The organism is Isoptericola jiangsuensis, assembly GCF_048320105.1.
GTDB classification, from domain to species: domain Bacteria; phylum Actinomycetota; class Actinomycetes; order Actinomycetales; family Cellulomonadaceae; genus Isoptericola; species Isoptericola jiangsuensis_A.
Genome location: NZ_CP182942.1, coordinates 2,950,157 through 3,180,842, shown reverse-complemented (window position 1 = coordinate 3,180,842; position 230,686 = coordinate 2,950,157). Strand labels below are relative to the sequence as shown.

The window sequence follows — 230,686 nt, the reverse complement described above, 5'->3', positions numbered from 1 at the left end:
CGTTGGAGGTCGCGAAGTAGAGGGTGCCGTCCGCGATGAACATCCCGTAGGTGCCGTTCCAGGAACGGCCACCGTTTGCCGTGAAGGTGTCGGAACCGATGATGCCACTGTCGGTGCTGAACCAGCGCCAGTAGAGGTTGTTGTCGCCAGAACGGGTGTAGTAAAGACGGCCGTCCGCATAGGCCATCCCCGTGACGCTCGACATCTGGCCGTAGATCGCGTTGCGGTTGCCGTCGTATGTTCCGGTCCCGGCACCGGCGCTCACCCCGGCCCACAGCGGGTCGTTGTACGGGTCGATCGCCGTCTCGGCGCCGAGAGCACCCTGGGCGGAGATGGTCCGCGAGTAGAACATCGAGTCGGTCTTGCCGTACCAGAGCTTGCCGCCTGCCACGAAGCTCCCGCGCACGTCGTTCCAGTTGATCCCCTGCGTCGAGACGCTCGCAGGGGTCCCGGCACCGCTCGTCGTGAGAGGTACCGCCGTGAGCGAGTTCGCGCCGGCGCTCGGCGGAGCCATGTCCGTACGAACGATCTCGATGGCGTTGATCAGGGGGTTCTCCACCTCGTGCGAGGTGGAGATGTTCACGGTGCCGTCGCTGGTGACGTCGAACGAACGCATGGTCGCCCGGTTGTTGTTGCCCGTGGCGGCCACGATGTCGAAGTTGTCGAGGACCTTGGATCCCTCGACGCTGACGTCGAAGACGCGCTGGCCGGCGCTCGCCGTGCAGCTGCAACGGTTGGCGAAGTAGATCCGCACCTGCAGCGGCACACCGTTCGGCACCGGGAACGACCAGTTCATCGCAGGGTTGTCGGACGGGGACCACCGCTCGGCGTCGAAGACCGCGTTGGGTGTGCTGGTAGGCACGGTCGAGTCGAAGGTGGCACCAGAGCTGTAGCCTGCGGCGTTGCTCCCGGTGTTGCGGTACGGGCTCGACGACCCGTCGTCCGCCTCCCAGTCCGGTCCCGCGTCGACAGAGCCCACCGTGCCACCACCAGCGTTGACGCGGTAGAGGATGTTGCCGTTGGACGTCGCTGCCGACGCACCCAGGTAGACCGTTCCCGGGAGGACGGGAGTCGCGTCCGAAGCCTTCTGTGCGCCGCTGGCCTCGGGGAAGAACGCCAGCTTCGGCCGGTTGTACCGGTAGCCCGGCCCGACATAGTCGGTGTTGCTGCCCATCCACAGGCCGGCGCTCGTGGCCTCAAGCGTGTAGACCGCGGTTCCGCGCGGGTTACGGCCCGGGTTCCAGGCGAGTGGCATTCCGGTCTCGGTGTCCAGCGCTGCCAGTCCGGGACGAGGCACCGCGCCGGGACCTGCGGTGTCACCGGCGAGGCTGTTGTTCATCCAGCGCTGGTGTCCACCCACGTACACGGCGGTCTCCGTGGCCTCGACCGCCCAGACGGTGTCACCGCCCGAGTAGTCGATCCACGTGGGCTGGATCTCCTCGCCCGTGGCGCCGAGCTCGAAGCGCGCCGCCGTGTCGCACAGGGTGCCGCCGACGTGACCTCCGGTCGACCCGACCACGAAGTAGGTGCCGTCCGGCGAGATGCTCACCGAACGGACGTAGGTGTCGAAGGCGAAGCTGAAGCAGTAGGGCTCGTAGCGCCGGGTACGCCAGTCCCCCGCGACCTGCGCCGTCGTCGACCCGAGGTTCATGACGACGACCTGGTCACGGGCCAGGCCGTCGACCCGCTTGAAGTTGCCGATCGCGACGAGCTTCGAACCGTCCGGCGACACTTCCAGGTCCCGCACGCCCACCGCGCCCTGCGCACCGCTGCCGGAGTCGTTGTGGCGTTCGGTCACGTTGCTCGCCAGGTACGCGTGGTCGACGGCGCCCGTGGTCGCGTTGAGCGCGACCAGACCCCCGTGGGCCTGGTTGCCGGCCGCAGTGAAGTTGCCTCCGAGGAGCAGTCGGCTGCCGGACAGGGCCACGGTGTTGACCGCACCGTTGATGTTCTGCGGGTTGAACGAGGTCACCAGTGACCCGTTCGACACGTTGAGGAGTGCCACCTTGCTCCGGGCGACGCCGTTCACCTGGGAGAACTGACCCACGATGTAGACCGTGCCGGCCGTGGGGCCGGGCAGGACGTCGTTGACAGCGCCGTTGAAGCTCGGGTTGAAGCCACTGACCAACGCACCGTTGGTGGCGCTGAACGCGACGGCGTTGTCGCGCGCGACCGTTCCACCTCCCGACGGGGTGACGCTGGTGAAGTTGCCGACCGCCACCATGGTCGATCCGACCTCGGCGACGCCGACGACGGAGCCGTCGTTGATCGCCGGTGTCCACGCCGGCGGGGCATCGGACACGACGCTGTCGTGCTCGGGGGCAGCGGCAGCAGTGCCGGAAACCATTGGCAACATGGCTGCAGCCAGCACGACGGAGATCGCTGCGGTGAAAACTCGACGTGTGGTCACCCCTGAATTGTGAGCACCCTCGGGGCGAAACTGAACGGGGGCAGCGGGTTAAAATCCGCAGAACCGCCCCTTCGAGAGGGTGAAACTGGCCGCATGGTTGCACCAGGGCGACCAGAGCGTCGTCGGCGCGCACGTGGCCCGGAGGGCACGACGTCCGATCCTGCCCCGGCAGGAGGCGCAGACGACCACCGGCCCGGTCAGCAGGCGATCAATGCGTCAGGCCTGGTCCACGGACGACGTCCGGGCCCCCTCGGGTGCCGCTCGCCGCCACCGCGCACCGAGCACGTACCCGAAGTAGACGTGCACGAGCACCCAGCCCCAGTACGCCTCGGAAGCGCGCTGACCGTAGTCGATCCCGTACCGGAGCCAACCCTGGAGATCCTCGCGCGCCCACGGCGCCAGGAGCATGAACGTCAGACCCACCGCCAGAAGCAGGACGATCCAGAGGACTCGCAGGGAGGGTCGATCGGGCTGCTCCGGTTCCAGGATCGTCCGGTCGAAGACGTCGAACGCGAGCGGCGCGAGCATGAACGGCACAAGACTCTCCGCCTGGTCGAGGACGAGCGCGGTGTCGAAGGCGACCACGACGAACGCGAGCACGACGATCGAAACGACCGGAGCGAGCCGAAACGGTCGCGGAACCATCACGTAGAGCAGCACGAGCGCTGCACCGAAGATCGGCTCGTTCAGAGTGACGAGCGTCGAGGTCCACCCCGAGTGGAGCAGCAGGTACGCCGCCAGGAACATCACGGCAGCCACGAGGACGGTCCAGAACCAGGGCCGAGCCGTCCGACGCGCCCACGGCCTGAAGAACTGGACCTCGGCACACACCAGCAGCGCGAACAGCAACGCCTCCGAGTTGTGTCCGACCTGACTCGCCAGGCCTGCCGGCAGCACGAGCGCATGAGCCTTGGTCACCAGTGCCAGGAGAGCAACGGTGAGGACCCCGTAGAAGATGAGGCTGCGGGCGAACAACGACATGCGGGCTCCTTCGGGCGCGGGGGACGAGCTCAGCGTGGTCGAGTGCCGACGCGACGACGCCTCAGCGACACGACGAGGTCGTCGAGATCCAGCGTCCTGCGCAGCCTCCAGAGCCCGACGACGTAGAGCATCGCTCCGGCGGCGACGAGAACGACGAGCACGATCGTCGAGCCGTCGAAGAACCATCCCAGGGCAGGTATCGCAGCGAAGCAGAGGACCGCGAGCGCGGCGACGAGCACCGACCCCCGACCGAACGGGTCGAGCGCGAGCAGACGCTTCACCTGGACCAGAGGCAGTGCGTTGCTCACGACGATCGCGGCCGCCCAGGCGAAGGCAGCACCCAGGATGCCGATCTGCGGGATGAGCACCAGGTTCAGCGTGACGTTGAGGACCAGAGCGACGCCCACGTTCATGAGGTTCCAGGAGGTCTTTCCCGCCATCACCAGAAGCATCGTGACCATGCCGCAGGACGTCGCGAACAGCATCGCGCCCGCCAGGACGACGACGACGGGCCATGCCCGGCCGTATCCCGGGCCGAAGACCTCCATGACGACTGGCGCCAGAACCGCGACGAGCAGGTGGACCGGCCACGTGACGGCCATCACCCAGGCCGTGGTGGTCCGGTACACCCGGCTGGCGGAGGACCGGTCGTCCTGGGCGAGCAGCTGGGCGAACTTCGGCTGGACCGCGAGCGCAACGGCCTGGCTCCCGAGCTGACCGACGACCACGAACCTGGTCGCAGCCGTGTAGACGGCGGCCTCGCCCGGACCGATGAGGAACGCGACGAGCAGGATGTCCAACCGCTGAAGGCTGAGCTGTGCGGCGCTGGCGATGCCTCGTGGTGCCGTGTACCTCCAGAACTCGCGGCGACCCACGACGGGCGGGTCGTCGGCCGAGGGGGCAGGGTCACGCCGCACGAGGCGTACCAGCCACCACGCCATGATCGCGACCCCCAGCAGGTACGGTCCGCACCAGGCGACCGGCAGGAGCCACGCCAGTCCGAGGGCGCTCGCGAGCGCCAGCCCGCCCAGCTGGAGCACCGGACGCCCCACCTTCTCCAGGACGACCGTCGGCGTCATCGTGTGGAAGCCCTGCGATGCCGCCACGAACAGCTGGAAGAGTGTGGCGAACGGGAGGAAGAGCGCCGCGATCCTGATGAACAGGACCGCCTCGTCGTCGGCGGTGCCGTTCGAGCTCAGGTGACCGGCCACGAGTGGCGCGGAGAGGAACATGGCGACGGCGACGACGACCGACACCACGAAGACGGGTCGTGTGGCCATGAGGATGAGCCTGCGAGTTGCGTGAGCCTTCCCCAGGGACCGCACCCGCGCGATGAAGTACACCATCCCGGTGGCTGTGCCGAGGGCGCACAGGGACTCCGCGATGACGAAGAACGAGGTGGTCGAGAAGAGGTATCCGGCGGTCACCTGGTCGAACCCGCGGGCGACCACGACGATGACGAGAAAGTTCGCGACCGCACTGATCGCGGCACCCCCGAGACTGAGCAGGCCACGGCGGGCCAGACCGGTCATGTCGGCCGACCTCGCGGTCGGTCGAGATGGTCGGACGGACGCTGGTTCCGCGTTCATGCCCGCCAGCTCGGCGTTCGGCCCCACCAGGCGGCCAGCCGCTGGTCGTAGGGCAGGAAGTGCTGCTCGATACGTTCACGTGCAGCACCCTCGAGCGCCCTGCGGGGGCGTGAGTTGCGCTGCTTGAACTCCTCGGGCAGCCACGGACGGACTCCCAGGAAGTCGGTCACCGCACGGAACTGGGGAGCGAAGTCGGCGAAGAGCTCGTCGGAGTCGATCACGAGCATGCGGTCGCGCCCGATCGCCTTCTCGAGACGTTCCAGCTGGTCGACGTACTGGCCGCGGGCGAGATAGGCGTTGTGCTGGTGTGCGAGCGACTGGTGGTGCGGATCTGCGGCGAAGGCATCGGCGGTCCCGGCAAGTCGAGCGGGTTCGAGCTCCAGCGCCCGGTCGAACGACTCGGTCTCGAAACCGCGCGCGCTCTCGTGCGTGTAGGCGGAGTAGGCGCGCTCCACGGGGTCGCGCAGCATGACGATCACCCGGACCTCGGGGAGGGAGGAGGCGATCCTCTCGGCGACGAGCGGGTGGAACATGTAGTACGGGCTGGCTTCTCCCGTGATGGGGCGCTGACCCGTGCGGCGCTCGTGGCGACGGACGGTGGTCCGCAGGGGGAAGTGTCCTCGGTACCAGGCCCACCCACGCCGGTATCCGGTGTCGTAGTAGTGCACTCCCTTGTGCAGGCCCGCGGGCAGGACGTCGGGGTGCTGCACCAAGGACTTGTACAGCGACGTGGTGCCGGCTCGCTGCGCCCCCACGATCAGGAAGTCCGGGGTGACGCGCAGCTCCGAGGTGAGGCGTCCGAAGGTCGACGTCATGGTCCGCGCACGGCCGTGGATCCACTGTGCGAGGGGCCCGCGCTCAGCCATGGTGTGTCCTTTCGTGGGCGAGGTCGTGGATCGTGGGACGCAGCCAGGAGTCGACGTCCCCCAAGGGGTGAGAACCGTCGCGAGGGTAGTCCTGCGCGTATCGTGCGCCGATGCGCAGGAGGTATTCGGCGACGACGCCCGTGGCGTCGGACGCCGGGACCCCCAGCGGCGCGAGCAGCGTCGTCGCGTCACGGACCACCGACCGAGCCCCACGGAGGATCTCGGCGGTCCTGCCTCTCAGTCGCCTCTGGAACTCGGCGTGCACCAGGTCGAGCCCGAGGGGCACTCCGTGCTCGAACCGTTCGAAGTCCCACACCAGGAGACCGCCGGCGGCTGCGTGGGCGATGTTGCCGTCATGGAGGTCGCCGTGCCAGGCGCCGGTGGCAGCGCCGCGGCGCCGCTCGATCGATCGTCCTGCCGCGCCGTCGCCCGGCCACATGGCGTCGGTGAGCTCCGGCAAGGACCTGGCCTGCGGGAGCCCGTCGGCCCGCACCGCGTGCAGCACCCGCATCGCCTCGACGAGGTCGCTCATGGTCACGTCGCGCTGAGACCGCCGAGGCAACGCCTGAAGCACGAGGGACGACGCCCCCGGCCGGTTCTCCGCATCCAGGACCCGCGGAATCGTCAGACCCGGCGTGCGCCCGTCGAGAGCGCGCAGCGTCCGCGCTTCGGACTCGACGAGGGCACGGCTGAGCTCGGTGAGACCGAGCTTGACGTAGGCGACGTCCGAGCCGTGGTCGTCGAGGAGCTGGACCACGGGTTTGCGGTTGGCCCGGGCCGGGCCCAACGACACGATCCCGATGCTCGTCCTGGTACCGAGCAGGCGTCCTGTGGAGGCAGCCAGCCCGTCCGGGCCACCGGCAGGCACGACGACCCGGTCGCCCAGAAGGCGTCCGAGACCGACGGCGATCGTCGTCGACGCGGCAAGGGTGGTCAAGCGACGTGCAGTTCCCCGCGGGGAGCGCCAGTCCCACAGCAGCTTCGCACCGCGTCGAGGTTCGGTCACCTGCACCAGCAGACGTGGTTCCGTCGATGACGGGACGGCGAGGAACGTCTCGGTCGACGTCGATCCCTCGGCCGGGAAGGACGCCTCGACCAGGGCCTCCAGCAACGCGTCCCGGCCCGTCGTCGAACTGCTCATACGCCCCGCCCCACCCGGTTCAGCAGGCCGAGCACGACCTCGCTGGACGCGGGGACGACCGCGACGAGCGCGGCCAGCGGCGCGCGCCACTCGGTGGGCTTGACCCGGGTCGCCTGCCAGGCACGACGCCATGCGGCACGCCGGTGCCCGAGACTCGCCTCGCCGAACGCGAGCTGGCCGAGGACTCTGGCGTAGCCCGTGCGCGATCCTGTGATGTCGGGGTTCCGGTCGAGCATCCAGAGCAGGCTCTCGTTCCGTGACTCCCAACGCCGGGAGTAGAAGGAGGTCCTTCCCCACTGGACGCTCACCGCGGGACGGTCGACGTGCCTGATCGGCCGGATCGCGGAGGCGCGCAGCAGGATGTCCCAGTCCTCGTTCTGGCTTCCTGGCGCGTCCTCGGCGATGAGGCCAAGCTCTCCGAGCAGTGCGGAGCGGCGGAACACGAAGGTCGAGGAGTGCATCATGGACATCCGCGAGCGCAGCAGGTCCGACCGCTCGACGAGCGCCTTGCCGGCCGTGCGCGAGGTACGGGATCCCTCGAAGTCCACCGTGATCGAGCAGGTCGCCATGATGTCGTCGTCCTGCATCGCGTCGACCTGGAGGCGGAGCTTCTCCGGCGCCCACCAGTCGTCGTCGTCGCAGAAGGCCACCAGGTCCGTGGACAGGCTGAGGATGCCCGTGTTGCGCGTCCCCGACAGACCCTGAGCTCGCTGGTTCTGCATGACGCTGACCGGCCGGTGGCCCTCGGCGACGAGCGAGCGGTCCGGCTCGGTGCCGTCGTAGACGACGACCAGCTCGACGACGCCCTCGTAGTCCTGGGCCAGGACGGACCTGATCGTCCGTGCCAGCAGCTCCGGTCGGTCTCTCGTGGGAACCACCACGCCGACGCTGGGCAGTCCCGTGCTCATGCGACTCCTCCGGACATCCTGTAGCCGTACCGGAGCATGAGCGGCCAGGTCAGCAGCGACACCGTCCGACGGGCGCGGACCGACTGGTCCTGGATCCATCTGCGGTCCGGTCGGATCTCGATGACACCCGTGGCGAAGCGCGACGGGTTCCCCGAGCACGAGTGGGAGGGTTCCAGCCGCACCGTGCCGTCGCCGAGGTGGTCAGCGCCGGCATCGTCGTCGAGACCCGCGAACTCCCGGACGGAGAGCACCGTGCTCCGTGGGTCGGTCACCCAGTCCTCGTAGCGCACCCGGACCTTCGGCACGCCGGCGAACGTCCCGAGGCCGTCCATCTCAGCGTTGTGCACCATCCAGTACATGGAGAGTCGGGACGGTCGGTACCTGGTCATCAGCGCGACGTCGGCTGTGCGGGCTTCCGGTCGGACGACCTCCTTGCCCCAGGCGTGCGCCACCGCCCGGGCGTCGCGGACGCAGTGCAGCACGCGCAGATCGAGCTCAGGCCGACCGGCAAGGATGTAGGCGAGCGAGGACTGCTTGGACGAGTCCACGACGACTCGCGCCCCGGTCACGTGCGCGGCGGCCTGATAGATCCGGACGTAGTAGCTCGCGTACTCGGCGACGGCACGTCCCCAGGACGAGTCCGGGCTCGCGAGCAAGACCTTGGGCACCATCACGGCGCGGTCGACCTGCGCCTTGAGCTCGAGCACCCGATCGATGTCGACCTCCGACCAGCCCCCGAATGCTCGTCGACCGACCTCACCCCAGAACTCACACTCGGAGAAGGGCGACCCGCAGCCACAGCTCTCGTCGTACCGGAGGCTCCGCTTCCACAGGTGCATGACCTCACCGAGCTGCACGACCTCGCCGTCCTGGCCGATGCTGCGCTCCAGCAGGGTCGTCCCGCTCCGGCCGATGCCACCGATGTAGAGAACGGTCGTCCGGTCGGCGCGAGAGCCCTCTTGGCCGGACCGCTTCGCGTGCGGTGCTCCTCTCAGTGCCACTGAGCCTCCTCGGACTTTCCTGTGAATCGCCAACGCTAGATTGTCGACCAGGTCGACGGACGCCAACCCGGCGTTGTTCACCCGGGTGAACCACCGGCGGGTCGCGACTGCGATCCGACCAGAGGCGAGACGGTCACGCTCCGGGCTCGGACGCGGATGGCGAGGACGGCCGCCGGCCGAGGGCCAGACGTGCCGAGTCCAGCGAGGCGAGGGTTTCGCCCGCCAGGTCGTCGAGCACACGCATGTCGTCGTCACCCAGGCGCTCCCGCCACGCTCCGGCGACCGCTGCGGGCGATCGGCCGAGCTCGTGCAACGTCTGACCGCGAGAGTCCTCCCCGACCGGACCCTGGTCGCGAGCCATGCGGGTCAGCTCGGCCTCGGCGGCGTCGCACCAGCTCAGGCCCAGTTCCGTGAAGAGCCGTCGCCCACCCTCGGCCCCCGAGGTGGCGAGCTCAGCATGGTCGACCACCTGCGCTCCGGGCACCCGGGACAGGTCGGGCAGCGCCACGCTGTGCAGCATGGTCCAGAACATCGCCATCGCCTCCGCCGGCGAGACCGTCCGTGCGGGGAGCTCCGGCAGCTTCGTGCCGTGCCGCTCGGTGATCGCCCGTCGTACCGCTCCGAGCTCTTCCAGGTCGGGGTTCCACCCCATCCGCTGATAGCTCACCAGCACCGCGCCCGGATGCCGATAGACGAGGACAGGGATCGCTCCCGTGCACTCTGCGACGACCGGGACGGAAAGCATCGCGAACGGGTCCTTCACGATCTTCCTGCTCCAGGGCAGCGGCCCCGCCCATCGGCGGGAACCGTAGCGGCTGTAGACGTACGGGTTGAGCCCTGCGTAGGCACTTCTCAGGGCGCGTCGCTGCTTGCCGGACAGCTCCTCGAGCCTGGCCCAGCCGTCGACCGTGTGCCCCAGCGCGTACTGCCTCCCCCGCGGGTTCATGGGCTCGCGTCCTGGCAGGGAGGTACCCGGCGCGAGGGCGAGGAGCCTCCCGAGCCACGTGGTCCCTGAGCGTGGCACCCCGGTGACGAGGATCGGCGCGTTGCCGGTCGGCGATCCCGTCGTGCGAGGAGCTGACTCTCGATTCAGCATCACGTTCCCTTCGCCGACTCCGTGGTGCGCGTGCGTCCGGACGTGGCGGGAGCGGATCGCCGGCCGGTTCCGGGCCTGCACGCAGGTCAAGCGTAGGGGTGCGCGGTCCCGGGCCGGAGCGACGACGCCCGGTTAACCCGGGTGAATATCTCGCCGTTCGCCAGGGGCGGCAGCGGGATCCGGCGCAGTGCTCGCACGTGCGGTGTCCCTCGAAGCCCGGACACCAACAGCGTCCAGCGCCCGCACGCCGGCTCGCTCGGCCAGCTCGCGCGCGGCGCCACCGACCTGGGCCGTCAGCCGGGTCGTGCGCCGCCCGCATGCTCCACGTCGTCGATCACCTCCGGGTGATCGGAAGCAGCCCAGCACTCCGGGCCCTCGTCGCTCAGGACGAGGAAGCTCTTCATCGGCTCGCTGAAGAGCGACGCCAAGGGATAGAACGTGTTCGTCCACAGCACCGGGACGGGATCGACACTCGTCCCTACGCCTCAGCGGCGGTCGAGCTGCGGTGCGAGGCGGACGAGCGAGCCGAACATCCGGCTCTTCGCCCCGTGGTCGAGCTCCCACGGCCCGTTCGGGCTCACCGTGCTGTCGAAGTAGGTGAAGGCCACACCGCCCCGTGCGACGGTCGCGTCGTGCGCCCGCGTGAGCCATGCGGGGTCCTCGTCCGACGCTTGGTGCGTGTAGCCGAGCTCGGCGAGTCCCCAGGCGACGTCGTGCGCCGTCGCCCACTCGCTGATGGGCTCGAGATAGGCCGTGTCGATGTCGAGCTGACTGGGTGCGACGGTGCCGCCTTCCGCACCGTAGAAGTTGTACAGGTCGTACCCGACGAGATCGACGTAGCCGTCACCGGGCCAGATGTTGTCCATGCTGTACTCCGCAGGACCGAAGAACTGGTTCCAACCGGTCACGACGATCGAGTAGGCGACGTTGTCCGCAGTCTCCCTCACGATCGGGGAGAGCCGACGCTGCATGGCCTTCCACGCCTCGATGTCTCCGTCGTTCTCCGGCTCGTGGTGGATCGCCAGCCAGACCGGACTGTCGATCTCGTCGAGGCGCTCGGCGATGTCACGGGCCCAGGCGTCACCCTTGCCGGCCGCCATCTCCTCCCACGTGTACGGGGCCTTGAAGCTGATCCACGGCACCCGGCCCGCAGTGACGTCCTTGGCGACCTCACTCATGGCGTAGTCCACCTGGTTCGCCTGGTAGAACGTGCGGTGCACGCCCAGGGTCGCGCCGAACAGGGCCTCCTTCTCCGCGGGGTCGTCGTTGCCGCCGATCGAGGCGCCGACCAGGGTCCCCGAGTCGGGGATTCCCCGGTCCGAGACCGTGCTGCCGTCGGTGAGGTGCCACCTGGCCGCCGGCTCCGGAGTCGGCATGGGCGAGGGTGTCGGATCGAGTGTGGGTGTCGGGGAAGGGCTCACCGACGGCGTGGGAGACGGGCTCACCGACGGTGTGGGAGACGGGCTCACCGACGGTGTGGGAGACGGGCTCACCGACGGCGTGGGGGACGGGCTCACCGACGGCGTGGGAGACGGCGTCAAGGACGGGGTCGGCGAGGGTGTGGGCACCGGGTTGGCGGCGGGCGACAGTGAGATGTCGTCGACGAGCAGGCCGAACTGCCCGCCTGCGCCCCAACCGAAGAGGTTGAGGTCGAACTTGGCGGTGGAGGACGTGGTGAACTTCAGGGTGACGTCCTGCCATTCGCCGGGCTCCACCGCGAAGGGCTCGACGTGGGTGACGACGTCGGATCCGGCGACCTCCCGAACCCGCAGCTGGCCGGAGAGCGGGGCGACGTCAGCGCTCACTCGCGCCGTCACGACGTACGAGGTACCCGCAGCGGCGCGTGCGACCGTCGGTCGTGCGTCGTTGAGCACTGCAACCCGTCCTGGATCTGCTGCGATCCGCGCGATCCCACCGGGCTTGATCGAGAGGTCGGTCGCTCCGGTCGTCCGCCATCCGAACGTCCCACGATCGAATCCCCCGTTCACCACGAGGTCCTCGTCACCGCCGTCAGCTCGAGCAGGGCCCGCGATTGCACCCAAGGTGAGCACTGCGGCGACAGCACCGCCGACGAGGGATCGACAGGCCGACCTCGCGGACAGGGTTCGAGATGAGCTGATCATGGATCATTACCACCAGGGTTCGAGATCTCGGACGATCACGGAACTATAACGACATCCACCGGACGTGAGAAGAGTGTCTTGGTGAAACTTCACCGAAGCGCACCCTTTTGCCCGGACATTCCGGAGAATACATCGCTCACGACGCCGTTTCATCACCCCGATTTCGACATTCCAGGCAACTATGTGCCGTCGACGATGGCGCCCTCTCACCTCAGCGTACGGCGTGGAACTTCCCCTGGGCGGCGAGCAGCCCCTCGACGAGCACCATCTCGACGGCGTCGGCGGCGTCGTCCACCAGGATCGGCAGGTCCTTGCGCTCGGTCGCCGAGAAGTCCTTGAGCACGTAGTCGGCGGTGTCCATGCGCCCCGGCGGCCGGCCGACGCCGACGCGGACGCGGGTGTAGTCGCGTGTGCCGAGGGCCTTGGAGATGTCGCGCAGTCCGTTGTGGCCGCCTTCGCCGCCACCGGTCTTCAGCTTGATGGTGTCGAACGGGATGTCGACCTCGTCGTGGACGACGAGCACGTGGTCGGGCTCGATCCCGTAGTACTGCGACAGCGCGGCGACAGGCCCGCCGGAGGTGTTCATGTAGGTCGTCGGCCGTGCCAGGACGACCCGCGGGCCGGGTGCGCCGCCCGGGAGCACACCGAGCCGCGCCTCGGCGACGCCGGCCTGGGCGCGGGCGTGCTTCGTGAACCGGCTGCCGGTGCGTTCGGCGAGGAGGTCGAGCACCATGTGCCCGATGTTGTGCCGGTTGCCGGCGTACTTCGGTCCGGGGTTGCCGAGCCCGACGACGAGCCAGGGGGTGTCGGTCATGTGCTCCATCCTTCCATCGGGGCGCGGCGGTCTCGCACGGGTCCTGGCACGCAGAACGCCCGACGCCGGCCGCGTGGCCGCCGTCGGGCGTTCTGGTGTGGGCTCAGCCCGCGAGCGGGGTCACTCGGCGGAGGACTCGCTCTCGGCAGAGGCCTCGGTCTCCTCGGCCTCGTCGTCGGCGGCCTCGCCGCGCGGCTCGGTGATGAGGACGACGGCGTACTCGGCCTCGGTCAGCAGGGTGACGCCGGCCGGGAGCTCGACGTCGCCGGCCGTGATGGTGTCGCCGGCCTCGCGGCCCTCGATGGAGACCTCGAAGGACTCGGGGATGGAGGTCGCGTCGGCCTCGACGGACAGCGTCTGGGACTCGACCAGGTGGATGGTGCCGGGGGCGGACTCACCGGTGACGTGCACGGAGACGTCGACGGCGATCTTCTCGCCCTTCTTCACGATGAGCAGGTCGATGTGCTCGATGACGTTGCGGACCGGGTCGCGCTGGACGTCCTTGACGACGGCGAGCTCGGAGCCGTTGCCGAACGACAGCTCGATGAGGGCGTTGGTGTGACGCACGGCGAGCATCGTCTCGTGGCCCGGCAGGGTGACGTGCACCGGGTCGGTGCCGTGCCCGTAGAGGACGGCGGGGATGTTGTTCGCGCGGCGGATGCGGCGGGCGGCGCCCTTGCCGAACTCGGTGCGCGTCTCGGCGTTGAGCTTGATCTCGGACACGTGGATCACTCCTGCGGATGGTCGATGTGTGCCGACGACCAGTGGGAGCCGTCGGCTCGTCCGCAGGTTCGAGAGACCGGCGCGGACGGGCGGCTGCGTCGGCGTGGGACACGTGACGGACGCGACCGTGGACGCCGCAGGAGCGAGCGCGAGGCTCGACACCAGCAGCCGCCCAGTCGATCACGGAAATCCGACGGATCCAGCTCTGCGGTGCGCACAGGCCCTGTGGACCGGCGCCCGTCAGACGTCCCTCGCCGAGGCAACCTGGCTACTGTACCCGCCGTGCCGCCCCGGACGAAAGTCCCGGCCGCGCGGTCCCGGTCACACCGGTGGAACGCGAACGGCGGCCGCCCCCCGGAGGGGACGACCGCCGTCGGGCACGTTCGTGCGGGAGGCTCAGCTGTTTCCGTCGAACAGCGACGTCACGGAGCCGTCGTCGAACACCTCGCGGATGGCGCGGGCGATGAGCGGGGCGATGGACAGCACGCTGAGGCCGTCGAACCGCTTCTCGGGCGCGATGGGCAGGGTGTCGGTGATGACGACCTCGCTGGCACCGCACTCGCTGAGCCGCTGGGGGGCCGGGTCGGAGAGCACGCCGTGGGTGGCGGCCACGATGACGGACTTGGCGCCGGCGTCCATGATGACCTTGACGGCCTCGGCGATGGTGCCGCCGGTGTCGATGAGGTCGTCGACGAGCACGCACTCGCGGCCTTCGACGTCACCGACGACGCGGTTGGCGACGGCCTGGTTGGGGCGGGTGACGTCACGCGTCTTGTGCACGAACGCGAGCGGGCAGCCACCGAGCTTCGCGGCCCACTGCTCGGCGACGCGGATGCGTCCGGCGTCGGGCGACACGACGGCCACGTTGGTCAGGTCGACGCGGGAGCGCACGTAGTCGGTGAGCACGGGCATGGCCCACAGGTGGTCGACGGGCCCGTCGAAGAAGCCCTGGATCTGCGCGGTGTGCAGGTCGACGCTCATGATGCGGTCGGCGCCGGCGGTGCGGAGCATGTCGGCGACGAGGCGGGCCGAGATGGGTTCGCGGCCGCGGCTCTTCTTGTCCTGGCGTGCGTAGGCGTAGAAGGGTGCGACGACGGTCACGGACCGCGCGGAGGCGCGCTTGGCGGCGTCGACCATGAGCAGGTGCTCCATGAGCCACTGGTTCACGGGGGCGGTGTGGCTCTGCAGCAGGAAGATGTCGGCGCCGCGGACGGACTCGCCGAAACGCACGTAGGTCTCGCTGTTGGCGAAGTCGTACGCGGCGACCGGCAGCAGTCCGATGCCCAGCTCCTGGGCGACGGACTCGGCGAGCGCGGGGTGGGCGCGTCCCGCCGCGAGGACGAGGGTGCGCTCTCCGGTGCCGGGGATCGAGGTGTTCATCTGTGGGGGTTCCTTCGCTCGGGCGGCTCAGTTGCTGGCGGGCGTCACGCGGACGCGCCGGACTCCGTGGCTCCGGCGTCGTCACCGGTGGGGGCCCCGTCGCCGGTGGCTCCCGTGAGGGCATTGTGCTCGGCGAGCTCGCGCTTCGCCTGCGGGCCGAGGCCCCCGGTCTCGACGTTCGCGCGGGCTCCGGCCGCGGCCTGGGCGGCCGGTGTCCCGGCGCGACGCTTCTCGACCCAGCCGTCGACGTTCTTCTGCTGGGCGCGTCCGACGCCGAGCGCCCCGGCGGGGACGTCGCGCGTGATGATGGACCCGGCCGCGGTGTAGGCACCGTCCCCGACGGTGACGGGCGCGACGAACATGTTGTCGGCGCCGGTGCGGGCGTGCGCGCCGATGACGGTGCGGTGCTTGGCGACGCCGTCGTAGTTGACGGTGACGGAGGCGGCGCCGATGTTGGTGCCCTCGCCGATGGTGGCGTCCCCGACGTAGGACAGGTGCGGCACCTTGGAGCCGGCGCCGATGTCGGCGTTCTTCGTCTCGACGAAGGTGCCGATCTTGCCCCTCTCCCCGAGGACGGTGCCGGGGCGCAGGTAGGCGAAGGGGCCCACGGTGGCGCCCGCGCCGATGACGGCGAGCGTGCCGTGGGTGCGCACAACGGTCGCGCCGGCACCGATCTCGACGTCGCGCAGGGTCGAGTCGGGCCCGACGGTGGCGCCCTCGGCGACGGTGGTGGCGCCCTGCAGCTGGGTGCCGGGCAGCAGGGTGACGTCCCGGGCGAGCTCGACGTCGGCGTCCACCCAGGTGGTGGCGGGGTCGACGACGGTGACGCCGGCGCGCATCCAGGCGTCCAGGGTGCGCCGGTTCAGCTCGGCCCCGAGGGTGGCGAGCGCGACCCGGTCGTTGACGCCCTCGACGAGCATGGGGTCGTCGCTGAGCAGGGCTCGCACGGCTCCGCCCTCGGCCCGCGCGGAGGCGACGACGTCGGTGAGATACACCTCGCCCTGGGCGTTGTCGCTGCCGAGCCCGCCGAGGCCGCGGCGCAGCACGGCCGCGTCGAAGACGTACACGGACGAGTTGATCTCGCGGATGGCGCGCTGGTCGGCGGTGGCGTCGGCGTGCTCGACGATCGCGGTGACGTCGCCGGTGCCCTGCTCGCGCACGATGCGGCCGTAGCCGGTGGCGTCGTCGAGCTCGGTGGTCAGGATGGTGACGGCGTTGCCGTCGGCGTGGTGCGCGGCGAGCAGCTCGGCGAGCGTGGCGCCGTCGAGGAGCGGGATGTCGCCGGCGAGGACGACGACGGCGCCCTCGATGCCGTCCCCGAGCGGGTGCGCCCGGTCGGCCTCGCCATCGCCGTCGTGTGCGTCGTCGTGCGCGTCGTCGTCGTGCGCGTCGCCGTGCAGGTCGTCGGTGTGGGCGAGCTCTGCGGCGCGGGCGGCGTGCACCCGGGTGTCGAGCGCGTCGAGCGCGCACTGCACGGCACGTCCGGTGCCGGGGATTTCGTCCTGGTCGACCACGAGCGCGGACGCGTCGAGGGCGAGCGCGGCGTCGGACACCTGGTCGCGCTCGTGCCGCACGACGACGGCGACGTGCGCGGGCTCGAGCTCGCGCGCGGCGGTCATCGCGTGCCCGAGCATGGTCCGCCCGCCGAGGGCGTGCAGCACCTTGGGGGTCGCGGACCGCATGCGCGTGCCCTGCCCTGCGGCGAGGACGACGACGGCGGTCGGTCGGACCGTCGTCGTCGGCGTGGACTGGTCACCGTTCGGGGCCGTGGGAACCACCGCTGCTCCGTCTCTGTCGGGATCTCGGGCGAGCTCCGCCCCCAGGACTCGAACCTGGACCAAGGGCACCAAAAACCCTTGTGCTGCCGATTACACCAAGGCGGACCGGACGCGGCGCCGGGTCCCGGCACCTGCCGGCGAGCCCGGTTTCCGCGCCCCGCCGTCACACGTCCGTGTCTCAGTCTGCCAGGTCGTCGGGGGTGGGCGGCGCACGGGGCGACCGGAGCCCCGGCCACCAGGCACAATGGGGTGCATGCCTGCCGACGCCCGTGAGACGAAGCGCGCCCCCCGCGCCCGGATGACCGCGAGCCAGCGCCGAGAGCAGCTCGTCACGGTCAGTCGCGGGCTGTTCGCCACGAAGGGGTTCGACGGGACGAGCGTGGAGGAGATCGCCGCGACGGCGGGGGTCTCGAAGCCGGTCGTGTACGAGCACTTCGGCGGCAAGGAGGGCATCTACGCGGTGATCGTGGACCGCGAGGTGCAGGCGCTGACCTCGGCTCTGACGGGGGCGCTGGCCGAGGGCGGGCACCCGAAGGTCATGGTGGAGCGCACCGCGCTGGCGCTGCTGGGCTACATCGAGGCGTCCGAGGACGGCTTCCGGATCCTGGTCCGCGACTCCCCCGTCGCCCAGGCCACGGGCACGTTCTCCTCGCTCATCGGGGACGTCGCCACGCAGGTGGAGCACATCCTCGCCGACCAGTTCAAGGGCAACGGCCTCGACCCGAAGATCGCCCCGCTGTACGCGCAGATGCTCGTGGGCATGGTGGCGCTGACGGGCCAGTACTGGCTCGACGCGCGCCGCCCGAAGAAGGCCGACGTGGCCGCGCACCTGGTGAACCTGGCCTGGAACGGGTTGGCGGGCATGGAGAAGAGACCCGGGCTCATCGGTCGCTGAGCCGTCAAGAGTCTTGACGTCGAGATACCGGCGTTAGGCTGGCCGGATGGAGAGCACCCACACCGGCGACGAGGTCGACCGCATCGTCGCCGCCTGGCAGCGGGAACGACCCGACCTGGACGTCGAGCCCCTGACGGTCTTCTCCCGCGTCAGCCGCCTGGCCCGCCACCTCGACCGCGCCCGCCGCGGCGCGTTCGCCCGTCACGAGCTCGAGACCTGGGAGTTCGACGTCCTGTCGGCGCTGCGCCGATCCGGCGAGCCCTACCGCCTCTCGCCCGGTCGCCTCGTCGCGCAGACCCTCGTCACCTCCGGGACGATGACCAACCGCATCGACCGCCTCGAGCGCCGCGGCCTGGTCGAACGGCACCGCTCCCCCGACGACCGCCGCGGCGTGCTCGTCCAGCTCACCGCCGCGGGACGCAGCCGCGTGGACGCCGCCATGAGCGACCTGCTCGACGTCGAGGCGTCCGTGCTCGACGCCCTGCCCGCCGACGAGCGCCCCGGCCTGGCCGCCCTGCTGCGCACCCTGGGTGCGCAGTTCGATGAGTGACGCCGCCGACGGCGGGTCCCACCGCGGCGCCGGCCGGGCGGCAGGCGCCGCCGCCGGCGGGTTCGCGCTGCTGGCGCTGCTGCTCGCCGCGGTCAACCTGCGCGCACCGATCGTGTCGCTGCCCCCGGTGGTCGACGACGTCGCGGCCTCCCTCGGCCTGACCTCCGCCGGTGCGGGCCTGCTCACCTCGCTGCCCGTCCTCTGCTTCGCGCTCCTGACCCCGGTGGCGTCCGCGCTCACCGCACGGATCGGCCCCGAGAAGGCGATCACCCTCGGCCTCCTCGCCATCCTGGGCGGCACCGTGCTGCGCTCGACGGGCTCGGTCGCCACCGCCATGGTGGGCACCACGGTGCTCGGCATCGGCATCACCGTCGGCAACGTGGCCGTCCCGGTCGTCATCGCCCGCGACTTCCGCGACCGCGCCGCCTCCGTCACCGGCGCCTACGCCGCCACCATGAACGCGGGCTCCGCCGTCACCACCCTGCTCACCGTTCCCCTCGCCGTGGCCTACGGGTGGCAGTGGGCGCTCGCCGGGTGGGGCGTGCTCGCCGTCGTCGCCCTGGCCGCCTGGGTACCCGCCGGGCGTGGGCTCGCCGCGCACCACCGCGCGGCGGACGCTGCCCGGGAGGCGGACGCCGCCCCCGGGCCGTCCGGCACCGACGGGACCGACGGCGGAGCGTCCGTCCGCGCCGCGCAGCGCCGCCTCGTCGTCCTGCTCAGCCTGGCGTTCGGGGGCCAGGCGTGCGGCTACTACGCGATGACGGCGTGGCTGCCGTCGATCCTGGCCGACCGGGTCGGGCTGGGCCCGGCCGCCGCCGGCGGTGGCGCCGCCCCGTTCCAGCTCGCGGCCGTGGCCGGGGCGTTCCTCGTCCCGTTCGCCCTGTCCCGCCGGGTCACGGCCCGCGCCGTCGCGGCGACGCTCTCGGTGATGTGGATCAGCCTGCCGGTGGGGCTCCTGCTCGCGCCCGACCTGTGGTGGCTGTGGGTGTGCCTCGCGGGCGCCGCGCAGGGCGGCAACTTCACCGTGATCCTCACGCTGCTCGCCCAGCGCTCCCCGAGCGTCGCCGCGGCACGCCGGGGCTCCGCCGTCGTCCAGACCGCCGGTTACGCCTGCGCCGCCGCGGCGCCGACCGTGCTGGGTGCGGTCCACGAGGCCACCGGCGGCTGGACCGTCCCGCTGGGCGTCGTCCTCGGCCTGCTGGCGGTCATGGCGGTCGCGCTCTGGATGGCGTCGCGCCCGACGTACCTGGACCGCTGAGGCGTCGCCCCTCACGCGGCGGGCGAGACCTCCAGGTTCGCCTCCACGAGCAGCTCCAGGAACCGCGCCGCCGTCGGCGCCGCGAGCGGTGACGACGCCGCCGAGACCACCCACTGCGGACGGCCCCGGTCCGGCAGCGACGACGCCGTGAGCCCGGCGGCCTGGGGCTTGGTCGCCACGTGCTGGGGCACCACCGCGATGCCCAGGCCACGCTGGACGAAGTCGAGCAGGGTGTGGACGTCGTCGACGCTCATCCGCACGCGGCGCTGCAGGTGCCGGACGGCGAATGCCTCGTCGACGAGCCGCCGGACGCTCCAGGTCTCCCGGAAGTCGACGAAGTCCCGCTCCGCCAGGTCCTCCCAGGTGACCTCCGCGGCCCCCGCGAGGGGGTCGGAGGGGTGCGTGAGCACCACGAGGTCGCGCCGGCCGAGCTCGAGGCGGCCCAGCCCGCCCAGGTGCTCGGTCGCGGCGAGGAACGCGACGTCGAGGTCCCCGGCGCGCAGCTGGGCGGCGAGCTCGTGCGAGCCGGCCTGGACGAACTGGATCTCCACGAGCGGGTAGCGCAGCCGGAACCGTTCGAGCAGCGAGCCGACGTCGACCACGCCGAGGCACTGCTCGGACCCCACCCGCAGGTGTCCGGAGAGCTGCCGGCTGGCCCGGACGACGGCGTCGCGACCGCCGGCGGCCTGGGCGAGCATGCGCCGCGCGAACGGCAGCAGGGCCCGCCCGGCCGCGGTCGTGCTCACCTGCCGCGTGGTGCGCTGGAACAGCGGGGCGCCCAGCTCCTTCTCCAGGGACCGGATCGCCGCCGACAGACCGGACTGGCTGACGCCGCACAGCGCCGCGGCGCGCGTGAAGTGTCCCTCCTCCGCCACGGCGACGACGTACTCCATCTGACGCAGCTCCATCGATCACTCCTGCTTCTCAATGTCATGAGCATCTTCCGTTGGACTTCTCATCCTCCTCCTTCCTATCGTCGAGAGCACACCCGGTCCACCACCCGGCGGGTCCGAGAAGTCACATCGACGAGGAGCACCGTGCAGCAGCGCACCATCGCAGACGCAGCAGTCAGCGCCGTCGGGCTCGGCGGCATGCCGATGTCCATCGAGGGCCGGCCCGACGAGGCCCGGTCGATCGCCACGATCCACGCCGCGCTCGACGCCGGCGTCACCCTGATCGACACCGCCGACGCCTACCACCGCGACGCCGACGAGGTCGGCCACAACGAGGAGCTCATCGCCCGCGCGCTGCGCTCCTGGGGCGGCGACGCCTCGGGCGTCCTCGTCGCCACCAAGGGCGGGCACCTGCGCCCCGGCGACGGGTCGTGGACGAAGGACGGCCGCCCCGAGCACCTCAAGGCCGCCGCGAAGGCGTCGGCCCGCCGGCTCGGCGTCGAGGCGATCGGCCTCTACCAGTTCCACCGTCCCGACCCGGCCGTCCCCTACGCCGACTCGATCGGCGCGCTCGCCGAGCTCCTCGACGAGGGCGTCGTGGCCCGGGCCGGCATCTCCAACGCGTCCGTCGCGCAGATCGACGAGGCGAACGACGTGCTCGACGGACGGCTCGCGTCCGTCCAGAACCAGTTCTCCCCCGCGTTCCGCTCCAGCCTGGGCGAGCTCGAGCACTGCGCCGCGCTCGGCGTCGCGTTCCTGCCCTGGTCACCGCTGGGCGGCATCGCCCGCGCCGGCGACCTCGGGTCGGCGCACGCCGCGTTCGGCCGCGTCGCCGGGCGCCGGGGCGTCAGCCCCCACCAGGTCGCGCTCGCCTGGGAGCTGGCGCTCGCCCCCGTCGTCGTGCCCATCCCCGGGGCCTCCCGCCCCGCCAGCATCACCGACTCGGTCCGCGCGGCCGAGCTCACCCTGACCGCCGACGAGCTCGCCGAGCTCTCGGCCTGACCGAGACAGGAGAAGATCATGAGGACCGTCCCCCTGGGAACCACGGGCCGCGACGTCCCGAACGTCGTGCTCGGGCTCATGCGCATCGCCGACATGGACGACGACGCCGTCCGCGGCCTCGTCCGCACGGCCCGGGACGCCGGCATCGACTTCGTCGACCACGCCGACGTCTACGGCAAGGACCTGCACGGCTGCGAGCGCCGGTTCGCCGAGGCGATGCAGCTCACACCGTCGCAGCGCGCCGAGCTGACGATCCAGTCCAAGGCCGGGATCGTGCCCGAGGGCCCGTACTTCGACTACTCGTACGACCATCTGGTGGCGTCGGTCGAGGGCTCGTTGGAGGCGCTGGGCACCGACTACCTGGACATCCTGCTGCTGCACCGCCCCGACGCCCTCGTGGAGCCGGACGAGGTGGCGCGCGCGTTCGACCACCTGGAGTCGACGGGCAAGGTGCGCTCGTTCGGGGTGTCGAACCACACGCCGCGCCAGATCGACCTGCTGAAGAGGTCGGTGCGCCAGCCGATCGTCGCGAACCAGCTCCAGCTGTCGATCACGCACGCGCCGATCGTGGCGCAGGGCGTGGCCACGAACATGGCGGGCGAGGAGCAGGCGCTCACGCTCGACGGCGGCGGGATCCTCGACTACTGCCGCCTGCACGACATCACGGTGCAGGCGTGGTCGCCGTTCCAGGCAGGGTTCTTCACCGGGGTGTTCCTCGGTTCGCAGGACTACCCGGAGCTCAACGCCGTCATCGACCGACTGGCGGCGCGGTACGACGTGCCGCCGATCGCGATCGCGGTCGCGTGGATCACGCGGCACCCGGCGCAGATGCAGGTGGTGCTGGGCACCACCACGCCGGAGCGGGTCGAGGGCGCCGCGCAGGGCTCGGACGTCCCGCTGACCCGTGCCGAGTGGTACGAGCTGTTCCGCGCGGCGGGCTACCGGGTTCCCTGACCGCCGGGACCTGGCGGCGACCGGTCAGGTCGGGCGCCGTCGGGTCACTCGGCGAGCTCGGCGGCCTCCAGCCACTCCAGCTCGAGCTCGTCCTTCTCGGCGAGGACCTCGCGCAGCCGCGCGTCGAGCTTCGCCGTGGCCTCGAAGTCGGTCGGGTCGGCGGCCATCCGGTCGTGCAGGCGGGCCTCCTCCTGCGCGAGCCGGCCGAGCTGCTTCTCGAGGCGCTGCACCGTCTTGCGGGCGGCGCGCTGCTCCGCCGGCGTCGCCGTCGTCCCTGTGGTCCCGGCCGACCCTGTGGTCCCGGCCGGGCCACCCGCCGGGGCGGCCGGGGCGGGGGTCGAGGAGGCCGCCGACGACCCCCCGGCAGCACGGCGCAGCTCCAGGTACTGCTCCACCCCGCCCGGCAGGTCCCGCAGCGCGCCGTCGCCGAGCAGCGCCCACTGGCGGTCGCACACCCGCTCCAGGAGGTAGCGGTCGTGGGAGACGACGATGAGCGTGCCGGGCCAGCCGTCGAGCAGGTCCTCCACGGCGGCGAGGGTGTCGGTGTCCAGGTCGTTGGTGGGCTCGTCGAGGAGCAGCACGTTGGGCTCGGAGACGAGCAGGCGCAGCAGCTGCAGGCGTCGTCGTTCCCCGCCGGAGAGGCTGCGCACCACGGTGTGGGCGCGTTCGCGCGTGAACCCGAGACGTTCGGTGAGCTGCCCGGCGGTGAGCTCCTTGCCGTCCACGACGACGGTGCGCTTCTCGCGGTCCACGACCTCGACGGCGGTGAGGTGGCCGAGCTCGTCCAGCTCGGTCACCTCCTGGCTGAGCTCGGCCACCTCGACCGTCTTGCCGCGTCGCACGCGGCCGCCGTCCGGCCGGCGTCGTCCCGCCAGCAGCGCCAGCAGCGTCGTCTTGCCGGCACCGTTGACGCCGACGACGCCGTACCGGTCGCCGGGGCCGAGGCGCCAGGTGACGTCGTCGAGCAGGGTGCGCCGGCCGCCGTCGGGCGTCGGCACGGTGACGGTGACGTCCTCGAGGTCGAGGACGTCCTTGCCGAGGCGCTTGGTGGCCATCTGGGTGAGCTCGAGGGTGTCGCGCGGTGCGGGCTCGTCCGCGATGAGCGCGGAGGCGGCGTCGAGCCGGAACTTCGGCTTGGAGGTGCGCGCGGGTGCGCCGCGGCGCAGCCACGCGAGCTCCTTGCGCAGCAGGTTGTTGCGCTTCTCGGCGGCGGTGGCGGCCTGCCGGGTCCGCTCCGCGCGGGCCAGGATGTAGGCCGCGTAGCCGCCCTCGTACCCGTCGACGGCGCCGCTGCCGTCACCGCGCACCTCCCACATGCGGCTGCACACCTCGTCGAGGAACCAGCGGTCGTGGGTGACGACGGCGAGCGCCCCCTGCCCGGGCCGGCCGGACGCCCCGTAGCGGTGGCGCAGGTGCTGGGCGAGCCACGCGACGCCCTCGACGTCGAGGTGGTTGGTGGGCTCGTCGAGCAGCAGCACGTCGGGGTCCTCCACGAGCAGCGCGGCGAGCGCGACCCGACGGCGCTGACCACCGGACAGGGTCGACACGGGCTGGTCGAGGTCGAGGTCGGCGAGCAGCCCGGCGTGCACACCACGGATCCGGGCGTCGGAGGCCCACTCGTGGGTGTCGCCGTCGCCGTGCACCAGGTCCAGGACCGTGGCTCCCGGGGCGGCGTCGTCGCGCTGGTCGAGCATGCCGAGCCGCGAGCCGCCCACCCGGGTGACCCGTCCGGCGTCGGGCGAGGCCGTCCCGGCGAGCAGGCGAAGGAGCGTCGACTTGCCGGCGCCGTTGGGGCCGACGATGCCGACCCGGTCGCCGTCGTCGAGACCGAGGGAGACGTCGTCGAGAAGAGTTCGGGTGCCGATGGTCAGCGCGATGCCGTCCGCGCCGAGGAGATGTGCCACCTCGACAGGGTAGTCGCCCCCGATGCGGGCGCTACCCTCGGAGCGACACCGCCGTCCGTCGTCGCGACACCCGAGGAGCACCCCCCGCATGGCCCAGTTCGACCTTCCCGTGCCCGAGCTCGAACGGTACGCCCCCGAGATCGACGAGCCGGCCGACTTCGACGACTTCTGGGCGGGCACCGTCGCGCAGGCGCGCGGGTGCGGTGGCACTCCCCGGGTGGAGCGGGTGGAGTCCGGACTGACGGAGATCACCGTCGACGACGTCACCTTCCCCGGGTTCGACGGTCACCCCGTGCGCGCCTGGCTGGTGCGGCCCGCGCGCACGGACGGCCCGCTGCCCGCCGTGGTGGAGTTCGTGGGCTACGGCGGCGGACGGGGGCTGGCGCACGAGCACCTCGGTCTGGCGGCGGCCGGGTTCGCCCACCTCGTCATGGACACCCGCGGGCAGGGGTCGGGCTGGGGCTCGGGCGGTCACACGCCCGACCCGGTGGGGCACGCCCCGGCCGCGCCGGGCTTCATGACCCGCGGCGTCCTGGACCCGGCCGACCACTACTACCGGCGCGTCTTCACCGACGGCGTGCGCGCCGTCGACGCGGTCCGTCAGATGGACGGCATCGACCCGGCGCGCGTCGCGGTGACGGGCACGAGCCAGGGCGGCGGCATCGCGATCGCCGTGGCCGGCCTGCTGCCCGACGTCGTCGCCGCGGCACCGAACGTGCCGTTCCTGTGCCACTACCGGCGCGCCGTGCAGATCTCCGACGCGTTCCCCTACGGCGAGATCACCCAGTACCTGTCGGTGCACCGTGAGCACGAGGACGCGGTGTGGCGGACCCTGTCCTACCTGGACGGCGTGTCGTTCGCCCGCCGGGCCCGGGCCGCCGGCCTGTTCTCGACCGCCCTGATGGACGCCGTCTGCCCGCCGTCGACCGTGTACGCGGCGTTCAACGCGTGGGCGAACGAGGACAAGCACATCGACGTCTACCCCTACAACGGCCACGAGGGCGGGCAGCACTACCGCTTCGCACCCACGGTGGAGTTCCTGCGCAAGCACCTCGCCTGAGGCGACCACGGCACGACCCGGCACGACCCGCGACGACCCGCGACGACGCCGCGGAGCCCCGGCTCACAGGACGCGCGCGCCCCCGGCCGGCCCGGTGGTGCACCACACGGAGTCGGCCGCACCCTCGGCCGTCCACGTCGCCGCGATCGCCAGCGCGTGCTGCCGGGACCGGGCGAGCGCCGCGACGGACGGCCCCGACCCCGACACGAGGGTGCCCAGCGCGCCGCCGTTCTGCGCGATCTCGAGGGTGCGCTCCAGCTCGGGGCGCAGGTCGATCGCCGCGTCCTGCAGGTCGTTGTGCAGCGCGAGACCGAGCGCCACCGGGTCGCCCGCGCGCAGCGCGTGCATGAGGTCGGTGTCGTCGGCGGGGTCGACGGCGGGCGCCCGCCCGCCGGTGCGCGCGTCGAACTGCCCGTACACCGCCGGCGTCGACAGTCCCTCGGCCTGGGTGGCGAACGCCCAGTGGAACTCGCCGCGCGTCATCGCGGGGGTCAGCAGGTGGCCGCGCCCGGTGCCGACGGCGGTGTGCCCGACGAGCGCGAACGGCACGTCGGAGCCGAGCCGGGCGGCCAGGCCGACGAGGTCGTCGCGGGACAGCCCCGTCGCCCACAGCGCGTCGCACGCCGCCAGCGTGGCAGCGGCGTCGGCGGACCCGCCCGCCATCCCCCCGGCGACGGGCACGCCCTTGGCGAGGTGCAGCGCGACGTCCGCACCCACCCCGACGTGCTCCGCGAGGAGCTCGGCGGCACGCCACGCCAGGTTCGAGGCGTCGAGCGGCACCTGGTCGGCGTGCGGGCCGTCCACGGTCAGGGCGATGCCGGTGCCCTCGGGCACCTCGGTGGCCGTGACCTCCTCGTACAGCGCGACGGCCTGGAACACGGTCACCAGCGGGTGGTAGCCGTCGTCCTCCACCGGGCCGACACGCAGCGACAGGTTCAGCTTGCCGGGCGCGCGGACGCGCACCGACGGCGACGGGGCGGCGGTGAGTCGGTTCACGCGACCACCGTGCCAGGTACGGCGCCGAGCTGCTCGGCGATCCGCGCGAACTCGTCGATCGTCAGGCGTTCCCCGCGCAGCGTCGGGTCCACGCCCGCGGCGCGCAGGGCCTCCTCCGCGGCGGCTCCGGAGCCGAAGATCCCGGCCAGCGCGGCCCGCAGCGTCTTGCGGCGCTGGGCGAAGGCCGCGTCGACGACGGCGAACACCCGCTCGCGCGGCGCCGTCGTCACCGGCGGCTCACCCCGGTCGACGGCGACGAGCGCGGAGTCGACGTTCGGCTCGGGCCAGAACACGTGCCGCGAGACGTTCAGGGACCGCCGGGCGGTCCCGTACCAGGCGGCCTTGGCCGACGGCACGCCGTACACCTTGGACCCGGGCGGCGCCGCGAGACGGTCCGCGACCTCGGCCTGGACCATGACGAGCACCGACCGCAGGCTCTCGAACCGTTCGAGGAACGTCAGGAGCACCGGCACGGCGACGTTGTAGGGCAGGTTCGCCACGAGGGCCGACGGCGGCTCGCCCGGCAGCGCGGTGACGTCCAGGGCGTTCGCGGTCACCACCTCGAAGTCCGCCCCGGGGGCGTACCGCTCGACGGTGTCGGCGATCTGCCCGGCGAGGACGGGGTCGATCTCGACGGCGACGACGGAGGCACCCGCCTCCAGCAGCCCGAGCGTGAGCGACCCGAGACCGGGGCCGACCTCCACGACGCGGTCGCCGGGCTGCACCCCGGCCGCACGGACGATCTTGCGGACCGTGCCGGCGTCGTGCACGAAGTTCTGCCCGAGCGTCTTGGTGGGCCGGACGCCGAGGCGCCCTGCCAGCTCGCGGATCTCCGCAGGGCCGAGCAGGGCGCCAGGGGTGTTGGTCATGGGTGGCAGTATCGCCCGCCGGGACGGGTCAGTACCAGCCCACCGACTCCGAGTGTCCCCAGGCCGAGCACGGCGTGCCGTACCGGCCGGCGATGTAGTCCAGGCCCCACGTGATCTGCGTGGCGGGGTTGGTCTGCCAGTCGGAGCCGGCCGAGGCCATCTTCGAACCGGGCAGCGACTGCGGGATCCCGTAGGCGCCGGACGAGGGGTTCGCGGCGGTGTGGGACCAGCCCGACTCGCGCGTCCACAACGACTCCAGGCAGGTCCACTGCGAACCCGTCCAGCCGCGCGCGGAAGCCATCTGCCGGCCGATGTCGCGGTTGGACCCGGAGTACGTCTCCCCGGACGAGCCGGAGGAGCCGGACTCCTCGGCGGGCTCGGGCTCGGGGCGCTCCTTGGTGCCCTGCACCAGGACCTCGGTGACGGGCTCGGAGGTGACCTCGGAGGAGATCTTCTTGTTCGAGACCTCCTTGCCGTCGATCGTCGTGACCTCGCGCACCACGGTGCGCTCGCCGTCGGCGCCCTCGGTCCGCACCTTGGGGTCGAGGTCCTCGTAGCGCTCGTCGCTCTTCTTCGTGGTGGTCTCGTGCGCGATCTTCTTGACCTTCTCGACGGTCTCGACCTCGACGCGCTCCACGACCACGGCGACCTGCGGCAGGTCGGCGCCCGCGGGCAGGTCGGCGTCGGCGAGGTCCTCGGCGCTGACGCCGGCGTCGTCCGCGGCGGTGACGGACACGAGGTCGTCGTCGTCGAGAGTGACGTCGACGGTGTCGAGCGCGGCCGCCAGGTCCTCGGGACCGTCGACGACGTCGGTGGCGCCGTCGTGCACGACGGCGACCGGCTGGTCGGACGGCAGATCGACCGGCAGCGCGGCACGCTCGGCGGAGCGCGAGGCGACGAGGTGGACGTCGTCACCGCGCTGGTTGAGCAGGTTGAGGGCTTCGGCGGCGTCCGCGGCGGTCACCCACACGGTGTGCTCCTCGCCGTCGACCTCCACGTCGACCTCGCGCCCGGTGCGCACGACGACGTCGCTGTCGGAGTAGAGCTCGGCGTCGGGGCCGGGCGTCACGGCGTCACGGTCGGTGACGTCCACGCCCTCCTCGGCGAGCAGGCCCGCGACGTCACCGGAGAACGTGGAGACGGTGCGGGACTCGCCGTCGACGTCGAGGGTGACGGTCTTGTGGGCGTTCGAGACGCCGACCGCCGACCCGACGCCCAGGGCGAGGGTTCCGGCGGTGGCGGAGGCGATGATGACGCGGCGGCGTCGGGTGCGGCGGGTCCGGGTGACGGCGCGGGTCTCGGCCGTCGTGGACCCGAAGTTCTCGGGCTCGGGGGTCATGAGGCTCCATCGTGAGTACGTGTCGACCCTGATCGAGGATCGGCGCCATACAACAGGTCGTTCCCGTTGTGCGCGAAAGACACCCGACCGTAACCGCTTCGTGATCCAGCACCGCAAAGTGCGGGTCACCTCTGACCGGCTCGCACGGCACCTTCACAGGGCATGCACAGGCCTGTTCACCGCCCTCCACACGACGACCGCGCGGCCCGCACGGCGGCCGGCCCGGTGCGGACAGCACGAAGGGGCGGCGTCCCCGGTCCGGTCGTCAGACCGGACCGGGGACGCCGCCCCTTCGTGATCGAGGCTCTACAGCAGGCCGAGCTTGGCCGCGCAGGCCGGCCACTGACCCCAGCCCGACTGCGCCTGGAGCTTCTGGGCCCGCATGGTCTGCTCGGAGGCGGAGGCCTCCGAGGGCAGCCCGGACCCGCCCATCGCCTGCCACGTCGGCAGCGAGAACTGGTAGAGGCCGTAGTAGCCGTTGCCGGTGTTGGTCGACGGGTTGCCGCCGGACTCGCACTGGGCGAGCTGGCTCCACACCCCAGAGGGTGCGCTGCCGCCCGACGAGCCGGACGACGAGCTCGACCCGGAGGAGGACGAGGAGCCCGAGGACGAGCTCGAGGAGGAGCTCGAGGAGGTCGCGGGCTCCGGCTCGGGCTCCGGCTCCGGCTCGGGGCGCTCCTTGGTGCCCTCGACGACGACCTTGTCGACCGGCTTGGTCGTGACCTTGCTGGAGATCTTCTCCCGCTCGGTCTCCTCGCCGTCGACGGTGGTGACGCGGTGGACGATCGTCCGCTCGCCCTTCTTGCCCTTGGTCTGGACGTAGGAGCCCTCGTCGACGTACCGGTCGGAGTCCTGCTCCGTGACGGTGTCGAACGCGACCTTCTTGGTGGTGGTGACGTCCTCGACGTCGACGACCTGCACGACGACGCGCACGGTCGGGTCGCCGGGCTCGACGGCCTCGACGCTCTCGACGTGGACGACGTCGTCCTCGTCGATCGTGACGCCCTGGTCGGCGAACAGCTCCTGGAGGGTCTGGGCGCCGTCGTCGACGATCGTCTCCTCGCCGCCGACGACGAGGGCCACGGGCCCGTCGGTGTCGAGGCGGATCGGGAGCGAGGCCCGCTCGGCGGAGCGCGAGGGGAGCAGCTTGGCAGCGTCGTCGCGGGCGCTGAGCTCGTCGAGCACCTCGGAGGCGTCGAGCGCGGCGACCCACACGTCCTGCTCCTCGCCGTCGGTCTCGACGGTGAGCTGGTGGCCGTAGCGGACCTGGACGACGGCACCGTCGCGCAGGTCGGACCCTGCGGCGGGGGTGACCTCGTCCTTGGCGCCGTAGTCGACGCCCTGGTCGTCGAGCACGTCCTGGACGGTCGCGGCGTACGTCGAGACGTTCACGAGGTCGCCGTCGACGTCGATGGTGACGTCCTTGCGGAGCTGTTCGGAGACGGCGGCGGCCACGCCACCGGTGACGCCGAGGCTGAGGACGATGGCGAGGGCGACCAGCGGCCAGCGGCGACGACGACGAGCGGTCTGCTCGGCGTCGGCGGGTGCGGCGGGGTCGAGGTGCGAGTCGTTCACGAGGATCCAGTCGTCGGCAGTTCCGGCTCGACGACGGGGGTCCGACAAGGGGGTCGGGTCCGAGGTCGGTCCGGCGGGCTCCGAAGACCGTAACCTGATCGTGATTGACTTCCAACAGCCTTTACGATAGGTACGTCCGGTTATGCGGGGGTATGGCGCAAAAGTTCTGCCGACGCCCCACGAGGCCCGGCAGCGGGACCTGGGTCAGTACCAACCCACGGACATCGAGTGGCTCCACGCCGAGCACGGCGTGCCGTACCGGCCGTCGATGTAGCCGAGCCCCCACGAGATCTGGGTCGTCGGGTTCGTCCGCCAGTCCGAGCCGGCCGACGCCATCTTCGACCCCGGCAGGGCCTGCGGGATGCCGTACGCGCCGCTCGACGGGTTCTCGGCGTTCCAGCGCCAGTTGGACTCCTTGGTCCAGAGCTTGTCGAGGCACGAGAACTCCCCGTCGCCCCAACCGCGCTCCGCCGCGAGCGACCGTGCGATCGCCTTGGCGGAGCCGGGGTCGACCTGGACGTCGGAGACGTCGAGGGTCCCCACGACCACCACCTCGGTGACCGGCTCGACCGTGACCGACCGGTCGACCAGCTCGCGCTCGTACTCCGCGCCGCCCAGGGTCCGTACCTCGTACGTCGAGACCCGCTCCCCCGGCACGCCGCGGGTCCGCACCGTCTCGTAGCCCACGGGCAGCTCGTCCGACTCGATCTCCTCGGTCTCGAACGGGATCACCTCGGTGATCCGGTCCGACGTCGTCTCGCCCCGACTGACGACGACCACCATCTCGTCCACGGCCGCCGCACCCAACGGCACGGACGTGGCGTCCTCCTCACCGAGGCTGATGCCCGCCTCGGTGAGCACGTCGCGCACCGTCGAGCCGGTGGTGCGCAGCGCCAGCACCGATCCGTCGACGGACACGTGCACCGTCTTCAGCGTCGAGACGCGCACGGCGTCGCGGCCCAGGGCCGAGCTGCGGGAGGCCGACGTGACCGCCCCGGCACCGCGCGGCCCGAGCGCGACGAGCAGCTCCCCCACCGTCAGCGCGGTGGTCGGCACCGTCATCGGCTCGCCGTCGATCTCCAGGGTGACCTCACGGCTCGAACGCACCACGACCTGCCCGTCGCGCGGCGCGGGCGCCGAGGCGGCGGGCTGCACGAGGTCGTCGGGGCCGGGGTGGATGCCGTGGAACGCCAGCACGTCGCCGACGGTCCGGCCGTAGCCGTCCACCGAACGCACCGTGCCGTCGACGTCGATCACGAGGTGCGAATGGGTGTTGACCACGCCGTAGGCCCCGACGGCGACCGCCGCGAGGATCGCCCCGTGCACCAGCGTGCGCATCGCCCGCGGCAGCGGTCCGCGGCGGCCGACGAACGGTTCGGCGGCGCTGCGGCGCGCAGCATCGCGTCGTCGTGCCCCGGAAGTCGTCACGGTCACCAGACCGTAGTCGACTCGTCGCCGAGGGGGAAGACCCGCCGCCCGGTCACCACGGCCCGTAGACCTGCTCGGACGTCGCCGAGACGGCGTCGCACACCTGGACCAGCGGGCGGTCGAGGATCTCGGCCATCGCCCGGACCGTGTGCCCGACGACGTACGGGGCGTTGGGTCGGCCCCGGTAGGGGTGCGGCGGGAGGTAGGGGGCGTCGGTCTCGACGAGGACGAGGTCCAGGGGCACCGCCCGCAGCGCGGCACGCAGGTGCTCGTTGCGCGGATAGGTCACCGGCCCGGCGAACGACAGGTACCAGCCGTGCTCGGCGGCCAGGTGCGCCATCTGCTCGTCCCCGGAGAAGCAGTGGAACACGGTGCGCTCGGGGGCGCCGTCGGCCAGCAGGACGTCGATCACCTGGGCGTGCGCGTCGCGGTCGTGGATCTGGAGCGCGAGCCCGAGCTCCTTGGCGAGCGCCACGTGGGCCCGGAAGGACTCCCGCTGCGCCGCCTCTCCCTGCGGGCCGGTGCGGAACAGGTCCATGCCCGTCTCCCCGACGGCGCGCACGCGCGGGTTGTCGCGGGCGACGGCGGCGACCCGGGCGATCGCGTCGTCGAGGCTCGTGGCGTGGTGCGGCTGCGGGTCCGGTTCGAGGCCGTCGGGGCCGATCTCCCGCACGCCGGCGTGCAGCACCGCCTCGTTGGGGTGGATCGCGACCGCCCCGAGCACCCGCGCCACCTGCCGCCCCCCGCCGACCATGCCCTCGTGGCCCGTCTGCTGACCCGGACGGGCCGCCAGGGCATGCTCGGCCGTCGAGACGGCATGGTCGGCGGCGATCCGCAGGAACACGTCGGTCCACTCGACCGACGGCAGGTCGCCGCCGACCTGCACGAGCCGGTCGACCCCAGCCGCCGCCGCGTGCGCCAGCTGCCCGCCGACCATGTCCTGGCGGCCCGTCACCTCGGCCAGACGGGCGTCCAGGGCATGCTCGGCCGTCAGGACGGCATGGTCGACCTCTGGGCCCAGCACGTCACCGATCGCGTCCAGGTGCGTGTGGTTGTCGACGACGGCGACCGGCAACGGCTCCGGGTCCGGCGGGAACCCGCGCTCACGCTTGCGCGCCATGAGGACTCAGCCCTTCTCGCGCAGCCGCTCCAGCTCCTCCTCGACGATCGAGTCGTCGAGCTTGGTGAAGACCGGCGTCGGCTTGTCGATCGGCGTGCCCGGCACGACCGGCACCGACGCCCACGCCGGGAAGTCGTAGCCCCCGTCGTGGTCGCCCGTGATGACCGGGTACTGCCGCGAGTCGTCGTCGAGGTCGGTGACCTCCTCGATCACCGGCTGCGGCGCGAACTGACCCGACCCGCCGAGCACCTCGTGCACGGACTGCGCCGAGTGCGGCAGGAACGGTGCCAGCAGCGTGTTGCAGTCGCTGACCGCCTGCGTGACGGTGTGCAGCACGGTGGCGAGACGGTCCGGGTCCGACTTCAGCTTCCACGGCTCGGTCTCCGAGATGTACCGGTTGACGTCGCCGACGACGCGCATCGCCTCCGCGACGCCCGCCCGCTGACGGTTCGCCTCGATGAGCGAGCCCACGCCGTCGAACGCGGCCTGCGTCGTGGCGAGCACCGCGCGGTCCACGTCCGTCAGCTCGCCCGGCGTGGGGATCTGCCCGAAGTTCTTGTGCACCATCGACGCGGTGCGGTTGACCAGGTTGCCCCAGCCCGCCACCAGCTCGTCGTTGGTGCGCCGCAGGAAGCTGTCCCACGTGAAGTCGACGTCCTGGCTCTCCGGGCCGGCCGCCGCCACGTAGTAGCGGAACGCGTCCGGCTGGTAGCGCGCCAGCATGTCGCGCACGTAGATGACCACGCCGCGCGAGGAGGAGAACTTCTGCCCCTCGACGTTGAGGAACTCGCTGGAGACGACCTCGGTGGGCAGCTGCAGCGAGCCGTACCGCCCCGGCTGCCCGCCCTTCGTGCCGCCGCCGTCGTACCCCAGCAGCTCGGCAGGCCAGATCTGCGAGTGGAAGGTGATGTTGTCCTTGCCCATGAAGTAGAACGAGCGGGCGTCGGGGTTCGTCCACCACTGACGCCACGCCTCGGGCTCCCCGCGGCGGCGCGACCACTCGATCGAGCTCGACAGGTACCCGATGACGGCGTCGAACCACACGTACAGGCGCTTGCTCGGGTTGGACTCCCAGCCCTCGAGCGGGACGGGGATGCCCCAGTCGATGTCGCGCGTCATCGCGCGCGGGCGGACGTCGTCGAGCAGGTTGCGGCTGAAGTTCAGCACGTTCGGGCGCCAGCCCTTGCGGCCCTCCAGCCACAGCGACAGCGCGTCGACGAACGCCGGCAGGTCCAGGAAGAAGTGGTTCGACTCGACGAACTTCGGCGTCTCGCCGTTGACGCGGCTGCGCGGGTTCTTCAGGTCGATCGGGTCGAGCTGGTTGCCGCAGTTGTCGCACTGGTCGCCGCGAGCGCCGTCGTAGCCGCAGATGGGACAGGTGCCCTCGATGAAGCGGTCCGGCAGCGTGCGCCCCGTCGACGGCGAGATGGCGCCCATCGTCGACTTCTCGACCATGTAGCCGTTGGCGTGCACCGTGCGGAACATCTCCTGCACGACGGCGTAGTGGTTGCGCGTCGTGGTGCGGGTGAACAGGTCGTAGCTCAGCCCGAGGGACGTGAGGTCCTCGACGATGACGCGGTTGTAGCGGTCCGCGAGCTCCTGCGGGGTGACGCCCTCCTGCTCGGCCTGCACGAGGATCGGCGTGCCGTGCTCGTCGGTGCCCGAGATCATCAGCACGTCGTGACCCGCCATCCGCATGTGCCGGCTGAAGACGTCGGAGGGAACGCCGAAGCCGGCGACGTGGCCGATGTGCCGCGGGCCGTTGGCATAGGGCCATGCCACGGCCGAGAGGATGTGGGTCATGGGTCGAATCCTAATGGTCCTGCCGCCGGGGCCACCGCCGGGTCTCACGAGCGCCACGTCCCGCACCGGCGGTCTGGGCCGCGACGGTGCGGAGATGGCAGAGTGAGTCGCATGAGCTCCCGTGCGCTCCTCGTCGTCGACGTCCAACCCACCTTCTGCGAGGGCGGCGAGCTGCCCGTGGAGGGCGGCAACCGGGTCGCGGCGGACGTCGCCGCCCACGTCGCCGCCCACCGTGACCGGTACGACCTGGTCGTCACCACCCAGGACTGGCACATCGATCCCGGCGAGCACTTCAGCGACGCCCCCGACTACGTGAACAGCTGGCCCGTGCACGGGGTGGCGGACTCCCCCACGCGGCGCTGCACCCTGCGCTGGTGGACCTCGCCGCCGACGTCGCCGTCCGCAAGGGCCAGTACGACCACGGCTACTCGGGCTTCGAGGGCACGGACGCCGCCGGGCGCTTGCTGGAGGCGGTGCTGCACGACGCGGGGGTGACGGCCGTGGACGTCGTCGGGCTCGCCGAGTCGCACTGCGTCAAGCACACCGCGCTCGACGCCGTGCGCGCCGGGTTCGCCACCCGGGTGCTCACGGACCTCACCGCGCCGGTCTCGGCGGAGCAGGGCGAGCAGGCCCGCACCGAGCTCGCCGCCGCCGGCGTCGAGCTGCGGCCCCGGTAGCGCGGGTGGCACCCGCACCGCGAGGTGGCACGGAGGGCGAGGTGGCGCGGAAGGCGAGGTGGCGGGCCCGTCCTCGCCGCGCCGACGGCTTCGGTCGGCACTAGCGTGCAGGTGACCACAGGTATCGACGTCGACCGAGGAGCCCCCATGCCGTTGCCCCCTCCCCCTGCGGGCTGGAACCGGTTCGTGATGAAGAGCAGGTTCGGCATGGGTCGGGACTTCGCCGTCCTGGACCCGACGACGGAGGAGCAGCGCTGGTTCGTCGACGGCAAGGTGGGCGTGCGTCCCAAGGCCGACGTGCAGGACGCCGCGGGAACGGTCGTCTACACGGTGCGCGGCAGCATGCTCGGCATCCCCAAGCACATGACGATCTCCGGGGCCGACGGCACCGAGATCGCGTCCCTGCGCGCCAAGATGTTCTCCCCGATCAAGGACCGCATGTCCATGGAGGTCCCCGGCGGCGAGCCGTGGACCATCGAGGGGTCGTTCATCGAGAAGAACTACTCGGTCAGCGCGGGGGACGGCACGTCGTCCAGATCACCCAGAAGTGGGTGACGATCCGCGACGCCTACACCCTCGACGTGGTCGACGGCGTGGACGTCGGCCTGGCCCTGGCGGTCGTGTGGGCGATCGACCGCTGGGTCGAGCGGGACTGACGACGGCGCGCGCTACGCCTGCCGGGCCGCGAGCGCCGCGGCGTACAGGTCGCGCTTGGCGACACCGGCGGTGGTGGCGACGTCGGCCACGACGGTCTTGAGGCGTTCGCCGTCGGCGACGCGGGTCAGCACCTCGCCGACGAGGTCGGCGACGCTGGGTGCCGCTGCGGCGGGCGCCCCGCCGACGACGACGCAGATCTCGCCGCGCAGCGCGTCCCCGGTCGCGCTGCGGTCGGCGACGGTGTCGGCGAGCTCGCCCACCGTGCCGCGCAGCACCTCCTCGTAGACCTTGGTGAGCTCGCGGCAGACGGCGGCGGGCCGGTCGGGTCCGAACGCCTCGGCCATGGCGGCGAGGGTCTCGACGATGCGGTGGGGTGCTTCGAAGAACACCATGGTGCGCGGTTCGGCGGTCAGGGCGCTGAGCCAGCGTGCACGGTCCCCGGCCTTGCGGGGCACGAAGCCGTCGAAGGTGAAGCGGTCGGTCGCGAGCCCGGACAGTGCGAGCGCGGTGAGCACGGCGGACGGCCCGGGGGCGGCGGTGACGGGCAGTCCGCGCTCGACGGCGCGGGCAACCAGTCGGAACCCCGGGTCGGAGACGGCGGGCATGCCCGCGTCGGTGACGACGACGACGGTGCCGCCGTCGGCCACGACGTCGAGCAGGTCGTCGGCCCGGTCGCGCTCGTTGTGCTCGTGGTAGGACACGACGCGCCCGGTGACGGCGACGCCGGCCCGTGCGGCGAGGGCGTGCAGGCGGCGCGTGTCCTCGGCGGCGACGAGGTCCGCGTCGGCGAGGAGGCGCAGCAACCGGGGTGAGGCGTCCTCCACGTTGCCGATGGGGGTGGCGGCCAGCACGACGGACCCGGCCTCGGGGACAGCACTCATGGGCACAACTGTCCCACGGGCGTCGCCGACCCCCTAGAGTGACCGAGGTGAGCGCCCGAGACGTCGACTCCCCCGCACCCGGTGACCAGTCCCCTGCCGACGGCGGGACCACGGCGTCGGACCCCGCCACCGGCCCCGTCCCGGGCTCCGGGACAGGGCGCCGGTACCCGTCTCGACGGGACGTCCACGGGCATCGTCCGGAGACCCGCGGGGTGCCCGTCGTCACCGGCGCCCTGCGCGCGCTGGAACAGCTGACGGTCGGGCGGTCGACGTCGACCCCGACGTCCGGTGGCACGTCGAGCGGCGGGACGTCCCCCGGCGCAGCGGTTGACGGCACCCCGTCGGACGGGACAGTCGTCGCGACCGTCACCGCGCCGTCGACCAGCACGACGAGCACGACCGCCACGACCGCCACGACCGCCACGACGGACGACGACCCCTTCGCGACCCCGGCCTCTCCCGCCGCGTCCCCGGCCTCCCCGGACTCCCCGGCGTCCTCCGCCGCGTCCCCGGCAGCGCCGGGGCAGCCCGCCGTGGACGAGCGCACGCTGCTCGTCCGCCTGCTCGGCGAGCGTCGCCTCGCCCTGGGCGCGACGTGGCAGGCCCGCGCGTACGGCTGGATCGGCGTCGCCCTGATCACGCTGCTCGCGGCGGTGACGCGGCTGTGGAACCTCGGCAAGCCCGGCACGCTGGTGTTCGACGAGACGTACTACGTCAAGGACGCCTTCACCCTCGGCTCCGAGGGCTACGAGCGCAAGTGGCCCGACGACCCGAACCCGGCGTTCGAGGCGGGCGACGTCCACACCTATCTCGACCAGGCCTCTTACGTCGTCCATCCGCCGGTCGGCAAGTGGATGATCTGGCTGGGCATGGAGGCCGGGGGCGGCGCGACGAACCCCTTCGCCTGGCGGCTGGCGAGCGCCGTCGTCGGCATCCTGGCGGTGTTCCTCCTGGCGCGGATCGCGCGGCGGCTGTTCGCCAGCACCACGATGGGGCTCGCCGCCGGGTTCCTGCTCGCGATCGACGGCCAGGCGATCGTGCACTCCCGCACCGCGCTGCTCGACCAGTTCCTCATGTTCTGGGTGCTGGTCGCGTTCGGCTGTCTGCTGCTGGACCGTGAGCAGGCCCGACGTCGGCTCGCGGCCAGGATCGCCGGCGTCCTGGAGGCGGGCGGGAACCTCGCCGCGACGGGACCACGCCTCGGCTTCCGCTGGTGGCGGCTCGCCGCGGGCGTCTCCCTGGGCCTGGCCTGCGGGGTCAAGTGGTCCGGGCTCTACTTCATCGTGGTCTTCGGTCTGCTCACCGTGCTGTGGGACCTGACGGCCCGCCGTCGCGCCGGGGTACGGCGCTGGGTGACCGGCACGCTGCTGCACGACGCCCTGCCGGCGTTCGTGGTGATCGTGCCCGTCGCTGCCCTCACCTACCTGGCGTCGTGGTTCTCGTGGATCGCGAGCAAGGACGGCTACTACCGCACCTGGGCGGCGGACAACCCGGGCGAGGCCGTCGGCTGGATGCCGGACTGGCTGGCCAGCCTGTGGCACTACCACCAGGAGATGTACAAGTTCCACACCGGCCTCAGCTCGGAGCACGCCTACGCCGCGTCCCCGCTGGGCTGGATCGTGCAGTGGCGCCCGACGTCGTTCCACTGGGAGCGCTACGCCGCCGGGGAGGGCACCTGCCCGGCGGACACCACGGGCGGCTGCGCGGTCGCGGTCACCGCGCTCGGCAACCCGCTGCTGTGGTACCTCGCCGCGATCGCCATCGTGGTGACGATCGCGCTCGGCGTCTGGTTGCGGGACTGGCGCGCGCTGGCCGTGCTGTCCGGCACCGTCGCGGGCTGGCTGCCCTGGTTCCAGTACACGGAGCGCACCATCTTCACGTTCTACTCGATCACGTTCACGCCGTGGGTGATCCTCACGCTGCTGTATCCCATGGTGGTGGCGCTCGAACGCACCGGTCGTCGGCGCGGGCGGGCCGGCGTCGTCGCGGTGATCGCCGTGGTGATGCTGGCGATCACCGCCGTGTCCGTCGCGTTCTACCCGTTCTGGTCCGCGATGGAGGTGCCGTACGACTACTGGCGCCAGATCTTCCGCTTCCAGAACTGGATCTGACCCGGCCACCCGCACCGTCCGCGTCGGCCGCCACCCACGCCGTCGGGCGCGGGTGGCGGCCGGACGCTGCTACCAGGCGACCTGCGGGGTCTGGTGGAACGTCCATCCCGCGGCGCGCCAGGCCGGGGCGAGCCCCGCCGTGCGGGCCGCGAAGCCGTCGAAGTCCTTGGCTGCGGCAGCCGTCCAGGCCACCTCGGCCACCGCACCGAGCCGCGGGAGCAGCATCGAGAACAGCTCGTCCCGGGTCGTCAGCGTCTCGGTCCACACCGCTGCCTCGACACCGGCGACGGCGCCGGCGGGCAGCCCGTCGATCACGGCGGTGGGCTCCCAGTCGTAGGAGTCCCGCAGCTCGACGTAGCCGGCCCAGTGCAGGCCGAGGGGGTGCTCGGGGGTGTACTTCATGTCGAGGTAGGCGTGGTTGCCGGGCGACATGATGAACCGTGCTCCGGCGTCGGCGGCCGCCACGAACCGCTCGAACTCCTCACCCTTGGGCTCCCAGTACTGCAGCAGCGTGCCGGGCTCGACGGGGCCGCGCGCACCCTCCTGCCAGAAGATCGGCGTCTTGCCGTGCTCGCGCACGATCCGCGCGGCGAGGTCGACGAACCGCGCGAACTCCTCGTGCTCCATCGTCAGCACCTCGTCGCCGCCGACGTGCACCCACTCACCGCGCGTCATGCGCGCCAGGTCGCCGATGACGTCGCGCAGGAACGGCTCGGTGGCCGGGTTGTCGAACCACAGTCGGGAGAAGCCGACCTCGATGCCGTCGTAGGCGTCGGTGGCCAGGCCGTCAGCGGTGAGCTGGCCGTACACGTGGGTGGCGGCGTTGACGTGCCCCGGCATGTCGAACTCGGGCACGATCGTCACGTAGCGCTCGGCCGCGTAGTCCTGCAGCGCGGTGAAGTCGTCGACGGTGAGGTAGCCGGCGGTGCCGCCGCCGACCTGGTTGTCGGACGCCTTCTCCAGCTCGGGGCGCGACGGGATCTCGATGCGCCAGCCCTGGTCGTCGGTGAGGTGCAGGTGCAGCACGCGCAGCTTGAACGCACCGACGAGGTCGACGACGGCGCGCAGGTCGTCCGGGCCGAACCAGTGCCGCACGACGTCGACGCTGAGGCCGCGCCAGGCGAAGCGCGGGGCGTCGTGCACGACGACGGCGGGCACGGTCGGGATCCCGCCCTCGACGGAGGTCGGGGTGCCCTCGACGGAGGTCGGGGTGCCGTCGGCGGGGCGCACGAGCTGGCGCAGGGTGCGCACGGCGTGCAGGAGGCCGACGGGTTCGGCGGCGGTCGCGACGATCGCGCCGTCGGTGGTGCGCAGGCTGTACCGCTCGGGGCTCGGCTCGTCCGCGCCGGTGCCGGGCGCCGGAGGTCCGGCCGCGTCGTCCAGGCGGAGCGTGAGCCGCACCTCGCCGTCGGACGCCTCACCGGCGGAGAACTGGTGGCCGCGCACGGTCACGCCGGCGGCGTCGAGCTGTTCGGCCACCCGGGCGCCGAACCAGGCGGGCAGACCGTCGGGCAGGTCGACGCGCACGGCGGGCAGGGCGAGCGACGGGCCGGAGGCGGGGGTGACCTCGGTGGGCCAGGGGACGAGGGGCAGCATCGGATCTCCAGGTCAGGACGCGGCGACGAGCAACGGCGCCGGGTCCGTGGGGACGAGGTCGGGGCGCTGGTAACCGTCCAGGGTCGGTCCGGACCATCCGAGGTGGACGCCGGCGGGCACGTCGCCGGCGATGCGGTCCCAGACCCACGGGGTGGTCGAGGACGCCCCGGTACGGTCCGCGAGCAGCACGACCTCGACGGCGTCGGTGCCGGCGACCGCGTCGGCGAGTTCGGGCCGGTCGGCGACCGACTCCGGCCTGGTCTGGTGGACGACCACCAGCGCCGGCGGCAGACCTTGATTAGTTACCACTCCTTCAATATAGGCCAGGAGGTCCCGCACCTCTGCCATCGACACCTCCTGCGCCGGCACCGAGCCGTCCGACCGACGCGCCTCCGGGTGCACCGCCACGCCCACACCGCCGAGCGCGATCAGGTCCGCCAGCGGCTCCACCTCCTCGCGCAGCACCGACGAGCCCGCCGCGACGTCGAGCAGCACGTACTGCCCCGCGGCGCGGGCCGCCTCCACCAGCGGCCGCACCTCCTCGAGCGACACCTCCGCCACCCAGTCCCCGTCGTCGCCCGCGTACGCGGCGCGCAGGCTCACCGGCACGACGACGGTCGGCACCACCGGCCCGCCCTCCAGCCCGTCGTACGCGGCAGCAGCGGCGTCGGCCCGCTCGACGACGACGGCGGGCTCCTCGCCGGACCTGCCCGCCGTCGTCACGTACCGCGCCGGCAGGAGCGACTGGTCACCGGTCGGCAGCAACGTGCCGTTCTCGGCCGCGGAGACCCGCCACGCGAACGTCGCCGCGTCGCCGAAGCTGGGACCGACGCCCACCACGGCCAGCGCCTGCGCCCGGTCGATCTCCTCGATCGCGCCCGGCGATCCCGCGATGTCCCCTCCCGGCACCGCCAGGTCGACGGCGCCCCCCGCACGCAGGGTCGCGATCGCGGCCTCCTGGCCCGGCTGCGGGTCGGTGAGGGCCAGCACCTCGCGCAGCCCCGACGCCGACGGAGCCGACGACGGCGCTCCTGCCGGTCTGGCCGCCATCGCCGCGTCCACCTCGTCGGCCAGACGTGCGGCGTCGTCGGCGGGCAGCGCCGCCTCGTCCTCCGCGCTCGAGGACCCGGCGCCCGTCGCGTCCGCCATCGCCTCGCCCCCGAGCTCCTCTGCCGCGTCGAGGCGGACGAGGTCCGCACCCGCCAGGCCGGCCGTCCGCTCCAGGACGTCGACCGCCGCCGACGCGGCCCGGGCGCCTGCCTCGTCGGCCGGTGGCGCCACCGGCTCGACCGCGACGGCGACGACGACCTGCACGCCGAGCCGCTCGAGCTCGGCGGAGACCCCCTCGGCGGACACCGCACCGCCGACGAGGAGCGCCGGGGCGCCCAGCAGGTCCGCCGCGGCCGCCTGCGTGCGCCGGACGGACACGTCGTCGGAAGGTTCGGCGACGACGGCGACCGGCGACGCCTCGAAGACCTGCTGGCTCGCGGTCAGGGCGAGCTCGGACGGGTCGGAGGCGTCGAGGAGCACCGCCTGCGACGCGGGCTGGCGAACCTGCGGGACGACCGCGGAACCGCCGTCCGGCGTGGCCGGGCCTTCGGGGTCGCTGCAGCCCCCGAGGAGGACCGAAAGGCCGACGACGGGCAGGACGAATCGGACGAACCACTCACGCACGACCTCCATCCTTGCGCATCGCGACGCCCAGGTCGATGCCGTGGGCGGCCGTCCGCGCGACTCCCGGCGTGGCGTGGTGGTCCAGCGTGTCGCCCGCACTGCAGGGTCGCGACCAGCGACGACGTCAGATCGCCCGGCGCACGGGCAGGCTCGGAGCCCCGCCGGCGGGCGGCTCGACCCGGACGGAGTCGGAGAACCTCCGCCCCTCGGGCGCCGAGGCGGGCGAGGGCGGCGACGTCGGCGCGACCGGGGAGGCCGGGGACGCCGGGAAGGTCGGCGAGGCGTCGTCGCGCCGGTCCCCCGCGAGCCTCGCCTCGGCCTCGCGCACCAGGTCGTCCGGGACGGCGTCGCCCTGGGCCGACCACACCACCGACGACCGCAGCTGCGGCCACACCAGCGCGTCGATCCCGCCCGACGGTTCCACGAGCCGGGACAGCACGTGCCGCCGGAGCTGGTCCGCCGACGCGGCGGCGTGGACGTCGTCCATCGGCGGCAGGACGGCGAGCACGGCGAACATGTCCCCGTCGACGCGGCCCGCCTCGCACCCTCGGGGCAGGTCGGTCCGCAGACGGGCCGCGACCTCCGCCAGGACGGCGTCCCCCGTCGCGGTGCCGTGGCGGGCGTTGAGGCGGGACATGCCCCGCACATCCAGCAGCACGATCGACACCCGCGCCGCCGACCCGCGCACGTGGTCGCAGCGGCGGGCCAAGGAGTGCCACGTCGCTCCGCGGCCGGGGAGCCGGGTGTGCGGGTCCCGCGTGGACCGTTCGGCCAGCGCTGCCACGAGCGAGCGCATGAGGTCGGCGGTGCTCGCGCTGCCCCAGGTGGACCCTGCCACCAGGACGTCGTCGTAGCGGTGCGCCTCGACCCGCTCCATGGCACGTGTCGCGACGCTCGACACGGCGTCGCCGGGCCGCACGATCATGGGGTCCCAGTCGGTGACGGACGCGACCGGCTTGCGCTCCAGGACGGCCCGCCCGTACCCGAGACGACCCGTGAGCGCCGCCGTCAGCCCTCCGCGCACGATCATGCCGATGCGATCGCTCTCGTCGTCCTGCACGACGACGCAGGTCACCGCGGGGTCGCGGAACATCACCTCGAGCTGGCCCACCGGCATCCAGGAGCCGACGACCGTGCGGGGGCGGGCCAGGTCGGCGACGATCCCGGCGAGGCGCGCGCCACCGCGAAGCTGGCGATGCTGGGCGACCTGCGTGATCTCGTCATGCACGAGCGTCAGTATGTTGCCGGGCGCCACCGGGTTCACGGGCACGAAGGATCTCGCCGTCGACTGTTCGGCCGGAGTTCACCGGTGTTCACCGGCCCGACACCAGCCTGAGCGGTCGCCGCACGCCGCCAGGGAGCGAGACCGGAGCGAGACGCGGAAGGTCGCCCGTGGCGACGAGTTTGCCGTTTCGTCTATCGCGTGACGCAGATCACGTTTAGTGTCGTGTGCGTTCGTCGGCCCGGCGGCCATCCCGGCGGGTCGTTCGTCACACCAGAAGAGGGAAGACGCGTGAGACCACCCAGGAAGACCGCCGGCGCGATCGCCGCGGCGCTCATCGCAGTTCTCGGCATGACCGCCACGAGCGGGACCGCCACCGCAGCACCCCCAGCAGGCGACCCGTCGGCCCCCGCCGGCGCCGCCCCGACCGACTCCCTGCCCAACCCCGTCGCCGACAAGCAGGCCGAGCTGCGCAACGAAGCCGTCGCGCAGGTCCTCCAGGGCGAGGCCGAGCCGGAGACGATCAACGGCAACACCGTCGTCCGGCTCGGGTCCGAGCCCGCCGCCGCCACCGCCGAGCAGAGCCGCTCGCGCCTGGCGCAGGCGAAGAAGAAGCAGCCCCAGTACGTCGAGCTCGACAACGAGCGCACCGACCGCGTGTTCGTCCTGCTCGTCGAGTACGGCGACCAGCGCCACCCGGACTACCCCGACGAGGACAGCGACCCCGACACCCCGGGGCCGGTGCGCTACGACGGGCCCCGGTTCAACGAGATCCCCGAGCCCGAACCCGACGACAACACCACCCAGTGGCGCCCCGAGTACACCCCCGACTACTACGAGGACCTCTACTTCGGCGAGGGCGAGGACGTCGAGTCGCTGAAGACGTACTACGAGAAGCAGTCGTCGGGCCGCTACTCCGTCGACGGGATCGTCACCGACTTCACGCGCGTCAAGTACAACCAGGCGCGCTACGGGCGCGACTACTGCGGCGGCAACGTCTGCAACAACACCTGGGCGCTCGTCGAGGACGGCATGCGCCAGTGGGTCCGCGACCAGCGGGCCGCCGGCATGACGAACCGGGAGATCAAGGCCGAGCTCGCCACGTTCGACATCCGCGACCGCTACGACTTCGACGGCGACGGCAACTTCGACGAGCCGGACGGCTACATCGACCGGTTCCAGATGGTGCACGCCGGCGGCGACCAGGCGGACGGCGACCCGATCTACGGCGAGGACGCGATCTGGAGCCACCGCTGGTACACCAACTTCCAGGACTTCGGCCTGACCGGACCGGCGGACAACCTCGCCGGCGGCACCGAGATCGCCAACACCGGCCTCTGGGTGGGCGACTACACGGTCCAGCCGGAGAACGGCGGACTGTCCGTCGTCGCGCACGAGTACGGCCACGACCTGGGCCTGCCCGACCACTACGACACCGCGGCCAGCGGGGACAACCCGGTCAGCTGGTGGACCCTCATGGCGCAGAGCCGTGTGTCCGCCGAAGGTGACCAGGGCATCGGCACCCGGCCCGCCGACCTCGGCGTCTGGGACAAGCTGCAGCTGGGCTGGCTCGACTACGAGACCGTCGTCGCCGGCCAGAAGCGCACGATCGACCTCGGCCCGCACGAGTACAACTCGAAGAAGGCCCAGGGCGTGGCGGTCGTGCTTCCCGACAAGGAGGTCACCGTCGACCTGCCCACCCCCGCCGAGGGCGAGCAGCAGTGGTCCAGCGGAGCCGGCGACGACTACCGGTCGAGCATGTCGCGCTCCGACATCGCCGTCCCGGACGCCGGGGCCCAGCTGGACCTCCAGGTGAACTACAACATCGAGGAGGACTACGACTACGCCCACCTCGAGGTCGAGGTCCCGGCCGGCAGCGGGAGCTGGACGGCGCTGCCCACCGACCAGATCGACCCCGACGAGGGCACCACGGCCGAGACCGGGCTCGACGGCGTCAGCGACGGCTACGTCGGCCTCAGCTACGACCTGACGCCGTACGCGGGCCAGACGATCGGCTTCCGTGCCCGCTACGTCACCGACGGTGCCGTGCAGGGTCAGGACGCCTCGCTCGGCTGGTCGGGCCTGTTCGTCGACGACATCACCGTGACCTCCGGCGGGGAGACGATCTTCGCCGACGGTGCGGAGAACCCGCCGAACGGCTGGACCCTCGACGGCTTCGCGGCCGTCGGTGCGCAGGACGTGTCGGTCTACGACCAGTTCTACCTGGCCAGCTACCGCTCCTACGTGTCCTACGACCGCTACCTGGAGACGGGACCGTACAACTTCGGGTTCCCCGCCCAGCCCGACCGGGCGGAGCACTTCCCCTACCAGGACGGTCTGCTCGTCAACTACTGGGACACCTCGTTCACGGACAACAACACCAGCCAGCACCCGGGCCAGGGCCTGGTGCTGCCGGTCGACGCGAACCCCGAGGTGAGCTACAACCTGGAGGGCCAGCCGTGGCGGGGTCGCATCCAGACCTACGACGCCACGTTCAGCACCGACCGCGTGGACTCGTTCACGCTGCACGTCAACGGCAAGCCGAGCTACGTGCGCGGCGGCAAGGGCAACGCGGTCTTCGACGACTCCGACCCGAACCGCTACTTCACGCCGTACGCCGAGGCCGGCCTGCAGCGTGTGGGTGTCAAGGTGGCGGGCGCCGGGGTGAAGATCAAGGTGCTCGACCAGAAGGACGCCACGATGAAGATCCGCGTGTCCTGATCCTGGGCGCACGCTGACGAAGGGGGCGGGAACCTCGCGGTTCCCGCCCCCTTCGTCGTGCCCGGGTGCTCCGGGATGCTCCGGGTGGGGCTATCTGTCGTCCACCCGGTCGACCACCACCACCGGGTAGCCGTCCAGGTCCGCGCTCGGCCGGGACGTGCCCGTGACCTGCACCTCCTGGCCCTGGCGCAGGGCCGCGACCGCCTCCCCGGTCAGGGCCCACTCGACGCCCCCGTCGTCCCGCAGCAGGACGTGGTCGTCGGTGACGGCCACCACCACGCCGATCACGCGCAGCCTGGTACCGGCGTCGCTGGGCGTGGTCGGCAGGGCGCCGGGCGGCACCGTGCCGGACGACGACGTCGCCGACGCAGTGGGGGACGCAGAGGGAGACGGTGTACCGGGGCCGGCGGTGGCACCGGGACTCGCGGTGGCACCGGGACTCGCGGTGGCACCGGGTGTCGCGTCGGCGTCGTCGCTCGGCGAGGTGCACGCGGTGAGCAGCAGCGCGGTGACGACGAGCGCACCCATCGCAGGCAGTCGTCGACCTCGCGTGGTCCCCATACCTGAAGGACGAACGGCGCCGAGGGGACGTTCCATCGCACCCCGGCACGGCGAAGGGCCGGGATCGTGGTGATCCCGGCCCTTCTGTGGTGGAGCTAGGGGGATTCGAACCCCCGACCTTCTCATTGCGAACGAGACGCGCTACCAACTGCGCCATAGCCCCGTGAAGCGTGAGCAACATTAGCACCCCGGGGCGGCGTCCCACCAAACCGGACGCGCCGGAGGGCGTGGCGTGCGTCGCAGGTCAGCCGGCGGCGCGGCGTCGGGCGAGGATCTGCTCCAGCGGCAGGCCGAGCGTCTCGGTCCGCGGGCGCGGCTCGTCAGCCCGCACGGAGTCGTCCGGCGCCGTGTCGCGCTCGGCGGGAGAGCGGGTGGAGGCCGGCTGCTGCTGCACCGGGACGTCCCACACGGGCGGCAGCGCCACCCGCGGTCGGGTGGTCGGCACGGTGGTCGCCTGCTCGCGCCGCGGCGCCTCCGGCTTGGTGACGTAGGTGGGCAGCGGCACGGGCACCGGCTCCCACGGCTCCCCGCCGACGGGGCGGCGGGACTCGGGTGCGGTGACGGTGCCGACGACGACCGCACGTTCGGGCTCGGCCTCCGCCGCGCCGTCGTCGGTCGACGTCCGGGCCTGCGGGGCGGGCTCACGCCCGGCCGCCGGCGCGGCCGTGCCGGCCGGCTGCACCCTCGGGATCATCTGCGTGTGCGTCGACGACGGGTGCACCGCACGTCCGGTGATGCGCGCGCGGTTGCGCGGAGCGTACGGGCCGCCGTGGGCGAGGGTGCGCTCCTGCGTGGCGCGCTGACGCTGCGCCCGGCGCTCGGCCCGCCAGCGGGCGTCGGAGCGGCGCGCCGCCACGACGGCGAGGCGCCCCATGACCAGCACGGCCAGCAGCAGCGCGGAGGGCACGGCCGCGACCGCCCAGTGCACGTACCCGAGCCCCACCACGGTCCACGCGCCCGCGGTCAGCAGCACGAGCAGCACCGTGAGCGTGAGACGCCGTCGAGCGCGCGCGGCGCGCCGCTCCAGCACCTCCAGACGTGCCGTGCGCTCCCGTCCGGTGTCCGACGTCGGCACCCCGGTGGAGCCTGCCACGAGCGGCACGCTGCCGGTCGCCGCGCTCGTCGTGCTGGTCGCCCGCATCGCTCGCCCCTTCCCCGCCGTCGTCGAACTCTTGTCGGCCACCGTCAGCACGCGCAGACCCTCGGAGAACCGGTCGTCGAGCCCGGCGTCGGCGAGCACCTGGCGGCGCCGGAGCTGCTGCGGGACCCAGTAGCCCAGCCACAGGACGAGCAGCGCGAGGGCTGCGAGTCCTGCCGGCGAGGTGTCCACACGATGAAAGGTAGGCGAGCGCAAGCACCCGGGCCGGTACCGCGCGGCGGCGTGTCCGCTACCTGGACTCCACCGTCCGTCCGTGACCGGCTCAGTGGTCGTCGCGCGACTGCTGCCAGCGGGCGAGCAGGCCCCCGGGGACGTCGTCGGTGGTGAGCGCGAAGGTGCGGTGGTCGCGCCACTCGCCCTGGATGTGCAGGTACCGCTCGCGCAGCCCTTCGTCGCGGTATCCCAGCTTCTCCACGACGCGCAGGCTCGCGGCGTTCTCCGGGCGGATGTTGATCTCGACGCGGTGCAGCCCGACGATCGCGAAGCAGTAGTCGGTGGCCATCGCGACCGCCGTCGGGATGATGCCGCGCCCGGCGAACTCCTGACCGACCCAGTAGCCGATGCTCCCCGAGCACAGCGACCCCAGCTGGATCGAGGACACGGTGAGCTGACCCACGAGCGCGCCGTCCAGCTCGACGACGAACGGCAGCGCGGTGCCCGCGCGCGCCTGCGCGCTCAGCGCGCGGACGTACTCCGCGAACGACGCCGACGCCCCCCGCTGGTCCGGGGACGTCGCCTCCCAGCGCTCCAGCCAGCTCGCGTTGGCCTGGCGCAACCGCACCCAGGCGGTGGAGTCGCGACGCCGCAACGGGCGCAGCACCACCACGCCGGACGGCGTGTCCTCACGCAGCGTCACCGGCCACGGCCTGGTCACGGCCCACCTCTTCGTCTCGGTCATCCGCTCCCCGTCCGCCCCGACAGCGGGTTCGTGCCAGGACCCTGCCACAATGAGGGCATGCACGGCGACCTGAGGCCTCCCACGTCCCACCAGCTCTACCCGCTCGTCGCCGGGATGGAGACCCAGGACGCCAAGGACGAGCTGCGCCGCGCCATCCGTCACCAGCGCGAGACCAGGTCCCAGCGGCTGCGCGAGCAGGCGGCCGCCGCGTTCGCCGACGTCCTGTCGACGTTCCCCGCGATGCAGGAGGCCCGGACCGTCGCCACGTACGCCTCACGCCCCGCCGAGCCCAGCACGTCGCACCTGCTCGACCAGCTCTCCGACCGGGGCGTGCGCATCCTGCTGCCCGTCCTGGGCGCCGGGCTGGCCCGCGACTGGGCGGAGTACGCCGGCCGCGACGACCTCCTCGAGCGCGCCCCGGGCCGACCGCCCGAGCCCGGCGGCCCCACCCTCGGCACCGCCGCCATCACCGAGGCCGACGTCGTCATCGCGCCGGCCCTCGCCGTCGACACCAGCGGGACCCGCCTGGGCCAGGGCGGCGGCTGGTACGACCGCTCCCTGAAGCAGCTCGCACCGCAGGTCCCGGTGATCGCGATGATCTTCCCCGAGGAGCTCTACGACGCCGACACCCGCCCTCTGCCCGCGCAGAGCCACGACGTGCGGGTGCACGCCGTGGCCACCCCGGACGGGTGGAGCGAGGTCACCGCGCCGTAGCCGGCACTGCGGGGACCGTGACGGCGTGCACCCTCACGCCACAGGAGTCACGGCACGAGGGTCACGGTGTCCTGGCTCGCCTCCTCGACGGCGGCGCGGCTGAACGGCCAGGCGAAGGTCTCCCCCGCCGCCCATGCCCGCAGCTGGTCGTCGTAGTGGCTCGACGCCGGATGCCCGGACACGCCGGTGCTCGCCACCCAGGTGGAGGCGTCGAGGTCCGCCATGTCCACGACCATCCGCATGGACGGCCCGGTGGTCACGCCGAAGCTGGACGACGCGTCCCACGAGGTCGCGTTGACGATCGACGACCCGCCCGGCATGGGGAGCGCGTCGGGGTTGAAGTAGTCGCGCACGAACGCGGGGACGTCGTCGCCGCCGAGGACGGGGTGCTGGAGCGCGAGCTCGTGCAGCGATCCCCAGCTCCAGTCGTCGGGGTCCTTCGACATCTCGACGGTCAGGTCGTGCCGCGCGGACACCAGGGCGCGGGTCAGCACCTCGTCGCGGGTCTCCACGACGTTCAGGGTGGACCGGTCGTCCCAGAACGGGTCCTCGGGGCGTTCGAGCATGTCGCGCACGACGACGAGCCAGCGTGAGCCGCCGGTGGGCAGCGCCTGCGCGGGCAGGTCGTCCCAGAAGGTGGCTTCGAGCAGGTTGCGCCAGACGGCGTTGAAGTACGCCGCGGCCGCCGAGTCGGCGTCCGTGCGGTAGTCCCAGCCGGCGAGGATCTCCTGGCCGGCGGCGTCGTAGGAGTCGTCGATCTCGACGTCGAGGAGCACCGGCACGAGCGAGGCGGCGAACGGTGACCAGTCGTCGGCCTGCACGGCGGCCATGTCGTCGACCGTGAAGGGGCGTCCCGCCGCGATCTGCTCGTCGAGCAGCGTGCGGATCCGCTCCGACCGGAACCCGTAGTCCCAGTCCTCGGTGAGGTACGGGCCGATGTTGCGGGGCAGGACGGCCTGGTTGGCCGCCACGACGTACCCGGCCTCGGGGTCGAGGGCCCGCGGCATGTCCGCCGGGTCCACGTACCCCTGCCAGTCGAAGCGGGCGTCCCAGCCGGGGCGGGGCCAGGTGCCGTCGCTGGGCACGGGGCCCTGCACGTCGTCGCGCACCGGGATCTTGCCGGGCGCCTGGTAGCCGATGTGCCCGTCGGTGGTGGCGAACACGATGTTCATCGACGGGACCTCGAAGAGCGCACCGGCGGCCGCGATGTCGTCGGCGTCCGCGGCGGTCGCCATCGCGAAGACCGCGTCGGCCGTGCGACCCGGCTGCAGCGCCGTCCAGGCGAGGGAGACGGCGTACTCGCCGAACTCCGTGCCGGCCTCGGTCGGGGAGCCGACGACGTCCCCGACGTCGAGCACGGACGACACGATCGGCCCGTGCTCGGTGGCGCGCACCTCCAGGTCGACGGGGTCGGCGCCGTTGACGCGGATCGTCTCGGTCCGCGTCGTCATCGACACCCAGTCCTCGGACTCGGCGTCGCGCAGCCACGTGTCGTCGCGCACCCGCTCCACGAAGAAGTCGGTGACGTCGGCGCCCAGGTTGGTCAGACCCCAGGCCAGGCCGGCGTTGTGCCCGATGATCACCCCGGGGAACCCGGCGAACGAGAACCCGGAGACGTCGAACGGGCAGGACTCCCCCACCTCGGTGCAGTGCAGGCCCACCTGGGTCCACACCCCGGGGGCGCTGAGGCCCATGTGGGGGTCGTTCGCGAGGATCGGCTCGCCCGACGCCGTGTGGTCGCCCGAGACGACCCACGAGTTCGAACCGGCTCCCTCGCCCCGCCCGATCATCACGGGCACCGCGTCCAGGGCGGCGTCCGCGGCCTCGACGGCCGCGTCGAGGCCGTCGGTGCCGACGGGCAGCTCCTGACCGGCCCGGGAGACCTCCTCCGCGGACGCCGGAGGCGTCGTCGTCAGGTCACGCTTGCGCAGGATGGGCTCGTTCTCGGTGGCCGTGTACGCCGGGTACAGCTCGTCGACCAGCTCGACGTCCTCCAGCGTGCTGTACGCGAGCGCCCGGTCGAGCTCGTCGTCGTAGTTGCCGCGCATGTCCCACGCCATCGCCTTGAGCCACGCGAGCGAGTCCACCGGGTCCCACGGCGCCGGGGAGGCGACGTCGACCGTGGCGCCGAGGACCGTGTACTCCAGTCCCAGCTCCTCGGGGGAACGGTCCGCGAGGTAGGCGTTCACGCCCTGGGCGTACGCCTGCAGGTAGGACTGGGTCTCGGGCGAGATCAGGTTCCACTCCTCCTCGGCGACCTGCCGCCACCCCATGGTGCGGATCACGCTGTCCGCCTCGATCGCCGCGGGGACGTCGCCCACGAGCTCGGCGAGGCGCCCGGCGGTCACGTGCCGGCGGTAGTCCATCTCGAAGAACCGGTCCTGGGCGTTCAGGTAGCCCTGCGCGGCGAACAGGTCGGCGGACGACGAGGCGTACACCTGCGGGACGCCCTGGGCGTCGCGGTGGACGGTGACGTCGGCGCCGAGCCCGGGCAGCGTCAGCTCGCCGGACACCTCCGGCAGCGGCTTGCGGACCGTGACGACGGTGAAGGTGACGGCCGCGACGAGGGCGAGCGCGACGACGACGGCGACCCCGACGGCGGTGCGGCGCAGGCGGGACTGCGGAGCCTGCTCGACGTCGTCCTCCTGGATCTCGTCGACCTCGGGGGTCGGGTCCGGTTCGTTCGATGCGGGTGAGGCGCTCGATGACACGCAGGCGAGACTACCGTCCGCGTATGATTGGCACTCGCAACGACTGAGTGCCAGATCCTCGAGGAGATCCCCCCGTGCCCACCTACGCCTACCGGTGCGCCGACTGCGGCCACGCCTTCGACATCCACCAGGCGTTCACCGACGACGCCCTGACCACCTGCCCCGAGTGCGCCGGGCAGCTGCGCAAGCAGTACGGCTCCGTGGGTGTCACGTTCAAGGGTTCGGGCTTCTACCGCAACGACTCGCGCAGCTCCTCCGGCTCGACGTCGGCCTCGAAGTCCTCGGGCTCGTCGGGCTCCGGCTCGACGTCGGGCGGCTCGTCCTCCGGTGGTTCGTCCTCCGGCGGGTCCGCTGGCTCGTCCTCCAGCGGGTCCTCCACGGGCGCGTCGAAGACCGCCTCCGCCTGATCACCGCCCGGCAGGTCGACCACACCTGCCGGCCGTCCACAGGTGGCCGGCACGTCCCGCAGACGGCCGCCCGCCCGCGCCTAGCGTGCCGGGCATGGACACCTCCGCCGGATCCCGGCTCCTGCGGCGTGCACGCCTGGTCGCGTGGCGCGCCCGCTTCGTCGTCGCGGCTCTCTGCTGCGGGCTCGCGGCCACGGCGACGGTCTCCGCCCTGCGCCCGCCACCCCCGCAGACCCGCGACGTCGTCGTCACGGCGCGACCCGTGGAGGCGGGGACGCTGCTGACCGCGGGCGACCTCACCACCGTCGCCGTGGACGCCGACCTCGCACCGACCCTGGTGACCGACCCGGACGACGCGGTCGGCAGGTCACCGGCCGTCCCCTCCCGGCCGGCGCTCCCCTGCACACCGCGCTGGTGACCGGAGGCGGGCTGGCGGCGCAGGCCCCGGCGGGCACCGTCGTCGTCGCGGTGCGACTCGTGGAGGCGACCTGGCTGCGGCCCGGTGACCGCGTCGACCTGGTCGCCACCGACGACGACGGCGACTACCTGGCGCGGCGCGCACTGGTGCTGCCGGGACTCGCCGGAGCCCTCGACGGTGGGGACGACGGCGCCGGGCAGGGTGGCGGCCTGCTGGACGGCGTCGGGACGCGCACGACGGCACAGGAGGTCACGCTGCTGGCCGTGGACCCGGACGAGGCCGCCGCGGTGTCCACGGCCTCGGGCTGGGGTGCCACCGCCGCCGTGCTCGTGCCCTGACCGGGACCTGACTTGCACCATCCCCCGCTCTCGGCGAACCATGGGCCGCACCCACCGTCACCACCAGAGGAGCACCCGGATGCTGTCCGGCTTCAAGACGTTCATCATGCGCGGCAACGTCGTCGACCTCGCCGTCGGCATCGTCATCGGCACGGCGTTCAGCGCCGTCGTCACCGGCCTGCTCGACGGCCTGATCAACCCGTTCATCGCGGCGGTGTTCGGCCAGACCGACATCTCCGAGGTCGGGGAGTTCACGATCAACTCCGCGGAGTTCAGCATCGGGCTGTTCCTCGACCCGCTGCTGAAGTTCCTCATCGTCGCCGCGACGCTCTACCTCGCCGTGGTGCTGCCCATGAACGCCCTCGCCGAGCGCCGGGCACGCGGCAAGGAGCCCGAGCCGGCACCGGTGCCCGAGCCCGACGTCGTCCTGCTCGCCGAGATCCGTGACCTGCTGGCCGCCGACCACGAACGGCGCTGACCCCGACGGTCACCGAGCCTGACGGTCACTGAACCGGAAGACCGCTGAGCCCCACGGCCCAGGTGAACCGGCACGCCCGGTTCACCAGTGCGGGGGACGTCCCGCTGCAGCCGGTCGTCGTTCGACCCGTGGTCGCCCTGGTCGTCGACGGTCGCGCCCCACACCGTCTCCCGCTCGGTGCCGCGGCGGACCGCACGACGCGGACGACGGCGGGGCGGTGTGCCGGCAGGGGTGCCGGGCAGGTCCTCCGGCGTGCCCGCGGGCGTGCCGGAGGAGTCGGTCGAGTTCGGGGCGGAGCCGCTCATGAGCCCCATTGTCCTCCTGCGCCCGCCGTCCTCGGGCCGTCGGCGAGCCGCGCGACGGTCGGCTCAGCGGGGCGAGGCGGCCGCGCCGTCGTCCGCGTCCGGACCGGCGTCCGGACCGGCGTCCGGACCGGCGTCCGGACCGGCGTCCGGATCGACGACGACGGGCTCGGGCGCGTCGCCCTCCGGGTCCGCCTCGTCGGGCAGCACCGGGACGACGACCTCCGGCGGGACGGGCACGCCGCCGGGCGTGCCGACCCGCTCGTCTCGCACCTGCTGCACGAGCCGGCGCACCCGGTCGGCCTCCCCGTCCGGGTCGAGGAACGCCGCGGCCGACCACACCTGCGTGACGGTCCAGCCCAACCGTTCGAGCCGCTGCGCGAGCTGCCGGTCGCGCACCCGCACCGACGGCTCGGCCACGTAGGCGGCGTCGTCCGTCAGCACGGCGACGAGCAGCTCGCCCGGCAGGTCGGGGTGCCCGACGGCCAGGGGGATGCGGTCGCCGTCGCCCGTGCCGTAGTCCGCCTCGACCAGGTAGCCCAGACGCCACAGCCGTTCGCCGAGGTCGGTCACGAGGCGGTCGGACGCCTCCCCCACGTCGACGCCGTTGCCGAGCACGACCTGGTCGGCGACACCGGTGCGCTTCTCGGCGAGCTCCAGCAGCTCGCGCAGCAGGCGCGGGCCCTTGCCGCGCAACCGGTCCGGGTCGAGCGCGTCCGCGGCGAAGCAGGACACCACGTGCAGACGGCGCCGGGTGGCACCCAGCGCGCCGAGGAGCATCGCTCCCCCGCCGTCGGAGCCGAGCACGCCGAAGCGGTGCAGGACCCGACCGTGCGGGGTGCGTCCGAACCCGAGGGACAGCAGGATCGTGTCGCGCTGAAGACCAGCCACGCCGGTGATGTCCGCGACGACCACGGGTTCGGGGCGGCGCCCGGAGAAGAACGGGGCGAGGGCCGGGTTCGAGCGGACCTCCGACAGCAGGGCGTCGCGGATGCGGTCCGCGTGCGCGGCCGTCACGGTGACGATGCCGAGGGTCTCCTCGGGGCGGGTCAGCGCGTGCTCGATGGAGACCTCGATGACCCGCTCCACCTCGGCGCGGGTGCTCTCGACGGCGCCGGAGGTCGGGTCGGGCATGCCGGTGCCGTCGACGACGTCGAGCCGGACCAGGGCGTCCGCGCGGGGCACGGGCGCGGGACGCAGCAGGTCACCGTAGCCGTGCGCGGCCAGGAGCCGGGTCAGCTCGGGGTCGCGCAGGTTCTCGCGCGGCAGCAACGAGACGCCGGGCAGCAGTTCCGCGAGCTCCGCCACGGAGGTCCCGGACGCGGTCCGCGCGTCGCCCACCACGACGACCTGCCGGCCACGGGCGACCGCCGGGAGCACCACCTCGGTGGGCACGTGCTGCACGGCGTCGAGCACGACGAGGTCGACGGTGCGGTGCGCGGGCAGCAGGTGGGGCACCAGGGTCGGCGTCGCGAGCACGACGGGGCGCAGCCGCCGTGCGACGTCGCCGTACCGGTCCACGAGGTCGCGCAGCGACGTCATCCGGCCCTCGATGAGCTCGGCGAACATCGCCTCCGCGCTCTCGCGGTCCTCCCGCATCGCCGCACCGAGGTGGGCGCGCGCCGCGACGCGCACCGGCTGCGACAGCGACGCCAGGTGCCGGACGTCCAGGTCCCGGAACCGGCGGGCCAGCGCGTCCAGCCCGGCGCCGTCCTGCTCGGCCAGCACCGGTTCGGAGGCGAGCATCTGCTCGAACACGCTCGACCACCAGGCCAGGTCCAGCTCGGCCGCGACGAGGGTCGCGTCGACGCGTCGGGTCGTCAGGTCGTCCACGAGCTCACCGACCCCGGCCTCGCGGGCACGCCGCAGCAGGCTCGTGCGCTCCGGCAGCGTCTCCAGGGCCTCCGGGTCGGAGACCAGCTGGTGCAGACGCTCGGAGAGCGCGTCGAGGTCCAGGTCGAGAAGTCGACCGCCGTGCGTCGTCGGGGCCAGCACCGGCTCGAGCTCGGCGAGGTCGATGCGCACCGCCTCGTAGGTGTCCTCGATGGTGGCCAGGCCCTCCGGCAGGGTGGGCCAGCCGCCGCGCGAGGAGTGCTCCGCCCAGAGCTCGCGCTGCGCGGACACCTCGACGAGCGCGGCGTGCAGGTCCGGCACCCGCACGCCCGGACGCACCATGTCCCGCGCCCGCTTGCGCAGCCGACGCCGGGTGAACCAGCCCATCTCGACGCCGTTCTCGGTGCGCCACGCGCGCGAAGCCGTCGCCTGGACCATGTCGGTCGCGGTGCGCTCGAACACCATCGGGTGGAACACGTCGAGCGTGCTGCGCATCCCGGCGAGCATCCCGAGCTGTGCGCCCCACCGCGAGATCGTCGTCGGCGTCTCGAGGCCGGTGACCTCCCCGGTGTAGGCGATCTGCCGGCGCAGCTGCGGCAGCGTCGCCTCCTTGAGGCGGCGCACGCGCGCCAGTGCGTCGCGCGCCTCGTCCATCGTGAGCAGGTGCGCACCGAACCAGGGCGTCGCCGAGGGACGCAGGGTGAACGCCCCGAGCGTGGCGGCCCGCTCCAGGTCGGTCGCGAGCCGGTGGCGACGGTCCCCGTCCAGGGCGAGGGTCGTCTCCGAGGCGAGCCGCACCGTCGTGGACGGCGCCGGGCGCTCGGAGGTGAGCCGTGCGAGCTCCTGCAGCGCGTCGTAGGCGGACACGCCCCACGGCCCGCGCTGCACGTGCAGGGCGTCGATGTAGCCCGTGAGCTGCGCGCGGGCCCCGATGAGGGCGTCGCGGACGGCGGCGGGCCCGGCGGGGTCGACCTGCTCCGGTTCCGTCGCCATCGCTTCCAGCAGCCGCTGGGCCATGTCCTCGCGCCACGTGGGGCGGGGCGTCACGTCCAGGGTGAGCCCTTCGAGCCCGAGCTCCTCGAGCCGCTGGGCCAGACGGTCCGCCGCACGGCGGTGACCCGTCACGTAGAGCACGGAGCGGCCCGCCGCCGCGGCCTCGGCGACGACCGCCGCGACCGTCCCGGCGACGTCGGCACCCACCGGAGCGTCGACGAACACGTGGCTGCCCGTGCCCAGCACGTCCACGACGTGCCGCTGGTAGGGGTCCAGGTCGCCGACGCCGCGCTCGCGCACCGGGTCGGCGTCGCCACGACGCGGTGCGGGCAGCTCGACGTCCGCGACCTTGCGGCGGGCCGGTTCCGCGCCGGCGAGCGCCGCCGCGACCTCGTGCCGCCCGAGGGCGGGGGCGAGCTCGTCCAGGTCGTCCACGAGCGCCTGACCGGGGTGCACGAACGTGCCGACCAGCACCCGCTGCTCGATCTCGAGGTCGTCGAGCTGCTCGGCGGCGACGGCTCCGATGCGGGCGAGCACGTCGTCGGGCACGAACCCGGCGGCGGTGAACGTCGCCTGGGCGAGGCCGGCGGCGTCGAGGCGGGTGCCGCGGGCGCGCAGCGCGCGCACGAGCAGCGGGTTCACCTCGGCGGTCGGTTCGAGCGTGAGCTCGTAGTCGGTCTCGCCGTCGCCGCGAGGGGTCATCGTGACGGGTCGCAGCAGCACGGGCGCGTGGACGGTGCGGGTGCCGACGACGTCGTCGATCGGACCGGGCGTCGTGCGGCGGGCCGGGCCGTCCTGCCGGGCGACGCTGACCACGGGGATGGACGTCGTCAACGGCGGGCCGGAGTCGGCCTCGTCGGCCGAGTCGGTGCCGTCCGCCGTTGCCGGCGGGGTGCTCGGGGAGGTGGCGCTGGCCGCGGTGGCGGAGGACGCGACCTCGGCGAGCGCCGTCAGGTCGCTGCGCCCGTCGCCCGTGGGTTCGCCGGCGGCGTCGACCTGCTCGGTCCAGGTCGCGACGCCGATCGCGAGGTAGGTGGGGGCGAGCCCGTAGCGTGCGGCGTGCTCGGCGGAGCGGACGGCGACGGCGCGGGCCCGACGGCGCGCGGTGGGGAACGTGGCGGGCTCGCGCACGAGGTTGGACAGCCGGGTGGGGCGTCCGGCGAAGAGCTGGGCGACCCCGGAGGGGTGGGCCGCGGACAGGTCGACGACGGCCTCGCCGAGCAGTCCGACGTCGGCCAGGCTCGACCCGCCGACGAGGTCGACGAGCCCGGCACGCCATCGGCGCACGGCGTCGACCATCGGGGTCGTGGTGGTGGGACCGGGGTTCGAGCGGACGGCGTCGGGCCCGGTCGGCACCCCGGTGTCGGGACCGGCGGGTCGCTCGGGCGCGGCGGCGGGATCGGCCGCAGCGGCGGCTCCCGCGGGAGGTTCGACCTCCTGCGGTTCGACGGCGGGCGCGGCGGCGGCCGCGGCGGTGGATCGACGCAGCACTCTCACGTCAGCACGGTAGAACGGCGCTCGGACGTGACCCGCCAGGGCGCGCCGGTGTCGCCGACAATCGCGGGCAGGGTGTCTCCGGAGGGGAGTCAGCGGGGAGAGTGCCGACGGGAGGCTCACCGCGGGCGGGAGGGAACAGGCCCCGTGAAGCCGTGATATCGGGAAGGCAAGCCCCACCAGGACAGTGCGCATGAAGACAGCGCGCACCGCGCAGGGGGCGGGCGGTGCGCGCTGTCACAGGAAGTCTGCACGGGTGACACACGCCACGTCAACACGGCGGGTGAAACTTGTCCCCGGAGATGTTCTCGCAGGTCCCCGCACATATTCGTGCGGGTGGGGGTGCGCGGGCCGCATACTGTCGTCACGTGAGGCACCTCCTCGAAGCCGTCGTCCCCGCCCGGATGGGCGTCCCGTTCCGCTGGATGCTCGCGTCGAGCTGGACGAGCAACATCGGGGACGGGATCGCCCTGGCCGCCGGGCCCCTGCTGGTGGCGTCCCTGACCGACTCCGCGACCCTCGTGGCCCTCGCCGCACTCCTGCAGCGCCTGCCCTGGCTCGTGCTCGGGCTCTGGGCCGGTGCCCTGGCGGACCGCTGGGACCGCCGTCGGATCGTCATCGTCTCCAACCTCCTGCGCGCCGTCGTCATCGCCGTGCTCTGCGCCACGATCGTCACCGGGCAGGTGAGCATCGTCGTCGTGCTCGCGGCCCTGCTGCTCATGGGGACGGCCGAGGTCTTCTCGGACTCCGCCGCCCAGACCCTGCTGCCGATGCTCGTGGACAAGCGGGACCTCGGTACCGGCAACGCCCGGCTGCAGGCAGGGTTCCTCACCGGCAACCAGCTCGCCGGGCCCCCGCTCGGAGCGTTCCTCTTCGCCGTCGGCACGGTGTGGCCGTTCGCCGTGCAGCTCGTGTGCGGCCTGCTCGCCGTGGTCCTCGTCAGCCGGATGACGCTGCCCGCCAGGACGCCCCGCGAGGCCTCCACGCACGTGCGTCGCGACATCGCCGACGGCTTGCGCTGGCTGTGGACCAACCCGCCCGTGCGCACCCTCGCGCTGGTCATCTTCACCTTCAACCTCACGTGGGCGGCGCCCTGGGCCGTGCTCGTCCTGTACTCGACGGAGCACCTGGGCATGGGGCCCGTCGGGTACGGGCTCCTCACCACCGCGACCGGGGTCGGCGGCATCGTCGGCACCCTGGTCTACGGCCGCCTCGAGCGCCGCTTCTCGCTGGCGACCCTCATGAAGGTGTCGCTGTCCCTGGAGGTCGTGTTCCACCTCGCGCTCGCGCTGGCCACCACCGGCTGGGTCGCCATGGTGGTGATGTTCGTGTTCGGCGTGTACGCGTTCGTCTGGGGCACCGTGGCCAACACCGTGCGCCAGCGCGCCGTGCCGACGGCCCTGCAGGGCCGGGTGGGGTCGGTCTACATGGTCGGCCTGTTCGGCGGCATCGTCGTGGGCAACGCCCTCGGTGGCGTCCTCGCGGACCTGTGGGGCATCACGGCGCCGTTCTGGTTCGCGTTCGTCGGCGCCGGGCTCACGCTCGTCCTGGTGTGGCGGCACCTGTCGAACATCGCGCACACCGAGGCCGACTGATCCGGCGCGCTGGTTCGGCCTGCCGGTCCGGCGCGCTGGTTCGGCCTGCTCGAGCGGGCCGCCGGGATGGTGCGCCTGAGAGGATTCGAACCTCCGACCTACCCTTTAGGAGAGGGTTGCTCTATCCACTGAGCTACAGGCGCGTGCGCCCCACAGCCTAGCGTCCGAGCCCGTGCGAGAGGCAATCGCGCGAGGTGACAGCGCATGATGACAGCGCGACGGATCAGGTCCAGGCCGCCGGGTCTGCGACGACCTCGCGCAGCACCTCCCGCGCTCCCCCGGTCAGCGCCGCGTGCTCGCCCGCCGCCGCGGCCCGCACCTCGACCGGCGCGAAGGGCGCGGCCAGCACCCGCTCGCTCAGCCCGGCCTCGACCTGGCCGCGCAGCCAGGGCTCGAGCGCGGCGTACACCCCGCCGAGCACCACGGTGGACACCCCCGTGAGGTTGACGAAGTCCGCGAGCGCCGACCCGAGCGCCTGTCCCGCGCGGGTGACGGCGGCGCGCACCTGCCCTGCCGCAGTCCCGCCGTCCACAGTCCCGCCGTCGGTCCGGAGCAGTGCGATCAGGTCGCCCAGCGGGGCGTCGGCCGGGAGCCCGGCGGCCCGCAGCACCGCCTCCTTGCCGGCGTACTGCTCGAGGCAGCCGTGCGCCCCGCAGGAGCAGCGCGGACCGGCGGGGTCGACGACGACGTGCCCGACCTCGCCGTTCCAGCCGCGCTCGGCGAGGAACAGGGCACGTTCGACGACGATGGCGGCGCCGATGCCGACGTCACCGGAGACGTAGAGGAAGGAGTCGGGGACGTCGGCGTCGGCGAGCTCGGCGAGCGCGGCGAGCTTGGCCTCGTTGGCGACCTGGACGGGCAGGTCGCCGAGGCCGAGGGCCGGCACGGGGTGCAGGGAGGACCAGCCGAGGTTGGGGGCGACCTCGAGCTCGCCGGTGCGGGCGTCGACCAGGCCGGGCAGGGCGAGGCGGGCTGCGGCGACGCGCAGCCCCTCGGCCCGGGCGCGGGTGACGACGGCGGCGGCGAGGTGGCCGAGCCGGCCGAGGACGGCCGCGGGGTCGGAGTCGTGGAACGCGCCGCGCTCCACGACCTCGTCCAGGACGTCGCCGGTGAGGTCGAGGACGCGCACGCCGAGGTAGTCGACGTTGACCTCGAGGCCGAGCCCGACGACGGTCCGGGCGGCGGGGACGAGGGGCACGGCGGGGCGCCCGGCGCGCTGGACGGCGACGGGCGCGAGCTCGGCGACGAGCCGGGCGGCCACGAGCCGGTCGACGAGCGTGGAGACGGTCGCGCGGGTGAGTCCGGTGGCGGCGGCGACGTCGGCGCGGGACGGTGGAACGGCGCCGTCCCGCCCGGCCGGTCCGGCGGCGGCGTCGTAGATGGCCCGCGCGACGAGTCGCAGGTTGCGGATCCGCAGCGTGTGCTGGCGGGACGCGCTGGATCCAGGCTGCGCGGGCGTGCCCGGCGTGTGCTGCGTCGTCGTCGGGTGAGCGCTCACGTCTTGACTCTAGCCCAACGACCGGCAATAGTTCAGTCATACAACAAACGCCGGGGACGCCGGCGTGCGACTCGACGAGGAGAACCCGTGAGCGACATCAAGTACTCGTTCGGCCTGTGGACCATCGGCTGGCCGGCCAACGACCCGTTCGGCTCGGCCACCCGGCCCGAGCTCGACCCCGCCGAGTCGATCCGCAAGCTCGCCGACCTCGGTGCGTGGGGCTTCACCTACCACGACAACGACGTGTTCCCCTTCGGCGCCTCGGAGTCCGAGCGCCAGGCCGGGATCGACGCCGTCAAGAAGGCCTCCCAGGAGTCCGGGCTCGTGTGCGAGATGGTCACCACCAACACGTTCAGCCACCCGATCTTCAAGGACGGTGCGTTCACCTCCAACAACCGCGACGTGCGCCGGTTCGGCCTGAAGAAGGTGCTGCGCAGCGTCGACAACGCCGCCGAGATGGGCGCCTCCACGTTCGTCATGTGGGGCGGGCGCGAGGGCACCGAGTACGACAACTCCAAGGACCTGCACGCCGCCCACGCCCGCTACGCCGAGGGCATCGACACCGTCGCCGCCTACATCAAGGCCAAGGGCTACGACCTGCGCATCGGCCTGGAGCCGAAGCCGAACGAGCCCCGCGGCGACATCTTCCTGCCGACCATCGGCCACGCCATCGCCCTCATCGACACCCTCGACAACGGCGACATCGTGGGCCTCAACCCGGAGACGGGCCACGAGCAGATGGCGGGCCTGAACTACACGCACGGCCTCGCGCTCGCGCTGTACTGCGGCAAGCTGTTCCACATCGACCTCAACGGCCAGCACGGCCCGAAGTACGACCAGGACCTGGTGTTCGGCCACGGGGACCTGCTCAACGCGTTCTTCACCGTCGACCTGCTGGAGAACGGGTTCCCGAACGGAGGGCCGCGCTACGAGGGCCCGCGCCACTTCGACTACAAGCCCTCGCGCACCGAGCACCTCGACGGCGTGTGGGAGTCGGCCAAGGCCAACATGGAGACCTACGACCTCCTGGCCGCCAAGGCCAAGGCCTACCGCGAGGACCCCGAGGTGCAGGCCGCGTTCACCCACGCCGGCATCTTCGAGCTGAACGAGCCGACGCTCGGCGCCGGCGAGACGTTCGACGCCTTCATGGCGGACTCCTCCGTGGAGGGGATCGACGTCGACGCCACCGCCGAGCGCGACTACGGCCTGGTGCGCCTGCACCAGCTCGCCCTGCGTCACCTCATCGGCTGACCACCACCCCCCGCGCCGTCAGGCTCTCGCGCAGGTGCGCCCGCGCGAGAGCCTGACGGCTCTCGAGAACTTCCTGGAGCGAAGATGCCCCTCGTGGCCGGCGTGGACACCTCCACGCAGTCCTGCAAGATCGTCGTCCGCGACGCCGGGACCGGCGCCCTCGTGCGCTCCGGGTCCGCCAAGCACCCCGACGGCACCGAGATCCACCCCGATGCCTGGTGGACGGCGTTCGGCGAGGCGGCCGCCGCCGCGGGCGGGCTGGACGACGTCGCCGCGATCGCCGTCGGCGGCCAGCAGCACGGCCTGGTCGCGCTCGACGCCGACGGCCGCGTGGTCCGCGACGCCCTGCTGTGGAACGACAACCGTTCCGCCGCCGCCGCGCAGGACCTCGTCGCCGAGCTGGGCGACGGCGACCCGCAGGCGGGCGCGCAGGCCTGGGCCGACGCCGTGGGGTCCGTGCTCGTCGCCTCCCTGACCGTCACCAAGCTGCGTTGGCTGCGCGACGCCGAGCCCGACAACGCCGCCCGCGTCGCCGCGGTCGCGCTCCCCCACGACTGGCTGACCTGGCGCATCGCCGGGTACGGGCCCGCCGACGACCCCACCGCTCCCCTGGGCCCGCAGCTGGACCGGCTGACCACGGACCGGTCGGACGCGTCGGGCACCGGCTACTACGACGCGCAGGCCGACGACGGCGCTGGCGCCTACCGCCCTGACCTGCTGCGCCTCGCGCTCGGGCGCGACGACGTCGTGCTGCCGCGCGTGCTCGGCCCCGCGGAGTGCGCGGGCGTCGCCCACCCGTCGGTGGCCGGCCGGGACGCGCACGGCGGCGCGCTGCTCGGCCCGGGCGCCGGGGACAACGCCGGTGCCTCCCTGGGGCTCGGCATGACGCCGGGCGACATCGCGATCTCGATCGGCACCTCCGGCGTCGTCTCCGCGGTGGCGCCCCGCCGCACCGCGGACGGCTCCGGCGCGATCAACGGGTTCGCCGACGCGACCGGCAACGCCCTCATGCTCGCCGTCACCCTCAACGCGGCCCGCGTGCTCGACGCCGCCCGCGCGATCCTCGACGTCGGGTTCGACGCCCTCGCCGACCTCGCCCTGGCAGCCCCGCCCGGCGCCGACGGCCTCGTCCTGGTGCCCTACCTGGAGGGTGAGCGCACCCCCAACCGGCCGGACGCGACCGGCACCCTGCACGGGATCCGCCTCGCCACCAGCACGCGCGAGCACCTCGCCCGCGCCCACGTCGAGGGCATGCTGTGCGGCCTCGCCGACGGGCTGGACGCGCTGCGCGCGCAGGGCGTCCCCGTCGAGCGGGTCATGCTGATCGGCGGTGCCGCCCAGTCCCCCGCCGTCCAGCAGGTCGCCACCCAGGTGTTCGGCCTGCCGATCACGATCCCCGAGCCCGGGGAGTACGTCGCCGACGGCGCGGCTCGCCAGGCGGCGTGGGTGCTGGCGTCGGCGTCCGACCCGCACGCCGACGCCCCCTCCTGGGCCACGAGCGTCGCCACGACGCTGGACGCGGACCCGCGCCCCGTGGTGCGCGAGCAGTACGCGGCGGTGCGCGACCTCGTCTGACCAGCGGCAGGCCCGAGCTCCAGCAGGTCCGAGTTCCGCGACAGGCCTGGTCAGAGCGTGTTCATCACCGCTACGGTCGCTACGGCCCGGCAGCCCCACGGCTGCCGGGCCGTCGTCGCGTCGTCGAGGCCCGCCACGGCACCGGATCCTAAACGTTTAGGCATTTGGGTCGTCCGGGGCGTCCTCGTAGCGTGACGGTCCCCGACACCCACGCCCCACGAACGGAGCCTCGAATGCAGCCGGTACGACGACGAACCCGCTGGACCGCCCTCGCCGCCGCCGCAAGCCTGCTCACCGTCGGCGGAGCCACCGTCGTCGCGTCGAGCGCGGCGGCCGCCGAAGGGTGCAGCGTCGACTACCGCGTGGTCGGTGAGTGGACCGGCGGATTCCAGGGCGAGATCTCGGTCACGAACCTCGGCTCACCGGTGGACCACTGGGAGCTCGGCTGGACGGCGGCGTCGGGCCAGAACATCTCCCAGGCCTGGAACGCGACCGTCGCACAGTCCGGATCGGCGGTCACCGCCAGCGGTGTCGCCTGGAACGCCGGTCTCGCCACCGACGGCACCGCCACGTTCGGCTTCATCGGCTCGTGGAACGGGTCGAACCCGGTGCCCGGCGCCTTCACGCTGAACGGCACCGCCTGCACGGGCGACGTCCCCGACCCGACACCGACGGCCGAGCCGTCGCAGGACCCCACCGACGACCCCAGCGAGGAGCCCTCCCAGGAGCCCACCGAGGAACCCTCGCAGGAACCGAGCGAGGAACCCACCGATGACCCGGCGCCCGCCGGCGACCTCTACGTGGACACCGCCAACCAGTCCTACAGCGCCTGGCAGGCGGCGAGCGGCGCCGACAAGGACCTGCTCGCCAAGATCGCCCTGACCCCGCAGGCCTACTGGGTGGGCAACTGGAACGACGCCGTGACCGAGCGCGAGGCCGTCGCCGACTACACCGGTCGCGCGGCCGCCGACGGCACCACCCCGACCATCGCGGTCTACGCCATCCCGGGCCGCGACTGCGGCAACCACTCCAGCGGTGGTGTCGCCGAGAGCGAGTACGCCGCCTGGATCGACGAGGTCGCCGCCGGCATCCAGGGCGAGCCGAACATCATCCTCGAGCCCGACGCCCTCGCCCAGCTCGGTGCGTGCGACGGCCAGGGGGACCGGGTCGGCTACCTGCAGTACGCGGCCGAGCAGCTCACCGAGGCCGGCGGGCGCGTCTACATCGACGCCGGACACTCGGGATGGCTCAGCCCCACCGAGGTGGCCGGCCGACTGAACCAGATCGGCTTCGACCACGCCGTCGGGTTCGCGCTCAACACGTCGAACTACAACACGACGGCGGCCGAGCGCGCCTACGGCGAGCAGATCTCGGCGCTGACCGGCGGAGCGCGGTTCGTGATCGACACCTCCCGCAACGGCAACGGCTCCAACGGCGAGTGGTGCAACCCGCGCGGTCGCGCGCTGGGCGAGCGCCCCACCGTCGTGAACGAGGCCTCCGGGCTCGACGCCCTGCTGTGGGTCAAGCTGCCCGGCGAGTCGGACGGCAGCTGCAACGGCGGCCCGAGCGCCGGCGCCTGGTGGCAGGAGATGGCCCTGGAGCTGGCACGCAACGCCTCCTGGTGAGGTAGCACCCCACGGGAGGCCCTGGCGGACGATCCGCCAGGGCCTCCCGTGTCTCCGGCCGTCTCCACCAGGGAAAGCGGTTGCTAGCCTGGGGCGGTGCCCCGATCGATCCACGTCGGCGACGACGCCGACCACGCCCCGTCCCTCACCCTGGCGCTCGCCGACCCCGACGTCACCGAGGTGGTCGTCCACCCCGGCGTGCACGTCGAGCAGGTCGTCGTCGCACCCCGGCGCCGGCCCCTGCTGATCCGCTCCGCCAGCGGCGACCCGCGCGACACGATCCTCTCGTTCGACCTGCGCCAGGGGGACCGCGGCGCCGACGGGCTGCACCTCGTCCAGGACTGCGCCACCCTCACCATCGACGCCGACGACGTCACCCTGCGCGACCTCACCGTGCGCAACACCTACGACAAGCGCCTCGGCCAGGACGTCCCCGACTCCCAGGCGCTCGCCCTGCGCACCCACGGCACGCGCCTCACCGTCGAGGGCTGCCACCTCCTCGGCCGCCAGGACACCCTGCTGCTCGACACCCCCTCGTTCGCCGCCGTCAGCCACGTCCACGTGCGCGACTGCCTGATCGTGGGCGACGTCGACTTCGTCTACGGCCGCGCCACCGCGCTCATCGAGGGCGGCGAGATCCGCTCGTGCGGCGCCGGGTACGTCGCCGCGCCGAGCACCGTCGTCGAGAACCCGCGCGGCCTGCTGTTCCACGGCGTCACCCTCACCGCGGACGACGACGTCGCCCCCGGCAGCGTGCACCTGGCCCGCCCCTGGCACCCCGGCGGGCGCCCCGAGGCCGTCGGCCAGGCCCTGTTCGTCGACTGCACCGTCGGACCGCACGTCGCCGCCGACCGCTGGACCGACATGGGCGGCTACTCCTGGCGCGACGGCGCACGCTTCGGCGAGTCCGGCACCCGCCTCGCCGAGGGCGCCGTCGCCACCTCCCCCGAGCACGACCTGCCCGTCAGCGCCGACGTCGCCGACCACCTCACCGGCTGGGACGCCCCGCCCGCACCCACCGGACGCCTGCACGTGCTGTCCGACTCCACCGCCAGCGACTACACCCCCGAGCGCGCGCCGCGCACCGGGTGGGGGCAGGTGCTCGCCGAGACCAGCGGCCGCGACGTCGCCAACCACGCCGTGTCCGGCATGAGCACCACCAGCCTCGTCGCCGGCGGCCACCTCGCCGCCGCGCTGGAGGAGGTCCGCCCCGGCGACGTCGTTCTTGTCGGGTTCGGGCACAACGACGCCAAGGACGACGCACGCCACGCCGACCCGTACCGCGAGTACCCGGCGAACCTGCGTCGCGTGCTCGCCGGCGTCCGTGCCCGCCGTGCGACGCCGGTCCTCGTCACCCCCGTGGAACGACGCCGCTTCGACGGCGAGCGCAGCCGCGGCACCCACGGCCCCTACCCGCAGGTGGTGCGCCACCTCGCCGCCGCCGAGGGCGTCGCCCTGGTGGACCTCACGCGCGCCACCCGCGCGCTCTGGCAGGCCCAGGGCGCCGAGGGAAGCAAGGAGTCGTTCCTCTGGCTGACGCGCGGGCAGTGGCCCGGCTACCCGGACGGCGAGCAGGACGACACGCACCTGTCCGACACCGGGGCACGCGCCGTCGCCGGGATCGTCGTCGCCGCGCTGGGCGACCTGGGCGTGCTCGACCCGACCGGGCGATGATCGCCGACCTGCTCCGGGAACGCACCCGGCCGCTCGACATCGCCCTGCACACCGTCGAGGTGGCGGTGGACGGCGAGGTCGTCGAGAGCGTCGCCTGCTCCCCCTCACCGTCGACACACCCCGCCGCACCTACTCGATCACCAAGACGCTCACGGCGCTCGCCGTGGGGCTGCTGGCCGAGGAGGGCGCGATCGGGCTCGACGACCTCGTCGTGGCACACTTCCCCGAGCAGCACCCCGTGCACCCGTGGCTCGAGCAGACCACGGTGCGCGACCTGCTGGCGATGCGCGGACCGCACCTGTCCACGACGTTCAAGCGCTACGACTGCCCCTGGGTCGAGTCCTGGTTCCGGACCGTGCCGACCCACCGACCCGGCGCCCTGTTCACCTACGACACGAGCGGGTCCTACCTGCTGGCGGCGCTGGTCGAACGGGTCTCGGGACGCCCGCTGGCCGACTACCTGCGCCCGCGCCTGCTCGACCCGGTGGGCGTCGGTGAGCTGCGGTTCCTGCCCGGCGAGGACGGGCACGCCCACGGCGGGTCAGGCCTGGTGTGCAGCGCGCGCGACCTGCGACGACTCGGTCAGATGGTGCTCGACGGCGGCCGGCACGACGGTGCCGCCCTGCTCCCGGGCGACTTCCTGGCCGCGATGACGTCCCCGCAGGCCGACACCTCCCTGCAGACGTGGGGCGCCGAGCTGCGCGGCGGCTACGGCTACCAGACCTGGCTGCCCGCGAGCGGCGGTTGGATGATGTTCGGGATGGGTGGCCAGATCGTCCACGGCGACCCGGCCACGGGAAGGCTCGTCGTCGTCACCGCGGACACCCAGGCCTGCCCGGCCGGGGACCAGCGCCTGGCCGAGATCCTCCTCGGTGAGGCCCTGCCCCTGCTCGGTCCCCCCGCTTCCAGGTCCGGGGGCAGGTCCGGGGGCAGGTCCGGATCGGTCGCGGGCCAGGATGGCGTCACGCTCGACTGGCCCTCCCCGGCCCACCGGCCCGAGTTCGCCGCCCCCGTGCGCGGCCGATGGTTGCTGACGCCCCCGGGCGGCACGCCCGTGACGCTCGACCTCGACCTCGACGACGACGGCGCCGGCAGCGGCGACGGCACCCTGCGCTGGGACGCCGGCACTCCCGTCGAGCTCCGCCTGCGTCCCGGCTCCCCCGTGGTGCAGGACGCCTCGGCTCCCGGCGTCGCCGTGGTGACCAGCGGCTGGTCCGCACCGGGTTCGCTCACGGTGCGCCACGCCGTCGTCGGCGACGAGATCGCGACCGTGCGTCTGCAGGTCGTGGTGCACGACGACGGGGAGGTGACCGTCCGGTCGCAGGGGTTCGGCGAGGCCGTCGACCCGGGCTGGACCTGCACGGCGACAGGGCTGCCCGTCTGAGACGGGCGGCCCTGGTGCAGGGTGGCGGCAGGGGCGGGGATCAGCCCTTGACCGAGCCGATCAGCGCGCCCTTGACGAAGTACCGCTGGATGAACGGGTAGACGATCAGCATCGGCAGCGTCGCCACCACGATCACGGCCATCTTCACCGACTGCGCCGGCGGCACGATGTCGACGCTCGAGGCGTCGGCGTTCATCCCGGAGGCCACGATGACGATCTGACGCAGCAGCACCTGGATGGGCCACTTCGTGGAGTCGTTGATGTACAGGATCGCGTTCTGGTAGGTGTTCCAGTACCCCACCGCGTAGAACAGACCGATCGTCGCGATGGATGCCAGCGACAGCGGCAGCACGATCCGGAAGAACGTCCCCAGGTCCGAGCAGCCGTCGATCCGCGCCGCCTCCTCCAGGGAGTCGGGGATGGCCTGGAAGAAGCTGCGCATGATGACGAAGTTGAACGCGTTGATCGCCACCGGCAGGATCAACGCCCACAACGAGTCGATCAGACCCAGGCTCTGCACCACGATGAACGTCGGGATCATGCCCCCGGAGAACAGCATGGTGAAGACCACCAGGAAGTTGATCACCCGCCGACCCCGCAGATACCGCTTCGACAAGGCGTACGCCATCAACGCGGTCAGCAGCAGACTCACGAACGTCCCCACCACCGTGACGAACACCGAGACCCCCATCGCCCGGAAGATCGTCGACGTCGACAGGATGTACCGGTAGGCGTCCAACGTGATGTCGTACGGGATGAGGATGAACGACCGTGTCGCCAGCTCACCCGAGCTCGCGAACGAGCTGCCCAGCACGTTGAGGAACGGCAGGACGCAGATCAGCGCGAACGCCACGAGCACGAACCCGTTCGCGACGCGGAACACCCGCATGCTCGTGGAGTCTCGGCGGAACCCGTCCTTGCGGGTCCGCCGGGACGTCGTCGGCGCGGCGGTGGACTTGCTCATGGGGTACTCCCGGGGTCTGGCTTGCGCAGGGCGAACAACCCGGCGCTGACGAAGAACAGGAAGGCGACGGGGTAGAGGACGAGCTGGCTGCCCAGCAGGCAGACCAGGCCGGCGGCGAGGAACCACCAGCCGGCACCGCGCCGCCGGGGGCGACGGCGGGCGAGGAAGATGCCGATCGTGCCGATCAGGAGGACGGCGACGACGGTCATGCCGAACCACGCCGCCAGCGTGCGGGCGCCGGTGAGGGCCACCTCCGCGGCGACGCCGTCGGCCACGATGCCGGCACCGCGCATCGCGGGCAGCAGCGACTCGGTGAACGTCGCCTCGTCGGTGCGGTTGACGACCAGGGCGTAGCCGCCGGCCAGCACCGTGGTGAGGATCATGCCCGCCACCGCCACCCACACCTCGACCGTGCGGCGGAACGCCGTCGGCGCGGCATCGGCGTCGACGGGTGCGGCGGGCCCCGGCCTGGCGATGCTCACGAGCCCGCACCCGCGCGTACGCCGACGTCGTCGCAGCCGGTCGACTCGGTGAGGCGCAGCGTGGGGCTGTCCTCCACCTGGAACGCCGCACCCTCGTGCCCCTCGACGCGCACCCGGACCACCGACGAGTCCGTGACGTGCCCGATGCGGAAGCCCTGGCGGGTGACGTCGTCGACCCAGGCCGCCATCGCGGGCTGGCCCGGCACCGGCGTGCGGGCGAACGAGACGGTGACGTCGTCGAGCGTGAGCTCGGACAGCGGCGCCTCGGGCAGGCCGAACAGGTGACCGGCCGACGCGTGCACGTCGCGCGCGGTGATGTGGGCCAGGTGGATGCGCCGGAACACGGGGGTGTCGTCGCCCACGGGGTGGGGGTCGCGGTCGGCGACGCGCGGGAGCTTGCCGTCCGGGCCGCAGAAGTAGAAGGGGTTGACCACGAACGGGCACATCACGCCGCGCATGATCACGTTCGTGACCCGCACGTCCTCGACGACGCCGCCGCGGCCGCGCCGCGCCTTGAACCGGATCCCGCGGTCCGTGCCCTCGAAGACGCAGTTGCTGATGACGACGCCGCGGACGCCGCCGGTCATCTCGCTGCCGATGACGACGCCGCCGTGACCGTGCACCATCGTGCAGTTCGTGATGGTGATGTTCTCGCACGGCACGCGCTGCGGGGAGCGTTCGGTGCCGGCCTTGATCGCGATGCAGTCGTCACCGACGTCGATGTGGCAGTCGCTGATGCGCACGTTGCGGCTCGACTCGGGGTCGATCCCGTCCGTGTTGGGCGAGTCCGCCGGGTTGACGATGACGAGGTTGGTGATGGTCACGCCGTCGCAGAGCAGCGGGTGGACCGTCCAGCTCGGCGAGTTGCGCAGGGTGACGTCGCGGATGGTGACCCGCTCGCACTCGTGCAGGCCGAGCAGGGTGGGCCGCGGGTGCGCGAGCTCGTCGCGACGGTGGCGGAACGTGTCCCACCAGGTGGCGCCCTGGCCGTCGATGGTGCCGAACCCGGTGATCGACACGTTGGTCTCGCCGCGGGCGTACACGCACGGCTGATGGATGGTCTCGGGCGCGCCCTCCCACCGTGCCTCGACCGGCGGGTACAGCGCGGGGTCGGGCACGAACCGGAGCACGGCGCCGGCCTCGAGGTGGAGCTCGACGTTCGAGCGCAGCCGCAGGGACCCGGTGCGGTGGGTGCCGGCCGGGACGACGACCCTGCCGCCGCCCGCCCGGGCGGCCGCGTCGATCTCCGACTGCCACCGGGCGGTCTCGATCTCGGTCTCGCCGTCGGCGACGGTGTTGACGGTCTCGGTCTGCACGGGCTTCTCCAGATCCTGCGGGTCACGGGGGGCGACGGCCTGGGGGCCGCCGGGTGCGGGGGTGCGTCCCGGGCTCGGGACGCACCCCCGGTCGTTCAGCGACGGGTGAGGGTCAGCCGTTCACCTCGGCGTACGCGGCGGAGTACTCGGCGATGATGTCGTCGAGGCCCTGCCCACGGACCTCGTCGATGACGGCGTCGAAGTCCGCCATCTCGATCTGGCCGGTGATGTACTTGTTGTAGGCGTCGTTGACCTTCTGCTCGATGGTCGACCACTGCTGGTCGTAGGACTCGGAGGTCAGGGACTGGGCCGGGTTGATGACGGCGTAGTCCTCGTTCTCCTTCATCTTCTCGTTGCCCTCGTCGACGTACGGCGTCGAGGACTTGTAGGTGATGACCTTCTCCGACGGACGCGAGGACGCGTACGGCTGGACCTCCTGCTCCCAGGCGGTCTGGTCGAGGATGGAGACCACGCCGTCGGCGTCGAGCTCGTAGTGCGTGCCCTCGACGCCGTTGGTCATGAGGGCGAAGGCCTCCTCGTCGATCAGCTTGTCGACGAAGGCGAGCATGCGCTTGAGGTCGGCCTCGTTCTCGACCTCCGACTTCGGGAAGGCGAGCCACCCGCCCATGCCGCCGTTGGTGTCGGTGAGGATGCGGCGCTCGACGTCACCGGCGGTGATGTCGTTGACCAGCGCCCACGCCATCGGCGTCTCGGGGTCGGCGCTCTCGGCGAGGGCCATGTAGTTCTTCGCCTCGAACAGGCCGGTCACCACGATGCCGCCCTTGCCCTGGGCGATGGCGTCCTGCTGGTTCTGCTTCTGGACGGTGACGAACTCCTGGTTCACCGCGCCGGCCTCGTAGACCTCGCGGTACCACTCCATCGCGTCCTTGTACTCGTCGGTGGTGAACGACGGGACGACCTGGCCGTCGTCGGTCACCTGGAAGAGCTGGCCGGCACCGAAGTACCCGGCCAGGGAGCGGAAGCCGACCTTGAAGCTCTCCTCACGGTCGATGAAGCCCGTGGTGTCGTCCTTGCCGTTGCCGTCCGGGTCGTCGGTGGTGAACGCCTTGGCGACCTCGGTGAGCTCCTCGATGGTGTGCGGGGTCTCGAGGCCCAGGTTGTCCAGCCAGTCCTGGCGGATGACGACGCCGTAGCGGGCCAGGACCTTCTGGAACGGCACGCCGTACAGGTGGCCGTCGATGCGCGCGGACTCGAGGGTCTGCGGGTCGATCTGCGACAGGTTCGGGTAGTCGGCGAGGTAGTCCTCGACGTCCCAGAACATGCCCGAGGACATGGCCTGGCGGGTCGTGGAGCTGTCGACCTGGGTGAGCGAGACGATGTCGGCCAGCGACCCGGAGGCGAGCGCGGCGTTGATCTTCTCCTCCTTCGAGGCGTCCGGGACCCACTGGACCTCGAACTGCTCGCCGGTGTGCTCCTCGAGAGCCGACTCGATGACGCCACCCGGCTCGGGGGTGGTCGGCGTGTGCAGCATCGTCATCCAGGTGATGGGATCGGTGGAGGCTTCGCCCTCACCGGTCTCCTCCGCCCCGCTGCTGCAGGCGGTGAGCGCCAGAGCGACGACCGCGGCAGACGCGGCGCCCTTGGCGAAAGTACCTCTCCTCATTGCTCTTGCTCCTTTCATGACACCTGCTCCGTCACAGGTGTGTCGTGGGGGTGGTGCGCGGTGCGTCCCGGAAGCTCCGGGCTCTGCACCAGGGGACGAAAGACGATGCGGGTGATCAGGGCGACGACGAGCGCCGGGACCCCTGCCCCGTACAGCAGGAACAGCGGTGCGGCGAAGTGCCACGTCAGCCAGGCGGCGACCCCGAGAACGGTCGCGCCGAGCACGGTCCAGTGCAGCGAACCGAGCCCGATGAGCAGCGCCGAGCCGAGCTGGCGCCAGATCGAGGTGATGTCGGTCGCGGCCATCACGGGGAACACGTAGGCCGCCACGATCACCAGGGCGACGAGGGCGACGACGTTCAGCGCCCGGACGGTGCCGTTCGGTGCCAGCAGCACGTTGGTGACCACGACGGCCCCGACGCCGAGCAGGATCCAACCGAGCAGGATCGCGTGCCAGGTCTGCTCACGCACCAGCCGCCAGAAGGTCCGCGCCGGCGGCGGCGTCTCGCCGTGGCGCACCCAGCGGTCCAGGTAGGCGGCCAGCGCGTAGGACGCCGGTCCGAAACCGACCACGACCAGGCCGAGGAACGTCGTCGCCACCCACAGGAGGTTGAGGTACGCGAGTCGGAACACGGCCGTGGCAGCCGAGTTGATCCGCACGAATCCTTCGAACGAGAACATGGTGGCACCGTCCAGCTGACGCCCGGGGGCGTCAGTAGACGCCCTCCTCGCCGAAGCGCTTGGCCATCTTGTTGGCCATGATGACCAGCAGGAGCCCGACCAGACCCTTGAAGAGTCCCACCGCCGAGGCGTAGCTCAGCTGACCGTTCTGGATGCCCGCCGTGTACACGTAGGTGTCGAAGATCTCCCCGACCTCCCGGTTCAGGGAGTTCAGCACCAGGTACATGTGCTCGAACCCCAGCTCGAGGAAGTCACCGATCGCCAGGATGAACATCACGATGATCGTGGGACGGATCGCCGGCAGCGTGATGTGCCAGGTCTGACGCAGACGGTTCGCACCGTCCAGCTCCGAAGCCTCGTACAGCTGGGTGTCCACCGCGGTCATCGCCGCGAGATACACGATCGTGCCCCAGCCCGCGCCCTTCCAGATCTCCTGCATGATGTACATCGGCCGCAGCCAGTCCGGATCCGTCAGGAACGGGACCGGCTCACCACCCGCCGCGACGATGAGGTTGTTGATGCTCCCACCGTCGGTGGTGAGCATGACGTAGAAGATCGACACCACGATCACCCACGACAAGAAGTGCGGCAGATAGATCACCGACTGGATCGTGCGCTGAAAGCTGCGCGTACGAACCTCGTTCAGCAGCAGCGCCAGCACGATCGGCACCGGGAACGCGAACACGAGCATCAGCACCGAGATGATGATCGTGTTCCTCAACAACATGAAGAACGTGTCCTCGGTGAAGAACCGCACGAAGTGGTCGAACCCCGCCCACGGGCTACCACCGATACCCAGGAACGGCATGTAGTCCTGGAACGCGATGACCAGACCGCCCATCGGGGCGTACTTGAAGACCAGGAAGTACGCGATACCGGGAACCGCCATCAGGTACAGCGTCCGATGCTTCACCAGCGAAGAACGCCGCTTGCGCGAACCACCAGGAACACCCGCGTGCACCGGGGTACCAGCAGCCGTCGCCGCCACCGCCGTCGAAGCCGTCGCCGCGCTCACCGCACGACTCCCGCGTCCGTCACAACCACCATCGGTGCGCCCTTCCATGCTCGACATCGAGCCGTTGGTCCTACCGGGCCTCAACGCCCGGTAACCGGTTTCAGGAACCGTACATCACCGGTTCTTCCCGAGGCAACCATGGGGAGAAGGCCTGAGATCCGGCTCCGGAAACCGGTTCTTGGGTCCGGGCCGAGCGGCCTGGGAACCGGTTTCTCGGGGAACCTACCTCACGGTAGACGCCGAGGGCAAGCGCTTGCCACAGGTCCTTCCGGATCGAGAGCAGGCTCCGCCGGAGTCAGCGTCGGGCGTACGTGCGGACCCGGAACCGGGCCGTCCCGGACGACGGCAGCCACCCTGCGTCGCCCCCCACCGGCCCCGCGGTCTCGCGCCACTCGGCGGGATCCAGCGCCGGGGCGAACACGTCCCCGTCGACCTCGAGGTCGACCTCGGTGACGACGCACCGGTCCGCCAGCGGCAGCGCCGCACGATAGACCTGACCGCCGCCCATCACCCACACCTCGTCACCGCCCGACGCCGCGGCCGCCGCCCCGAGAGCGGCCGGCACCGACGACGCGACCACCGCGCCGTCGTCGGCCCACGAGGGGTCCCGCGTGACCACCACGTTGGTCCGGCCCGGCAGCGGGCGGAACCGGACGGGCAGCGACGCCCAGGTGAGCCGACCCATGACGACGGGATGCCCCGCCGTCGTCGCCCTGAAGTGCGCGAAGTCCTCGGGAACGTGCCACGGGATCGCCCCGTCGGCACCGATCACGGGACGTCCGGCGGCGTCGCGCGCCTGAGCCCAGATCAGACCGATCATCAGACCGCGATCGGCGCCTTGATCGTCGGGTGGTGCTGGTAGCCCACCATCTCGATGTCCTCGTAGGCGTAGTCGAAGAGCGACTCGCGCGGCGCGAGGCGCAGCGTGGGATAGGGGTACGGGTCACGCCCGAGCTGGGTGCGCGCCTGCTCGACGTGGTTGTCGTAGACGTGCACGTCACCACCCGTCCAGACGAAGTCGCCGACCTCCAGGCCGGTCTGCACGGCGACCATGTGGGTCAGCAGCGCGTAGGAGGCGATGTTGAACGGCACCCCGAGGAACAGGTCCGCCGACCGCTGGTAGAGCTGGCAGCTCAGGCGCCCGTCGGCCACGTAGAACTGGAACAGCGCGTGACAGGGCGGCAACGCCATGTTCTCCACCTCGGCGGGGTTCCACGCGGTGACCAGGTGCCGGCGCGAGTCCGGGTTCGCCCGGATCTGCTCGACCACGCCCGCGAGCTGGTCGATGTGCCGCCCGTCCGGCGTCGGCCACGAGCGCCACTGCACGCCGTAGACGGGACCGAGCTCGCCGTCGGCGTCCGCCCACTCGTCCCAGATGCGCACGCCGCGCTCCTGCAGCCAGCGCACGTTCGAGTCGCCGCGCAGGAACCACAGCAGCTCGTACGCCACCGACTTCAGGTGCACCCGCTTGGTGGTGATCAGCGGGAACCCCTGCGCCAGGTCGTAGCGGATCTGCCGGCCGAACACGCTGCGCGTGCCCGTGCCCGTGCGGTCCCCCTTGGCCGTCCCGTGCTCCAGGACGTCCCGCAGGAGGTCCTCGTAGGGCGTGGGGATCGTCGTCGAGCGCTCGGCCGCGGCAGGGGACGTCATGGCACCCGAGTCTACGAGCCCGCACCCGCAGGGCCACGGCGACACCTCGGATCCCGCCGGCGCGGCCGCTCCCGCTAGCGTGACCGCATGCGCTCCCGCCCCCTGGTGACCACCGGTGCCCTCGCCGCCTGCGTGAGCGTGCTGGTCGTGCTGCTGTACGCGACCCACATCGGCCGGCACCTCGGCGAGCCGGGGGTCCTGCCGCTGCTCGGGGTGCTCCTCGTCGTCGCCGCGCTGGGCGTGGCCGTCTGGTGCGGCGTCGTGGCGGTGCGCGTGCGAGCCCAGGTGGAGAGGGTCGGGCGCCTGCGCCCCGGCGCACCGCTCGTCGTGGGACGCCCGACGGCGGCACTGACGCTCGAGGCGCGGTCGCTGCGGGCCGGGACGCGCGGCCTGCCGCCCGACTCCCCCGACCGCGAGCACGTCGTCTATGCGTTCCCCGGCGACCGCGTCGAGCTGTGGGTGCGCGGCGACGACGCGCCCCGGTGGTGGGTGACGCTGCCCGCGGCCGCCGTCGAGGGCCGCACCCGCCTCGGCGGTCGCGGGCTCACCTCCCTGACGCTGCACGACGCCGCGGCGCAGCTGGAGCTCGTGCCCACGTCGGCCGTGGGCCGCGCCTGGCCGTCTGCCGCCCACCGCGCCGCCGCCGTCGAGCAGGTGCGGGCGCTCGTCGCCCGCTGATCCCCCGGGCGTACCGGGTGCGGGCAACCAGTGGGAGGATCGGAGCATGACCGACCAGACCTCCGAGGACGCCCCCGCCGCCGTGACCCCGACGCCCACTGACCCGCTGTGGGTCGAGCGCACCGGGACCCGCACCTACCGCGGGCACACCGCGCGCGGCGCCAGCGTCGAGATCGGCCCCGCCTCCGAGGGCGCCGTCTTCACCCCGGGCGAGCTGCTGAAGATCGCCCTGGCCGCGTGCGCCGGCATGTCGAGCGACACCAAGTTCTCCCGCGTGCTCGGCGACGACTACGCCGTGACGATCCGCGTCGAGGACCCCAAGGACATGGAGCAGGACCTCTACCCCGTCCTGACGGAGCGGTTCGAGATCGACCTGTCCGGCCTGGACGAGAAGACCCGCGACAAGACGATGCTCCTCGCCCAGCGGTCCATCGACCGGGCCTGCACCGTGGGGCGCACGCTCAAGGCCGGCGCGCTGGTGCCGCCCGTCAGCTACGAGCAGCCGGGCTCCGGCGACACGTCCGACTGATCGCGATGGCCGCCCCGTACCGCGTCGAGGCGTCGCGGATCGTGGACACGGACGCCGCCACGGCGTTCGCGTGGGTCGCCGACGCACGCACCCACCCGCGCTGGATCCCGCTCACGGTGTGCGCCGAGCGGGACCTGGGGACGCCCCACGTGGGGCAGGCGTTCACGATGGTCAGCGGGCCTGCCGTACGGCGCAGCCGGCGCGGGTTCACCGACCGCATGGTCGTGACCGAGCTGGACCCGCCCACGGTGGCCACGGACCCGTCCGGTACGCGCCGGGTGGGTCGCACCCGGGTGCGCAAGCTCGGGCCGGTGCTGCTCGGGGAGTCCGGGTTCGACGTCGTCGCCGTCGACGAGGCGCGCACCCGCCTGGTCTGGTGGGAGGAGGCGTACCTGGCCGGCCCGTGGCCGCGCCGCGCCAACGCGCGCGCCGTCGGACTCGTGCTGCGCGTCATGCTGCACGTGTCCCTGCACCGGCTCGCCCGCGAGCTGCGCAGGTCCGGCGGGTAAGGTCGGCGCCATGAGGTCGCCCCGAGGATCCCGCGGCGTGCCCGACGGCGACGCCGACCAGGTCACGTCGCCCGACGGCTCGCCCGACGTCGCCCCGAGCCGTCAGGACGTCGAGTCCTGGACGAGGTACCGCCCCACTCCCCTGCTCGACGCGCTGCTCGACCGGGCGGTGACCATCCCGTCCGCGGCCATCCACAAGCACGTCGACTCGATCCGGCGGCGCAACCCCGAGGCCGGCCCGGCGCGGATCATCGAGATCCTCGAGAAGGAGTACCTCGCCCTGGTCTCCACGACCGGTGGCGCCGTCGGTGCGGCCGCCGCGGCACCCGCCGTCGGCACCACCGCCGCCGCCGTCCTCACCACGAGCGACATCGCGACGTTCTTCGCGTCCTCGGCGGCCTTCTCCCTGGCCGTCGCCGACGTCCACGGCATCGAGATCGAGGACGTCGCCCGCCGTCGGGCGCTGCTGCTCGCCTCCGTGCTGGGAGACTCGGGCGCACGCGACGTGGAGCGTGCCGCAGCAGGCTCCCAGGTCGCCTGGGGCAAGGTGCTGCTGACGTCCATGCCGCAGCCGGCGATCAAGCGGGTCAACAAGGTCCTCGCCCACCGGTTCCTGCGCCGGTACGCCGCGAAGTACGGCACCCTGGCGCTCGGGCGGATGATCCCGTTCGGTGTCGGCGCGGTCATCGGTTTCGCCGGCGGCCGGTCGCTCGGGCACGGCGTCATCGCGCAGTCCCGCTCGGCGTTCGGGGCCCCGCCGGAACGCTTCCCCGTCGTCATCGAGCACCGTCCCGACGTCATCGGTTCCTGACGCCCCGCGGGGAGATCCTGCACGATTCCGACGACGACGTCGCCCACCCCGGCCGCGTAGTCTCTCCAGGGTGAGCACCTCACCAGCGCCAGCCAACGTCGTCGACCCTGCTCTCGCCGCTCGCCTGCCCGAGCTGCGCGAGCGCTACGCCGCACTGCAGTCCCGAGGGCTGTCGCTCGACCTGACGCGCGGCAAGCCGTCGGCCGAGCAGCTCGACCTGTCGGAACGCCTGCTCTCGCTCCCCGGGGAGGGCAACCATCACGACGCGTCCGGGACGGACGTGCGCAACTACGGGGGCCTGGACGGGCTGCCGGAGCTGCGCGAGATCTTCGCCGAGCTGCTCGGCGTCCCCACGGCACAGCTCCTCGCCCAGGACAACGCCTCGCTGCGACTCATGTGGGACACCATCGTGCAGGCGCTGCTGTTCGGCGTGCCGGGCGGTGACGGCCCCTGGTCCGCCGCCGGGCCCCTCACGTTCGTCTGCCCCGTGCCCGGCTACGACCGGCACTTCGCGATCTGCGAGGAGCTGGGCATCCGGATGGTGACGGTGCCCATGACGCCGGACGGTCCCGACGCCGAGGCCGTCGCCGCGCTCGTCGCCGACGACCCGAGCGTCAAGGGCCTGTGGGTCGTGCCGACGTACGCCAACCCGGACGGGTCGGTGGTCTCCGAGGCCGTGGCGCGACGCCTGGTCTCGATGCCCGCCGCGGCGCCCGACTTCCGGATCTTCTGGGACAACGCCTACGCCGTCCACCACCTCACCGAGCACGAGACGAAGTCGGCGAACGCCATCGACCTCGCCGCCGAGGCCGGCAACCCGGACCGTGTGGTCATGTTCGCCTCGACCTCCAAGGTCACGTTCGCCGGCGCCGGTGTGTCGTTCCTGGCGTCGTCGCCGAGCAACATCGCCTGGTTCAAGCAGCACCTCGCGTTCCGGTCCATCGGGCCCGACAAGGTCAACCAGCTCCGGCACGCCACGTTCTTCGGCGACGCCGCGGGCGTGCGCGCACACATGGCGGAGCACCGGCGGATCCTCGCACCCAAGTTCGCGGCGGTCACGTCGATCCTCACCGACCGGCTCGCCGACGCCTCGGTCGCCACCTGGACCGACCCCGACGGCGGCTACTTCGTGTCGGTGGACGTCGTGCCGGGCACGGCGTCTCGCGTGGTGGAGCTGGCGGGCGAGGCGGGGATCAAGCTGACCCCGGCCGGCGCGACGTTCCCCTACGGCAAGGACCCGGCGGACCGGAACATCCGGCTGGCGCCGTCGATGCCGCCGCTGGACGAGGTCGAGGTCGCCATGGACGGCGTCGCGACGTGCGTCCTGCTCGCCGCCGCCGAGGTCGCGGAGGCCGCGACGACCGCGGACGACTGACCCCGACCGTCCCTCGGCGGGGGCGGGCACGACTCAGGCAGGCCACCGGTGCGGGTGGCCTGCCTGAGTCGTCCTCGCGGCTCTCGTCAGAGCGCCGGGTGGGTGCTCACCCGCCCAGGACGGCCTTGAGGAACGCCTTGGTGCGCTCGTGCTTCGGGTTGGTGAACATCGTCTCGGGGTCGGCCTCCTCGACGATCTGGCCCTGGTCGAACATCAGGACCCGGTCGGACACCTCACGGGCGAACTGCATCTCGTGGGTGACCAGGAGCATCGTGATGTCCGTGGTGTCGGCGATCTCGCGCAGCACGTCGAGGACGTCCGCCACGATCTCCGGGTCGAGGGCCGAGGTGACCTCGTCGAGGAGCAGGATCTCCGGGTCCATCGCCAGGGCGCGGGCGATCGCCACGCGCTGCTGCTGACCGCCGGAGAGCTGGTTCGTCCGGAAGTCGCGCTTCTCGGACATGCCGACCTTCTCGAGCAGCCGTTCGGCGTCGGCGACCGCCTCGTCCTTCGACTTGCGCAGGACGTGGATCGGCGACTCGATGATGTTCTCGAGCACGGTCATGTTGGGGAACAGGTTGAACTGCTGGAACACCATCCCCACCCGGTTGCGCACCACGCGGCGACGCTTCTCGGGGATGGCGGTCCACTTGTCGCCCTTGTACTCGTGCGTGTACGGGTCGCCGTCGATGAGGATGAGGCCGCCGCTGAGCTCCTCGAGCGTCATCAGCAGGCGCAGGATCGTCGTCTTGCCGGAACCCGACGGACCGATCAGGGTGATGCGCTGCCCCTGAGGGACGGAGAAGTTCAGCCCGTCCAGCACGACGTTGTCACCGAAACGCTTGGTGACGTCCTTGAACTCGATGGCGGGTGCGCCGGTCGAGGGTGTGGTCATGGTCTGGCTCCCTGGGGAGATGGTCGGGTCAGGCAAGGCGGATCTCCATCCTGCGCACGAGCAGCGACGTCGGGTAGCTGATCACGAGGAACAGCAGACCGACCATCGTGAGCGGCTCGATGTACGAGAAGGTGTTGGCACCGTAGCTCTGCGCCTCCGTGTACATCTCGACGATGCCGATGGCGAAGAGGAACGGGGTCTCCTTGAACATGGAGATCGCGTAGTTGCCCAGGCCGGGCAGGGTGTTGCGGATGGCCTGCGGCATGATCACCGCGCGCCACGTCCGCGCCCGTGCCATGTTCAGCGCGGTGGCGGCCTCCCACTGCCCGGGCGGTACCGCCTCGATGCCGGCGCGGTAGACCTCGGACATGTACGTCGCGTAGTGGACCCCCAGCACGGCGAACCCGATGGCGAGTGCCGGGACCTCCGGCGGCGACAGGAGGTAGACGAACACCAGCTGGACCAGCAGCGGCGTCATCCGGATGAAGTCGACGACGAACTTGAGCGGCAGCCGCACCCACCGCGACGGAGCCCGCATCGCCAGGGCGATGAAGAGTCCGAGGACGGCGGCGATCACCATGCCGACGACGGTGGCCTCGATCGTCACGACCAGGCCTCGCAGGAGGTCGGGCAGGACGTCCCAGGCTCGTTCCCAGTCCCAGATGCTGTCGTTCATGCTCCGCCACCTCCTCCGACCGGGGGCATCTGTGTGTTCGCGAGCCGCTCGTTCGGGCTCGGCCGGATGCCGAACGTCTCACGCAGGGAGGGTCGGGTGCCCCGACCGAGGCGACGCTTGGCCCGCTCCTCGAGCAGGTTCATCCCCCAGGTCAGCAGGTAGGCGATCACGAAGTAGACGATGAGGCCGGCGCCGTAGCTGAAGAGCGTGTCGCTCGTGGCCTTGCGCAGCTCGACCGTCCAGAAGTTCACGTCGTGCAGGGTGATGTAGTAGGCCAGCGCCGACCCCTTGATGAGCTGGATGAGCAGGTTGGCCAGCATGGGGATCATGAGCGCCCACGCCTGCGGGAAGATGACGCGGCGCACCTTGTGCAACCAGCTCATGTTCAGCGCGGTCGCGGCCTCCCACTGTCCCTGCGGGACGGACGCGATGGATCCTCGCACCACCTCGGAGGCGTACGCACCGTAGTTGAGCCCGAGCGCCACGACGGCGACGGCGAGCGCCTCCATCTTGAACCCGAAGACGGGCAGCACGTAGAAGATCCAGAAGATCTGCACCACGAGCGACGTGCCGCGGAAGAACTCGACGACGATGCGGGACGGCCCGCGCACCCAGAGGGACCGGGTGCGCGAGCCGAATCCGAGGACCACTGCGACGACCATGGCGAGGAGGGCCCCGCCGACGGTCATCTCCAGGGTGACGAGGACACTGCTGCCGAGATCAGGAAGTCTCTCGATCAGTGCCTGGATGTCATCGGACATGTGGTCAGTAGTCCATCCCCAGCTCGTCGGCAAGGTCGGAGAGGTCCTGGTCGGGGTCGCAGAGCGCCTCGGCGGTCAGGCCCTCGGGCGGCATCTCGGTCGCGCTGAAGCCGAACGGCTCCATGATCTCGAGCCAGGCGGACTCGTCGCCGGTGATCGTGGCGAGCTGCTCGTTGTACGCGTCGAGGAGCTCGGTGTCGTCCTGGCGGAAGACCTCCGCGCCGGCACCGATCTGCGGCTCGCCGTTGATCGTGGCGACGAACGCCTCGGTCGCCTCGACGGCCTGGTCGGTCTCCTCGGCGAGCGCGCGCAGCGAGATGCCGGTGAGCGCGTAGGCGTCGGCACGGCCGCTGACGACGGCGTCCAGGCCGGCCTGGCGGTCCGGGACCTCCATGGCCTCGACGTCGGTCTCCTCGGCGTAGCCGGCCTCGATCGCACCCTGGGTGACGGCGACCGTGAGGCCGCTGCCCTCGACCGACTGCCAGTCGGTGAGGCCCTCGGGGTTGCCCTCGGGCACGAGGAACGCCGTGGTGTACATGATCGTGGGCTCGGCGAACGCGGCCTGCTCGCAGCGCTCGGGCAGGATCGACATGCCGGCGCTCACGGCGTCGAACCGGTCGGCCTGCACACCGGGGATGAGCGCGTTCCACTCGACCTGGGTGCCGGAGACGGTGTCGATGCCGAGCTCGCCGTAGATCTGGCGACCGAGCTCGATGGTGGCTCCGGTGAGCTCACCGCCCTCTTCGTAGCTGTAGGGCACCTCGCCGAAGAAGCCGACGTTGATCTCGCCGGCGTCCTGGAGCTCGGCGAGGTGCGAGCCGCCCTCACCGTCGCCGTCGCTCGATCCGCCCTCGTCGACGCTCGAGCAGGCGGCCAGTGCGGTGAGTGCAAGAGCAGATCCGGCCGCGGCGAGGGCGCGGCGGCGGTTCGTGGTCCGTGTGGACTGCACGGGGTCTCCTTCCGTGACCCGCCGGTCGGCCGGCAGGGCTTGGTGTGCGGACGTGGCGATACGCTAGCGCCGATGTGGACGATCCGACAATCCGCACGTTGGCGTGTTTGATTGTCTACAATCCTGGATCAGGCCCTGATCGGGCGGCGCAGCACGAGAGAATTGCAGGTAGGAAGCCCGTCCAACGCTCCGCGGACGTCGCCACCGATCGTTGTGATGTCGTGACCTTGGAAGGAGTCCTATGACCTCGTCGCCCCGGCCGCCCCTCGGTGCAGCACCGACCCTGTCGCCCGTGACGCGACCCTCCACGGTCGACCTCATCACCCGCGAGCTGCGCAACGCGATCTACTCCGGCGCGCTGCGCGTCGGCAGCCCGGTGCGGGAGGTCGAGATGGCGAGCCAGCTCGGCGTCAGCCGCGGACCCTTCCGCGAGGCCGCCCAACGGCTCGTCGCCGAAGGGCTCGTCGTCGCCACCCCGGGTCGCGGGCTGTCTGTCCGCACGATCGGCGCCGAGCGCATCCGCCCCCTGTACGCCGCACGGGCCACGGTGGAGACGACGGCGGGACGCCTCGCCGTCGAGAACGCGACGGACGCCCAGGTCGCGAGCGTCCGCGCGGCCCACGACGCGCTCGTGCGGGCGGACGCCACGCAGGACGCGCTGCGCGTCGGCGACGCCGACCTCAACGTCCACTGGGCGCTCGTCGAGGCGAGCGGCAACCCCTGGCTGCTGCGCTGGATGACCACCCTCATCGTCGAGGTCCGCATCGCCAGCTTCACCGTCAGCCAGGAGTACGCGGTGCGCAAGGACGCGGCGGCGTCGCACGCCGGCATCGTCGAGCGCCTGGAGGCGCGGGACGCCGAAGGCCTGGAACGGGTGATCCGCGAGAACCTGGACGACGCCGTCACCCGCCTGCTCGCGCCCGACGAGGCGCACGTGGAGATCCTGGAGGAGCCGCTGCCCGTCCCCGCGCCGCGGCTCGACCCCCTCGAGCTCTGACCTGCGGCTCGCACCCCGCGTCACCGTTGCCGCGAGGGTCACCCCGATGTCGGTTACCTTTCGTCCTTGCAGCCTTGCTACAGTGTGACAAGGCGACTCGTAACCGGTTTCTCGAACAGTTGCCGGCAGTCCCGACGACGTGACGAGAGGCCCATGACGACGTACTCCAACCCGATCCTCGATGCGGACTGGCCGGACCCGGACACGATCCGCGTGGGCGACGACTACTGGATGATCGCGTCGAGCTTCAACCGGGCGCCCGGGCTGCCCGTGCTGCACTCCCGCGACCTCGTCTCCTGGGAGCACGTCGCCAACGCCCTCCCCCAGGTCCCGCCGGTCGCGCACTACGCGCTCCCGCGCCACGGCTCCGGCGTCTGGGCGCCCAGCCTGCGCCACCACGACGGTCTCTTCTGGATCGTCTACCCCGACCCGGACCACGGCATCTTCGTGCTGACCGCCACCGACCCGCGCGGCCCGTGGACCGAGCCGTGGTGCGTCCTGCCCGGCCGCGGCCTCATCGACCCCTGCCCCCTGTGGGACGACGACGGCCGCACCTACCTCGTGCACGGGTGGGCCCGGAGCCGAGCCGGCATCAAGAACCGCCTCACCGTCGTCGAGGTGGACCCCACGCTGCACCGGGTCGTCGGACCGGCCCGCACCGTCGTCGACGGCGACGCCCTGCCGGGCTTCGGCACCCTGGAAGGCCCCAAGCTGTCCAAGCGCGACGGCTGGTACTGGATCTTCGCACCCGCCGGCGGCGTCTCGACCGGCTGGCAGACGGCGTTCCGGTCCCGCAGCGTCTGGGGTCCGTACGAGCACCGCGTCGTGCTCGAGCAGGGGTCGACCCCGGTCAACGGCCCGCACCAGGGCGCCTGGGTCGACACCCCGGACGGCACCGACTGGTTCCTGCACTTCCAGGACCGCGACCAGTTCGGACGTGTCGTGCACCTGCAGCCGATGCGCTGGGACGACGACGGCTGGCCGCGCATGGGCGACCCGCTCGTCGGCGAGCCGCGCGACACCACCGGCGCCACCCTCGAGGGACGCGGTCAGGCCGTGCTGCACCACCCGACGCCGACCGGCAGCGGCGAACCTGCCGAGCCGGAGCGCTCCGACGACTTCGCCCGGCCGGGCCTGGCCCCGCGCTGGCACTGGCAGGCCAACCCTTCCGCCGACTGGTACGTCGCCCCCGGGGACGGCACCCTGCACCTCGCGGCGCAGGCGTCCCCGCTCGGCAACCTGCGCGACCAGGGCGCGGTGCTGTGCCAGCAGCTCCCCGGACAGCCCAGCACGTGGGAGTCGGTCGTCCGCCTCACCGGTGACGCGCCCGGCACCCGCGCGGGCGTCGTCGTGCTCGGCCGCGAGTACGCGTGGATCGGCCTGGAGCGCACGGCCGGCGGCGTCGACGTGGTGCACCGGCGCTGGACCGCCGAGACCGGAGAGCAGGACGTCGCCCGGGAACCGGCCCCCGGCAGCGCGCTCGTGGTGCGCCTGGAGATCGACGCCGCCGGCGACGTCACGTGGTCCTGGGGGCCGGGTGACGGGCCCGGACGCCCGGAGCTCGCGAGCGTGCCGGGCACGTGGCGGGCCGTCGTCGGACACTGGATCGGGGCCGAGGTCGGCCTGTTCGCGAGCGCCCCCACCGGTGCGCTCCTCGACGCCGCCGACGGCGGCACGTTCGGCCCGGTGCGCGTCACCGTCGCCGGGAAGGACGCCTGATGCCGCGCAGGGCAGGGACCCCGACGATCGACCAGGTCGCCGCCGCCGCCGGGGTGTCCCGGGCCTCGGTGTCCCGGGTGATGAACGGCCACCAGAGCGTGTCCGCGGACGTCGTCCAGCGGGTGCGCCAGGCGGCCGAGGAGCTCGACTACCGCCCCAGCCGCCTGGCCCGGAACCTGTCCCTGGGCCGGACCAACACCGTCGCGCTGGTGGTGCCCGACCTGGGCAACCCGCTGTTCCAGCGGATCCTGCGCGGCGCGATGGCCGCGGCGTCCACGTTCGACTACCGCGTCCTGGTGGCCGAGACCGCGGAGAACGCGGTGGACGAGGCCGTCGTCGCGCTGGAGGCACGGCAGCGCTGCGACGCCCTGATCCTCGCGGCTCCGCGCGAGTCCGAGGCGTCCCTGCGCGAGCTGCTCCCCCAGGTCGAACCCGTCGTCCTGGTCAACCGGCACGTGTCCGGGCTGAGCGTGCCGACCGTCCGGGTGGACTACGCCGACGGGGTGCGCGGCATGATCGACCATCTCGTCGCGTTCGGGCACCGGGACCTCGTCTACGTGGCGGGGCCGCCGTCGAGCGCGTCGGACGCCGAGCGCCGCGCCGCGCTCGCCGCGGCGCGGGAGCGCTTCCCCGGGTTGCGCGTGTCGACGGTGGACTGCGGTTCCACGGTCGACGAGGGCTACCGCTCGGCCGACGCCGTCCTGGCGACCGGCGCCACGGGCGTCGTCGCGTTCAACGACCTCGTGGCCCTCGGGCTGCTGGCCCGGCTCGGCGAGATCGGCGTCGCGGTGCCCGGTGACATCTCGGTCTGCGGCTTCGACGACGTCGAGCTGGCCCGCTACTCCGCACCCCCGCTGACCACTGCGGCAGTGCCCCAGGCGGAGCTCGGACGCCGCGCCTGGCACCTGCTGCACGAACGCATGAGCCGGGAGGCCGCCTCCATGCCCACCCTGGAAGAACCCGACGACGTCGTGACGCCGGCGGTCATCCTGCGCGGGAGCACCGGCCAGGTGCCACCGAGCCGACGGTTGGCCATCACGTCCACCAACCGGGCGGGCCGGTCGATCACGACGCCCGCGTCCGTGCGCCCGCGCTGGGGCACGGCCGAGGACGGCTGGGTCCTCGACTCCGGCGACGGCAGCGTCCTGGCGCGGTACTCCAGCGGCACGTCGATGCCCGGTGTCCACAGCCCGCGTCCGTACCTGCACCCCGTGCACTCGCTGGGCGGTGTGGCGATGACCGCCACGAGCCCGGTGGACCACCGCCACCACTACGGCGTCTCGATGGCCGTCGCGGACGTCGACGGCACGAGCCACTGGGGCGGGCGCACGTTCGTGCGCGAGCAAGGTTCCACGCTCCTGGCCAACCACGGGCGCCAGGAGGTCTCCGACGTCGTGGTGCACGACGACGGCGCCACGCTCCAGCAGGACGTGCGCTGGCTGGACGAGCGGGGCCAGGAGCAGCTGGTGGAACGGCGGCGGCTCACCGCCGCCCTGATCCCGGAGGTGGACGCCTGGGCGCTGCGCTGGCACGGCGCCCTGCGGCCGGAGCACCACGACGTCACGATCGGCAGCCCGGCGACGAACGGCCGCCCGGGCGCCGGGTACGGCGGTCTCTTCTGGCGACTCCCGTCGGCACCCGACACGGACGCCTTCGGTCCCCACGAGCAGGACGAGGACTCGGTGCACGGCTCCACCTCCCCCTGGGTGGCGGTGCGGCGCCGGGCCGACGCGGGCTGGTCGACGCTGCTGCTGGTGCAGACGGGCGAGAAGCCCGACCCGTGGTTCACCCGCGTGGGCGACTACGTCGGCCTGGGCCCGGCGCTGGCCTGGGACTCCGTCCGGCACGTCGCGGCGGGCACGGCGCTGGACGTCGCCGTGGTGGCCGTGGTCGTGGATCGCCGGTTGGAGGTCGCGGACGCGTCGGACATCGCGGAGCTCGCGGTCGCGCGGCTGGACCTGGTCGGCGCGCCACGTCTCTGAGCGGCGGCTCCCGTGGAGCTGAGCTGACACCGGGGTGCCGCATCCGCATCGGGTGCGGCACCAGCCCGACGGGCGCGACCGACGACGTCGGTCGCGCCCGTCGTGGTCTTCCCGGCAGCTCAGCCCGGGAGGTTCGCCCGCCGCTGCCGCTCGAACTCGTCGGCACGCCACGACGTCATCCCGCCCACGACGACGGCGTGGGGCTCGCCCGCGCCGTCCCGCAGCACCTGCACGGGCTCACCGACGGGCCCGAACCCGGCGTGGGCCTCGGGCCGCAGCACGTCTCCGGCGACCTGCAGGCGCTCCGCCCCGTCGAGGGGGTCGCCGCGCAGCGGATCGATCTGCCACAGCCCGGTCCCGAGCCGGACGACGTCGACGCGGCCCCAGAGGTTCGCGAACCGGCCGGTCCACCGGTCGAGCGCGTCGAGCGCGTCGTCGCCGGCCTCGTCGGTTCCCGCACCGGGTGCGGCGACCCCGGACGCACGGGCGCCGCCGTCCGCCAGGGCCGTGGTGACGAGCGCGAACAGCCCGAGCGCGATCGGGTCCGCGGGGCCGTCGATGGCGTTCGTCAGCACCGAGACCGCCACGCGCGCGGACGGGTCGAACCAGGTGCGCGTGATCTGTCCCGGGAACCCGCCGGAGTGCCCGACCAGTCGCCGCCCGTCGACGTCCCGGAGCTCGAAGCCGAGCCCGTAGGCCCGGCGTCCGGCGCGCGGGCGCTCGATCACCGACTCCTCGCGCTGCAGCAGCCGACGCGACTCGGGACGCAGCAGGGTCGACCCCTCGCAGTGCGCCATCGCCCAGCGGACGAGGTCGCGCGCGGTGGAGCAGAACCCGGTGGCGGCGGCGAGGGCGCCCGTGGTGGTCCCCGCGACGGGGAGCCGCCCGTCGGCGAAGACGGCGGGCAGGCCCGGCGTGGCCGGGGCGGGAGCGCTGTGCCCGACGACGGCGCGCCGCGCGATCTCGTCGTCCAGCTCGCCGAACGTGTCGGTCAGGCCGAGCGGCTCGAGGAGCTCGCGACGCACGTGGTCGACATACCGCTCGCCGGTCACGGCCTCGATCACGAGACCGAGCAGCCCGTAGGCGAGGTTCGAGTACTTGAAGGTCTCGCCGCGGCCGAAGACCTCGCCGTCCACCAGGACGGCGTCCAGCAGCGTGGCCCGGTCGGGGAAGGGCAGACCGAGCTGCCAGTGGTCGGCGTCGCGGCCGTCGCGCAGCAGCCCGCCGGTGTGGCCGAGCGCCTCGCGCACGGTGACCTCCCCGACGCTGGTGCGCCCCAGCTCGGGGACGTGGGCGCCGAGCGGGTCGTCCCAGCGCAGCTCGCCCGCGTCGACGAGCCGCGCGACCGCCGTGGCGGTGAAGGTCTTGGAGTGGGAGGCCACGCGGAACAGGTGGTCGGGGCGCAGCGATGTCCCCGAGGTCAGGTCGGTGACGCCCCACGCGCCGTCGAGCACGACCTCGTCGTCGACGGCGACGGCGAACTGCACGCCGGGCACCCGGTGGCGTGCCGCCTGGGTCGCCACCCACTGTCCCAGGTAGGCAACGTTGAGGTGTTCCGACGTCGCGACGGGGGTGCGCTCGGCGGCGCCGGTGGGGGTCATGGCGTCACGATAGCCCGCACCGTTGCGGCGCGCGGGTGGTCACCGCTATGGTTGAATGACGCAATGCATTGACTCAATCATCGGGAGGTGTGATGGCCCTGGTCGCCGTCGTGGTGGCGCTCGGGCTCGTCCTCGTCGTGCCGGCCCTCGTCGCAGGGCTCGTCCTGGCGGCGACGTCACACCGGGACGTGCCCGCGGTCCGGGGCGCCCACCGGCACGACTCGCTCATCACCCTGACGACGGTGCTCGCCGCGCTCGTCACCGCCGTGGGCGTCCTCTCGCTGCCGGTGACCTGGACCGCGGCCTCCCTCCCCGCACCGGCCGCGCCCGGCGTCCTGCTCGCCGCCGGACCGTTCGCCGTCGCCGTGGTCGCCTGCCTCGTCCGCCTCGCCGGAGAGCTCACCTGGCCGCGGCCCACCGGTCAGGTGCGCACCGCACCGCTGCACCGGCGGACGGTCCGCGACCTCGCCGGGTGGCGCCTGACCCTGCTCCTGATCACCGCCCTGGTGCTCGTCGCCGTGCTGGTCGCCACGAGCCTCACCGCCACCGACGGCACCGCCGTCACCGTCCCGGAGCGTCCGGTCCCCGGTGGCGGGACCGTCTCCGGCGGGGCCGGTCCGTACCCCGGCCTGCCGTATGCGCTGCCGATGCTCGTCGGCCTGGTCGCCTCCTTGGTCTGCGCGGCCGCGACGCTGCGCGTCGTCGTACGGCGCGCGCCGCTGGACGGGCTGGGCCACATGGAGGACGACCTCCTGCGGCGCACGTCCGCAGCCCGCCTCCTGGCCGTCCTCCAGGTCTGCGCCGGCGCGGCGACGGCCATCGTCCTGGCGGCGGCCGGGTCCGCCGCACGGCGCGCGGGGACCGCGCACGTCGCCGTCGACGGCCTCTGGCAGGAGCTGCGCGACCCGTTCGCCGTCGGGGTCGGCACCGCCGCCCTCGTGCTGGGCCTCGTCGTCGCCGTCGCCTCCGTCGTCGCCGCCCTGAGCTCCGCCGGCGCGGCACGTCGACGGGACCCGGGCCCGACCCGGCAGGCGGACCCGACCGGACCGGCGCGCGCGCCGGGCGCAGTGGCTCCGTGACCGGGATCCGGGTCGACCTCGGTTCTCCGGTCCCGGTCTACGAGCAGGTCCGCAGCCAGGTGGCCGGGCTCGTCGCGGTCGGCGAGCTCGCCGCCGGCGACCGGCTGCCCGCCTCCCGCAACCTCGCCCACGACCTGGGCATCGCCGTCGGCACCGTGCAGCGCGCCTACCGGGAGCTGGAGCAGGCCGGGCTCGTCGTCTCGCGGCGGCGCACCGGGACCGTCGTCGCCGACGGGACGGCACGCGCGGGAACCCGGAGCACGCACGCCCCGGGCACGGGACCGGCCGGGGACGCAGGACCCGCGGCGAACCCGGCACTGCTGCGCTCGGCCCGGTCGCTCGTCACCCAGGCGCGCGCCGACGGTATGGACGACGACGCCGTCCTCGACCTCGTCCGCGCGATCCTGACCCAGCGATGAATTCCCTGTCGGTGACACGTCCTAGGTTCTAGGTTGGACGTACACACCCGAGGAGACCTCATGAGTGACGCACCCGGCGGGCCGCCGCCCGCGGTCGAGGCCACCGGCCTCGTCAAGCACTTCACCTCCGGCAAGAAGACCACCAAGGCCGTCGACGGCGTCGACCTCTCCATCCCCGCCGGCAGCGTCTACGGCCTCCTCGGGCCCAACGGTGCCGGCAAGACGACGGTCGTGCGGATGCTCGCCACATTGCTGCGGCCGGACGCCGGCACGGCGCGCGTGCTGGGCCACGACGTCGTCGAGGACGCCGACGCCGTGCGCGGAGCCGTCGGCCTCACCGGGCAGTACGCGTCGGTGGACGAGGACCTGACCGGCACGGAGAACCTCCTCATGCTGGCCCGGCTGTACGGGTTCCGGGGCGCTGCCGCCAAGCGACGCACCGCCGACCTGCTGGCGGCGTTCAGCCTCACCGACGCCGGGTCACGCCAGGTCAAGACGTACTCGGGCGGCATGCGGCGACGCATCGACCTGGCCGCGTCCCTCGTGCTGTCCCCCAAGGTGCTGTTCCTCGACGAGCCGACCACCGGCCTGGACCCCCGCTCGCGCAACCAGGTGTGGGACATCGTGCGCGTGCTCGTCGGCGACGGCGCCACCGTGCTGCTCACCACGCAGTACCTGGAGGAGGCCGACCAGCTCGCCGACCGCATCGGCGTCATCGACCACGGCCGACTCATCGCCGAGGGCACCTCCAGCGAGCTCAAGCGCTCCGTCGGGCAGGGCACCGTCGACCTGCGCCTGGCGGACTCGGGCCGACGTGACGAGGCCGCCGCCATCGTGGGGCGCGTGCTGGGCACCGCACCGACGCTGCCCACCGACCCGTACGCGCTCTCCGCGCGGGTGCCCGACGACGGGGCCCACCTCGTCGCCCGCGTCCTGCCCGAGCTCGCGGACGCCGGCATCGGCGTGCCGGAGTTCGCACTCGGCCAGCCCAGCCTCGACGAGGTCTTCCTGACCCTCACCGGCAAGCCGCTCCCCGAGGACGCCGACGCCGACGCGTCCGCCGCCACCCAGGAGGTGTCCCGATGACCACGACCGAGATCTCCACCACGACGCTGCGCGAGGCCGTCGCGCTGGAGGCGCGGCCGACCAGACCGTCCGCCGTCTCCTGCTCGCTGACGTTCGCGTGGCGTGCCCTGCTCAAGATCAAGCACGTGCCCGAACAGCTCTTCGACGTGCTCGTCTCCCCCGTCATCTTCACCCTGATGTTCACGTACCTGTTCGGCGGGGCCCTGGCCGGCTCGACCGACGCGTACATCCAGTTCCTGCTGCCGGGCATCCTGGTGCAGACGATCATCATCGTCACCGTGTACACGGGCTACACCCTCAACACCGACATCTCGAAGGGCGTCTTCGACCGCTTCCGGTCGCTGCCGATCTGGCGCCCCGCCCCGATCGTCGGTGCGCTGCTGGGCGACACCGTGCGGTACACCATCGCGTCCGTCATGTGCATCGGGCTCGGCCTGATCCTCGGGTTCCGGCCCGACGGCGGGTTCGTCGGCGTCGTCGCCGGCGTGGCGCTGCTGCTGGTGTTCGCGTTCGCGCTGAGCTGGATCTTCACCATCCTGGGCCTGCTGCTGCGCACCCCCAACGCCGTCATGGGCGTGTCGATGATGGTGCTGATGCCACTGACGTTCGCCTCCAACATCTTCGTGGACCCGTCCACCATGCCGTCGGGACTGCAGGCGTTCGTCGAGATCAACCCGGTGTCGCACCTGGTGACCGCCGTGCGTGGACTGATGGCCGGCGTCGCCGACACCGGGGACATCGTCACCGTGCTGATCTCCGCCGTCGTGATGACCGCCGTCTTCGCGCCCATCACGATGCACCTCTACCGGACGCGCCACTGACCCGTCGCCCGCTGCCGCAGCCCGCCGCGCCGACCGGGCCGACGGGTTGCGGCAGCGGGCTGCGGAAGGCGCGGGCGGCGCGATCCGGTCAGGCGGCGGACTCGGCCTGGAGCTCCTCGTCGCACTTGCGGGTGACGACCAGCACCGGGCACTTCGAGTGGTGCAGCACCGCCTGGCTGGTCGACCCGAGGAGCAGTCCGCGGAACCCGCCTCGTCCCCGCGAACCCACGACGACCAGGTCGGCCGCCTCGGAGAACTCCGTCAGCAGCTCGGCGCCCGACCCGTCGAGGACGTGCCGCTTGATCGTGAGCTCCGGATGCTCGGCCAGGACGCGGTCGACGATCACGTCGAGCCCCGCCTTGACGTCGTCGAGCACCTGCTCGTGGTCGATCTGGGACGGGAGCCACGCCAGCACCCCGGCGCCGCTGCCCAGCGGCACCCCGGCCACGGCGACCAGCTCGGCGCCCCAGGCCTCCGCCTGCCCGACGGCGTGCCGCAGGGCGACCTCCGCCGTCGGCGAACCGTCCACGCCCACGACGATGCGTCGTACCTCGTGCACGACGTCGCCGTCGTTCCGCGCAGGGTCGATGGTGCTGTCCCGCTCGCCCCGATAGGGCACGACCACCGTCGGGCAGTGCGCGTGCGCCGGCAGCGCCGACGACACCGTGCCGAGAAGTCGTTCCGTGAACCCGCCGCGTCCGCGTGTCCCGACGACGGCCAGGCTGTGCTCGGACGACAGCTCGACCAGCACCCCTGCCGCGTCGCCGGTCGCCACGGTGCCCTGCACCGGCACGGTCAGGTCCGAGAGCCGGGAGCGCGCCTCGTCCAGCACGGCCTTCGCACCTTCGGCGATCGCGGTGTCGTCGAGCGCCGCATAGCCGCCGTCGAGCGACGCCGCGGTGAACGACGGCAGCGAATAGCTGCAGACCACGTGGATCCCCCACCGCACACGTTCCGCATAGGCCGCCGCCCAGTCCAGAGCATGCAGGCTGGCGGCTGAACCGTCCACGCCAACCAGGACAACCTCAGGCCGTGTCATCTTGCGCCTCCCGTCGTGACCGGACCTCGACGTCCGGGGGTCGTTGGTTCAAGAGTAGCGAAAGCAGCCCGAAAGGTGCAGCAAAACGAACGACGCCCCGATGCTCCGGGAGGGAGCATCGGGGCGTCGTGGACGCTGAGGACTGATCAGCCGGTGACGCGCAGGTACGTCGGGCTCGACTGCCAGATGCCGGCCTGGCGCACGGTCCAGCCACCGGGACGGGTCGCCTCGATCTGCTGGCCGTCGCCGATGTAGATGGAGATGTGGCCGGGCGACCAGATGAGGTCACCGGGGCGGGCCTCCGACGCGGAGATGACGGTCGTGTTGGACGCGCTGCGGATCGCGCTGGAGGAGTGCGGCAGCGAGACACCGAGCTGGTTGTACACGTAGGTCACCAGGCCGGAGCAGTCGAAGCCGGAGGGCGACGCCCCGCCGACCACGTACGGCACGCCGATGTAGCGGGCAGCGATCGAGACGGCGCTGGAGCCGCTGGCAGCCTGGCTCGAGGACGCCGTCGTCGACGTCGACTCGGACGACGTCGACTCGGAGGAGGACGACGACGAGGACGACGACGAGACCTCGGTGCGCTCGGCCGAGCGCGACGGGGCGACCGTGCGCTCGACGACGGGCTCGGGCTCCGGGGCGGCCTTGATGGCCGCCTTCTTGACGACCTTGGCGGTGACCTTCTCGACGTCGACCTTGGCCTCGGCGTCGACTGCCACGACGGGCGCGGCCTCCAGGGCCTGACGGGCCTGGTCGGTCAGCGCACCGAGGTCCACGGTGCTGAGCTTCTTGGCGGCGTCGGTGTCGACCGGGGCGGCCTGTGCGGCGCTGGCGCCGGCGATGGTCGAGACGAGCAGTCCGCCGGCGGTGGCCACGACGGCGGCTCGGCGGCCCGCTGCGGCGGTCGGTGCTGCCATCAGCGGACGGCGTGCGGCGCGGTGGCGCCCACGCGTGGTGTTGCGTGCGTTCACGTCTTCCCTCTCCGTTCGCCTACGAGGTGAGCTGTCGGGTTCGGGTGGGAGAAATCACCCGGCCGTCCAGGACTTGCGTCCCGTCCGGCTTCACCCCAAGGACACCGTCTCCGATGCCCGAAAGTGGGTCCCCCGCTCCTGCCAGAAGTCTTGGTACCCCACCGGTGGCAGGACTCGGCGTCCGGCGGGGATCTGGTGGAGTGCTCCACCAGACGGATGAACCGTAGCCGATCCCGGCAGCGATGTCACGTTTCGATCACGAACTTGTTCAGGGCTGGTTCACGACGCTGCTCACGGGCTGTTCAGGGCCCCGTCAGGAGCACGCAAGAGGCCCCGACGCACCGAGGTGCGACGGGGCCTCTCGTCGAGGGAGACGGCGTGTCAGCCGACGCGGATGAACGTCGGGTTGGACTGCCAGATGCTGCGGAACTGGATCGTCTTGCCCGGACGCGGGGCGTCGATCTGCGAGTTCCCGCCGGCGTAGATCGCGATGTGACCCGGCGACCAGATCAGGTCGCCCGCCTTGGCCTCCGAACGGGGGATCACGGTGCCGACCGACCCCTGCGCGGAGGAGGAGCGCGGCAGCGAGATGCCGACCTGGGCGAAGACGTACTGCGTGAAGCCGGAGCAGTCGAAGCCCGACGGCGAGGTGCCACCGGAGACGTACGGGACGCCCACGTAGCGGGACGCCACCGAGATCACGGAGGAGCCGACGGCCGACTCGGGGATCGACGCCGTCGAGGAGGACGACTCCGTCGCGGTCGACTCCGAGGAGACCTCGGTGCGCTCGGCCGAGCGCGACGGGGCGACGGTGCGCTCCACGACGGGCTCCGGCGCGGCCTTGATGTCGGCCTTGGCGACCACCTTGGCGGTGACCTTCTCGACATCGACCTTGGCCTCGGCGTCGACCGCCACGACCGGCGCGGCCTCCAGGGCCTGACGGGCCTGGTCGGTCAGCGCACCGAGGTCCACGGTGCTGAGCTTCTTGGCGGCGTCGGCGTCGACCGGGGCGGCCTGCGCGGCACCGGCGCCGGCGATCGTCGAGACGAGCAGGCCACCTGCCGTGGCGACGACGGCGGCACGACGGCCGGCGGCGGCGGACGGTGCGGCCATCATCGGGCGACGTGCAGCGCGGTGCTTGCCACGCGTGGTGCGAGCAGTCACGTTCAACCTCTCCGTTCGCCTACGAGGTCAGCTGTCGGGTTCGGGTGGGAGAAATCACCCGGCCGTCCAGGACTTGCGTCCGGTCCGGCTTCACCCCGAGGACACCGTCTCCGATGCCCGAATGTGGGTCCCCCGCTCCTGCCGTGCGGTCTTCCGTGGGAACCGGGGCGGCGGCAGGACTCGGCGTCCGACCCGGCACTCGCGCAAGCAGCTTCCGCGAGCGAGACCGACCGTACCCGAACGCGACGCCGATGTCACGCTCCGGTCACGGCATCCTCGGTCCGGTCGCGACCGTCAGCGGACGGCCACGAAGAGGTGCTTGGCCAGCTCCTCGGGCAGCTCGAGCGCCTCGTCGCCGTCCACGGCCTGCACGACGTAGTCGTGGCCGGACCGCTCGGCCTGGATCCGGACGCCCGGCAGCAGGCCCACGGCGGCGAGACGGGCCAGGAAGTCGTCGTCCACCTGGACCGGCTCGGCGATCCGCTGCATCACCAGCCCGGAGGTGTCGGCACCCGTGGCGAGGAACCCCGTCAACGACTGCACGCCCTCGAGGAACGGGACCTCCTCGTACTGCTCGCCGAGCTCGGACAGGCCGGGGATCGGGTTGCCGTACGGGTCGTGGTGAGGGTGGTCGAGGAGCGTGACGAGGCGGCGCTCGACGAGGTCGCTCATCACGTGCTCCCAGCGGCACGCCTCGTTGTGCACGTGCTCCCAGTCGAGCTTGATGACGTCGGTCAGCAGCCGCTCCGCGAGACGGTGCTTGCGCATCACCCGCGTCGCCTTGGCGTGCCCGGCATCGGTGAGCTCGAGGTGACGGTCCCCGGTGACGACGACGAGACCGTCGCGCTCCATGCGGGCGACGGTCTGGGAGACCGTCGGACCCGAGTGCCCGAGACGCTCCGCGATCCGCGCGCGCAGCGGGGGGATTCCTTCCTCCCCGAGCTCGTAGATCGTCTTGAGGTACATCTCCGTGGTGTCGATCAGGTCGGTCACGTCCACTCCCGTCTTGAGGCCCGGGCCTAGTCTATTCGCACCCGCCCTGCTCGCCGTGCCCGGCGACGGGCGGCGTCCTCGCCTCATCGAGCCACGGAGCCGACATGACCCTGCAGATCCCCGCGTCGCTGCTGCCCACCGACGGCCGGTTCGGCTCCGGGCCCTCCAAGGTCCGTCCGTCCCAGGTCGACGCGCTGGTCACGGCCGGTGAGGCGGGACGTCCCGTGCTCGGCACGTCCCACCGCCAGGCGCCGGTCAAGGACGTCGTGCGTCGCGTCCGCGAGGGGCTGGCGTCGCTGTTCGACCTGCCGGACGGCTACGAGGTCGTGCTCGGCAACGGCGGGTCGACGGCGTTCTGGGAGGTGGCGACGGCGTCTCTCGTGCGGGACCGCGCCCAGCACGCCGTCTTCGGTGAGTTCGGCGGCAAGTTCGCCGCGGCGACGGCGCGGGCGCCGTTCCTCACGGACCCCGAGATCGTCGAGGCCCCCGCGGGCGGCGTCGCGTACCTCGCGCCGTCCGACGCCGTCGACGTCTACGCGACCCCGCACAACGAGACCTCGACGGGGGCCATGGCGCCCGTGCGCCGGCCGGCCGGGGACGCCCTGGTGCTCACGGACGCGACGTCGGGCGCCGGAGCCCTGCCCGTCGACCTGCGCGAGACCGACGTCTACTACTTCGGGCCGCAGAAGGTGTTCGGGGCCGACGGCGGCCTGTGGCTGGCGCTGTGCTCCCCGGCGGCGCTGGAGCGCGCCGCCGAGGTCGAGCGCTCCGGCGGGGGCCGCTGGGTGCCGGAGTTCCTGTCGTTGACAACGGCGCTGGAGAACTCGCGCAAGGACCAGACCCTCAACACCCCGGCGGTGGCGACGCTCGTCATGCTCGCCGACCAGGTGGAGTGGATCAACGCCCAGGGCGGCCTCGCCTGGTCCGCGCAGCGGTGCGCCACGTCGGCGCAGGTCCTCTACGGGTGGGCGGAGGCCCGCGAGTGGGCGACCCCGTTCGTCGCCGAGCCGGCCGAGCGCTCGACCGTGGTGGGCACGATCGACCTCGACGCGCGGATCGACGCGAGCGCCGTCGTCGGGCACCTGCGGGCCCACGGGATCGTGGACGTGTTCCCCTACCGCAAGCTGGGACGCAACCAGCTGCGCGTCGGGATGTTCCCGGCGGTCGAGCCGGACGACGTCGCGGCGCTCACGGCGTGCGTCGACCACGTCGTCGAGCAGATCGCCTGAGCCTCAGGCGGCGCGCACGACGTCGGGCACCGGCACCGGCGCGTCCAGGTAGACGACCTCGAGGTGCGGCCTGGACCGCAGCCGGTAGCGCACCTTGAGCCGCCAGCTCCGCACCGCCCAGACGGTGGCGCCGAGCGCGACGGCGAACGTCGCCACCGACCCCACGAGGATCGCCGCACGCGGACCGAACGCCTCCCCGATCCATCCCACGATCGGCGACCCGATCGGCGTCGCGCCGAGGAACACCATCATGTACAGCGCCATCACGCGACCCCGGACCGCGGCGTCCGTCGAGGTCTGGATCGCGGAGTTCGCCGCGGTGATCATCGTCAGCGACGCGAGCCCCACGGGAATCGTGGTCAGGACGTAGGTCGTGTAGGTCGGCATCAGGGCGTTCACGGCCGTCGCGATCGCGAACGCGAACGCCGCACCGATCACCAGGCGCACCCGGGGACGTTCGCGCCGGGCGGCGAGCAGCGCGCCGGCCAGCGACCCGATCGCCAGCACCGACCCGAGGAGCCCGAACTCCCCCGCGCCCCGGTCGAACTCGACCCGCGCCATCATCGCCGACGTCAGCTGGAAGTTGAGCCCGAACGCCGACACCACCGTCATCACGACCATGATCACGACGATGTCGGTGCGCCCGCGCACGTACCGGACGCCCTCACGGATCTGACCCTTGCCGCGCGGGACCCGGTCCCGCGCCCACATGAGCTCAGGCTTCATCGCCGCGACCGCCGCGATCGTCGCCGCGAACGTCGCCCCGTTGATGACGAACACCCAGCCGGAACCGACGGCGGCGATGAGGAGCCCGGCGACCCCCGGGCCCACCAGACGCGCCGCGTTGAACGACGCGCTGTTCAGCCCGACGGCGTTGGCGAGCCGCTCGGGCGGCACGAGGTCGGCCACGAACGTCTGGCGCACCGGGTTGTCGAACGCGGTGACGACCCCGAGCCCGAGCGCGAACGCGTAGACGTGCCACAGCTCGGCCTCGCCGCTGAGCACCAGCGCACCCAGGCCGAGGGCGAGCAGACCCATCGCCCCCTGCGTGCACATCAGCAGGCCACGGCGGGGCAGACGGTCGGCGAGCAGCCCGGCCCACGGGCCGAGCAGGAGGAACGGCAGGAACTGCAGGGCGGTCGTGATGCCGACGGCCATGCCGGAGTCGTCGGTGAGGTCGGTGAGGACCAGCCAGTCCTGGGCGATGCGCTGCATCCAGGTGCCGACGTTGGCGACGAGCGCAGCACCGAACCACAGGCGGTAGTTCGGGTAGCGCAGGGAGGTGAAGGTAGCAGCCATCTGCCCCGGGCAACCGCCGTCCGGTCGAGGTTATTCCCGGTGCCGCGCGACTACTTCACCGTCGCCGGGAGCAGCTCAAGGTCGTCGGCATGCTCGTCGACGTACGCCGCGGCCCGGCCCTCGGCGATCGCCTCCATCAGCGGGTCGAGCGAGTCCTCGTCGAGCACGACGATCGACTGACCGTCGGCGGACCGTCCTGTCCCCTCGTAGGGCGCCGTCATGAACGCCACGTCGTTCGTGGAGACCTCGCGAGCGCTGTCGAAGAGCTCGCGCATCCGTTCGGCGCTCAGCTCGTCGTCGGCCGCCACCGACCTGCTCACGGCGTCGAAGAACTTGGCCATCATCACCACGTCGCGGCGGTTGTTGTTGATCTTGCCGAGGATTGATCGCATCCAGTTCTGCTGCCGCTGCACGCGACCGAAGTCACCGTTCGTCAGCCCGTGGCGCTGCCGCGTGTAGCTGAGGGCTTCCTCGCCGCTCATCTCGTGCACGCCGGCGGCGAAGAAGACCTCGTCACCGTCCCCGATGTCCTCCGGAACCCGGATCCGCACCCCTCCGAGAGCATCGGTCATGCCCGTGAACGACTCGAAGTCCGTCACGGCGAAATGATCGATGTGCACGCCCGTCAGGTCCTCGACCGTCTGGATCATGAGCGACGGGCCCCCGTAGGAGAAAGCGGCGTTGATCTTCGCGTGACCGTGGCCGGGGACCGGCACCCAGGAGTCCCGCGGGATCGACACGACGACGGCGGACTCCCGGTCGGCCGGCAGGTGCACGAGCATGATCGCGTCGGTGCGCTGCGCCCCGGCCTCCCACTGCGACGGGTCGCCCGCGGAGATCCGTGAGTCGGAACCGAGGACGAGGATGTTGACGTCACCGAGCTCCTCGGCCGGGTCGGATGGAGCCGGCTCCGGCCGGTCGCTGACCGCGGCGAACGGGTCACCGAGCTTCTCGACGTTCGCGTCCAGCCTCTGCTGGAACCACCACAGGCCACCGAAGGCGACGCCACCGAGCAGCGCCACCAGGCACACGACGGCGATCAGCGCCTTCGAGGTGGTGCCCATCCTGCGCCGCCGGCCCGCGGGCGGCGGGGGGTCGGCTCCAAAGCCTGGCAGGAGCGGGCCCGACGTATTCGGCGTGGTCACGAAAACAATCTACGGCCTGACCTTGTGCCGAACATTCCGAGAGGAGAAGTCGTCGTGAAATCAAGACCGATCCGCCCTACGATCAATGAGGTGCGGGGGCGACTTCGGGCTTTCCGTGCGTACCGGGCCTATCGATTCGAGAGCGACGGATGCGCAGCACCACACCGCGAGGGAAGCGACACCACCTGCTGCTCGTGACCCACCACTACGCGCCCGAGCACGGAGCACCTCAACGCCGGTGGGACGCGCTGACGCCGCGCCTGCTCGACGCCGGTGTCGAGGTGTCCGTCCTGGCCCCACCCCCGCACTACCCGTCGGGCATGGTCATCGAGGACCTGCCCGAGTACGCTCCCGGCCGCATGTCTTCCGGACGCCACGGCGAACGCATCGTGCGCACCCGGTTCCGCGAGCACTCACCTCGGCTGCTCTCCCGGGCTGCCGATCAGGCCGTTTCGGCGTGGAGCGCGGTGCGGCTGGGAGTACGGATCTTTCGACGCCCGAGCCTGCGGCCCGACGTCGTGGTCGGCACCGTCCCGGGCATCCCGTCGATGTTCGCCGCCTGGGTCCTGGCTCGCGCCCTGGGTGCCCGGTTCGTGGTGGAGATGCGGGATGCCTGGCCGGACCTGATCGAGCCCGCGGGCCTGCTCAAGCCTCGCCGCACGCTCAGGGGGCGCATCGTCGGCACCGTGCGCGCCGTCGTGCACCGGACGGTGAGCCGGCTGCAGGGCCACGCCGATGCCGTCGTGACCACCACGGAGACCTTCGCCCAGGTGCTCCGTGATCGCGGCGTCCGAGGGGTCGCCGTCGTCCGCAACGGGACGTCGTTCGCGCCGCTGGACCCCGCCGCGGAGCGGCCCGACGGCGCCTCGCCGGACCACGACGCCCGACCGCTCGCACACCGGCCGTTGCGCGCCGTCTACGCCGGCACGATCGGGCGGGCCCAGGACCTCGCCACGGTGGTCGAGGCTGCGGCACTGGTGCATGACCGCGCACGCGCCGTCGAGGTACGGATCGTCGGGACGGGCGCCGAGGTCGATGCACTGCAGGCGCTGATCGACGAGCTCGGCGCGCCCGTCACGATCGGCGGCTCGGTCCCCCATGCCGAGGTCCGCGAGCTCTACGAGTGGGCAGACACCGTGGTCGTCTCACTCAAGGGCTGGGTCCCGCTGGAATGGACCATCCCCTCGAAGCTGTACGAGGTCATGGCATCGGGCCGCCCCGCGACAGCCTGTGTGGCCGGTGAGGCAGCTCGCCTGGTCACGGAGACAGATGCCGGGTCCGTGGTGCCGCCCGGTGATCCCGTCGGCCTGGCAGACCTCTGGTGCGGCTGGGTCGACGACGGCCTCGTGCCGGAGGCCTCTCCCGTCGCTGCAGCCTGGGTCGCGGAGCACGCGAACGACGACGTCCTGGGTGCGCGCTACGTCGCGATCATCGACCACCTGGTGCGCGCCGACCGCCATCCAGCGCCGGAGCGGACCGATCGGCATGCGCCGACGGACTGCCCGTCCTGCATCCAGCTCCGCCCCCTCGTCCCTGAGCCCGATGATGTCGCGGCTCCCCTCGACCCCGGCCTGGCGACCGCACGACCAGGGACGGTGCGGTGAGTCGTCCCGGTGAGATCCTCCGCAACCTGCGGTTCACGACGTCGTTCGTCCTCGGCGCCGTCGTCACCGACCCCGTCTGGCTGACGCTGCAGGCGGCCCGACGGCTCCCGGCGCGGGTGAGCGCCGTCGTCGTCCCGCGCGTGGAAAGCGTCCTGGGGGACGGTTCGCGCGGGCGCGCGGGTCGCCTGCGCGCCGCCTGGGCGGCCGGGGACGTCAGCACGATCCGGTCGACGCAGCCCCGCGGCCGCACCGAGCGGGCGGTACGGCGCAGCCTCCTGGCACAGGTCGACTCCCTCGCCCCGGCTGCACCTGCGCGGCAGACCGAGCAGGAGGTCCGGCCCGGGCCACGCGCGCCGCTCGCCGTCCACCACCACCTGACCAATTCGCTGCCGCACACCCAGAGCGGCTACACCCTGCGCACCCACGCGATCCTCGTCGCGCAGCGGGCGGCCGGGCTGCGCGTCTCGGCCACCACCCGGGCCGGCTACCCCCTGACGATCGGTGCGCTCGGTGCCCGCAGCACGGACGTCGTCGACGGCGTGGCCTACGCCCGACTCGTCCCCCGGTCCCTGGCCGCCGCCCCCCGGCACCGCACGGACACGGCCACGTCCCTGCTCGTCGAGGCCGTGCGCCAAGCCCGTCCCGACGTCGTCCACGCCACGACGCCGTGGACCACCGGCCAGGCAGCGCGCGACGCCGCCGGACGGCTCGGGCTCCCCTGGGTCTACGAGGTGCGCGGGCTGCCCGAGGAGACGTGGGCCGCCGCACTGCCGACACCCGAGACGCGCGCCGCGGCCGCCACCTCCGAGCGCTACGCGCTGATCCGGGCCAAGGAGACCGAGCTCGCGCTCGCCGCCGACCACGTCGTGACGCTCAGCGGCACGATGCGTGACGAGCTCGTCGCGCGCGGCGTGCCGGCCGGACGTATCAGCGTCGTGCCGAACGCCGTCGACGCGGCGCTGCTCGACACCGAGGTGCCGACGCCCGCGCAGGCACGCGCAACCCTCGGTCTGCACGGCCCGGCCCGACTCGTCGGCACCGTCAGCTCCGTGGTCGGCTACGAAGGACTCGACGTCGTGCTGGCCACGGTGGCCCGGCTGCGGGCCGACGGCGAGGACGTCGGCGCGCTCGTCGTCGGCGACGGCGTCGCCCGCCCCGAGCTGCTGCGCCTCGCGGCCACGCTCGGCATCGCCGAGCACGTCGTCATGCCCGGCCGGGTGCCCCGCGACCTCGCCCGCACCTACGTCGCGGCGCTCGACGTCGTGCTCGTCCCTCGCCGTGCCGACCGCGTCACCCGGCTCGTCACGCCGCTCAAGCCCGTCGAGGCGATGGCGCTCGGCCGGCCCGTCGTGGCCAGCGACCTGCCCGCACTGCGCGAGGTGTGCTCCCCGCTCGACGGCGGCGACCCGGCCGCGCTGCTCGTGGCACCGGACGACCTCACCGGCTGGGCCGACGCCGTCCGGACGCTCCTGCACGACGACGCCCGCCGGAGCGCCTGCGTCGCCGCGGGGCAGGAAGTCGCAGCCCTGCGGACCTGGGCACGCCTCGTGGCGCGCTACGACCTCGCCTACCGCGCGGCCGTCGGCGCCCGCTCCGCAGGCCCGAGTCAGATCCCGAGACCGACCCCGAAGGGCGCCTGAGCCCGTGACCCATCGCCGCCTGGCACGCACGACCGCCGCCGCCGTCACTGCCTCGCTCGGGCTGGGGCTCGCAGCCTGCTCGCCGTCCGTCTCCAGCCGGGAAGCCGCGCCGACCGCGACCGTCAGCGCGTCGGCATGCAGACGAACTTCAACGGTTTCATCAACCTGACGCGGGCACTGGGCGGCATCGAGGTGGTCAACACGCACCACTCGACGGTCACGGTGCTCTCGACCGGGCGCGTCGTCGACTTCCCCGAGGGCCGCATCGCCCTGAAGAACACGGACGGCCTGATCTACGTGCGCGAGCGCAAACGGCTGCCGCTCGGCGACCTGGACCGCGCCGAACGCCAACGTGCCACGGTGGTCGGGATGCTCGACGGGATCGCCGCACACGTCGACGACCCCGTGTTCCTCGCCGAGCTGATCGCCCTGATGCACGGGAACGTCAAGGTCACGGGCGATCTGGACGTCCGTGACTTCGTCGACCTGGTGCCGATGGCCGCGGAGCTCGACCGCGACGACGTCATCGGCCTCATGGTGCCGATCACCGGGTTCGGGACCGTGGGCGGCGCCTCGGTGAACCTCGTGGACGAGCCGCAGACCGCGGCGCTGGGCGAGGCGATCCGCACCGACACGATGGCCGACTAAGTCATCGAGTACGGCACGGACTACGCGCCCTGATCATCCCGCCCGAACGGCGGTTGCCGACGGACGATCAGGGCGCGGTGCCCCAGGCGACGAGCGCCGGACCGGTCTGCGGGAACACCCGCTGCACCATCCGGAACGGCCACGTCCCCGCCCGCACCGCCACTCCCTGGAGCGCCGACGACGGCTGGAACAGCCGCCCCGAGCGGGCGGTGCGCTCCGCCGTCGTCGTCGTGGCGGCGTCGTCCAGTCGGCGCCCGGCCACCCGGTTGCGCACCGCCTCCAGCACGTAACCGAGCGGCATCCCGTACAGGACCCCGCCGACGTCGGTCAGCCCGGCACCGGTGAGCAGCTCGCGCATGTGCGGCGGGTCGTAGCGGCGTACGTGCCCGACAGCGGTGTCCATCGGCCCGAACCGTGCCTGCCACGCCGGGGTCGAGACGAGCACCAGCCCGCCGGGACGCAGCAGCCGGACCCACTCGGCGAGCGCTCCGGCGTCGTCGTCGAGGTGCTCCAGCACCTCGAACGCGCACACGACGTCGAACCCGCCGTCCAGCCCCGCCGACGCGACCGACCCGTGCACCACGTGCCCGTCGAGCCCGGCGGCGACGAACCGGTCGGCCGCGACCGCGGCGCTGTCGCCGTCGAGCTCCACGCCCGTGTAGTCGTGCCCGGCCGCGGCGAGCCGGACGCCGACGGCACCCTGGCCGCACCCGACCTCCAGCACGCGGGACGCCGGTGGGAATCGGCGGCGGACGACGTCCCAGCGCAGCGTCCCGAACGGGGTCAGTGGCGCAGGTGTGGCGTTCACGTGGTTCCTCCTGGTGGTCGGTGCGGGGGTTCGGGGCGGCGGGCCTGCGCGACGAGACCGGTGCCGTGCCGGGGCAGGGAGCGCTGGATCAGCCGGAACGGCCAGATCGCCACGGTGATGGCCGTGCCCACGAGCACCGACGACGGTTGCAGGGTCCGGCCCGAGTGCGCGGTCTGCGCCTCGGGGGTCGGGGCGCCCGGCAGGGCCCCCGTCGCGCCGGGACGACGGCGGGCCCTGCGGCGGGCGACGGGGTTGCGCACCGCCTCGAGCAGGTACCCCAGCGGGGCGTCGTAGCAGCGCACCCGGACGTCGACGAGGCCCGCACCGACCAGGACCCGGCGCAGGTCGTCGGGGTCGTAGCGGCGGTAGTGCCCGGCGAGGTCGTCCCACGGCCCGAAGCGGTCGCGCCACGCCGGGGTGGACAGCAGCAGCTCGCCGCCCGGGCGCAGGCGCTCGACCCACTGGGCGAGCGCGGCGGCGTCGTCGTCGAGGTGCTCGATCACCTCGAACGCGCACACGACGTCGAACTCCTCGTCGCCCGCGAGCGCCGAGAGGTCGCCGTGCAGGACGCGGGCGTCGGCGTCGACGGCGTGGACGCGGGCCGATGCGACGGCCCAGGAGTCGGCGTCGAGCTCGACGGCGGTGTAGTCGTGCCGCGCGGCGACGCGCATGGCTGCGGCGCCCTGGCCGCAGCCGATCTCCAGGACGCGGGAGCGGCGGGTGGGCAGGGCGCGGCGGACGACGTCCCAGCGCAGCCAGGCGTGGGGGGCGAGCGGCGCGAAGCGGGGGTGGCTGCGCCGGCGGACGGCGGCGCCGACGGCGGCGTAGACCAGGTCGGCGAGGGTCACGAGGACCCGGCTGACCAGGACGACGAGGAGGACGGCGGCCTCCGGCATGGTGCCGGCGAGGACGGTGAGGAGCACCAGCTCGCGCGCTCCGGCGCCGGCGGGGACCACGACGACGAGGAACCCCACGGTCCAGGCGAGCGCGTACCCGCCGACGGCCAGGGCGAGGGTGCGACCGTCGGCCGACATGCCGAGGCCGGTCGCCAGGATCCAGACCTGCACGCCGGCGCAGGCCCATCCGGCGACGGACCACAGGGCCGCGGCGCCGAGGCCGCGCCAGGACAGGGGGCGTTCCAGCGCGGGCCGTCGGGCGAGCCGCAGCGCGGCGGCGACGAGCCGGTTGAGCACGGGTGGCAGCAGCAGCACGGCGAACGCGGGCAGGAACCACAGCACCCACGCCCAGGGGCCGAGGGCGTCGACGGCGAGGAACGGCAGGGCGACGAGCCCGGTGACGGCCCCGGAGACGACGCCGACGCCGGTGGCGACGGCCGTCGCGGTCATGGTGCGGCGGCGGGGCACGCCGTGGTCGGCACCGACCTCCGCGGCGGCCACCACGTTCCACACCCCGCCGGGGACGAACTTGCCGAGCTGGCTGATGCCGAACACGGCTACGGCGGCTCGCAGGTCGAGCCGGGAGCCGAGGTCGGTCAGCACGGAGTGCCAGGCCATCAGGGTTCCGCCGACGAACAGCAGCGACGCGGTCCCGGCGCCGACGAGGCGTGCCGGGGACAGGCTCGTGGCCGCCTCCGCGAGCTCGTCGCGCACCGCCAGCACGGCCCACACGGCGAGGGCGAGGGCGAGCAGGAGGAATCCCCACCGCACCCAGGGTGAGCGCAGCACGGCGACCAGGCGGGCGATCACGGGTGGATCCCGAGGGCGGCGAGGGCGTGGTGCAGCGGTTCGACGACGGCGGCGGGCCGGACGGCGGCGCGTCCGGCCCGGGCCCGGTCCCGCGCGGCGGCCAGGACGCTCGGGTCGGTGAGCGCGAGGAGGCGGTCGGCCAGCGCGGCGGCGTCCCCGGGCGGGACGAGCTCGAGGTGGTCGCCGAGGAGCCGGCGCTGCGGGGCGGTGTCCGAGGTGACGACGACGCAACCGGCGGCCAGGCCCTGGAACACCTTGTTGGGGACGACGCGCAGCGCCTTGGGTCCGGTCCCGAGGATGCCGAGGCACACGTCGTGGTGCGCGACGAGCGCCGGCAGCTCGTCGGGTTCGACCCAGTCGAGCCAGGTCACGCCGTCCGTCGCGCCCAGGGCGTCCCGGGCGGCGGCGTGGTCCTGCCCGGTGCCGATCATGGTGGCCTGGATCGGGCGGCCCGCCGTGACGGCGCGGGGCAAGGCGTCCGCGAGCGCCTCGGCGATCGTGCCGGCGCCCTGCAGCGGCGTGAAGAGGCCGAAGAACACGACGCGCAGCGGGTCCCGGGCTGCCGGGGCTCCGCCGTCGGACCGCCCGACGCGATCCGGGCTACCGCCGTCGGGCCACGGCGCACCATCCGGAGCACCGCCGTCGGGCGCGAACCAGCCGTCCGGCGCGCCCACAGGCACGACGACGCTCCCCCGGCCGCGCGAGCGTCTCTGCGCGTCTCCTTCCGGACGCGCGTCAGTGACGCGCAGAGACGCTCGCCGTCGGGAGGCGGACGACGCGGGCAGCAGCGCGCGGTGCTCGTCGGTGTCGACGACGACGACGTCGGCACAGGCGCACGCGAGCCGGTCCAGGGCGTGCAGGAGCCGGACGCGCAGGCCGCGCGCGCCGCGGTCGACGGCGGTGTCGCCGGCGAAGACGAGGTGGTCGAGCACGACCGTGGTGCGCGGGTGCAGCAGCCGCGCCAGCACGACGTCGAAGTGCCCCAGGTAGCCGACGAGCACCGCGTCCGGGGCGCCGTGGGCACGGCGGTGGGCGACGTCGTCGCGCACCAGTGCCGCCCAGCAGCCGACGAGACGCACCAGCAGCTGCCCGAGCCGCCAGGGCTGGCGGAGCATCCGCACCCGCTCGGCGGTGCTGAACCCCAACGGCCGGTTGAGCTCGACGACCCGGTGTCCACGGGCACGCAGCCCGGAGACCAGGATGCCGACGCGCGGCTGCCGGGCGGCGTCGTACGTGCCGAACGTGAGGATCACGCGTCGCCCGACCCGTACTCGATCCTCTTGAGCCGTTCCAGGGAGTCCTCGATCAGGGTGCGGTTGGTGCGCTGCAGGTCGGCGATGACGAGCAGCGCCAGGCACAGCAGCGCACCGACGAGCATCGCCGCCGCGAACACGAGGGACTGCACGTGGCCCCCGCCCTCGCCCTGCACGAAGTACACCAGGAACCGCACCGCCGGGACCGCCGAGGCCAGGAAGAACACGCCGGCGAGCGACAGGAACACCAGGTGCGGGCGGAACATGATCCACGACCGCACGATCGCCCGGCCGGAGCGTCCCATGTGCTGCCAGATGTTGCGGAACAGCCGCGACTCGCGGGTCTTGGGGTTGGTGACCACGGGCACCGACGCGATCCGCAGGTGCTTGTTGCCCGCCTGGATGATCGTCTCCATCGTGTAGCTGAACTGGGTGACGACGTTGAGGCGCAGCAGCGCGGCACGCGAGTAGGCGCGGAACCCGCTGGCGGCGTCGGGCAGGTCGGCGTGCGCGGCAGCGCTGACCACCCGCGACCCGAACCGCTGCATGCGCTTCTTGAACGGGCTGAAGTGCTCGATGGTGGCGGTCTGGCGGTCCCCGACCACGATGTCGGCCCGGCCTGCCACGATCGGTGCGACCAGGTCGGGGATCATCTCCGACGGGTACTGGTTGTCGCCGTCGGTGTTGACGACGACGTCGGCGCCGTGCGCGAGAGCGTGGTCGACGCCGTCCCGGAACGACCGCGCCAGCCCCATGGTGGCCGTGTGCCGCACCACGTGCTCGACGCCCAGGTTGCGGGCGACCTCCGCGGTGCCGTCGGTGGAGCCGTCGTCGATCACGAGGACCTCGACGACGTCGAAGCCCGGAACCTGACGCGGGATCGTCGCGAGCACGAGCGGGAGGGTCTCGGCCTCGTCGAGGCACGGGATCTGGACGACGAGCTTCATCGGGCCTTCTCTGGGACGACGACGGCGGCCACGCGGCATCGGCGCACGTGGCCGACGCGCGTGAGTCTAGCCAGGCGTGCCGGGTGGGAGCTGGAGCACACGGTCACGGTCCGAGGAGTGCCACCGGGACGACCGCGACGACGTCCTGCCTCGATGGGCGCAGGGGCGGGCGGTCACGACGACCATCTCGACGAGGCCTCCCCCGGCCTCTGCTCGAGCCGCTGCGGGTGCCGACAGCTCGCCCGGACGTCCGCGGCCACCGCAGCGCGGCGACGGCGGCAGCGGCGAGCCCCGCGGCCACCACGGCGAGCACGACCGCGATCACGACGCCGCTCAGCGGGCTCCACGAGGCCCAGCGTTCCCACGCCTCGCCCACGGCCTCCCCCGGGCCGCGGTAGAACACACCGAACCCCCACCAGAGACCGGCGACGCCCGCGGTCACCGCCAGGGCGGTGACGAGGGGCACCGCCCACGCGAGGCGCCGCTCGCTGCGCAGGCAGATCTGCCAGACCGCGATCCCGACGACGGCGGCGAGCGCCGTGAGCCCGCCGAACACGTAGCGCCCCTGCAGTGCGACGAGCACGCCCGTCTCGGACCAGTTGCGCAGCGCGTTGACGATCACGCCGCCGTACAGACCGGCGGGCAGCAGCGCGAGCGCGACGGCGCCACGCCGGGCACCGGGGAGGAGGACGGCGATCAGCCCGGCGATGATCAGCACCACCGAGCCCGCGACCACCCAGTGGCCCGCCAGACGGATCTCCAGCCAGGACAGGTTGCCGAAGAACGCCTGCGCGGTGCGGCCGACGGCCGTCGAGAGTGCCTCGTCGGCGGGGACCGGCGTCATGTGCGCGTAGTCGCGTGGCATGCCGACGGGCTGCACCGCGCCGTCGACGATCCAGTTGCGCGCCCACCACCAGCCCCCGACGACGAAGGCGACCGCGAGCGCGACGAACCCTCGCACGGCCCGGACCCACGCCGTCGGGCCGGCGCGCGGGGAGCTGCGCGGGCCCGGTGCGAGGAGGTAGGCCGCCACGACCGTCGGGATCGCGAACGCGAGCATGACCTTGGTCAGCAGGCCCACGCCGAGCACGAGGCCGAGCACGACGGCGGTGCGCAGGCGCAGGTCGCCGGTGACGACGCGCGCCGCCAGGTAGGTGACGCCCGCACCGGTGAGGACGACGAGCGCGTCGTTGTTCGCCGACCCCATGATGTGGCCCACCTGCGGGACGAGCATCACGAGCGGCGCGGCGACGAGCGCCGCGGAGCGGGAGCCGGTCAGACGGCGCGTGGCCGCGGCGGCCAGCGGAACCGTCGCGGTGAAGAGCAGCACGTCGAGCAGTCGCAGCACGAGCAGCGCCTGGTCCCATCGGGCGTCCGCCGTGCCGGTGGCGTGCAGGACGGCGGCGCCGAGGGCGTAGTAGGCGGGCGGGTGCTGAGTCATCTGGTCGACGGTGGCGCTCGTGCCGGGCGCAGGCAGGGCGTTCTCCGCCGTGATGCGCACGCGCTCGTCCGCGGGGACCGGGGTGAGGTCGACGAACTGCTTGAAGTCGTCCCGGTCGCGGACGCGGCCCGGCAGGTCCGACGGATAGGTGGACTCCGCGACGGCCTGCGTCGTCACCGGGGCGTAGTGCGCCTCGCCCGGCGCCGGCCAGCCGCCCCCGTAGGCGATCCGCACCACCGAGTTGACGTGGTTCTGCTCGTCCGGGGACCGGAAGCCGGGGGTCAGCACGGCCCAGGCCGTGGCCCACAGGGCCACGGCGATCGTGAGCAGGGCGAGGGTGCGGCGATAGGCACGCTCGCACGGCGGCGTGTCACGCGTCACACGGCAAGTGTGACAGGTCGGCCGTGTCCCCGTGCGCCGTGGGATCATGCTCGGCATGCGTGGCATCATCCTGGCCGGCGGTTCCGGCACCCGACTGCACCCGATCACCCTCGGTGTGAGCAAGCAGCTCGTGCCGGTGTACGACAAGCCGATGATCTACTACCCGCTGTCGACGCTGATGCTGGCGGGGATCCGGGACGTGCTGGTCATCACCACCCCGCACGACGCCGAGCAGTTCCGGCGGCTGCTGGGCGACGGCTCCCAGTTCGGCATCTCGATCGAGTACACCGTGCAGGCGGTGCCCAACGGTCTGGCGCAGGCGTTCGTGCTGGGCGAGGAGTTCGTCGGTTCTGACTCCGCGGCCCTGGTGCTCGGTGACAACATCTTCTACGGCCAGGGCCTGGGCGACCAGCTCGGCCGCTTCCGAGACATCGACGGCGGGGCCGTCTTCGCCTACCGGGTGGCCGAGCCGACGGCGTACGGCGTCGTCGAGTTCGACGAGTCGGGCAAGGCGATCTCCCTGGAGGAGAAACCCACCGTGCCGAAGTCGAACTATGCCGTGCCAGGCCTGTACTTCTACGACAACGACGTCGTCGAGATCGCCAAGAACATCCAGCCGTCGGCACGGGGCGAGTACGAGATCACCGACGTCAACGCCGAGTACCTGCGCCAGGGCCGCCTGCAGGTCGAGGTGCTTCCCCGCGGCACGGCCTGGCTCGACACCGGCACGTTCGACTCCCTGCTCGAGGCGAGCCACTTCGTCCGCACCATCGAGAGCCGCCAGGGCCTCAAGGTCGGCGCCCCGGAGGAGGTCGCCTGGCGGCGCGGGTTCCTCTCCGACGACGAGCTGCGCGTCCGTGCCGAGGCCCTCGTCAAGTCCGGCTACGGCCGCTACCTGCTCGGCCTGCTCGACGACTGACGATCGGCCGGAGCCCAGGCCTCAGGCGAGGACCTCGGCCGCGGCCGCGTCCCACCGCTCGGCCCAGTCGCCGATCGGCGCGACGCCCGCGGCGCGCAACGCGTCGTGGCCGAGCACGGAGAAGGCCGGGCGCGGCGCCGGGCGAGGGAACTTGTCGCTCGTGGTCGGTTCGACGACGGCGCTCGCCCCGGTGCCGGCGACGATCCGCCGGGTGAAGCCGAACCAGGACGTCCGGCCCGACGACGTGCCGTGATACGTACCCGCCGGCGCGTCCGCCTCGACGAGCCGCAGGATCAGGTCCGCCAGGTCGCGCGTCCAGGTGGGCTGACCGACCTGGTCGTCGACGACGGCGAGCAGGTCGCGGTCGTCGGCGAGGCGCGCCATCGTCCTCGGGAAGCAGCCGCCGTGCGCGCCGTAGAGCCACGCGGTGCGGACGACCAGGTGATCGGGTGCCTCCGCGCGCACGGCCCACTCCCCTGCCGCCTTCGTGCGCCCGTAGGCGGACCGGGGCGCGACGGCGGCGTCCTCCGCGTACGGCGCGGTGGCGCCGCCGTCGAACACGTAGTCCGTCGAGACGTGGACGAACCGTGCGCCGGCCGCGTGCGCGGCCCGGGCGAGGTTCGCGACGCCGGTCGCGTTGACGGCGAAGGCTTCCGCCTCGTGCGTCTCGGCGTCGTCGACCGCCGTGTAGGCGGTGGCGTTGACGACGACGTCGTAGCCCGCCAGGGCGGTCTGCGCTGCCTCGGCGTCCGTCACGTCGAGGTCCGCGCGCCGCAGGCCGCGGGCGTCGATGCCGGCGGCGGCCAGACGGGCCATCAGGTCCGTACCCAGCATCCCGCCCGCCCCCACGACGAGCCAGCGTCGGTCGGTGTCTCGGGCCGAGGGGTCAGCGGTGGCAGTCACCGTAGGATCCTAGGGCACCACTTTCCGTCATGAAGGAGTCTCCGTGCAGTTCCGCGAGCTGTCCGTGCCCGGCGCGTTCGAGATCACCCCGCAGCAGTTCGGCGACCCGCGCGGCGTGTTCCTCGAATGGTTCAAGGCGGGCCCGTTCGCCGAGGCGGTCGGCCACCCGCTGGACCTGCAGCAGGCCAACTGCTCGGTGTCCGCGGCCGGCGTGCTGCGCGGCATCCACTTCGCCGACGTCCCTCCCGGCCAGGCCAAGTACGCCACCTGCCCGAAGGGTGCCGTGCTCGACGTCGTCGTCGACATCCGCGTCGGTTCCCCGACGTTCGGCCGGTGGGACTCCGTGCTGCTCGACGACGTCGACCGCCGCGCCATCTACCTCGGCGAGGGCCTCGGGCACGCGTTCCTGTCCCTCGAGGACGACTCCACCGTGCTGTACCTGTGCTCCACCGGCTACAACCCCGGCGGCGAGCACGGCATCCACCCGCTGGACCCTGCGATCGGCATCGACTGGCCCACCTCCGGCCGCGACGGCTCGCCCCTCACGCCGCAGCTCTCCGACAAGGACGCCGTGGCCCCCACGCTGGCCGAGGCCGAGCAGCGGGGTCTGCTGCCGACGCTCGACGCCGTCGAGAAGTACGTCGCCTCGCTGCGCGCCTGATCCACGACGCCGAAGGGCCGCTCGTGCCGCTGATCCACGAGCGGCCCTTCTGCTCACTGGCCGGTGGCGGCGTACTTCGCCTCGACGGCGGCCTTGTGCGGCCGCCACCACGCCTCGTTGTCGCGGTACCACTGCACCGTGGCCTCCAGGCCAGCCCGGAAGTCCGTGTACCGCGGGGACCACCCGAGCTCGTCGCGCAGCTTGGTCGCGTCGATGGCGTACCGGAGGTCGTGACCCGGACGGTCGGCGACGTGGTCGAAGTCGTCGGCGTCGCGCTCGAAGATCTCCAGCAGGGTGCGCACGACGTCGAGGTTGTTCGTCTCGCCGTCGGCCCCGATGAGGTACGTCTCCCCCGGGCGGCCCCCGTCGAGGATCGACCAGACCGCCGAGTTGTGGTCCTCCACGTGGATCCAGTCGCGCACGTTCAGCCCGGCACCGTACAGGCGCGGTCGGATGCCGTCGATGAGGTTGGTGATCTGGCGCGGGATGAACTTCTCGATGTGCTGGTACGGGCCGTAGTTGTTCGAGCAGTTCGAGATCGTCGCCTCGACGCCGAACGAGCGCGCCCACGCCCGCACCAGCAGGTCCGAACCCGCCTTGGTCGACGAGTACGGGCTCGACGGGTTGTACGGCGTCTCCGGGGTGAACTTCGCCGGGTCGTCCAGCTCCAGGTCGCCGTAGACCTCGTCCGTGGAGATGTGGTGGAACCGCACCCCGTGCTTGCGCACGGCCTCCAGCAGCGTGAACGTCCCGATCAGGTTGGTCTGCACGAACGGTGACGGGTCATTCAACGAGTTGTCGTTGTGGGACTCCGCCGCGAAGTGCACGACGACGTCGCTGTCGGCCGCGAGGCGGTCCACCAGGGCGGTGTCCGCGATTGAGCCCTCGACGAACCGGATCTCCTCCGAGACACCGGCCAGCGACGTCTCGTCACCGGCGTACGTCAGCGCGTCCAGGACGGTGACCTGCACGTCCGGGCGCTCTCGCACCGTCTGGTGGACGAAGTTGGAACCGATGAAACCGGCGCCGCCGGTGATGAGTACTCGCACTGAAGGATCTCCGCGGGGTGGATGTCGGGCCGTCGGTGAGCCAGGATCCCACACCCGCCAGGCGAACTGCGGGTGACCTTCTTACGATGCACGCAATGAACGTCCCGGATCCCGCGCCCGCCGCCGCGCCCGTCCAACCCCGGACTGACGCGTCCGACCTGTACGCGGAACTGTTCGCTCCGCGCGAGCCGGCGTCGCGAGAGGTGGTGGCGGCAGATCGTCTGATGCTCGTCGGAGCCCGCCCCCCGGTCCGGGACTATCTGGACCAGCTGTGGCGACGGCGCCACTTCCTGTGGGCCGAGGCTCGCGCCAAGGTCACCAGCGGGACGCGCGAGACGATCCTCGGTCAGGTCTGGCTCGTGCTGAACCCGATCCTCAACGGGCTCGCGTACTACCTCATCTTCGGCCTGGTCCTCGACGCCGACCGCGGCATCGACAACTTTCTCGGCTACCTGATCATCGGTGTCTTCCTCTTCCAGTTCACGACGCAGTGCGCCAGGGGCGGCGCCCGGTCCATCCCCGGTGGGCGCAACCTCATCCGTGCCTTCACGTTCCCGCGGGCGTCGCTGCCGATCTCGGTCGTGCTCCGCAGCATCCTCAACCTCGTCCCGGTGCTCGGTGCGATGTTCGTGCTCCTCCTCGCGCTGCCCGAGGACGAGGTCTGGACCGCCGCCGCCCTGCTGTTCCCCGCGGTACTGGCTCTGCAGGTCGTCTTCTGCACCGGGTTGGCCCTGCTGCTCGCCCGGATCGCCGCCGCGATCCCTGACCTCAACCAGGTCATCGGCGTTCTCATGAGGTTCTGGCTCTATTCGTCGGCGGTCTTCTTCTCCATCGATCGGTTCGCCGCATATCCCCGCATCACGGGCATCATGGAGGCGAATCCGATGTTCATGGTGCTCGACGCCGCACGCGACTGTCTCCTGTACGGGCAGGTCCCGGAGGCCTCGACCTGGCTGCGGCTCAGCGCCTGGTCCGTGGGCATGCTGCTGGTCGGGTTCACGGTCTTCTGGCAGGCGGAGAAGTCCTATGGCCGTGCTTGACGTCACCGATCCGTTCGCGCAGGTCACTGTGGCCGTCCAGGACGTCCACGTCCGCTATCGCGTCGCGTCCACGGACGCCACTGAACGCCGTCGACGGCGGCACGCGCTGGGGCGGGTCGCCCGAACCGTCCTGGGCAACGACCCCAAGGTGATCGTCCGAGCCCTGTCGGGCATCTCGTTCGTGGCGCACTCGGGCGAGCAGGTCGGGATCGTCGGGCAGAACGGCTCGGGCAAGAGCACGCTGCTGCGCATCATCGCCGGGCTGGAGACCCCTGCAAGAGGACGCGTGCTGGCGGAGAGCACGCCCGTGCTCATCGGCGTGAACGCCGCCCTCGTGCCCGATCTCTCCGGCGAGGAGAACATCCGCCTCGGCTGCCTGGCGATGGGCCTGACCCCGACACAGGCCGACGCCGCCACTCCCGAGGTGACGGAGCTCGCAGGCCTCGGCAAGGCGATCTACCTGCCGATGAAGACCTACTCGTCCGGGATGGGGGCTCGACTCAGGTTCGCGATCGCTGCGGCGGCCAACCCGCACATCCTGCTCATCGACGAAGCGCTCTCCACCGGGGACGCCGCCTTCAAGGAGCGCAGCGACGCCCGGATGCAGAGCCTGCGGGCCGGCGCCGGAACGGTGTTCCTCGTCAGCCATGCCGCCCAGACCATCGAGGAGAGCTGCACCCGCGCCATCTGGCTCAACTACGGCCGCCTTGTGCTCGACGGCCCGGCCGACGACGTCGCCCTGCGCTATCGCAAGTGGGCGTGGGCGATCGCCAAGGACAAACCGCAGCAGGCGAAGAGGATCATCGAGGACGCCTTCGCCCAGCGCCACCAGACCTCCGTGGAGATCGACCGGCCGCGCCGGCCGCGCAACTACCACCCCCGGCACGCGAGACAGCCCGGAGCCCAGAGCCAGCAGGCAGGGACGCCGTGAGTACGGCCCTGCCGCGGATCATGGCCGTCTACGGGACCCGCCCGGAGGCGGTGAAGCTCGCCGCGGTCGTCAAGGCGCTCGAGGCAAGTCCTGTGCTCGACCCCGTCACCGTGGCCACCGGGCAGCACCGCGAGATGCTCGACCAGGTCAACGCCACCTTCGGGACCACTCCCGACCACGACCTCGACATCTTCCAGCACGGAGCGTCGCTCTCCCGGATCGTCGCACGGGTGCTGGACGGACTCGATCCGCTCCTGGAGCGAGAACGGCCCGCCGCCGTCGTCGTCCAGGGCGACACGTCGACGTCGACCGCCGCGGCGCTGGCCGCCTTCCACCGCGGGATCCCCGTGGTCCACGTCGAGGCGGGCCTGCGGTCGGGCGACATCACCTCGCCCTTCCCCGAGGAGGCGAACCGCAGGATCATCACACGGCTCGCCACACTGCACCTGGCGCCGACCCAGAGGAGCCGGGCCAACCTCCTCGGTGAGGGCGTGCCCGAGGAGGCTGTGGTCGTCACCGGCAACACCGTCATCGACGCACTCCTCATGACCCTGGAGAAGAAGCACCGGTTCAGCGACCCCGCTCTGGAGGACCTTGCCGACTCAGGACGCCGCATCCTGCTCGTGACGGCGCACCGTCGCGAGAGCTGGGGACGTGCGATGGAAGGGGTCGGCCGGGCACTCGCACGCCTTGCCCGGTCGTTCCCCGACGTCCAGGTCGTGCTTCCCGCCCATCGCAACCCCGTGGTCCGCGAAGCGGTGCTGCCGCAGATATGCGGCCTCGACAACGTCACCGTCACCGAGTCGCTGCCCTACGGTCAGTTCACCCGCCTCCTTGCGCTCGCCACCGTCGTGCTCACCGACTCCGGTGGCGTCCAGGAGGAGGCACCCAGCCTGGGCAAGCCCGTGCTCGTCATGCGCGAGAACACCGAGCGGCCCGAGGCGGTGGTCTCCGGGACGGTGCGGCTCGTCGGTACCGACGAGACCCGGATAGTCCGCGAGGTCACCAAGTTGCTGGTCGACCGGTCCGCGTACGAGACCATGGCTCGGGCGACGAACCCCTACGGTGACGGCAAGGCTGCGCAGCGGTCGGTGGCCGCCATCGGGCACCTCCTCGGGTGCACGGCGCGCCCCGAGGCCTGGCAGGCTCAGTAGCCTGATGACCAGACAGCGCGTCTTCATCTACGGGTCCTGCGTCTCGCGCGACACGTTCACGCGTTTCGACCCGCATCTGTTCCGCATGATCGACTACGTGGCGCGGCAGTCCGCATTGAGCGCCGGGACGCCACCCGTCACCGCCGTCGAGCCGCCGGTGATGGACTCGCCGTTCCAACAGCGCATGGTGAGCGGGGACTTCGCCTCCAACCTGCAGCACCGCCTCGCCAAGCAGGCCGACCTGACCGATCTGGTGCTGATCGACCTCACGGACGAGCGGCTTGGCGTTCACTTGCTGCCCGACGGCACGGTCGTCACCCGCTCGCCTGAGCTGATCGCCTCCGGCGCGGAACAAGACCTTCCCGGCGGGACGCGCCACCTGAAGTTCGGCGCCGCCGAGCACCGGGAGCGCTGGGCGGCATGTATCGACGTCGTCGGCGACCTGCTGCGGCACCACCTGCCGGGCGTGCCCGTCGCCCTGCTCGACGTGCCGTGGGCGGCCCGGTCGGAGTCGGGCGCCGCACCGCCCGACAGCTTCGGCATGACGGCCGACCGGGCAAACCCCGTGTTGCGCGACTACGCCGACATGGCTGCTCGGGCCCTCGGCGCTGACCTGATCAGGGTCCGGCCCGACGCCGTGTCGTCCAGCCCGCACCACCGGTGGGGCGACGCTCCTTTTCACTACACGGAGGCCGTCTACCTACGTCTGGTCAGACGGATCTCCGGCACCGCGGGCCGACCCGTGCAGTCCGACGTGCTGCGGTCGGGTACCCGTGCCCGACCGCAACAGGCCGACCCGCGCCCTGCCTCGTAGGCTGTCCGCAGACCTGCTGGCCGACGTGAAGGAGCGCGCCCTTGCAACCGCCATTCTTCGTGATCGGCGCTCCTCGCTCCGGGACGTCGTACCTCGTCCAGGTGCTCGATCGTCACCCCGACGTGCTGTTGACGAACGAGACCCGGGTCATGACCTACCTGCACCGGATCCTGACCCGGCACAGCAAGGACAGGATGGCGTTGATGACGGAGCGCCAACTCTTCCTCAAGACCCTGCGTCGGCACATGCCCGCGATCGTGCGGGACTTCTACCGCCAACTCGGCGCCGACGAGCAGACCCGGTGGGGCGATAAGTTCCCCCACTACGCCGACTCCAAGACGGACCCCGGCCTGCTGGGCTTCATCGCCGAGATATTCCCGCGGTCGCAGTTCGTCCACATCACGCGAGACGGGCGCGACGTCGTCGCCTCGCTGCGCGAGAAGGGCTGGGCGGACCTCGAGGAGGCGTGCGACATCTGGAACCGCCACGTGTCCACGGCTCAGCGGATCGGCAGAAAGGTCGGTCCGCGTCGCTACCACGAGCTCCGCTACTCCGATCTGGTCCACGATGGTGGGGGGACCGTCGCCGACATCCTCGACTTCCTCCGACTCGATCCTGCGGCCGAGATCGACGATTTCCTCGAGGAGCAGCAGGTGACACGGACACCGTTCAGCGGTGCGACCACCCCGCCCGATCTCATCGGCACCTCGAGCTGGGTGGACAGGCTCACCACGGACGAGGCCGGCCTCGTGAGCGACCTGCTCCAGACCGTCCTGGAGGCCACCGGCTACATCGACACGCCACGCTCAGTGCCGTAACAGGCCCGGGAGCGGTCATGGATCAAGGATCGAGTCCACCCGTCACGCGACCACCAGCCCAAGGCTCCAGGCTCTCAAGCACCTGCCGGACCCGCTCCGCGAACTCCAGGTCGAGATCGCGCACCGGGGCACGTGCCGCAACAGCCCCGGACACGAAGCGCTGCAGGATCGGTTCACTGGTGCTGAGGAAGTCGATCTCGCCCACCGTGACTCCGGCCTCGTCCTCGATCCAGACCCGACGTTCCGGAGTGGCGTCATAGCCGGCGCGAAGGGTGCCGAGAGAGGCACGTGGAACAGCCCACTCGCGGATCGCCACCAGGTGGCTGCCCATGTTCCAGTGGCCCGCAATGCCCAGCCTGTCCGAGGAATCGACGGAGAACGTCCCGTGAAAGACGAGCCCGTCGCCTCCGTTCCAGGACTCGCGCCACCGCTGGACGGCCTCCAGCAGCACGTACTCGAAGCACACGACGACACGCGAGGGGCGCTCTGCGGACGCTGGTCCGCTCAGATCGAGCGTGTTCGGGGGTACGGCCAGGGCTTCTCCACGATCACACCGACCCCCTCCCGGCCCAAAGCCCTGACCAGGACGGGCACGTGCACGCCAGGAGGTACGCACAGCCAGACATCGGTACAGCCGCCCTCGCGCACGGCCGTGGCGATCCGCGCCTCGTAGGCTCCGGCGTCCTCCCCAGCCTCTCGGCGTGCCGGTCCGAGCTGCACGACGTCGACGCCGGCCCCGACGAGCATGCCCACCACCTTGGACGCCCACCTGCCGCGACCGAGGATGCCGATCCGGGTGCCGTCAGGTACGTGCATCGACCAGTTCGGCGACGGTCCGCGCCGCAGTCACCGCTGACACCACCTTGCCGGAGAAGATGTGCAGCTCGCCGGGGCCGCCTTCCCGCACATGGAGCACGCGACGATCATCCGCAGGGCTGTCCTCCACCACCCGGACCGCGAACCGGGAACCCACGTAGCCGGCGTTGGCGGACTCCGGTACTGCCAGCGCTGCAGACGCACGCATCTGCGCGAACCGGGTGATCGGCACAGGACTGAAATCCTCGGCTTGGAGCAGCGACCTGAACGCCTCCGGGATCTCTGCCCCGTGCTCGGTGGCAGTCCAGTGGTTCGTGTGCCGTGCTGAACCGAACAGCGACCGCGGGGAGGCCCCGTAAGGATCGAACCCGGTGAACGGACCGTCCGCGACCACCAGTGCGATCCCGCGCAGGTGCGGCGGAAGTTCGATGAGCACCTTCTCGGCCACCTGCACCTTGGCGATCCGAAAGATGTCGCGGCTCGCCCCGAGCCCGTAGGTGGCATGGACGACGACGTCGAAGCGGTCACGCATCCGGGGCTCGTAGCGCTCATGGCGCAGGCGCACGGCGGCACTCGCCAGCCTCTCCTCGACTGTTCGCCGCAGGACGTCCGGATCGTAGACCTCCTCCGCGACCTCGTAGCAGCGGTCGATGTAGTCGAAGTCGATCCACGAGGGCCTGCGCGACATCAGGGGAAGGCCGAACGTGTCCATGGTCCGCTCGAAGTCGTCCGGAGTTGTCTGGGATCCCTCGTGCGGGATCGCGTAGTAGTTCAGAGTCGACCGCACGACCGCCTCGTCGAACGTCTCGGAGAACTCCGCACGCGCCGCGAGGACCTCCTCGATGGTCTCCGGGCTCCGCGGGTAGTGGTACCCCGCGTGCACCCGGTACTGGTTCGTGGCGGACGTCGCCCGCATCACACCGCGTGGATCGAAGAGATCCACATGGTGCCTGCGCTCGGCGAGGTGGAGCGCAGCTGTCGAGCCGTAGATCCCCGCGCCGACGACCGCGACCCGTGATCGGCAGGTCATACGCGTTCGGCCTGGCGGGCGTATTCGTAGGTCAGCAGCGGCGACCATCGCGTCAGCGACTTGTTCGTGACGGCCAGGATGTTCTGCGAGACCTTCTGTCGACGCTTGAAGTGGATCGTGCCGGCCGCCACGCGGTGGACGATCCCGGCCCGGACGGTCTCGATGTTCCAGAACCAGTCGTCGTAGGCGAAACCGCCCGGGATGTCACGTGCGGCCAAGGGGAAGTCGAGCATCACGTGCCGGGGGACCATGCAGAGCGAGTCCCAGTAGTTGCTGAAGCGCAGGAAGGCCGGGTCGAAGGACGGATCGAGCTGATCGGTATGGAAGAACAGATTCGCGCTCTCGCCGAAGAACCAGTCCACCTCCGGGTGCACGATGACGTCGCCTTCGGCCCGGACCATCTCGTAGCCGGCGGAAAGCCAGTTCCGACTCCAGAGATCGTCGGCGTCGAGGTGAGCGATGATGTCACCCGAGACGCGTTCGGCGGCGTAGTTGCGCGCGAGCCCATGATCCTTGACGTCGACCTGGAGCACCGACCACCCCCGCTCGGTAGCGTCCGCAAAGACATCGAGCGTCGCACGGTTGGGGTCGTCGAGGACGACGGTCACGTCCACCGAGATACCGTCGGACTCCGCCTGCTCGACGGCATCCAGTAGGCTCCGCAGAGTCGGTCCTGCGAGCGCACCCTCGTGGTGCGCTGCCAGAATCACCGAAATGTCCGTCATGGCGCGGCCTCCTCCGAGGTGGTCGTCCGCGGATCGTCCAACCCCAGCGCGGTGGCCACCTTGCGTCGGTACGACTCCCGCGAGCAGATCGAACGAACGTCGTCGCGCAGCCGGGCCGCACGGCGACCCACTTCGGTGGGCGATGAGAGCATCTTCTCGATCGTCGAGACGTAGGCGGTCGGATCCAGGGCATCCGCGACCGGGAAGCCCGTCTCCTCTGTGACCAGGTCCACCACCCCACCCACCGCGCTGGCGACCACAGCGACGCCTCGGGCCGCGGCGTCGATGAGGATCGTCGGCACACCGTCCCACTCGGCTGTGTAGAGGAAGAAGTCGCAAGACTCGACCGGCAGGTCGTCAAAATGCCCGTAGGTGCCCTGCAGCCTGATGTTCCTCGGCAGGTGTGCGAAGTCGATGTCGCTGCCTCCCAGGACCGTCTTTCCCCATACCCAGATCTCCAGCTCGGGCAGCATCGTCGCGATGTCCACCACGAGGTCGAACCGCTTCTGCCGGTCGAAGCGACCTGCCCAGAAAGCCCGCAGGACCCTGCCCTGCTCACGGCGGGTGGCGAAGACGTCGGAATGATCGGTGGCCTCGACGTAGTCAGCGGGCGTGTGAACGAGATGGAATGCCTGTCGGAGCACTGACGAATGGCCGTATCGCCAGGTCAGCTCGTCATGCAGCGGCTTGCTGTCGACGAGCACGGCGGTGAGGTTCGACAAGCAGTCCTGCAGGGCTCTGATCGGGTATCCCCCCTTGTTGCCCTGCTTGTCGATCTCCCAGGTGAACAGGTAGGCCGAGAGCTCGGTCATCGTGGAGAGCTGCCGACCGAACAGCGTATACATCGACCAGCAGAGGGCGCTGTTGATGTTGACAACCCTGCGAGGTCGGAGCCCGCGGACGACATCGAGCAGGAGCCGAGCACGGGCCTCGTCGGGGAGCCCACGGCAGTGGGCAGCGACATCGACCAGGATCACGTCCTCGGGAAACCAGTCGGGCCGCTGGAACTCGTCGAGGTCGGTCGTCAGGACGATCGTCGACCCGCTGAGCCCGAGGTCGTGAAGCGCCTGGACGAACTCGCCCGCCACCCTCGCCGAGCCGGCCATTCGCACGTGCGGCAGGACGACGATCTGGTCGATCTGAACCACCGGCATCGAGCGACGGAGTCGTTCTCCACGTTCGAAGAGCTCATGCGCGTGGCTGACCATCGGCGGCAGCGAGACCTTCCGAGCTGTGTAGGGCTTGCGGATCATCGGCTCGATCTCGTAGGCCCTGGCGACCAGCTCGGTCATCTCGGGGGCGTCGAGCCGTGCAAGGAGCCTTCGAGCCATCAGCGCTCGTTCCTCGACGACGGACGTCCCGGATATACCGCTGAGATCTTCGTCGGAAAGGATGATGTCAGCGACGATCGGCACACGGTGCGGTCGAGAGTGCTTTCCCGTTCCCAACCGATGATTGACCATCGGGCTCGGCGCACGGAAGAGCTCATAGCACCCGTTGCTCACGAAGTGCTCGAAGCTCCATGTCGAGAGCCTTGCCATGTCGGCGTGACTGCGTTCGTAGTACTCCTCGTCGAAGAGCGGTGTGGGGGACACGCGCGCAGGAAAGCCCACGGCGAGCCAGTGGAAGAGCAGGTGTCCGTCTGGCAGCCCGCCCAGATCTCCCAGCACCACCGACGTGTACCACTCGGGGTGGAACAGGACCGAATGGCGAAGGCCCCTGTGGATGCCGTCCGAGAGGAAGTCCGTCAGCACCTCGTCGACGGACTCCGTCGGGGCGGAGGAAAGGATGTCTGCGCGCGACCTCTCGATGGCCTGGACAGCGTCCTCACCGCCCCCGGTTGAGGCACCCTTGGCGACGACCTCCTGCATACGGTAGAAGACCGGGTGCGTCATCTCTCGCAACATGCGCCATGCGCGCGGGTCTGCCAGCAACGTCGATCGATGCTCCGGCGGGATGAGCTCCAGCAGGTCGAGGATGGGTCGGCGTTCGTCGCGTGGCACCCGCGCGGCCCACGCCCGGAGCGCCGGCGCCAACGGTTCGGCAGCCTTGGACCAGATCCTTCCCTCCTTGTGGCCCCAACTCATGAAATGAGCCCAGGGATCGACCCCGGCCGCCTTCACATCAGGATAGGTCCTCAGGTAGAAGCCTGCGTCGAAGACCTCTTGAGGAAAGTCGTCCTCGATCGAGGAGGTCCGCCCAGGTGACACCTTCCCCTCCCCGATCGTCATTCCCCGACCACCGCCGCGACGGACGTGGCGCCCGTCCGGTCGACCTCACGCACCAGCATCTCGTCGGCGGATTCCCTCCTCCACATCGACGTCGCGGGGATCTTCGAGCGATCGGCACGGTACGCATATTTCACTGCGATCTCGCGCACCTCGTCCATCAGCCCTTCGCTGAGCGTGATGGGATCGAGCCCCAGGTGGAGGAACCTGTCGTTGGCTACATGCAGGTCGTTCTCCTCGGCCTCGAGACGTGGGTTCGCGACCTTGTCGACGCTGACACCTGTCCGTTCAGCGATCATTCTTGCGAGGTCGCGCACGCGATGGGTCTCGGTCATCTGGTTGAAGATCGCCACCCGATCGCCAGGCCGCGGCGCGTTTTCCAGGGCGAGCTGGATGCACCGCACCGTGTCCTGGATGTGGATGAAGGCCCTGGTCTGGCCGCCGGTCCCGTGGACGGTGAGCGGATGACCGACCGCCGCCTGCATCAGGAACCGGTTCAGCACCGTCCCGTAGTCCCCGTCGTAGTCGAAGCGATTGATCAGGCGTTCATCGAGCTTGGTCTCCGCCGTCTGGGTCCCCCACACGATCCCCTGATGGAGATCGGTCACTCGCACCTTATCGTTCTTATTGTAGAAGTAGAAGAGAAGCTGATCCTGCGTCTTCGTGAGGTGGTAGATACTCCCGGGATGAGCAGGATAGAGGATCTCGTTGTCCACCAGTTCACCGTCACCCACCTCCACCTTCACATGGAGATAGCCCTCGGGGATCTTCATGCCGGCTGTACCGTAACCATACACACCCATTGTCCCGAGGTGTGCGACGTGGATGTCGAGTCCGCTCTCCACCACTGCAGCAAGCAGATTATTGGTGGCGCTGATGTTGTTGGTCACCGTATACCGCTTGTGATAGCTGCTTTTCATGGAGTACGGCGCTGCGCGCTGCTCCGCGAAGTGCACGATCCCATCCGGACGCCAATCCTCAAGCAGTGACAGCAGGCGATGATAGTTCACGGCGACGTCGAAGTTGTGGAAGTCGATCCGCCGTCCAGTGATCTCCGTCCAGGCACGCAGCCGCTCCCCGACCGCTCGAATCGGGGTGAGCGAGTCGACCTCCAACTCGATGTCGATGTTTCGCCTGGACAAGTTGTCCACGATCGCGACCTCGTGACCGATCGCAGAGAGATGGAGCGCCGTGGGCCATCCGCAGAAGCCGTCGCCGCCAAGAATGAGAACTTTCATCGTGTTCCTCTCCCGTTGTCCGTGCCGATGCCCGGAGGTTTGCGGGCCCGCCACGCTCTGCACACGCCCCGCGCCGACTCCGACGGTCTCCGGTCCCGTCCCCTCACGACCTGCGACCGTGAAGACGTCAGCGGTATCCGGAGTCAAGACTCGTTCCAGACGTCCCGTCTCCGGGTTGAGATGAATCCCGCACTCCTTGGCCTCCTCCTGCTCCCACCACCAGCGTCCGGCGCGAGGAGCCTCTCCCTGCGAGACCGCTCTCGTGCACGGTGCGCAGCCAATGCTCGGGTACCCCTGATCATGCAGGGCGTTGTACGGCACCGAATGGCGACGGATGTACGACCAGACCTCTTCGTTAGACCAGTCGACCATCGGGTTGAACTTGACGATCCCGTACCCGGCGTCCCATGACTGGAGGGGAAGCTCGGCACGTTCTGTGGACTGCTCGCGGCGCAGCCCGGTGATCCAGGCGCGCTTACCGATCAGAACCTTTGCCAGCGGTCGCACCTTGCGGATCCCGCAGCACTCCCTACGCAACGCCACGCTGTCGTAGAAGGCGTTGGGGCCGTTGCGGCTGACCCAGTCCTGGACCTCGCTCGCGTCGGGGGAGACCATCGTGACAACAGGGCCGTATCGCGTTCGGACGTTCTGCGCCGTCCGATATGTCTCTTCCGGGAGCCGCCCCGTGTCGAGACTGACCACCTCGATTCCGAGATCGTTCTCGACGATGAGGTCGGTGAGGACCATCGCTTCTGGCCCGAAAGCGTTCGCGAGGACCGCCGGAGAATGGTCCCGTGAGATCTCGTGCAGCCGCGCGATCGTGCGCTGGAGCGCAGTCTCGTACGACATCTCTCCCCCTGGGTGGTGGGTGGTTCGTCACGCCGTCGGCGATTGCCAGGTCTATAGTGATCCACCACACACCCGACCGCACGCCGGGGGCTTCGAGGCACGCTCCTGGCATGCGGGCCAGGTCCGACCAGCGAACGGAAGAATGCGTCCGATGGCGAAGGTCTTTATCCACGTCGGCCCGCACAAGACGGGTTCCACCTACATCCAGAAGCAGTTGCGACAGCACGCCGACGTCCTCTTGGAGCACGGTGTGTCCTACCCGGACCTCGGTTCGCCGGTCTTCGGACACGGGTCGTTGGTCCGGCGACTCAAGGGGTGGAGCACCCCGGTCACCGCGCAAGAGCTCACAGCCCTGGTCGACCGCGACGTTCTGGTCCTGTCCAGCGAGAACTTCGTTCTTCTCTCCACGGAGCAGCTCGCCACGCTGCGCAGCTGCTTCAAGGAGCACGAGATCACGATCGTCTTCGTGCTGCGCTCCCTGACCGAGGTGCTGCCGTCCCACTGGCAGGAGACGATCAAGCACGGGAACACGCAGACGTTCCTGGAGTACATCGCCCGGGTCAACGGGTGGATAGAAGGGAGCTACGATCACGTTGTTCCCGCCCGGCAGCTGGCCAGGCTGGCGGAGGTGTTCGGCGAAGATGCGCTGGCCGTCATCTCCTACGAGAACGCCGGCGACCTCTTCCAGGCCCTGGGCCAGGTCGTGCTGGGAGAACAGTCCCCGGTCTTCGACGGCGACCGATCCCGCGTGAACTCCTCGTTCACTCCCGAGCGTGTCGAGCTGGTGCGTCAGCTCAACGTCCGTTTCCACCGGGAACACGGTAGGACGCCCGGGCAGCACCTCCGGATCTCCTACGTGCGCAGTTCCGGACCGTTCGAACGATCCGCGGAGTTCGAGGCCTTCTCCACCGAGTTCGCCGCGGGAGCGACCTGCGTACGACTGTCGGACGACGACCCCTTCGTCCGTGACGAGATGCGACAGGTCGCCCAGCGATTCGGGCGCCGCATCGTCAATCCCGCCCCGAGGGGCGCGCGGGCGCACGGCAGAGTGACCGAGACCTTGTGCTCGTTGCCGACCGCTGCCGGGTGTGCCGCGGTCTCCAAGAGTCTCGACGAGCTGTACCGCGTTCACGAGCCGTACGCGCTGGAACACCTCGGCCTCACCTGAATGAGCGCTCGTCGGGCCGAACCGTCGAGCACATGTCAGACTCCCTTTCATGGCGGACAACGGAGCAACCGTGGCGCAGCCGATCTGGGAAGACCTCATCTCTCTCAATTCGCGTGGGCTGGCGCAGTTCGAGGTCCTCGGCCCAGCTGCCGAGTACAGAGAAGGCGACACGCACACCGACTGGTCCTCCGAGGGCGACGGGCTTGAAACTGCCCTCCGGCGGGACACCTATCCCTTGCCGCGAACCGAGGATCGCGAGGGGTACTACGGCCAGTCTCACTATTCCTACTGGGCGAGCGGCTACCGGGACTCCAGACTGCTGCGGGAAGCGTGCGATCGACTCGGGGTCGACTTGCGCGGATACCTGGATCTCGGCTGCGCCAGCGGCAGGGTAGTGCGCCACTTCGCCGTCGCCGGTGACGTTCCGGAGGTTTACGGGTGCGATCTGAACCGTCGCCACGTCGACTGGATCAATCGCTTCCTACCGGCCAGCGCCATCGCCTTCCAGAACCACGCGATCCCCACCCTTCCCCTGCCCGACAACAGCATCGACGCTGTCTCGGCGTACTCCGTCTTCACTCACATCGAGGCGTTCGAGACGGCGTGGTTGATGGAGCTGCGCAGAGTGTTGCGTCCAGGCGGGATCGCCTGGATCACGCTGCACACCGAACGCACGTGGGCGACGATGAACGACAACTGGGGCCTCTACAAGCGACTCCGACACCATCCGGATTTCGCTCCCTACGTCGACCACGCCAATCGCGAGGAGCTCCCCGAGGAGCGAATGGTCTTTCGCTGGTACGCCGACCGTTCCTACTCGAGCAAGGTGTTCTACCAACGCGATTACGTCCACAAGATGTGGTCTCGGATCATGGATGTGCGCGAGGACCACCACCGGTTTCCCAGCCGTCAGGACGTCGTCATCCTCCAGAAGGCCTGATTCGAGCAAACCGGTCGCGGTAGCGCGAGACGGAGGACTGATGATCGGCATCTTCGGAGCGAACGGCTTCATCGGCACCCACCTTGTCCGACGCTTCGCCCTGGACCAGCGCGAGATCGTGGCCGTGGCCCGGCGATTCGATCAGGACCTCGACAGGCTCGGAGTCCGGACGATCGCCGGCGACCTGCGCGATCGCTCCGCGATGAGATATGCGCTCTCCGGCGTCGACACGGTGATCCAGCTGATGGGCACCTCAGCTCCCGCGCAAGGCATCGCTCACAGCACCCAGGACATCCAGGACAACGTGATCCCCCACGTGGCGTTCCTGCGTGAGTGCGTCGACGTCGGGGTCCGCCGCTTCATCTTCCTGTCGTCGGGTGGCGCGGTGTACGGGCCTGTGCCCGGGGACCGGTTGATCCACGAGACGCACCCGACGAATCCGATCTCGTCTCACGGTGTGACGAAACTGATGATGGAGCACTTCATCCGCCTCCACTCACACCTCGACGACCTGGAGCACGTGATCCTGCGTGTCGCGAACCCCTACGGCCCGGGGCAGGTGGTCCGAGCGGGACAGGGCCTCATCCCGGCACTCGTCGAGAGACACCGGCAGGGGCTGCCCGTCACCGTCTACGGCGACGGGTCCGCAGCTCGGGACTACGTCTACATCGACGACGTGGTCGACGCCGTCGTCCGGGCGTCCGACATAGCTGACCACCAGGAGCTCACGGTCAACATCGGGTCCGGCGAGCACCGCACGATCCTCGAGGTGATCGCTGGCCTGGAACGCGCTGCGGGCATCAGCCTCACGCTCGACAAGCTGCCCGCCCGCGCGACCGACGTGGACCGCATCGCACTCGACGTCTCCCGGGCCCGGGACACGCTCGGATGGACACCCTCCGTCAAGTTCGACGAAGGGCTGCATCGTACGGTGACGAGCATCGTCGAGTAGTGGGCATTCTGCTGCTAGAGGGGACGGATGGCTCGGGAGCGCAGCTCGTCGTACAGCGCCGCCACCCGTGGAGCGACCCACTCGGGTGCCGGAAGGCTCGACTTGGGGTTGACCGCGAACCGGCCGTCGATCGCAGTCAGGCAGGCCTGGTCGAAGCGAGCGTCTGCGATGGCGAGCAGGTCACGGATGAAACGTTCGGGGTCGGACTGCAACGCCTCGAACTCCAGGACATGTGCGACACGACTACGCGGATGGAGCACGAGCTCGAACGCTCTCTCCATCCTGGCGTAGGTCTCCACGAGAGTTCCGCCCCAGCGGATCATGCTCGACCGGGCGGTCTCGGCCGGATCGCGGACCACGGTGAAGGTCATGCCGTCCGGGAACAGTCTGTCGAACGTCTCCCAGTACCACGTGCAGAACTCTGCGTGCGTGGGGAACTCGTCGCTCAGAGTGACGGTCGGAACCACGATCGGCTTGTGGAACCACCGTGGCATGTTCGCACCGAAGAGCTCGAAGAGCATGGCATGGACGGCATCCCTGCTCGCGTCCTCGACCGGACGGCGGCCCCTGATCGGACCTGTCCAGGGCAAGGACGTCTCCAGGGATCGATAGGTGGCGAACACGGTGTTGGCCGTCTCCCCGATCGCCCGGAAGTCCGGGTGCCGGCGAAAGACGTTGGTGATGAACGTCGTCCCCGACCGGCCATGGGCGACGAGCGAGACCGGTGACGTCACGTTGCGGGGGTTCACCATCGTGGCTCACCTGCCACGACATCGGCGAACCGCCGCCCCACCGCGAGAGGGCTGCGCCGCTCGGCGAACTCACGTGCGGCGGACCGCGCGGGCTCTGATGCGCTGACAGGCGCCCGGCCGAGTGCTGCAGCGAGGCTCGAAGCCGACCCGACCTCGAAGAAGTCCACGAACCCCGCACCCACGAGCTCGCGGAGCTGCCCGAGTCGAGGTGCGATCACCGGAACACCGAAGGTCGCCGCGAGCATGACGGTGCCGGAGTTCAGAATTCTCTCGTACGGCAGCACGACCACATCCGCTGCCCGCAGGTGGACATGGACTTCGGCCGGGTCCACGAACCCCAGATGTGCCCGGACACGCGACATGGACGCCAAGCGGTCGACGATCCCGGGGTCCATGGAGCCGCCGACGCTTCCGACGACCTCCAACCGGAGCCGTGCATCCAGCTTCTCGGCCATCTCGAACGCGTCGAGCAGTAACGGGATCCCCTTGTACGGCCGGATACCACCCATGAACAGCAACGTGACGTCATCGTCGTTGAGCCCGAGTCGCTCCCTGGCTGCCGCCCGGTCGAGCGGGTCCGGGTAGCAACCGTCGAACGACGGATGTTCGATACGCACGACCTTCTCCGGTGGGATGAGGTACAGGTCCGCCGTCTCGGCCAGCGTCGATTCCGCCATCACGTGGACGACGTCAGCCATCTCAGCGACGAACGCACACAGGTCGATCTCCAGGAAGCGATACGTCACCTCGTGCGCGAGCGTGTTGTGCACCGTCCATACGATGCGGACGCCACGCTCGACCAGGTCCGTGAGCACAGCCTTGAACAAGTCGAGCCGGTCGAAGGCATCCAGGATGTCGACCCCGGGTTGGACGATGCCATTCAGCCAGTGCAGGTGGAGCACGTGCCCCGCCAACGACCCCCCGTCGTCACGAGCGACCGGGTTGTCGAAGATGTCGGCCGAGGGACAGGCTGCCGCGCCGACCTCCGGCAGTGCGGAGTAGAGCAACCGTTGGAAGGGGTTGGTCGATGTGTAGTCCGGGAAGTAATTGACGACTCGCCGTGACCTGCGGGCAGCACGAGCACGCAGCGCCCCGCGAGCGAACCGATCGAATTCCTCGGCACGTCGTGCGAAGGAATGACCCGCTCGTACTCGCCGCTGGAGGTCCTTGGCGAGGGTGTCGAGCTCTCCGGCCCTCGCCCGATCGATGATCGCCTCGAGCTCGTCCGCCGACCGGTACACGGGGACGTCCGCCAGACCCGCCTCGGCAAGTCCGAGCCCGGAGTTCGTCACGACGAGGGAACCACATGCCAGCGCCTCGAAGAGACGGCTGTTGATGTTCCCGTACGCCAACGAGCTTTCCTGCAGGTCATCGATGGTGACCCGTGCCGAGCGGTACACATCAGGTACGTCGAAGTACTCGATTGCGCCCTGATGGACCTGTTGCAGCGGCGCGTACCCCGATCGGTCGACCCCGAACCACTCCACCGCTACGCCACGCTCCGCCAGGTGCAGGAGCGCGGTGTGGACGACCCGGTTCCCTCCCCAGTGATTGGCCGTCGACACCGCGGCGACCGACCGCCGCCGACCGTCGTCCGTGAAGAGGTCCTCGTCAAAGCCGATTCGACAGACGCCCGTGGGCCCGTCGTAGACTCTGACGATCTCACGTCGGCTCAGTTCGGACGACGCCAGGACGGTGTCGTACAGCCCGAGCCCTGGGGAAGCCACCCAGTCGTCTGTGCGGTTCCGGACCCACGCGACGACGACCGGTCCGGCGGGGATCCGGCGGACATCGGTGTCGGCCACCATCGCCACGACCACCTCGCTGTCGGATCGCGGCGCGTACCACTGGTCAGGTCCCACGAGGACCGCACCGTGACCGCGCGAGACCAGGGCCCGTGCCATCCCGGCCGCGACGAAGACGTCGCCTCGCCCCTCGGTGAAGTCTGCCGTCGCGACGAGGAACACGAACCGCAGACCGTCGTCGCTTCGAGGCGCGACACCTGAGACGAGCGCGCCGTACTCGGCGATGATCCAGGAGCTCGACTCCGTCGGCATCAGGATCCTCACCCCACCTTCTGGTCGTACCCGCGGATCACCCTGAACCTTCGCCACAGACGGTGGGCCGGTCCGAAAAACGGGGAGCTCTCCAAACGCTCCACCTGACGCCGATAACGTGACAGCTCCGCGATCTCCAGCTGAGCCTTCCTGAGACGGCTGTCGGCGTCGTCGGTCGCGACCTTCGCCCTGAGCCGGCTCATGGCATCGGCGGCGCGTCGCTGCTCCACGAGATACTGCGCCCGCTCCTGTCGGATCAACCGCTCGAGCATGGCGATGCGGTCTCGCGCCTCCGCAAGCTGTGCCGCGGCATCACCGGTGTCGCAGTCACCAGGCCCGACCTCAATGCTCATGTCTCCCACCCCGGGATCCCGTCGACCGCGTGGTCGACGAGTCTTTCGTAGCGTCCAGTCCTGCCTTCTCGACCATGCTCCTTCGCCAACTCCGCGACCACGTCGAACGCCTCCACCAGGGCCGGAACACGCTCGGCGACTCGGCGAGCCCACGGCTCGACGAAGGTTTCGTCCAGGTCCTCGAGGCCACACGCGGCGCTGTTGGCGTCGGGGCCGTGCCGAGCGGCGAACAGGGCGCGATTGCGTGTCATGTAGTACAGGTAGGCGCGCGTGGGGAACGCAGCAGTCGAACGCCGGAAGTGTTTCGCCCGCACGTCACGGTCCACGAGGCTGACCCAGCCGCGGCGAGCAGCGAGCAACGCGTGCTCTGTCTCCTCGTAGTAGAGAAAGTACTCCTCGGGAATGAGGCCGACGTCCTCGAGCATCGAGCGGCGAAGAAGCACGCAGGCCCCCGTCACGAAGTCCACCTCGAAGCGACCGCCCCGCAGCTCTGACAGGCGTGAGTCACCGTTCACATGGGTCGTCGCACCTCCGCGTGACCAGTCCAGCCGCCCGCCATCCGACTGGACGGTCGTCGGGCTCGACCCACCGTGCAACAGGCGCGGTCCGACGAAACCTGCGTCTCGGTGTTTTTCCGCTGCCAGTACGAGCCCGGCGACCGTACAGACTTCGACCCTGGCGTCAGGGTTCACCAGGCAGACGTACTGGACCCCCGCGTCGAGGAGAAACGCGATCCCCCGGTTGTTTCCCCCCGCGTATCCCAGGTTCTCCCCCGTGGGAAGGTACGACACCGTCGACGGCAGCATCCCCAGCAACGCATCCTGAGCCGCCTCGTCGGCAGCGTTGTCCACCACGACCACGTGATGGTCGAGGTGCGAACTGCGCAACAGCGAGCTCACGGCCTCGGCCGTGTCCGTCGGGCGGTCATAGTTGAGGACGACGGTCCCGACGGACGCCGTGGCTCGCCTCAACCGCGTTCCATGCCTCAACAGCTCGGCTCCCCGTCGCCACCGGGAAGTCTCGGGTCCGACCAGAGGATCCCGCACACGTCGACCAGGCCCGACACGTCGACCAGGCCGGACAGCGCGGGCCCGAAGGCTGCGTGGCCGACCAGGACGACCTGGCTGTCGGAAGCGCGCAACGCGGACGCCGTCGAGACGAGACGGACGTTCGGGAGTGCCAGCTCTTCCGGCAGCGAACGGACGAACGGATCGGACACCGCAATCCGGGCGTCGGGGCGCGCCTGCGCGAGGCGCCGCACCACCTCGACGGCCGGCGACCCACGCAGGTCGTCGACGTTCGCCTTGAACGTCAGACCGAGCGCCGCGATCCTCGGCCGTTCGACGTCTTCGACGGCCTTGAGCACCTGCTGCGCGACATGCTCAGGCTTGGCGTCGTTGACCTCGCGCGCCGCCCGGATCAGTGGGGTCTCGTCCGGGGCGGCGTCAACCAAGAACCAGGGGTCGACGGCGATACAGTGGCCCCCGACGCCAGGCCCGGGCCGCAAGATATCGACCCTGGGGTGATGGTTGGCGAGCCGGATCAACTCCCACACGTCGACGCCGATCCGGTCCGCCACGAGGGAGAGCTCGTTGGCGAACGCGATGTTGACGTCGCGGTAGGAGTTCTCGACGAGCTTGGTCAGCTCGGCGGTCCGAGCGTCAGTCAGCAGGATCTCCCCCTGGCAGAAGACCGCGTAGAGCTCCCGGGCCTGCCGGGACGCCTCGGGCGTCAGCCCGCCGACCACCCGGTCGTTGGTCACGAGCTCTATCATCACCCGTCCGGGGAGTACACGTTCCGGGCAGTGGGCCACGTGGACGCGCAGGAGAGGGGCGCCTCCGTGCTCGTCGCGGTGGGGCCCCGCCACAAGGTCGGGCCTTTCCTCGACGATCCAGTCCGCCACGCGCTGCGTGCACCCGGGCGGCGCCGTCGACTCCAGGACGACGAGCTCTCCCCCGCGGAGGACGGGAGCCAGTGCGCGCACCGCCTTCTCGACGGCGGACAGATCGGGCTCGCGGCGGTCGCCCAGCGGTGTCGGGACCGCGACGACATAGGCATCGGCCGGTTCGGGGTACCGCGTCGCGCGCAGCGTCCCGTGCCGCACGGCCCCGGCCACGTACGTGGCGAGGTCTGGTTCGACGAACGGCACCACGCCACAGTTCACGGCATCGACAGTTGCCGGGTCGACATCCACACCGATGACCTTGACGTCCTTGGAGGCCAGCATCGCGGCCGTCGGAAGACCGATGTACCCCAGTCCGACGACGCAGACCGTGTTGATCGCCATTGCTCACCCCCCACGGGTCAGAAGATCACGTGCTGCTCGGCCGGTCCGAAGAAGGCGACCTGGCCGCGGGCCAGGAGTTCGACGTCGGACACGGCCCACGTGTGCTGGTCCCCACCGCTACGCACCTGGACGAAGTTGAAACGGTCCGCGGCATAGGTACGCAGGCCGTGGGCCGCGGCGCGGCGCAGGAACGCGGTGTCTTCCCCCGAGGACGTCTCACCGAACTCGACGTCGGCCGCGATCTCGCGGCGCGTCACGATCGTGGGACCCATGACGAAATCGGTGAACCGGTGCTCCCGGTCGCCGTGGCGCAACAACGTCACGTCATGCGCCTCGAGGTGGAGATAGTGCGCCTGCTTGCCGACGACGTCCGCACCGGAGTATTGCAGGGCGTCGAGCTGATCGGAGAGGTAGTTCGGTCCGTACAGGTCGTCGTCGTCCATCTTGGCGACGACGTCGCCCTCGGCTGCTCTGACGATCCTGTTCAGGCAACGCCCCAGGGGGACGTCGACGTCCGCGGTGAGCAGGACGAGATCCTCGACCCCCGCCCGTTTCGCGCGGAGCCGCAGATCTGTCTCGTCGTCGACGACGAACCCGTGCGTGAGCAGGACGAGCTGGGCCTCGGCACGCCGCTGTGCACCCACGGTGGCAAGGATGTCGGCGATCCGGTGGGGTCGGTTCGTGGAGACGAGTGCACTGACGCTCGGGCGTGCGACGTCGGGCGACCCGGCCAGGCCCACGTCGTGCAGCACCTTCTGGACCCGCGCCGCGTAGGTGTGCTCGCGCCAGATGCGTCGCTGGCCGAGGTGGACCGCATGGTCCCGTAGCTCGGGCGACCGAACGAGCGCACTCACCATGTCTGCGGCCTCGGCGCGGCTGGTGACGGTGAACACCTCGTCCGGAGAGAAGTACGTGGACGTCGCACGACTCGGCGAGGTCACCACGGGAGTTCCGCAGGCCGTGATCTCGACGATGCGTCGCGAGCACATGCTCGAGGAGTCGATGACCGCGTTGACGTTGAGGAAGACTCGATAGTCTCGGTAGGCGGTCAGCATCTGCCGATAGTCCAGCGAGCCGACGACATACTCCGAGTAGGGCTCAGGAAACTCGTACTGGTCACCCTTGCCACTGAACCGCGAGAAGATCTCCAGCCCGTGCGGCATCGTCCGGCAGGCATCGAGCGCGCCACCCAGGACGATGTCGGCGTGCGCCCGCCGCTCCGGGTACTTTCGTGCGAACCAGGTCCCCGCGAAGGCGACGTCCCGACCCGGTCCGCGTCCGTGCAGCCGCACCGGGTTGTGGATCGCGGGTTGCGCCGCGAAGCGAAGGACCCCCACGCGGTCGTGCCCGAGGAACGTTCGGTAGCGGTCGAGACAGTCGGCATCGGTCGTGTACACACGGTCGAACAGTGACGCGGTCTGCCGGAACTCCTCGAGGTGGACCGGGTCCTCCTTGTTCCAGAAGACGCTGGGCACCCCCCGCTCGCGCGCCGCATGGAGCAGGGCCACCAGCTCGTCCGACGGTGAGCTCGGGCCCGTCAGCTGAAACTGCCACGCTCCTCCGTTGCCCTTCCAGGCCGACTCCACGAACACCAGGTCGAGCGTGTCCAGCTGCTCTCGCCACGTCGACGGGCGCAAGATGACCTGCTCCCACTCGTACTCAAGAGCCAACAGGGAGAAGTCGTCGAGGATGACGCCCACACGCAGTGCGCGACGCGGCCCACGTGCCGGATTCGGCCACGGTTCATAGGTGAGGCCTCGCCGGGTACGACGGGCCTGCCCCATGAGCTCACCGACACCGAGCGCCTTGCGTCGACGCATGAACTCGCGCACCTGGGAGGGACCGCCGTGGCGGAGGTGCCACAGCGCCTTCCGGGTCGTCGTAGCCCACGATCGCATACGTCCGCAGCCGTTCGTCGCTGGTCAGGGGTCGGTCGCTCCGTCGTCATGCTATGGAGCACCAGCAGGTTCCGCCTGCGGGAGCACGTCGTTCCTGGGCCCGTGAACGACCGAACCGGCATCATGACGACAAGACGGACAGCCTGGGCAGCAACGACGCCGCTCCCATCCACGCACACCGGCTCCGTCCGTGCGTCGACGACGACACGATCCACCCGCCGCGGCAATCCGACGACAGGAGAAGTTCCCGCCAGAAGAGGGCCCGAGGGGTGCTCCATGCTGCCGGTAGACGAAGCAGCGGACAGGTCAGCCGATCGCGGCCTGGATCGGCTCCAGCAGGAAGTACACGACGAACATCGCCGAGGCGACCCACATGAACGGGTGGATCTGTCGTACCTTGCCGAGCGCGAGCTTGATGACGACGAAGGCGATGAAGCCCGCCCCGATTCCGTCGGCGATCGAGTACGTGAACGGCATGAGGACGATCGTCAGGAATGCCGGGATCGCGATCTCCACGTCGCGCCACGAGATCGACGCGACCTGCACCATCATCAGGTAGCCGACGAACACGAGTGCCGGCGCGGCGGCCTCGTAGGGCACCAGGGCGACCAGCGGAGAGAGGAACGTCGCCAGCAGGAAGGCGGCGCCCGTGGCCACCGAGGCGAGACCTGTGCGAGCGCCGTCCCCGACACCCGACGTCGACTCGACGTACGCGGTGTTCGACGACACCGACCCCATGCCGCCGAACATCGCCGCGAGCGAGTCCACGACCAGGATGGCGCGCGTCTTCGGCGGGTTTCCCTTCTCGTCGAGCAGGTCGGCCTCGGCACCCACTGCGACCATCGTGCCCATCGTGTCGAAGAAGTCGGCGATGAGCAGGGAGACCACCAGCAGCACCACGGTGACCGCGGCGATGTTCTCGAAGGAGCCGAGCAGCGAGAACTGACCGAGCAGGCCGAAGTCGGGGACCGTGGCGACGCCGTCGAACGCCGGGGCGTTCAGGTTGAAGCCGTTCGGGTTGCCTTCGGCCTTGGTGCCGATGTGCAGCGTGTTCTCGAGGACGACGGCGAGGACGGTCGCGGTGAGGATCGCGATGAACATGGCTCCGCGCACCTTGCGCACGAACAGGGCGATCACCAGCAGCAGACCGACGACGAACACCAGGATCGGCCAGGTGCCGAGGTTGCCGAGGGCGAGCGGCGTGCCCGCGCCGGGGACGACGAAGCCCGCGTTGACGAAGCCGATCAGGGCGATGAACAGACCGATGCCGACCGAGATCGCCGTCTTGAGCTCGAACGGGACAGCGTTGAACACGGCCTCCCGGAAGCCGGTCAGCACCAGGAGCAGGATGATCGCTCCCTCGATGACCACCAGACCCATCGCGTCGGCCCACGTCACGTTCGGCAGCCCGGCGATCGAGTAGGCCACGACGGCGTTGAGGCCCAGGCCGGCGGCCAGCGCGATCGGGAAGTTGGCGAAGACTCCCATGAGGATGGTGACCACACCCGCCACCAGGGCGGTCGCCGCGGCCACCATGCCGAGCGACTCCGGTGTGGGCGCCGCACCCCCGCCGAGCACCTGCCCCGTACCGTCCGGCACGGTACCGATGATCAGCGGGTTGAGGACGATGATGTAGCTCATCGCGAAGAACGTGACGAGACCACCGCGGATCTCCCGCCCCACGGTCGAGCCACGTTCGGTGATCTTGAAGTAGCGGTCGAGGCCGCTCTGCCCGGACGCGGGCGCGGTGGTCTGGTTGGCCATGTGGCCAATCGTGCCAGAGGTGTGAAGGTGCTGCGGAGACGACGCGTGCGTCAGTGCAGGTCGGCCGTCGGCGTCGTGGCCGACGTCACGGCACCATGTCAGGCCTTGGCGGCGAGACCCGCCTTGATCTGCGTCGTCGAGATCTCCGGGGTGCGCTCCAGGTACACGACCTCGCAGTGCTCCTTGAGCTCGTCGAACTTGCCCGCCCAGTCGTCACCGATGACGAAGGTGTCGACGTGGTACAGCTGGATGTCCGTCGCCTTCTGCTCCCAGGTGTGCTCCGGGATGACGAGGTCCACGTGACGGATCGCCTCCAGCATGCGGCGGCGCTCCTCGAACGTGAAGTACGACTTCTTGCCCTTGCCCGCGTTGAACTCGTCGGACGACAGCGCCACGATCAGGTAGTCACCCAGCGCCTTGGCGCGCCGCAGGAGCTCGATGTGCCCGTAGTGCAGCAGGTCGTAGGTGCCGTAGGTGATGACTCGCTTCATGCCTCGTCCCTCGTGGTGTCACCGGCGCGACAGGATCCGTTCGCTGGTCGTTCATCCTACGCGCTGGACGTGCCCGACGACGGCCGTCGCACCGGGTTCGTTCGGCACCTTGCGCCGAACGTTTCACGAGATGCCGAACGAGGCCGGGATGTCGGCCCCCGGGGGTCAGCAGGTGGTGTTGCCGTTGAGGTCAGTGCACACCAGGCGCACGCGGGCCTCGGTGACGCGCAGAGGGTCGATGGTGCTGGTGGTGGTGATGGTGCCGTCGATGTCGGTCCAGGTGCTGGTGCCCACGAGCTGGAAGCGGCCCTGCCAGGTCGTGGTCAGGGTGATGGTGACGTCGTCGCGGTACCAGTCGCCCTCGTCGTCGCGCCGGGTTCCCGCATCGGTGTCCGGGTGCCCCAGGTGGGTGTACGTGTGCCCGACCCAGGAATCGTCGGGCTCGTCCTGCCCCTCCTGCCACCATCGCCCCTCGTCCGTGGTGGTCAACGTGCCACCACCCGGGGTGAACGGGTCGTCGAAGTCCCACGTGTACTCGACCGGCTCGGCACGGATCAGCACCGGGACGTCCAGCAGCGTGACCTGTTCCTCCAACGGTTCGGCGTTGGCCTGCACCGGATAGCGCACGTTCACCAGCAACGGCCGCGTCGCCTGGACCGTCGCTCGCGGAGCCGTCACCTGCAGTGCGGCAAAGGCCCTCTCCGCCTCCGCCGCCACATCCCCCGGTGTCACGCAGCCGCCCTCCTGGACCAGCTCTCCGGCCTGGTACTGCCCGTCCTCGCCCAACCGCTCGACCCACAGTGGAGCCAGTTCCACCGCTTCTGGACCGCAGTCGGTCCCGCCGTCAGCGATCGTCACGGCGCCGTCGGGGCAGGTCTCGAGGAATCGGTCGTACTGGGCCAGGTCCAACCCGCGGAAGAGGCTGCATGTGAATCCGTCCGCTCGGATGTACCGGTCCGTCGGTCCCTCCGAGTCGTCGTCGAAAGCCGTCGTCTGATCCTGCCTCACCGCCGTGACTCCCGTGGTGCCCTCTTCGCCCGAGGTGTAGCCCGTGAAGTCTGGCGACGTGGTGTGTGCTTGTGCCGAATCGTGGGAGTGCACCGAGGGTGCCACCGCCGTCGGGGCGACGATTGCGAGTGCGCCGCCCATGACGACCGTCAGCACCGCCCTCATGCGTCGACCTCGTCAAGGTCGACGACAGCGACGATCTTCCATCCCTGACCGCCCATCACGACCTCGAAACGTTGCTGGTCCACGGTCACGTCCTCGCTGAACTGCACCGTTCCCTCCGAGTCCGTGATCGTGACCTCATCGACCGTGACCTCCACGTCGATGGGCCAGATCCGGGTGGACTCGTCCTGCTGGTAGACCTCAAGGATGCGAGTCGTTCCTTCTCCGCCCGTGAACTCGTAGGCACCCTCAGCGATCTCCCGCGCTTGGTCGAGCCGGTTCGCGCAGGTCTCACACAGGGGATGAGACAACTGCTCGTACGCCGCGGTGTCGTTGGTCGCCATGATGTAGCTGTCGAGCGCAACGAAGTACTCGGCAGCGGCCTTGGCGCCCTCGACGCCGTCGTCGTCCAAGGCGACCGGTCGCTCAGGAGGCTCCACGCTCGGCGTCGGTGAGGGCGAGGGAGACGGCGTCTCGGCGGGTGCCGCGCTGGATGCGCTCGGCTCGGCGGCCGGCGTCGGACCAGAAGCAGGCGTGGAACCAGGGCCGGTGCACCCGGCGAGCAACAGGATCAGGGCGGCAGGGGCGGCAGCGGCAGCGGCAGCAGCGGCGGCCAGGGCGTGACGGGCGCGGGTCATCGGGGCTCCTTCACCTGCCGAGCACGCAGATCAGGCTCAGCAGGGAACGGTCGGCAGACGGCGGTCGACGGTGACGAACCCCGACAACCTAGCCAAACCCGGACCCGCCCCGGCACCCCCGGCCCAACCTGTGGACAACCCACCGGCGCCACCCGGCCTCGTTCGGCAGTTCGCGCCTCATTCGGCACCTTGAACTGCCGAACGAAGCGCGAACTGCCGAACGAGCCGGCGCCCAGGCGGCGCGGCAGCACACCGCCGTACGATCGACCCGTGCCCTCCGTCGTCAGCCTGCTGCTCCACCCCGACCGGCGTCGCCCGACGCCGGAGCCTCCACCGAGCAACCTGCGACGCGTCATCTGGTTCGGCATCGCTGCCTGGGCCGTGGCCCTCGTCGCGTCCGTGATCGCCCTGGCCGCGGGCGTCGACGACGCCGGGGAGATCGTCGCGACCTGCGTCGCCGGCCTGATCCTCGGTGGTCTCGGCCTGCTCTGGACGAGCCGCCACCCCGAGTCGAGGTAGAGGAGCTCAGCCCCAGGCGGTCGTCACCCAGAGCGCGACGGCGCGCTCCGGATCGGCGAGCACGGCGGCCACCAGCGCCGTCCGGTCCGGCCGGCCGAGCACGTCCGCCAGTCCGGCGGCGAGGCCAGCGGGAGAGGTCGCGTGCACCCGCCCGGCGGAGTCCACCCACCACGGCACGGGCCGCCCCGCCACGGACAGTCGTTCGTGCGCGAACCACACCGGCGGCAGACGGTGGTCCAGCGCCGCGACCCGTGCGTCGAGCCCGCGCTCGTCGCCGGGCAGGTCCGGTGCGGGCAGCCCGTCCTGACCGGCGAGGGGAAGGTCGAGCAGGTCGGCGAGCGCGTCGGCGTCCGCGGCGGGCGTGGGCAGGACGGCACCGAGCGCCGCCCAGCGTGCCGTCCCGGCCACCTCGACGTCGTCCGCGCGGTGCACGACGACGTCGCTCGCGTCGAGCGCGGGCAGCCGGTCGGGCAGGGGGTCCAGCGCGGACGACCGATCGGCCGGGTCGAGTCGGGTCGCCATGTTCGCGAGTCCGCGCCACACCATGAGGGCGTCGCGCAGCGGGATCGACGAGCCGACGCGTGGCAGGCGTTCCAGCGCGGCGGGCCAGTCCGCGGCGTCGAGGTCGCTCAGCGCGTCGACACCGCCGAGCGCACGCCGCGTGGCGACGTCGAGCCCCGTGGTCTCCGGCGGCGCGGACGGCAGGAGGGGGACGCCGTCGTGCAACGCGAAGGGCGCCCCGAGCCGCTCGCGCAACCACCACGCGGTGTACGACGGCGCGGTACCGCGACCGCGACGCACGGGAGTCAGCAGCGCCCGACGCGTCGCGGGGTCGCCGGCGAGGCGGGCGAGCACGTCGGGCCACGCGTCGTCGGCGACGGCATCGAGGTCCGCGACGGCCTCCAGGTCACCGACGGCGACCCCGACCCCCAGCCGGGACGCGAGCAGGCGCAGGTAGTCCGACCACCCGGCCAGCCAGCCGGCCGGTTCGTCAGGACCGGCCTCGTCGTCGGGGTCGTCCGGGTCGGGCGTGACCACGTCGGCGACGGTGTAGACCTCGGGCTGCGTGCGCGCGCCCGCGGCGGCGAGGACGGGCGCACCGTAGCGGGCCACCTGCTCGACGTCGACGCACGCCAGCCCGTCGAGCACGCCGGCCGCCCACGTCCCCGGCAGGGTCGTCTCCCGCAGCGCGACGAGCTCGCCGTCCGACGTCGGCACGGGCAGCTCACCCGTCCAGAACGGCGCGTCCGCCCCGGCCGTGAGCCGCACGAGGGCGAGCGCCGAGGCCACCATCTCCGTGGCGACGTCGTCGCGGTCGCCGTCGAGCACCCGCTCGGCGGCGTCCAGGGCGGCCCGCCGCACCTCCGGGTCGTGCAGCATGCGGGGGGCGTCCGTGGCGACGGCACCCGCCCGGACCAGCAGCGGGTGCGCGACGTCGGGGTGCACGACCCGCAGGCCCAGCACGCGTGCCGTCGCCGCGAGGGAGGCCTCGTCACCGGGGTCGACGGCGTCCTCCAGCAGCACGATGGAGCCGCGCACCCCGGCCGCCCGGCCGTCCGCGAGGGGGATGCGTGCACCGGCGAGCGCCTCGAGGGCGCCGGGTTCGTGGGCGTGCGGTTCGAGCGCGTCGAGCAGCGCGTGCCACCGCCCCGCCGGCAGCCCCACGGGAAGGTCGTCGACGAGGTCGGCGAGCGGTGCCGTCGTCGCGCCCAGCGTCCGCACGGTCGCCTGACGTTCGGCGGCGACGCGCACCAGGCCGGGGACCACGGGGGCGAGCGCGGCGACCAACCGGGGGTCGTCGCCGGGAGCGCCGGTGATCACCAGGGCGTCCGACGGCGGCACGAGCGCCGGCCGGTCGGGTACGTCCTCGCCGGATCCGCCCGCCGGGTCGCTGGTGCCGATGCCGGCCGGATCGCCGGTGGCGCCGTCGGCCGGATCGCCGTCGAGCCGATCCCCCGCGGGTCGAAGCAGCGGCGTCCCGCGCAGCGCGTCGACGGCGGCGCCCCGGATCGCGGCGTCGAGGTCCGACGCCGGCAGTCCGGTCGGGACGAGCGCGAGCGGGTCGCCACCGTCGGTGGCCACGTCGCCCAGGAGCTCGGCGTAGGCCTCGCCCGCCTGGACGGCGAGCAGCGTGGTGGCCGCGCCGGGCAGCACGTGGCGTCGTCCGGCGTCGACGGGGAACGTGGCCGTCAGGACGGCCGGCAGGTCGATCCCGACGTCGGTCGGTGTCGGGGCGCGCAGCACGCCCCGCCCCGCACCACCGGGCACGATCGCCCAGGTGAGCGACCAGTCGGCGCGCCGGTGCTCGTGGGGCAGTCCGGAGAGCTCCTCGGGCGTGAGACGGCCGGACCGTGAACGGCGCCGGACCGGCACCGGACGCAGTCGGACGGTGTCGCCGTCGCCCGCCACGCTCCGGGTGACCTCGGCGAGGCTCGGGAAGGCGAGCAGGAGCGCGTCGTCGACGTCGGTGAGCTGGGCACGCACGGCGGCCACGGCCTCGTCGTCGCGCAGCACCACCTCGACGACGGTGTCCGCGTCGAGCCCGTCGTCGAGCCCCGCGTCCAGGGCCGGCGCGGCGAACGGCAGGCGCAGCACCGGCAGGTCGTCACCGCGAGCGGCGACGTCGGCGGCGAGCCGCACGGCGTCGTCCGACGGCGCAGCACCGTCCGGCCGGGCCGCCGTGGTGACCTCCGCCAGCGCGGCCCGCGTCCCCTCCAGCGAGAACCGCACGCCGCCCGTGCGCGACCGCACCGTCACGTCGTCGGACACGGCCCGCACCGCGGCGAACCCGACGCCGAACCGGCCTACCGCACCGTGGTGCGACGCCTTGGCCGAGGCGCGCAGGGAGGCCAGGGACGCGACGCCCGTGGCGTCGAGCGGCGCTCCCGTGTTGGCCACCGTGAGCGTGCGGGTGCCACGGTCCAGCGTGAGGCGGACGTGCCCGCCCTCCTGGGCGCGGGACGCGGCGTCGGCCGCGTTCTGCAGGAGCTCGACCACGACACGGTCGCGGTAGTGCCCGCGGGCGTGGTCCTCCTCGGAGTTCGCGTCCTCACGGAAGCGGGTGGCGGATCCGAGCCACGCCTCCGTGACCGTGTGCCTCAGGGAGGCGGTCCCGAAGACGTCGTCGGTCACTGAGCCGGATCACCTGCCGGTTCGTCGGCGGGCGCGTCGGCCTCGCCCTTCGCGGGTGCGCCAGGCTCGTCCGGCGCGGACGCGTCGGCCTCGACGGCCGGCCGCTCCTTCTCGGCGGCAGGCAGCGTGACGGCCTCGACCGTCGACTCGTCGATGAGCGGTGCGCTGTCCGGCCACTCGCTGGGTCGCTGCTCGACGTCGGTCTCGGAGTGCGAGCCGCACCCGTGGTCGAGCGAGACCACCTTGCCGTCGTCGGGCGACCACGCGTTCGCACAGACACCGAACAGCTGGCCGAGGGGGCCCTGCAGCGGGACGACGAACCCGCAGGTCATGCACTCCGAGGCGGAGGCCACCGCGCCGGGAGCCGTCGGCCCGCGGGTGCCGCGGTACCAGCGCTCGGCGGCCTCGTCGCGGCCCTGCGGGGACAGCACGCGCTGCCGGGCGAGGGCCAGCTCGTCGATCGCGACGGCGTCCTGCTCCTCGTCGCCCGACGGCGTCCAGCCGGGCTCGAGGCGCGGGTCGTCCGCGAGGAACGGCAGCGTGTCACCGGGGCGCACGTCGCCGGGGCGCAGCCGCTCCGACCACGGCACCCACGCCGGGGCGAGGATCGCCTCGTCACCGGGGAGCAGCTCGACCTCGCACACGGTGGCGACGCGCCCACGGGGGACCCGCGCCAGCGTGACCGTCCAGTGCCACCCGTGGTAACCCCGCATCGTCGCGGCGAAGTGGTGCGACATGAGGCGGTCGGCCTCGGTGGTGGTGCCCAGGTGCTCGCCGACGTCGTCGGGCGAGGAGGCCACGTCACGCGCGGCGTCGCGTGCCACGTCGACGGCGCCGAGCAGGACGGCGTCGTTGCGGGCGCGCGAGCTCACGCGGCGGGCCTTCGCGGGCGCGTCGGCGGTTGCCATGGGTTCTCTCGCAATCAGGAATCGAGGTTGTCGGCGACGGCACGCAGCATGGTGGCCACCCGCCGGCCGGACTCGGCCTCGGGGTACTTGCCACGCTTGAGCTGGTCGCCCGTACGGTCGAGCACCTTGATGAGGTCCTCGACGATGCCCGCCATCTCCGAGGGGGCCTTGCGCTTGGCCTTGACGACCGACGGGGCGGCGTCGAGCACCTTCACGGCCAGGGCCGAGGGGCCGCGGCGTCCGTCGGCCACGCCGTACTCCACGCGCGCGCCCGGCTTGGGTGCGGGGACGTCCGCGGGCAGCGCGGAGGCGTGCAGGAACACCTCGCCGCCGTCCTGGCTGGCGATGAAACCGAAACCGCGTTCGGCGTCGTACCACTTGACCTTGCCGGTGGGCACCTGAACCTCTTCGTGCTCGTTCGTCCGTCTCGCCGTCGACGGGTGTCGAGGCAGTGTCCCAGAGTACCGGCGCCGAGAGCCTGCCGCCGCATCGCCCCCGCCCTGTCGGGGGTATGAAATCCGCGACGTCGGGCGGTGCGGTGCGGTGCGTCAGACGGGACGGATGCCCGCGTCGGCGCCGAGGCGGGCCGCGACGGCGTCGAACCAGGCCGCGGGATCGGCGACCGCGTTCGTCAGGTGGCCGAAGAGCTCGAAGGAGATCGTGCCGAACACCTCGGCCCAGGCCATGAGCACCCGGGTCACGACCTCCGGTGCGGGCTCGGGCCACCCGCGTCCCACGAAGAACCCGGTCGCCCCGTCCACCAGCGCGCCGACGTCGGACACCGGCGGACCGGTGTCCCCCGCCGCCTCCACCGCGATCACCGCCAGGACGATGACCACCCGCACGGCAGGGCCGACGGTGTCCTGCGGCGCGACGTACCCGGGCACGGGCGTGCCGTAGAGCAGGGCGAACTCGCCGGGGTGCGACACGCACCAGGTCCGCGCGGCCCGGCACGCGGCCAGCCAGCGCCCGGCGTGGTCGGTGCGGTCCACGGAGGCGTCGGCCAGCTCGACGGCGTCGCCCAGCTCGTCGTAGCACTCCACCAGCAGGGCGGTGAGCAGGGCGTCCCGGCTCGGGAAGTAGCGGTAGACCGCCGAGGACACCATGCCGACGTCCCGGGCGACCGCCCGCAGGGACAGCGCGGCGGGCCCGTCGACGGCGAGATGCGCCCGGGCGGCGTCGAGGATCTGCCGGGTGATGGTCGCCCGGGCGAGCTCGCGGGCGGTGCGTGCGCTCATGGCGGTCAGCGTGCCATGCGTGAGCACTGCTCGCGAAGCAGCGCGGCGCTCGCACCGTCGAGCCGGGACCGGACCGGAAGGTCAGTACGCGCCCTGACCGGTCAGCACGACCTTGGCGGTGCGCGCCAGGATGAGCAGGTCGCCGAACGGCGTCCAGTTCTCGGCGTAGAAGACGTCGAGCCGGACCGCTTCCTTCCACGGGAGGTCGGAGCGCCCACCCACCTGCCACAGCCCGGTGATGCCCGGCTTGACCAGGAGGCGACGACGCATGCGCGCCTCGTAGCGGGAGACCTCGTGCGGCAGCGGCGGGCGCGGCCCCACCAGCGACATCTGCCCGCCCAGCACGTTGAAGAGCTGGGGGAGCTCGTCGAGGGAGTACCGGCGCAGGAACTTGCCGACCCGGGTGACGCGGGGGTCGTCACGGTGCTTGAACAACGCTCCGTCGGCGTGGTTCTCCCCTTCGAGCACGAGCTGCTCGGCGTCGGCGCCCACCCGCATCGAACGGAACTTCAGCATGGGGAACGTCGTGCCGTGCCGACCGACGCGGTCCTGTCGGTAGAACACGGGCCCGCGGCTCGTCGTGGCGACGGCGAGCGCCACCACGGCGATGACGGGCAGCACCATCAACGTGACCAGCAGGGCACCGCACCAGTCCATGAGGGTCTTGGCGACGTACTTGGGGCCGGCGAACCGGGGTGCGTCCACGTGCAGCAGGGAGACCGACTGCTCGGGCGTGACGGTGATCCGAGGGCCGGCGACGTCGGCCAGCTCGGCCGTGAGCATCAGGTCCACGCCGATGGGTTCGAGCTCCCACCCCAGCCGGCGCACGACGTCGGCGGTGATGACGTCGGACCCGCTGACGGCGACGCAGTCCGCGCCGGTGTCGGTCGCGACCGCGGCGGCGTTGCGGAGGTCGCCCAGGATCGGCACACCGAGGATGTCCTCCCCCGGCACGATCTCGTCGCCCGCGACGCAGACCCCGACGACGCGGTAGCCGGACCTGCGGGCGTGCAGCTCGGAGATGAGGCGCTCGGCCTGGTCGCGCAGTCCGACGGCGAGCACGGACGTCGTGTACCCGCCGCGGCTCCGCTCCCGGACGAGGACACGACGCCACGCCCAGCGCCCCAGCAGGAGCAGCCCGAGCGCGAGGGGGAACGCGACGAGGAAGAAGGTGCGCAGCCCGGCTCGGTCGATCACCAGCGCGCCCACGGCGAGGACGGCGAAGACCCGCCAGGTCCCGTCGAACACCCGCTGGAACTCCTCGGGGCCGGATCCGAACACCCGCGCGTCGTACCCCTTGGCGAGGGCGACGAACACCGGCAGGGCGGCGGCCACGGCGGTCAGCTTGACGAGCTGGGTCACGGTGAGGCCGCTCGTGCCACCACCGACCCACATCGCCTGCACGGCGACCGTGAGCGCCACGGCGAGGGCCATGAGCACGGCGTCGGTGATCATGAGCCGACGCCGGTACCCGACCTGCCACCGCTGGCGGCGGAAGGTGTCGCGGACCTCGTCGAGCCGCCGTGCGCGCGCACCGAGGAGGGTGCTGCGCGCCTGCTCCCGAACCTCGACGATCGACACGTGGACTCCTTGCTCGTCACCGACTGGACACGATGCTAGGAGCGCCGACCCCCTTCGTAGTGACCTCTACACGTCCTTTCACCCGCCTTTTCACCCACGTCCCCCTGTGGGTACTTTCACCCGCTTTTCACCCGCTGGACGGCGTCATGCGCCCGGGGCCGGCCGGGCGGCGCCTCCACAGATCCGAGAGCACCGCTCTTGCACATCGACCCTCCACCGTGCGAATCTGACGCCGCCCTCGTTGTGAGCAGTGCTCTCGGATTGGAACAACGTTCATGGAACGACACCTCGTCGTCGGCGCCGGCCCGGTGGGGACCGCCGTGGCCCGGCTGCTCGCCCAGGCCGGCCACGACGTCACCGTCGCCACCCGCTCCGGCCGCGACACCGGCCTTCGCGGTGTCCACCACGTCTCCGCCGACGCCTCCGACCCCGACGCCCTGACCGCCGTCGTGCCCGACGCCGACGTCCTCTACAACTGCGCCAACCCGGGCGACTACACCCGGTGGGACGCCGTGTGGCCCCCGCTCGCCGCCGCCCTGCTCACCACCGCCGAGCGGACCGGAGCGGTCTACGCCATCACCGGCAACCTGTACCCCTACGGCCCCGTCGACGGCCCCCTCACCGAGGATCTTCCCGACGCCGCCCGGGACCACAAAGGTCGGTTGCGCGCGCAGATCTGGGCCGAGGCCCTGGCCGCCCACGAGGCCGGGCGCGTCCGCGCCGTCGAGGTGCGAGGATCCGACCACGTGGGACCCGGCGTCGGGCAGAACGGTCACGTGTCACGCGTCGTCCCCGCCGCCCTGCGCGGGAAGCCGGTGACGATGATCGGGCGCACGGACCTGCCGCACACGTTCACCGACGTGCGCGACGTCGCCCGCACGCTCGTCGCCGCGGCGGCCGACCCCGGCGCCCACGGCCGCACCTGGCACGTGCCCTCCCACCCGCCCGTCACCCAGGCCCACGCCCTGCGCGACGTCCTCGCGTCCGTCGGGCGTCCCCCGGTGAAGGTCCGGTCCCTGCGCGGCCCCGTGCTCGCCGCCGTCGCCCTCGTCCAACCGCTGGTGCGCGAGATCCGCGAGCTCGCCTACCAGTGGGAACGCCCCTACGTGCTCGACTCGACCGCGGCGCAGCAGCGGTTCGGCATCGAGCCGACCCCGTGGGGCGAGGTGTGCCGAGCCACCGCAGGCTGACCGTCGCCCCTTGTGCACCCGCGTAGCATCGGTCAGATGGCCGCCACGTTCAGCGAGTGGGTGCGGCGACGCACCGATCCTCAGCTCGTCGCCCTGCTCGCGGCACGCCCCGACCTCGGCACCCCCGCCCCGTCCACGCTGCGCTCCCTGGCCGCTCGCGCCTCCAGCCGCACCAGCACCGAGCGCGCCGTCGCCCACCTCGACGCGGGCACGCTGCAGGTCCTCGAGGCACTCGTCGCGCTGGCCGACGACACCTCGGACGACGCGGCGCCCGACGGCGCAGCACCGGACGCCCCGGCACCGGACGTCACCGCGGCACCGTCCGACACCGCACCACCTGTCACCGCACCACCTGTCACCGCCGTGACGCTCGCGGCCGCCGTCGGCGCCCCCGAGGCGACCGACGTCGTCGAGCAGCTCCTCGACCGTGCGCGCACCGCCGCCCTGGTCTGGGACGACGCCTCGGGCCTGCGCCCCGCCCCCGGTCTCGGCGAGGTCCTCGGGCCGTACCCGGCGGGCCTCGGCCCCGGCGGACCCGCCACCGGCAGCACCCGCAGCACCGGCCTCGGCAGCACGGGCGCCGAGGAGCGGACGCCCGGCGAGCAGCAGGTCCTCGACGCCCTCACGTGGGGTCCGCCCGTCGGCATCGTCCCGCCCGTCGGTTCCCCCGCCCGCAGCGCCGTCGACTCGCTCCTCGCCGACGGGCTCCTGCTGCGCACCGACGCCCGTCACGTCCAGCTGCCCCGCGCCGTCGGTCTGGCGCTGCGCGGCGGACGCACCCACCGTGCGCCGCAGCTCGTCCCTCCCCGCCCGCCCGGCCGGCCCGCCCCGCGGGTCGGCGTCGACGCCGAGGCCGCCACCGCAGGTCTCGCCGTCGTCCGGCACGTCGCCCGGCTCGTCGACGCCTGGGGCGACGACTCCCCGCGCGCCCTGCGCGCCGGCGGGCTGAGCGTGCGCGACCTGCGCCGCACCGCCCAGCTCCTCGACACCGACGAGACCACCACGGCCCTGGTCGTCGAGCTCGCCGCCACGGCGGGCCTGGTCGCCGACGACGGGGAGTCGCCCGCGACGTACGTGCCGACCGTCCGCGCCGACCGCTGGGAGGAGGCCGACGACGCCGGCCGGTGGGCGGCGCTCGTGGTGGCCTGGTCGACGTCGCGCCGCACCCCCTGGCAGATCGGTTCCCGCGACGAGCGGGGGACGGTCCGCGCGCCGCTGTCCGCCGACCTGCACCGCCCGTGGGTGCCCCTGCTGCGGGCCGCCGTGCTGGAGGTGCTGGCCGCCCAGCCGGACGAGAGCCTCGACACCACGGCCGTGGCCGAGGTGCTGCGCTGGCGCTCACCGCGCTCGGTGCCCCCGGACGCGGCCGTCGCCGGTCTGCTCGCCGAGGCCACCCTGCTCGGGGTCACCGGCGCCGGCGCGCTGTCGACGCCGGGCGCAGCGCTCACCGGGTCCCCCGCCGATTCCGACCTGGAGTCCGATCTCGCCGCACGCATGCGCCTCGCCCTGCCCGCCGAGGTCCACGAGATCCTGCTGCAGGGCGACCTCACCGGCATCGTGCCGGGCCGCCCCGCCCCGGACCTCGCCCGCCTGGTCGCGCTGACCGCCGACGTCGAGTCCCGCGGTGCGGCCACCACCGTGCGGTTCACCACGGCGTCGGTGACCCGCGCGCTCGATCACGGGCGGACCGGCGAGGAGGTCCTCGCCGAGCTGGCGCAGCGCTCCCCCGTCCCGGTGCCCCAGCCGTTGGAGTACCTCGTCAAGGACACCGCCCGGCGCCACGACGCGCTGCGGGTGGGTGCGGCCGTGTCGTACGTGCGCTCCGCCGACCCGACCGTGCTCGCCGGCCTCACCGAGGACCCTCGGCTCGCCGCCCTGGGCCTGGTGCGGCTCGCCCCGACGGTCGTGGCCGCCGCCGTCCCGCCCGCCGAGCTGCACGAGGCGCTGCGCGAGCGCGGCCTGCTCTCCGCCCTCGAGGGCCCCGACGGGCGCGCCGTCGGACGTCGCGCCCGGGCACCGCGGCTCGACCGTTCCGGCTGGGTGCGCCGCAGCCCTGCGCCGGTCCGCGGCACCGACGACGCCGCCCGGGCCGGCATCGTGGCGCGGATGCGGGGCACGACGTCGTCCGTGGCGCCGACTGGCCCACGCCCCGGCGAGGACGTGCCCGGTCCTCCCCCCGCCCCCGCACCCCGGGCGCCCGGGGCGGGCGCCGGGGCCCTGCACGACGGCGCCACGGCACCCGGGGCCGGACCGGTGAGCGAGCCCGGCGACGCCCTCGCGCTGCTGCACGAGGCGATCCGTGACGGCCGGCGGGTGTGGATCGAGATGGCGGGCCGCACCGGTGCCATCGAGCGTCGTGAGCTCAAGCCGCTGCGGCTGGACGGCGGGCGCCTGCGCGCGCTCGACACGGAGCGCGAGGCGGAGCTGACCGTCGCCGTGCACCGCATCGCCGCCGTCGAGCCCGCCGGGTGAGCCCACCGCGACGACGGCGCGGGAACAGGACGACCACCGGGCGCGTTGGCAACCTGGTTCCCTGACGCGGAAGGACACCCATGCCAGACGGCCCCCTCATCGTCCAGAGCGACAAGTCGATCCTGCTGGAGGTCGACCACCCCCGGGCCGGTGACGCCCGGCGCGCCATCGCCCCCTTCGCCGAGCTCGAGCGCGCCCCGGAGCACATCCACACCTACCGGCTGACCAACCTCGGCCTGTGGAACGCGCGAGCTGCCGGGCACGACGCCGAGCAGGTGGTGAACACCCTCATCGAGCACTCCCGGTACCCGGTGCCGCACGCGCTGCTGGTCGACGTCGCCGAGACGATGGGCCGTTACGGCCGACTGACGCTGCACTCCCACCCGGTGCACGGGCTCGTGCTCGAGTCCACCGACCGGGCCGTGCTCGCCGAGGTGCTGAAGTCCAAGCGGACCAGCGGCCTGGTGGGCGAACGGGTGGACGAGACCACCGTCGTCGTGCACCCCTCCGAGCGCGGCAACCTCAAGCAGGCGCTGGTCAAGCTGGGCTGGCCCGCCGAGGACCTCGCCGGGTACGTCGACGGCGAGAAGCACCCCATCGCGCTGAGGTCACCGACGCTGCCGGTCACCCCGGGCGAGGAGTCGCACGAGTGGAGCCCGCGGCCGTACCAGCAGCAGGCCGTGGACGGGTTCTTCCACGGCGGGTCGGGCGTCGTGGTGCTGCCCTGCGGGGCGGGCAAGACGATCGTCGGGGCCGGCGCGATGGCCGAGTCGAAGACGACGACGTTGATCCTGGTCACCAACACCGTCAGCGCCCGCCAGTGGCGCGACGAGCTGGTGCGCCGCACGTCCCTGACCGAGGACGAGATCGGAGAGTACTCCGGGTCCCGCAAGGAGATCCGGCCCGTCACCATCGCGACCTACCAGGTGCTCACGACGAAGCGCAAGGGCGTCTACTCGCACCTGGAGCTGCTCGACGCCCGCGACTGGGGCCTCATCGTCTACGACGAGGTGCACCTGCTGCCCGCACCGATCTTCCGCATGACGGCGGACCTGCAGGCGCGCCGTCGGCTCGGTCTGACGGCGACGCTGGTGCGCGAGGACGGCCGGGAGGACGAGGTGTTCTCCCTCATCGGGCCCAAGCGGTACGACGCCCCGTGGAAGGACATCGAGGCGCAGGGGTACATCGCGCCCGCCGACTGCGTCGAGGTGCGGCTCACCCTGCCGGAGCACGAGCGGATGGTGTACGCGACGGCCGAGCCGGAGGACAAGTACCGGCTCGCGGCGTGCGCACCGGGCAAGAACCGTGTGGTGGAGCGGCTGGTGGCGGACCACCCGGACGACCAGGTGCTCGTCATCGGGCAGTACATCGACCAGCTGGAGGACCTGGCGGCGCACCTGGACGCGCCCCTCATCACGGGGGCGACGACGGTCCGCGAGCGCCAGCGCCTGTTCGGCGCGTTCCGGTCGGGGGAGATCTCCCGGCTGGTGGTGTCGAAGGTCGCGAACTTCTCGATCGACCTGCCGGAGGCGTCGGTGGCGATCCAGGTGTCGGGGTCGTTCGGGTCCCGTCAGGAGGAGGCGCAGCGCCTGGGTCGGGTGATGCGTCCGAAGGCGGACGGCCGGACGGCGCACTTCTACGCCGTCGTCGCCCGCGACACGGTGGACCAGGACTTCGCCGCGCACCGCCAGCGGTTCCTCGCGGAGCAGGGGTACGCCTACCGGATCGTGGACGCGGAGGACCTCGACCAGGTCGCCTGACCCCCTTCTCGCCGAGCATGTCCTGGCGGCCCGTCCGCTCGTCCGGACGGGCCGCCAGGGCATGCTCGTCCGTTCAGAGGGCATGTTCGGCACGGTGGCGCGACAACGGGCGACCGGCGCCCTACGGTGCAGACATGGCCGACGACGACGCGTCCGCCCCGGCGCGGGATTCGACCCGCGAGCCCGGGTCGCCCCTCGTCGGGCCGGACCGCCCGCTGCAGCACGACTCGAAGCGCCCGCCGCGGTGGGTTCCGCGGGTGTTCGTCATGGGTGCCGTCGGCGTGTTCGTCGCGATCTGGACGTGGACGGCGCTGGGCGACCTGTCGACCATCTTCGTGTACCTGCTCATCGCTTTCTTCGTCGCGCTGGCGCTGGAGCCGATCGTGGTCTGGCTGGTGCGGCACGGCTGGCGGCGCGGGGTCGCGGCGGGCACGGCGCTGTTCGGGTCGGTGATCGTGGCCGGCGTCGTGCTGGCGATGTTCGGCAACCTGTTCGTCCAGCAGCTCCTGCAGCTCGTGGGTGCCCTGCCGGAGCTGTACGCGGCGGTGCGGCGCGAGCTCCAGGCGAGCCTCGACGTGACGCTGCCGCCGTCGGACGACCTGCTCGAGCAGCTCGTGTCCGAGTACGGCACGGACGTGGCGACGGGCACGCTCGCGGTGGGGGCCACGCTGGTCGGCGTGGTGTTCGGCGCGTTGACGATCGGCCTGGTCACGTACTACCTGATGGCCGCAGGCCCGCAGTTCCGGGTGGCGGTGTGCCGGTGGCTGCGCCCGGACCGCCAGACGGAGGTGCTGCGCCTGTGGGAGATCACGCAGGTGAAGGTCTCGGACTTCATCAGCTCGCGCGTGGTGCTGGCGGCGCTGTCGGCGGCGTTCACGGGGGTGTTCCTGGTCATCCTGGGCACGCCGTACGCGCTGCCCCTCGCGCTGTTCACGGGGGTGGTCTCGCAGTTCGTGCCGACGATCGGCACGTACATCGGCGGCGCGCTGCCCGTGGCGGTGGCGCTCACCTCCCAGGGACTGCCGTACGGCCTGGGCGTGCTCGCCTTCATCATCGGCTACCAGCAGCTCGAGAACCTGTACTTCTCCCCGAAGATCTCGGCGCGTGCCCTGGAGATGAACCCGGCGGTCAGCTTCGTGGCGGTGCTGGCGTTCGGCGCGGTCTTCGGGGCGCTGGGCGCGTTCCTCGCCCTGCCGATCGCGGCGACGATCCAGGCGGTGGGCAACACCTACCTGACCCGCCACGAGCTGGTCGACTCCGACATGCTGCGGGACCCCGAGCCGAGGACGTCGGGCTCGCACGTCGAGGACGAGACCCCCGCACCCGGCGGGGACGACGCAACATGCGGGCGGCCCGGGAGGCGGCACGCACGGTCGACGAACGGCGGGCCGACGGCGTGATGTGACAGGTCTCGTGCTCCGCTCGGCGCCGCGACACGCACGGGCCGACGGCGCGACGTCGGTGAACGTCACCCGGGCCGGGATTGCGTCGTGTCCGACGACGCGCAACGATGCGAGGCGTGCTGCCGTCCCCTGACACCGCTCGACGACGTGCGGCGGCCTCGCCCGTCGGTGCGGCGATCCTCGCGCTCTTCCTCGCCGCCGCCGGCGCCCTGGCCACCGCGACGTCGTCGTGGGCCGAACCGCCGCTGACCGAGCTCGACGGCGAGGTGACCGACCTGGCGGGAGTGCTCGACGACGAAGGCGTCGCCGAGGTCGAGGAGTCGCTGGACGAGCTCGCGGACGCCACCTCGTACCAGCTGTTCGTGGTGTACGTGGAGACGTTCGGCGGCACGGACGGCCGCACCTGGGCGGACACCACGGCGTCGAACGCCCAGCTCGGCACGGACGACCTGCTGCTCGCCGTCGCCACGCAGGACCGCCTCTACGACCTCAGCTGGGACCTGAACGTCGACCTGTCGGACGCGGAGCTCGACGACGTGCGCGACGCCGCGGAGGACGCGCTGCGCGACGACGACTGGGCGGGAGCCACCGTGGCCGCGGTCGACACCCTCGTGGCCCTCGACGGCGGAGCGCACGACGACGAGGCGGACGGCGGCACGTCGCTACCCGGCGGCAGCGCAGCGCTCGCCCTCGGCCTCCTCGCCGTGGCGGGCGTGGCCTTCTGGCTCTGGCGTCGATCCCGCCGCCGCGACCGGGACCTCACGGAACGTGGTGCGGCGGCGGCCGCGGCCCGCACCGGCGCCGGGGGGCCCGACGCCGACCCGCTGGCCAACCTCACGACCGAGCAGCTCGCGACACGCGCCGGACGCGCCCTGGTGGCGGTGGACGACGCCGTCAAGACGTCCGAGCAGGAGCTCGGCTTCGCCCAGGCCGAGTTCGGCCTGGAGGCCACGCGGGAGTTCAGCGCCGCGCTGGAGCAGGCGCGGGCCGACGTCGCCGAGGCGTTCCGCCTCCGGCAGGCCGTCGAGGACGCTCCCCCGGCCGACGGCGGGGCGCACCGCGCGATGCTGGCCGACGTCGTGCGGCGGTGCGAGGCGGCCGACGCGGCCCTCGACGCGCAGGCGGACGCCTTCGACGAGCTGCGCACGCTCCGGTCGCGCGCACCGCAGGTGCTGGACGAGGCGGCGCAGCGCGCCGGGGAGATCGAGGCCATGGTCGAGGTGGCCCGCAGCACCCTGGCCGGTCTCGGCGCGACCTACCCGGCGTCGGCCCTCGCGTCCGTGAGCCGCAACCCCGAGCTCGTGACCGCGCTCGTCGCCGACGCCCGCACCGCCGTCGAGTCGGGTCGCAGCGCGTTGGCCCAGCGCAAGAAGGCCGTCGCCGTCGCGGACGCCCGGGCGGCGCAGAACGCGCTCGGCCAGGCCGCCCACCTCCTGGACGCGGTCGAGTCGGCCGGGGCGGACCTCGCCGCCGCCGGGACCAACCTCGACAGGGCCGTCGCGTCCATCACCCAGGACATGGCCGACGCCGACCGTCTCGCCCCGGGATCACCGGCCCTGGTCGACGTGCTGGTCGAGGCGCGCCAGGCGGCGGCCCGCGGGCGGGAGGCCCGCGAGGGCGGCGACCCGCTGGCCGCGCTGTCGCGGCTCGCCGCCGCCGAGGCGGCGCTGGACGCCGCGCTGTCCAGCTACCGGCAGCAGGCCGAGTCCGACGCCCGCGCGCGGGCGCTGGCCCGTGACGTCGTCGGGCGGGCGGAGTCCCACCTCGGCGCGACGCAGTCGTTCGTCACGACCCGGCGCGGCGCCGTCGGGGCGGACGCACGCACCCGCCTGGCGGAGGCGGGCCGACTCCTCGGCGAGGCGCGGACACTCCTGCCGACCGACCCGCAGCAGGCGCTGGCGACGGCTCAGCAGGCGGAGAAGCTCGCGCAGCAGGCCAGCTCGATGGCCCGCTCCGACACGGCCGCCTGGGACATGCGCCACGGGGGCACGCCCGGCGGGATCTCGGGTGCCGGGCGGCGCTCGCCCGACCTGGGGAGCATGATCCTCGGAGGGATCCTGCTCGACTCCGCGGCGGGCCGCTCCCGGCACGGTTCCTCCCGGCGCGGGGCCTCTCGGCGCGGAGCGCCCCGGGTGGGCGGCTTCGGCGGTGGTTTCGGCGGTGGTCGCGCAGGACGCGGCGGCAGCTTCGGCGGCGGTCGCGGCGGGGGCGGACGCGGAGGCCGTGGCGGACGGTTCTGAGGCACGATTCGTCCCGCTTGTACGTTGCAAGGGCATCTCGACCAGCAGATCAGCACCAGGAAGGTACGTCATGACCCAGAAGCAGAGCATCCTCGGCCGCATGAGCCAGCTCGCCAAGGCCAACATCAACGCGCTGCTGGACCGCGCCGAGGACCCGGGCAAGATGATCGACCAGCTCATCCGCGACTACTCGAACAACATCGCGGAGGCCGAGCAGGCGATCGCCCAGACGATCGGCAACCTGCGCCTCGCCGAGCAGGACTACCACGAGGACGTCCAGTCGGTGCAGGAGTGGGGCGCCAAGGCGCTGGCCGCCTCCCGCAAGGCGGACGAGTACCGCGCCGCGGGCGACCCGGTCAACGCCGACAAGTTCGACCAGCTCACCAAGGTCGCGCTGCGCAAGCAGATGGACGCCGAGGGTGAGGTCAAGGCCTCGCAGCCCATGATCGAGCAGCAGCGCGTCACCGTCGACAAGCTCAAGACCGGTCTGGCCCAGATGAAGGACCGCCTCGTCGAGCTGAAGGGCAAGCGCGACCAGCTCGTCGCCCGCCAGAAGGCCGCCCAGGCGCAGCAGGCGGTGCAGGGTGCCATCGGCTCGATCAACGTGATGGACCCGACCAGCGAGCTGTCCCGCTTCGAGGAGGCCGTGCGGCGCGAGGAGGCCCAGGCGATGGGTCAGGCCGAGATCGCGGCGTCGTCGCTCGAGTCGCAGTTCGCCGAGCTCGAGGGGTCGATGCAGGACGTCGAGCTGGAGGCCCGTCTCGCTGCCCTGAAGTCCGGCTCCACGCCGACGCACCAGATCGAGCAGTAACCCCGACCGCGGGGTAGCACCCGTCCCCCGGGCTACCCCGCGGAACCGGCGCTGCCCCACGGGCCGGGCGCTGCCTCGCGGGTCAGGCAGTACGTCGTGTCAGGCGGCGGTCGCAGCGCCCACGTCGTCCATGTCGCCCCGGACCTCGACCGGGACGACGGCGGCACGCACCTGGTCGAGGAACGCCGCGGCGATCAGCTCGCCGGTCCGGGCCAGCTCGCCGTCGCGCGCGACGACCTGCTCGTGCACGACGGCGGTGTCGACGTCGGTGTGCCCGAGCGCCCAGCGCACCGCGAGCGAGGGGCTCGCCTCGGGGTGGAACTGGACACCCAGCGCCGAGCCCCAGCGGAACGCCTGGTAGGGGTAGGTCTGCGACCAGCCGAGCCACCGGGCCCCGCTCGGCGGCTCGATGACGGCGTCGGCGTGCATGGACACCACCGGTGTGGAGCACCCTGGACCGTCGACGTCGGTGGCGTCGTGCGCACCGGCGGCACGCACCACGGGCCCGAGCACCGGGTCCTGCAGGGCCTCGGCCCGCCAGAACACGTCCACGACACCGGCCTCCCGCCCGGGCGGCGCCGCGATGGCCACGCTCCCACCACCGGCGACGGCCAGCAGCTGGGCGCCGAGGCAGATGCCCAGGGTCGGCAGGCCGGCGGCCACCGCCTCGGCGAGCAGGGCTCGGACGGCGGGCAGCCAGGGCGCGACGTCGTCGGCGTAGGCGTTCATCTGCCCGCCGAGCACCACGAGCCCGTCGCCGCAGTCGGCCAGGGAGGGCACCGGCTCACCGGCGTACAGGTGGACGACGCGGGCGTCGCCGAGCCGGCCCGTGAACCGGTCCGGCGGCACGTCGGAGCTGTGCTGCAGCACCGTGACGCGCGGTGCCGCGAAGGAGGTCTCTGCCACGGCGGCAGACGTTACTCCCGCCGCGGGGACGCCGTCCAGATCCGCCGGGCGCGGGTGCGGTGCGGCGCCCCGTCCCACGAGGCCGCCCCGGCCCCCGGCCGCGTACGCTGAGGCCATGGCCTCCCCCTTCACGGACCCGTCCGCCGCCGCGCCGAGGTCGGCGCGCACCACCTACCTGCTGGTGGACGGCGAGAACATCGACGCCACGCTCGGCATGAACGTGCTGAACCGGCGCCCGAACCCGGAGGAGCGGCCCCGATGGGACCGGATCACCGGGTTCGCGCAGCGCGTGTGGGGCCAGGACGTCGTCCCGCTGTTCTTCCTCAACGCGACCAGCGGCCAGATGCCGATGTCGTTCGTGCAGGCGCTCCTGGCGATGGGCTACCGGCCGATCCCCCTGGCGGCGAGCGGCGACGAGAAGGTCGTCGACGTCGGTATCCAGCGCACGCTGGAAGCCATCCTCGACCGCGACGGCGACGTGCTGCTGGCCAGCCACGACGGCGACTTCCTGCCGCAGGTCGAGCGCCTCGTGGGTCAGGACCGTCGCGTCGGCCTGCTGGCGTTCCGCGAGTTCGTCAACCTCCAGCTCACGGCGCTGGTCGACGAGGGCCTGGAGATCTTCGACCTCGAGGGCGACGTCGACGCGTTCACCAGCCCGCTGCCGCGCGTGCGGATCATTCCGATCGAGGAGTTCGACCCGCTGCGCTATCTGTGACGTCGTCGCCGGGCCCGGTCGCCACCGGCTGGGTGTCCGGGACGGGCCCTGCCGTCTCGGGGTCCACCCGGCGCCGGCCCGGCACGGCGGCCGTGCGCCGCGCGACGGCGATCCCCCACAGCGCCGCGGCTCCGCCGACGACGACCACGAGGATCGCCGCCCAGTGGAAGCCCGCGAGCACGATGACCAGCACGGCGACCACCAGCACGGCGACCCGCAGGGCGTCGGCGTTCGCGCCGACCCACCGAGCGGCGGACCCGTCGGCGTCCGTGACCTGCCGCACCCACGGCCAGCGCCGCCCCGCCTGCTCCGCCCATCGGGGTCCGTGGGCGGACAGCACGGCGAGCACCACGGTGACCGCGGCGACCAGCCCCACCAGCAGGAAGATGACCCGCACCTCGCCGGAGACCGCGTCGAAGAGCGACCCGGCGACGTGCTGGCCGTCCGGGGTCACGGCCACGTCGACGACGAGGTTGCGCAGCTGGCCGATCAGCGCCCAGACGATCACGAGCGCGGCGAGCACGCCGATGCCGAGCTGTGCGGCCGTGCGGCGTCGCTGCGGGGAGACCCAGAGGGTCACGACGATCGCCAGGACGGTGAGGGCCACCAGCAGCCAGACCACGCGGTCCACGGTGGTCACCGTGTCCTGGACGATCTCGAAGGTCTCACGGTCCAGCAGCTCCACCTGCCCGAAGTCCTCGGGGAGCTGGCGCCCCAGCGCGTCACCGAGCTGGGCCCGGGCCTCCGGGGCCTGCTCCGCGACGGCGTCGGGGAGCTCGACGTCCGGCAGGAGGTCACCGAGCCCGGCGAGGGACTCCTGCAGCGCCTCGGAGATCAGCGGGACCGTGTTGAGCACGACGGCGTCGTCGGTCAGGTAGACGTTCGGGTAGTCGTCGCCCTCGGCCCGGGCGAGGCCGATGGCGGCCTCGTGGGCGCGCGCGACGATCTGGGGGACGCGGTCCTGGAACTCCTCGCGGGCGAAGAACCGGTGGATGACCGTGTCGATCCGGTCCTCGACGGGCCCGACGACGGTGGGCGTCAGGGCCGCGAGGGAGGGCCGGTCGATCCGCGTGGTGAGCGCCTCCAGCAGCGGTCCCGGCTCGACGTCGAGGCGTTCGGCGAGCGTGGCGGCGAGCACCCCGTCGAGCTGGGTGAGTCGTTCGGAGACCCGGCTGTCGAGGTCGAGGGCCAGCAGCGCCTGCTCGGAGACGTTGTCCGCGAGCGCCTCGTACAGCGCCGGGTCGTCGAGCGCGGGCTCGACCGTCTGCATGAACTCGTCGGTGTCGAAGACGGTGCGGTGCGCCCAGACGGCCACGCTGGAGCCGATGACCAGCAGGGTGGTGATGACCACCATCGCCCCGGCGATCCAGCGGCGGGCGCCGCCTGGTCGAGCGTCACCGCTGGTCGGCTGCTTGCTCACGGGCACGTCCCCCCTGGTCACGGATGTCGTTCGGAGCGTACCGACGCCCGCGGTTTCTCGCCGGTCGAACGGGTCGACGCTCGACACAGGCGTTCACCGAGGCTGTTCCCAGGCGTCTCCCAGCGAGCAGTCGCACACTGGAGGCATGAGCGAACCCGAGGCCCGACTCGTCGTCGTCGACGACGAACCCAACATCCGCGAGCTGCTGTCCACGTCCCTGCGCTTCGCCGGGTTCGAGGTGCACGCCGCCGGCGACGGCGCGGGCGCGCTCGCCCTGGTCCGTGACACCGAGCCGGACCTCGTGGTGCTCGACGTGATGCTGCCGGACATGGACGGCTTCACCGTCACGCGGCGGATGCGGTCCTCCGGCCGCCACACGCCCGTGCTGTTCCTCACGGCTCGCGACGACACGCAGGACAAGGTGCAGGGGCTGACGGTCGGCGGGGACGACTACGTCACCAAGCCGTTCAGCCTCGAGGAGGTCGTGGCGCGCATCCGTGCGGTGCTGCGCCGTACGGCCGGGACGGAACCGGACGACGGCGCCGTGCTGCGGGTGGGCGACCTGGAGCTGGACGAGGACTCGCACGAGGTCCGGCGCGCCGGTGTCGAGATCGACCTGTCCCCCACCGAGTTCAAGCTGTTGCGCTACCTCATGCTCAACGCGGGCCGCGTGCTGTCGAAGGCGCAGATCCTCGACCACGTGTGGCAGTACGACTGGGGCGGGGACGCGAACATCGTCGAGTCGTACATCTCCTACCTGCGCCGCAAGATCGACCACGTGGTGGTCCCGGGCCCCGGTGGAGAGGTCGAGCTGCCGCCGCTGATCCACACCAAGCGTGGCGTGGGCTACCTCCTGCGGCCCCCGCAGCGATGACGGCCGCGTCCCGGCCCGGCGGGTCCGTCCCGGAGGACGAGCCACGGTTCGTGGCGCCGGACGCCACCTCCGGCTCCCCCGCGGACGGCGGCACCGCGTACGGCACTGCGACGCCGGGCGACGCGGCGCACGGCACGACGACGTCCGGCAGCCCGGCAGCACCGCGGCAGCGCGAGGACGCCCCGAGACGCTGGGGCCTGATCTCCCGGGTGCCGCTGCGCGCCCGCCTCGTGGCCATCATCGTGCTGCTGCTCGGCGCCGGCCTGGTCGCCGCCGGCATCTCGACGCGCACGGTCGTGTCGAACTACCTGGTGAACCAGCTCGACACCCAGCTCACCCAGTCCGCCCGCGGGGTGGAGAGCTTCTTCGAGCCGGACGCGAGCGGGGCGCGCGTCCCCACGGACTACGTCGTGGTGCTGCGCGACGCCGACGGGGACACGTACCCGGCGCGGTCCTGGCCCCAGACGGAGCAGAAGTACGGGAGCCCGCAGATCCCCGACGAGACCACCGAGGAGGCGATCGCGCGGGGGTCGGCGCCGTTCACCACGGACGCGACGGGCGGCGCCACGCCGACCCAGTGGCGCGTGGTGTCGGTGCCGGTCCCGATCAGCACCGCCGACGGCCCCGAGCAGGGCGTCGTCTACGTGGCGCTGCCGCTGGCCGGCGTCCAGGAGACCAGCCAGTACCTCGGCAACGCGCTGCTGTGGATCGGGCTGGTCATCGTGCTGGTGGGGGGTGCGGTGTCGTTCTGGCTGGTGCAGCGCTCGCTGCAGCCCCTGCGCCGGATCGAGGCGACCGCCGCCGCCATCGCGGAGGGCGACCTGTCGCAGCGCGTCCCGGAGCAACCGCCCTCCACGGAGGTGGGGTCGCTGTCGCACTCCCTCAACGCGATGCTGACCCAGATCGAGGCGGCCTTCGCCGCGCAGGAGGCCTCGGAGCAGCGCATGCGACGGTTCGTCTCCGACGCGAGCCACGAGCTGCGCACCCCGCTGGCCACCGTCAAGGGGTACGGCGAGCTGTACCGCATGGGTGCCCTCGACACCGACGACAAGGTCGAGGACACGATGGTCCGCATCGAGGACTCCGCGCGACGCATGGGCACGCTGGTCAACGACCTGCTGGTGCTGGCGCGCCTCGACGAGGGCCGGCCGATGCGCCGCGACCGGGTCGATCTCGTGGCGCTCGCCCGGGACACCGCCCAGGACCTGCACGCGCTCGACCCGACCCGCACCGTGACCGTGCGCGGCCTGCGCGACGTCGCGGCGCCGTCGTCCCTGGTGGTCGTGGGGGACGCGGACCGGCTGCGCCAGGTGCTGACGAACCTGGTCGGCAACGTGGCGCGGCACACGCCCGCCGGGTCCCCGGCGGAGATCGCGCTGGGCACGACGCCGGAGGGCGCCGCGATGGTCGAGGTCCGCGACCACGGGCCGGGTGTGACGGCCGAGCAGCAGGCGAAGATCTTCGAGCGCTTCTACCGTGCCGACTCCTCCCGCAACCGCAGCTCGGGCGGGTCCGGGCTGGGGCTGGCGATCGTGGCGGCGATCCTGGGGTCGCACGGCGGGCGATCCTCGGTGCACGAGACTCCGGGAGGCGGACTCACGGTGCGGGTTCTCCTGCCGCGTGCCGGCGACTACGATGCGTGACGGTCCTCCTCGTGGCGGGCGCCCGTCGAGCGTGGGCGGACGGCCGTAGGCTGGGAGGAGACCGCATCGTCGTTCCTACCGAAGGTCTTGATAGCGATGGGCGTGCTCAGCGCCGACGCACCGCAGTGGCTCCTGGGATCCTTCGTGCGCTCCTGCCGCGGGGCCGGAGCCACGGTGGACGACGACTCCGTCCGCGCGACGGGGTCGGAGCTCATCGAACGCTGGCAGGAGCCGCACCGGCACTTCCACAACCTGCGCCACCTCGCCGCGGTCCTGCACCGCGTGGACGAGCTGGCCCACGAGACCCACGAACCGGAGCTGGTCCGCCTCGCCGCCTGGTACCACGGCGCGGTCTTCGACGCCGACCGCAAGGTGGCGTACGCGACCCGCGGGGGTGAGCAGACGACGCTGAGCGCGGACCTCGCGCGCACGCAGCTCGTCGCCCTGGGCGTCCCGCAGGCGGCGGCCGACCGGGTCGGTGAGCTGGTCGACAACCTCGCCCGCCACAAGCCCCTGCCGAACGACTTCGACTCCGCGGTGCTCAACGACGCCGACCTCGGGATGCTCGCGGCGGAGCCGCAGCGCTACAAGGCCTACGTCGCGGAGGTGCGCGCGGAGTACGCCCACATCCCGCTGCCCGACTACCTCGACGCCCGGATCAAGGTCATCACCAAGCTGCTGGCGCGTCCCCGCCTGTACTCGAGCCCGCTCGGGCACGCCTGGGAGGACTCGGCGCGCCAGAACCTCGACGCCGAGCTCCACCGCCTGGCCAAGGAGCGCCGTCGGCTCGCGGAACAGGTCCCGTCGGGACCTGCCACCCACTGACCTCGCCGCACTGACCTCGCCACGCTGACCTCGCCGAGTCGTCCACAGGCTGTGGACGACGCCGGCGCGCATCCCTCCCCGCGCCCTAACGTCGGCGTCAGCCCGGTTGTCCGGGGACGACGACGAAGGAGACGAACGTGCGGTACGAGGTCGACAGCGAGCGGGTCGCGCAGGCGAGCGCGGCGGTGAACGGTTCGGTCGGGGTCATCCGGACCGAGGTGGGGGCGATGATGCGGCACCTGCAGGATCTGCAGTCGAGCTGGCACGGCAGCGCGGCGACGTCGTTCGCCGGCGTGATGACGCAGTGGCAGTCCGCCCAGACGCAGGTCGAGACGGCCCTGGACTCGGTGACGGCGGCGCTGAAGTCCGCGTCGGCGACCTACGCCGAGGCCGAGTCGCAGGCGGCACGCCTCTTCGCGCCCCGCTGAGGCACGCAGCCCGGGCTGGCGGTCCGGGAGCACCACCCGCGCACGACGACGGCCGGCCACCTCCGCAGAGGTGACCGGCCGTCGTCGTGGACCGGACGGCGCGCCGGGAGCGCGCCGGTCAGGCGTGGGTCAGAAGCCCATGCCGCCCATGTCGCCCATGCCGCCGTCACCGGCCGGAGCCGAGGCCGGCTCGGGCTTGTCGGCGACGACCGCCTCGGTGGTGAGGAACAGCGCGGCGATCGACGCGGCGTTCTGCAGCGCGGAGCGCGTGACCTTGACCGGGTCGTTGACGCCGGCGGCCAGCAGGTCCTCGTACTCGCCGGTCGCGGCGTTGAGGCCGTGACCCGGGGTGAGGTTGCGGACCTTCTCCGCCACGACGCCGCCCTCGAGGCCGGCGTTGATCGCGATCTGCTTCAGCGGGGCCGAGATCGCCGCGTTGACGATCTGCGCACCGGTCGCCTCGTCACCCTCGAGCTCGAGCTTGGCGAACGCTGCGGCACCGGCCTGGATGAGGGCCACGCCACCACCGGCGACGATGCCCTCCTCGACGGCTGCCTTGGCGTTGCGCACGGCGTCCTCGATGCGGTGCTTGCGCTCCTTGAGCTCCACCTCGGTGGCCGCACCCGCCTTGATGACGGCCACGCCGCCGGCGAGCTTGGCGAGGCGCTCCTGCAGCTTCTCGCGGTCGTAGTCCGAGTCCGACTTCTCGATCTCGGAACGGATCTGCTGGACGCGACCCGAGATGAGGTCGGCGTCGCCGGAGCCCTCGACGATCGTGGTCTCGTCCTTGGTGACGACGACCTTGCGCGCCTGGCCGAGCTCCTCGAGCGTGGCGTTCTCGAGCTTGAGACCGACGGTCTCGGTGATGACCTGGCCACCGGTCAGGATCGCGATGTCCTGCAGCATGGCCTTGCGACGGTCGCCGAAGCCCGGGGCCTTGACGGCGACGGACTTGAAGGTGCCGCGGATCTTGTTCAGCACCAGGGTGGCCAGGGCCTCGCCCTCGATGTCCTCGGCGATGATGAGCAGCGAGCGGCCCGACTTCATGACCTGGTCGAGGACCGGGAGCAGGTCCTTGACGTTCGAGATCTTCGACTCGACGATCAGGACGTACGGGTCCTCGAGGACGGCCTCCTGGCGCTCCGGGTCCGTCTCGAAGTAGCGCGCGAGGAAGCCCTTGTCGAAGCGCATGCCCTCGGTGAGCTCGAGCTCCAGGCCGAAGGAGTTGGACTCCTCGACCGTGATGACGCCTTCCTTGCCGACCTTGTCGAGGGCCTCGGCGATGAGCTCGCCGATGGCCGGGTCGCCGGCGGAGATCGCGGCGGTGGCGGCGATCTGCTCCTTGGTCTCGACGTCGACGGCAGCGTTGAGCAGCTGCTCGGTGACGGCCTCGACGGCCTTCTCGATGCCGCGCTTGACGGCGATCGGGTTGGCGCCGGCGGCGACGACGCGCAGGCCCTCGCGCACGAGCGCCTGGGCGAGCACGGTGGCGGTGGTGGTGCCGTCACCCGCGACGTCGTCGGTCTTCTTGGCGACCTCCTTGACGAGCTCCGCACCGATCTTCTCGTACGGGTCCTCGAGCTCGATCTCCTTGGCGATGGAGACACCGTCGTTGGTGATCGTGGGGGCGCCCCACTTCTTGTCGAGGACGACGTTGCGGCCCTTGGGGCCGAGCGTGACCTTGACGGTGTCGGCGAGCTGGTTGAGCCCGCGCTCCATGCTTCGACGAGCGACCTCGTCGAACGCGATGATCTTGGCCATGGGGACTGATCCTCCGCTGTGGCGTGTCGGTGGTCGGCCGGTGCCCGCGACGGACGACCCACCCTCGCGACGTTCACATCACGCGCGCTGACGAGCCTCACCGTACGACCGAGTTTGCTCACTCCGCTGTCACTCGACAGGCGAGAGTGCTAACCCATTATTGGCACTCTCCCCCGAGAGTGCAAGACGTTCGCCGAGGGCGCACGAGCGCCGCCGTGGCCCCCGTGGCGCCCCGTGGCGCCCCACCTGCATGACGAAGGCCGGCACCCGGCGCATCGCTGCGTCATCGGGCACCGGCCTTCGCGGAGACCGCGTCAGCTCACAGGGGGCGGACCTGCTCGGCCTGCGGTCCCTTCTGCCCCTGCCCGACCTCGAACTCCACGCGCTGCCCCTCGTCGAGGGTGCGGTAGCCGTCGGTCTGGATCGAGCTGAAATGCACGAACAGGTCCTGCCCGCCCGTCTCAGGGGTGATGAAGCCGAACCCCTTCTCGGCGTTGAACCACTTCACGGTTCCCTGGGCCATGTCGTTCTCCTCGTCGTCCTGATCCGCCGCGCAGGTGCGCAGCGCCGGTCAGGAGACTAGTGGTGCAGGTCACGCCAGGGAAAGCCCGTTGTCCGGTATGTCCCGATCTGCGTCCGACGAACGCCCCGACGGCCCGTTCGGCGTCAGCCCACGGGCTCCTTGAGGACGACCCAGACCGCGTCGGTGGCGTGGTTGGTCACGTCGTCCGACTCCTGGACGTTCGCGGCGTCGACGCCCAGCGCCTCCGCGACGGCGGTCGCGGTGTCGGCGCGGTCGGCGCCGTAGAGCACGGTGGTGGCGTCGTAGACGCCCGTGAGGCCCTCGCCGGCGTCGTCGGCGCCGACGTCGGTGAACCCGGCCTCGCCGAGCGCCGTCTGGCCCGCCCCGGCCTGACCGGCGGCTCCGTCGCCGTCGATGTCGTTCCAGACGACCACCCGGGCGGCGAGGTTGGCGGCCGAGGCGTCGCCCGGCATCTCCGCGGGCTCCTCGGAGGGCTCCTCCTCCGCGGGGTCGGCCTCGCCCTCGCCGTCACCGGCGTCGGCGGACTCGCCCTCGGCGGGCTCCTCGGCGGTGTCGCCCTCGGCGGTGTCGCCCTCGGCGGAGCCGTCCGTGCCGGCCGACTGCTCGGACGCGACCGGCGGGTTGGTCGTGCCGCTGTCGTCGTTCGACAGGAAGGACACGATGCCCACGGCCAGACCGGCGAACACCACCGCGACCAGCAGGAACGGCCAGACCGAGCTCCAGCCGCTGCGCGGCTCCCGGTGGACACCGACCGGCGCCCCCTCCGGTCCGCGGACGTCGAACTCGTCGGGCGGGTACGGGTACTGGCTCTTGGTCACGCCGGACAGGGTAACGGTTTGCTCCCCGATGGCCTACCACCCAGCGGGGGGAATCGCGTCACGGGCCGGTCAGCCCTGGGTGCCGTCGAGCCGGCGTGCCGTCCGTGCCCGCTGGCGCGTGGCCCGCATGCGGCGCAGCCGCTTGACGAGCATCGGGTCGTGCTCCAGCGCCTCCGGCGTGTCGATGAGGGCGTTGAGCACCTGGTAGTACCGCGTCGCCGACAGGTCGAACAGCTCCCGGACCGCCTGCTCCTTCGAGCCGGCGTACTTCCACCACTGCTTCTCGAAGGCGAGGATCTCGCGGTCGCGGTCGGACAGTGCGGTCTCGGCGTCCGACGACGGTGCGTGCGCCGGGACGTCGACCTCCTGGACCAGCATCTCGCTCATAGCGCCCCAGTATGGGGCACTTGGGACGCAGATCCGGGCACCCTGCACCGCGTTTCGCGTCCGCGGGTGCGCTAGCGTCGACGGCGTGGAGACGACGACGCCGCAGCCCGCCGCCGCACCTGCCCTGACCAAGGTGATGGCGCCCGACTGGGCGGCCGCCCTCGCGCACGTCGAGCCCCAGATCCACGCGATGGGCGACTTCCTGCGCGCCGAGGTCGCCGCGGGACGCACCTACCTGCCGGCCCCGGGCGACGTGTTCGCCGCGTTCCGCCGCCCCATGGCCGACGTCCGCGTCCTCGTCGTCGGCCAGGACCCCTACCCGACCCCCGGGCACCCCATGGGCCTGTCGTTCTCGGTGCAGCCGCACGTGCGCCCGGTCCCGAAGTCGCTGGCGAACATCTACCGAGAGCTCGCGGACGACGTCGGCGCCCCGACGCCGTCGTCGGGCGACCTCAGCCCGTGGGCCGACCAGGGCGTGATGCTGCTCAACCGGGTGCTCACGGTGCGCCCCGGCGAGGCGGCGTCGCACCGGGGCAAGGGCTGGGAGGCGGTCACCGAGGCGGCGATCAAGGCGCTGGTGGACCGCGGCGGCCCGCTGGTCGCGATCCTCTGGGGCAGGGACGCCGCCTCCCTCAAGCCGTGGCTCGGCGCCACGGCGGTGGTCGAGTCGGCGCACCCCAGCCCGCTGGCCGCGTACCGCGGGTTCTTCGGGTCGCGGCCGTTCTCCCGGGTCGACGCGCTCCTGCAGGAGCAGGGCGCCGCGCCCGTGGACTGGCGCCTGCCCTGAGCAACAGGTGCAGAATGACGAGGTGACCGCTCCTCACCCCGCACCCCGCTGGACCCGGTACGTCGCCGTCGGAGACTCGTTCTCCGAGGGCCTGTGGGACCCGTACCCGCACGCCGACGGCTCCCCCGCGCCCGCCGGCACGGCGTCGGACGCCGTGCTGCGCGGCTGGACCGACCGCCTCGCCGACTCCCTGTCCGCGCGGCGGGGCGACGGCGAGCTCGAGTACGCGAACCTCGCGATCCGTGGCAAGAAGCTCGCCCAGATCGTCGACGAGCAGCTGGACGTGGCCCTCGCGATGGAACCGGACCTGGTCTCGCTGATCGGCGGCGGCAACGACATCCTGCGCCCGCAGGCGGACATCCCGGCGATCACGCGACGCCTCGAGGAGGCCGTCATGCGGATCCGCGCCACCGGGGCGGACGTGCTGATGGCCACCGGGTTCCGCACCGCCGGCGCCCTGAGCTTCACCCAGGGGCGCGTGGGCGTGTACAACGCGAACATCTGGACGATCGCCCGCCGCCACGGCGCCCACGTCCTGGATACGTGGGGCCTGCGCTCGCTGTACGACTGGCGGCTGTGGTCGGACGACCGCATCCACCTCACCGACGAGGGCCACCGCCGCATCGCCCAGGCCGCGCTCGTCGGGCTCGGGCTGGAGCCCGACGACCCCGCGTACGACGAGCCGCTCGAGGCCGCCGCGGCGAAACGGCTCGCCCGGCGGACCCGGGACGACGCCCAGTGGGTGCGCGTGCACGTGGTGCCCTGGATGCAGCGCCGGCTGCGCGGGACGTCGAGCGGGGACGGGCGCGCCGCCAAGTGGGCGACCGCGCAGCCCTGGCCGCCCTCGGAGCGCTGACGCCCGCCACGCTGCCACCGGCCCCGGCCCATCTCACGACGGGGCCGGGCGAAACGTCGAGCCGGTAGCCGAACGACATTGAGGTATGTCAATATAGAAGCATGTCGATACAGCGGGTCCAGGATGGCGTCGGCGGCGAGCCGCGCACCGGCGGTACGGCGCCGAAGATCGTCGTGGTCGGATCGGTGGCCGCGGGCACCTCGGCGGCCGCCAAGGCACGCCGCAACACCGAGTCCGCGCAGATCACGGTGTACGAGCGCGACCAGGACATCTCCTACTCCGGCTGCGGCCTGCCGTACTACGTGGGCGGGGAGGTCGAGACCCTCGACGAGCTGACGCCCCGGGACGCCACCTGGTTCGCGAAGCGGTACAACGTGCAGATCCGCACCGGCCGCGAGGTCGTCGACGTCGACCCCGCGGCGCGCACCGTCGACGTCGTCGAGCTCGCCACCGGCGCGAGGTTCACCGACACCTACGACGAGCTGGTGCTCGCCACCGGCGTGTCCCCGGTCGTCCCGCCCGTACCGGGCACCGACCTCGACGGGGTCTTCGTCCTGCGCACGCCGTCCGACGCCCGGGCCGTGCGGGACCGGATCGAGCTCCACGACGTGCGCGACGCCGTGATCGTCGGAGCCGGGTACATCGGGCTGGAGACGGCCGAACAGCTCGTGGGCCGCGGCCTGGGGGTCACGGTCGTCGAGGCGATGAGCCACGCCATGCCGCGCATGGACCCCGACATGTCCGCCCGGGTCGACGCCGAGCTGCGCGCGCACGGCGTGCAGCTGCTCACCGACACCCGGGTCGTCGCCCTCGAGGGCACGGCCGGGGCGGTGACCGGCGTCGTCGTGCAGGACGACACCGGTGGCACGCCGCGCACCGTTCCCGCCTCGCTGGTCCTGGTCGCCGTGGGGGTGCGGCCCAACCTCGACCTGGCCCGTGCCGCCGGTGTCGAGATCGGACCGACGGGCGCGATCGCCGTCGACCGCCGCCAACGCACGAGCGTGCCGCACGTCTGGGCGGTCGGGGACGTCGCGGAGAGCTTCGACCGCGCCACCGGCGAGCCCGCCTGGGTCCCGCTGGGCTCGACCGCCAACAAGACGGGCCGGATCGCCGGGGACGCGATGACGGGTGGTGACCTCGAGCACCGCGGGATCCTGGGCACGTCGATCGTGCGGGTCTTCGACCTCGCGGTCGCTCAGACCGGGCTGACCGAGGCCCGGGCTCGCGCGGCAGGCCGGGACGTCGTCGTCATGCACAACATCAAGCCGGACCGACCCGCCTACCTGGGCGGTCGGGAGATGATCATCAAGGCGATCGCCGACCGGGACACGGGTCTCCTCCTGGGCGCCCAGGCGATCGGGCCGGCCGGCGTGGACAAGCGCATCGACGTGCTCGCGACCGCGATCTCGTTCGGCGCCCACGCCGAGGACCTCTTCCACCTCGACCTGGCCTACGCCCCCACCTACGCCACCACCAAGGACCCGGTGCACTACACCGGCATGGCGCTCGACAACGCGGTGCGCGGCACCGCGCGCCTCATCACCCCGGAGGAGCTGCAGCACCGGCTGTCCACGGGCGAGGCGATCCAGGTCGTGGACGTGCGGTCGGCGAAGGACCGGGCGAAGTCCTGCGTGGACGGGTCGGTGCACATCCCGCTCGCACAGCTGCGCGAGCGGGCGGGCGAGCTGGACCCGGCCGTCCCGACGGTGACCTACTGCAACAAGGGCGTGAGCGGGAACGCGGCACAGAACGTCCTGCAGGGCATCGGCTTCTCCGACGTGCGCAACCTGTCCGGCGGCAACACCAACTATCAGGCGGCGGCCCGGGCACGGACCGATCGCTGAGCACGGCGCGAGCGCGGCGGAACGGCCGCGAGAGCGGGGGACAACGGGGGAACGATCGATGACGACCGATCGGAAGGTAACATCGCGGAGTGCCCGTTCCTCAGCCCGCGCGCTCCGCGCCCTCCGACCCGCCCTCCGCGGCGGGCGTGCGCGAGGTCCTGAGCAGGGAACGGGCGGAGAGCACGGCGGCGGTCCTGCGGGTGGTGTCGGACCCGACCCGGCTGCAGATCCTCTCCCTGGTGCACACCGCCGACGACGGACGGGTCCGCGTCGTGGACCTGACCCGGGCGCTGGGCCTGCGGCAACCGACCGTGTCGCACCACGTCAAGGTGATGACCGAGGCCGGCGTCCTGACGCGCGAGCCCACGGGTCGCGAGGTCTGGTACGGCATCGAGCCCACCCGCCTCTCCGCGATCGCCGACCTGTTGCGCTGAGCCTGCGCGGCCACCGCCCGCTGCATCGGTCCTGCCCGTGAACGACGGTCACCGCGGGCCCCCCGACGTCGGCCCGGACGGTCTGAGGATGCTGCAGATCGCCACCATGGCGGACCCGGACCGCCTGCGCCTGCTGGCGCTGATCATGACGGATCGCAGCGGAGAACCCTCGGCGGCCCACCTCGCCGGGCCCGCAGCGTCCGCCCCCGACCTCGCCGCCGTGCGCGCGCACCTGGGCTCGATGGCGGAGGCGGGTCTGCTCGCAACACTGCCGGCCGCGGACGGCGAGACCCGGTTCCGCCCGACCCCCGACGCCATCGTCCGGTTCGGAGGGGCCGCCCTCGGCTCGCCCGGTCCGGCGCGGCCCGAGCGGGTCGACCCGGGTGACCACGCTCGGCTGCTGACCCGGATCACGCTCGACCTGGCCGCCGACCATGCCCACGTGCTGGCCCCGGAGACGGTGGCGCGCTTCGTCTCGGACAGCTACGAGCTGCTGGCCTCGCGCGCCACGGTGCGGCGGCACCTGCCGGCGCTCACCGCACGGTTCGCCGCCGACCGGCTCGCCGCGCTCGTCACGTCGACCGGCGCGGGGACCTCGGCCCCGGCCCGCGACGTGCTGTTCGTGTGCGTGCGCAACGCGGGCCGGTCGCAGATCGCCGCCGCCGTGCTGCGGTCGGCGGCAGGCAGCCGGGTCCGGGTCCGCACCGCCGGGTCCGCACCGTCCGCACGCCTCGACCCGATCGTCCGGGCCGAGCTGGACCGCCGCGGCCTGACCGGCCTGACCGAGCTGCCCAGGCCGCTGACCGACGAGGTGGTCCGCGCCTCGGGCGTCGTGGTGACCATGGGGTGCGGCGACGCCTGCCCGGTGCTGCCCGGCCGCCGGTACGTCGACTGGGCGGTGCCCGATCCCTCCGGCAGGCCGGCAGGCGAGGTCGCCCGGATCGTCGACGACATCACCTCACGCGTGCACGACCTGCTCCGCGAGCTTCCGTCCGGGGCGGCCTGACGCCAGCACGTGGGAGTCCAGGCGGTAGCCCAGCCCACGGACCGTGTGGATCGCGCCGGAGACCCCGAAGGGCGCGAGCCGTCGGCGCAGGCGGCTGATGATGCCGACGAGCTTCTCCTCCGGGTCCGCCGACTCGGGCCACATCTGCAGCAGCACGACCCTGGCCACGACGTGGTCGTGGTGCACGGCGAGCTCGAGGAGCACCTCGAACTCGAGCACGCTGAGATCGATGCCCCTGCCGTGCAGGTGGGCGTCGTAGCCCGCGGGCACGAGCTCCAGGGGCCCGACGCGCACCTCCTCGGGGCGGCGCCGGGTGACCTGGACCTGGCGCAGCGCGTCGGTGATGCCGACGGGGTCGTAGGGGATGCGCACGAGGGGCCGGGCGCCGACGAGCACGGCCGGACCGATCAGGTCGACGTCGGCGGAGTCGTCGGCGAGCAGGACCGGCAGGCCGAACTCCTCGTGCACGACCTCGGTGAGCTGGGCCGCCAGGGTGGCACCCAGCCGCGCGGCAAGGACGACGACGTCCGGCCGCTGCGACGCGATGTGGGCGAGGGCTCGCAGGGGATCGGTGAAGACCTCGAGCGCCACGCCGTGCTCGCGCAGCCGTGCGGGGAGGGCGTCGCCCGGCTCGAGCTGCGGGTCGACGAGGACGACCAGCGGCACGTTCATCGGGTACGCAGGCGGACGGGGCTGCGCCGTCCCCGGGGGGCGGGTCAGAGCCATGGTCGTGCCGCCCTCACCCGAACCGCCCGCTGATGTACCCCTCGGTGCGGGAGTCGGCGGGCCGCTCGAAGATCGTCGTCGTCTTGTCGTACTCCACGAGCTCACCGTGCCGCTCGCCGGTCGCGGGGTCGATCGCGGCGGTGAAGAAGGCCGTGCGGTCGGCGACCCGGGCCGCCTGCTGCATGTTGTGGGTGACGATGACGATCGTGTACACGTCGCGCAGCTCGGCCATCAGCTCCTCGATCCGCAGCGTGGCGATCGGGTCGAGCGAGGCGCAGGGCTCGTCCATGAGGATGACGTCGGGCTCGACCGCGATGGTGCGCGCGATGCACAGCCGCTGCTGCTGGCCGCCCGACAGACCGTAGGCGGACTGCTTGAGCTTGTCCTTGACCTCGTCCCACAGTGCGGCCCGGGTGAGCGCCTGCTCGACGTGGGCGTCCATGTCGGGGACCTTCATGCCGGTGACCCGGGGACCGTAGGCGATGTTGTCGTAGATCGACTTGGGGAACGGGTTGGGCTTCTGGAAGACCATCCCGACCCGACGGCGCACCTCGATCGGGTCGACACCCGGGGCGTAGATGTCCTGGTCCCAGTACCTGACCACGCCGTCGACACGGGCCCCGCGGATGAGGTCGTTCATCCGGTTCAGGGAGCGCAGGATCGTCGACTTGCCGCAGCCCGACGGACCGATGAGGGCGGTGATCTCGTTGTGCCCGATCGTCATCGAGACGTCACGCACGGCCTGGTAGCCGTCGTAGAAGACGCTGACGCCGTCCACCTGCATGACGGGGTTCGGGGCGTCCGGGATCTCCCGGTAGCGGGCCTGCTGGTGGGCGAGCTCGGCCTCGATGGCGTCCTGGGCGCCCGCTCGAGGGGTGGTCGCGGCGGCCTGGGTCATGGCGGGTGCCTCCGGGTCGTGCGCCGGCGTGCCGGACGCGGTGGGGTCGTCGGGGTACGGGGTGGGGTCGGGCGTCACTGCGGGTCACCATCGCTTCTGGAAGCGGTTGCGGATGTAGATGGCGGCGCCGTTCATGGCCAGCAGGATCACCATGAGCAGGATCGATGCGGCCGCGGCGAGGGTGTGGAACTCGGCCTGCGGCTGGCTGGTCCAGCTGAAGATCTGGATCGGCATCGTCGTGAACTGGCTCAGCAGGCCGTTGGGGTCGAAGGACAGGAAGACCAGCCCGCCCAGGAGCAGCAGCGGGGCCGCCTCTCCCAGGGCTCGGGACAGGGCGAGGATGGTGCCCGTGGCGATTCCCGGCAGCGCCGCGGGCAGGGTGATGCGCCAGGTGGTCTGCAGCTCGGTGGCGCCGACGGCGAGCGAGCCGTCGCGCAGCTCGCGCGGCACGGCGCGCAGGGCCTCGCGCGTCGAGATGATGATGACCGGCAGGATCAGCATGGCCAGCGCGACGGCGCCGCCGATCACGATGTTCTTCTGCTGCACGCCGAGCGCGGCGAGCATGCCCAGGGTGAGCATGCCGTAGATGATCGCCGGGACCGCGGAGAGGTTGGAGATGTTGACCTCGATGAGTCGGTTCCACCACCGGTCTCGGTTGGCGAACTCTTCCAGGTGCACGGCGGCGGCGACCCCGAGCGGGACGGCGAGCACGGCCGTCGTGCCGATCACCCACAGCGAGCCCAGGATCGCGGGACGGGCGCCGGCCTCCTCCGGGCGCGAGGACGGGTACTCGGTGAACAACCGGGAGTCGAGACGGGGCAGACCGTCGACGAACGTGTAGACCAGGAGCGTCACGAGGGTCGCGAAGGCGACGAGCAGGCTGAGCCACAGGAGCGCGACGAAGACGACCGAGCGTGGCGTGCGTTCCCTGGACCGACCGTCCGTCGCGAGGACGGCACGACGGATCTCGGGCGCGGCGGTCGCCGGCGAGTAGAGGGCCATCAGTACTCCTGTCGGAAGCGGCGGACGAGCTGGATGGCGACGAGGTTGACGATCAGCGTCAGGACGAAGAGCAGCAGCCCGACCGCGAAGAGGGTGTCGTACTCCAGGGAGCCCACACGCGAGTCGCCGAGAGCGGCGTTGGCGATGAACGTCGTCATGGTGGCGCCCTGCTGCAGGGGCGAGCTCACCATCTGCACCATCTGGCCGCCGGCGATCGTGACGATCATGGTCTCGCCGATGGCGCGGGAGATCCCCAGCACGATGGCCGCGACGATGCCGGAGAACGCGGCCGGGACCACGACGCGCAGCGAGGTCTGCATCCGGTTGGCCCCGAGGGCCGCCGACCCCTGCCGCAGCGACTGCGGGACGGCTGACATCGCGTCCTCGGACAGCGAGGCGACCGTGGGGATGATCATCACACCCATCACGGCCCCCGCCGAGAGGATCGAGAAGGGCCCCACGTCGAGCTTGAGGAACCCCTGCAGCACGACCGGCGCGAACCAGGTCAGGGCGAAGAAGCCGAACACCACCGTCGGGATCCCGGCGAGGAGCTCCAGGATCGGCTTGAGCGTGCGCCGCACCCGCTCCGGGGCGTACTCGGACAGGTAGATCGCCGCACCGAGGCCGAACGGGACGGCCACGCTGATGGCGATCAGCGTGGTCCACGCGGTGGCGGTCACCAGCGGGAGCACGCCGTAGGAGGCGTCCGCGAACCGCGGCGTCCAGCGCGTGCCGGTGAGGAACTCGCCGAGCGGGACCTGCGCGAAGAACGCCAGCGCCGGCTCCAGGAGCGCGATCACGATCCCGACCGTGATGGCCACGCTCAGGAACGCCGCGGCCCGCAGGACCGCGCGCACCATCGTCTCGCCCCGGCGGGACCCCGAGCGCAGGATCCCCGCCCCGGTGGGCCGGCCGGGCATGGTCGCCCGACCGGCCGTCGTCGAAACCGAGCTCATCGTCAGCCCTTCAGGCTGTCCAGCTCGGCGCGGGCGGTGGCCGCCTGCTCATCGGTCAGCGAGATGAACAGCGCCTCGGCGGCGACGTCCTCCTCGCTCTCCAGGTAGAAGTCGACGAAGCTCTGCAACGCCTCGTTGTCCTGGTACTTGGCGTTGTTGACGTAGATGAACAGCGGTCGTCCCAGGGGGGTGTACGAGCCGTCCTGCACCGACTCCGAGGACGGCGTCACGCAGCCTTCCCCGCCGTCGACGTCCACGAGCTTCACCAGGTCGCTGTTCTCCTCCGCGTACGACAGGCCGAAGTAGCCCAGCGCACCCGAGGAGCCCGAGACACCCTGCACGGTGACGTTGTCGTCCTCGGACGGGGTGTAGTCCGCGCGGGTCGCGCCCTCCTCACCGTTGATCGCGTCGGTGAAGTAGTCGAACGTGCCCGAGTCGGTGCCCGCCCCGTACAGGTCGAGCGGCTCGTCCGGGAACGACGGGTCGACCTGGTTCCAGCTGGTGACCTCGCCCTCGGACTCGGGCGCCCAGATCGTCTTGAGCTGCTCCACGCTGAGGCACTGGGCCCAGTCGTTCTCCGGGTTCACCACCACCGAGAGGCCGTCGTTCGCGATGACGATCTCGGTGTACTCGACGCCGGCCTCCTCGCAGGCCGCGATCTCCTCGTCGTGGATCGGACGCGAGGCGTCGGAGATGTCGGTCTCCCCGGCGCAGAACGACTTGAACCCGCCCCCGGTGCCCGACGTGGCCACGGTGACGTTCACCCCCGGCTCGACGTCCCGGTACAGCGTCGCCGCGGCGGACGTCAGCGGTGCCACCGTGGAGGAACCGTCGACCGCGATCGACCCGCTCAGCCCGTCGCCGGACTCGCCGGCACCGGTCGCGGCCTCTTGACCGCCACCACAGGCGGCCAGGGCTGCCACCACGCCGGCCGTGCCGACCAGAGCCGCGGCCCGGTTGAGGTACTTGTGCACGTGTTTGATCCCGTCTGCTGTGCAGGCGGGACTGTTCCCGCCCGGTTTCCTGTCGGACGAGATACATAGAACGCGGTCTATGAAAACGGGAGATGAACGGTGGCTGACCTCACGGTGGAGAATCGATCACGATCTATGTATCGCACGCGAGCAGCGGTGCGGCGAACGGCCCGCCGATCCACGTCTCCGCAGACCGACGGGCCGTTCGGTGGAGCCGCCTGTCGGGTTCGAACCGACGACCTTCCGTTTACAAGACGGGAGCTCTACCAGCTGAGCTAAGGCGGCGAGGCGGGGACCATCGTACCGAGACGACGGTCCCCGCCGGACGTCACTCGGCCGCAGGCTCCTCGGAGGCCTCGGCCGACGGGTCCTCGGACGGCTCGGCGGCCGCGTCGCCACCCTGCACCGCGGCCAGGAGCGCGCCCGGCTGGTTCCAGCTCTCGAACCGCGTCCCGTCGACCATCACGGTCGGCGTGCCGAAGCCGCCGTTGGCGTTGGCGAGGTCGGGGTTCGCCGACGCGTCCAGGGTCAGGGAGTACGCGTACTGGCCGAACGTGGAGCGAGCGGTGCCGTCGGCGATCCCCGCGGCGACGTCGGCGGGCACGCCCGCACCCTCGGCGACGGCGGCGAGCTCGTCGTCGTCCATGCCCTCGGTGTTCTCGTCGGGCTGGTTCGCGAAGAGCGCGTTGTGGAACGCGAAGAACTGCTCGGGGGCCCGGTCGGCCACCCAGTACGCCGCGGCCGCGGAACGCGTCGAGTACTCCGCACCGTTCGAGGCGCGGTCCAGGATCGACACGGGGTGGAGCACCACGGTGGCCTCACCGCCGCTGGCCATCGCCTCGACGTCGGCCGCGTTGATGTCCTCGAACTGGCCGCACACCGGGCACATGTAGTCGACGTAGATGTCGACCACCGGGGCGCCGTCGTTCTCGCCGCCCGCCACCAGGTCGGAGCCGATCGGGATGCCGCCCGTCTCCAGCGCCGTCGAGGGCACCGTGGCGACCTCGGCGAGCGGGATGTCCTCCACGTTCTTCTTGCCGGCCTCACCGATCAGGATCACCGCGGCGACGGCCACCAGCGCCACGATGGCGGCAGCGAGCGCACCGAAGACGATGAAGCGGCTGCGTCGTTCCTTCTTGGCCTGCTGCTGCTGGAGCGCGAGCGCCTGGGCGCGCGCGGCCTCACGGCGCTCGGTCTTGTTCTGCTGGGACATCTCGGTGGCGGTCCTTCGGGTCGGTGGCACGGTCGGGGAACGTCGGCGTCAGCCTACCGAGCGGGCGCCGACGACGGTGCAGCGGTGCGTGCGCGCACCGTAACGGCACCTCCTGGGAGAACCCTGGGAATCGCGCGAGCGTCCGGTGCTCAGAAGAACGACGGCGGACCGTCCATCGGCCACCACTGCACCTGGTAGGGCTCGGTGACGATCTGGCCGAACAGGATCCACGCGCCGACCAGGCAGACGACGACCACGACCGCGCCACCGACGAGGCCCGGGGCGAGCGTGTCCAGGATGCGTCGCGCGCCCTCGCGCGCCGTCGAGCCGGCCGGCCCGAACCAGGTGGCGAGCACGGCCGCCACCATCGCCCCGGCGAGCACGATCCCGAACAGCGACGGGTCGTTGCGCCCCCCGACCGAGCGGGACTCGATGTCCGTCAGCGGCATGACGATCCAGTTGCCGTCCCCGAACAGCCAGTAGCCGGCCATCATCGCCAGGAGGCCGACGCACCCGCCCACCAGGGCGGCGGGGATGATCCCCAGCGCACCGACGACGGCGTGGTACGGGAGCAGCAGCGTCGCGACCAGCCCGTCCGAGCCGCGCACGCCCTTGTCCTGGCGCCGCTCCTCGAACCGGCGCCCCGCGACCCCGACGATCCGGCAGAGCACCGTGACGCCGCAGAACACCCCGAACGCCACCAGGGGGTACACCGCCGCGAGCACCACGAAGGGCACACCGAGCGCCAGCACCGTGCCCCAGCGACGCCGGTACACGGGAGGCGTGTAGGGCCCGGCTGGCACCGCGGCTTCGGTCTCGCGCAGGTCCGACGACGCCGGTGACGCCTCGGCGATCTCGTCGTACGTCTGGTAGCGCTGGGGCCCGACGGGCACGGACTGCGTCGACCCGTCCTGCGCGAGGGCGCGCTCCCGGTCGACCGCGGTCATCGGCGCCGTGACGTCCGGGGGCGGCGTCGACGGCGGCACCGACGGCGGCACCGAGGGCGGCGCGTCGGCGGAGCCGTCGGCCACGGGCAGGGTCGCGACCACCTGGGTCGCCCCGACCGCCGCGCCGGGCGGGACGTCGTGCTCCCCGTGCTCGCCGGCAGGCGTCGCGTCGCCCGCGCTGAGGTCGTCCGCGGTGCCGTCGGCCGACGACGCGGCGTACCCGGCACCGGCGACCGCCGCGGTGGCCGCCCCGGCGGCCACGACGATCCGCTGCGTGGCGTGCGGGTCGGTGGGCGCCCCGACGACCTCGGTCCCGCCGTCGTCGATGTCCCGCCGGATCGCCCGGACCACCTCGGTGGGACCCCAGCGTCGGGCCGGGTCCGACTGGAGGGCGCCCGCGAGCGCCTGCGCCGTGCGGTGCGGTACGCCGACGAGGTCGGCGCGCCCCTCGCGGGAGCGCCGGAGCACCAGGTCGGTGGGCCGGACGCCGAAGGGCGAGCGTCCGGTGGCCGCGAAGGCGAGCAGGGCCGCCCAGCTCCACCAGTCGGTCTCGGGGACGGGGTCGGCGCCGTCGAGGAGCTCGGGGGCGATGTACCCGGGAGTCCCCATGACGAACCCGCTCATGGTGGCGCGGGCGTCTCCGGGGCTCTGGGCGATGCCGAAGTCGATGAGCGACGGGCCGTCGCCGGTGACCATGACGTTGGAGGGCTTGAGGTCGCGGTGGACGACGCCGGAGGCGTGGACCGACTCGAGCGCGTCGGCGAGCTGGTCGGCCAGCGAGTAGAGGTCGGCGAGGTCCAGCGGTCCGCGGGCGTCGACCTCCTCCTCGAGGGTGAGCCCGTCGACCAGCTCGGTGACGACGAACGCCTGCGCGCCCTCGAACTCCGCGTCCAGGACCTGCGCGACGGCGGGGTGGCGCAGGCGCTGCAGGGCGGCGACCTCGCGGCGCAGGCGCTGCCGGCCGGCGGGGTTGGCGTCGATGTGGGCGTGCAGCACCTTCAGGGCCACGCGTTGCCCGCCGCCGTCGACGGCCTCGTAGACCGCGCCCATCGCGCCGCGGCCGAGCACGGACACCACGGAGTAGCCGCCGACGTCGGTCCCGGGGGCGAGCGCACCGTCGGCGCCCCCGACCCGGACCGTGGAGGTCAGCACCTGTGCGTCGTCCCCCGTACCCATGGCCCACACCGTAGCGCCACGCCCGTCACGGCGCGTCCTGACGCGCCCCTGGGTAAGGTGCGAACCGGGCGTGCTCGAGTCAGGCGGCCGTCGTCCACTATCTGGGGAGTGTGCACCTTTGTCAGGTCAGGATTCGTCCAACGCGGGCTACGACCTCGTCGTCGTCGCCAACCGGCTGCCGGTCGACTTCTCGGTCGGCTCGGACGGCGAGGTGGAATGGCAGCGGTCCCCCGGCGGTCTGGTCAGTGCGCTCGAGCCGGTGATGAAGGAGGCCGACGGCGCCTGGGTGGGCTGGTCGGGCGCTCCTGACCTCGCCCACGAGCCCTTCGAGGCCGACGGCATGCTGCTGGTCCCGGTGACGCTCTCGGCGGGCGAGATCGAGCGGTACTACGAGGGCTTCTCGAACGACACGCTGTGGCCGCTCTACCACGACGTCATCGCCCCGCCCACCTACCACCGGCAGTGGTTCGACTCCTACCGCAAGGTCAACCAGCGGTTCGCCGAGGCGGCGGCGGCGCAGGCGGCGCAGGGCGCCGTGGTGTGGGTGCACGACTACCAGCTCCAGCTCGTGCCGAAGATGCTGCGCGAGCTGCGCCCGGACCTGCGCATCGGCTTCTTCGACCACATCCCCTTCCCGGCGGTCGAGCTCTTCCAGCAGCTCCCCTGGCGTCACAGCATCGTCGAGGGCCTCCTGGGCGCGGACCTGGTCGGGTTCCAGCGCGGCGGGGACGCCTCGAACTTCCTGCGGTCGGTGCGTCGTCTGACGGAGCACACGACGCGCGGCTCGATGGTGACGATCAAGAACGACGACGGCACGCCGGGGCGCAGCGTCCGCGCGGCCGCGTTCCCCATCTCGATCGACACGGCCTTCTTCGACGAGCTGGCGCGCAGCCCCGAGGTGCAGGCCCGCGCCAAGGAGGTCCGCGAGGACCTGGGCGACCCGGAGATCGTCATGCTGGGCGTCGACCGCCTGGACTACACCAAGGGGATCCGCCACCGCATCAAGGCGTACGGCGAGCTCCTGCAGGACGGCCGCATCGACCCCGCCACGGCCACGCTGGTGCAGGTGGCCAGCCCGTCGCGGGAGAACGTCGGCGCCTACCAGGAGCTGCGCGAGCACGTCGAGGTGCTGGTGGGGCGCATCAACGGCGAGTACGGCGAGATCGGCCACTCCGCCATCCACTACCTGCACCACTCCTACCCGCCGGCAGAGATGGCGGCGCTGTACCTGGCGGCCGACGTCATGCTGGTCACGTCGCTGCGCGACGGCATGAACCTGGTGGCCAAGGAGTACATCGCGGCGCGGTCGGACCTGGGGGGCGTGCTGGTGCTCAGCGAGTTCACCGGGGCCGCCGACGAGCTCGCGCCCGGGCCGCTGCTGTGCAACCCGCACGACATCGACGGCATGAAGGACATCATCGCCCGTGCCGCCGAGATGTCGTCGGTGGAGAAGCGGCGGCGCATGCGCAACCTGCGCCGCAAGGTCATGTCCGACGACGTCGCCAAGTGGTCGAAGTCGTTCCTGGGCGTGCTGACCGCGATGCCCGCGCGAGACATCTATGTCTGAGCCCGGCCCCGCTCCCGACGACGCGCTCGACGGCGCTCTCGAGGACGCGCTGTCGGCCTTCTGCGCCGACGACGGCGCCGCCCTGCTCGTCGCGCTCGACTTCGACGGCGTCCTCGCCCCGCTGGTGGACGACCCGACGGCCTCGCGCATGCTGCCCGCCACCCGGCGCGCCGTGGACCGCCTGGGCGCGCTCGCCCACGACGACGGGGCCGCCGCGGGGCGGGCCCGCCTCGCGTTCGTCTCGGGCCGCGACCTCGCCGACCTCGGCGCCCGGGCCGATCCCCCCGTCGGGGCGTACGTGGTGGGCAGCCACGGCGCCGAGACGGGGCACGCCACGGCGGACGGCTGCGACACCGTCCCGCTGGAGCTGACGGCCGAGCAGGGCGCGGCGCTGGCCGGGCTGACCGCGGCGCTGGACGCCGTCGTCGTCGGCCGCGACGGCGCGTGGGTGCAGCGCAAGCCGAGCGCCGCCGTCCTGCACACCCGGCAGGCCGGGCCGGTGGACTCCGCGGCGGCGATCGCCGGGGCCGACGCCGCGGCCGAGCACTACGGTCTGGACGCCCTGCACGGCAAGGACGTGGTGGAGGTCGCCGTGCTGCACACGTCCAAGGGCGAGGCGCTGCGGCGCCTGCGCGACGTCGTCGCCGACGAGCTGGGAGCCACGGCCGTGCGCGTGCTCTACGCCGGCGACGACACCACCGACGAGCGCGCGTTCGCCGTGCTCGGCGAGGGCGACCTGTCGCTCAAGGTGGGCAGCGGCGACACCCTCGCGGGCCACCGCGTGCCCGGCCCGGAGCACGTCGCCCTCGTCGTCGACCGCGTGGCGGACGCCCTGACGCCGACGGCGTGAGACCGCGCCCGGCGGCTGACCTGGGCGATGACGTGATCGACATCACGGCCATGTACTATCGACCAGCGCCGTGCACCGGGACGAACCGGGGCGGGCGCACCCAACAGAACGCGGACAACAGAATGTGTCGCCGCTGACACGCCAGTCGTGAAGCTGCACACCCGACCACAACGGATCGTCCGGCACGTACCTGCCGGTGGAGGGAAACATCATGGCATCGGTTACTTTCGACCACGCGACGCGCGTCTACCCGGGCACGGAGCGCCCGGCCGTGGACCAGCTCAACCTGCAGGTCGAGGACGGCGAGTTCCTCGTCCTCGTCGGCCCCTCGGGCTGCGGCAAGTCCACCTCGCTGCGCATGCTCGCCGGCCTGGAGGACGTCAACGGCGGCAGCATCTACATCGGCGACCGCGACGTCACGGACGTCCAGCCGAAGGACCGCGACATCGCGATGGTCTTCCAGAACTACGCGCTGTACCCGCACATGTCCGTCGCGGACAACATGGGCTTCGCGCTGAAGATCGCCGGCACGCCGAAGGCGGAGATCCGCCAGCGCGTCGAGGAGGCCGCGAAGATCCTCGACCTCACCGCCTACCTCGACCGCAAGCCGAAGGCCCTCTCCGGTGGCCAGCGCCAGCGTGTCGCCATGGGCCGCGCGATCGTGCGCCAGCCGCAGGTGTTCCTCATGGACGAGCCGCTGTCGAACCTCGACGCCAAGCTCCGCGTCCAGACCCGTACGCAGATCGCCTCGCTCCAGCGCCGTCTCGGTGTCACCACCGTGTACGTCACGCACGACCAGACCGAGGCCCTCACCATGGGTGACCGCATCGCGGTCCTCAAGGACGGTCTGCTCCAGCAGGTCGGCACCCCGCGCGAGATGTACGACACCCCGGCGAACACCTTCGTCGCGGGCTTCATCGGCTCCCCGGCCATGAACCTCGGCACGTTCGACGTCCGCGACGGCCGTGCCGTCGTCGGTCACGGCGGCGTCCCGCTCGAGCGCGAGGTCGTCGGCCAGCTCACGGACGCCGACGGCGGTCGCATCACGGTCGGCTTCCGTCCCGAGGCGCTCGACGTCGTCCCCGCCGGCACGGCCGAGGCCCTGCAGGTCGAGGTCAACCTCGTCGAGGAGCTCGGCTCCGACGCGTTCGTCTACGGCTCGCTCAAGACGGACGGCGCCACCGGCGACCTCCACTCGGGCTCGTCCGACCAGGTCATCGTGCGGATCAACCCGCGCGACGTCCCGATGAAGGGTGACACGGTCCACGTCACCATCAAGCCCGGCCAGGCGCACGTCTTCTCGGCCGCCACGGGCAACCGCCTCTGAGCATCACGCCACCGGAACGACGGGGCGGGTCCGGCTTCGGCCGGGCCCGCCCCGTCGGCGTCTAGGCTGGCACCACCCTTTCGTCGTGGGCACAAGACCGGCCCGGCGCCCGTGCGTCGTCGATCCCGTGCCCACAGCACCGACAGCTCAGGAGACGTGCGTGGAGCAGCTGCAGATCACCTCGGCGACGCCGGACTCGGCGCTCCTCGACCTGCCGTGGCGCCAACCGCTCGCCCAGTGGCCGGCCGACGTCCTCGCCGCCCTCCCCCGCGGCATCTCCCGGCACGTCGTGCGCTTCGTCCGCCTCGACGGCCGGGTGCTCGCCATCAAGGAGATCAGCGAGGCGATCGCGTTCCGCGAGTACGCGATGCTGCGCCAGCTCCGCAAGCTGGACATCCCGTCGGTGAAGCCGATCGGTGTCGTCACCGGGCGCCGGGCCGACGACGGCAGGCCGCTGGAGGCGGCGCTCGTCACCGAGCACCTCGCCTTCTCCCTGCCGTACCGCTCGGTCTACAGCCAGTGGCTGCGCGACGAGACCGCCAACCGGCTCATCGACGCCCTGGCCGTGCTGCTCGTGCGCCTCCACCTCGTCGGGTTCTTCTGGGGCGACGTGTCGCTGTCGAACACGCTGTTCCGGCGTGACGCCGAGCAGTTCGCCGCCTACCTCGTCGACGCCGAGACCGGCGCCCTGCACCGCGAGCTCACGCGCGGCCAGCGCGAGTACGACGTCGACCTGGCCCGCACCAACATCATCGGCGAGCTCATGGACCTGGCGGCCGGCGAGCTGCTCGACGCCGAGATCGACGAGATCTCCGTCGGCAACTCCCTCGTGGAGCGGTACGGCGAGCTGTGGGAGGCGCTCACCGGCGTCGAGGCGTTCCACGCCGACGAGCGCTGGCGCGTCGCGGCACGCATCGAGCGGCTCAACGAGCTCGGCTTCGACGTCGGCGAGCTGTCCATCACCACCGACATCGACGGCACCACCGTGCAGATCCAGCCGCAGGTGGTCGACGCCGGGCACCACTCGCGGCGCCTTTCGCGGCTGACGGGCCTCGACGTCCAGGACAACCAGGCCCGCCGCCTGCTCAACGACCTCGACTCGTTCCAGGCCGCCACGGACCGGCAGGAGGACGACGAGCAGATCGTCGCCCAGGACTGGGTGCAGAACGTGTTCCAGCCGACCGTCCGCGCCGTGCCGCGCGAGCTGCGGCGCAAGCTGGAGCCGGCGCAGCTGTACCACGAGATCCTCGACCACCGGTGGTACATCTCCGAGCAGGCCCAGCGGGACGTGCCCCTGCCGGAGACCGTCGCCTCCTACGTCGAGAACGTGCTCCAGCACCGGCCCGACGAGAAGGCGATCCTGGGCCTCGCCCCCGGGGACGAGCCTGCCGAGGGGCCCGAGTCGGACTACTTCCACTACGCGGCGGCCGACCCCGACGACGAGGACGAGGACGACGAGGTGCCCGAGCCCTTCCCCGGCACCGCGCGGTAGCACGCCACCTCGCCGGCTACCGCGGCGGGTGGGTGCTACCTCGCCGGGTGCGTGCTACCTCGGCGTCAGGACTCGGCAGCCGGCGCCGCGGCAGCGCGCGTCTGGGCGATCTCGTAGAGCGTGATCCCCGCGGCGACACCGGCGTTCAGCGACTCGACGTCCGAGGAGATCGGGATGGACGCGACGGCGTCGCACGTCTCGCGCACGAGCCGCGACAGCCCCTTGCCCTCGGAGCCGACGACGATCACCAGCGGGTCGCCCGCGAACGCCAGGTCACGGACCGTCGCGTCCCCGCCCGCGTCGAGACCGACGACGAACACGCCGGACTTCTTCAGCTCGGTCAGGGTGCGGGCCAGGTTCGTCACCTTCGCCACGGGCACGCGGGCGGCCGCACCGGCGGACACCTTCCACGCCGACGCCGTCAACGACGCCGAGCGGCGCGACGGCACGATCACGCCGTGCGCACCGAACGCCCCGGCGGAGCGCAGCACGGCCCCCAGGTTGCGAGGGTCCGTGACGGAGTCGAGCGCCACGACGAGCGGCGGCACGCCAGCGTCGGCCGCGGCGTCGAGGAGGTCGTCCACCTCGGCGTACTCGTACGGCGGCACCTCCATCGCGACGCCCTGGTGCACCGCGCCCTCGGTGAGCTGGTCGAGCGCCCCGCGCGAGGACTCCAGCAGCCGGGCGCCCCGGATCGAGGCGAGCTCGAGGATCTCGCGGGTGCGGTCGTCGTGGTCGATGCGCTCGGCCATGTGCACGGCGGTCACCGGCACCTCGGCACGCAGCGCCTCGACGACGGCGTTTCGTCCCGCCACGACCTCGGCGCCCCCGGTCGCCTTGCGGGTGCCCCGTGCCACGCCCTTGCGGGCGTCGGTCGCGTCGCGGCCCGCCGCACGCTTCTCGGCGGCGACCTTCTTCTTGTACGCCGGGTGGTAGGTGCGGTCCTCGGCCTTCGGCGTCGGGCCCTTGCCCTGCAGCGCCTTGCGGCTGTGCCCGCCCGTGCCGACCTGCGCGCCCTTCTTGCTGCCGGCGGTGCGCTTGGCGCCACGTCGCTGCGAGTTGCCTGCCATGGTCAGTCCCCCTTCGAGTCGGCCAGCGCCCAGCGGGCGCCGTCCGGTGAGTCCTGCACGACGACGCCGGCGGCGGCCAGGCGGTCGCGGATCGCGTCGCTCGCGGCCCAGTCCTTCGCCGCCCGGGCGGCCGCCCGGGCGTCGAGCTCGGCGCGGACGACGGCGTCCAGCGCGTCGGCGACGCGCGTGTCGGTCGTGGTGGTCCAGTGCGGGTCGCCCGGGTCGAGCCCGAGCACGTCGAGCATCCCGCGCAGCACGACGAGCGCGCTGCGCGCCGCCGTGTCGTCGCCGGCCGCGAGGGCGGAGTTCCCGGCGCGCAGCGTCTCGTGCAGGACGGCGAGCGCGGCGGGGACGTTGAGGTCGTCGTCCATCGCCGCGACGAACGCGGCCGGGAGCTCGGCGCCGGCGACCTCGCTGCGGTCGACGACGCCGACCCGCTCGGAGGCCCGGGACACGAACCCGCTCAGCCGGTCCCACGTGGCGCTGGCCTCGGCGAGCGTCTCCGGGCCCCACTCCAGCATGGAGCGGTACTGCACGGCGGCGAGCGCGTAGCGCACCACGACGGCCGGCGTCTGGTCGAGGAGCTCGTCCATGAGCAGCCCGTTGCCGAGCGACTTGCTCATCTTGACGCCCTGCTGCGTCACCCAGGCGGAGTGCATCCACCGGTCGGCGAACCCGTAGCCGGCGGCGCGCGACTGCGCCTGCTCGTTCTCGTGGTGCGGGAAGCGCAGGTCGAGCCCGCCGCCGTGGATGTCGAACGCCTCGCCCAGGTAGCGGTGCGCCATCGCGGAGCACTCCAGGTGCCAGCCCGGCCGGCCGCGGCCGAACGGCGTCTCCCAGGCGGCCGTGGCGGGCTCGCCGGGGCGCGGCGCCTTCCACAGCGCGAAGTCGTGCGGGTCTCGCTTGACCGAACCGGCGCCGTCGTCCCCGGGCTCGGGGTTGAGGTCCTCGAGCCGCTGACGGGTGAGCGCGCCGTACTGCGGCCAGGACCGGACGTCGAACCACACGTTGCCGCCGCCGGTGGAGTAGGCGTGGCCCCGCTCGACGAGGCGCTCCATGAGCTCGATCATCTGCGGCATGTTCTGGGTGGCGCGCGGCTCGTACGTCGCGGGCAGCACCCCGAGCGCGTCGTAGGCGGCGGTGAAGGCCCGCTCGTAGATGGCGGCGTGCGCCCACCAGGGACGACCGGCGTCGGCGGCCTTGGCGAGGATCTTGTCGTCGACGTCGGTGATGTTGCGGATCAGCGTGACGTCGACGCCCTGGCGCGTGAGCCAGCGGCGCAGCACGTCGAACGCGACGGCGGGCCGCAGGTGCCCCACGTGGGGTGCCGACTGGACGGTCGCGCCGCACAGGTAGATGCCGACCTTGCCGGGTTCCCGAGGGACGAGCTCGCGCACGGAGCGCGTGGCGGTGTCGTAGAGATGCAAGGTCACCGGTCAAGGGTACCGGCCGAACGCCCGGCGGAACCCGCCGTGACCGGCGTCTCAGCCGAAGCAGCGCCCCTCGCCGCGGTACGTCGGCACCGTCTCGACGATCTGCTCGCCACGGACCAGGTGGACGACGTCGAACCGTTCCATGAGCTCGCCGGCCTTGGCGTGCCGGAACCACACCCGGTCGCCGATCCGCAGGGGGCGTGCGCGACGGCCCCGGCGCAGCACCGTCTGCACCTCGCCGGCCGCCTCGCGGCGCGTGAGCGACCACCCGGGGGCCACCACCCGGGGCAGCCGCGACGGACCGGCCGGGCCGGAGGCGACGTACCCGCCGCCGAACACCGTCGCCCAGCCCTGCCCGGGCAGCCGCACGACGTCGAGCCCGAAGAACGCCGCCGGGCGGGGCGTGAACGACCGGTAGCGGTCGAAGGTGCCGGGCACGTACAGGCCCGACCCGGCCGTCACCTCGGTGACGTCGGCGCCTGCCGCGGACACCTCGAGCGAGCCCGTGCCCCCGGCGTTGACCAGCTCGAGCGGGCGCCCGACGGCGGTGGTCACCGCCGCGACCACCGCACGGCGTCGCCGTTCGACGTCGGGCACGGACAGCGACTTGACCACCCGGACGGCGGGGGTGTCGGGCAGGCCCGCGATCTGCGCCTCGTAGAACATCAGCCCGCGCACGCGCAGCCCCGGGCTGCGGTCGACGAGCGCGGCGAGGTCGGCGACCTGCGCGGGGGTGCGCAGCGGCGAGCGCCGGGTGCCCAGGTGGGCCGTCAGCGGTCCGACGCCGACGCGCAGGGAGGCGTCCACGTCGAGGCAGACGGCGACGTCGGCGGGCGCGGACGTCGCCTCCGCACCGGCGGCCTGGGTCAGGGCGGCGCGCACCAGCTCGACCTGCGCGAGGTCGTCGACCATGAGCGTGATCTCCCGGCGTGCCGCCGGGTCGGCCGCGAGCCGTGCCAGTGCGGACCGGTCGACGCTCGGGTAGCCGACGAGCACGTCGCGCACGCCCTGCCCGACGAGCCAGAGGGCCTCGACGAGCGAGTAGGCCATCACACCGGCGAACCCGGCGTCGAGCGCCCGCTCGATGAGCGACCGCACCCGCACGGACTTGGCGGCGACCCGTACCGGTCTGCCGGCTGCCCGGCGCAGCAGGTCCGCGGCGTTGGTGTCGAAGGCGTCGAGATCGACGACGGCGACAGGACCCGGCAGCCCGGCCGCCGCCCGGGTGAGCCGGTCCGTGCTCGTCATGTCGGCACGGTACACCGGGTCCGGTCCGTGGCAGAGTGTGCGCTGTGAACTTCACCACCTGGGGCGGGACCCACTCCGCGGCCCCTGCGCGGCGGGCCGAGCCGGCGGACGAGGCCGAGCTCTGCGAGATCGTCGCCCGGGCCGCCGCGGAGGGCCTGCGGGTGCGGGCCGTCGGCGCGGGCCACTCCTTCACCGACGCCGCGGTCACGGACGGCGTGCTGTTGTCGCTGGACCACCTCAGCGGCATCGAGTCGGTGGAGCGGCTCGACGACGGCGGTGCCCTCGTGACCGTCGGCGCGGGCACCCGGCTGCACGACCTGAACCGGCTCCTGGCGATCTGGGGGCTGGCCATGCGCAACCTCGGAGACATCGACCGCCAGTCGGTCGCCGGGGCGATCTCGACCGGCACGCACGGCACCGGCGCGCGGCTCGGCGGCCTGGCCACGCAGGTGCGCGCCCTGCGGGTGGTGCGCGCCGACGGCTCCGTCGTCGCGGTGTCCGGCGCCGAGGCCCCGGGGACGGCCGGACGCGACCTGTTCGAGGTGGCACGGCTCGGTCTGGGCTCGGTGGGGATCCTCTCGGCCGTCACCCTGGAGGTGGTGCCCTCCTACCTGCTGCGGTCGGTGGAGACGGTGCGGCCCTGGGACGAGGTCGTGGACGGCTTCGACGAGCTCTTCGACGCCCACCACCGCACGGACGCCTACTGGTTCCCCGGCACGGACCGGATGCTCACGTGGACGCACGACCTGGTCGACGACGACGCGAGCGCCCGCTACCGGGCCTCGCGGCGGGGCGTGGCCGGCCTGGTCCGGCGTGGCGCCGGCGCCGCCCGGTCGTTCGTCGACGAGGAGGTCCTCGCCAACGGGGCCCTCGGCGCCGTCATGCAGGTGGCGACCCGGGCGCCGCGCGCGGTCCCCCGGCTGAACCGGCTCTGCGCGTCGGTGCTGAGCGACCGCACGCACGTCGCGCCGTCGGACGCCGTGATGGTGACCCGCCGTCGCGTGCGGTTCGTGGAGATGGAGTACGCGCTGCCGCGCGCCGCGCTGCGGGACGTGCTCGGCGAGCTCGCGGCCTGGCTGCGGTCCACCGGGGAGCCGGTGGCGTTCCCCGTGGAGGTGCGCTGCGCGGCGGCCGACGACGTCTGGCTGTCGACCGCTCGCGGTCGGGACAGCGCGTACGTCGCCGTGCACCAGTACCACCGGATGCCGTACCGGGACTACTTCGACGCCGCCGAGCAGATCTTCGTCGCCGCGGGCGGACGACCGCACTGGGGCAAGCTGCACTCCCGCACCGCGGCCGACCTCGCCGAGCACTACCCGCTCCAGGACGTCGCCCGGGTGCGGGCCGCGGCAGACCCGACGGGCGTGTTCACCAACGACTACGTCGACCGCGTTCTCGGTACCCCGCAGGCCTGACCGGTCGCAGCCTCGCGGCGGGTTCGCGCCGGCGGCGCGGCGGACTCAGGCCGGCGGCGGCGCGGGGACGACGAGCGCGGTGGCGATCGCGGCGACACCCTCGCCGCGGCCCGTCAGACCCAGGCCGTCCGACGTCGTCGCACTGAGCGACACGGGCGCTCCGGCGGCCTGCGACAGCACGGCCTCCGCCTCGGCGCGCCGCGGCCCCACCTTGGGCCGGTTCCCCACCACCTGCACCGCGACGTTGCCGATGACAAAGCCTGCCTCGCGCACCCGCCGCGCCGCCTCCGCCAGGAGGGTCGTCCCGGCCGCACCCGCCCACTGCGGCTCGCTCGTGCCGAAGTGGGTGCCGAGGTCGCCGATCCCGGCCGCGGAGAACAGGGCGTCGGCGGCGGCGTGCGCCGCGACGTCGGCGTCGGAGTGGCCAGCCAGCCCGTGCTCCCCCGGCCAGTGCAGGCCACCGAGCCACAGCTCGCGCTCCGAGCCCGCGGGGGCGAAGGCGTGCACGTCGACACCGAGGCCGGTGCGGGGCAGACCCGGCACCGAGGGAACAGGTCCGGTCATCGGGCGCCGCGTCGCACGGACAGGGGGAGCACGACCAGACCGGACGCGCAGAGCAGCGCCCACCACTCCCCCGTGAGCACGCCCACGGCGAGCCCGGAACCGAGGAGGAACGCCGAGAACGACACGGCGATCCAGGTCGTCACGGTGCGTTCCACGGGCTCGGCCTGCATGCCCGTCACGCTAGCAGCCGCCCGGCGTGCTCGCGTCCGCTCACCGGTCCCGCGTGGCCGCGTGCCCGGCCCGCCAGCGGGCGAGGTGCAGGTCCTCGGCGGTGGTGATCTTGGCGGCGCTCACCTCGCCGGGAACCACGTGCACGGGCAGGCCGAGGTCCTCGACCAGGCCTGCGTCGTCGGTCGCCGCGAGGTGCTCGCTGCCGGCGCGGTGCACGGATTCGGCGTGCGCCCGCTGCAGCACCCCGCGGTCGAACGCCTGCGGCGTCTGCACCGCCCGCAGGACGTCACGGTCGACGGTGGCGGTCACCCGTTCCGCACCGACGCCGTCGGCGCCCGGCTCCACGCGCTTGATGGTGTCCACCACGGGCAGTCCCGGCACGACGGCGACGTGCCCGGACCGCACGGCCGCGACGACGCGGCGCACGAGGTCGGGGGACGCGGCGGGGCGGGCGGCGTCGTGCACCACGACCACGTCGACGCCCGCGGCACCGCCGGCACCTGCGTCGGAGTCCGTGCCCGAGTCGGTGCCGGCGGCTCGGCCGAGGCCCGCACGCAGCCCCGCCTCGACGGACTCCTGGCGCGTCCCGCCGCCGACGACGGCACGCACCGGGCGGTCGACACCCGGGTCGTCGCGCAGCAGGAGGTCGACGTGGTCGACGAGGCCGGCGGGGCAGGTCACGACGATCTCGTCGACGACGCCCGACGCGCACAGGTTGCGGGCGGCGTGCACCACCAGGGGAAGCCCGTCGACCTCCACGAGGGCCTTGGGGACGTCGAGCCCGAGGCGTGTCCCGGATCCGGCGGCGGTCAGGACGGCGAGAGTCGGCACGGCGACACCCTAGCCCCGACCCCGGCGGCACGGCTCACGAGGTGCGCCGCCGACGTCCGACCCCCACGTCCGACCCCCACGTCCGACGCTCATGTCCGCCGCTCATGTCCGCCGCCGGCATCTGCCTTCGACACGACGAAGGGTGACCGTCCCTGCGGACGGTCACCCTTCGGAGTCGTGCTGTGGACGGCCGTACGTGGACGACCGTGCCGTCAGGAGGCGAGCACCTCGTCGATGATCGCGCCCGCCCGCTCCTCGTCGACGCCCTCGGCCAGTGCGACCTCGGACTCCAGGATCTGACGAGCCTTGGCGAGCATGCGCTTCTCGCCGGCGCTCAGCCCGCGGTCGGCGTCACGGCGCGACAGGTCGCGCACGACCTCGCCGACCTTGATGACGTCGCCGGACGCGAGCTTCTCCAGGTTGGCCTTGTAGCGACGCGACCAGTTGGTCGGTTCCTCCGTGTACGGGGCACGCAGGACGTCGAAGACCCTGTCGAGGCCTTCCTGGTCGACCACGTCGCGCACTCCGACGAGGTCGACGTTCTCGGCCGGGACCTCGATGGTCAGGTCGCCCTGGGCGACCTTGAGCTTGAGGTACATCTTCTCTTCGCCACGGATCTTGCGCGTCTTGACCTCTTCGATCAGCGCGGCGCCGTGGTGCGGGTAGACAACCGTCTCGCCTACTGTGAACGTCATCTGTAGATGTCCCCTTTCCCAGTGACCGAGTCTAACACGGTAGGCTGCGCCCTCCCTGTGCCCGGACGCCGCGACCGACCGGCCCGCAAGGGCATCCCCCCAGGTCAGAGACTTGCGGAAGGTCGTGTAGGTAACGAACGACAGACCGCACTAGGATGGTCCGGGGCGCTCCTGCGCCTCCAGACAAGTGACACAACTGTGTGCACGGACCTGTGAGCACCGCGCACGGCACCGGCGCACCGCCCCAGCCCAGCGCACAGCTCCAGCCGAAGGAGAGCACGTGGCCCGCTCCGCCCGTCCTGCCCGCCCCCTCGCCGTCGTCGGCGTCGTCGCCGCGAGCGCACTGCTGCTCGGCGCGTGCGCCCCCGTCACGACCGAGCTGGGATACGCGCCGTCGGACGGCACCCGGGTGGACTTCGAGGACTCCAGCTCGCGCGGCCTCAACCTCATGGTCGTCAGCGCCGAGGAGGGCGGCTCCGGCCGCGTCCTGGGCGCCCTGTCGAACGCCTCCGGTGACGACGTCGAGTTCGTCCTCAGCACCGAGGGCGCGGCACCCGTCAGCGTCAGCGTGCCGGCCAACGACACCGTCTACCTCGGCACCGCGGACGGCGAGGAGGTCGTGCTCGACACCGTGGCCACGATCCCGGGCGGCTTCCTCGACGCCACGCTCACCGCCGGGGACCTCAGCTCCGACTTCGCGTTGCCGGTGATGGACGCCGCCAACCCCGAGTACGCGTCCTCCGCCTCCTGACGCGGAGCCAGAGCCTCAGCGAACCACCGGCGGCGTCCAGGACGTCGCACGACGAAGGCTCCTTCCCGCTGGGTCAGCGGGAAGGAGCCTTCGTCGTGCCGGGTGGAGCCGGCTCAGCCGAAGCGACCGGAGACGTAGTCCTCGGTCGACTTCTCGGACGGCGAGGAGAAGATCGTCGCCGTGTCGTCCATCTCGATGAGCTTGCCCGGCTTGCCCGTGCCGGCGATGTTGAAGAACGCCGTCCGGTCGCTGACGCGCGCCGCCTGCTGCATGTTGTGGGTGACGATGACGATCGTGTAGGAGCTCTTCAGCTCCCCGATGAGGTCCTCGATGGCGATCGTCGAGATCGGGTCCAGGGCCGAGCAGGGCTCGTCCATCAGCAGCACCTGGGGCTTGACCGCGATCGCCCGGGCGATGCACAGACGCTGCTGCTGACCGCCGGACAACCCGGAGCCCGGCTTCTCCAGCCGGTCCTTGACCTCGTTCCACAGGTTCGCGCCGCGCAGCGACGACTCGACCAGGTCCTCGGCGTCCGCCTTGGAGATGCGGCGGTTGTTGAGCTTCACGCCGGCCAGCACGTTGTCCTTGATGGACATCGTGGGGAACGGGTTCGGCCGCTGGAAGACCATGCCCACGTTGCGCCGCACGGCCACCGGGTCGACGTCCGAGCCGTACAGGTCGACGCCCTCGAGCTCGACCCTGCCCTCGACGCGGGCGCCGGGGATGACCTCGTGCATTCGGTTCAGGGTGCGCAGGAACGTCGACTTGCCGCAGCCGGACGGGCCGATGAAGGCCGTCACGGACTGGGGCTCGACCGTCATGGTGACGTCCTGCACGGCGAGGAAGTCGCCGTAGTAGATGTTCAGGTCCTTCACGTCGATGCGCTGTGCCATCGTCTGTTCCTTCTTTCGTGCTGCGGGTCGGCGGGCGTGCGCGTCAGCGCAGCTTCGGGGCGAACCAGCGGTTCACCAGACGGCCGACGAGGTTGAGGGCGAGGACGATCACGATGAGCACGAGGGCGGCGGCCCAGGCGTTCTGGATCGCGATGTCCGGCACGCACGTGGCGGACGCACCCGCGGGGCAGGGAGCCTGTCCCTGGCTGTACTGCCGGTAGGCGAACACCGGCAGGGTCATCATGCGACCCTCGAACGGGTTCATGTTGATCGAGTCGGTGACACCCACCGCGACGAGCAGCGGCGCGGTCTCCCCGATGACGCGGGCGACCGCGAGCAGCACGCCCGTGGTCAGGCCGGCCACCGAGGTCCGCAGGACGACCTTGATGACCGTCAGCCACTTCGGGACGCCGAGCGCGTACGCGGCCTCCCGCAGCTCGTTCGGGACGAGCTTGAGCATCTCCTCGCAGGAGCGCACCACCACGGGGATCATCAGCACCGAGAGCGCCACCGCGCCGATGAACCCGAAGCGCGCGCCCGGGCCCACGACGAGGGTGAACAGCGCCACGGCGAACAGACCCGCCACGATCGAGGGGATGCCGGTCATGACGTCGACGAAGAACGTCACGGACCGCGCCAGCCACCCCTTGCCGTACTCGACGAGGTAGATCGCGGTGAGGATGCCGATCGGCACGGAGATCACGGCCGCGAGCCCGGTGATGATCAGGGTGCCCATGATGGCGTGGTAGATGCCGCCGTTCGGGTCGCCGCCGAACACGTTGCGCATCGACAGCGTCAGGAAGTCCATGCTGATGCGGCCGATGCCGTTGGACGTGACGGTCCACAGCAGCGAGACGAGCGGGACCATCGCCAGGGCGAACGCGCCCCAGATCAGGGTCGTCATGGTGACGTCGACACGCTTGCGGCGGGTGTCGACGACGCTCAGCAGCGCGCGCACCCTCTCCGTGCTCTCCGCGGTCGGCGGGTGGGGAGTCGTCGTGGTCATCAGTTGGCCCCCGAGAAGTCCTTGCGGCGCGCCACGATCGCGCGCGCCCCCATGTTGACGGCCAGCGTGATGACGAACAGCACGAGGCCCGTGGCGATCAGCGTGTTCACCGCGAGACCGCTCGCCTCCGGGAAGTCGAGGGCGATGTACGCGGCGATCGTCTGCTGCTGCGCGCTCTCCAGGATGTGGAACGAGTACAGGTAGCCGGGCGACAGGATCATCAGCACCGCCATCGTCTCGCCCAGGGCGCGGCCGAGGCCGAGCATCGCCGCGGAGATCACGCCGGAGCGCCCGAACGGCAGCACCGCGGTCTTGATGAGCTCCCAGCGCGTCGCACCGAGGGCCAGGGCGGCCTCCTCGTGCAGCTTGGGCGTCTGCAGGAAGACCTCGCGGGACACCGCGGTGATGATCGGCAGGATCATCACCGCCAGCACGATCCCCACCGTGGCGAGCACGCGGGCGGTCGGCGAGGGCGTCCCGGCGAACAGGGGGAACCAGCCCAGGTACTCGTTGAGCCAGCCCCAGACCGGGGCGACCAGCGGCGCGAGCACGAAGATCCCCCAGAGCCCGTAGATCACGGACGGCACCGCGGCCAGCAGGTCGACGAGGTAGCCGAGGAACTGCGCGATCCGGCGGGGCGCGTAGTGGGAGATGAACAGCGCCACGCCCATGGCGAGCGGCGTCGCCACCGCGAGCGCCAGGATCGCGGCGAGCAGGGTGCCGAAGACCAGGGGGCCGACGTACGCGACGAGGGAGGTGTCCTCGGGGTAGCGCGGCACCGCGGCGGCGAGCTCGTCGGACCCTGCGGTGATCGCGGGCCACGCCTGCCACAGCAGGAAGAGCGCGACGGCGGCCAGGACACCCAGGATCAGGATGCCCGACCCGACGGCGATCCAGCGGAAGGCGCGGTTGAAGCCTCGGTCGGACGACCGGCGTCGACGGACCGCACGGGAGCCCACCCGGGGTGGACTGTCGGTGATGCTCACTCAAGTACCTCGTTCATGCTCGGGCGTGGCTCGTCCCTGGTGGTGGTCCGACGCCGGTGCGGCGGCCGGGCGGAGACGCTGCGGTGAGCGCCCCGCCCGGCCGTCGCGCCGTCGTCGGGTGCGGGTCGTCAGCCCGCGGCGATCGCGTCGATGCCCGGCTGCACGGCGTCGCGGATCGAGGCGGACAGCGGAGCGGAACCCGCGGCGTCCGCGGCGGCCTGCTGGCCCTCCTCGCTGGCGACGTAGGAGACGAAGCCCTTGACGAGCTCGGCGGTGGCCTCGTCGGCGTAGGTGCCGCAGGCCAGCGTGTAGGAGACGAGGACGACGGGGTAGGTGCCCGGGATGTCGCGCTCGAGCTCGATGGTGTAGACGTACTCGCCGGTGCCCTCGGTGCGCGGCGACTGGGCCACGACCTCGGCGGCGGCCTCGGCGGAGTACGGGACGAACTCGTCACCCACACCGACGGCCACGGTGCCCAGGTCGGCGACCTGCGAGGCGTCCGCGTAGGTGATGGTGCCCTCGCCGGCCTGCGCGGCGCCGACGACGCCGGAGGTGCCCTGCGCGGACTCCTGGCCGTCGACGGGCCAGACGCCCGACGGCTCGGCGGTCCACAGGTCCGGGGCGACCGTGTACAGGTACTCCTCGAAGTTCTCCGTGGTGCCCGACTCGTCCGAGCGGTGCACGACCGTGATCGGGGTGTCCGGGAGCTCGGCGTCGGGGTTGTCCGCCGCGATCGCCTCGTCGTTCCAGGTGCTGATCTCACCGAGGAACACGTTCGCGATCGTCTCGGGGGACATGTTCAGCGTCTCGACGCCCTCGAGGTTGAAGGCGATGGCGACCGGGCTCACGTAGCCGGGGAACTGGATGACGCCACCCTCGCCGCACTGGGCCTCGGCGGCAGCCATCTCCTCCTCGTCGAGCGCGGCGTCCGAGCCGGCGAAGACGAAGGAACCGTCACCGAAGCCGGTACGACCGCCACCGGAACCGACCGGGTCGTAGTTGACGGTGGCGTCGGGGTTCGCCTGCTGGAACCCGGCACGCCAGGCGTTCATCGCGGCCTCCTGCGAGGACGCACCGCCACCGGAGAGCTCGCCGGTCAGGCCGCCCTCCATGGATTCGCCGGAGTCCGTCCCGGCGGTCTCGCCAGCGTCGGCGGGCGCGGGGTCCGAGCCGCACGCTGCGAGGCTGAGGGCCAGCACGCCGACGGCGACGGCGGACCCGGCACGGGTGAATCGGCTGAGGTTCACGAGTCGTTCCATCCTGTTCACGGTGATGCCACCGGCGGTCGCCGGCGCTCGTCGGGAACGCTAAGGACCCCAGGTGGACCGGCGACCAGGAAAAGATGAACGACGCATGAACAGACGTGGGCAGATTGTCGCGACCGTTGCCCGAGGGCAATCAGCCGACGCCGTCGTGGGGCGTCAGGACTCCCCGTCGGCGAACTTGTAGCCCAGCCCGCGGACCGTCAGGAGCAGGGTCGGGGTGCCCGGGTCGGGCTCGATCTTGGAGCGGATGCGCTTGACGTGGACGTCCAGCGTCTTGGTGTCGCCCACGTAGTCCGCGCCCCACACGCGGTCGATGAGCTGGCCGCGGGTGAGGACCCGACCGGCGTTGCGCAGCAGCAGCTCCAGCAGGTCGAACTCCTTGAGCGGGAGCGACACGGCCTCGCCGTTCACGGCGACCGTGTGCCGCTCGACGTCCATCCGCACCACGCCGACCTCCAGCACGGAGTCGCCGTTGTCGTCGGCGGACGCGCCCGGGTGCTCCGCCGCGGCCCCGCGCCGCCGCATCACGGCACGCATGCGGGCGAGCAGCTCGCGGAACGAGTACGGCTTGGTGACGTAGTCGTCGGCGCCCAGCTCCAGGCCCACGACCTTGTCGATCTCCGAGTCCTTGGCGGTGAGCATGATGATCGGCACGTCGCCGCGCTGACGCAGCTCACGGCACACCTCCGTGCCGCTGAGCCCCGGCAGCATCAGGTCGAGCAGGACCAGGTCCGCACCGCCGTCGTCGTACCGGTCGAGCGCGTCGTTGCCGTTCGCCGTGGCGACGACCTCGAAGCCCTCACGGGTGAGCTGGTACGTCAGCGGGTCGCGGTAGGACTCCTCGTCCTCGACCACCAGGATGCGCGTCACGCGCCTACCTCCTTGTCGGACGGCGCACCGACGGCGCCGTGATCTTCGTCCCGCCCGCGTCGCGGTCGCGACATGGACGGGGAGTGCAGGTCGTCCGGCTCCTCGCCCGGTGCGGGCGTGTCCGACGAGTCGATGCCGAGCCCGTCGGCCGGCAGGTCGGCCGCCGGGATGCGCAGGGTGAAGGTCGAGCCCTTGCCGGGCTCGGACCACACCCGCACGTCCCCGCCGTGGTCGGCGGCGACGTGCTTGACGATGCTGAGACCGAGCCCGGTCCCTCCCGTGTCACGGGAGCGCGCCGGGTCGACACGGTAGAAGCGTTCGAAGACGCGGGCCTGCTCCTCCGTGGAGATCCCGATGCCCTGGTCGACGACGTCGATCTCGACGAGCCCGCCGCGCTCGTGCACGCCCACGCCCACGCGCGTGTTCTCCCCCGAGTAGGAGACCGCGTTGTCCAGGAGGTTGCGCACCGCCGTCACCAGGAGGTTGTGGTCCCCGAAGACGACGCTGTCGCGCGAACCACCGACCGTGATCGTGATGTTCTTGCCCTGCGCGGTCGTGCGGGCCCGGTCCACGGCCTCGTCGACGACGTCGCGCACCGGCACCGGGCGGATGGCCTGCAGGGCACCGGCCACCTGCAGGCGGGACAGCTCGATGATCTCCTGCACCAGCGCCGACAGGCGGGTCGCCTCCGCCTGCATGCGTCCGGTGAACCGGCGCACGGCGACCGGGTCGTCCGCCGCGTCCTGCACGGTCTCCGCCAGCAGCGCCAGCGCGCCGACCGGCGTCTTGAGCTCGTGGGAGACGTTGACGACGAAGTCGCGGCGGATCGCCTCGACGCGGCGCGCCTCGGTGCGGTCCTCGGCGAGCACCAGCAGCTTGTCCATGCCCAGGGGGGCGACCCGCACCTGCAGCATCACCGTGCCGGAGCCGATGGGCCCGCGCGGCACCTCGAGCTCCTGCTCGCGGATGACGCCGTCGCGGCGCACCTCGCGCACCAGCTCCTGGATGGGGACGTGCACGAGCGCGTCGTTGCGCACGATGCCGAGCGCGTAGGCCGGCGGGGAGGCACGCACCACCTCGTCGTCGTCGTCGACCACGACGGCGGCCGAGCGCAGCACCGACAGCACGCGCACCAGACCCTCGTCGAGCTCCGCCGCGGGGATGTCGCCGTCCCGCCGCTGCACCCGGTCCGAGAAGCGGAAGGCGAGCGCGGCCACGACGCCGACGACGACGCCGAGCACGCCGGCGACGACGGCGGTCGCACCCTGGATGATTCCCTCCACGGACCTCAGCCTAGGTCGCGCCGAGCACCACGCCGTGCCACTGTGGCAACTGCTCTCTGGCGCGTCGCCCACTGTTCACCTGCGCACCGCCCGGCGTTCACCTCGGTGTCCGGGGCGCCTGCGAGGCTGTCTCGGCCACATATTTCGAGAGGACACCCATGCGAGAGATCTTCGATGCCGAGCTCAAGCAGGTCGGCGACGGCCTGATCGAGATGAGCCGTCTCGTCGAGTCGGCGATCACGCGGGCCGGCGCAGCGCTGCTCGACGGCGAGCACCAGCTCGCCCAGGGCGTCATCGCGTCCGACCACGCCATCGACCGGCTGGAGAACGAGCTGGACGAGCGGTGCGTGCACCTGCTCGCCCAGCAGGCGCCCGTCGCCACCGACCTGCGGGTCATCATCTCGGCCCTGCGCATCAGCGCCACCCTCGAGCGGATGGGCGACCTCGCCCAGCACGTCGCCGAGGTGGCGCGTGGCCGCTACCCCGCGCTCGCGATCCCGGCGTCGGCCCGCCCGACGTTCGTCGCGATGAACGAGGCCGCAGGGCTCGTCGCGCGCCGCACCACCGAGCTGCTCGCCACCCGCGACGTCGCCCTGGCCGAGGAGATCCTGCAGGGGGACGACGCCATCGACCAGCTCCACCAGGACACCTTCGCCGCCACCCTGTCGCCCGACTGGACCGGGACGGCGCAGGAGACCGTCGACGTCACCCTGCTGGGTCGCTACTACGAGAGGTTCGGCGACCACGGCGTGTCCGTGGCACGCCGCATCACGTTCCTCGTCACCGGGGCGTTCGAGGCGGAGACGAGCCCGGCGTCGTCCCCCGCCGAGGTCTGACGCCCCGTCGTCGTCCCGGGACCCTCCATCGGCCCACCGCCCTCGACGACCCGGCCCCGCCGGGACGACGAAGGCGGTGGGCCGAAGGCATTCCGCCCTCGACCCACCGCCTCGGCAGGACCTACTTGCCCTGGTTCGCCACCGCTGCGATCGCTTCCTTCGCAGCCTCCGGGTCCAGGTAGGTGCCGCCCGGGTTGGTCGGCTTCAGGGTGTCCTCGTCCAGCTCGTAGAGCAGCGGGATCCCCGTGGGGATGTTCAGCCCGGCGATGGTCTCGTCGTCGATGTCGTCGAGGTGCTTGACGATCGCGCGCAGCGAGTTGCCGTGGGCGGCGACGAGCACCGTCTTGCCGGCCTGCAGGTCGGGCACGATCTCGGCGTCCCAGTACGGCAGAGCCCGGTCCAGGACCTGCTTGAGGGCCTCGGCGCGCGGGATCGGCTCGCCGGCGTAGCGCGGGTCGGCGTCCTGGGAGAACTCCGAGCCGAGCTCGATGTCCGGCGGCGGCACGTCGTAGGAGCGGCGCCAGAGCATGAACTGCTCCTCGCCGTACTGGTCACGGACCTGCTTCTTGTCCTTGCCCTGGAGGTCACCGTAGTGGCGCTCGTTGAGGCGCCAGGAGCGCTTCACGGGGATCCAGTGGCGGTCGGCGGAGTCGAGCGCGAGGTTCGCGGTCATGATGGCGCGGCGCAGCAGCGAGGTGTGCAGCACGTCGGGGCTGACGCCGGCGTCCTGGAGCAGGACGCCGCCGCGCTTGGCCTCGGCCGTGCCCTTCTCGGACAGCGGCACGTCGACCCAGCCGGTGAAGAGGTTCTTCGCGTTCCACTCGCTCTCGCCGTGGCGGAGCAGCACGAGGGTGTAGGTCATGGCTCCATCCTGCCTTGCCTGCGGCCCGCCGCGCACCCAGGGTCGGATGACGGGACGGCGACGTCCGGACGTCCTCAGGCGCGCTCGAGCACGAAGACCGGGATCTCGCGGTCGGTCTTCTTCTGGTACTCGGCGTAGTCGGGCCAGGCCGCGACGGACCGCTCCCACCACGTGGCCTTCTCCTCGCCGGTGACCTCGCGGGCGACGTAGTCGTGCTTGGCCGGGCCGTCCTGCAGCTCGACCTGCGGGTGCGCGACGAGGTTGTGGTACCAGACGGGGTGCTGCGGTGCGCCGCCCATCGAGGCGACGACGGCGTAGGCGCCGTCGTGCTCCACGCGCATCAGCGGGATCTTGCGCACCTTGCCGCTCCTCGCGCCTACGGTGGTGAGCACGACGACGGGCTTGCCCCGCATCGTGGTGCCACGGGTGCCGCCGGAGGACTCGTACTCCTCGACCTGGTCGGCGGCACGGGCGGACGGGCTGGGGACGTACTCTCCGGTGATCGGCATGCTCAGGGCAACGTCGCCGGCCGACGACGGCATTCCCGACCGTGCCGCCTCCAGGAGCCTCCTGCCTCGCGGCAGCCTGCGGCCTGGGGACGGAGCGGGCTACCTCGCGGTGCGGTGGGTCTTGGCCGCCTGGGCGTAGACGTCGAGCATCGCGGCGGCGGCACGGTCCCAGGAGAAGCGCTCGCCGGCCCGCCGCGCCCCCGCCGCCAGCCGGTCACGACGCCCGGGATCGGCGAGGAGACCACCCAGGACGCGCGCCCACGTCGCGGGCTCGTGATCCATGACGAGCACCCCGGAGACGTCGTCCACCACCACGGTCCGCAGTCCCCCGACCGCCGCGGCCACGACCGGCGTGCCGCACGCCTGCGCCTCGGCGGCCACCAGGCCGAACGACTCGTTGTGGGACGGCACCGCGACCAGGTCGGCGGCGCGGTACCAGTCGGCGAGCTCGGCCCGCGCCACCGGGGGCCGCACCACCAGGTCGTCCGCGACGCCCAGCGTGTGCGCGAGCGCCCGGAGCTCGCGGACCGCCGTCGGACGCCCGCTCGCTCCCCCGAGCACCACCAGCAGCGGGCGCTCGGCGCCGGAGCGCTCCAGCTCGCCGAGCGCACCCACGAGCACGTCGGGGCCCTTGAGGAGCTGGACCCGCCCCGCGAACAGCACGACCGGGCGGTCGGTGGGCAGTCCCAGTCGCTCGCGCAGCGCGGTCCGCGCCGCCGGCCCGGCTCCCCCGTCGGCCGGGGCGGCCGGGGCGAACACGTCCAGGTCGACACCCGGGGCGACGACGTGCACCGCGTCCGGGTCCGCCCCGCAGAACCGCACGAGGTCCTCGGCCTCCTCGCGCGTCGAGGCGACCAGGGCGTCGGACTCGGCGACCACCTGCTCCTCGCCGATGACGCGGCCCTGCGGCTCCGGCACGTCGCCCGGCGCGAGCGCCGCGTTCTTCACGCGCGCCATCGTGTGCATGGTGTGGACGAGGGGGACGTCCCAGCGGTCGGCCGCGAGCCACCCCACCTCGCCGGACAGCCAGTAGTGCGAGTGCACGACGTCGTACCACCCGGCAGGACGGTGGGCCTCGGCGCGCAGCACGCCGGCGGTGAAGGCGCACAGCTGGCCCGGCAGCTCGTTCTTGTCCAGCCCCTCGAACGGACCGGCCGGGACGTGGACGACACGCACCCCCGGTTCGGCGTCCACCACGCGCGGCTGCGCGGACGACGTCGCACGCGTGAAGATCTCGACCTCGGCACCGCGCCGCGCCAGCGCGCGGGACAGCTCCAGCACGTACACGTTCATGCCCCCGGCGTCCCCCGTGCCGGGCTGGTCCAGCGGCGAGGTGTGCACCGAGAGCATCGCGACCCGCGGTGCGCAACGCTCGCCGGAGGCGTCGGTCACGGTTCGACCAGCACGCACGACGGCGGCGTCGCCCAGGGTGCGCGGGCCACGACCTCACCGGTCCCGGCGGGCGACACCCGCACGCTGACCAGCTCGGACGTGCGCTGCAGCGCCACGACCAGCAGCTCGGTCCCGGCGTCGTCGGCCACCACCTCGTGGTGGCGGGGCCACCCGCCCGCACCGAGCGCGACGTCGGCGACGTGCTCGAGGCGCGGCAGGGCGCCGTCGTGCACGTCGTGCACCGCGAGGACGTCGGGGCCGCGCAGACCGACGTGGAGGCGACGTCCGTCGGCGCTCAGCGTCACGTGCCCGGGGAAGGCCTCGCCCTCGGCCGACGGCGACACGGGCACGCTGCCCGCATGCTCCCAGCCGTCCTCGGTGGGGACCAGCACGTGCAGGTGGGCGTCGAGCTCACCGGCGACCACGAGCGCGCCGCTCGGCAGGACCACGAGGTGGCGCGGGCCGGTGCCTGCCGGCAGCTGCGCGGCCGTCTCGCCCTGGTCGGAGGGCGACGGGTCCACCGGGTAGCGGCGCACGACGTCCGCCCCCAGGTCGGTGACCAGGACGTGGTCGCCGACGACGGTCGCCTGGTGGGCGTGCGGACCCTCCTGGCGGTCCGTGACGGGCCCGGAACCGGACCCCAGGTGCAGCGAGCGGTGCGCGGCCACGGGGACGCCGTCGGACGACGTCCCGTAGGCGGCGGCGACGCCGTCGCCGTAGTTCGTCACCCAGCAGGCCCGCTCGTCCAGCACGACGTGGCAGGGGCCGGCACCGCCGGAGTCGAGGGTCACCAGGTGGTCCAGCCCGCCGTCGTCGGCCAGGCGCCACGCCGTCAGCGAACCCTGCGTCGTCTCGGTGACGGCGCACAGCACCGGGGCGCTCGGGTGCCGGGCCAGGAACGCCGGGGAGCCGACCACGGCCACCTGCTCCGCGTGGTCCAGCGCTCCCGTCGCGACGTCGACGGTGACGCGCCAGACGCCCTCGCCGGTTCCGGGGTCACGACCGTCACCGGGGTAGGTGCCGATCCACAGGCGATGCGTGCTCGGGGACGTCATGCGACCAGGGTAGTTCTGACCCGGTCCGGACAGCACCACGCCCCGGCCGGGAATGATCCGACCGGGGCGCAGGCACGAGGAGATTCGTCAGTGAGCGGCCTCGTAGGCCTCCAGGACGCGTCCGGGGATGCGGCCTCGCTCGTTGACCTTGTGGCCGTTGTCGCGGGCCCACTCGCGAATCTTCTGGAGCTGCTCACGATCCGTCCGACCGCGGCGCGGACCTGCCGCACGCGGCGCGGCACGACCGCCCGACTTCCGGCCGTGACCGATCCACGTCGCGAGGGACTCGCGCAGCTCTGCCGCGTGCGCCGCCGTGAGGTCGATCTCGTATGCCACTCCGTCCAGGGCGAACGACACCGTCTCGTCGCCCTGCGTGCCGTCGATGTCGTCGATCAGCACGACCTGAGTCTTCTGAACCACACCGCCACCTTTCTGATGCCTCAATTGTTCCCGACGATTCGAGCATGCCCGTTCGTCGGTTCAATTGTCAACTCAGCGCGCGGCGAAATTCATTGGTCTGACGCTCCGGGAACCGTGGCGCGCACAGAATCTTCTTCACGCTCGAGCGCGGCACGCTCGTTACGGTCCGCGCGCATGATCTTCCGCATCGCGAACCAGAACAGCAGGCCGACCCCGACCGACGGGATCAGACCGGCGATGACGGCCCAGAATGTGTCCATCTTCAGGTCCTCAGTTCGACGGCTTGACGAGCGGGAACAGAATGGTCTCGCGAATCCCGGCACCGGTGATCGCCATGAGCAACCGGTCGATGCCCATACCCATACCACCGGCCGGGGGCATCGCGAACTCCATCGCGGTCAGGAAGTCCTCGTCGAGAAGCATCGCCTCGTCGTCGCCGCCCGCCGCCATGCGGGCCTGCTGCTCGAACCGCCGGCGCTGGACGACGGGGTCGACGAGCTCCGAGTACGCGGTGGCGAGCTCGAAGCCCCGGACGTACAGGTCCCACTTCTCGACCTGGCCCGCGACAGTGCGGTGGTCGCGGGTCAGGGGCGAGGTCTCGACCGGGAAGTCGCGCACGAAGGTCGGGGCGTGCAGGTGGTCGCCCACGTGGTGCTCCCACAGCGCCTCCACCAGCTTGCCGTGGCTGACCTTCTTCGGGTCGACCGAGAGGTCGGACTTCTCGGCCAGTCGACTCAGCGACTCGACCGAGGACTGCGGGGTGATCTCCTCGCCGATCGCCTCGGAGAGCGATCCGTACATCGTCAACGAAGCCCATTCACCACCGAGCTCGTACTCCTCGCCGTCGACGAGCGTCACGAGGGTCGTCCCCAGGACGTCCTGCGCCGCGGTCTGCACGAGATCCTGGGTGAGCGCCGCCATCGTGTCGTAGTCGCCGTACGATTCATACGCCTCGAGCATCGCAAACTCCGGGGAGTGCGACGAGTCCGCCCCCTCGTTGCGGAAGTTGCGGTTGATCTCGAAGACCCGTTCCACACCTCCGACGACCGCCTTCTTGAGGAAGATCTCCGGCGCGATGCGCAGGAAGAGGTCCATGTCGTAGGCATTCATGTGCGTCGCGAATGGCCGCGCCGAGGCGCCCGAGGCAATGGCCTGGAGCATCGGCGTCTCGACCTCGAGATAGTCGCGTCGGTGGAAGTTCTCACGCAGCGAACGCACCACTCCCGCGCGCAGGCGCACCATGTCGCGCGCGGCGGGCCTGGCGATGAGGTCGACGTAGCGCTGCCGGACCCGGGCCTCCTCGGACAGCTCCTTGTGCAGCACCGGCAGCGGTCGCAGCGCCTTCGCCGCCATCTGCCACGCGTCGGCGAACACGCTCAGCTCGCCGCGGCGGGACGAGCCCACGCGGCCGTGCACGAACAGGTGGTCACCGAGATCGACGTCACCCTTGAAGCTCGCCAGGGAGTCCTCCCCGACGGCGTTCAGGGAGAGCATCGCCTGCAGACGGTTGCCCTCGCCGTCCTGCAGCGCCACGAAGCAGAGCTTGCCCGTGTTGCGCAGGAACACCACGCGGCCGGCCAGGCCCACGACGTCGTCGGTCTCCTCACCGGCCTCCAGGTGCCCGTACGCCGCGCGGACCTGCGCGATCGTGTGGGTGACCGGGAGCTTCACGGGATACGCCTCACCCCCGTCGGCGATGATGCGATCACGCTTCTCGCGGCGGACCCTCAGCTGCTCGGGCAGGTCGTCGGGCGCGGCGGCGTCGAGGTTCTCAGGGGTGGTCACCCGTCGATTCTACGGTCGGCGCCAGGTGGCCCCGCCCCTCCCGCAGCACCTCCCCCGCTCCCCACCGCCACCTCCACCGTCCCTCTCACCGCGGTACCACCTTGCGAGAACCCGGGGGCGACGCGAGAGGGCGACACGAGAGGGCGACACGAGAGGGCGACACGAGAGGGCGACACGAGGGGGCGACACGAGGGGGCGACGCGAGGGGGACGGGGCGGACGGCGCGCGGGCGGCGGGCCAGTAGCGTGAGGGGGTGATCCCTGACGACCGTCCCGCCGCTGCGCTGCCCGTGCACCCCGTCGCCTCCACCGTCGAGCCGGGGCTGGACCCGGCGTGGGTGGCCCGCGCCGTCGAGGTCGCCCTCGACGAGGACCTCGGCACCGCTCCGGGCCGTGACGTCACCTCCCAGGCGACGATCCCGGCGTCGGCCACCGGCACCGCCGACCTCGTCGCCCGCGAGGCCGGCACGGTCGCCGGGCTCGTGCTGGTGCCCGAGACCCTGCGCCGCACGGCGGACCGGCTCGGCCTGCCCACGCCCGAGGTGACGTTCCACGCGCAGGACGGCGACGTCGTCGTCCCGGGCCAGGTGCTGGCGTCCCTGACGGGTCCGACGCAGGTGCTGCTCGTCGCGGAGCGCACGCTGCTGAACCTGGCCTCGCGCGCCTCGGGCGTCGCGACGGCGACGGCGGCGTTCGCCCGTGAGCTCGCCGGCACGGGGGCGCAGGTGCTCGACACGCGCAAGACGACGCCGGGCCTGCGCGCGCTCGACAAGTACGCGGTGCGCGCCGGGGGCGGGACGAACAAGCGGATGGGCCTGTTCGACGTCGCGATGGTCAAGGACAACCACGTGATCGCCGCAGGGGGTGTCGCGGCCGCGATCCTGGCGGTGCGCTCGACGTTCCCCGACGTCCTGGTGCAGGTGGAGGCCGACACCACCGACCAGGCGATGGAGGCGCTGGACGCGGGAGCGGACTTCCTGCTCCTGGACAACATGGCGACGCCGGTGCTCGCCGCGACGGTCGCGGCGGTGCGCGGGCGCCAGGGTCGCGGCGGCGTGCCGGAGCACGTGGAGCTGGAGGCGACCGGGAACCTCACGCTGGCACGGGCACGCGAGGTGGCGTCGACCGGCGTGGACTACCTCTCGGTGGGGGCGCTGACGCACTCCGCGCCGATCCTCGACCTGGCTCTCGACCTGCGCTGACACCACATCTGACGCCATACCTCTTGCAATGACACCATGATGGTGTCATGATGGCGTCATGGACCTCACGAGATACGTCGCCGAGCTGCAGCAGCAGCTCGCCACCGCAGCCGCCGCCGGCGGGGACGACGCCCGCGAGCTCGCCGGGCGCCTGACCGGCCCTCTCGACGCCGCCGCCCGGCTCGCCCTGCTCGGTGCGCTCTCCGACGCCGCCGGAGAGATCTCCGCCGAGCTCGCCCCCGGTTCCGTCGACGTCCGGCTGCGCCAGGGCTCCCCCGAGTTCGTCGTCACCACCGCGCCCGCCCCGGACCCGGACCTCGGCTCGAACCCGCCGCCGACCGAGGCGGCCCCCGCCCCGACCGAGGCCGAGGGCTCCACCACCCGCACGACGCTGCGACTGCCGGACCATCTCAAGACCCAGGTCGAGACCGCCGCCGCCCGCGACGGGGTCTCCGTCAACACCTGGCTCGTCCGAGCCGTGGCCCGCGCCCTCGAACAGGGCACCGGCCGACCGGCCGCACCGCCACGCCCCGACACCCGCGGCTCCGGCCGCGTCACCGGCTGGGTGCGCTGACCGCCCACCCACCCACCGGCGCACCGTCCGCGCGACACCCCCTGACACCCCTGACACCACCGAGACACCACCGAGGGAGCTCCGTCATGCCCACGTTCGCCGTCGACCACCCCGTCCACCTCCAGGTGGACGTCCCCTTCGCCAACCTGCACGTCGTCGCCTCCGAGCGGGACGACGTCGTCGTCACCGCCGTGCCCAGCGATCCCGGCAGGTCCGGCAGCGTCAGGGCCGCCGAGGAGATCCGCGTCGACCGTGACGGGGACACCGTCACGATCAGCTACCCGGGCTCCTGGAAGCAGTGGGTCCTGCCGTTCGCCGCCGGCACCGCCGACATCAGCGTCGAGCTGCCCGCCGGTTCCGAGCTCCGCGGAAAGACGGGCTCCCTGTACGCCGAGGGAGCGCTGGGGGTCGTGGAGATGTCGCTGGCCGCGGGCGACGCCCGCGTGGACGACGCCGCACGGCTCGTCCTGAAGGTCGCGGCGGGCTCCGTGACCGTCGGCCGCACGTCCGGCAGCGCCCAGATCTCCGCCAGCGCCGGTTCCGTCCGCCTGGACCACGTCAGCGGGGACAGCTCCGTCAAGGCCGCCAACGGCACCGTCAGCGTCGGTACCGTCACCGGCAGCCTGACCGTACGCGGCTCCAACGGCGACATCTCCGTGAGCCGGTCGCTCGGCACCGTCACGGCGAGGTCGGCGCACGCGTCCATCCGCGTCGACCGCCTCGAGGCGGGCACGGCCGACCTCACCACCTCGTTCGGCACCATCGACGTGGGCGTCCCCGAGGGCACCGCCGCGTACCTCGACCTGAGCTGCGAGCACGGCACCGTCCGCAACCAGCTCACCCCCACCGAGGGCCCCGTGGCGGACGAGTCCACCGCCGAGCTCCGGGCGGGCACCGGCTACGGCGACGTCGTCGTCCGGCGACCGCTCGCCTGATCGCCGACACCTTGCACGCGTCCCGCCCGGAGGCACGGCCATGCCCACCATGGGCCCGCGTGCTGTACCGGCGCGAGCGGCGCCTCTGAGCGACGACCCGTGGCGCGGGCAGTGCCCGTCGCCCGCCGTCGGCCGGGCCGCGGCCGCGGCCGCCACCGTCCCGGGGTCCCGGCCCGCGCCGGGGACTAGGCGACGACGAGACCGCCGTCGTCGTCCAACCGCACCGTGATCCGCCGCTCGAAGGCCGGGTCCCGGTGCGGGTGGTCGGCACGGAAGTGTCCTCCGCGGCTCTCGGTGCGGACGGTTGCCGCCCGCACCAGCGCGCGGGCGACCTGGTGGACGTTGGTGGTCTCCCACTCGGCGGCCTGCGGGGCCGCGACGACGCCGACCGCGCCGTGCGCCGTCGTCGTGACGTCCGCGAGCAGCGCGTCCGCACGGTCCAGCGACTCGGCGCTGCGGATCGGCCCGGCGCCGTCCGAGGCGATCCGCTGCACCCGGGACCGCGCCGCGGCCGCCACGAGGGCCGCCCCGCCCGGACGCTCGGCAGGCTCGGGCGCGGTGCCCAGCTCGCCGGTGTCGAACCGGGCGGCGACGTCGTGCGCGGCCCGGTGGGCGAACACCAGGCCCTCCAGCAGCGAGTTGGACGCCAGCCGGTTCGCACCGTGCACACCGGTGCAGGCGACCTCGCCGACGGCGTACAGCCCCGGCACCGACGTGCGTCCGCGCAGGTCGGTCACCACCCCGCCCGAGTGGTAGTGCTGCGCGGGGGCCACCGGCACGGGCTCCTCGGCCCAGTCGAGCCCGGCCTGGCGCAGACGGGCCGAGATGCCGGGGAACCGGCGCTGCAGGAACTGCGCACCCAGCCCCCGGGCGTCCAGCAGGACGTGGTCCGACGACGTGGCGGCCATCTGCCGCACGATCGCGTGCGCGACGACATCGCGCGGCGCGAGCTCGGCCAGCTCGTGCACGGCCGGCATGAAGCGGTGCCCGTGCACGTCCAGCAGCAGCGCACCCTCGCCGCGGACGGCCTCGCTGATGAGCGGGAGCTGACCTCTCGCGCCCGCGCCGAGCCACAGCACGGTGGGGTGGAACTGCACGAACTCCAGGTCGCCCAGCACGGCCCCGGCACGCAGCGCGGCCGCGATGCCGTCCGCCGTCGCCCCGGGCGGGTTGGTCGACGAGCGGAATACCTGCCCCACTCCCCCGGTCGCGAGCACCACGACCGGTGCGAGCACCGCCCCGACCCCGTCGCGGGACCCGGCGCCGCGCACGTGCAGCGTCACGCCCGCCACCGCCCGTTCGCCCGTCGCCGACGGCGCCGAGGTGAGGACGTCCAGCACGAGCGCGTTCTCGATGACCTCGATGCCGGGGTCGTCCTGGACCGCCTCGATCTGGGCGACCAGCGCCCGGGAGATCTCCGCACCCGTGGCGTCCCCGCCCGCGTGGGCGATGCGGTCCGCCCGGTGCCCGCCCTCGCGGGTCAGGGCGATCCCGCCGTCGTCCGCGCGGTCGAAGGTGGCGCCGCGGGCGACCAGCTCGTGCACCCGGTCCGGGCCCTCGGTGACCAGCACCTCGACGGCCGCCGGGTCGCTCAGCCCGACGCCGGCCACGAGGGTGTCGTGCAGGTGCGCGGCGGGGGTGTCGTCCGGGTCGAGGACGGCGGCGATGCCGCCCTGCGCCCACACCGTCGAGCCGGAGGACAGCTCGGCCTTGGTGACGAGCAGGACCCGCGGCACCCTGGTGCGCAGCTCGAGCGCGGCCGTCAGCCCGGCGATGCCGGACCCGACGACGACGGCGTCGGCGCGCGTCGTCCAGCCGGGAGCCGGGGCCGCGAGGGACCGGGCGAGACGGGCTGGCGTCACCGGGCGCCGAGCGGGAGTCCCGAGGCGACCAGTCCGTAGCCGTCGGGCACCTGGCCCGGGTCGTCGTGCACCTCGACGATCCGGTTGTGCTCGTCCACGAAGACGACGTTCGGCAGGAAGGAGCGGGCGTCCGCGTCGGACAGCATGCCGTAGGCGATGATGATGACGACGTCGCCCGGGGACACCAGGTGGGCCGCGGCACCGTTGATGCTGATCTGGCCGGAGCCCGGCTCGCCCGGGATCACGTACGTCGTCAGCCGCGCGCCGTTGGTGACGTCGACGACGTCGACCTGCTGACCGGGGATGAGGTCGGCCGCCTCCAGCAGGTCGGTGTCCACGGTGATGGATCCCACATAGTGCAGGTCCGCCTGGGTCACCGTGGCGCGGTGGATCTTGCCGATCATCATCGGTCGCGTCAGGGACGCGGGACGGCGCGCCGGGGCCCGGCGGGCGTCCGCAGGGTCCGCCGCGGCGGGGTTCAGCTCAGTCACGTTCTTCTGCCTCCTGGCCTGCGGGCTCCCCCTGCTGCGGGGGCGCGACGACGTCCACGGCCTGGTTGTCGATCAGTCGGGTGGTGCCCACGCGTGCGGCGACGAGCAGCAGCGCGTGCCCGGTGTGCTCGGCAGGCACCTCCTCCACGGTAGCCGGGTCGACGAGTGCGAGGTAGTCCACCACAACGTCGGGAACCTGGTTGAGGATTCCCGACGCCGTCGAGATCACGGCCGCCGCGCCACCGCCGGCAGCGGCCTGGCGGGCGCCCCCGGCCAGCGCGGCGGACAGGGCCAGCGCGGAGGACCGCTCGGCGTCGGACAGGTAGGCGTTGCGCGACGACATCGCGAGGCCGTCGTCGTCCCGTCGTGTGGCGACGCCGACGATCTCCACCCCCAGGTCGAGGTCGCGCACCATCCGTCGGACGGCGAGGAGCTGCTGGGCGTCCTTCTGCCCGAACAGCGCCACGTCAGGACGGGTGAGCTGCAGCAGCTTGAGGACCACCGTCAGGACGCCGTCCAGGTGCCCCGGGCGGAACGCGCCCTCCAGCACCTCACCGATCCGACCTGCACTGACGCGCACGACCGGGTCGCCGTCCGGGTAGACGACGTCCGGCGTCGGCGCGAAGACGACGTCCGCGCCGACGCCCGCGAGCCGGGCCACGTCACCGTCGAGGTCACGCGGGTAGGCGTCGAGGTCCTCACCGGGACCGAACTGCAACGGGTTGACGAAGATCGTCACGAGGACCTGACCGGTCGGCCCCGCCTCCTCGCGCGCACGCCGCACCAGGTCGAGGTGGCCCTCGTGCAGCGCGCCCATCGTCATGACGACGGCGCGCCGGTCCGTCGGCTCCGGACCGCTCAGCGTCCAGGCCGTCTGGGCGTCGCGCAGCTCGTCGCGGGTGCGCACGACGACGGGACCGCCGCCCTCCGGCGCGCTCGGCACCGTCGGCTGGGTCGACTGGGCCGGCTGGGCCGGCTGGGCCGGCCGGGCCGGCTGGGTCGACTGGGTCGGCTGGGTCGACTGGTGAGACGGCGTCTCCGGTTCGTCCGTCATGGGTGCTCCTTCGGTGACTCGTCGAGGACGTCGAGGAGCCGGCGAGCGGCGACGTCGTCGATGCGGTGGCTCGCGAGGGCCCGGCGGGTCGCCCCGCGGGCCAGCTCGGTGTACGTGGCGGGGACGTCGGTCGCGCCCGTGCGGGTCGCGAGGTCCTCCAGGACCTCCAGGTGGGCGGTGACCGTCCCCGCGTCGCCCCGGGACACGGGTCCGGTCAGGGCCGCGATGGCGCCCGGGCCGACGTCGTCGCGCACGTCCGCCGACCGGACCGCGCCGTCGAGGGCCGCGCCGAGCAGCGGGGCGAGCACCCGGCCGGGCCGGTCGATGCCCGCGGCCTCCAGCGCCTGCGCCGCCTGGGCGACGAGCACCACCAGATGGTTCGAGGCGTGCGCCAGGGCGGCGTGGTACAGCTCGCGCGCGCCCTCGTCGACGACGACGGGCTCCCCGCCGATCTCCACGACCAGCGCCTGCCCGATGGGCAGCACGGCCGCGGGCGCGGTGACGGCGAACGTGCAGCCCTCGATCCGCGCCAGGTCGAGGGACATGCCGGAGAAGGTCATCGCGGGGTGCAGCGCCACCGGGATCGCACCCGCCCGCTGGGCCGGGGCGAGCACGCCCGTGCCGTACCGGCCCGAGGTGTGGACCACGAGCTGACCGCCCTGCCAGGCGCCGACCTCCGCCAGACCGGCGACGAGGTCCGCCAGGGAGTCGTCGGGCACCGCCAGCAGCACCAGCTCGGCACGTTCGACGACCTCCGGCACCGTGAGGTTCGGGACGCCGGGCAGCAGGGTCTCGATGCGTTCCCGGGACTCCTCGGACACCCCGGACGCGCCGACGACGGTGTGCCCGGCCGAGCGCAGCGCGCTGCCGAGCACCGCACCGACGCGACCCGCGCCCACGACGCCCACCCCGAGCCGCCCCGGACGCGCGCCGGGGTCCCCGCCGGGCAGGCCCGACGGCGTCACCCCGCTCATGCGTCCACCTCTCGCCGGGACGAGCTACCCCCGTCGCGGCCATCACCGTCGTAGCCGGCACCGTGGTCGTCCTCGTCCGGGTCGAGGACGTCGATCCCGAGCGCGGGCGCCAGCGCCACGACCTGCTCCATCCAGCGCTCGGGCGGCTGGTGCGCCCGGGCCGTGCGAGCACGGACCGACTGCTCGGACAGCAGACCCGCGGCGTCGTCGGACGCGAGGTGCGCCACCTGGGGCGTGACCGGTCCGGGCGTGGAGTGCACGGTGAACGACGCGAGCCCGCGCCGACGCTGCCACGGGCCCTGGGCGACGCCGAGGGACTGCGTTCGCTCGTGCGGCACCACCGTCAGGACCCGGGTCAGCCGACCCGTGCGCAGCAGCAGGACGCGGTCGGCGACCGCGAAACCGTTGCGCCGCCAGCTGATGGGGTCCAGCAGCCGGGCGGAGCGAGGGCTCGTCGTGAAGAAGCGGTCGGTGCGCGCGTCCCCCGTCAGCCCCTCGTCGACGACCGCCTCGACCCCGTCGCTGCCGAGGTCGGGCAGCACGAGCCACAGCGCCGTGAGCGCCTCGTCCCGCGGACCCACCGGCAGCAGCACGTGCTGGGTCTGGTTCGGGCCCTCGACGCCGTACCCGGCGACGTTGACCTTGACCCGCCACCAGCCCTTGCTGCGCCACCAGAAGCTCTGCGAGATCGACAGCGCCTGGACGCGCCCCGGCGGGATGGTCTGGGCGCGGGTCTCCAGCAGTCCGTGCCGCAGCCGGATGCCGTCGGGCGAGATCGCCGCCCGGAACCCGAACTCCCCGGCGAACCGGCTGAACAGGTAGGCGCCGGCACCGAGCAGGCCGGGCAGGATCGACCCGAGCAACCCGAAGTTGCGTGTCACCCCGACGGCGACGCCCAGCCCGACCAGCACGACCAGCAGGATCCAGATGGCGGGCAGCCGCAGCAGCGAGGAGACGAGCCGACCGGGCGGCAGCTCGTAGACGAGGTTCTCGGGCGCCTCCTGCGCCGGGACGTCGAGGTCGACCGGCACGCCCCGGTCCCCCGGCCCCCCGGGGGCGACCGTCGGATCGACGGCACCGTCGACCCCGGCGGACGAGGTCGCACCGACCGCAGCGGCAGCGCCGGCCGCCGCGTCCACCGCCGGGCCCTCCGCGCTCGGGGCGCCCGTGCCCGACGCGCCCGACCCGGCCGCGGGCGGACCTGCGGCCTGCTGGGCACGACGCGCCTTGACGCCCGCCGCGCGCGCGAGGAGCTCCGCACGGAGCTGGTTCGCGTCCTCCAGGCGCAGGAACCCGATCGCGACCCCGGAGTCCGACCCGCCCGCGACCTCCAGCGTCAGCTCCGCCAGGCCGAACAGCCGCGCGAGCAGCGGCTGACGCACGTCCACCGCCTGGAGCCGGTCCAGGCGCGCGTGCCGCTGCTGGCGGAACAGGATCCCCTTGCGCAGGTGTGCGGCGTCGTCGTCCACGGCGTACGACGTCATCCGCCACGCCAGGTAGGTGAAGCCCACCACGACCAGGAGGAAGACGACCAGGGCGAGCAGCGCCACCCACCACAGCCGGGCGACCTGCCCGGCGACCTCGCCCGCGTACTCGATGCTGTCCAGCATCTGGCTGCCGAGGACGAAGAGCAGGGCGACCACGACCGCCCACGCCCGCACGAGGGGCGTGACGGGGTGCACCCGCCGCCACTGCTGCTCCCGGACGGGGGTCTCGACGCCGGTCACAGGCCCGCCAGCCTCGCCTCGCCGTGCGCGCTGAGACGGTCGCGCAGGCGCTCCGCCTCCTGCGGGGGAAGCCCGGGGATCTCCGCGTCGGTGCTGGCGGCCGCGGTGTGGAGCTGGACCGTCGCGATGCCGAACCGGCGGGCCAGCGGCCCGGCCGTGACGTCGACGAACTGCATGCGCCCGTACGGCACGACGACGAGCTGGCGGAACAGGATGCCCTTGCGGATCAGCAGGTCCTCGTCGCGCTCCGCGTACCCCATTGCACGGACCTGGCGCGGGATCAGCAGACCCACCCACAGGGCCAGCAGCGCGAGGACGGCGACCGGGATCCACAGCCACGGCGTGAGGATCACGGCGAGCACCGCGCACAGCACCAGCGGCAGCCCGAGCCAGAGGCCCACCAGGATGAGACGCGCCGGGATCAGCCGGGTCGACACCCGGTCCCAGGTCACTCCCGCGGGCTGGAACGGGTCGCCTGCGGGGGCGGGCGCCGACGGGACGTCCGGCACGGCTCCGGCCTGCGGCTCGGGTTCGATGCTGGTCATGGCCCTATCCTCCCACCAGCGGGGGCAGGCCATGCGCCGCCGTCAGCGGGACGACGACGTCAGGACGTGACCGCGTCGGCCTCGCCGTCGTCCTCGTCCGGCGGCAGCTCGCAGAACTTCTCGACCACCAGACCGACGACGGCGAGCACCACGGAGACCACCAGCGCCGCCCCGGAGACGATCGCCTGGTCCCGCCGCGCCTCGACGTCGAGCTGGGGCAGCACGACGAGCACCGCGGCCGCGTACCGGCCGGCCAGGAGAGCGCCCGTCCAGGCCGCGGCCTTGGCCATGGCGAAGGTGCGTGCCGCACGCAACGGGTCGAGGTCCGGCTTGTCCCCGCGCAGGTAGGCGCGCACCGACCAGCCGGCCCACAGCACCAGGCCCGCGAGGAGCGCGAGCGCGACCACCTCGACCAACGCCGCGCCCGGGAGGTACGTGCCGCGGGACTCCAGGAGCCGCAGCAGCACCGTGCCGAAGGCCGCGACCGCGACCGCGAGCGTCAGCAGGGCCCGGACCCGGGTGCGCCGCACGTCAGCCGTGACCCGGTGTCCGGCGATCCGGGTCGTCGGAGTAGCGGTCGGGGTGGAAGGGGCTCGGCGGGTCGGCGGGCTGCACGAATCCGGGCTGCACGAATCCGGGGGCGACCTGGTGCGGCCCGCTCAGCGGCTGCGGGACGTAGGCCGGAGGACCTTCCCGCTCAGGGGGGTAGACGTCGGGATCGGCGTGCGGCACGGACCCGCGGGTCTCGGGCGGGTGAGCCGTCGGCTGGTAGGCGGTCGGCTGGTAGGCGGTCGGCTCGTATGAGGTGGGCTCGTACGCGGTCGGCTCGTACGCGGTCGGCTCGTAGGGCTCGGGTGCCGACGCCTCCGGGGCGGGACGCGCCGCGGGTGCCTGCGACACGGCCGGCGACGGTTCGTAGACCCGCACCTCGGGCTGGTAGAACCCCTGCGCCGGCGTCGCCCAGGGGGCCTCCCCGGTCGACGGCCCGGCCGAGGTCTGGTGCGGGGCCGCAGGTTGCTGGGCCACGGGGTGCTGGGCCGCGGGGTGCTGGGCCACGGGCTGGGGAGGCACGACCTGCGAAGGCTCGGGCGGGGGCAGTGGCAGAGCCGACGGTGCCGCAGGCTGCGGTGCCGAGATCGTCTCCACCGGTTCGTACGCCCACGGCGCCGGCGGGACGACGTGCGCCTGCGGTTCCGCGCCCGGCAGGCTCGACCCGGCAGGCGGCAGGTCAGGGTCCGCGGGCAGCGCGGCGTGCGGCGCGGGTGGGAGGGAGCCCGGCGCACCGAACGGTCCGTCGGTCGGCGCGGGGACGGCGGGAGCCTGGTCGGTCACGGGCCGCTCCCGCCTCGCGTCGTCCGACGTCGGGTCGACCGAGGGCGGGTACGCGGCAGGTTCCGGCGCGACGGGCACCGGCCCGGACGGGGCGTGCTCGAACGGCGCGTGCTCGGACGGGGCCTGCTCGGCGTGGCCGGGCTCCTCGACGTCGTGGGGCTCGACGTCCTGGGGCTCGAAACCCGGGGCCCCGGCGTCATGAGGCGCATCGTCCTGAGGCGCGACGTCCTGGGGCGCGACGTCCGGCGCGGCCTGGACCTGCACCGCGCCGGTGGAGGCCGGTTCGGTCAGCCAGTCCAGCGCGAGCCAGCGGATCCCGCCACGGTCGGGAGCGGTCGCGGCGAGCTGGGACACCGGCCCGCCACCGAGACCGCCGAGGACCGCCTCGGGGTCGAGCTCGGCCCACGGCACCAGCACGAACGCCCGCTCGCGGGCCCGCGGGTGCGGCAGCTCCAGGTCCTCGGCCGTGGAGGTCAGGTCCCCGTAGGTGATGACGTCGATGTCCAGCGTGCGGGGCCCCCACCGCTCGTCGCGGACGCGGCCGTGCAGGAGCTCGACCTCCTGGCAGGCGCCGAGCAGGTCGCGCGGCGGCAACGTGGTCCGCACCAGCAGCACGGCGTTGAGGAAGTCCGGCTGCTCCGGCCCGACGGCGACCGTCCGGGCCAGCGGCGAGACCTCCATGACCTGCACGCCGGGGATGCGGTCGATGTCCGTCACCGCGGCGCGCAGCGTCCCCTGCGGGTCGCCGACGTTCGCCCCCAGAGCGAGCACGGCCCCCACGGGCGACGAGGGAGCCTCGTCGAGCGGGTCGAGGGGCGTCGGCTCGACGGCGTCCTCGACGTGCTCCAGCGGTTCCCGGACCTCGCCCGGGTCGGCGTCCGCCTCGTCCGTGCCGTGCGCCTGCGCCGCGAAGGCGTCCGCGACCGGGACCGGCGGCGCGGGCACGTCGTGCGGCGCAGGGACGTCGGCGGGCTCCGGGGTCAGCAGCGCCGCCGGGACCCCCGCGGCGGGCGAGGCGACGGCGGGCAGGTTCACCCTGTCCCGCCGCACCACGATCTCGACGTCGTCGAACGGCACCTCGATGGGCGCCTGCGGCTTGTGCACGCGCACGTCGACCGCCTGCACCGCCGGACGGTCCAGCACCACCGCGGCGATCCGCTCGACGAGCGTCTCCACCAGGTCGACGGGTTCGCCCGCGAGGACGGCGTGCACGTCCTCGGCGACCTCCGCGTAGCTGACCGTCCGCGCGAGATCGTCCGACGTCGCCGCCGCACGGGTGTCCAGGTGCAGCACGACGTCGGCGACGAACGTCTGGCCGTCGGCGCGCTCCTGCGGCAGGACGCCGTGGTGCCCCAGCGCCCTCACCCCGGTCAGCCGGATCTGGTCCAGCGGCCGGCCGTCCGGACCTGGCACGGTGTCGGCGTACGTCACGGGCTTGCCTCCGTCGTCGAGTCCCCGGCCGCTGCGGCGTGCACCGGGGGTGGGTCTGAGTTCGTGCGGGCGGCATCCTCCCACGCCGCGGCGACGCGGACGGCGTCCACGCTGGCACGAGCGGAGTGGACGCGCACGCACCAGGCTCCGGCCTGCGCGGACAGCGCCGAGATCGCCGCCGTCGCGTCGTCGCGCTCCAACGGCGGGACCGGGGCGCCCGTGGGACCGGCGTCACCGAGCAGGTGACCGAGGAAGCGTTTGCGCGACGCACCCACCAGCACCGGCCGGCCGAGGGAGTGCAGGGCGTCCAGGTGGGCGAGCAGGGGCCAGTTCAGCGCGCCGGCCTTCGAGAACCCCAGACCCGGGTCGAGGACGATCTGCTCGGTTGCGACACCGGCGTCGGTCAGGGCCGCCATGCGCGCACCCAGCTCGTCGCGGACCTCCGCGACGACGTCGTCGTACACCTCGAGGTCGTCCATCACGTCCGCGTGGCCACGCCAGTGCATCGCCACGTACGCGACGCCGGTGGCGGCCACCACGTCCGCCATCGCCGGGTCGGCGAGCCCGCCCGAGACGTCGTTGACGATCTTCGCCCCGGCGGCCACCGCCTCCGCCGCCACGGCGGCGCGGGTGGTGTCGACGGACACGACGGCCCCGGCGGCGGCGAGCCGACCGATCACGGGGACGACGCGGCGCAGCTCCTCCGCCTCGTCGACGCGGGCCGAACCCGGCCTCGTGGACTCCCCGCCGACGTCGAGGACGTCCGCGCCCTCGCCGAGCAGGTCGAGGCCGTGCCGGACGCCGGCGTCGGGCTCGAACCACTGCCCGCCGTCGGAGAACGAGTCCGGGGTGATGTTGACGACGCCCATCACCAGGCAACGGCCGGTGCCGGTGAGCTCCGGCAGGCCGGCGACCACGGCGTCGCGGGAGGTCATGGGCTAACGCCCCAGGATCAGGCTCATCGCCTCGGCGCGCGTGGCGGCGGTCTGCATCTGCCCCCGCACCGCCGAGGTCACCGTCCGGGCGCCCGGCTTGCGCACGCCGCGCATCGACATGCACAGGTGCTCGCACTCCACGACGACGATCACGCCGCGCGGCTCGAGGATCTGCACCAGCGAGTCCGCGATCTGCGTGGTGAGCCGCTCCTGGACCTGAGGGCGCCGGGCGTACACCTCCACGAGCCGGGCGAGCTTCGACAGCCCGGTGATGCGTCCGTCGGTGCTGGGGATGTAGCCGATGTGCGCCACACCGTGGAAGGGCACCAGGTGGTGCTCGCAGGTGGAGAACACCTCGATGTCCTTGACCAGCACCATCTCCTCGTGGCCGAGGTCGAACGTGGTGGTCAGCACGTCGCGGGGCTCCTGACGCAGCCCGGCGAAGATCTCGCGGTACGCCCGGGCCACCCGCGCGGGGGTGTCCTTCAGCCCTTCGCGGTCGGGGTCCTCGCCGACGGCGAGCAGCAGCTCGCGCACGGCCGCCTCGGCCCGCGGCTCGTCGTAGGGGGGCACGTCGGCGGGCGCGCGACCCTCCAGCGACACCCGGCTCAGCGGAAGGTCGCGGTCCGTCACGCGCCCTCCTCGGAGGAGCCCGTGCCCGGGGCGTCGACGTCGCGTCCCGCGGACTCCTCGGCCTCCGGGTTCCCGACGACGGCGGCCTCGTCCTGCGGGAGCCCGCCGGTGGTGCCGTCGGTCGAGTAGGCGGCCTTCTCGCCCTCGGTCATCACCGGGCCACGGGTGTGCACGGTGCGCTGCTCGGAGGAGAGCCAGACGTCCCGCGCGTCGCGCTTGGTCACCGGGGCGAAGATCTCCGCGAGCTCGGCCTGGTTGAGGGTCTCGGCCTCGAGCAGGCGCAGCACCAGGTCGTCGAGGACGTCGCGGTACTGGGTGAGCACCTCCCAGGCCTCGTCGTGGGCGGCCTCGACGAGCTGGCGGACCTCGTGGTCCACCGTCCCGGCGACCGCCTCGGAGTAGTCGCGCTGGTGGCCCATGTCGCGACCCATGAACGGCTCGCCCGAGCCGTTGCCCAGCTTGATCGCCCCGACCTTGTCGCTCATGCCGTACTCGGTGACCATCTTGCGCGCGATCGCGCTGGCCTTCTCGATGTCGTTGCTGGCGCCCGTCGTCGGGTCGTGGAACACGATCTCCTCGGCGACGCGCCCACCCATCGCGTAGGCGAGCTGGTCGAGGAGCTCGTTGCGGGTCGTGGAGTACTTGTCCTCGGTGGGCATCACCATCGTGTAGCCCAGCGCACGCCCGCGCGGCAGGATCGTGACCTTCGTGACCGGGTCGGTGTACCGCATCGCGGCGGCCACCAGGGCGTGGCCGCCCTCGTGGTAGGCCGTGATCTTCTGCTCCTTGACGTTCATCACGCGGGTGCGCTTCTGCGGCCCGGCGATGACGCGGTCGATCGCCTCGTCGAGCGCCCGGTCGTCGATGAGCTGCGCGCCGGAGCGTGCCGTCAGCAGGGCAGCCTCGTTGAGGACGTTGGCCAGGTCGGCACCGGTGAACCCGGGGGTGCGGCGCGCGACGGCGGCGAGGTCGATCGACTCGACCATCGGCTTGCCCTGCGCGTGCACCGTGAGGATCCGCTCGCGGCCCTTGAGGTCGGGCGCCTCGACGGCGACCTGCCGGTCGAAGCGGCCCGGGCGCAGCAGGGCCGGGTCGAGGATGTCGGGACGGTTGGTCGCCGCGATGAGGATGACGTTCGTCTTGACGTCGAAGCCGTCCATCTCGACGAGCATCTGGTTCAGCGTCTGCTCGCGCTCGTCGTGACCGCCGCCCATGCCGGCACCGCGGTGACGACCGACGGCGTCGATCTCGTCGATGAAGATGATGGCCGGCGCGTTCGTCTTGGCCTGCTCGAACAGGTCGCGCACCCGCGAGGCACCGACACCGACGAACATCTCGACGAAGTCGGACCCGGAGATCGAGTAGAACGGCACGCCCGCCTCACCGGCGACGGCACGCGCCAGCAGGGTCTTGCCGGTCCCGGGCGGGCCGTACAGCAGCACGCCCTTGGGGATCTTCGCGCCCACGGCCTGGAACTTCTCCGGCTCGGCGAGGAACTCCTTGATCTCGTGGAGCTCCTCGACGGCCTCGTCCACGCCCGCGACGTCGGCGAACGTGACCTGCGGCATGTCCTTGCTGATGAGCTTGGCCTTGGACTTGCCGAAGCCCATGACGCGGTTGCCGCCGCCCTGCATGCGGGACAGCACGAACCAGAAGATCACCAGGATGATGAGGAACGGGATGAGGAAGCTGAACAGCGAGCTCAGGAACGACGGCTGCGGCACGTTCGTGTCGTAGCCCTCGGGCAGGTCGGCGCCCGTCACGGCGGTCACGACGTCCTCGCCCTGCGGGGCCACCCAGAAGAAGTCGACCTTCTCCCCGTAGTCCACCTCGTCGTCGCCCTCGCCGGTGACGTAGGGCTCGCTCAGCTCGAGCTCGACGCGCTGGTCCCCGTCGATGATGAGGGCGTGGTCGACCGTGTCCCCCGCCAGGAGCTCGAGGCCCTCGGACGTCTCGATGCGCTCGACCCGTTCCCCGGAGAACGCGGAGAACGCGAGCGCGACGACGATCAGGCCGAGCGCGATCCAGACGAGCGGGCCGCTGAAGATCTTCTTGAGGTTCATCCGTGACGGGGCGCTGCCCCGCATCCCTTCGTTCGGGCGGTGGTTCGACACACGAAACTACACTCCCGGCCGGAGAGTTCCCCGTGGTGTTCGCCCACGGCGTCGAAGCTCAGGCGTAGACGTGCGGGGCGAGCGTCCCGATGAAGGGCAGGTTGCGGTACTTCTCGTCGTAGTCGAGGCCGTACCCGACGACGAACTCGTTCGGGATGTCGAACCCGACGTACTTCACGTCGACGTCGACCTTGGCGGCGTCGGGCTTGCGCAGCATCGTGGCGATCTCGACGGACTTCGGACCGCGGGAGCGCAGGTTCTGCACGAGCCACGAGAGCGTCAGGCCGGAGTCGATGATGTCCTCGGCGATGAGGACGTTGCGCCCCGACAGGTCGGCGTCGAGGTCCTTGAGGATCCGCACCACGCCGGAGGACTTGGTGCCCGACCCGTAGGAGGACACGGCCATCCAGTCCATCTGGACCGGGTGGTGCAGGCGACGGGACAGGTCCGCCATGACCATGACGGCGCCCTTGAGCACCCCGACGAGGAGCAGGTCCTTGCCGGCGTAGTCGGCGTCGATCTGGGCAGCCATCTCGTCGAGCCGCGACCCGAGCTGTTCCTCGGTGAGCAGGATTTCGGCGAGGTCGCCGGCGACGTCCGACTGGTCCACGGGGTTACTCCTCAGGATGCGTGAAGGGGGGTAGCGGGCCCGTGGCGGACGGGCGCAGGAACAGCCTGCCACACGCGCGCCACGCCCGTGCGTCGCTCGGGAGGTGCACCGCACCCTGCCCGTGCCAGCGCACGACCAGGGCGTCGAGCGCGTCGACGTGCCCCGACGTCGTCGTCCCTGCTGGACAGCCCGCCGCGAGCGCGGCCGCACGCAGGGCGCGACGACGCAGCGCCGGGGGCGCGTCGGCGAGGACAGTGACGTCCAGCACGGTCCCGCCGTCGGCCGCGGTAGCACCTGCGGCGTCCAGCAGGTCGGCCGCCAGGGCGTCCAGCAGGTCGGCGTCCTGGCGGAGCAGCGCGGCGCTGCGCGCGAGCGCCTCCACGGCGCCCGGACCCAGCACGGCGGTCAGCTCGGGCAGCAGCCTGCCTCGCACCGCCGACCGCAGGGGTCCGCCGTCGGGGGCGTTCGTGGGGTCGTGCCACGGTTCGACGCCGACGACGGCGCACACCCGCTCGGTCTGGGCACGCCGCAGGTCGAGGAACGGGCGCCGGTACCGGCCGCGCCGTCGTGGCATCCCCGCGAGCGACCGCGCCCCGCTGCCCCGGGCGAGGCCGAGCAGCACCTGCTCCGCCTGGTCGTCGAGGGTGTGGCCGAGCAGCACGGCGACGGCACCGAGCTCCACGGCGACGTCGTCGAGCAGGGCGTACCGGGCGTCGCGCGCGGCCGCCTCGCCGCCGTCCGGCGAGGGTGCGACGTCGGCCCGCCGCACCAGGACCGGGTCGAGGCCCAGGTCACGGCACTGCGCGGCGGCCCGCGACGCGACGTCGGCCGAGCCGGGCTGCAGGCCGTGGTCGACGACGACGGCCCCCGCCCGCACCGCGTGCCCGCGCGCACGCACCGACCGGCCGACCCGGCGCGCCTCGCTCGCGACGGCGGCCGCGAGCGCGAGGGAGTCCGCCCCTCCCGAGCAGGCGACGAGCACGAGGTCACCGGCGTCGAGGTCCGCGAGGTCGGCCCGCACGGCCGTGCGCGCGGCGGCGAGCGCGGCGTCGACGTGCCCCACCGGCCGCCCGCCCTAGCCGTGCACGCGCCGCACCCAGGCGCGCGGGTCGGCGATCTCACGATCGCTGGGGAGGTGCTCCGGGGCGGCCCACACGGCGTTGAGCCCGTCACGCCCCACCGAGGTCTCGACGGCGCGGACGAACGCGGCGCCGTCGCGGTACTGGGCGAGCTTGGCGTCCATGCCGAGCAGCCGCCGCAGGACGACGTCGAGCCGGGGCGCCCCGGCACCGTCGCGGCGTCGTTCGAACCGGGCGCGGATGGTGCGCACGGTGGGTACGACACGGCGGCCGACGGCGTCCATCATGACGTCGGCGTGCCCCTCGAGGAGTGCCATGACGGCGGTGATCTGCGCCAGCTCCCGCTTCTGCGCGGGGCCGAAGACCTGGTCGAGGGGGGTGGTCAGGTCGCCGCGGACGGCGTCGACGACGGTGCGGCCCAGCAGCGCGACCTTCTCCCGCACCGGGGCACGGCTCAGCCCGACGGACGTGGTGGCCACGTCCTGGAGCAGCGCGCCGAGCCGACCGGCGAGGTGCTCGGCGAGCCACGGGGCGGTGGCGAACTGCACGGCGTGGGTCTGCTCGTGCAGGCACACCCACAGCCGGAAGTCGGGGCCGTCGAGCCGCATCGCCTGCTCGGCGGCCAGCACGTTGGGGGCGACGAGCATCAGGACGGGCCGGCCCGGGGTGTACGGGTCGAACTGGCCGAGGACCTTGCTGGACAGCAGCGCGAGCAGACCGCCGACCTCGGCGGCGCCGGCGAGCCGGGCGGCAGCCGACTCGGGCAGCCGCCCGCCGTCGCCGACCGCACCGAGGACGGGCTCCGTCAGGCGTGCCATCGACCGGGTGTTGGCCTGCGCCCAGGTGGCGCGGTCCACGACGCGGACGTCGCCGAGGTCCGGCCGCTCCGGCGGGCGGAGGCGGGCGAACCGTCCGGCGGCGTCGCGGCCCCGGCCGGGCCCTGCCGGCGAGCCCGCGGGTGTCATGCGGGTGACTCCCAGGACGTGGTCGACGGCGTCGTCCGCCGCGGTCCGCAGACCTGCGACGAGGTCGTCGAGCTGGTCGCGCGAGGCCACGGGCCCCGGCCGGGCGACCCGGCGCGCGATCTGTGCGGCGGCGGTCCAGTCGACGGCGGCGGGGCTGGGTGAGGTCACGGGTCCACCGTAGCGACCGGGTCGCGGCGCGGCGCCGTGCCGGCGGGCCTACGGGGCGTCGGTGGTGCAGCCGCAGGCGGCGAGGTCGCCGACGAACTCGTCGAAGAGCATGTTGGCCCCGTACGAGCCGCCCTCGGGGATGGCGTCGGCGGTGACGGCGAACAGCAGGAGACGGTCGTCGGTGGTGACGACGGTCCCGGCCAGCGAGCGGATGTCGGGCAGGGAGCCCGTCTTGGCGCTGGCGTAGCCGCGGCCGGGGTTGCCCTCGGCGAAGCGCTCGTGGAGCGTGCCCTCCATCCCGGCGATCGGCAGCCCGGTGACGGCCTCGCGCATCGTCGGGTCCTGGGCGGCGACGGCGAGGGTGTCGACGAGCTGGCGCACGCTCGTCGACGACCCGGTGCCGAGCCCGGACAGGTCGGTCAGGACGGCACCGGTGAGGTCGACGCCGAGGCTCTCGACGGTGGCGACGACCTCGCTGATCGCGGCCTCCTGGGAGCCGGGCAGGCCCGCGTCGACGGCCACGAGCCGGCCCACCACCTCGGTGAGCGTGTTGTCCGACTCCTCCAGCAGGTAGGAGACGATCTGTCCGAGCGGCGCCGAGTCGACCCGGCCGATCTCGCGGGCGGAGGACGCGGCGGTCTGGCGGGAGATGCTGCCGGACACGGTGACGCCACGGTCCTCGAGGGCGGCGGCGAACTGGTCCGCGGCAGCCATCGCCGGGTCGCTCTCGCGCTTGGCGTACTTGTCGTCGGTGAGCCGGGCGACGTCGACGGCGAGGGCGGCGACCGGTGCGACGTAGCCGTCGGCGACGTCGGAGTCCCGCACCGTCGGGGAGACGTCGGGCCCGCTGAAGAGGGTGTCGTCCACGGCGAGCGAGACGGAGTCACGGCCGCTGAGCGTCACCTGGGCGACGACCTGGTCGGCGAGGTCGCCGAGGCCGGCCCGGCCGTTGACCGCGTCGGGGTCGCCGGCGTCGGGCGCGAGCATCATGTCTCCCCCGCCCACGAGCACGACCTGCGAGTCCCCTTCCAGCACGGCACGGGTGGGCAGGGTGACCTCGCCGCCCGGACCGGCGTACGCGGCGACGGCCGTGAGGATCTTCTGCGTGGAGGCGGGGACCTGCTGGCGACCGGCCGCGGACTCCCCCAGGGTCTCGCCGGTCGCGGCGTCCGTGACGAGCACCCCGACGCGCTTGCCGAGCCGGTCGTCCTCGGCGAGCGCGGTGACGAGGTCACCGATCCGGTCGGTGTCCGGGACGGGCGCGGCCTCGGGCAGCGCGGGGACGGCGACCTCGGGGCTGGGGCCGGGGACGGCGCCCGGGGCGTCGGGGAACGGGGCGGGGGCGTCGTACGGTGCGGCGAGGGTGACCATGCCCGGAACGACGTCGTACGCGTCGGCCACGAGGTAGCCGCAGAACAGCGCCAGGACGGACGCCACGGTGGCGCCGACCTTGAGCCGCCACCTCATCCGATCCTCCAGAAGTCGTGAACCTGGTCACAAGCAGGCTCGTACGGGCCGTATTCTCGCACGTTCCACCCGCCCCGGACGCGCACGACGCCGGGTCGGGGTGGGGCCCGCATGGCACACTGGGGACGCGCACGCACCTTGATCGGCGCACGCCCCACGACTGGAGGAACAGTGGAGTTCGACGTCACCATCGAGATCCCGAAGGGTCAGCGGAACAAGTACGAGGTGGACCACGAGACAGGTCGCATCCGTCTGGACCGCATGCTCTTCACCTCGACGCGGTACCCGGACGACTACGGGTTCATCGAGGGCACGCTCGGCGAGGACGGCGACCCGCTGGACGCGCTGGTCCTCCTCGAGGAGCCCACGTTCCCCGGCTGCCTCATCAAGTGCCGCGCACTGGGCATGTTCCGCATGCGCGACGAGGCCGGCGGCGACGACAAGGTCCTGTGCGTCCCGCTCGGTGACCAGCGTGCCGCGTGGCGCCAGGACATCGACGACGTCTCGGACTTCCACCGCCTGGAGATCCAGCACTTCTTCGAGGTCTACAAGGACCTGGAGCCGGGCAAGTCCGTCGAGGGCGCGCACTGGGTCGGCCGCGAGGAGGCCGAGTCCGAGATCGAGCGCTCGTTCCAGCGCGCCAAGGACGCGGGCTACTACAACCACTGACCCCGGCACCCTGACGTGCCGAACATGCCCTGGCGGCCCGTCCCGACTCCGGGACGGGCCGCCAGGGCATGTTCGACCGTTCAGAAGGCATGGTCGGCGGCGGTGGGCGGCCGGGAGGGACCCGCGCCGGCCTCGAAGCCCGCTCGCGCCGAACAGGCGGGGCTCGCCCTCGACGCCGGCCGGCTCGCACTGGTCCGGCGGCTCCTTCCGGACTGAGACGGCTTCTCCCGTCGCGGCCGACGACGCGTGTCCCGGCGGGCGGCCTACGGTGGTCCCATGCTCGCCACGATGATCCACGCCGCCCATGACGTCCGCGCCGAGGAGCGCCCCGACCCCGTGCTGCGCGCGCCGGGCGACGCCGTCGTGCGCGTCCTGGCCGCGTGCGTGTGCGGGTCCGACCTGTGGCCGTACCGCGGCGTCACCCCCACGAAGGCTCCGCACCCGATCGGCCACGAGCTCGTCGGCGTGGTCGAGGAGGTCGGGTCCGAGGTGACCTCGGCGAGGCCCGGCGACCTCGTCGTCGTCCCGTTCTCCCTGAGCTGCGGGTCCTGCCAGGCGTGCCGGGCCGGTTTCCCCTCGGCGTGCGCGGTGGTGACGTTCTTCGGGTCGACCGACCGCGACGGCCACCCCGTCGACGGCGCGCAGGGCGAACGGGTGCGCATCCCGCTGGCGCAGCACTCCCTGTTCCCGGTCGGGCGGTCGGAGGCGGACGCGGAGGCCGCGGGCCTGGTGCCGCACCTGCTCGCCCTGTCGGACGTGATGTCGACGGGGCACCACGCCGCGGTGTCGGCCGGGGTCGGCGCCGGGGACACGGTCGTGGTGGTCGGTGACGGCGCGGTGGGGCTGTGCGGCGTGATCGCCGCGCGGCGCCTCGGGGCCGGTCGGGTCGTGGCGATGTCGCGGCACGCGGACCGGGCGGCGCTCGCCCGTGACCTGGGCGCGACCGACGTCGTCGCCGAGCGCGGTGACGAGGGCGTGGCGGCGCTGCGCGACCTGCTCGGCGGCGATCTGGCCGACGCGGCGCTGGAGTGCGTGGGCACGGAGCAGTCGATGGCGCAGGCGCTGGGCGTGGTGCGCGGTGGCGGCCGGGTCGGCTTCGTGGGCGTCCCGCACGGCGGTGCGAACCTGCCGATCCGTCAGCTCTTCGGCCGCAACATCACGGTCGGTGGCGGGATGGCGCCGGCCCGCACGCACATGGCGACGCTGCTGGAGGACGTGCTGTCCGGGGCGATCGAGCCCGGCCGGGTGTTCGACGTCGAGATGCCGCTGGCGGACGTCGCCGAGGCGTACGCGGCGATGGACGAGCGGCGGGCGACGAAGGTGCTGCTGCGGCCGTGACCGTCTCACATGATGGTCCCGCATCGTGAGATGCGGTGGGCAGGTGCCCCGGCGGGGCTTACCGTCGAGACCATGACCGCGACGCCGACCCGCCCCCCGGGCACCGCCCCCGGCCCGGGCACCGCCCGCGGTGCGCGCCGCGTGCCGGCCACGAGCGTCCCGGCCTCGGGCGCCT

At 72.3% G+C, this 230,686-nt stretch carries 203 protein-coding genes, 4 tRNA genes, 2 pseudogenes and 2 riboswitches (2 of these 211 cut by a window edge); of the genes and pseudogenes, 77 read left to right on the top strand and 132 right to left on the bottom strand.

All coding sequences use genetic code 11. The annotated features are described in order from the left end of the window. From ACNHYB_RS14605 to ACNHYB_RS14535, 15 genes are all read right to left on the bottom strand, one after another. Positions 1-2,410 carry the 5' portion of a PKD domain-containing protein gene (locus ACNHYB_RS14605; protein ID WP_418276074.1) on the bottom strand. The gene continues 1,274 nt to the left of window position 1, outside the view, so the window shows 2,410 of its 3,684 coding nt (coding positions 1-2,410); its start codon is at positions 2,408-2,410; its stop codon lies off the left edge, out of view. Between the two features lie 216 nt (positions 2,411-2,626). Beyond that, the gene (locus tag ACNHYB_RS14600; protein WP_418276072.1) at positions 2,627-3,391 is read right to left on the bottom strand and encodes a hypothetical protein; all 765 of its coding nucleotides are present in this window, start codon (positions 3,389-3,391) and stop codon (positions 2,627-2,629) included. 29 nt (positions 3,392-3,420) lie between these two features. Then, on the bottom strand, positions 3,421-4,923 hold the full coding sequence (locus ACNHYB_RS14595) for an oligosaccharide flippase family protein (protein WP_418276071.1): 1,503 nt from the start codon (positions 4,921-4,923) through the stop codon (positions 3,421-3,423). A 53-nt stretch (positions 4,924-4,976) separates the two neighbouring features. Continuing rightward, entirely contained in the window at positions 4,977-5,846 is an 870-nt protein-coding gene (locus ACNHYB_RS14590) for a sulfotransferase family protein (protein WP_418276069.1), read from the bottom strand. Beyond that, a complete protein-coding gene (locus ACNHYB_RS14585) occupies positions 5,839-6,987 on the bottom strand; it encodes a hypothetical protein (protein ID WP_418276068.1) in 1,149 nt (382 codons plus the stop codon). The genes ACNHYB_RS14590 and ACNHYB_RS14585 overlap by 8 nt, the downstream gene beginning before the upstream one ends. Then, entirely contained in the window at positions 6,984-7,895 is a 912-nt protein-coding gene (locus tag ACNHYB_RS14580; RefSeq protein WP_418276067.1) for a glycosyltransferase family 2 protein, read from the bottom strand. The genes ACNHYB_RS14585 and ACNHYB_RS14580 overlap by 4 nt, the downstream gene beginning before the upstream one ends. Beyond that, complete coding sequence (locus tag ACNHYB_RS14575; RefSeq protein ID WP_418276066.1) at positions 7,892-8,977, bottom strand: sulfotransferase; 1,086 nt, start codon at positions 8,975-8,977, stop codon at positions 7,892-7,894. Before ACNHYB_RS14575 ends, ACNHYB_RS14580 begins: the two co-directional genes overlap by 4 nt. 52 nt (positions 8,978-9,029) lie before the next feature. After that, positions 9,030-9,992 (bottom strand): sulfotransferase, encoded by a 963-nt coding sequence (locus ACNHYB_RS14570; protein WP_418278069.1) that lies wholly within the window; start codon positions 9,990-9,992, stop codon positions 9,030-9,032. 293 nt (positions 9,993-10,285) lie between these two features. Continuing rightward, positions 10,286-10,447, bottom strand: a complete 162-nt coding sequence (locus ACNHYB_RS14565; RefSeq protein WP_418276065.1) for a hypothetical protein — start codon at positions 10,445-10,447, stop codon at positions 10,286-10,288. Between the two features lie 30 nt (positions 10,448-10,477). Beyond that, on the bottom strand, positions 10,478-11,809 hold the full coding sequence (locus tag ACNHYB_RS14560) for a carbohydrate-binding protein CenC (protein WP_418276064.1): 1,332 nt from the start codon (positions 11,807-11,809) through the stop codon (positions 10,478-10,480). A 517-nt stretch (positions 11,810-12,326) separates the two neighbouring features. Beyond that, positions 12,327-12,929 (bottom strand): aminoacyl-tRNA hydrolase, encoded by a 603-nt coding sequence (pth, locus tag ACNHYB_RS14555; RefSeq protein WP_418276063.1) that lies wholly within the window; start codon positions 12,927-12,929, stop codon positions 12,327-12,329. Positions 12,930-13,049: 120 nt separating this feature from the next. Further along, positions 13,050-13,652 (bottom strand): 50S ribosomal protein L25/general stress protein Ctc, encoded by a 603-nt coding sequence (locus ACNHYB_RS14550; RefSeq protein ID WP_418278068.1) that lies wholly within the window; start codon positions 13,650-13,652, stop codon positions 13,050-13,052. 396 nt (positions 13,653-14,048) lie between these two features. Continuing rightward, positions 14,049-15,032, bottom strand: coding sequence for a ribose-phosphate diphosphokinase (locus ACNHYB_RS14545; RefSeq protein ID WP_418276062.1), 984 nt, complete (start codon positions 15,030-15,032; stop codon positions 14,049-14,051). A gap of 44 nt (positions 15,033-15,076) precedes the next feature. After that, entirely contained in the window at positions 15,077-16,714 is a 1,638-nt protein-coding gene (gene glmU / locus ACNHYB_RS14540; RefSeq protein WP_418278067.1) for a bifunctional UDP-N-acetylglucosamine diphosphorylase/glucosamine-1-phosphate N-acetyltransferase GlmU, read from the bottom strand. Positions 16,715-16,843: 129 nt separating this feature from the next. Continuing rightward, positions 16,844-16,915: transfer RNA gene (locus tag ACNHYB_RS14535), tRNA-Gln, on the bottom strand. A gap of 193 nt (positions 16,916-17,108) precedes the next feature. On the opposite strand from ACNHYB_RS14535, the gene ACNHYB_RS14530 reads away from it, so the two are divergent. Genes ACNHYB_RS14530 through ACNHYB_RS14520 form a run of 3 tightly spaced genes read left to right on the top strand, consistent with a single transcriptional unit; the run spans position 17,109 to position 19,513 of the window. Continuing rightward, positions 17,109-17,705: a TetR/AcrR family transcriptional regulator gene (locus ACNHYB_RS14530; RefSeq protein WP_418278066.1), complete on the top strand. Its 597-nt coding sequence runs from the start codon at positions 17,109-17,111 to the stop codon at positions 17,703-17,705. 46 nt (positions 17,706-17,751) lie between these two features. Then, complete coding sequence (locus ACNHYB_RS14525) at positions 17,752-18,255, top strand: MarR family winged helix-turn-helix transcriptional regulator (RefSeq protein ID WP_418276061.1); 504 nt, start codon at positions 17,752-17,754, stop codon at positions 18,253-18,255. Then, positions 18,248-19,513 (top strand): CynX/NimT family MFS transporter, encoded by a 1,266-nt coding sequence (locus ACNHYB_RS14520; protein WP_418276060.1) that lies wholly within the window; start codon positions 18,248-18,250, stop codon positions 19,511-19,513. Before ACNHYB_RS14525 ends, ACNHYB_RS14520 begins: the two co-directional genes overlap by 8 nt. Before the next feature lie 11 nt (positions 19,514-19,524). Here the strand turns inward: ACNHYB_RS14520 and ACNHYB_RS14515 are convergent, their stop codons facing one another. Then, complete coding sequence (locus ACNHYB_RS14515) at positions 19,525-20,421, bottom strand: LysR family transcriptional regulator (RefSeq protein ID WP_418276059.1); 897 nt, start codon at positions 20,419-20,421, stop codon at positions 19,525-19,527. 129 nt (positions 20,422-20,550) lie between these two features. On the opposite strand from ACNHYB_RS14515, the gene ACNHYB_RS14510 reads away from it, so the two are divergent. Both ACNHYB_RS14510 and ACNHYB_RS14505 read left to right on the top strand, forming a co-directional pair. Further along, entirely contained in the window at positions 20,551-21,408 is an 858-nt protein-coding gene (locus ACNHYB_RS14510; RefSeq protein ID WP_418276058.1) for an aldo/keto reductase, read from the top strand. An 18-nt stretch (positions 21,409-21,426) separates the two neighbouring features. After that, on the top strand, positions 21,427-22,362 hold the full coding sequence (locus ACNHYB_RS14505; RefSeq protein WP_418276057.1) for an aldo/keto reductase: 936 nt from the start codon (positions 21,427-21,429) through the stop codon (positions 22,360-22,362). Positions 22,363-22,406: 44 nt separating this feature from the next. Here ACNHYB_RS14505 and ACNHYB_RS14500 read toward each other — a convergent pair whose 3' ends face one another. Further along, entirely contained in the window at positions 22,407-24,266 is a 1,860-nt protein-coding gene (locus tag ACNHYB_RS14500) for an ABC-F family ATP-binding cassette domain-containing protein (RefSeq protein WP_418276056.1), read from the bottom strand. Between the two features lie 88 nt (positions 24,267-24,354). Between ACNHYB_RS14500 and ACNHYB_RS14495 the strand changes: the two genes are divergently transcribed. Beyond that, complete coding sequence (locus ACNHYB_RS14495) at positions 24,355-25,326, top strand: acetylxylan esterase (protein WP_418276054.1); 972 nt, start codon at positions 24,355-24,357, stop codon at positions 25,324-25,326. A gap of 63 nt (positions 25,327-25,389) precedes the next feature. On the opposite strand, the gene ACNHYB_RS14490 is transcribed toward ACNHYB_RS14495, so the two are convergent. The 7 genes from ACNHYB_RS14490 to metG all read right to left on the bottom strand — a co-directional run bounded on the left by ACNHYB_RS14490 (position 25,390) and on the right by metG (position 34,456). Then, positions 25,390-26,322 (bottom strand): 4-(cytidine 5'-diphospho)-2-C-methyl-D-erythritol kinase, encoded by a 933-nt coding sequence (locus ACNHYB_RS14490; protein ID WP_418276053.1) that lies wholly within the window; start codon positions 26,320-26,322, stop codon positions 25,390-25,392. Beyond that, positions 26,319-27,191 carry a 16S rRNA (adenine(1518)-N(6)/adenine(1519)-N(6))-dimethyltransferase RsmA gene (rsmA, locus tag ACNHYB_RS14485; RefSeq protein WP_418276052.1) on the bottom strand — a complete coding sequence of 291 codons (873 nt, stop codon included), beginning with the start codon at positions 27,189-27,191 and terminating at the stop codon, positions 26,319-26,321. Before rsmA ends, ACNHYB_RS14490 begins: the two co-directional genes overlap by 4 nt. Positions 27,192-27,219: 28 nt before the next feature. Then, on the bottom strand, positions 27,220-28,530 hold the full coding sequence (locus ACNHYB_RS14480; RefSeq protein WP_418276051.1) for a ubiquitin-like domain-containing protein: 1,311 nt from the start codon (positions 28,528-28,530) through the stop codon (positions 27,220-27,222). A gap of 306 nt (positions 28,531-28,836) precedes the next feature. Further along, the gene (locus ACNHYB_RS14475) at positions 28,837-30,105 is read right to left on the bottom strand and encodes a transglycosylase family protein (protein WP_418276050.1); all 1,269 of its coding nucleotides are present in this window, start codon (positions 30,103-30,105) and stop codon (positions 28,837-28,839) included. Positions 30,106-30,309: 204 nt separating this feature from the next. Further along, positions 30,310-31,539: a ubiquitin-like domain-containing protein gene (locus tag ACNHYB_RS14470; RefSeq protein WP_418276049.1), complete on the bottom strand. Its 1,230-nt coding sequence runs from the start codon at positions 31,537-31,539 to the stop codon at positions 30,310-30,312. Between the two features lie 46 nt (positions 31,540-31,585). Beyond that, the gene (locus ACNHYB_RS14465) at positions 31,586-32,653 is read right to left on the bottom strand and encodes a TatD family hydrolase (protein ID WP_418276048.1); all 1,068 of its coding nucleotides are present in this window, start codon (positions 32,651-32,653) and stop codon (positions 31,586-31,588) included. A gap of 6 nt (positions 32,654-32,659) precedes the next feature. Further along, the gene (gene metG / locus ACNHYB_RS14460) at positions 32,660-34,456 is read right to left on the bottom strand and encodes a methionine--tRNA ligase (RefSeq protein WP_418276047.1); all 1,797 of its coding nucleotides are present in this window, start codon (positions 34,454-34,456) and stop codon (positions 32,660-32,662) included. Between the two features lie 111 nt (positions 34,457-34,567). Here metG and ACNHYB_RS14455 point away from each other — a divergent pair. Further along, a pseudogene (locus ACNHYB_RS14455) lies at positions 34,568-35,133 on the top strand (isochorismatase family protein). A gap of 147 nt (positions 35,134-35,280) precedes the next feature. Then, complete coding sequence (locus ACNHYB_RS14450) at positions 35,281-35,688, top strand: hypothetical protein (protein WP_418276046.1); 408 nt, start codon at positions 35,281-35,283, stop codon at positions 35,686-35,688. A gap of 113 nt (positions 35,689-35,801) precedes the next feature. Here the strand turns inward: ACNHYB_RS14450 and rsmI are convergent, their stop codons facing one another. Then, the gene (gene rsmI, locus ACNHYB_RS14445; protein ID WP_418276045.1) at positions 35,802-36,671 is read right to left on the bottom strand and encodes a 16S rRNA (cytidine(1402)-2'-O)-methyltransferase; all 870 of its coding nucleotides are present in this window, start codon (positions 36,669-36,671) and stop codon (positions 35,802-35,804) included. Positions 36,672-36,718: 47 nt separating this feature from the next. On the opposite strand from rsmI, the gene ACNHYB_RS14440 reads away from it, so the two are divergent. Further along, positions 36,719-38,782, top strand: a complete 2,064-nt coding sequence (locus ACNHYB_RS14440; protein WP_418276044.1) for a dolichyl-phosphate-mannose--protein mannosyltransferase — start codon at positions 36,719-36,721, stop codon at positions 38,780-38,782. Positions 38,783-38,851: 69 nt separating this feature from the next. Here the strand turns inward: ACNHYB_RS14440 and ACNHYB_RS14435 are convergent, their stop codons facing one another. The 3 genes from ACNHYB_RS14435 to ACNHYB_RS14425 all read right to left on the bottom strand — a co-directional run bounded on the left by ACNHYB_RS14435 (position 38,852) and on the right by ACNHYB_RS14425 (position 43,280). Then, positions 38,852-40,378: a family 20 glycosylhydrolase gene (locus ACNHYB_RS14435; RefSeq protein WP_418276043.1), complete on the bottom strand. Its 1,527-nt coding sequence runs from the start codon at positions 40,376-40,378 to the stop codon at positions 38,852-38,854. Positions 40,379-40,390: 12 nt separating this feature from the next. Continuing rightward, the gene (locus ACNHYB_RS14430; protein WP_418276042.1) at positions 40,391-42,061 is read right to left on the bottom strand and encodes a hypothetical protein; all 1,671 of its coding nucleotides are present in this window, start codon (positions 42,059-42,061) and stop codon (positions 40,391-40,393) included. A 115-nt stretch (positions 42,062-42,176) separates the two neighbouring features. After that, positions 42,177-43,280, bottom strand: coding sequence for a GGDEF domain-containing protein (locus tag ACNHYB_RS14425; RefSeq protein ID WP_418276041.1), 1,104 nt, complete (start codon positions 43,278-43,280; stop codon positions 42,177-42,179). Positions 43,281-43,565: 285 nt separating this feature from the next. Here ACNHYB_RS14425 and ACNHYB_RS14420 point away from each other — a divergent pair, with 285 nt between their 5' ends. After that, positions 43,566-45,995, top strand: coding sequence for an immune inhibitor A domain-containing protein (locus ACNHYB_RS14420; RefSeq protein ID WP_418276040.1), 2,430 nt, complete (start codon positions 43,566-43,568; stop codon positions 45,993-45,995). 90 nt (positions 45,996-46,085) lie between these two features. On the opposite strand, the gene ACNHYB_RS14415 is transcribed toward ACNHYB_RS14420, so the two are convergent. The 4 genes from ACNHYB_RS14415 to ACNHYB_RS14400 form a co-directional block, all read right to left on the bottom strand. Further along, complete coding sequence (locus ACNHYB_RS14415) at positions 46,086-46,523, bottom strand: hypothetical protein (protein WP_418276038.1); 438 nt, start codon at positions 46,521-46,523, stop codon at positions 46,086-46,088. A 120-nt stretch (positions 46,524-46,643) separates the two neighbouring features. Beyond that, positions 46,644-46,719 (bottom strand) — tRNA-Ala (locus ACNHYB_RS14410). A gap of 81 nt (positions 46,720-46,800) precedes the next feature. Further along, positions 46,801-47,886 carry a hypothetical protein gene (locus ACNHYB_RS14405; protein WP_418276037.1) on the bottom strand — a complete coding sequence of 362 codons (1,086 nt, stop codon included), beginning with the start codon at positions 47,884-47,886 and terminating at the stop codon, positions 46,801-46,803. 91 nt (positions 47,887-47,977) lie between these two features. Next, on the bottom strand, positions 47,978-48,613 hold the full coding sequence (locus tag ACNHYB_RS14400) for a GNAT family N-acetyltransferase (protein ID WP_418276036.1): 636 nt from the start codon (positions 48,611-48,613) through the stop codon (positions 47,978-47,980). Between the two features lie 57 nt (positions 48,614-48,670). Between ACNHYB_RS14400 and ACNHYB_RS14395 the strand changes: the two genes are divergently transcribed. Beyond that, positions 48,671-49,327 (top strand): 5-formyltetrahydrofolate cyclo-ligase, encoded by a 657-nt coding sequence (locus ACNHYB_RS14395; protein ID WP_418276035.1) that lies wholly within the window; start codon positions 48,671-48,673, stop codon positions 49,325-49,327. Between the two features lie 47 nt (positions 49,328-49,374). On the opposite strand, the gene ACNHYB_RS14390 is transcribed toward ACNHYB_RS14395, so the two are convergent. Then, positions 49,375-52,038, bottom strand: coding sequence for a penicillin acylase family protein (locus tag ACNHYB_RS14390; RefSeq protein ID WP_418276034.1), 2,664 nt, complete (start codon positions 52,036-52,038; stop codon positions 49,375-49,377). Positions 52,039-52,112: 74 nt separating this feature from the next. Here ACNHYB_RS14390 and ACNHYB_RS14385 point away from each other — a divergent pair, with 74 nt between their 5' ends. The 4 genes from ACNHYB_RS14385 (at position 52,113) to mscL (ending at position 53,679) form a co-directional block, all read left to right on the top strand. Next, entirely contained in the window at positions 52,113-52,445 is a 333-nt protein-coding gene (locus tag ACNHYB_RS14385) for an FmdB family zinc ribbon protein (RefSeq protein WP_418276033.1), read from the top strand. A gap of 94 nt (positions 52,446-52,539) precedes the next feature. After that, complete coding sequence (locus ACNHYB_RS14380; protein WP_418276032.1) at positions 52,540-52,863, top strand: SAF domain-containing protein; 324 nt, start codon at positions 52,540-52,542, stop codon at positions 52,861-52,863. Then, positions 52,860-53,201, top strand: coding sequence for a hypothetical protein (locus ACNHYB_RS14375; RefSeq protein ID WP_418276031.1), 342 nt, complete (start codon positions 52,860-52,862; stop codon positions 53,199-53,201). The genes ACNHYB_RS14380 and ACNHYB_RS14375 overlap by 4 nt, the downstream gene beginning before the upstream one ends. A 79-nt stretch (positions 53,202-53,280) precedes the next feature. Next, positions 53,281-53,679, top strand: a complete 399-nt coding sequence (gene mscL / locus ACNHYB_RS14370) for a large conductance mechanosensitive channel protein MscL (RefSeq protein ID WP_418276030.1) — start codon at positions 53,281-53,283, stop codon at positions 53,677-53,679. Between the two features lie 368 nt (positions 53,680-54,047). Here mscL and ACNHYB_RS14365 read toward each other — a convergent pair whose 3' ends face one another. Continuing rightward, positions 54,048-58,304, bottom strand: a complete 4,257-nt coding sequence (locus ACNHYB_RS14365; RefSeq protein ID WP_418276029.1) for a hypothetical protein — start codon at positions 58,302-58,304, stop codon at positions 54,048-54,050. 365 nt (positions 58,305-58,669) lie between these two features. Between ACNHYB_RS14365 and ACNHYB_RS14360 the strand changes: the two genes are divergently transcribed. Beyond that, positions 58,670-59,896: an MFS transporter gene (locus ACNHYB_RS14360; RefSeq protein ID WP_418276028.1), complete on the top strand. Its 1,227-nt coding sequence runs from the start codon at positions 58,670-58,672 to the stop codon at positions 59,894-59,896. 67 nt (positions 59,897-59,963) lie between these two features. Here ACNHYB_RS14360 and ACNHYB_RS14355 read toward each other — a convergent pair. Next, positions 59,964-60,039, bottom strand: a tRNA-Arg gene (locus ACNHYB_RS14355). 80 nt (positions 60,040-60,119) lie between these two features. After that, positions 60,120-61,394: an ROK family transcriptional regulator gene (locus ACNHYB_RS14350; protein WP_418276027.1), complete on the bottom strand. Its 1,275-nt coding sequence runs from the start codon at positions 61,392-61,394 to the stop codon at positions 60,120-60,122. 87 nt (positions 61,395-61,481) lie between these two features. Between ACNHYB_RS14350 and xylA the strand changes: the two genes are divergently transcribed. From xylA to ACNHYB_RS14325, 5 genes and pseudogenes are all read left to right on the top strand, one after another. Then, the gene (gene xylA / locus ACNHYB_RS14345; RefSeq protein WP_418276025.1) at positions 61,482-62,645 is read left to right on the top strand and encodes a xylose isomerase; all 1,164 of its coding nucleotides are present in this window, start codon (positions 61,482-61,484) and stop codon (positions 62,643-62,645) included. Positions 62,646-62,729: 84 nt separating this feature from the next. Next, on the top strand, positions 62,730-64,220 hold the full coding sequence (locus ACNHYB_RS14340; RefSeq protein WP_418276024.1) for an FGGY-family carbohydrate kinase: 1,491 nt from the start codon (positions 62,730-62,732) through the stop codon (positions 64,218-64,220). A 233-nt stretch (positions 64,221-64,453) separates the two neighbouring features. Further along, positions 64,454-65,845, top strand: coding sequence for a glycoside hydrolase family 6 protein (locus ACNHYB_RS14335; protein WP_418276023.1), 1,392 nt, complete (start codon positions 64,454-64,456; stop codon positions 65,843-65,845). A 96-nt stretch (positions 65,846-65,941) separates the two neighbouring features. Beyond that, positions 65,942-67,519 (top strand): pectinesterase family protein, encoded by a 1,578-nt coding sequence (locus tag ACNHYB_RS14330; protein WP_418276022.1) that lies wholly within the window; start codon positions 65,942-65,944, stop codon positions 67,517-67,519. A 67-nt stretch (positions 67,520-67,586) separates the two neighbouring features. After that, positions 67,587-68,903, top strand: a pseudogene (locus ACNHYB_RS14325) (serine hydrolase domain-containing protein); the annotation flags it as partial. 40 nt (positions 68,904-68,943) lie between these two features. On the opposite strand, the gene ACNHYB_RS14320 reads toward ACNHYB_RS14325, so the two are convergent. The 8 genes from ACNHYB_RS14320 to ACNHYB_RS14285 form a co-directional block, all read right to left on the bottom strand. Beyond that, positions 68,944-69,867 carry a carbohydrate ABC transporter permease gene (locus tag ACNHYB_RS14320; protein ID WP_418276021.1) on the bottom strand — a complete coding sequence of 308 codons (924 nt, stop codon included), beginning with the start codon at positions 69,865-69,867 and terminating at the stop codon, positions 68,944-68,946. Then, complete coding sequence (locus ACNHYB_RS14315; RefSeq protein ID WP_418276020.1) at positions 69,864-70,349, bottom strand: hypothetical protein; 486 nt, start codon at positions 70,347-70,349, stop codon at positions 69,864-69,866. Before ACNHYB_RS14315 ends, ACNHYB_RS14320 begins: the two co-directional genes overlap by 4 nt. After that, complete coding sequence (locus ACNHYB_RS14310; protein WP_418276019.1) at positions 70,346-71,665, bottom strand: glycoside hydrolase family 28 protein; 1,320 nt, start codon at positions 71,663-71,665, stop codon at positions 70,346-70,348. The genes ACNHYB_RS14315 and ACNHYB_RS14310 overlap by 4 nt, the downstream gene beginning before the upstream one ends. 112 nt (positions 71,666-71,777) lie before the next feature. Beyond that, positions 71,778-73,289 carry an extracellular solute-binding protein gene (locus ACNHYB_RS14305; protein ID WP_418276018.1) on the bottom strand — a complete coding sequence of 504 codons (1,512 nt, stop codon included), beginning with the start codon at positions 73,287-73,289 and terminating at the stop codon, positions 71,778-71,780. A 14-nt stretch (positions 73,290-73,303) separates the two neighbouring features. Then, positions 73,304-73,969 (bottom strand): YesL family protein, encoded by a 666-nt coding sequence (locus ACNHYB_RS14300; protein ID WP_418276017.1) that lies wholly within the window; start codon positions 73,967-73,969, stop codon positions 73,304-73,306. Positions 73,970-74,000: 31 nt separating this feature from the next. Next, positions 74,001-74,858, bottom strand: coding sequence for an ABC transporter permease (locus ACNHYB_RS14295; RefSeq protein ID WP_418276016.1), 858 nt, complete (start codon positions 74,856-74,858; stop codon positions 74,001-74,003). A gap of 421 nt (positions 74,859-75,279) precedes the next feature. Next, positions 75,280-75,804 (bottom strand): dihydrofolate reductase, encoded by a 525-nt coding sequence (locus tag ACNHYB_RS14290; RefSeq protein WP_418276015.1) that lies wholly within the window; start codon positions 75,802-75,804, stop codon positions 75,280-75,282. Continuing rightward, positions 75,804-76,634, bottom strand: a complete 831-nt coding sequence (locus ACNHYB_RS14285; RefSeq protein ID WP_418276014.1) for a thymidylate synthase — start codon at positions 76,632-76,634, stop codon at positions 75,804-75,806. Before ACNHYB_RS14285 ends, ACNHYB_RS14290 begins: the two co-directional genes overlap by 1 nt. Positions 76,635-76,721: 87 nt before the next feature. Between ACNHYB_RS14285 and ACNHYB_RS14280 the strand changes: the two genes are divergently transcribed. The 5 genes from ACNHYB_RS14280 (at position 76,722) to ACNHYB_RS14260 (ending at position 80,536) form a co-directional block, all read left to right on the top strand. Further along, positions 76,722-77,312, top strand: a complete 591-nt coding sequence (locus ACNHYB_RS14280) for a hypothetical protein (RefSeq protein ID WP_418276013.1) — start codon at positions 76,722-76,724, stop codon at positions 77,310-77,312. Between the two features lie 46 nt (positions 77,313-77,358). Beyond that, entirely contained in the window at positions 77,359-77,841 is a 483-nt protein-coding gene (locus tag ACNHYB_RS14275; RefSeq protein ID WP_418276012.1) for an OsmC family protein, read from the top strand. Between the two features lie 5 nt (positions 77,842-77,846). After that, positions 77,847-78,350, top strand: a complete 504-nt coding sequence (locus tag ACNHYB_RS14270; RefSeq protein WP_418276011.1) for an SRPBCC family protein — start codon at positions 77,847-77,849, stop codon at positions 78,348-78,350. 10 nt (positions 78,351-78,360) lie between these two features. Beyond that, the gene (locus tag ACNHYB_RS14265; protein ID WP_418276009.1) at positions 78,361-79,161 is read left to right on the top strand and encodes a hypothetical protein; all 801 of its coding nucleotides are present in this window, start codon (positions 78,361-78,363) and stop codon (positions 79,159-79,161) included. 70 nt (positions 79,162-79,231) lie between these two features. Continuing rightward, on the top strand, positions 79,232-80,536 hold the full coding sequence (locus ACNHYB_RS14260) for an aminotransferase class I/II-fold pyridoxal phosphate-dependent enzyme (RefSeq protein ID WP_418276008.1): 1,305 nt from the start codon (positions 79,232-79,234) through the stop codon (positions 80,534-80,536). A 106-nt stretch (positions 80,537-80,642) separates the two neighbouring features. Here ACNHYB_RS14260 and ACNHYB_RS14255 read toward each other — a convergent pair whose 3' ends face one another. The 4 genes from ACNHYB_RS14255 to ACNHYB_RS14240 are packed head-to-tail and all read right to left on the bottom strand — an operon-like array spanning position 80,643 to position 83,817. Further along, entirely contained in the window at positions 80,643-81,431 is a 789-nt protein-coding gene (locus ACNHYB_RS14255) for an amino acid ABC transporter ATP-binding protein (protein ID WP_418276007.1), read from the bottom strand. A 28-nt stretch (positions 81,432-81,459) separates the two neighbouring features. Continuing rightward, positions 81,460-82,107 carry an ectoine/hydroxyectoine ABC transporter permease subunit EhuD gene (gene ehuD, locus ACNHYB_RS14250; RefSeq protein WP_418276006.1) on the bottom strand — a complete coding sequence of 216 codons (648 nt, stop codon included), beginning with the start codon at positions 82,105-82,107 and terminating at the stop codon, positions 81,460-81,462. Continuing rightward, complete coding sequence (locus ACNHYB_RS14245) at positions 82,104-82,868, bottom strand: amino acid ABC transporter permease (RefSeq protein ID WP_418276005.1); 765 nt, start codon at positions 82,866-82,868, stop codon at positions 82,104-82,106. The genes ehuD and ACNHYB_RS14245 overlap by 4 nt, the downstream gene beginning before the upstream one ends. Positions 82,869-82,872: 4 nt before the next feature. Further along, positions 82,873-83,817, bottom strand: a complete 945-nt coding sequence (locus tag ACNHYB_RS14240; protein WP_418276004.1) for a transporter substrate-binding domain-containing protein — start codon at positions 83,815-83,817, stop codon at positions 82,873-82,875. Positions 83,818-84,109: 292 nt separating this feature from the next. Here ACNHYB_RS14240 and ACNHYB_RS14235 point away from each other — a divergent pair, with 292 nt between their 5' ends. From ACNHYB_RS14235 to ACNHYB_RS14225, 3 genes are all read left to right on the top strand, one after another. Then, complete coding sequence (locus ACNHYB_RS14235; protein ID WP_418276003.1) at positions 84,110-84,814, top strand: GntR family transcriptional regulator; 705 nt, start codon at positions 84,110-84,112, stop codon at positions 84,812-84,814. 153 nt (positions 84,815-84,967) lie between these two features. Further along, entirely contained in the window at positions 84,968-86,533 is a 1,566-nt protein-coding gene (locus ACNHYB_RS14230; protein WP_418276002.1) for a family 43 glycosylhydrolase, read from the top strand. Further along, the gene (locus ACNHYB_RS14225) at positions 86,533-88,515 is read left to right on the top strand and encodes a DUF6807 family protein (protein WP_418276001.1); all 1,983 of its coding nucleotides are present in this window, start codon (positions 86,533-86,535) and stop codon (positions 88,513-88,515) included. Before ACNHYB_RS14230 ends, ACNHYB_RS14225 begins: the two co-directional genes overlap by 1 nt. 119 nt (positions 88,516-88,634) lie before the next feature. On the opposite strand, the gene ACNHYB_RS14220 is transcribed toward ACNHYB_RS14225, so the two are convergent. Next, positions 88,635-90,116 carry a serine hydrolase domain-containing protein gene (locus ACNHYB_RS14220; protein ID WP_418276000.1) on the bottom strand — a complete coding sequence of 494 codons (1,482 nt, stop codon included), beginning with the start codon at positions 90,114-90,116 and terminating at the stop codon, positions 88,635-88,637. 92 nt (positions 90,117-90,208) lie between these two features. Here ACNHYB_RS14220 and ACNHYB_RS14215 point away from each other — a divergent pair, with 92 nt between their 5' ends. From ACNHYB_RS14215 to ACNHYB_RS14200, 4 genes are read left to right on the top strand one after another with little or no spacing between them, the layout of a single operon-like run. After that, on the top strand, positions 90,209-91,195 hold the full coding sequence (locus tag ACNHYB_RS14215; RefSeq protein WP_418275999.1) for a hypothetical protein: 987 nt from the start codon (positions 90,209-90,211) through the stop codon (positions 91,193-91,195). Continuing rightward, a complete protein-coding gene (locus ACNHYB_RS14210; protein WP_418275998.1) occupies positions 91,192-91,614 on the top strand; it encodes a GntR family transcriptional regulator in 423 nt (140 codons plus the stop codon). Before ACNHYB_RS14215 ends, ACNHYB_RS14210 begins: the two co-directional genes overlap by 4 nt. Before the next feature lie 60 nt (positions 91,615-91,674). Beyond that, a complete protein-coding gene (locus ACNHYB_RS14205; protein ID WP_418275997.1) occupies positions 91,675-92,700 on the top strand; it encodes an ATP-binding cassette domain-containing protein in 1,026 nt (341 codons plus the stop codon). Beyond that, positions 92,697-93,521, top strand: coding sequence for an ABC transporter permease (locus tag ACNHYB_RS14200; RefSeq protein ID WP_418275996.1), 825 nt, complete (start codon positions 92,697-92,699; stop codon positions 93,519-93,521). The genes ACNHYB_RS14205 and ACNHYB_RS14200 overlap by 4 nt, the downstream gene beginning before the upstream one ends. Before the next feature lie 88 nt (positions 93,522-93,609). Here the strand turns inward: ACNHYB_RS14200 and ACNHYB_RS14195 are convergent, their stop codons facing one another. From ACNHYB_RS14195 to ACNHYB_RS14180, 4 genes are all read right to left on the bottom strand, one after another. Beyond that, a complete protein-coding gene (locus ACNHYB_RS14195) occupies positions 93,610-94,560 on the bottom strand; it encodes a universal stress protein (RefSeq protein ID WP_418275995.1) in 951 nt (316 codons plus the stop codon). A gap of 146 nt (positions 94,561-94,706) precedes the next feature. After that, entirely contained in the window at positions 94,707-95,480 is a 774-nt protein-coding gene (locus ACNHYB_RS14190; protein ID WP_418275994.1) for a C40 family peptidase, read from the bottom strand. 56 nt (positions 95,481-95,536) lie between these two features. Then, positions 95,537-95,724, bottom strand: a riboswitch (cyclic di-AMP (ydaO/yuaA leader). Between the two features lie 191 nt (positions 95,725-95,915). Beyond that, positions 95,916-96,698 (bottom strand): C40 family peptidase, encoded by a 783-nt coding sequence (locus ACNHYB_RS14185; RefSeq protein WP_418275993.1) that lies wholly within the window; start codon positions 96,696-96,698, stop codon positions 95,916-95,918. A gap of 2 nt (positions 96,699-96,700) precedes the next feature. After that, a riboswitch (cyclic di-AMP (ydaO/yuaA leader) is annotated at positions 96,701-96,876 on the bottom strand. Between the two features lie 116 nt (positions 96,877-96,992). Further along, positions 96,993-97,691, bottom strand: a complete 699-nt coding sequence (locus ACNHYB_RS14180) for a metal-dependent transcriptional regulator (RefSeq protein ID WP_418275992.1) — start codon at positions 97,689-97,691, stop codon at positions 96,993-96,995. 104 nt (positions 97,692-97,795) lie between these two features. Here ACNHYB_RS14180 and serC point away from each other — a divergent pair, with 104 nt between their 5' ends. After that, positions 97,796-98,920 carry a phosphoserine transaminase gene (serC, locus tag ACNHYB_RS14175; RefSeq protein WP_418275991.1) on the top strand — a complete coding sequence of 375 codons (1,125 nt, stop codon included), beginning with the start codon at positions 97,796-97,798 and terminating at the stop codon, positions 98,918-98,920. Between the two features lie 3 nt (positions 98,921-98,923). On the opposite strand, the gene ACNHYB_RS14170 is transcribed toward serC, so the two are convergent. Both ACNHYB_RS14170 and ACNHYB_RS14165 read right to left on the bottom strand, forming a co-directional pair. Then, the gene (locus ACNHYB_RS14170; protein ID WP_418275990.1) at positions 98,924-100,219 is read right to left on the bottom strand and encodes an MFS transporter; all 1,296 of its coding nucleotides are present in this window, start codon (positions 100,217-100,219) and stop codon (positions 98,924-98,926) included. A gap of 50 nt (positions 100,220-100,269) precedes the next feature. Next, positions 100,270-101,283 carry an LCP family protein gene (locus ACNHYB_RS14165; protein ID WP_418275989.1) on the bottom strand — a complete coding sequence of 338 codons (1,014 nt, stop codon included), beginning with the start codon at positions 101,281-101,283 and terminating at the stop codon, positions 100,270-100,272. Positions 101,284-101,513: 230 nt separating this feature from the next. Here ACNHYB_RS14165 and ACNHYB_RS14160 point away from each other — a divergent pair, with 230 nt between their 5' ends. The 3 genes from ACNHYB_RS14160 to ACNHYB_RS14150 all read left to right on the top strand — a co-directional run bounded on the left by ACNHYB_RS14160 (position 101,514) and on the right by ACNHYB_RS14150 (position 105,256). Beyond that, positions 101,514-102,968, top strand: a complete 1,455-nt coding sequence (locus tag ACNHYB_RS14160) for a glycosyltransferase family 4 protein (protein WP_418275987.1) — start codon at positions 101,514-101,516, stop codon at positions 102,966-102,968. Continuing rightward, positions 102,965-104,608, top strand: a complete 1,644-nt coding sequence (locus ACNHYB_RS14155) for a glycosyltransferase family 4 protein (protein ID WP_418275986.1) — start codon at positions 102,965-102,967, stop codon at positions 104,606-104,608. Before ACNHYB_RS14160 ends, ACNHYB_RS14155 begins: the two co-directional genes overlap by 4 nt. Positions 104,609-104,743: 135 nt before the next feature. Next, positions 104,744-105,256, top strand: coding sequence for an LCP family protein (locus tag ACNHYB_RS14150; protein ID WP_418275985.1), 513 nt, complete (start codon positions 104,744-104,746; stop codon positions 105,254-105,256). Positions 105,257-105,323: 67 nt separating this feature from the next. Here ACNHYB_RS14150 and ACNHYB_RS14145 read toward each other — a convergent pair whose 3' ends face one another. From ACNHYB_RS14145 to ACNHYB_RS14125, 5 genes are all read right to left on the bottom strand, one after another. After that, a complete protein-coding gene (locus tag ACNHYB_RS14145; protein WP_418275984.1) occupies positions 105,324-106,064 on the bottom strand; it encodes a class I SAM-dependent methyltransferase in 741 nt (246 codons plus the stop codon). Beyond that, entirely contained in the window at positions 106,061-107,770 is a 1,710-nt protein-coding gene (locus tag ACNHYB_RS14140) for a methyltransferase domain-containing protein (RefSeq protein ID WP_418275983.1), read from the bottom strand. Before ACNHYB_RS14140 ends, ACNHYB_RS14145 begins: the two co-directional genes overlap by 4 nt. Beyond that, a complete protein-coding gene (locus ACNHYB_RS14135) occupies positions 107,767-109,023 on the bottom strand; it encodes a glycosyltransferase (RefSeq protein WP_418275982.1) in 1,257 nt (418 codons plus the stop codon). The genes ACNHYB_RS14140 and ACNHYB_RS14135 overlap by 4 nt, the downstream gene beginning before the upstream one ends. Then, positions 109,020-109,970 (bottom strand): glycosyltransferase family 2 protein, encoded by a 951-nt coding sequence (locus tag ACNHYB_RS14130; protein ID WP_418275981.1) that lies wholly within the window; start codon positions 109,968-109,970, stop codon positions 109,020-109,022. The genes ACNHYB_RS14135 and ACNHYB_RS14130 overlap by 4 nt, the downstream gene beginning before the upstream one ends. Before the next feature lie 103 nt (positions 109,971-110,073). After that, on the bottom strand, positions 110,074-111,792 hold the full coding sequence (locus tag ACNHYB_RS14125) for a DUF2142 domain-containing protein (RefSeq protein ID WP_418275979.1): 1,719 nt from the start codon (positions 111,790-111,792) through the stop codon (positions 110,074-110,076). 55 nt (positions 111,793-111,847) lie between these two features. Here ACNHYB_RS14125 and rfbA point away from each other — a divergent pair, with 55 nt between their 5' ends. Beyond that, a complete protein-coding gene (gene rfbA, locus ACNHYB_RS14120) occupies positions 111,848-112,711 on the top strand; it encodes a glucose-1-phosphate thymidylyltransferase RfbA (RefSeq protein ID WP_418275978.1) in 864 nt (287 codons plus the stop codon). A gap of 21 nt (positions 112,712-112,732) precedes the next feature. Here rfbA and rfbD read toward each other — a convergent pair whose 3' ends face one another. Then, entirely contained in the window at positions 112,733-113,614 is an 882-nt protein-coding gene (gene rfbD, locus ACNHYB_RS14115) for a dTDP-4-dehydrorhamnose reductase (RefSeq protein ID WP_418275977.1), read from the bottom strand. Between the two features lie 43 nt (positions 113,615-113,657). On the opposite strand from rfbD, the gene ACNHYB_RS14110 reads away from it, so the two are divergent. Further along, a complete protein-coding gene (locus ACNHYB_RS14110; RefSeq protein WP_418275976.1) occupies positions 113,658-114,275 on the top strand; it encodes a dTDP-4-dehydrorhamnose 3,5-epimerase family protein in 618 nt (205 codons plus the stop codon). A 53-nt stretch (positions 114,276-114,328) separates the two neighbouring features. On the opposite strand, the gene rfbB is transcribed toward ACNHYB_RS14110, so the two are convergent. Further along, on the bottom strand, positions 114,329-115,324 hold the full coding sequence (gene rfbB, locus ACNHYB_RS14105) for a dTDP-glucose 4,6-dehydratase (protein ID WP_418275975.1): 996 nt from the start codon (positions 115,322-115,324) through the stop codon (positions 114,329-114,331). A gap of 95 nt (positions 115,325-115,419) precedes the next feature. Between rfbB and ACNHYB_RS14100 the strand changes: the two genes are divergently transcribed. The 5 genes from ACNHYB_RS14100 to ACNHYB_RS14080 are packed head-to-tail and all read left to right on the top strand — an operon-like array spanning position 115,420 to position 120,081. After that, on the top strand, positions 115,420-116,364 hold the full coding sequence (locus ACNHYB_RS14100) for an ABC transporter permease (protein ID WP_418275974.1): 945 nt from the start codon (positions 115,420-115,422) through the stop codon (positions 116,362-116,364). Further along, entirely contained in the window at positions 116,351-117,295 is a 945-nt protein-coding gene (locus ACNHYB_RS14095) for an ABC transporter ATP-binding protein (protein ID WP_418275972.1), read from the top strand. The genes ACNHYB_RS14100 and ACNHYB_RS14095 overlap by 14 nt, the downstream gene beginning before the upstream one ends. Before the next feature lie 20 nt (positions 117,296-117,315). After that, on the top strand, positions 117,316-118,449 hold the full coding sequence (gene wecB / locus ACNHYB_RS14090; RefSeq protein ID WP_418278065.1) for a non-hydrolyzing UDP-N-acetylglucosamine 2-epimerase: 1,134 nt from the start codon (positions 117,316-117,318) through the stop codon (positions 118,447-118,449). Between the two features lie 4 nt (positions 118,450-118,453). Then, the gene (locus ACNHYB_RS14085) at positions 118,454-119,263 is read left to right on the top strand and encodes a DUF6270 domain-containing protein (RefSeq protein WP_418275971.1); all 810 of its coding nucleotides are present in this window, start codon (positions 118,454-118,456) and stop codon (positions 119,261-119,263) included. A 41-nt stretch (positions 119,264-119,304) separates the two neighbouring features. Next, entirely contained in the window at positions 119,305-120,081 is a 777-nt protein-coding gene (locus ACNHYB_RS14080; protein ID WP_418275970.1) for a sulfotransferase family protein, read from the top strand. A 22-nt stretch (positions 120,082-120,103) separates the two neighbouring features. On the opposite strand, the gene ACNHYB_RS14075 is transcribed toward ACNHYB_RS14080, so the two are convergent. Genes ACNHYB_RS14075 through ACNHYB_RS14050 form a run of 6 tightly spaced genes read right to left on the bottom strand, consistent with a single transcriptional unit; the run spans position 120,104 to position 126,967 of the window. Further along, positions 120,104-120,547 (bottom strand): hypothetical protein, encoded by a 444-nt coding sequence (locus ACNHYB_RS14075; RefSeq protein WP_418275969.1) that lies wholly within the window; start codon positions 120,545-120,547, stop codon positions 120,104-120,106. A gap of 38 nt (positions 120,548-120,585) precedes the next feature. Next, entirely contained in the window at positions 120,586-120,897 is a 312-nt protein-coding gene (locus ACNHYB_RS14070; protein ID WP_418275968.1) for a hypothetical protein, read from the bottom strand. Beyond that, positions 120,884-121,927: an FAD-dependent oxidoreductase gene (locus ACNHYB_RS14065; RefSeq protein WP_418275967.1), complete on the bottom strand. Its 1,044-nt coding sequence runs from the start codon at positions 121,925-121,927 to the stop codon at positions 120,884-120,886. The genes ACNHYB_RS14070 and ACNHYB_RS14065 overlap by 14 nt, the downstream gene beginning before the upstream one ends. Next, complete coding sequence (locus tag ACNHYB_RS14060; protein WP_418275966.1) at positions 121,924-122,652, bottom strand: glycosyltransferase; 729 nt, start codon at positions 122,650-122,652, stop codon at positions 121,924-121,926. The genes ACNHYB_RS14065 and ACNHYB_RS14060 overlap by 4 nt, the downstream gene beginning before the upstream one ends. Beyond that, positions 122,649-124,883: a glycosyltransferase gene (locus ACNHYB_RS14055; RefSeq protein ID WP_418275965.1), complete on the bottom strand. Its 2,235-nt coding sequence runs from the start codon at positions 124,881-124,883 to the stop codon at positions 122,649-122,651. The genes ACNHYB_RS14060 and ACNHYB_RS14055 overlap by 4 nt, the downstream gene beginning before the upstream one ends. Then, entirely contained in the window at positions 124,880-126,967 is a 2,088-nt protein-coding gene (locus ACNHYB_RS14050; RefSeq protein ID WP_418275964.1) for a phosphoadenylyl-sulfate reductase, read from the bottom strand. Before ACNHYB_RS14050 ends, ACNHYB_RS14055 begins: the two co-directional genes overlap by 4 nt. 151 nt (positions 126,968-127,118) lie before the next feature. On the opposite strand from ACNHYB_RS14050, the gene ACNHYB_RS14045 reads away from it, so the two are divergent. From ACNHYB_RS14045 to ACNHYB_RS14035, 3 genes are read left to right on the top strand one after another with little or no spacing between them, the layout of a single operon-like run. Next, the gene (locus tag ACNHYB_RS14045; protein ID WP_418275963.1) at positions 127,119-128,135 is read left to right on the top strand and encodes a hypothetical protein; all 1,017 of its coding nucleotides are present in this window, start codon (positions 127,119-127,121) and stop codon (positions 128,133-128,135) included. A 49-nt stretch (positions 128,136-128,184) separates the two neighbouring features. Continuing rightward, entirely contained in the window at positions 128,185-129,075 is an 891-nt protein-coding gene (locus ACNHYB_RS14040; RefSeq protein WP_418275962.1) for a class I SAM-dependent methyltransferase, read from the top strand. A gap of 40 nt (positions 129,076-129,115) precedes the next feature. Next, positions 129,116-130,027: an NAD-dependent epimerase/dehydratase family protein gene (locus tag ACNHYB_RS14035; protein WP_418275961.1), complete on the top strand. Its 912-nt coding sequence runs from the start codon at positions 129,116-129,118 to the stop codon at positions 130,025-130,027. A 14-nt stretch (positions 130,028-130,041) separates the two neighbouring features. Here ACNHYB_RS14035 and ACNHYB_RS14030 read toward each other — a convergent pair whose 3' ends face one another. The 10 genes from ACNHYB_RS14030 to ACNHYB_RS13985 form a co-directional block, all read right to left on the bottom strand. After that, positions 130,042-130,779: a sulfotransferase gene (locus ACNHYB_RS14030; RefSeq protein ID WP_418275960.1), complete on the bottom strand. Its 738-nt coding sequence runs from the start codon at positions 130,777-130,779 to the stop codon at positions 130,042-130,044. After that, complete coding sequence (locus ACNHYB_RS14025) at positions 130,773-132,848, bottom strand: glycosyltransferase family protein (RefSeq protein WP_418275959.1); 2,076 nt, start codon at positions 132,846-132,848, stop codon at positions 130,773-130,775. The genes ACNHYB_RS14030 and ACNHYB_RS14025 overlap by 7 nt, the downstream gene beginning before the upstream one ends. Then, on the bottom strand, positions 132,845-133,189 hold the full coding sequence (locus ACNHYB_RS14020; protein WP_418275958.1) for a hypothetical protein: 345 nt from the start codon (positions 133,187-133,189) through the stop codon (positions 132,845-132,847). Before ACNHYB_RS14020 ends, ACNHYB_RS14025 begins: the two co-directional genes overlap by 4 nt. Beyond that, a complete protein-coding gene (locus ACNHYB_RS14015; protein ID WP_418275957.1) occupies positions 133,186-134,235 on the bottom strand; it encodes a glycosyltransferase in 1,050 nt (349 codons plus the stop codon). Before ACNHYB_RS14015 ends, ACNHYB_RS14020 begins: the two co-directional genes overlap by 4 nt. Continuing rightward, entirely contained in the window at positions 134,175-135,476 is a 1,302-nt protein-coding gene (gene wecC / locus ACNHYB_RS14010; RefSeq protein ID WP_418275956.1) for a UDP-N-acetyl-D-mannosamine dehydrogenase, read from the bottom strand. The genes ACNHYB_RS14015 and wecC overlap by 61 nt, the downstream gene beginning before the upstream one ends. A 17-nt stretch (positions 135,477-135,493) precedes the next feature. Continuing rightward, on the bottom strand, positions 135,494-137,296 hold the full coding sequence (locus tag ACNHYB_RS14005; protein ID WP_418275955.1) for a glycosyltransferase family protein: 1,803 nt from the start codon (positions 137,294-137,296) through the stop codon (positions 135,494-135,496). Between the two features lie 384 nt (positions 137,297-137,680). Beyond that, entirely contained in the window at positions 137,681-139,138 is a 1,458-nt protein-coding gene (locus ACNHYB_RS14000) for an NCS2 family permease (RefSeq protein ID WP_418275954.1), read from the bottom strand. 98 nt (positions 139,139-139,236) lie between these two features. Next, positions 139,237-139,629 carry a glycerol-3-phosphate cytidylyltransferase gene (tagD, locus tag ACNHYB_RS13995; RefSeq protein WP_418275953.1) on the bottom strand — a complete coding sequence of 131 codons (393 nt, stop codon included), beginning with the start codon at positions 139,627-139,629 and terminating at the stop codon, positions 139,237-139,239. Between the two features lie 165 nt (positions 139,630-139,794). After that, on the bottom strand, positions 139,795-140,802 hold the full coding sequence (locus tag ACNHYB_RS13990) for a hypothetical protein (protein WP_418275952.1): 1,008 nt from the start codon (positions 140,800-140,802) through the stop codon (positions 139,795-139,797). Next, entirely contained in the window at positions 140,799-141,437 is a 639-nt protein-coding gene (locus ACNHYB_RS13985) for a DUF6318 family protein (RefSeq protein WP_418275951.1), read from the bottom strand. Before ACNHYB_RS13985 ends, ACNHYB_RS13990 begins: the two co-directional genes overlap by 4 nt. A 270-nt stretch (positions 141,438-141,707) precedes the next feature. On the opposite strand from ACNHYB_RS13985, the gene ACNHYB_RS13980 reads away from it, so the two are divergent. Beyond that, a complete protein-coding gene (locus ACNHYB_RS13980; protein WP_418275950.1) occupies positions 141,708-141,956 on the top strand; it encodes a DUF2530 domain-containing protein in 249 nt (82 codons plus the stop codon). A gap of 6 nt (positions 141,957-141,962) precedes the next feature. On the opposite strand, the gene ACNHYB_RS13975 is transcribed toward ACNHYB_RS13980, so the two are convergent. The 5 genes from ACNHYB_RS13975 to ACNHYB_RS13955 form a co-directional block, all read right to left on the bottom strand. Continuing rightward, complete coding sequence (locus ACNHYB_RS13975; protein WP_418275949.1) at positions 141,963-145,088, bottom strand: sacsin N-terminal ATP-binding-like domain-containing protein; 3,126 nt, start codon at positions 145,086-145,088, stop codon at positions 141,963-141,965. Then, complete coding sequence (locus tag ACNHYB_RS13970) at positions 145,085-145,996, bottom strand: DUF3027 domain-containing protein (protein WP_418275948.1); 912 nt, start codon at positions 145,994-145,996, stop codon at positions 145,085-145,087. The genes ACNHYB_RS13975 and ACNHYB_RS13970 overlap by 4 nt, the downstream gene beginning before the upstream one ends. Positions 145,997-146,010: 14 nt before the next feature. Next, complete coding sequence (locus ACNHYB_RS13965; protein ID WP_418275947.1) at positions 146,011-146,394, bottom strand: cold-shock protein; 384 nt, start codon at positions 146,392-146,394, stop codon at positions 146,011-146,013. 150 nt (positions 146,395-146,544) lie between these two features. Beyond that, a complete protein-coding gene (locus ACNHYB_RS13960) occupies positions 146,545-147,234 on the bottom strand; it encodes a TetR/AcrR family transcriptional regulator (protein WP_418275946.1) in 690 nt (229 codons plus the stop codon). Positions 147,235-147,315: 81 nt separating this feature from the next. Further along, complete coding sequence (locus ACNHYB_RS13955; RefSeq protein WP_418275945.1) at positions 147,316-148,815, bottom strand: sugar transferase; 1,500 nt, start codon at positions 148,813-148,815, stop codon at positions 147,316-147,318. 275 nt (positions 148,816-149,090) lie between these two features. Between ACNHYB_RS13955 and ACNHYB_RS13950 the strand changes: the two genes are divergently transcribed. The 6 genes from ACNHYB_RS13950 (at position 149,091) to ACNHYB_RS13925 (ending at position 158,691) form a co-directional block, all read left to right on the top strand. After that, entirely contained in the window at positions 149,091-150,005 is a 915-nt protein-coding gene (locus ACNHYB_RS13950) for an NAD-dependent epimerase/dehydratase family protein (protein ID WP_418275944.1), read from the top strand. Positions 150,006-150,041: 36 nt separating this feature from the next. Further along, positions 150,042-152,477, top strand: coding sequence for a helicase-associated domain-containing protein (locus ACNHYB_RS13945; RefSeq protein ID WP_418275943.1), 2,436 nt, complete (start codon positions 150,042-150,044; stop codon positions 152,475-152,477). Between the two features lie 80 nt (positions 152,478-152,557). Further along, the gene (locus ACNHYB_RS13940) at positions 152,558-154,237 is read left to right on the top strand and encodes a DNA repair helicase XPB (RefSeq protein WP_418275942.1); all 1,680 of its coding nucleotides are present in this window, start codon (positions 152,558-152,560) and stop codon (positions 154,235-154,237) included. 134 nt (positions 154,238-154,371) lie between these two features. Continuing rightward, positions 154,372-155,637, top strand: coding sequence for an AI-2E family transporter (locus ACNHYB_RS13935; protein WP_418275941.1), 1,266 nt, complete (start codon positions 154,372-154,374; stop codon positions 155,635-155,637). A 110-nt stretch (positions 155,638-155,747) separates the two neighbouring features. Beyond that, complete coding sequence (locus ACNHYB_RS13930; protein WP_418275940.1) at positions 155,748-157,880, top strand: TPM domain-containing protein; 2,133 nt, start codon at positions 155,748-155,750, stop codon at positions 157,878-157,880. Between the two features lie 70 nt (positions 157,881-157,950). Further along, a complete protein-coding gene (locus ACNHYB_RS13925) occupies positions 157,951-158,691 on the top strand; it encodes a PspA/IM30 family protein (RefSeq protein ID WP_418275939.1) in 741 nt (246 codons plus the stop codon). 99 nt (positions 158,692-158,790) lie between these two features. On the opposite strand, the gene ACNHYB_RS13920 is transcribed toward ACNHYB_RS13925, so the two are convergent. Further along, on the bottom strand, positions 158,791-159,597 hold the full coding sequence (locus ACNHYB_RS13920; protein ID WP_418275938.1) for a type 1 glutamine amidotransferase: 807 nt from the start codon (positions 159,595-159,597) through the stop codon (positions 158,791-158,793). A 115-nt stretch (positions 159,598-159,712) separates the two neighbouring features. Between ACNHYB_RS13920 and ACNHYB_RS13915 the strand changes: the two genes are divergently transcribed. Then, positions 159,713-160,312: an NYN domain-containing protein gene (locus ACNHYB_RS13915; RefSeq protein ID WP_418275937.1), complete on the top strand. Its 600-nt coding sequence runs from the start codon at positions 159,713-159,715 to the stop codon at positions 160,310-160,312. On the opposite strand, the gene ACNHYB_RS13910 is transcribed toward ACNHYB_RS13915, so the two are convergent. Then, on the bottom strand, positions 160,272-161,732 hold the full coding sequence (locus tag ACNHYB_RS13910) for a hypothetical protein (RefSeq protein ID WP_418275936.1): 1,461 nt from the start codon (positions 161,730-161,732) through the stop codon (positions 160,272-160,274). The two genes, ACNHYB_RS13915 and ACNHYB_RS13910, sit on opposite strands and share 41 nt — an antisense overlap. A 145-nt stretch (positions 161,733-161,877) precedes the next feature. Between ACNHYB_RS13910 and ACNHYB_RS13905 the strand changes: the two genes are divergently transcribed. The 4 genes from ACNHYB_RS13905 to ACNHYB_RS13890 all read left to right on the top strand — a co-directional run bounded on the left by ACNHYB_RS13905 (position 161,878) and on the right by ACNHYB_RS13890 (position 165,502). After that, complete coding sequence (locus ACNHYB_RS13905) at positions 161,878-162,606, top strand: response regulator transcription factor (RefSeq protein ID WP_418275935.1); 729 nt, start codon at positions 161,878-161,880, stop codon at positions 162,604-162,606. Further along, positions 162,603-164,249 carry an ATP-binding protein gene (locus tag ACNHYB_RS13900; protein WP_418275934.1) on the top strand — a complete coding sequence of 549 codons (1,647 nt, stop codon included), beginning with the start codon at positions 162,603-162,605 and terminating at the stop codon, positions 164,247-164,249. Before ACNHYB_RS13905 ends, ACNHYB_RS13900 begins: the two co-directional genes overlap by 4 nt. 96 nt (positions 164,250-164,345) lie before the next feature. Further along, positions 164,346-165,074, top strand: coding sequence for a hypothetical protein (locus ACNHYB_RS13895; protein WP_418275933.1), 729 nt, complete (start codon positions 164,346-164,348; stop codon positions 165,072-165,074). A 137-nt stretch (positions 165,075-165,211) separates the two neighbouring features. Continuing rightward, positions 165,212-165,502 (top strand): WXG100 family type VII secretion target, encoded by a 291-nt coding sequence (locus ACNHYB_RS13890; RefSeq protein WP_418275932.1) that lies wholly within the window; start codon positions 165,212-165,214, stop codon positions 165,500-165,502. A gap of 129 nt (positions 165,503-165,631) precedes the next feature. On the opposite strand, the gene groL is transcribed toward ACNHYB_RS13890, so the two are convergent. The 4 genes from groL to ACNHYB_RS13870 all read right to left on the bottom strand — a co-directional run bounded on the left by groL (position 165,632) and on the right by ACNHYB_RS13870 (position 169,003). Then, a complete protein-coding gene (groL, locus tag ACNHYB_RS13885; protein ID WP_418275931.1) occupies positions 165,632-167,263 on the bottom strand; it encodes a chaperonin GroEL in 1,632 nt (543 codons plus the stop codon). A 319-nt stretch (positions 167,264-167,582) separates the two neighbouring features. Then, complete coding sequence (locus tag ACNHYB_RS13880) at positions 167,583-167,786, bottom strand: cold-shock protein (RefSeq protein WP_418275930.1); 204 nt, start codon at positions 167,784-167,786, stop codon at positions 167,583-167,585. Between the two features lie 143 nt (positions 167,787-167,929). Further along, entirely contained in the window at positions 167,930-168,625 is a 696-nt protein-coding gene (locus ACNHYB_RS13875; RefSeq protein WP_418275929.1) for a LytR C-terminal domain-containing protein, read from the bottom strand. Between the two features lie 69 nt (positions 168,626-168,694). Next, positions 168,695-169,003 (bottom strand): DUF3263 domain-containing protein, encoded by a 309-nt coding sequence (locus ACNHYB_RS13870; RefSeq protein WP_418278064.1) that lies wholly within the window; start codon positions 169,001-169,003, stop codon positions 168,695-168,697. Between the two features lie 94 nt (positions 169,004-169,097). On the opposite strand from ACNHYB_RS13870, the gene ACNHYB_RS13865 reads away from it, so the two are divergent. The 5 genes from ACNHYB_RS13865 (at position 169,098) to ACNHYB_RS13845 (ending at position 173,939) form a co-directional block, all read left to right on the top strand. After that, a complete protein-coding gene (locus ACNHYB_RS13865; protein WP_418275928.1) occupies positions 169,098-169,799 on the top strand; it encodes a uracil-DNA glycosylase in 702 nt (233 codons plus the stop codon). 22 nt (positions 169,800-169,821) lie between these two features. Beyond that, on the top strand, positions 169,822-170,655 hold the full coding sequence (locus ACNHYB_RS13860) for an SGNH/GDSL hydrolase family protein (RefSeq protein ID WP_418275927.1): 834 nt from the start codon (positions 169,822-169,824) through the stop codon (positions 170,653-170,655). 101 nt (positions 170,656-170,756) lie between these two features. Next, positions 170,757-172,499, top strand: a complete 1,743-nt coding sequence (locus ACNHYB_RS13855; protein ID WP_418275926.1) for an FAD-dependent oxidoreductase — start codon at positions 170,757-170,759, stop codon at positions 172,497-172,499. Between the two features lie 89 nt (positions 172,500-172,588). Beyond that, positions 172,589-172,933, top strand: coding sequence for an ArsR/SmtB family transcription factor (locus tag ACNHYB_RS13850; RefSeq protein ID WP_418275925.1), 345 nt, complete (start codon positions 172,589-172,591; stop codon positions 172,931-172,933). A gap of 88 nt (positions 172,934-173,021) precedes the next feature. After that, positions 173,022-173,939 carry a low molecular weight phosphatase family protein gene (locus ACNHYB_RS13845; RefSeq protein WP_418275924.1) on the top strand — a complete coding sequence of 306 codons (918 nt, stop codon included), beginning with the start codon at positions 173,022-173,024 and terminating at the stop codon, positions 173,937-173,939. On the opposite strand, the gene ACNHYB_RS13840 is transcribed toward ACNHYB_RS13845, so the two are convergent. The 8 genes from ACNHYB_RS13840 to ACNHYB_RS13805 all read right to left on the bottom strand — a co-directional run bounded on the left by ACNHYB_RS13840 (position 173,892) and on the right by ACNHYB_RS13805 (position 181,831). Next, complete coding sequence (locus ACNHYB_RS13840; protein ID WP_418275923.1) at positions 173,892-174,605, bottom strand: winged helix-turn-helix domain-containing protein; 714 nt, start codon at positions 174,603-174,605, stop codon at positions 173,892-173,894. The two genes, ACNHYB_RS13845 and ACNHYB_RS13840, sit on opposite strands and share 48 nt — an antisense overlap. Positions 174,606-174,678: 73 nt before the next feature. Next, positions 174,679-175,449: a phosphate ABC transporter ATP-binding protein PstB gene (pstB, locus tag ACNHYB_RS13835; protein ID WP_418278063.1), complete on the bottom strand. Its 771-nt coding sequence runs from the start codon at positions 175,447-175,449 to the stop codon at positions 174,679-174,681. Positions 175,450-175,647: 198 nt separating this feature from the next. Next, the gene (pstA, locus tag ACNHYB_RS13830; protein WP_418275922.1) at positions 175,648-176,565 is read right to left on the bottom strand and encodes a phosphate ABC transporter permease PstA; all 918 of its coding nucleotides are present in this window, start codon (positions 176,563-176,565) and stop codon (positions 175,648-175,650) included. Then, entirely contained in the window at positions 176,565-177,521 is a 957-nt protein-coding gene (gene pstC / locus ACNHYB_RS13825; protein WP_418275921.1) for a phosphate ABC transporter permease subunit PstC, read from the bottom strand. Before pstC (ACNHYB_RS13825) ends, pstA (ACNHYB_RS13830) begins: the two co-directional genes overlap by 1 nt. 2 nt (positions 177,522-177,523) lie before the next feature. Then, the gene (locus tag ACNHYB_RS13820) at positions 177,524-178,495 is read right to left on the bottom strand and encodes a PstS family phosphate ABC transporter substrate-binding protein (protein ID WP_418275920.1); all 972 of its coding nucleotides are present in this window, start codon (positions 178,493-178,495) and stop codon (positions 177,524-177,526) included. A gap of 209 nt (positions 178,496-178,704) precedes the next feature. Then, positions 178,705-178,780 (bottom strand) — tRNA-Thr (locus ACNHYB_RS13815). Between the two features lie 43 nt (positions 178,781-178,823). After that, positions 178,824-179,708, bottom strand: a complete 885-nt coding sequence (locus ACNHYB_RS13810; protein ID WP_418275919.1) for a DsbA family protein — start codon at positions 179,706-179,708, stop codon at positions 178,824-178,826. 149 nt (positions 179,709-179,857) lie between these two features. Continuing rightward, entirely contained in the window at positions 179,858-181,831 is a 1,974-nt protein-coding gene (locus tag ACNHYB_RS13805; RefSeq protein WP_418275918.1) for a serine/threonine-protein kinase, read from the bottom strand. A 118-nt stretch (positions 181,832-181,949) separates the two neighbouring features. On the opposite strand from ACNHYB_RS13805, the gene ACNHYB_RS13800 reads away from it, so the two are divergent. The 4 genes from ACNHYB_RS13800 to ACNHYB_RS13785 all read left to right on the top strand — a co-directional run bounded on the left by ACNHYB_RS13800 (position 181,950) and on the right by ACNHYB_RS13785 (position 187,067). Next, a complete protein-coding gene (locus ACNHYB_RS13800; protein ID WP_418275917.1) occupies positions 181,950-183,398 on the top strand; it encodes an alpha,alpha-trehalose-phosphate synthase (UDP-forming) in 1,449 nt (482 codons plus the stop codon). Then, on the top strand, positions 183,391-184,248 hold the full coding sequence (gene otsB, locus ACNHYB_RS13795) for a trehalose-phosphatase (protein WP_418275916.1): 858 nt from the start codon (positions 183,391-183,393) through the stop codon (positions 184,246-184,248). Before ACNHYB_RS13800 ends, otsB begins: the two co-directional genes overlap by 8 nt. Positions 184,249-184,459: 211 nt before the next feature. Further along, the gene (locus ACNHYB_RS13790) at positions 184,460-185,575 is read left to right on the top strand and encodes an ABC transporter ATP-binding protein (RefSeq protein WP_418275915.1); all 1,116 of its coding nucleotides are present in this window, start codon (positions 184,460-184,462) and stop codon (positions 185,573-185,575) included. A gap of 160 nt (positions 185,576-185,735) precedes the next feature. Further along, positions 185,736-187,067 carry a DUF4032 domain-containing protein gene (locus ACNHYB_RS13785; protein ID WP_418275914.1) on the top strand — a complete coding sequence of 444 codons (1,332 nt, stop codon included), beginning with the start codon at positions 185,736-185,738 and terminating at the stop codon, positions 187,065-187,067. 65 nt (positions 187,068-187,132) lie between these two features. Here ACNHYB_RS13785 and rlmB read toward each other — a convergent pair whose 3' ends face one another. The 3 genes from rlmB to ACNHYB_RS13770 are packed head-to-tail and all read right to left on the bottom strand — an operon-like array spanning position 187,133 to position 190,818. Further along, entirely contained in the window at positions 187,133-188,137 is a 1,005-nt protein-coding gene (rlmB, locus tag ACNHYB_RS13780) for a 23S rRNA (guanosine(2251)-2'-O)-methyltransferase RlmB (RefSeq protein WP_418275913.1), read from the bottom strand. A 2-nt stretch (positions 188,138-188,139) separates the two neighbouring features. After that, positions 188,140-189,570 (bottom strand): cysteine--tRNA ligase, encoded by a 1,431-nt coding sequence (gene cysS / locus ACNHYB_RS13775; protein WP_418275912.1) that lies wholly within the window; start codon positions 189,568-189,570, stop codon positions 188,140-188,142. A 51-nt stretch (positions 189,571-189,621) separates the two neighbouring features. After that, on the bottom strand, positions 189,622-190,818 hold the full coding sequence (locus ACNHYB_RS13770) for an alanine racemase (protein WP_418275911.1): 1,197 nt from the start codon (positions 190,816-190,818) through the stop codon (positions 189,622-189,624). Between the two features lie 44 nt (positions 190,819-190,862). On the opposite strand from ACNHYB_RS13770, the gene ACNHYB_RS13765 reads away from it, so the two are divergent. Further along, positions 190,863-192,233, top strand: coding sequence for a D-arabinono-1,4-lactone oxidase (locus tag ACNHYB_RS13765; protein ID WP_418275910.1), 1,371 nt, complete (start codon positions 190,863-190,865; stop codon positions 192,231-192,233). Positions 192,234-192,278: 45 nt separating this feature from the next. Here the strand turns inward: ACNHYB_RS13765 and ispF are convergent, their stop codons facing one another. The 4 genes from ispF to ACNHYB_RS13745 form a co-directional block, all read right to left on the bottom strand. Continuing rightward, positions 192,279-192,797 carry a 2-C-methyl-D-erythritol 2,4-cyclodiphosphate synthase gene (ispF, locus tag ACNHYB_RS13760; protein ID WP_418275909.1) on the bottom strand — a complete coding sequence of 173 codons (519 nt, stop codon included), beginning with the start codon at positions 192,795-192,797 and terminating at the stop codon, positions 192,279-192,281. Beyond that, positions 192,794-192,967 carry a hypothetical protein gene (locus ACNHYB_RS13755; protein WP_418275908.1) on the bottom strand — a complete coding sequence of 58 codons (174 nt, stop codon included), beginning with the start codon at positions 192,965-192,967 and terminating at the stop codon, positions 192,794-192,796. The genes ispF and ACNHYB_RS13755 overlap by 4 nt, the downstream gene beginning before the upstream one ends. A gap of 40 nt (positions 192,968-193,007) precedes the next feature. Continuing rightward, a complete protein-coding gene (ispD, locus tag ACNHYB_RS13750) occupies positions 193,008-193,799 on the bottom strand; it encodes a 2-C-methyl-D-erythritol 4-phosphate cytidylyltransferase (RefSeq protein WP_418275907.1) in 792 nt (263 codons plus the stop codon). Positions 193,800-194,011: 212 nt separating this feature from the next. Next, a complete protein-coding gene (locus ACNHYB_RS13745; RefSeq protein ID WP_068203829.1) occupies positions 194,012-194,494 on the bottom strand; it encodes a CarD family transcriptional regulator in 483 nt (160 codons plus the stop codon). A gap of 280 nt (positions 194,495-194,774) precedes the next feature. On the opposite strand from ACNHYB_RS13745, the gene ACNHYB_RS13740 reads away from it, so the two are divergent. Beyond that, the gene (locus tag ACNHYB_RS13740) at positions 194,775-195,245 is read left to right on the top strand and encodes a hypothetical protein (RefSeq protein ID WP_418275906.1); all 471 of its coding nucleotides are present in this window, start codon (positions 194,775-194,777) and stop codon (positions 195,243-195,245) included. Positions 195,246-195,358: 113 nt separating this feature from the next. Here the strand turns inward: ACNHYB_RS13740 and pstB (ACNHYB_RS13735) are convergent, their stop codons facing one another. The 6 genes from pstB (ACNHYB_RS13735) to ACNHYB_RS13710 all read right to left on the bottom strand — a co-directional run bounded on the left by pstB (ACNHYB_RS13735) (position 195,359) and on the right by ACNHYB_RS13710 (position 201,548). After that, the gene (gene pstB, locus ACNHYB_RS13735; protein WP_418275905.1) at positions 195,359-196,138 is read right to left on the bottom strand and encodes a phosphate ABC transporter ATP-binding protein PstB; all 780 of its coding nucleotides are present in this window, start codon (positions 196,136-196,138) and stop codon (positions 195,359-195,361) included. A 43-nt stretch (positions 196,139-196,181) separates the two neighbouring features. Further along, positions 196,182-197,144 (bottom strand): phosphate ABC transporter permease PstA, encoded by a 963-nt coding sequence (pstA, locus tag ACNHYB_RS13730; protein ID WP_418275904.1) that lies wholly within the window; start codon positions 197,142-197,144, stop codon positions 196,182-196,184. Beyond that, positions 197,144-198,130, bottom strand: a complete 987-nt coding sequence (gene pstC / locus ACNHYB_RS13725) for a phosphate ABC transporter permease subunit PstC (protein ID WP_418275903.1) — start codon at positions 198,128-198,130, stop codon at positions 197,144-197,146. The genes pstA (ACNHYB_RS13730) and pstC (ACNHYB_RS13725) overlap by 1 nt, the downstream gene beginning before the upstream one ends. Before the next feature lie 128 nt (positions 198,131-198,258). Continuing rightward, positions 198,259-199,389 (bottom strand): extracellular solute-binding protein, encoded by a 1,131-nt coding sequence (locus ACNHYB_RS13720; protein ID WP_418275902.1) that lies wholly within the window; start codon positions 199,387-199,389, stop codon positions 198,259-198,261. Positions 199,390-199,551: 162 nt separating this feature from the next. Beyond that, positions 199,552-200,265, bottom strand: a complete 714-nt coding sequence (locus tag ACNHYB_RS13715; RefSeq protein WP_418275901.1) for a response regulator transcription factor — start codon at positions 200,263-200,265, stop codon at positions 199,552-199,554. Continuing rightward, positions 200,262-201,548, bottom strand: coding sequence for a sensor histidine kinase (locus ACNHYB_RS13710; protein WP_418275900.1), 1,287 nt, complete (start codon positions 201,546-201,548; stop codon positions 200,262-200,264). Before ACNHYB_RS13710 ends, ACNHYB_RS13715 begins: the two co-directional genes overlap by 4 nt. 158 nt (positions 201,549-201,706) lie before the next feature. Between ACNHYB_RS13710 and phoU the strand changes: the two genes are divergently transcribed. Further along, positions 201,707-202,384, top strand: coding sequence for a phosphate signaling complex protein PhoU (gene phoU, locus ACNHYB_RS13705; RefSeq protein WP_418275899.1), 678 nt, complete (start codon positions 201,707-201,709; stop codon positions 202,382-202,384). Positions 202,385-202,505: 121 nt separating this feature from the next. Here the strand turns inward: phoU and ACNHYB_RS13700 are convergent, their stop codons facing one another. The 7 genes from ACNHYB_RS13700 to lysS form a co-directional block, all read right to left on the bottom strand. After that, entirely contained in the window at positions 202,506-203,246 is a 741-nt protein-coding gene (locus tag ACNHYB_RS13700) for a phosphoglyceromutase (RefSeq protein ID WP_418275898.1), read from the bottom strand. Positions 203,247-203,320: 74 nt separating this feature from the next. After that, on the bottom strand, positions 203,321-203,755 hold the full coding sequence (locus ACNHYB_RS13695; RefSeq protein WP_418275897.1) for a nitroreductase family deazaflavin-dependent oxidoreductase: 435 nt from the start codon (positions 203,753-203,755) through the stop codon (positions 203,321-203,323). A 99-nt stretch (positions 203,756-203,854) separates the two neighbouring features. Next, on the bottom strand, positions 203,855-205,105 hold the full coding sequence (gene mshA / locus ACNHYB_RS13690; RefSeq protein ID WP_418278062.1) for a D-inositol-3-phosphate glycosyltransferase: 1,251 nt from the start codon (positions 205,103-205,105) through the stop codon (positions 203,855-203,857). 38 nt (positions 205,106-205,143) lie between these two features. After that, a complete protein-coding gene (locus tag ACNHYB_RS13685; RefSeq protein ID WP_418275896.1) occupies positions 205,144-206,202 on the bottom strand; it encodes a lactonase family protein in 1,059 nt (352 codons plus the stop codon). An 87-nt stretch (positions 206,203-206,289) separates the two neighbouring features. After that, the gene (locus ACNHYB_RS13680) at positions 206,290-206,622 is read right to left on the bottom strand and encodes a histone-like nucleoid-structuring protein Lsr2 (RefSeq protein WP_418275895.1); all 333 of its coding nucleotides are present in this window, start codon (positions 206,620-206,622) and stop codon (positions 206,290-206,292) included. Positions 206,623-206,711: 89 nt separating this feature from the next. Further along, entirely contained in the window at positions 206,712-206,882 is a 171-nt protein-coding gene (locus ACNHYB_RS13675) for a hypothetical protein (RefSeq protein WP_418275894.1), read from the bottom strand. Positions 206,883-206,892: 10 nt separating this feature from the next. Continuing rightward, positions 206,893-208,407 (bottom strand): lysine--tRNA ligase, encoded by a 1,515-nt coding sequence (gene lysS, locus ACNHYB_RS13670; protein ID WP_418275893.1) that lies wholly within the window; start codon positions 208,405-208,407, stop codon positions 206,893-206,895. 253 nt (positions 208,408-208,660) lie between these two features. On the opposite strand from lysS, the gene nadC reads away from it, so the two are divergent. The 3 genes from nadC to ACNHYB_RS13655 all read left to right on the top strand — a co-directional run bounded on the left by nadC (position 208,661) and on the right by ACNHYB_RS13655 (position 211,117). Continuing rightward, positions 208,661-209,608 carry a carboxylating nicotinate-nucleotide diphosphorylase gene (nadC, locus tag ACNHYB_RS13665; RefSeq protein WP_418275892.1) on the top strand — a complete coding sequence of 316 codons (948 nt, stop codon included), beginning with the start codon at positions 208,661-208,663 and terminating at the stop codon, positions 209,606-209,608. A gap of 58 nt (positions 209,609-209,666) precedes the next feature. Next, positions 209,667-210,182 (top strand): histidine kinase, encoded by a 516-nt coding sequence (locus tag ACNHYB_RS13660; RefSeq protein WP_418275891.1) that lies wholly within the window; start codon positions 209,667-209,669, stop codon positions 210,180-210,182. Between the two features lie 86 nt (positions 210,183-210,268). Next, positions 210,269-211,117, top strand: a complete 849-nt coding sequence (locus tag ACNHYB_RS13655; protein ID WP_418275890.1) for a DUF4097 family beta strand repeat-containing protein — start codon at positions 210,269-210,271, stop codon at positions 211,115-211,117. 185 nt (positions 211,118-211,302) lie between these two features. On the opposite strand, the gene ACNHYB_RS13650 is transcribed toward ACNHYB_RS13655, so the two are convergent. The 15 genes from ACNHYB_RS13650 to dacB form a co-directional block, all read right to left on the bottom strand. Next, positions 211,303-212,979, bottom strand: a complete 1,677-nt coding sequence (locus ACNHYB_RS13650; protein WP_418275888.1) for an L-aspartate oxidase — start codon at positions 212,977-212,979, stop codon at positions 211,303-211,305. After that, positions 212,976-213,386: an aspartate 1-decarboxylase gene (gene panD / locus ACNHYB_RS13645; protein WP_418278061.1), complete on the bottom strand. Its 411-nt coding sequence runs from the start codon at positions 213,384-213,386 to the stop codon at positions 212,976-212,978. Before panD ends, ACNHYB_RS13650 begins: the two co-directional genes overlap by 4 nt. Positions 213,387-213,462: 76 nt before the next feature. Next, on the bottom strand, positions 213,463-214,524 hold the full coding sequence (gene panC / locus ACNHYB_RS13640) for a pantoate--beta-alanine ligase (RefSeq protein ID WP_418275887.1): 1,062 nt from the start codon (positions 214,522-214,524) through the stop codon (positions 213,463-213,465). After that, positions 214,521-215,498 (bottom strand): Rossmann-like and DUF2520 domain-containing protein, encoded by a 978-nt coding sequence (locus ACNHYB_RS13635; protein ID WP_418275885.1) that lies wholly within the window; start codon positions 215,496-215,498, stop codon positions 214,521-214,523. The genes panC and ACNHYB_RS13635 overlap by 4 nt, the downstream gene beginning before the upstream one ends. Next, positions 215,495-217,225, bottom strand: a complete 1,731-nt coding sequence (locus tag ACNHYB_RS13630; RefSeq protein ID WP_418275883.1) for a PH domain-containing protein — start codon at positions 217,223-217,225, stop codon at positions 215,495-215,497. The genes ACNHYB_RS13635 and ACNHYB_RS13630 overlap by 4 nt, the downstream gene beginning before the upstream one ends. Next, positions 217,222-217,770 (bottom strand): PH domain-containing protein, encoded by a 549-nt coding sequence (locus ACNHYB_RS13625; RefSeq protein ID WP_418275882.1) that lies wholly within the window; start codon positions 217,768-217,770, stop codon positions 217,222-217,224. Before ACNHYB_RS13625 ends, ACNHYB_RS13630 begins: the two co-directional genes overlap by 4 nt. Before the next feature lie 59 nt (positions 217,771-217,829). Then, on the bottom strand, positions 217,830-218,300 hold the full coding sequence (locus tag ACNHYB_RS13620; protein WP_418275881.1) for a DUF3180 domain-containing protein: 471 nt from the start codon (positions 218,298-218,300) through the stop codon (positions 217,830-217,832). A gap of 1 nt (position 218,301) precedes the next feature. Next, positions 218,302-220,533 carry a 2-amino-4-hydroxy-6-hydroxymethyldihydropteridine diphosphokinase gene (folK, locus tag ACNHYB_RS13615; RefSeq protein ID WP_418275879.1) on the bottom strand — a complete coding sequence of 744 codons (2,232 nt, stop codon included), beginning with the start codon at positions 220,531-220,533 and terminating at the stop codon, positions 218,302-218,304. Continuing rightward, a complete protein-coding gene (gene folP, locus ACNHYB_RS13610; RefSeq protein WP_418275878.1) occupies positions 220,530-221,468 on the bottom strand; it encodes a dihydropteroate synthase in 939 nt (312 codons plus the stop codon). Before folP ends, folK begins: the two co-directional genes overlap by 4 nt. Before the next feature lie 3 nt (positions 221,469-221,471). Further along, on the bottom strand, positions 221,472-222,071 hold the full coding sequence (gene folE / locus ACNHYB_RS13605) for a GTP cyclohydrolase I FolE (RefSeq protein ID WP_418278060.1): 600 nt from the start codon (positions 222,069-222,071) through the stop codon (positions 221,472-221,474). A 26-nt stretch (positions 222,072-222,097) separates the two neighbouring features. Then, entirely contained in the window at positions 222,098-224,164 is a 2,067-nt protein-coding gene (gene ftsH, locus ACNHYB_RS13600; RefSeq protein ID WP_418278059.1) for an ATP-dependent zinc metalloprotease FtsH, read from the bottom strand. Between the two features lie 109 nt (positions 224,165-224,273). After that, positions 224,274-224,825 (bottom strand): hypoxanthine phosphoribosyltransferase, encoded by a 552-nt coding sequence (gene hpt / locus ACNHYB_RS13595; protein ID WP_418275877.1) that lies wholly within the window; start codon positions 224,823-224,825, stop codon positions 224,274-224,276. A 4-nt stretch (positions 224,826-224,829) separates the two neighbouring features. Next, entirely contained in the window at positions 224,830-225,888 is a 1,059-nt protein-coding gene (gene tilS / locus ACNHYB_RS13590; protein ID WP_418275875.1) for a tRNA lysidine(34) synthetase TilS, read from the bottom strand. Positions 225,889-225,900: 12 nt separating this feature from the next. Continuing rightward, entirely contained in the window at positions 225,901-227,037 is a 1,137-nt protein-coding gene (locus ACNHYB_RS13585; protein ID WP_418275874.1) for a zinc-dependent metalloprotease, read from the bottom strand. A gap of 48 nt (positions 227,038-227,085) precedes the next feature. Further along, a complete protein-coding gene (dacB, locus tag ACNHYB_RS13580; RefSeq protein WP_418275873.1) occupies positions 227,086-228,504 on the bottom strand; it encodes a D-alanyl-D-alanine carboxypeptidase/D-alanyl-D-alanine-endopeptidase in 1,419 nt (472 codons plus the stop codon). A gap of 171 nt (positions 228,505-228,675) precedes the next feature. Here dacB and ACNHYB_RS13575 point away from each other — a divergent pair, with 171 nt between their 5' ends. The 3 genes from ACNHYB_RS13575 to metX all read left to right on the top strand — a co-directional run. Further along, a complete protein-coding gene (locus ACNHYB_RS13575) occupies positions 228,676-229,173 on the top strand; it encodes an inorganic diphosphatase (protein ID WP_418275872.1) in 498 nt (165 codons plus the stop codon). 276 nt (positions 229,174-229,449) lie between these two features. Beyond that, the gene (locus ACNHYB_RS13570; RefSeq protein ID WP_418275871.1) at positions 229,450-230,511 is read left to right on the top strand and encodes a zinc-binding dehydrogenase; all 1,062 of its coding nucleotides are present in this window, start codon (positions 229,450-229,452) and stop codon (positions 230,509-230,511) included. A 72-nt stretch (positions 230,512-230,583) separates the two neighbouring features. Further along, positions 230,584-230,686 carry the start of a homoserine O-acetyltransferase MetX gene (gene metX, locus ACNHYB_RS13565; RefSeq protein WP_418275870.1) on the top strand. 1,127 nt of this gene lie beyond the right edge of the window, so the window shows 103 of its 1,230 coding nt (coding positions 1-103); its start codon is at positions 230,584-230,586; the stop codon falls past the right edge of the window.

Coding starts and splice junctions, on each gene's coding strand:
- ftsH (WP_418278059.1), bottom strand. CDS start 224,164: ATGAACCTCAAGAAGATCTTCAGCGGCCCGCTCGTCTGGATCGCGCTC.
- ACNHYB_RS13845 (WP_418275924.1), top strand. CDS start 173,022: ATGCTGCAGATCGCCACCATGGCGGACCCGGACCGCCTGCGCCTGCTG.
- ACNHYB_RS13635 (WP_418275885.1), bottom strand. CDS start 215,498: ATGAGCGGGGTGACGCCGTCGGGCCTGCCCGGCGGGGACCCCGGCGCG.
- ACNHYB_RS14305 (WP_418276018.1), bottom strand. CDS start 73,289: ATGAGGAGAGGTACTTTCGCCAAGGGCGCCGCGTCTGCCGCGGTCGTC.
- ACNHYB_RS14415 (WP_418276038.1), bottom strand. CDS start 46,523: ATGGGTGCGCTCGTCGTCACCGCGCTGCTGCTCACCGCGTGCACCTCG.
- ACNHYB_RS14290 (WP_418276015.1), bottom strand. CDS start 75,804: ATGATCGGTCTGATCTGGGCTCAGGCGCGCGACGCCGCCGGACGTCCC.
- ACNHYB_RS13855 (WP_418275926.1), top strand. CDS start 170,757: ATGTCGATACAGCGGGTCCAGGATGGCGTCGGCGGCGAGCCGCGCACC.
- ACNHYB_RS13900 (WP_418275934.1), top strand. CDS start 162,603: ATGACGGCCGCGTCCCGGCCCGGCGGGTCCGTCCCGGAGGACGAGCCA.
- ACNHYB_RS14150 (WP_418275985.1), top strand. CDS start 104,744: ATGCAGACGAACTTCAACGGTTTCATCAACCTGACGCGGGCACTGGGC.
- ACNHYB_RS14070 (WP_418275968.1), bottom strand. CDS start 120,897: ATGCACGTACCTGACGGCACCCGGATCGGCATCCTCGGTCGCGGCAGG.
- ACNHYB_RS14400 (WP_418276036.1), bottom strand. CDS start 48,613: ATGACCGAGACGAAGAGGTGGGCCGTGACCAGGCCGTGGCCGGTGACG.
- ACNHYB_RS13720 (WP_418275902.1), bottom strand. CDS start 199,389: ATGGAACGACTCGTGAACCTCAGCCGATTCACCCGTGCCGGGTCCGCC.
- ACNHYB_RS14265 (WP_418276009.1), top strand. CDS start 78,361: ATGAGGTCGCCCCGAGGATCCCGCGGCGTGCCCGACGGCGACGCCGAC.
- ACNHYB_RS13990 (WP_418275952.1), bottom strand. CDS start 140,802: ATGAGGGCGGTGCTGACGGTCGTCATGGGCGGCGCACTCGCAATCGTC.
- ACNHYB_RS13805 (WP_418275918.1), bottom strand. CDS start 181,831: ATGGGTACGGGGGACGACGCACAGGTGCTGACCTCCACGGTCCGGGTC.
- ACNHYB_RS13685 (WP_418275896.1), bottom strand. CDS start 206,202: ATGACGTCCCCGAGCACGCATCGCCTGTGGATCGGCACCTACCCCGGT.
- ACNHYB_RS13625 (WP_418275882.1), bottom strand. CDS start 217,770: ATGACCAGCATCGAACCCGAGCCGCAGGCCGGAGCCGTGCCGGACGTC.
- folP (WP_418275878.1), bottom strand. CDS start 221,468: ATGACCTCCCGCGACGCCGTGGTCGCCGGCCTGCCGGAGCTCACCGGC.
- ACNHYB_RS13960 (WP_418275946.1), bottom strand. CDS start 147,234: ATGAGCGCACGCACCGCCCGCGAGCTCGCCCGGGCGACCATCACCCGG.
- ACNHYB_RS14450 (WP_418276046.1), top strand. CDS start 35,281: ATGCCGTTGCCCCCTCCCCCTGCGGGCTGGAACCGGTTCGTGATGAAG.
- ACNHYB_RS14280 (WP_418276013.1), top strand. CDS start 76,722: ATGCGCTCCCGCCCCCTGGTGACCACCGGTGCCCTCGCCGCCTGCGTG.
- ACNHYB_RS14195 (WP_418275995.1), bottom strand. CDS start 94,560: ATGACACGGCCTGAGGTTGTCCTGGTTGGCGTGGACGGTTCAGCCGCC.
- ACNHYB_RS13745 (WP_068203829.1), bottom strand. CDS start 194,494: ATGACGTTCACAGTAGGCGAGACGGTTGTCTACCCGCACCACGGCGCC.
- ACNHYB_RS14245 (WP_418276005.1), bottom strand. CDS start 82,868: ATGTCCGATGACATCCAGGCACTGATCGAGAGACTTCCTGATCTCGGC.
- ACNHYB_RS13675 (WP_418275894.1), bottom strand. CDS start 206,882: ATGGACACATTCTGGGCCGTCATCGCCGGTCTGATCCCGTCGGTCGGG.
- pth (WP_418276063.1), bottom strand. CDS start 12,929: ATGACCGACACCCCCTGGCTCGTCGTCGGGCTCGGCAACCCCGGACCG.
- ACNHYB_RS14165 (WP_418275989.1), bottom strand. CDS start 101,283: ATGGGCACCACCTCGAAGGCGCTGATCGCCGTCGTGTGCCTGGTGGCG.
- ACNHYB_RS13915 (WP_418275937.1), top strand. CDS start 159,713: ATGGCCTCCCCCTTCACGGACCCGTCCGCCGCCGCGCCGAGGTCGGCG.
- ACNHYB_RS14600 (WP_418276072.1), bottom strand. CDS start 3,391: ATGTCGTTGTTCGCCCGCAGCCTCATCTTCTACGGGGTCCTCACCGTT.
- ACNHYB_RS14100 (WP_418275974.1), top strand. CDS start 115,420: ATGAACGTCCCGGATCCCGCGCCCGCCGCCGCGCCCGTCCAACCCCGG.
- ehuD (WP_418276006.1), bottom strand. CDS start 82,107: ATGAACGACAGCATCTGGGACTGGGAACGAGCCTGGGACGTCCTGCCC.
- ACNHYB_RS14060 (WP_418275966.1), bottom strand. CDS start 122,652: ATGACGGACATTTCGGTGATTCTGGCAGCGCACCACGAGGGTGCGCTC.
- serC (WP_418275991.1), top strand. CDS start 97,796: ATGACCCTGCAGATCCCCGCGTCGCTGCTGCCCACCGACGGCCGGTTC.
- pstA (WP_418275922.1), bottom strand. CDS start 176,565: ATGGCCCTCTACTCGCCGGCGACCGCCGCGCCCGAGATCCGTCGTGCC.
- ACNHYB_RS14395 (WP_418276035.1), top strand. CDS start 48,671: ATGCACGGCGACCTGAGGCCTCCCACGTCCCACCAGCTCTACCCGCTC.
- ACNHYB_RS14190 (WP_418275994.1), bottom strand. CDS start 95,480: ATGGCAGCACCGACCGCCGCAGCGGGCCGCCGAGCCGCCGTCGTGGCC.
- ACNHYB_RS14515 (WP_418276059.1), bottom strand. CDS start 20,421: ATGGAGCTGCGTCAGATGGAGTACGTCGTCGCCGTGGCGGAGGAGGGA.
- ACNHYB_RS13660 (WP_418275891.1), top strand. CDS start 209,667: ATGGACCTCACGAGATACGTCGCCGAGCTGCAGCAGCAGCTCGCCACC.
- mshA (WP_418278062.1), bottom strand. CDS start 205,105: ATGCTCTCGGTGCACACCTCGCCGCTGGACCAGCCCGGCACGGGGGAC.
- rfbA (WP_418275978.1), top strand. CDS start 111,848: ATGCGTGGCATCATCCTGGCCGGCGGTTCCGGCACCCGACTGCACCCG.
- ACNHYB_RS14520 (WP_418276060.1), top strand. CDS start 18,248: ATGAGTGACGCCGCCGACGGCGGGTCCCACCGCGGCGCCGGCCGGGCG.
- ACNHYB_RS14545 (WP_418276062.1), bottom strand. CDS start 15,032: ATGAACACCTCGATCCCCGGCACCGGAGAGCGCACCCTCGTCCTCGCG.
- dacB (WP_418275873.1), bottom strand. CDS start 228,504: ATGAGGTGGCGGCTCAAGGTCGGCGCCACCGTGGCGTCCGTCCTGGCG.
- ACNHYB_RS14595 (WP_418276071.1), bottom strand. CDS start 4,923: ATGACCGGTCTGGCCCGCCGTGGCCTGCTCAGTCTCGGGGGTGCCGCG.
- ACNHYB_RS13945 (WP_418275943.1), top strand. CDS start 150,042: ATGGCCGCCACGTTCAGCGAGTGGGTGCGGCGACGCACCGATCCTCAG.
- ACNHYB_RS14055 (WP_418275965.1), bottom strand. CDS start 124,883: ATGACGATCGGGGAGGGGAAGGTGTCACCTGGGCGGACCTCCTCGATC.
- ACNHYB_RS14275 (WP_418276012.1), top strand. CDS start 77,359: ATGACCGACCAGACCTCCGAGGACGCCCCCGCCGCCGTGACCCCGACG.
- ACNHYB_RS14335 (WP_418276023.1), top strand. CDS start 64,454: ATGCAGCCGGTACGACGACGAACCCGCTGGACCGCCCTCGCCGCCGCC.
- panD (WP_418278061.1), bottom strand. CDS start 213,386: ATGATGATCGGCAAGATCCACCGCGCCACGGTGACCCAGGCGGACCTG.
- ACNHYB_RS14170 (WP_418275990.1), bottom strand. CDS start 100,219: ATGGCTGCTACCTTCACCTCCCTGCGCTACCCGAACTACCGCCTGTGG.
- ACNHYB_RS13870 (WP_418278064.1), bottom strand. CDS start 169,003: ATGCTGGTCCAGGAGGTCGACGTCCCGGCGCACGCACCGTCGTCGGAC.
- ACNHYB_RS13790 (WP_418275915.1), top strand. CDS start 184,460: ATGGCATCGGTTACTTTCGACCACGCGACGCGCGTCTACCCGGGCACG.
- ACNHYB_RS13655 (WP_418275890.1), top strand. CDS start 210,269: ATGCCCACGTTCGCCGTCGACCACCCCGTCCACCTCCAGGTGGACGTC.
- ACNHYB_RS14320 (WP_418276021.1), bottom strand. CDS start 69,867: ATGAGCAAGTCCACCGCCGCGCCGACGACGTCCCGGCGGACCCGCAAG.
- otsB (WP_418275916.1), top strand. CDS start 183,391: ATGTCTGAGCCCGGCCCCGCTCCCGACGACGCGCTCGACGGCGCTCTC.
- ACNHYB_RS14030 (WP_418275960.1), bottom strand. CDS start 130,779: ATGGTGAACCCCCGCAACGTGACGTCACCGGTCTCGCTCGTCGCCCAT.
- wecB (WP_418278065.1), top strand. CDS start 117,316: ATGGCCGTCTACGGGACCCGCCCGGAGGCGGTGAAGCTCGCCGCGGTC.
- metG (WP_418276047.1), bottom strand. CDS start 34,456: ATGACCCACATCCTCTCGGCCGTGGCATGGCCCTATGCCAACGGCCCG.
- ACNHYB_RS14340 (WP_418276024.1), top strand. CDS start 62,730: ATGCCCCTCGTGGCCGGCGTGGACACCTCCACGCAGTCCTGCAAGATC.
- ACNHYB_RS14525 (WP_418276061.1), top strand. CDS start 17,752: ATGGAGAGCACCCACACCGGCGACGAGGTCGACCGCATCGTCGCCGCC.
- glmU (WP_418278067.1), bottom strand. CDS start 16,714: ATGCGGTCCGCGACCCCCAAGGTGCTGCACGCCCTCGGCGGGCGGACC.
- ACNHYB_RS14380 (WP_418276032.1), top strand. CDS start 52,540: ATGGACACCTCCGCCGGATCCCGGCTCCTGCGGCGTGCACGCCTGGTC.
- ACNHYB_RS14095 (WP_418275972.1), top strand. CDS start 116,351: ATGGCCGTGCTTGACGTCACCGATCCGTTCGCGCAGGTCACTGTGGCC.
- ACNHYB_RS14160 (WP_418275987.1), top strand. CDS start 101,514: ATGCGCAGCACCACACCGCGAGGGAAGCGACACCACCTGCTGCTCGTG.
- rsmA (WP_418276052.1), bottom strand. CDS start 27,191: ATGACCAACACCCCTGGCGCCCTGCTCGGCCCTGCGGAGATCCGCGAG.
- ACNHYB_RS14050 (WP_418275964.1), bottom strand. CDS start 126,967: ATGTCGTACGAGACTGCGCTCCAGCGCACGATCGCGCGGCTGCACGAG.
- ACNHYB_RS13930 (WP_418275940.1), top strand. CDS start 155,748: ATGCGAGGCGTGCTGCCGTCCCCTGACACCGCTCGACGACGTGCGGCG.
- ACNHYB_RS14130 (WP_418275981.1), bottom strand. CDS start 109,970: ATGAAGCTCGTCGTCCAGATCCCGTGCCTCGACGAGGCCGAGACCCTC.
- pstB (WP_418275905.1), bottom strand. CDS start 196,138: ATGGCACAGCGCATCGACGTGAAGGACCTGAACATCTACTACGGCGAC.
- ACNHYB_RS14505 (WP_418276057.1), top strand. CDS start 21,427: ATGAGGACCGTCCCCCTGGGAACCACGGGCCGCGACGTCCCGAACGTC.
- ACNHYB_RS13925 (WP_418275939.1), top strand. CDS start 157,951: ATGACCCAGAAGCAGAGCATCCTCGGCCGCATGAGCCAGCTCGCCAAG.
- ACNHYB_RS14230 (WP_418276002.1), top strand. CDS start 84,968: ATGACGACGTACTCCAACCCGATCCTCGATGCGGACTGGCCGGACCCG.
- ACNHYB_RS13570 (WP_418275871.1), top strand. CDS start 229,450: ATGCTCGCCACGATGATCCACGCCGCCCATGACGTCCGCGCCGAGGAG.
- tagD (WP_418275953.1), bottom strand. CDS start 139,629: ATGAAGCGAGTCATCACCTACGGCACCTACGACCTGCTGCACTACGGG.
- ACNHYB_RS14200 (WP_418275996.1), top strand. CDS start 92,697: ATGACCACGACCGAGATCTCCACCACGACGCTGCGCGAGGCCGTCGCG.
- ispF (WP_418275909.1), bottom strand. CDS start 192,797: ATGACCGGACCTGTTCCCTCGGTGCCGGGTCTGCCCCGCACCGGCCTC.
- ACNHYB_RS14040 (WP_418275962.1), top strand. CDS start 128,185: ATGGCGGACAACGGAGCAACCGTGGCGCAGCCGATCTGGGAAGACCTC.
- ACNHYB_RS14430 (WP_418276042.1), bottom strand. CDS start 42,061: ATGGAGGTCGTGCGTGAGTGGTTCGTCCGATTCGTCCTGCCCGTCGTC.
- ACNHYB_RS14035 (WP_418275961.1), top strand. CDS start 129,116: ATGATCGGCATCTTCGGAGCGAACGGCTTCATCGGCACCCACCTTGTC.
- rsmI (WP_418276045.1), bottom strand. CDS start 36,671: ATGAGTGCTGTCCCCGAGGCCGGGTCCGTCGTGCTGGCCGCCACCCCC.
- ACNHYB_RS13985 (WP_418275951.1), bottom strand. CDS start 141,437: ATGACCCGCGCCCGTCACGCCCTGGCCGCCGCTGCTGCCGCTGCCGCT.
- ACNHYB_RS14000 (WP_418275954.1), bottom strand. CDS start 139,138: ATGGCCAACCAGACCACCGCGCCCGCGTCCGGGCAGAGCGGCCTCGAC.
- ACNHYB_RS14085 (WP_418275971.1), top strand. CDS start 118,454: ATGACCAGACAGCGCGTCTTCATCTACGGGTCCTGCGTCTCGCGCGAC.
- ACNHYB_RS14580 (WP_418276067.1), bottom strand. CDS start 7,895: ATGAGCACGGGACTGCCCAGCGTCGGCGTGGTGGTTCCCACGAGAGAC.
- ACNHYB_RS13695 (WP_418275897.1), bottom strand. CDS start 203,755: ATGCCGATCACCGGAGAGTACGTCCCCAGCCCGTCCGCCCGTGCCGCC.
- ACNHYB_RS13770 (WP_418275911.1), bottom strand. CDS start 190,818: ATGACGAGCACGGACCGGCTCACCCGGGCGGCGGCCGGGCTGCCGGGT.
- ACNHYB_RS13935 (WP_418275941.1), top strand. CDS start 154,372: ATGGCCGACGACGACGCGTCCGCCCCGGCGCGGGATTCGACCCGCGAG.
- ACNHYB_RS14530 (WP_418278066.1), top strand. CDS start 17,109: ATGACCGCGAGCCAGCGCCGAGAGCAGCTCGTCACGGTCAGTCGCGGG.
- ACNHYB_RS13810 (WP_418275919.1), bottom strand. CDS start 179,708: ATGTCCCAGCAGAACAAGACCGAGCGCCGTGAGGCCGCGCGCGCCCAG.
- ACNHYB_RS13895 (WP_418275933.1), top strand. CDS start 164,346: ATGGGCGTGCTCAGCGCCGACGCACCGCAGTGGCTCCTGGGATCCTTC.
- pstA (WP_418275904.1), bottom strand. CDS start 197,144: ATGACCACGACGACTCCCCACCCGCCGACCGCGGAGAGCACGGAGAGG.
- ACNHYB_RS14495 (WP_418276054.1), top strand. CDS start 24,355: ATGGCCCAGTTCGACCTTCCCGTGCCCGAGCTCGAACGGTACGCCCCC.
- ACNHYB_RS14215 (WP_418275999.1), top strand. CDS start 90,209: ATGGCCCTGGTCGCCGTCGTGGTGGCGCTCGGGCTCGTCCTCGTCGTG.
- mscL (WP_418276030.1), top strand. CDS start 53,281: ATGCTGTCCGGCTTCAAGACGTTCATCATGCGCGGCAACGTCGTCGAC.
- rlmB (WP_418275913.1), bottom strand. CDS start 188,137: ATGGCAGGCAACTCGCAGCGACGTGGCGCCAAGCGCACCGCCGGCAGC.
- ACNHYB_RS14045 (WP_418275963.1), top strand. CDS start 127,119: ATGGCGAAGGTCTTTATCCACGTCGGCCCGCACAAGACGGGTTCCACC.
- ACNHYB_RS14435 (WP_418276043.1), bottom strand. CDS start 40,378: ATGCTGCCCCTCGTCCCCTGGCCCACCGAGGTCACCCCCGCCTCCGGC.
- ACNHYB_RS13905 (WP_418275935.1), top strand. CDS start 161,878: ATGAGCGAACCCGAGGCCCGACTCGTCGTCGTCGACGACGAACCCAAC.
- ACNHYB_RS14480 (WP_418276051.1), bottom strand. CDS start 28,530: ATGACCCCCGAGCCCGAGAACTTCGGGTCCACGACGGCCGAGACCCGC.
- panC (WP_418275887.1), bottom strand. CDS start 214,524: ATGACGGACGAACCGGAGACGCCGTCTCACCAGTCGACCCAGCCGACC.
- ACNHYB_RS14220 (WP_418276000.1), bottom strand. CDS start 90,116: ATGACCCCCACCGGCGCCGCCGAGCGCACCCCCGTCGCGACGTCGGAA.
- ACNHYB_RS14205 (WP_418275997.1), top strand. CDS start 91,675: ATGAGTGACGCACCCGGCGGGCCGCCGCCCGCGGTCGAGGCCACCGGC.
- ACNHYB_RS14295 (WP_418276016.1), bottom strand. CDS start 74,858: ATGGCGGTTCCCGGTATCGCGTACTTCCTGGTCTTCAAGTACGCCCCG.
- phoU (WP_418275899.1), top strand. CDS start 201,707: ATGCGAGAGATCTTCGATGCCGAGCTCAAGCAGGTCGGCGACGGCCTG.
- pstC (WP_418275921.1), bottom strand. CDS start 177,521: ATGAGCTCGGTTTCGACGACGGCCGGTCGGGCGACCATGCCCGGCCGG.
- ACNHYB_RS14255 (WP_418276007.1), bottom strand. CDS start 81,431: ATGACCACACCCTCGACCGGCGCACCCGCCATCGAGTTCAAGGACGTC.
- ACNHYB_RS14005 (WP_418275955.1), bottom strand. CDS start 137,296: ATGCGTCGACGCAAGGCGCTCGGTGTCGGTGAGCTCATGGGGCAGGCC.
- ACNHYB_RS14065 (WP_418275967.1), bottom strand. CDS start 121,927: ATGACCTGCCGATCACGGGTCGCGGTCGTCGGCGCGGGGATCTACGGC.
- ACNHYB_RS13970 (WP_418275948.1), bottom strand. CDS start 145,996: ATGGCAACCGCCGACGCGCCCGCGAAGGCCCGCCGCGTGAGCTCGCGC.
- ACNHYB_RS14465 (WP_418276048.1), bottom strand. CDS start 32,653: ATGGCGCGCAAGCGTGAGCGCGGGTTCCCGCCGGACCCGGAGCCGTTG.
- ACNHYB_RS14270 (WP_418276011.1), top strand. CDS start 77,847: ATGGCCGCCCCGTACCGCGTCGAGGCGTCGCGGATCGTGGACACGGAC.
- groL (WP_418275931.1), bottom strand. CDS start 167,263: ATGGCCAAGATCATCGCGTTCGACGAGGTCGCTCGTCGAAGCATGGAG.
- ACNHYB_RS14590 (WP_418276069.1), bottom strand. CDS start 5,846: ATGGCTGAGCGCGGGCCCCTCGCACAGTGGATCCACGGCCGTGCGCGG.
- ACNHYB_RS14285 (WP_418276014.1), bottom strand. CDS start 76,634: ATGACGTCCCCTGCCGCGGCCGAGCGCTCGACGACGATCCCCACGCCC.
- ACNHYB_RS13880 (WP_418275930.1), bottom strand. CDS start 167,786: ATGGCCCAGGGAACCGTGAAGTGGTTCAACGCCGAGAAGGGGTTCGGC.
- ACNHYB_RS14020 (WP_418275958.1), bottom strand. CDS start 133,189: ATGAGCATTGAGGTCGGGCCTGGTGACTGCGACACCGGTGATGCCGCG.
- ACNHYB_RS13700 (WP_418275898.1), bottom strand. CDS start 203,246: ATGACCTACACCCTCGTGCTGCTCCGCCACGGCGAGAGCGAGTGGAAC.
- ACNHYB_RS14570 (WP_418278069.1), bottom strand. CDS start 9,992: ATGCTGAATCGAGAGTCAGCTCCTCGCACGACGGGATCGCCGACCGGC.
- ACNHYB_RS13940 (WP_418275942.1), top strand. CDS start 152,558: ATGCCAGACGGCCCCCTCATCGTCCAGAGCGACAAGTCGATCCTGCTG.
- wecC (WP_418275956.1), bottom strand. CDS start 135,476: ATGGCGATCAACACGGTCTGCGTCGTCGGACTGGGGTACATCGGTCTT.
- ACNHYB_RS14225 (WP_418276001.1), top strand. CDS start 86,533: ATGCCGCGCAGGGCAGGGACCCCGACGATCGACCAGGTCGCCGCCGCC.
- pstB (WP_418278063.1), bottom strand. CDS start 175,449: ATGCAGGTGGACGGCGTCAGCGTCTTCTACGACGGCTACCAGGCCGTG.
- ACNHYB_RS14300 (WP_418276017.1), bottom strand. CDS start 73,969: ATGTTCTCGTTCGAAGGATTCGTGCGGATCAACTCGGCTGCCACGGCC.
- ACNHYB_RS13755 (WP_418275908.1), bottom strand. CDS start 192,967: ATGCAGGCCGAGCCCGTGGAACGCACCGTGACGACCTGGATCGCCGTG.
- ACNHYB_RS14585 (WP_418276068.1), bottom strand. CDS start 6,987: ATGAGCAGTTCGACGACGGGCCGGGACGCGTTGCTGGAGGCCCTGGTC.
- ACNHYB_RS13950 (WP_418275944.1), top strand. CDS start 149,091: ATGGAACGACACCTCGTCGTCGGCGCCGGCCCGGTGGGGACCGCCGTG.